This window comes from Nocardioides taihuensis (assembly GCF_042657275.1).
Lineage (GTDB): Bacteria > Actinomycetota > Actinomycetes > Propionibacteriales > Nocardioidaceae > Nocardioides > Nocardioides taihuensis.
The window spans coordinates 1-224,447 of the sequence record NZ_JBHSKD010000007.1; the positions used below are offsets into that span (position 1 = coordinate 1).

General features: G+C 73.3%; 216 protein-coding genes and 3 tRNA genes (1 of these 219 running past the window's edge). 109 read left to right on the forward strand and 110 right to left on the reverse strand.

The features are described from left to right. Positions 1-34: 34 nt before the first annotated feature. The 6 genes from ACFPGP_RS05980 to ACFPGP_RS06005 form a co-directional block, all read right to left on the reverse strand. Positions 35-340, reverse strand: coding sequence for an ATP-binding cassette domain-containing protein (locus ACFPGP_RS05980; RefSeq protein WP_378588237.1), 306 nt, complete (start codon positions 338-340; stop codon positions 35-37). A 2-nt stretch (positions 341-342) separates the two neighbouring features. Next, complete coding sequence (betA, locus tag ACFPGP_RS05985) at positions 343-2,055, reverse strand: choline dehydrogenase (RefSeq protein WP_378588239.1); 1,713 nt, start codon at positions 2,053-2,055, stop codon at positions 343-345. Beyond that, entirely contained in the window at positions 2,052-3,521 is a 1,470-nt protein-coding gene (locus ACFPGP_RS05990) for an aldehyde dehydrogenase family protein (protein ID WP_378588242.1), read from the reverse strand. The genes betA and ACFPGP_RS05990 overlap by 4 nt, the downstream gene beginning before the upstream one ends. A 147-nt stretch (positions 3,522-3,668) precedes the next feature. Continuing rightward, complete coding sequence (locus ACFPGP_RS05995; protein ID WP_378588245.1) at positions 3,669-4,463, reverse strand: IclR family transcriptional regulator; 795 nt, start codon at positions 4,461-4,463, stop codon at positions 3,669-3,671. Between the two features lie 182 nt (positions 4,464-4,645). Continuing rightward, positions 4,646-5,512: a formyltetrahydrofolate deformylase gene (gene purU / locus ACFPGP_RS06000; RefSeq protein ID WP_378588248.1), complete on the reverse strand. Its 867-nt coding sequence runs from the start codon at positions 5,510-5,512 to the stop codon at positions 4,646-4,648. 38 nt (positions 5,513-5,550) lie between these two features. Further along, positions 5,551-7,059: a trimethylamine methyltransferase family protein gene (locus tag ACFPGP_RS06005; protein WP_378588251.1), complete on the reverse strand. Its 1,509-nt coding sequence runs from the start codon at positions 7,057-7,059 to the stop codon at positions 5,551-5,553. A 52-nt stretch (positions 7,060-7,111) separates the two neighbouring features. On the opposite strand from ACFPGP_RS06005, the gene ACFPGP_RS06010 reads away from it, so the two are divergent. The 5 genes from ACFPGP_RS06010 (at position 7,112) to ACFPGP_RS06030 (ending at position 12,095) form a co-directional block, all read left to right on the forward strand. Next, complete coding sequence (locus ACFPGP_RS06010) at positions 7,112-7,903, forward strand: IclR family transcriptional regulator (protein ID WP_378588254.1); 792 nt, start codon at positions 7,112-7,114, stop codon at positions 7,901-7,903. Further along, on the forward strand, positions 7,900-8,565 hold the full coding sequence (locus ACFPGP_RS06015) for a corrinoid protein (RefSeq protein WP_378588257.1): 666 nt from the start codon (positions 7,900-7,902) through the stop codon (positions 8,563-8,565). Before ACFPGP_RS06010 ends, ACFPGP_RS06015 begins: the two co-directional genes overlap by 4 nt. Continuing rightward, entirely contained in the window at positions 8,562-9,470 is a 909-nt protein-coding gene (locus tag ACFPGP_RS06020) for a dihydropteroate synthase (protein ID WP_378588260.1), read from the forward strand. The genes ACFPGP_RS06015 and ACFPGP_RS06020 overlap by 4 nt, the downstream gene beginning before the upstream one ends. Continuing rightward, on the forward strand, positions 9,467-11,431 hold the full coding sequence (locus tag ACFPGP_RS06025; RefSeq protein ID WP_378588263.1) for an ASKHA domain-containing protein: 1,965 nt from the start codon (positions 9,467-9,469) through the stop codon (positions 11,429-11,431). Before ACFPGP_RS06020 ends, ACFPGP_RS06025 begins: the two co-directional genes overlap by 4 nt. 88 nt (positions 11,432-11,519) lie before the next feature. Continuing rightward, a complete protein-coding gene (locus tag ACFPGP_RS06030) occupies positions 11,520-12,095 on the forward strand; it encodes a DUF1638 domain-containing protein (protein WP_378588266.1) in 576 nt (191 codons plus the stop codon). Here ACFPGP_RS06030 and ACFPGP_RS06035 read toward each other — a convergent pair. The 5 genes from ACFPGP_RS06035 to ACFPGP_RS06055 all read right to left on the reverse strand — a co-directional run bounded on the left by ACFPGP_RS06035 (position 12,088) and on the right by ACFPGP_RS06055 (position 17,501). Further along, positions 12,088-13,161 carry a WD40/YVTN/BNR-like repeat-containing protein gene (locus tag ACFPGP_RS06035; protein WP_378588269.1) on the reverse strand — a complete coding sequence of 358 codons (1,074 nt, stop codon included), beginning with the start codon at positions 13,159-13,161 and terminating at the stop codon, positions 12,088-12,090. The two genes, ACFPGP_RS06030 and ACFPGP_RS06035, sit on opposite strands and share 8 nt — an antisense overlap. A 49-nt stretch (positions 13,162-13,210) precedes the next feature. Further along, positions 13,211-14,089, reverse strand: coding sequence for a methylenetetrahydrofolate reductase (locus ACFPGP_RS06040; protein WP_378588271.1), 879 nt, complete (start codon positions 14,087-14,089; stop codon positions 13,211-13,213). Between the two features lie 78 nt (positions 14,090-14,167). Further along, positions 14,168-14,992, reverse strand: coding sequence for an ABC transporter permease (locus tag ACFPGP_RS06045; protein WP_378588273.1), 825 nt, complete (start codon positions 14,990-14,992; stop codon positions 14,168-14,170). Further along, entirely contained in the window at positions 14,989-16,029 is a 1,041-nt protein-coding gene (locus tag ACFPGP_RS06050; protein WP_378588275.1) for an ATP-binding cassette domain-containing protein, read from the reverse strand. Before ACFPGP_RS06050 ends, ACFPGP_RS06045 begins: the two co-directional genes overlap by 4 nt. Positions 16,030-16,121: 92 nt before the next feature. Next, positions 16,122-17,501 carry an NAD-dependent malic enzyme gene (locus tag ACFPGP_RS06055; protein ID WP_378588277.1) on the reverse strand — a complete coding sequence of 460 codons (1,380 nt, stop codon included), beginning with the start codon at positions 17,499-17,501 and terminating at the stop codon, positions 16,122-16,124. Between the two features lie 144 nt (positions 17,502-17,645). On the opposite strand from ACFPGP_RS06055, the gene ACFPGP_RS06060 reads away from it, so the two are divergent. Next, entirely contained in the window at positions 17,646-17,954 is a 309-nt protein-coding gene (locus tag ACFPGP_RS06060) for a GNAT family N-acetyltransferase (RefSeq protein WP_378588280.1), read from the forward strand. Position 17,955: 1 nt separating this feature from the next. Here the strand turns inward: ACFPGP_RS06060 and ACFPGP_RS06065 are convergent, their stop codons facing one another. Next, entirely contained in the window at positions 17,956-18,435 is a 480-nt protein-coding gene (locus tag ACFPGP_RS06065) for a glutathione peroxidase (RefSeq protein WP_378588283.1), read from the reverse strand. Between the two features lie 112 nt (positions 18,436-18,547). On the opposite strand from ACFPGP_RS06065, the gene ACFPGP_RS06070 reads away from it, so the two are divergent. Further along, positions 18,548-18,706, forward strand: coding sequence for a hypothetical protein (locus tag ACFPGP_RS06070; protein ID WP_378588286.1), 159 nt, complete (start codon positions 18,548-18,550; stop codon positions 18,704-18,706). 22 nt (positions 18,707-18,728) lie between these two features. Here ACFPGP_RS06070 and ACFPGP_RS06075 read toward each other — a convergent pair whose 3' ends face one another. Beyond that, positions 18,729-19,394: a hypothetical protein gene (locus ACFPGP_RS06075; RefSeq protein ID WP_378588289.1), complete on the reverse strand. Its 666-nt coding sequence runs from the start codon at positions 19,392-19,394 to the stop codon at positions 18,729-18,731. 93 nt (positions 19,395-19,487) lie between these two features. Between ACFPGP_RS06075 and ACFPGP_RS06080 the strand changes: the two genes are divergently transcribed. From ACFPGP_RS06080 to ACFPGP_RS06095, 4 genes are all read left to right on the forward strand, one after another. Beyond that, positions 19,488-20,807 (forward strand): MFS transporter, encoded by a 1,320-nt coding sequence (locus ACFPGP_RS06080; RefSeq protein ID WP_378588292.1) that lies wholly within the window; start codon positions 19,488-19,490, stop codon positions 20,805-20,807. 51 nt (positions 20,808-20,858) lie between these two features. After that, positions 20,859-21,266 carry a VOC family protein gene (locus ACFPGP_RS06085; RefSeq protein WP_378588295.1) on the forward strand — a complete coding sequence of 136 codons (408 nt, stop codon included), beginning with the start codon at positions 20,859-20,861 and terminating at the stop codon, positions 21,264-21,266. Between the two features lie 164 nt (positions 21,267-21,430). Then, a complete protein-coding gene (locus tag ACFPGP_RS06090; protein ID WP_378588298.1) occupies positions 21,431-22,636 on the forward strand; it encodes a carcinine hydrolase/isopenicillin-N N-acyltransferase family protein in 1,206 nt (401 codons plus the stop codon). Further along, entirely contained in the window at positions 22,633-23,991 is a 1,359-nt protein-coding gene (locus ACFPGP_RS06095) for a flavin monoamine oxidase family protein (RefSeq protein ID WP_378588301.1), read from the forward strand. Before ACFPGP_RS06090 ends, ACFPGP_RS06095 begins: the two co-directional genes overlap by 4 nt. A 13-nt stretch (positions 23,992-24,004) precedes the next feature. Here ACFPGP_RS06095 and ACFPGP_RS06100 read toward each other — a convergent pair whose 3' ends face one another. Further along, on the reverse strand, positions 24,005-24,316 hold the full coding sequence (locus ACFPGP_RS06100; RefSeq protein WP_378588304.1) for a winged helix-turn-helix transcriptional regulator: 312 nt from the start codon (positions 24,314-24,316) through the stop codon (positions 24,005-24,007). A 64-nt stretch (positions 24,317-24,380) separates the two neighbouring features. Here ACFPGP_RS06100 and ACFPGP_RS06105 point away from each other — a divergent pair, with 64 nt between their 5' ends. After that, on the forward strand, positions 24,381-24,956 hold the full coding sequence (locus tag ACFPGP_RS06105; RefSeq protein ID WP_378588306.1) for a carboxymuconolactone decarboxylase family protein: 576 nt from the start codon (positions 24,381-24,383) through the stop codon (positions 24,954-24,956). Between the two features lie 18 nt (positions 24,957-24,974). Here the strand turns inward: ACFPGP_RS06105 and ACFPGP_RS06110 are convergent, their stop codons facing one another. After that, positions 24,975-25,865 (reverse strand): LysR family transcriptional regulator, encoded by an 891-nt coding sequence (locus ACFPGP_RS06110; protein WP_378588309.1) that lies wholly within the window; start codon positions 25,863-25,865, stop codon positions 24,975-24,977. 91 nt (positions 25,866-25,956) lie between these two features. Here ACFPGP_RS06110 and ACFPGP_RS06115 point away from each other — a divergent pair, with 91 nt between their 5' ends. The 4 genes from ACFPGP_RS06115 (at position 25,957) to ACFPGP_RS06130 (ending at position 29,226) form a co-directional block, all read left to right on the forward strand. Beyond that, complete coding sequence (locus ACFPGP_RS06115; protein ID WP_378588311.1) at positions 25,957-26,550, forward strand: NADPH-dependent FMN reductase; 594 nt, start codon at positions 25,957-25,959, stop codon at positions 26,548-26,550. A 43-nt stretch (positions 26,551-26,593) separates the two neighbouring features. Beyond that, positions 26,594-27,094 (forward strand): RNA polymerase sigma factor, encoded by a 501-nt coding sequence (locus ACFPGP_RS06120; RefSeq protein ID WP_378588314.1) that lies wholly within the window; start codon positions 26,594-26,596, stop codon positions 27,092-27,094. Then, positions 27,084-27,905, forward strand: a complete 822-nt coding sequence (locus ACFPGP_RS06125) for a hypothetical protein (RefSeq protein ID WP_378588316.1) — start codon at positions 27,084-27,086, stop codon at positions 27,903-27,905. Before ACFPGP_RS06120 ends, ACFPGP_RS06125 begins: the two co-directional genes overlap by 11 nt. A 76-nt stretch (positions 27,906-27,981) precedes the next feature. Next, the gene (locus tag ACFPGP_RS06130) at positions 27,982-29,226 is read left to right on the forward strand and encodes a vanadium-dependent haloperoxidase (protein WP_378588319.1); all 1,245 of its coding nucleotides are present in this window, start codon (positions 27,982-27,984) and stop codon (positions 29,224-29,226) included. 114 nt (positions 29,227-29,340) lie between these two features. Here the strand turns inward: ACFPGP_RS06130 and ACFPGP_RS06135 are convergent, their stop codons facing one another. The 5 genes from ACFPGP_RS06135 to ACFPGP_RS06155 all read right to left on the reverse strand — a co-directional run bounded on the left by ACFPGP_RS06135 (position 29,341) and on the right by ACFPGP_RS06155 (position 33,269). Continuing rightward, a complete protein-coding gene (locus ACFPGP_RS06135) occupies positions 29,341-30,369 on the reverse strand; it encodes a PE-PGRS family protein (RefSeq protein ID WP_378588321.1) in 1,029 nt (342 codons plus the stop codon). 160 nt (positions 30,370-30,529) lie between these two features. Continuing rightward, positions 30,530-30,988 (reverse strand): MarR family winged helix-turn-helix transcriptional regulator, encoded by a 459-nt coding sequence (locus ACFPGP_RS06140; RefSeq protein WP_378588324.1) that lies wholly within the window; start codon positions 30,986-30,988, stop codon positions 30,530-30,532. Positions 30,989-31,032: 44 nt separating this feature from the next. Beyond that, positions 31,033-32,499 carry an MFS transporter gene (locus ACFPGP_RS06145; RefSeq protein WP_378588327.1) on the reverse strand — a complete coding sequence of 489 codons (1,467 nt, stop codon included), beginning with the start codon at positions 32,497-32,499 and terminating at the stop codon, positions 31,033-31,035. Between the two features lie 17 nt (positions 32,500-32,516). Then, positions 32,517-32,894, reverse strand: coding sequence for a hypothetical protein (locus ACFPGP_RS06150; RefSeq protein ID WP_378588329.1), 378 nt, complete (start codon positions 32,892-32,894; stop codon positions 32,517-32,519). Positions 32,895-33,185: 291 nt separating this feature from the next. Then, a tRNA-Leu gene (locus tag ACFPGP_RS06155) sits at positions 33,186-33,269 on the reverse strand. A 232-nt stretch (positions 33,270-33,501) separates the two neighbouring features. On the opposite strand from ACFPGP_RS06155, the gene ACFPGP_RS06160 reads away from it, so the two are divergent. Genes ACFPGP_RS06160 through pknB form a run of 7 tightly spaced genes read left to right on the forward strand, consistent with a single transcriptional unit; the run spans position 33,502 to position 42,269 of the window. Continuing rightward, positions 33,502-34,218, forward strand: coding sequence for an FhaA domain-containing protein (locus ACFPGP_RS06160; RefSeq protein WP_378588332.1), 717 nt, complete (start codon positions 33,502-33,504; stop codon positions 34,216-34,218). Beyond that, the gene (locus tag ACFPGP_RS06165) at positions 34,211-34,696 is read left to right on the forward strand and encodes an FHA domain-containing protein FhaB/FipA (protein ID WP_378588335.1); all 486 of its coding nucleotides are present in this window, start codon (positions 34,211-34,213) and stop codon (positions 34,694-34,696) included. Before ACFPGP_RS06160 ends, ACFPGP_RS06165 begins: the two co-directional genes overlap by 8 nt. Further along, positions 34,697-36,034 carry a PP2C family protein-serine/threonine phosphatase gene (locus tag ACFPGP_RS06170; protein ID WP_378588338.1) on the forward strand — a complete coding sequence of 446 codons (1,338 nt, stop codon included), beginning with the start codon at positions 34,697-34,699 and terminating at the stop codon, positions 36,032-36,034. It abuts the gene before it with no gap. Between the two features lie 22 nt (positions 36,035-36,056). Then, the gene (locus ACFPGP_RS06175; protein ID WP_378588973.1) at positions 36,057-37,442 is read left to right on the forward strand and encodes an FtsW/RodA/SpoVE family cell cycle protein; all 1,386 of its coding nucleotides are present in this window, start codon (positions 36,057-36,059) and stop codon (positions 37,440-37,442) included. Continuing rightward, positions 37,439-38,911 carry a peptidoglycan D,D-transpeptidase FtsI family protein gene (locus ACFPGP_RS06180; RefSeq protein WP_378588341.1) on the forward strand — a complete coding sequence of 491 codons (1,473 nt, stop codon included), beginning with the start codon at positions 37,439-37,441 and terminating at the stop codon, positions 38,909-38,911. Before ACFPGP_RS06175 ends, ACFPGP_RS06180 begins: the two co-directional genes overlap by 4 nt. Then, the gene (locus ACFPGP_RS06185) at positions 38,908-40,470 is read left to right on the forward strand and encodes a serine/threonine protein kinase (RefSeq protein ID WP_378588344.1); all 1,563 of its coding nucleotides are present in this window, start codon (positions 38,908-38,910) and stop codon (positions 40,468-40,470) included. Before ACFPGP_RS06180 ends, ACFPGP_RS06185 begins: the two co-directional genes overlap by 4 nt. After that, complete coding sequence (gene pknB / locus ACFPGP_RS06190; protein ID WP_465263251.1) at positions 40,467-42,269, forward strand: Stk1 family PASTA domain-containing Ser/Thr kinase; 1,803 nt, start codon at positions 40,467-40,469, stop codon at positions 42,267-42,269. Before ACFPGP_RS06185 ends, pknB begins: the two co-directional genes overlap by 4 nt. Here pknB and ACFPGP_RS06195 read toward each other — a convergent pair. Next, a complete protein-coding gene (locus ACFPGP_RS06195; protein WP_378588347.1) occupies positions 42,211-42,984 on the reverse strand; it encodes a DUF881 domain-containing protein in 774 nt (257 codons plus the stop codon). The genes pknB and ACFPGP_RS06195 overlap by 59 nt on opposite strands. A 53-nt stretch (positions 42,985-43,037) precedes the next feature. Between ACFPGP_RS06195 and ACFPGP_RS06200 the strand changes: the two genes are divergently transcribed. Then, positions 43,038-43,502: a cell division protein CrgA gene (locus tag ACFPGP_RS06200; protein WP_378588350.1), complete on the forward strand. Its 465-nt coding sequence runs from the start codon at positions 43,038-43,040 to the stop codon at positions 43,500-43,502. Between the two features lie 308 nt (positions 43,503-43,810). Here ACFPGP_RS06200 and ACFPGP_RS06205 read toward each other — a convergent pair whose 3' ends face one another. After that, on the reverse strand, positions 43,811-44,746 hold the full coding sequence (locus ACFPGP_RS06205; protein WP_378588353.1) for a rhomboid family intramembrane serine protease: 936 nt from the start codon (positions 44,744-44,746) through the stop codon (positions 43,811-43,813). A 21-nt stretch (positions 44,747-44,767) separates the two neighbouring features. Continuing rightward, entirely contained in the window at positions 44,768-45,280 is a 513-nt protein-coding gene (locus ACFPGP_RS06210; RefSeq protein ID WP_378588356.1) for a peptidylprolyl isomerase, read from the reverse strand. A 174-nt stretch (positions 45,281-45,454) separates the two neighbouring features. Here ACFPGP_RS06210 and ACFPGP_RS06215 point away from each other — a divergent pair, with 174 nt between their 5' ends. After that, positions 45,455-46,135, forward strand: a complete 681-nt coding sequence (locus ACFPGP_RS06215) for a hypothetical protein (RefSeq protein WP_378588359.1) — start codon at positions 45,455-45,457, stop codon at positions 46,133-46,135. Between the two features lie 18 nt (positions 46,136-46,153). Here ACFPGP_RS06215 and ACFPGP_RS06220 read toward each other — a convergent pair whose 3' ends face one another. From ACFPGP_RS06220 to ACFPGP_RS06230, 3 genes are read right to left on the reverse strand one after another with little or no spacing between them, the layout of a single operon-like run. Next, positions 46,154-47,194, reverse strand: coding sequence for a lysophospholipid acyltransferase family protein (locus ACFPGP_RS06220; protein ID WP_378588362.1), 1,041 nt, complete (start codon positions 47,192-47,194; stop codon positions 46,154-46,156). Between the two features lie 52 nt (positions 47,195-47,246). After that, entirely contained in the window at positions 47,247-48,065 is an 819-nt protein-coding gene (locus tag ACFPGP_RS06225) for a patatin-like phospholipase family protein (protein ID WP_378588364.1), read from the reverse strand. A gap of 16 nt (positions 48,066-48,081) precedes the next feature. Then, positions 48,082-48,447 carry a DUF3817 domain-containing protein gene (locus tag ACFPGP_RS06230; protein ID WP_378588367.1) on the reverse strand — a complete coding sequence of 122 codons (366 nt, stop codon included), beginning with the start codon at positions 48,445-48,447 and terminating at the stop codon, positions 48,082-48,084. 159 nt (positions 48,448-48,606) lie between these two features. Here ACFPGP_RS06230 and ACFPGP_RS06235 point away from each other — a divergent pair, with 159 nt between their 5' ends. After that, on the forward strand, positions 48,607-48,789 hold the full coding sequence (locus ACFPGP_RS06235) for a DUF5999 family protein (protein ID WP_378588369.1): 183 nt from the start codon (positions 48,607-48,609) through the stop codon (positions 48,787-48,789). 36 nt (positions 48,790-48,825) lie between these two features. Here the strand turns inward: ACFPGP_RS06235 and ACFPGP_RS06240 are convergent, their stop codons facing one another. Further along, positions 48,826-49,566: an SURF1 family protein gene (locus ACFPGP_RS06240; RefSeq protein WP_378588372.1), complete on the reverse strand. Its 741-nt coding sequence runs from the start codon at positions 49,564-49,566 to the stop codon at positions 48,826-48,828. Between the two features lie 79 nt (positions 49,567-49,645). Continuing rightward, positions 49,646-51,181, reverse strand: coding sequence for an alkaline phosphatase PhoX (locus ACFPGP_RS06245; protein ID WP_378588374.1), 1,536 nt, complete (start codon positions 51,179-51,181; stop codon positions 49,646-49,648). 147 nt (positions 51,182-51,328) lie between these two features. On the opposite strand from ACFPGP_RS06245, the gene ACFPGP_RS06250 reads away from it, so the two are divergent. From ACFPGP_RS06250 to ACFPGP_RS06265, 4 genes are all read left to right on the forward strand, one after another. Further along, positions 51,329-52,069, forward strand: a complete 741-nt coding sequence (locus ACFPGP_RS06250) for a FadR/GntR family transcriptional regulator (protein WP_378588376.1) — start codon at positions 51,329-51,331, stop codon at positions 52,067-52,069. Next, a complete protein-coding gene (locus tag ACFPGP_RS06255; RefSeq protein ID WP_378588379.1) occupies positions 52,069-52,776 on the forward strand; it encodes a sterol desaturase family protein in 708 nt (235 codons plus the stop codon). The genes ACFPGP_RS06250 and ACFPGP_RS06255 overlap by 1 nt, the downstream gene beginning before the upstream one ends. Positions 52,777-52,801: 25 nt before the next feature. Continuing rightward, positions 52,802-53,341, forward strand: coding sequence for an NUDIX domain-containing protein (locus ACFPGP_RS06260; RefSeq protein ID WP_378588381.1), 540 nt, complete (start codon positions 52,802-52,804; stop codon positions 53,339-53,341). 82 nt (positions 53,342-53,423) lie between these two features. Then, entirely contained in the window at positions 53,424-54,539 is a 1,116-nt protein-coding gene (locus tag ACFPGP_RS06265; protein ID WP_378588384.1) for a carboxylate-amine ligase, read from the forward strand. 1 nt (position 54,540) lies between these two features. Here the strand turns inward: ACFPGP_RS06265 and ACFPGP_RS06270 are convergent, their stop codons facing one another. The 13 genes from ACFPGP_RS06270 to dnaA form a co-directional block, all read right to left on the reverse strand. Further along, a complete protein-coding gene (locus ACFPGP_RS06270) occupies positions 54,541-55,506 on the reverse strand; it encodes a TIGR03557 family F420-dependent LLM class oxidoreductase (protein WP_378588386.1) in 966 nt (321 codons plus the stop codon). Between the two features lie 107 nt (positions 55,507-55,613). Continuing rightward, positions 55,614-55,686, reverse strand: a tRNA-Ala gene (locus ACFPGP_RS06275). Positions 55,687-55,730: 44 nt separating this feature from the next. Then, complete coding sequence (locus ACFPGP_RS06280; protein WP_378588388.1) at positions 55,731-55,883, reverse strand: DLW-39 family protein; 153 nt, start codon at positions 55,881-55,883, stop codon at positions 55,731-55,733. A gap of 88 nt (positions 55,884-55,971) precedes the next feature. After that, the gene (locus tag ACFPGP_RS06285; RefSeq protein WP_378588391.1) at positions 55,972-57,510 is read right to left on the reverse strand and encodes a M1 family metallopeptidase; all 1,539 of its coding nucleotides are present in this window, start codon (positions 57,508-57,510) and stop codon (positions 55,972-55,974) included. A gap of 138 nt (positions 57,511-57,648) precedes the next feature. Further along, positions 57,649-57,722 (reverse strand) — tRNA-Ile (locus tag ACFPGP_RS06290). 110 nt (positions 57,723-57,832) lie between these two features. Continuing rightward, positions 57,833-58,384 (reverse strand): DUF3566 domain-containing protein, encoded by a 552-nt coding sequence (locus ACFPGP_RS06295; RefSeq protein WP_378588393.1) that lies wholly within the window; start codon positions 58,382-58,384, stop codon positions 57,833-57,835. Next, a complete protein-coding gene (gene gyrA, locus ACFPGP_RS06300; RefSeq protein ID WP_378588976.1) occupies positions 58,381-61,125 on the reverse strand; it encodes a DNA gyrase subunit A in 2,745 nt (914 codons plus the stop codon). The genes ACFPGP_RS06295 and gyrA overlap by 4 nt, the downstream gene beginning before the upstream one ends. A gap of 78 nt (positions 61,126-61,203) precedes the next feature. After that, positions 61,204-63,288 carry a DNA topoisomerase (ATP-hydrolyzing) subunit B gene (gene gyrB, locus ACFPGP_RS06305; RefSeq protein ID WP_378588396.1) on the reverse strand — a complete coding sequence of 695 codons (2,085 nt, stop codon included), beginning with the start codon at positions 63,286-63,288 and terminating at the stop codon, positions 61,204-61,206. Positions 63,289-63,580: 292 nt separating this feature from the next. Continuing rightward, the gene (locus ACFPGP_RS06310; RefSeq protein WP_378588399.1) at positions 63,581-64,129 is read right to left on the reverse strand and encodes a DciA family protein; all 549 of its coding nucleotides are present in this window, start codon (positions 64,127-64,129) and stop codon (positions 63,581-63,583) included. Next, the gene (gene recF / locus ACFPGP_RS06315) at positions 64,122-65,270 is read right to left on the reverse strand and encodes a DNA replication/repair protein RecF (protein ID WP_378588402.1); all 1,149 of its coding nucleotides are present in this window, start codon (positions 65,268-65,270) and stop codon (positions 64,122-64,124) included. The genes ACFPGP_RS06310 and recF overlap by 8 nt, the downstream gene beginning before the upstream one ends. A 17-nt stretch (positions 65,271-65,287) precedes the next feature. Then, entirely contained in the window at positions 65,288-66,199 is a 912-nt protein-coding gene (gene gnd / locus ACFPGP_RS06320) for a phosphogluconate dehydrogenase (NAD(+)-dependent, decarboxylating) (RefSeq protein ID WP_378588405.1), read from the reverse strand. 31 nt (positions 66,200-66,230) lie between these two features. Then, positions 66,231-67,367: a DNA polymerase III subunit beta gene (gene dnaN, locus ACFPGP_RS06325; RefSeq protein ID WP_378588409.1), complete on the reverse strand. Its 1,137-nt coding sequence runs from the start codon at positions 67,365-67,367 to the stop codon at positions 66,231-66,233. A gap of 400 nt (positions 67,368-67,767) precedes the next feature. Next, positions 67,768-69,276 carry a chromosomal replication initiator protein DnaA gene (dnaA, locus tag ACFPGP_RS06330; RefSeq protein ID WP_378588977.1) on the reverse strand — a complete coding sequence of 503 codons (1,509 nt, stop codon included), beginning with the start codon at positions 69,274-69,276 and terminating at the stop codon, positions 67,768-67,770. Positions 69,277-69,868: 592 nt separating this feature from the next. On the opposite strand from dnaA, the gene rpmH reads away from it, so the two are divergent. The 8 genes from rpmH to ACFPGP_RS06370 all read left to right on the forward strand — a co-directional run bounded on the left by rpmH (position 69,869) and on the right by ACFPGP_RS06370 (position 75,333). Beyond that, positions 69,869-70,006 carry a 50S ribosomal protein L34 gene (rpmH, locus tag ACFPGP_RS06335; RefSeq protein WP_378588412.1) on the forward strand — a complete coding sequence of 46 codons (138 nt, stop codon included), beginning with the start codon at positions 69,869-69,871 and terminating at the stop codon, positions 70,004-70,006. Positions 70,007-70,028: 22 nt separating this feature from the next. Continuing rightward, complete coding sequence (gene rnpA / locus ACFPGP_RS06340; RefSeq protein WP_378588414.1) at positions 70,029-70,373, forward strand: ribonuclease P protein component; 345 nt, start codon at positions 70,029-70,031, stop codon at positions 70,371-70,373. Continuing rightward, positions 70,370-70,657 carry a membrane protein insertion efficiency factor YidD gene (yidD, locus tag ACFPGP_RS06345; RefSeq protein WP_378588416.1) on the forward strand — a complete coding sequence of 96 codons (288 nt, stop codon included), beginning with the start codon at positions 70,370-70,372 and terminating at the stop codon, positions 70,655-70,657. Before rnpA ends, yidD begins: the two co-directional genes overlap by 4 nt. Positions 70,658-70,661: 4 nt before the next feature. After that, positions 70,662-71,705, forward strand: a complete 1,044-nt coding sequence (yidC, locus tag ACFPGP_RS06350; RefSeq protein ID WP_378588419.1) for a membrane protein insertase YidC — start codon at positions 70,662-70,664, stop codon at positions 71,703-71,705. Then, positions 71,702-72,343 carry a Jag family protein gene (locus tag ACFPGP_RS06355; RefSeq protein WP_378588421.1) on the forward strand — a complete coding sequence of 214 codons (642 nt, stop codon included), beginning with the start codon at positions 71,702-71,704 and terminating at the stop codon, positions 72,341-72,343. Before yidC ends, ACFPGP_RS06355 begins: the two co-directional genes overlap by 4 nt. A gap of 50 nt (positions 72,344-72,393) precedes the next feature. Continuing rightward, the gene (gene rsmG / locus ACFPGP_RS06360; RefSeq protein ID WP_378588424.1) at positions 72,394-73,089 is read left to right on the forward strand and encodes a 16S rRNA (guanine(527)-N(7))-methyltransferase RsmG; all 696 of its coding nucleotides are present in this window, start codon (positions 72,394-72,396) and stop codon (positions 73,087-73,089) included. 277 nt (positions 73,090-73,366) lie between these two features. Next, a complete protein-coding gene (locus ACFPGP_RS06365) occupies positions 73,367-74,347 on the forward strand; it encodes a ParA family protein (RefSeq protein WP_378588426.1) in 981 nt (326 codons plus the stop codon). Further along, positions 74,344-75,333: a ParB/RepB/Spo0J family partition protein gene (locus ACFPGP_RS06370; RefSeq protein ID WP_378588429.1), complete on the forward strand. Its 990-nt coding sequence runs from the start codon at positions 74,344-74,346 to the stop codon at positions 75,331-75,333. Before ACFPGP_RS06365 ends, ACFPGP_RS06370 begins: the two co-directional genes overlap by 4 nt. A 71-nt stretch (positions 75,334-75,404) precedes the next feature. On the opposite strand, the gene ACFPGP_RS06375 is transcribed toward ACFPGP_RS06370, so the two are convergent. Further along, on the reverse strand, positions 75,405-76,175 hold the full coding sequence (locus tag ACFPGP_RS06375) for a lysophospholipid acyltransferase family protein (RefSeq protein WP_378588431.1): 771 nt from the start codon (positions 76,173-76,175) through the stop codon (positions 75,405-75,407). 70 nt (positions 76,176-76,245) lie between these two features. Then, positions 76,246-77,460 carry a pyridoxal phosphate-dependent aminotransferase gene (locus ACFPGP_RS06380; RefSeq protein ID WP_378588433.1) on the reverse strand — a complete coding sequence of 405 codons (1,215 nt, stop codon included), beginning with the start codon at positions 77,458-77,460 and terminating at the stop codon, positions 76,246-76,248. A gap of 63 nt (positions 77,461-77,523) precedes the next feature. Here ACFPGP_RS06380 and ACFPGP_RS06385 point away from each other — a divergent pair, with 63 nt between their 5' ends. After that, positions 77,524-78,147 carry a GNAT family N-acetyltransferase gene (locus tag ACFPGP_RS06385; protein ID WP_378588436.1) on the forward strand — a complete coding sequence of 208 codons (624 nt, stop codon included), beginning with the start codon at positions 77,524-77,526 and terminating at the stop codon, positions 78,145-78,147. 24 nt (positions 78,148-78,171) lie between these two features. Here the strand turns inward: ACFPGP_RS06385 and trxA are convergent, their stop codons facing one another. The 7 genes from trxA to ACFPGP_RS06420 all read right to left on the reverse strand — a co-directional run bounded on the left by trxA (position 78,172) and on the right by ACFPGP_RS06420 (position 87,164). Further along, positions 78,172-78,498, reverse strand: a complete 327-nt coding sequence (gene trxA / locus ACFPGP_RS06390; protein WP_378588439.1) for a thioredoxin — start codon at positions 78,496-78,498, stop codon at positions 78,172-78,174. Between the two features lie 110 nt (positions 78,499-78,608). Then, positions 78,609-79,604 carry a thioredoxin-disulfide reductase gene (gene trxB / locus ACFPGP_RS06395; protein ID WP_378588442.1) on the reverse strand — a complete coding sequence of 332 codons (996 nt, stop codon included), beginning with the start codon at positions 79,602-79,604 and terminating at the stop codon, positions 78,609-78,611. Between the two features lie 85 nt (positions 79,605-79,689). After that, positions 79,690-80,406 carry a hypothetical protein gene (locus ACFPGP_RS06400; RefSeq protein ID WP_378588445.1) on the reverse strand — a complete coding sequence of 239 codons (717 nt, stop codon included), beginning with the start codon at positions 80,404-80,406 and terminating at the stop codon, positions 79,690-79,692. A 60-nt stretch (positions 80,407-80,466) separates the two neighbouring features. Then, complete coding sequence (gene sigM / locus ACFPGP_RS06405) at positions 80,467-81,135, reverse strand: RNA polymerase sigma factor SigM (RefSeq protein ID WP_378588446.1); 669 nt, start codon at positions 81,133-81,135, stop codon at positions 80,467-80,469. Continuing rightward, a complete protein-coding gene (locus ACFPGP_RS06410) occupies positions 81,122-83,125 on the reverse strand; it encodes a protein kinase family protein (protein ID WP_378588449.1) in 2,004 nt (667 codons plus the stop codon). The genes sigM and ACFPGP_RS06410 overlap by 14 nt, the downstream gene beginning before the upstream one ends. Positions 83,126-83,169: 44 nt before the next feature. Beyond that, positions 83,170-84,963 carry a murein biosynthesis integral membrane protein MurJ gene (gene murJ / locus ACFPGP_RS06415; protein WP_378588452.1) on the reverse strand — a complete coding sequence of 598 codons (1,794 nt, stop codon included), beginning with the start codon at positions 84,961-84,963 and terminating at the stop codon, positions 83,170-83,172. Continuing rightward, positions 84,960-87,164 carry a DUF6049 family protein gene (locus tag ACFPGP_RS06420; RefSeq protein ID WP_378588454.1) on the reverse strand — a complete coding sequence of 735 codons (2,205 nt, stop codon included), beginning with the start codon at positions 87,162-87,164 and terminating at the stop codon, positions 84,960-84,962. The genes murJ and ACFPGP_RS06420 overlap by 4 nt, the downstream gene beginning before the upstream one ends. Positions 87,165-87,356: 192 nt before the next feature. Between ACFPGP_RS06420 and ACFPGP_RS06425 the strand changes: the two genes are divergently transcribed. Then, positions 87,357-88,778: a CCA tRNA nucleotidyltransferase gene (locus ACFPGP_RS06425; RefSeq protein WP_378588979.1), complete on the forward strand. Its 1,422-nt coding sequence runs from the start codon at positions 87,357-87,359 to the stop codon at positions 88,776-88,778. Between the two features lie 58 nt (positions 88,779-88,836). Here the strand turns inward: ACFPGP_RS06425 and ACFPGP_RS06430 are convergent, their stop codons facing one another. After that, positions 88,837-89,928 carry an inositol-3-phosphate synthase gene (locus ACFPGP_RS06430; protein ID WP_378588457.1) on the reverse strand — a complete coding sequence of 364 codons (1,092 nt, stop codon included), beginning with the start codon at positions 89,926-89,928 and terminating at the stop codon, positions 88,837-88,839. A gap of 31 nt (positions 89,929-89,959) precedes the next feature. Continuing rightward, on the reverse strand, positions 89,960-90,628 hold the full coding sequence (locus ACFPGP_RS06435; RefSeq protein ID WP_378588459.1) for a PadR family transcriptional regulator: 669 nt from the start codon (positions 90,626-90,628) through the stop codon (positions 89,960-89,962). 246 nt (positions 90,629-90,874) lie between these two features. Here ACFPGP_RS06435 and ACFPGP_RS06440 point away from each other — a divergent pair, with 246 nt between their 5' ends. Together ACFPGP_RS06440 and ACFPGP_RS06445 are read left to right on the forward strand one after the other, a co-directional pair. Further along, complete coding sequence (locus ACFPGP_RS06440; protein WP_378588462.1) at positions 90,875-93,130, forward strand: transglycosylase domain-containing protein; 2,256 nt, start codon at positions 90,875-90,877, stop codon at positions 93,128-93,130. Then, positions 93,127-94,620: a glycosyltransferase family 87 protein gene (locus tag ACFPGP_RS06445; protein ID WP_378588465.1), complete on the forward strand. Its 1,494-nt coding sequence runs from the start codon at positions 93,127-93,129 to the stop codon at positions 94,618-94,620. Before ACFPGP_RS06440 ends, ACFPGP_RS06445 begins: the two co-directional genes overlap by 4 nt. Before the next feature lie 6 nt (positions 94,621-94,626). Here ACFPGP_RS06445 and ACFPGP_RS06450 read toward each other — a convergent pair whose 3' ends face one another. From ACFPGP_RS06450 to ACFPGP_RS06460, 3 genes are read right to left on the reverse strand one after another with little or no spacing between them, the layout of a single operon-like run. Continuing rightward, on the reverse strand, positions 94,627-95,694 hold the full coding sequence (locus ACFPGP_RS06450) for an alanine racemase (protein WP_378588467.1): 1,068 nt from the start codon (positions 95,692-95,694) through the stop codon (positions 94,627-94,629). 7 nt (positions 95,695-95,701) lie between these two features. Beyond that, positions 95,702-96,883, reverse strand: coding sequence for a lipid II:glycine glycyltransferase FemX (locus ACFPGP_RS06455; protein WP_378588470.1), 1,182 nt, complete (start codon positions 96,881-96,883; stop codon positions 95,702-95,704). Between the two features lie 32 nt (positions 96,884-96,915). Further along, positions 96,916-97,704: a deoxyribonuclease IV gene (locus ACFPGP_RS06460; RefSeq protein WP_378588473.1), complete on the reverse strand. Its 789-nt coding sequence runs from the start codon at positions 97,702-97,704 to the stop codon at positions 96,916-96,918. 331 nt (positions 97,705-98,035) lie between these two features. On the opposite strand from ACFPGP_RS06460, the gene rpsF reads away from it, so the two are divergent. From rpsF to rplI, 4 genes are all read left to right on the forward strand, one after another. Beyond that, positions 98,036-98,326, forward strand: coding sequence for a 30S ribosomal protein S6 (rpsF, locus tag ACFPGP_RS06465; RefSeq protein ID WP_378588475.1), 291 nt, complete (start codon positions 98,036-98,038; stop codon positions 98,324-98,326). A gap of 127 nt (positions 98,327-98,453) precedes the next feature. Continuing rightward, complete coding sequence (locus tag ACFPGP_RS06470; RefSeq protein WP_378588477.1) at positions 98,454-98,993, forward strand: single-stranded DNA-binding protein; 540 nt, start codon at positions 98,454-98,456, stop codon at positions 98,991-98,993. Between the two features lie 104 nt (positions 98,994-99,097). Continuing rightward, complete coding sequence (gene rpsR, locus ACFPGP_RS06475) at positions 99,098-99,334, forward strand: 30S ribosomal protein S18 (RefSeq protein WP_192144374.1); 237 nt, start codon at positions 99,098-99,100, stop codon at positions 99,332-99,334. Positions 99,335-99,348: 14 nt separating this feature from the next. Then, positions 99,349-99,795: a 50S ribosomal protein L9 gene (rplI, locus tag ACFPGP_RS06480; RefSeq protein WP_378588479.1), complete on the forward strand. Its 447-nt coding sequence runs from the start codon at positions 99,349-99,351 to the stop codon at positions 99,793-99,795. Positions 99,796-99,885: 90 nt separating this feature from the next. Here rplI and ACFPGP_RS06485 read toward each other — a convergent pair whose 3' ends face one another. Next, positions 99,886-101,265 (reverse strand): MATE family efflux transporter, encoded by a 1,380-nt coding sequence (locus ACFPGP_RS06485; RefSeq protein ID WP_378588482.1) that lies wholly within the window; start codon positions 101,263-101,265, stop codon positions 99,886-99,888. A 422-nt stretch (positions 101,266-101,687) separates the two neighbouring features. On the opposite strand from ACFPGP_RS06485, the gene ACFPGP_RS06490 reads away from it, so the two are divergent. Beyond that, positions 101,688-104,885: a replicative DNA helicase gene (locus tag ACFPGP_RS06490; RefSeq protein ID WP_378588485.1), complete on the forward strand. Its 3,198-nt coding sequence runs from the start codon at positions 101,688-101,690 to the stop codon at positions 104,883-104,885. A 24-nt stretch (positions 104,886-104,909) separates the two neighbouring features. Here ACFPGP_RS06490 and ACFPGP_RS06495 read toward each other — a convergent pair whose 3' ends face one another. Next, positions 104,910-105,122, reverse strand: a complete 213-nt coding sequence (locus ACFPGP_RS06495) for a hypothetical protein (protein ID WP_378588488.1) — start codon at positions 105,120-105,122, stop codon at positions 104,910-104,912. Positions 105,123-105,236: 114 nt separating this feature from the next. Here ACFPGP_RS06495 and ACFPGP_RS06500 point away from each other — a divergent pair, with 114 nt between their 5' ends. Together ACFPGP_RS06500 and ACFPGP_RS06505 are read left to right on the forward strand one after the other, a co-directional pair. Beyond that, positions 105,237-106,136: a phosphotransferase family protein gene (locus ACFPGP_RS06500; RefSeq protein WP_378588491.1), complete on the forward strand. Its 900-nt coding sequence runs from the start codon at positions 105,237-105,239 to the stop codon at positions 106,134-106,136. Positions 106,137-106,223: 87 nt separating this feature from the next. Further along, positions 106,224-106,871, forward strand: coding sequence for a dihydrofolate reductase family protein (locus ACFPGP_RS06505; RefSeq protein WP_378588494.1), 648 nt, complete (start codon positions 106,224-106,226; stop codon positions 106,869-106,871). A 9-nt stretch (positions 106,872-106,880) separates the two neighbouring features. Here the strand turns inward: ACFPGP_RS06505 and ACFPGP_RS06510 are convergent, their stop codons facing one another. From ACFPGP_RS06510 to ACFPGP_RS06540, 7 genes are all read right to left on the reverse strand, one after another. Continuing rightward, entirely contained in the window at positions 106,881-107,438 is a 558-nt protein-coding gene (locus ACFPGP_RS06510; protein WP_378588497.1) for a DinB family protein, read from the reverse strand. 54 nt (positions 107,439-107,492) lie between these two features. Beyond that, positions 107,493-108,014 carry a DinB family protein gene (locus tag ACFPGP_RS06515; protein ID WP_378588499.1) on the reverse strand — a complete coding sequence of 174 codons (522 nt, stop codon included), beginning with the start codon at positions 108,012-108,014 and terminating at the stop codon, positions 107,493-107,495. A 51-nt stretch (positions 108,015-108,065) separates the two neighbouring features. Continuing rightward, positions 108,066-108,419 (reverse strand): spore germination protein GerW family protein, encoded by a 354-nt coding sequence (locus ACFPGP_RS06520; RefSeq protein ID WP_378588501.1) that lies wholly within the window; start codon positions 108,417-108,419, stop codon positions 108,066-108,068. 125 nt (positions 108,420-108,544) lie between these two features. Then, a complete protein-coding gene (locus ACFPGP_RS06525; RefSeq protein WP_378588504.1) occupies positions 108,545-109,957 on the reverse strand; it encodes an ATP-binding protein in 1,413 nt (470 codons plus the stop codon). Further along, entirely contained in the window at positions 109,954-110,907 is a 954-nt protein-coding gene (locus ACFPGP_RS06530; RefSeq protein ID WP_378588507.1) for a hypothetical protein, read from the reverse strand. The genes ACFPGP_RS06525 and ACFPGP_RS06530 overlap by 4 nt, the downstream gene beginning before the upstream one ends. Before the next feature lie 87 nt (positions 110,908-110,994). Beyond that, on the reverse strand, positions 110,995-111,567 hold the full coding sequence (locus ACFPGP_RS06535; protein ID WP_378588510.1) for a GNAT family N-acetyltransferase: 573 nt from the start codon (positions 111,565-111,567) through the stop codon (positions 110,995-110,997). Between the two features lie 73 nt (positions 111,568-111,640). Then, positions 111,641-113,458 carry a GAF domain-containing sensor histidine kinase gene (locus tag ACFPGP_RS06540; RefSeq protein WP_378588512.1) on the reverse strand — a complete coding sequence of 606 codons (1,818 nt, stop codon included), beginning with the start codon at positions 113,456-113,458 and terminating at the stop codon, positions 111,641-111,643. A gap of 252 nt (positions 113,459-113,710) precedes the next feature. Between ACFPGP_RS06540 and ACFPGP_RS06545 the strand changes: the two genes are divergently transcribed. Further along, entirely contained in the window at positions 113,711-114,382 is a 672-nt protein-coding gene (locus ACFPGP_RS06545) for an AzlC family ABC transporter permease (RefSeq protein WP_378588514.1), read from the forward strand. Then, on the forward strand, positions 114,379-114,732 hold the full coding sequence (locus tag ACFPGP_RS06550; protein ID WP_378588516.1) for an AzlD domain-containing protein: 354 nt from the start codon (positions 114,379-114,381) through the stop codon (positions 114,730-114,732). Before ACFPGP_RS06545 ends, ACFPGP_RS06550 begins: the two co-directional genes overlap by 4 nt. 66 nt (positions 114,733-114,798) lie before the next feature. Here ACFPGP_RS06550 and ACFPGP_RS06555 read toward each other — a convergent pair whose 3' ends face one another. Genes ACFPGP_RS06555 through ACFPGP_RS06565 form a run of 3 tightly spaced genes read right to left on the reverse strand, consistent with a single transcriptional unit; the run spans position 114,799 to position 116,083 of the window. Beyond that, positions 114,799-115,239, reverse strand: coding sequence for a VOC family protein (locus ACFPGP_RS06555; RefSeq protein ID WP_378588518.1), 441 nt, complete (start codon positions 115,237-115,239; stop codon positions 114,799-114,801). Then, complete coding sequence (locus tag ACFPGP_RS06560; RefSeq protein WP_378588520.1) at positions 115,236-115,721, reverse strand: SRPBCC family protein; 486 nt, start codon at positions 115,719-115,721, stop codon at positions 115,236-115,238. Before ACFPGP_RS06560 ends, ACFPGP_RS06555 begins: the two co-directional genes overlap by 4 nt. Beyond that, a complete protein-coding gene (locus tag ACFPGP_RS06565; RefSeq protein ID WP_378588522.1) occupies positions 115,718-116,083 on the reverse strand; it encodes an ArsR/SmtB family transcription factor in 366 nt (121 codons plus the stop codon). Before ACFPGP_RS06565 ends, ACFPGP_RS06560 begins: the two co-directional genes overlap by 4 nt. An 89-nt stretch (positions 116,084-116,172) precedes the next feature. Between ACFPGP_RS06565 and ACFPGP_RS06570 the strand changes: the two genes are divergently transcribed. Both ACFPGP_RS06570 and ACFPGP_RS06575 read left to right on the forward strand, forming a co-directional pair. Beyond that, positions 116,173-117,477 (forward strand): MFS transporter, encoded by a 1,305-nt coding sequence (locus ACFPGP_RS06570; RefSeq protein ID WP_378588525.1) that lies wholly within the window; start codon positions 116,173-116,175, stop codon positions 117,475-117,477. Positions 117,478-117,479: 2 nt separating this feature from the next. Beyond that, positions 117,480-117,767 (forward strand): DUF1905 domain-containing protein, encoded by a 288-nt coding sequence (locus ACFPGP_RS06575; RefSeq protein WP_378588527.1) that lies wholly within the window; start codon positions 117,480-117,482, stop codon positions 117,765-117,767. Here ACFPGP_RS06575 and ACFPGP_RS06580 read toward each other — a convergent pair. The 5 genes from ACFPGP_RS06580 to ACFPGP_RS06600 are packed head-to-tail and all read right to left on the reverse strand — an operon-like array spanning position 117,764 to position 121,898. Next, entirely contained in the window at positions 117,764-118,672 is a 909-nt protein-coding gene (locus ACFPGP_RS06580) for a hypothetical protein (protein WP_378588530.1), read from the reverse strand. The genes ACFPGP_RS06575 and ACFPGP_RS06580 overlap by 4 nt on opposite strands. Positions 118,673-118,731: 59 nt before the next feature. Further along, on the reverse strand, positions 118,732-119,496 hold the full coding sequence (locus ACFPGP_RS06585) for an FAD:protein FMN transferase (protein ID WP_378588533.1): 765 nt from the start codon (positions 119,494-119,496) through the stop codon (positions 118,732-118,734). Continuing rightward, a complete protein-coding gene (locus ACFPGP_RS06590) occupies positions 119,496-120,023 on the reverse strand; it encodes an FMN-binding protein (RefSeq protein WP_378588535.1) in 528 nt (175 codons plus the stop codon). Before ACFPGP_RS06590 ends, ACFPGP_RS06585 begins: the two co-directional genes overlap by 1 nt. Before the next feature lie 4 nt (positions 120,024-120,027). After that, positions 120,028-121,470 (reverse strand): ferredoxin reductase family protein, encoded by a 1,443-nt coding sequence (locus ACFPGP_RS06595; RefSeq protein WP_378588538.1) that lies wholly within the window; start codon positions 121,468-121,470, stop codon positions 120,028-120,030. Continuing rightward, on the reverse strand, positions 121,467-121,898 hold the full coding sequence (locus tag ACFPGP_RS06600; RefSeq protein ID WP_378588541.1) for a hypothetical protein: 432 nt from the start codon (positions 121,896-121,898) through the stop codon (positions 121,467-121,469). Before ACFPGP_RS06600 ends, ACFPGP_RS06595 begins: the two co-directional genes overlap by 4 nt. A gap of 193 nt (positions 121,899-122,091) precedes the next feature. Here ACFPGP_RS06600 and ACFPGP_RS06605 point away from each other — a divergent pair, with 193 nt between their 5' ends. Genes ACFPGP_RS06605 through ACFPGP_RS06620 form a run of 4 tightly spaced genes read left to right on the forward strand, consistent with a single transcriptional unit; the run spans position 122,092 to position 129,392 of the window. Continuing rightward, positions 122,092-122,982 carry an ABC transporter ATP-binding protein gene (locus ACFPGP_RS06605; RefSeq protein ID WP_378588544.1) on the forward strand — a complete coding sequence of 297 codons (891 nt, stop codon included), beginning with the start codon at positions 122,092-122,094 and terminating at the stop codon, positions 122,980-122,982. Beyond that, entirely contained in the window at positions 122,979-123,941 is a 963-nt protein-coding gene (locus tag ACFPGP_RS06610; protein WP_378588547.1) for an ABC transporter ATP-binding protein, read from the forward strand. The genes ACFPGP_RS06605 and ACFPGP_RS06610 overlap by 4 nt, the downstream gene beginning before the upstream one ends. Positions 123,942-123,951: 10 nt before the next feature. Next, on the forward strand, positions 123,952-126,246 hold the full coding sequence (locus ACFPGP_RS06615; RefSeq protein ID WP_378588550.1) for an FtsX-like permease family protein: 2,295 nt from the start codon (positions 123,952-123,954) through the stop codon (positions 126,244-126,246). Then, positions 126,246-129,392 carry an FtsX-like permease family protein gene (locus tag ACFPGP_RS06620; RefSeq protein ID WP_378588552.1) on the forward strand — a complete coding sequence of 1,049 codons (3,147 nt, stop codon included), beginning with the start codon at positions 126,246-126,248 and terminating at the stop codon, positions 129,390-129,392. Before ACFPGP_RS06615 ends, ACFPGP_RS06620 begins: the two co-directional genes overlap by 1 nt. A gap of 124 nt (positions 129,393-129,516) precedes the next feature. Here ACFPGP_RS06620 and ACFPGP_RS06625 read toward each other — a convergent pair whose 3' ends face one another. From ACFPGP_RS06625 to ACFPGP_RS06635, 3 genes are read right to left on the reverse strand one after another with little or no spacing between them, the layout of a single operon-like run. Beyond that, positions 129,517-130,116 carry a GNAT family N-acetyltransferase gene (locus tag ACFPGP_RS06625; protein WP_378588555.1) on the reverse strand — a complete coding sequence of 200 codons (600 nt, stop codon included), beginning with the start codon at positions 130,114-130,116 and terminating at the stop codon, positions 129,517-129,519. A 5-nt stretch (positions 130,117-130,121) separates the two neighbouring features. Further along, complete coding sequence (locus tag ACFPGP_RS06630) at positions 130,122-130,781, reverse strand: hypothetical protein (RefSeq protein ID WP_378588556.1); 660 nt, start codon at positions 130,779-130,781, stop codon at positions 130,122-130,124. Positions 130,782-130,811: 30 nt separating this feature from the next. Next, positions 130,812-131,210: a VOC family protein gene (locus ACFPGP_RS06635; protein ID WP_378588559.1), complete on the reverse strand. Its 399-nt coding sequence runs from the start codon at positions 131,208-131,210 to the stop codon at positions 130,812-130,814. A 180-nt stretch (positions 131,211-131,390) separates the two neighbouring features. Here ACFPGP_RS06635 and ACFPGP_RS06640 point away from each other — a divergent pair, with 180 nt between their 5' ends. The 3 genes from ACFPGP_RS06640 (at position 131,391) to ACFPGP_RS06650 (ending at position 133,905) form a co-directional block, all read left to right on the forward strand. Then, positions 131,391-132,620 (forward strand): RNA polymerase sigma factor, encoded by a 1,230-nt coding sequence (locus ACFPGP_RS06640; RefSeq protein WP_378588562.1) that lies wholly within the window; start codon positions 131,391-131,393, stop codon positions 132,618-132,620. Positions 132,621-132,733: 113 nt separating this feature from the next. After that, positions 132,734-133,372, forward strand: a complete 639-nt coding sequence (locus tag ACFPGP_RS06645; protein WP_378588564.1) for a PadR family transcriptional regulator — start codon at positions 132,734-132,736, stop codon at positions 133,370-133,372. Continuing rightward, positions 133,369-133,905: a DUF1707 SHOCT-like domain-containing protein gene (locus ACFPGP_RS06650; RefSeq protein ID WP_378588567.1), complete on the forward strand. Its 537-nt coding sequence runs from the start codon at positions 133,369-133,371 to the stop codon at positions 133,903-133,905. The genes ACFPGP_RS06645 and ACFPGP_RS06650 overlap by 4 nt, the downstream gene beginning before the upstream one ends. A 117-nt stretch (positions 133,906-134,022) precedes the next feature. Here the strand turns inward: ACFPGP_RS06650 and ACFPGP_RS06655 are convergent, their stop codons facing one another. Beyond that, positions 134,023-134,814: a nucleotidyltransferase domain-containing protein gene (locus ACFPGP_RS06655; RefSeq protein ID WP_378588569.1), complete on the reverse strand. Its 792-nt coding sequence runs from the start codon at positions 134,812-134,814 to the stop codon at positions 134,023-134,025. A 98-nt stretch (positions 134,815-134,912) separates the two neighbouring features. Between ACFPGP_RS06655 and ACFPGP_RS06660 the strand changes: the two genes are divergently transcribed. The 5 genes from ACFPGP_RS06660 (at position 134,913) to ACFPGP_RS06680 (ending at position 139,877) form a co-directional block, all read left to right on the forward strand. Next, entirely contained in the window at positions 134,913-135,218 is a 306-nt protein-coding gene (locus tag ACFPGP_RS06660) for a DUF3311 domain-containing protein (protein ID WP_378588571.1), read from the forward strand. Beyond that, positions 135,218-136,864 carry a monocarboxylate uptake permease MctP gene (mctP, locus tag ACFPGP_RS06665; RefSeq protein WP_378588574.1) on the forward strand — a complete coding sequence of 549 codons (1,647 nt, stop codon included), beginning with the start codon at positions 135,218-135,220 and terminating at the stop codon, positions 136,862-136,864. Before ACFPGP_RS06660 ends, mctP begins: the two co-directional genes overlap by 1 nt. Before the next feature lie 24 nt (positions 136,865-136,888). Further along, positions 136,889-138,103, forward strand: coding sequence for an acyl-CoA dehydrogenase family protein (locus tag ACFPGP_RS06670; protein WP_378588577.1), 1,215 nt, complete (start codon positions 136,889-136,891; stop codon positions 138,101-138,103). A 71-nt stretch (positions 138,104-138,174) separates the two neighbouring features. Then, the gene (locus ACFPGP_RS06675) at positions 138,175-139,275 is read left to right on the forward strand and encodes an FUSC family protein (protein ID WP_378588579.1); all 1,101 of its coding nucleotides are present in this window, start codon (positions 138,175-138,177) and stop codon (positions 139,273-139,275) included. Beyond that, on the forward strand, positions 139,272-139,877 hold the full coding sequence (locus tag ACFPGP_RS06680; protein ID WP_378588582.1) for a hypothetical protein: 606 nt from the start codon (positions 139,272-139,274) through the stop codon (positions 139,875-139,877). Before ACFPGP_RS06675 ends, ACFPGP_RS06680 begins: the two co-directional genes overlap by 4 nt. Here the strand turns inward: ACFPGP_RS06680 and ACFPGP_RS06685 are convergent. Beyond that, complete coding sequence (locus ACFPGP_RS06685; RefSeq protein WP_378588584.1) at positions 139,870-140,316, reverse strand: hypothetical protein; 447 nt, start codon at positions 140,314-140,316, stop codon at positions 139,870-139,872. The genes ACFPGP_RS06680 and ACFPGP_RS06685 overlap by 8 nt on opposite strands. 100 nt (positions 140,317-140,416) lie before the next feature. Here ACFPGP_RS06685 and ACFPGP_RS06690 point away from each other — a divergent pair, with 100 nt between their 5' ends. Further along, positions 140,417-141,259: a calcium-binding protein gene (locus tag ACFPGP_RS06690; protein ID WP_378588586.1), complete on the forward strand. Its 843-nt coding sequence runs from the start codon at positions 140,417-140,419 to the stop codon at positions 141,257-141,259. A 15-nt stretch (positions 141,260-141,274) separates the two neighbouring features. Here the strand turns inward: ACFPGP_RS06690 and ACFPGP_RS06695 are convergent, their stop codons facing one another. Continuing rightward, the gene (locus tag ACFPGP_RS06695; protein WP_378588589.1) at positions 141,275-142,180 is read right to left on the reverse strand and encodes a GNAT family N-acetyltransferase; all 906 of its coding nucleotides are present in this window, start codon (positions 142,178-142,180) and stop codon (positions 141,275-141,277) included. Between the two features lie 97 nt (positions 142,181-142,277). Then, entirely contained in the window at positions 142,278-142,886 is a 609-nt protein-coding gene (locus ACFPGP_RS06700; RefSeq protein WP_378588591.1) for a YceI family protein, read from the reverse strand. A 125-nt stretch (positions 142,887-143,011) separates the two neighbouring features. Here ACFPGP_RS06700 and ACFPGP_RS06705 point away from each other — a divergent pair, with 125 nt between their 5' ends. Both ACFPGP_RS06705 and ACFPGP_RS06710 read left to right on the forward strand, forming a co-directional pair. Further along, positions 143,012-143,377: a hypothetical protein gene (locus ACFPGP_RS06705; protein ID WP_378588594.1), complete on the forward strand. Its 366-nt coding sequence runs from the start codon at positions 143,012-143,014 to the stop codon at positions 143,375-143,377. Further along, positions 143,370-143,789 carry a hypothetical protein gene (locus ACFPGP_RS06710; RefSeq protein WP_378588597.1) on the forward strand — a complete coding sequence of 140 codons (420 nt, stop codon included), beginning with the start codon at positions 143,370-143,372 and terminating at the stop codon, positions 143,787-143,789. The genes ACFPGP_RS06705 and ACFPGP_RS06710 overlap by 8 nt, the downstream gene beginning before the upstream one ends. 8 nt (positions 143,790-143,797) lie before the next feature. Here ACFPGP_RS06710 and ACFPGP_RS06715 read toward each other — a convergent pair whose 3' ends face one another. The 3 genes from ACFPGP_RS06715 to ACFPGP_RS06725 are packed head-to-tail and all read right to left on the reverse strand — an operon-like array spanning position 143,798 to position 146,009. Then, on the reverse strand, positions 143,798-144,604 hold the full coding sequence (locus ACFPGP_RS06715; RefSeq protein ID WP_378588599.1) for a methyltransferase domain-containing protein: 807 nt from the start codon (positions 144,602-144,604) through the stop codon (positions 143,798-143,800). A 22-nt stretch (positions 144,605-144,626) separates the two neighbouring features. Continuing rightward, complete coding sequence (locus ACFPGP_RS06720; RefSeq protein WP_378588601.1) at positions 144,627-145,811, reverse strand: acyl-CoA dehydrogenase family protein; 1,185 nt, start codon at positions 145,809-145,811, stop codon at positions 144,627-144,629. Between the two features lie 48 nt (positions 145,812-145,859). Beyond that, positions 145,860-146,009, reverse strand: a complete 150-nt coding sequence (locus tag ACFPGP_RS06725; protein ID WP_378588603.1) for a hypothetical protein — start codon at positions 146,007-146,009, stop codon at positions 145,860-145,862. A 243-nt stretch (positions 146,010-146,252) separates the two neighbouring features. On the opposite strand from ACFPGP_RS06725, the gene ACFPGP_RS06730 reads away from it, so the two are divergent. The 4 genes from ACFPGP_RS06730 (at position 146,253) to ACFPGP_RS06745 (ending at position 151,309) form a co-directional block, all read left to right on the forward strand. Then, positions 146,253-146,516 (forward strand): hypothetical protein, encoded by a 264-nt coding sequence (locus tag ACFPGP_RS06730; RefSeq protein WP_378588605.1) that lies wholly within the window; start codon positions 146,253-146,255, stop codon positions 146,514-146,516. Positions 146,517-146,529: 13 nt separating this feature from the next. Then, positions 146,530-148,353, forward strand: coding sequence for a glutamine--fructose-6-phosphate transaminase (isomerizing) (gene glmS / locus ACFPGP_RS06735; RefSeq protein ID WP_378588608.1), 1,824 nt, complete (start codon positions 146,530-146,532; stop codon positions 148,351-148,353). A gap of 133 nt (positions 148,354-148,486) precedes the next feature. Next, complete coding sequence (locus tag ACFPGP_RS06740; RefSeq protein WP_378588610.1) at positions 148,487-150,226, forward strand: DEAD/DEAH box helicase; 1,740 nt, start codon at positions 148,487-148,489, stop codon at positions 150,224-150,226. Between the two features lie 81 nt (positions 150,227-150,307). Then, positions 150,308-151,309 carry an SGNH/GDSL hydrolase family protein gene (locus tag ACFPGP_RS06745; RefSeq protein ID WP_378588612.1) on the forward strand — a complete coding sequence of 334 codons (1,002 nt, stop codon included), beginning with the start codon at positions 150,308-150,310 and terminating at the stop codon, positions 151,307-151,309. A 14-nt stretch (positions 151,310-151,323) separates the two neighbouring features. Here the strand turns inward: ACFPGP_RS06745 and ACFPGP_RS06750 are convergent, their stop codons facing one another. Next, the gene (locus tag ACFPGP_RS06750; protein ID WP_378588614.1) at positions 151,324-151,926 is read right to left on the reverse strand and encodes an ankyrin repeat domain-containing protein; all 603 of its coding nucleotides are present in this window, start codon (positions 151,924-151,926) and stop codon (positions 151,324-151,326) included. A gap of 113 nt (positions 151,927-152,039) precedes the next feature. Here ACFPGP_RS06750 and ACFPGP_RS06755 point away from each other — a divergent pair, with 113 nt between their 5' ends. Further along, positions 152,040-153,962 (forward strand): penicillin-binding transpeptidase domain-containing protein, encoded by a 1,923-nt coding sequence (locus ACFPGP_RS06755; protein ID WP_378588616.1) that lies wholly within the window; start codon positions 152,040-152,042, stop codon positions 153,960-153,962. Between the two features lie 60 nt (positions 153,963-154,022). Here the strand turns inward: ACFPGP_RS06755 and ACFPGP_RS06760 are convergent, their stop codons facing one another. Next, positions 154,023-156,143: an elongation factor G-like protein EF-G2 gene (locus tag ACFPGP_RS06760; protein WP_378588618.1), complete on the reverse strand. Its 2,121-nt coding sequence runs from the start codon at positions 156,141-156,143 to the stop codon at positions 154,023-154,025. A gap of 304 nt (positions 156,144-156,447) precedes the next feature. On the opposite strand from ACFPGP_RS06760, the gene ACFPGP_RS06765 reads away from it, so the two are divergent. Together ACFPGP_RS06765 and ACFPGP_RS06770 are read left to right on the forward strand one after the other, a co-directional pair. Further along, complete coding sequence (locus ACFPGP_RS06765; protein ID WP_378588619.1) at positions 156,448-157,917, forward strand: NAD-dependent succinate-semialdehyde dehydrogenase; 1,470 nt, start codon at positions 156,448-156,450, stop codon at positions 157,915-157,917. A 32-nt stretch (positions 157,918-157,949) separates the two neighbouring features. Further along, the gene (locus ACFPGP_RS06770) at positions 157,950-158,933 is read left to right on the forward strand and encodes a DUF2332 domain-containing protein (RefSeq protein WP_378588622.1); all 984 of its coding nucleotides are present in this window, start codon (positions 157,950-157,952) and stop codon (positions 158,931-158,933) included. 41 nt (positions 158,934-158,974) lie between these two features. Here ACFPGP_RS06770 and ACFPGP_RS06775 read toward each other — a convergent pair whose 3' ends face one another. From ACFPGP_RS06775 to ACFPGP_RS06795, 5 genes are all read right to left on the reverse strand, one after another. Further along, entirely contained in the window at positions 158,975-159,958 is a 984-nt protein-coding gene (locus ACFPGP_RS06775; RefSeq protein ID WP_378588624.1) for a helix-turn-helix transcriptional regulator, read from the reverse strand. Between the two features lie 85 nt (positions 159,959-160,043). Continuing rightward, a complete protein-coding gene (locus ACFPGP_RS06780) occupies positions 160,044-160,613 on the reverse strand; it encodes a TIGR03086 family metal-binding protein (RefSeq protein ID WP_378588626.1) in 570 nt (189 codons plus the stop codon). After that, positions 160,610-161,620, reverse strand: coding sequence for a sigma-70 family RNA polymerase sigma factor (locus ACFPGP_RS06785; RefSeq protein ID WP_378588629.1), 1,011 nt, complete (start codon positions 161,618-161,620; stop codon positions 160,610-160,612). The genes ACFPGP_RS06780 and ACFPGP_RS06785 overlap by 4 nt, the downstream gene beginning before the upstream one ends. A gap of 184 nt (positions 161,621-161,804) precedes the next feature. Then, positions 161,805-163,352: a glycerol-3-phosphate dehydrogenase/oxidase gene (locus tag ACFPGP_RS06790; protein WP_378588632.1), complete on the reverse strand. Its 1,548-nt coding sequence runs from the start codon at positions 163,350-163,352 to the stop codon at positions 161,805-161,807. After that, a complete protein-coding gene (locus ACFPGP_RS06795) occupies positions 163,349-163,939 on the reverse strand; it encodes a TetR/AcrR family transcriptional regulator (RefSeq protein WP_378588634.1) in 591 nt (196 codons plus the stop codon). Before ACFPGP_RS06795 ends, ACFPGP_RS06790 begins: the two co-directional genes overlap by 4 nt. A 17-nt stretch (positions 163,940-163,956) precedes the next feature. On the opposite strand from ACFPGP_RS06795, the gene ACFPGP_RS06800 reads away from it, so the two are divergent. Next, positions 163,957-165,570, forward strand: a complete 1,614-nt coding sequence (locus tag ACFPGP_RS06800; protein WP_378588637.1) for an FAD-binding oxidoreductase — start codon at positions 163,957-163,959, stop codon at positions 165,568-165,570. After that, positions 165,567-166,490: a diacylglycerol kinase family protein gene (locus tag ACFPGP_RS06805; protein ID WP_378588640.1), complete on the forward strand. Its 924-nt coding sequence runs from the start codon at positions 165,567-165,569 to the stop codon at positions 166,488-166,490. Before ACFPGP_RS06800 ends, ACFPGP_RS06805 begins: the two co-directional genes overlap by 4 nt. 12 nt (positions 166,491-166,502) lie before the next feature. On the opposite strand, the gene ACFPGP_RS06810 is transcribed toward ACFPGP_RS06805, so the two are convergent. Continuing rightward, entirely contained in the window at positions 166,503-167,216 is a 714-nt protein-coding gene (locus ACFPGP_RS06810; protein WP_378588643.1) for a pirin family protein, read from the reverse strand. Between the two features lie 15 nt (positions 167,217-167,231). On the opposite strand from ACFPGP_RS06810, the gene ACFPGP_RS06815 reads away from it, so the two are divergent. Beyond that, positions 167,232-168,575 (forward strand): GH1 family beta-glucosidase, encoded by a 1,344-nt coding sequence (locus ACFPGP_RS06815; RefSeq protein ID WP_378588645.1) that lies wholly within the window; start codon positions 167,232-167,234, stop codon positions 168,573-168,575. Positions 168,576-168,632: 57 nt separating this feature from the next. Here ACFPGP_RS06815 and ACFPGP_RS06820 read toward each other — a convergent pair whose 3' ends face one another. Genes ACFPGP_RS06820 through ACFPGP_RS06830 form a run of 3 tightly spaced genes read right to left on the reverse strand, consistent with a single transcriptional unit; the run spans position 168,633 to position 172,359 of the window. Continuing rightward, positions 168,633-169,781 carry a MalY/PatB family protein gene (locus ACFPGP_RS06820; protein WP_378588646.1) on the reverse strand — a complete coding sequence of 383 codons (1,149 nt, stop codon included), beginning with the start codon at positions 169,779-169,781 and terminating at the stop codon, positions 168,633-168,635. Between the two features lie 26 nt (positions 169,782-169,807). Next, the gene (locus ACFPGP_RS06825) at positions 169,808-171,829 is read right to left on the reverse strand and encodes an oxidoreductase (RefSeq protein ID WP_378588648.1); all 2,022 of its coding nucleotides are present in this window, start codon (positions 171,827-171,829) and stop codon (positions 169,808-169,810) included. Then, entirely contained in the window at positions 171,826-172,359 is a 534-nt protein-coding gene (locus tag ACFPGP_RS06830) for a PadR family transcriptional regulator (RefSeq protein ID WP_378588650.1), read from the reverse strand. The genes ACFPGP_RS06825 and ACFPGP_RS06830 overlap by 4 nt, the downstream gene beginning before the upstream one ends. 105 nt (positions 172,360-172,464) lie before the next feature. Between ACFPGP_RS06830 and ACFPGP_RS06835 the strand changes: the two genes are divergently transcribed. The 4 genes from ACFPGP_RS06835 to ACFPGP_RS06850 all read left to right on the forward strand — a co-directional run bounded on the left by ACFPGP_RS06835 (position 172,465) and on the right by ACFPGP_RS06850 (position 175,503). Next, positions 172,465-172,914 (forward strand): DUF4396 domain-containing protein, encoded by a 450-nt coding sequence (locus ACFPGP_RS06835; RefSeq protein WP_378588651.1) that lies wholly within the window; start codon positions 172,465-172,467, stop codon positions 172,912-172,914. A 65-nt stretch (positions 172,915-172,979) separates the two neighbouring features. Beyond that, a complete protein-coding gene (locus ACFPGP_RS06840) occupies positions 172,980-173,852 on the forward strand; it encodes an ABC transporter substrate-binding protein (RefSeq protein WP_378588653.1) in 873 nt (290 codons plus the stop codon). A gap of 5 nt (positions 173,853-173,857) precedes the next feature. After that, positions 173,858-174,736 carry an amino acid ABC transporter permease gene (locus ACFPGP_RS06845; RefSeq protein WP_378588655.1) on the forward strand — a complete coding sequence of 293 codons (879 nt, stop codon included), beginning with the start codon at positions 173,858-173,860 and terminating at the stop codon, positions 174,734-174,736. Beyond that, complete coding sequence (locus ACFPGP_RS06850; protein ID WP_378588656.1) at positions 174,733-175,503, forward strand: amino acid ABC transporter ATP-binding protein; 771 nt, start codon at positions 174,733-174,735, stop codon at positions 175,501-175,503. The genes ACFPGP_RS06845 and ACFPGP_RS06850 overlap by 4 nt, the downstream gene beginning before the upstream one ends. A 19-nt stretch (positions 175,504-175,522) precedes the next feature. Here the strand turns inward: ACFPGP_RS06850 and ACFPGP_RS06855 are convergent, their stop codons facing one another. After that, positions 175,523-176,074 carry a dihydrofolate reductase family protein gene (locus tag ACFPGP_RS06855; RefSeq protein WP_378588657.1) on the reverse strand — a complete coding sequence of 184 codons (552 nt, stop codon included), beginning with the start codon at positions 176,072-176,074 and terminating at the stop codon, positions 175,523-175,525. A gap of 149 nt (positions 176,075-176,223) precedes the next feature. Here ACFPGP_RS06855 and ACFPGP_RS06860 point away from each other — a divergent pair, with 149 nt between their 5' ends. The 5 genes from ACFPGP_RS06860 (at position 176,224) to ACFPGP_RS06880 (ending at position 181,912) form a co-directional block, all read left to right on the forward strand. After that, entirely contained in the window at positions 176,224-177,381 is a 1,158-nt protein-coding gene (locus ACFPGP_RS06860) for a CaiB/BaiF CoA transferase family protein (protein WP_378588659.1), read from the forward strand. A 7-nt stretch (positions 177,382-177,388) separates the two neighbouring features. Next, a complete protein-coding gene (locus tag ACFPGP_RS06865; protein ID WP_378588661.1) occupies positions 177,389-178,135 on the forward strand; it encodes a glutamine amidotransferase in 747 nt (248 codons plus the stop codon). Beyond that, a complete protein-coding gene (locus tag ACFPGP_RS06870; protein WP_378588664.1) occupies positions 178,128-179,606 on the forward strand; it encodes a flavin-containing monooxygenase in 1,479 nt (492 codons plus the stop codon). Before ACFPGP_RS06865 ends, ACFPGP_RS06870 begins: the two co-directional genes overlap by 8 nt. Before the next feature lie 172 nt (positions 179,607-179,778). Beyond that, a complete protein-coding gene (locus ACFPGP_RS06875) occupies positions 179,779-181,161 on the forward strand; it encodes a DEAD/DEAH box helicase (protein ID WP_378588666.1) in 1,383 nt (460 codons plus the stop codon). A gap of 64 nt (positions 181,162-181,225) precedes the next feature. Further along, a complete protein-coding gene (locus tag ACFPGP_RS06880; protein WP_378588668.1) occupies positions 181,226-181,912 on the forward strand; it encodes a CPBP family intramembrane glutamic endopeptidase in 687 nt (228 codons plus the stop codon). 21 nt (positions 181,913-181,933) lie between these two features. Here ACFPGP_RS06880 and ACFPGP_RS06885 read toward each other — a convergent pair whose 3' ends face one another. The 3 genes from ACFPGP_RS06885 to ACFPGP_RS06895 are packed head-to-tail and all read right to left on the reverse strand — an operon-like array spanning position 181,934 to position 184,864. Then, complete coding sequence (locus ACFPGP_RS06885; protein ID WP_378588670.1) at positions 181,934-182,836, reverse strand: NAD(P)H-binding protein; 903 nt, start codon at positions 182,834-182,836, stop codon at positions 181,934-181,936. Between the two features lie 53 nt (positions 182,837-182,889). After that, positions 182,890-184,098, reverse strand: coding sequence for a hypothetical protein (locus tag ACFPGP_RS06890; protein WP_378588672.1), 1,209 nt, complete (start codon positions 184,096-184,098; stop codon positions 182,890-182,892). 40 nt (positions 184,099-184,138) lie between these two features. After that, positions 184,139-184,864: a MerR family transcriptional regulator gene (locus ACFPGP_RS06895; RefSeq protein WP_378588675.1), complete on the reverse strand. Its 726-nt coding sequence runs from the start codon at positions 184,862-184,864 to the stop codon at positions 184,139-184,141. Positions 184,865-184,947: 83 nt separating this feature from the next. Between ACFPGP_RS06895 and ACFPGP_RS06900 the strand changes: the two genes are divergently transcribed. The 4 genes from ACFPGP_RS06900 to ACFPGP_RS06915 are packed head-to-tail and all read left to right on the forward strand — an operon-like array spanning position 184,948 to position 190,670. Continuing rightward, complete coding sequence (locus ACFPGP_RS06900; protein ID WP_378588677.1) at positions 184,948-186,159, forward strand: acetyl-CoA C-acetyltransferase; 1,212 nt, start codon at positions 184,948-184,950, stop codon at positions 186,157-186,159. Positions 186,160-186,183: 24 nt separating this feature from the next. Then, a complete protein-coding gene (locus tag ACFPGP_RS06905; protein WP_378588679.1) occupies positions 186,184-188,376 on the forward strand; it encodes a 3-hydroxyacyl-CoA dehydrogenase NAD-binding domain-containing protein in 2,193 nt (730 codons plus the stop codon). Between the two features lie 46 nt (positions 188,377-188,422). Then, a complete protein-coding gene (locus tag ACFPGP_RS06910) occupies positions 188,423-189,148 on the forward strand; it encodes an ABC transporter ATP-binding protein (protein WP_378588681.1) in 726 nt (241 codons plus the stop codon). Beyond that, positions 189,123-190,670, forward strand: a complete 1,548-nt coding sequence (locus ACFPGP_RS06915; RefSeq protein ID WP_378588684.1) for a hypothetical protein — start codon at positions 189,123-189,125, stop codon at positions 190,668-190,670. The genes ACFPGP_RS06910 and ACFPGP_RS06915 overlap by 26 nt, the downstream gene beginning before the upstream one ends. Positions 190,671-190,711: 41 nt before the next feature. On the opposite strand, the gene ACFPGP_RS06920 is transcribed toward ACFPGP_RS06915, so the two are convergent. Next, positions 190,712-191,320, reverse strand: a complete 609-nt coding sequence (locus ACFPGP_RS06920; RefSeq protein WP_378588687.1) for a hypothetical protein — start codon at positions 191,318-191,320, stop codon at positions 190,712-190,714. Positions 191,321-191,537: 217 nt separating this feature from the next. Here ACFPGP_RS06920 and ACFPGP_RS06925 point away from each other — a divergent pair, with 217 nt between their 5' ends. The 5 genes from ACFPGP_RS06925 to ACFPGP_RS06945 all read left to right on the forward strand — a co-directional run bounded on the left by ACFPGP_RS06925 (position 191,538) and on the right by ACFPGP_RS06945 (position 196,524). Then, positions 191,538-192,785: an acyl-CoA dehydrogenase family protein gene (locus ACFPGP_RS06925; protein WP_378588689.1), complete on the forward strand. Its 1,248-nt coding sequence runs from the start codon at positions 191,538-191,540 to the stop codon at positions 192,783-192,785. After that, entirely contained in the window at positions 192,782-193,567 is a 786-nt protein-coding gene (locus tag ACFPGP_RS06930) for an SDR family NAD(P)-dependent oxidoreductase (protein WP_378588691.1), read from the forward strand. Before ACFPGP_RS06925 ends, ACFPGP_RS06930 begins: the two co-directional genes overlap by 4 nt. After that, the gene (locus tag ACFPGP_RS06935) at positions 193,564-194,643 is read left to right on the forward strand and encodes a phosphotransferase family protein (RefSeq protein WP_378588694.1); all 1,080 of its coding nucleotides are present in this window, start codon (positions 193,564-193,566) and stop codon (positions 194,641-194,643) included. The genes ACFPGP_RS06930 and ACFPGP_RS06935 overlap by 4 nt, the downstream gene beginning before the upstream one ends. A 19-nt stretch (positions 194,644-194,662) precedes the next feature. After that, positions 194,663-195,412, forward strand: coding sequence for a histidine phosphatase family protein (locus ACFPGP_RS06940; protein ID WP_378588695.1), 750 nt, complete (start codon positions 194,663-194,665; stop codon positions 195,410-195,412). 152 nt (positions 195,413-195,564) lie between these two features. Beyond that, on the forward strand, positions 195,565-196,524 hold the full coding sequence (locus tag ACFPGP_RS06945) for a type IV toxin-antitoxin system AbiEi family antitoxin domain-containing protein (protein ID WP_378588697.1): 960 nt from the start codon (positions 195,565-195,567) through the stop codon (positions 196,522-196,524). Between the two features lie 54 nt (positions 196,525-196,578). Here ACFPGP_RS06945 and ACFPGP_RS06950 read toward each other — a convergent pair whose 3' ends face one another. Next, positions 196,579-197,343, reverse strand: a complete 765-nt coding sequence (locus ACFPGP_RS06950; RefSeq protein ID WP_378588700.1) for an SDR family oxidoreductase — start codon at positions 197,341-197,343, stop codon at positions 196,579-196,581. A 29-nt stretch (positions 197,344-197,372) separates the two neighbouring features. Between ACFPGP_RS06950 and ACFPGP_RS06955 the strand changes: the two genes are divergently transcribed. The 13 genes from ACFPGP_RS06955 to ACFPGP_RS07015 all read left to right on the forward strand — a co-directional run bounded on the left by ACFPGP_RS06955 (position 197,373) and on the right by ACFPGP_RS07015 (position 212,736). Further along, complete coding sequence (locus ACFPGP_RS06955) at positions 197,373-197,759, forward strand: VOC family protein (RefSeq protein ID WP_378588702.1); 387 nt, start codon at positions 197,373-197,375, stop codon at positions 197,757-197,759. Positions 197,760-197,804: 45 nt separating this feature from the next. Next, the gene (locus ACFPGP_RS06960; protein ID WP_378588704.1) at positions 197,805-199,142 is read left to right on the forward strand and encodes a flavin-containing monooxygenase; all 1,338 of its coding nucleotides are present in this window, start codon (positions 197,805-197,807) and stop codon (positions 199,140-199,142) included. 177 nt (positions 199,143-199,319) lie between these two features. Next, the gene (locus ACFPGP_RS06965) at positions 199,320-199,916 is read left to right on the forward strand and encodes a PadR family transcriptional regulator (protein ID WP_378588706.1); all 597 of its coding nucleotides are present in this window, start codon (positions 199,320-199,322) and stop codon (positions 199,914-199,916) included. Continuing rightward, entirely contained in the window at positions 199,913-200,635 is a 723-nt protein-coding gene (locus tag ACFPGP_RS06970; RefSeq protein WP_378588708.1) for an ABC transporter ATP-binding protein, read from the forward strand. Before ACFPGP_RS06965 ends, ACFPGP_RS06970 begins: the two co-directional genes overlap by 4 nt. Then, positions 200,632-203,271 carry an FtsX-like permease family protein gene (locus ACFPGP_RS06975; RefSeq protein WP_378588710.1) on the forward strand — a complete coding sequence of 880 codons (2,640 nt, stop codon included), beginning with the start codon at positions 200,632-200,634 and terminating at the stop codon, positions 203,269-203,271. The genes ACFPGP_RS06970 and ACFPGP_RS06975 overlap by 4 nt, the downstream gene beginning before the upstream one ends. 75 nt (positions 203,272-203,346) lie before the next feature. Beyond that, positions 203,347-203,967, forward strand: a complete 621-nt coding sequence (locus ACFPGP_RS06980) for a TetR/AcrR family transcriptional regulator (protein WP_378588712.1) — start codon at positions 203,347-203,349, stop codon at positions 203,965-203,967. Beyond that, complete coding sequence (locus tag ACFPGP_RS06985) at positions 203,964-204,758, forward strand: TIGR03084 family metal-binding protein (protein WP_378588714.1); 795 nt, start codon at positions 203,964-203,966, stop codon at positions 204,756-204,758. Before ACFPGP_RS06980 ends, ACFPGP_RS06985 begins: the two co-directional genes overlap by 4 nt. Continuing rightward, complete coding sequence (locus ACFPGP_RS06990) at positions 204,751-206,496, forward strand: acyclic terpene utilization AtuA family protein (protein WP_378588716.1); 1,746 nt, start codon at positions 204,751-204,753, stop codon at positions 206,494-206,496. The genes ACFPGP_RS06985 and ACFPGP_RS06990 overlap by 8 nt, the downstream gene beginning before the upstream one ends. Continuing rightward, a complete protein-coding gene (locus ACFPGP_RS06995; RefSeq protein ID WP_378588718.1) occupies positions 206,493-207,626 on the forward strand; it encodes an acyl-CoA dehydrogenase family protein in 1,134 nt (377 codons plus the stop codon). Before ACFPGP_RS06990 ends, ACFPGP_RS06995 begins: the two co-directional genes overlap by 4 nt. Continuing rightward, positions 207,623-209,224, forward strand: coding sequence for an acyl-CoA carboxylase subunit beta (locus ACFPGP_RS07000; protein WP_378588720.1), 1,602 nt, complete (start codon positions 207,623-207,625; stop codon positions 209,222-209,224). The genes ACFPGP_RS06995 and ACFPGP_RS07000 overlap by 4 nt, the downstream gene beginning before the upstream one ends. Beyond that, entirely contained in the window at positions 209,221-211,143 is a 1,923-nt protein-coding gene (locus ACFPGP_RS07005) for an ATP-binding protein (RefSeq protein WP_378588722.1), read from the forward strand. The genes ACFPGP_RS07000 and ACFPGP_RS07005 overlap by 4 nt, the downstream gene beginning before the upstream one ends. Continuing rightward, a complete protein-coding gene (locus ACFPGP_RS07010; protein WP_378588724.1) occupies positions 211,140-212,306 on the forward strand; it encodes an acyl-CoA dehydrogenase family protein in 1,167 nt (388 codons plus the stop codon). The genes ACFPGP_RS07005 and ACFPGP_RS07010 overlap by 4 nt, the downstream gene beginning before the upstream one ends. Positions 212,307-212,358: 52 nt before the next feature. Next, the gene (locus ACFPGP_RS07015) at positions 212,359-212,736 is read left to right on the forward strand and encodes an MmcQ/YjbR family DNA-binding protein (protein WP_378588726.1); all 378 of its coding nucleotides are present in this window, start codon (positions 212,359-212,361) and stop codon (positions 212,734-212,736) included. A gap of 8 nt (positions 212,737-212,744) precedes the next feature. Here the strand turns inward: ACFPGP_RS07015 and ACFPGP_RS07020 are convergent, their stop codons facing one another. The 11 genes from ACFPGP_RS07020 to ACFPGP_RS07070 all read right to left on the reverse strand — a co-directional run. After that, positions 212,745-214,664 (reverse strand): SpoIIE family protein phosphatase, encoded by a 1,920-nt coding sequence (locus ACFPGP_RS07020; protein WP_378588728.1) that lies wholly within the window; start codon positions 214,662-214,664, stop codon positions 212,745-212,747. A 69-nt stretch (positions 214,665-214,733) separates the two neighbouring features. Continuing rightward, entirely contained in the window at positions 214,734-215,300 is a 567-nt protein-coding gene (locus ACFPGP_RS07025; RefSeq protein ID WP_378588730.1) for a protein-L-isoaspartate O-methyltransferase family protein, read from the reverse strand. Continuing rightward, positions 215,293-215,541, reverse strand: a complete 249-nt coding sequence (locus tag ACFPGP_RS07030) for an STAS domain-containing protein (protein WP_378588732.1) — start codon at positions 215,539-215,541, stop codon at positions 215,293-215,295. Before ACFPGP_RS07030 ends, ACFPGP_RS07025 begins: the two co-directional genes overlap by 8 nt. A gap of 93 nt (positions 215,542-215,634) precedes the next feature. Further along, positions 215,635-217,833, reverse strand: coding sequence for an RNA polymerase recycling motor ATPase HelR (helR, locus tag ACFPGP_RS07035; protein ID WP_378588981.1), 2,199 nt, complete (start codon positions 217,831-217,833; stop codon positions 215,635-215,637). Between the two features lie 175 nt (positions 217,834-218,008). After that, on the reverse strand, positions 218,009-218,356 hold the full coding sequence (locus ACFPGP_RS07040; RefSeq protein WP_378588733.1) for a TraR/DksA family transcriptional regulator: 348 nt from the start codon (positions 218,354-218,356) through the stop codon (positions 218,009-218,011). Between the two features lie 15 nt (positions 218,357-218,371). Further along, complete coding sequence (locus ACFPGP_RS07045; protein ID WP_378588735.1) at positions 218,372-218,563, reverse strand: hypothetical protein; 192 nt, start codon at positions 218,561-218,563, stop codon at positions 218,372-218,374. 212 nt (positions 218,564-218,775) lie between these two features. Continuing rightward, positions 218,776-219,909 (reverse strand): DUF222 domain-containing protein, encoded by a 1,134-nt coding sequence (locus ACFPGP_RS07050; RefSeq protein WP_378588737.1) that lies wholly within the window; start codon positions 219,907-219,909, stop codon positions 218,776-218,778. A gap of 580 nt (positions 219,910-220,489) precedes the next feature. After that, a complete protein-coding gene (locus ACFPGP_RS07055; protein WP_378588739.1) occupies positions 220,490-221,329 on the reverse strand; it encodes a DUF1295 domain-containing protein in 840 nt (279 codons plus the stop codon). Between the two features lie 7 nt (positions 221,330-221,336). Further along, entirely contained in the window at positions 221,337-222,659 is a 1,323-nt protein-coding gene (locus ACFPGP_RS07060) for a class I SAM-dependent methyltransferase (protein WP_378588740.1), read from the reverse strand. Then, a complete protein-coding gene (locus ACFPGP_RS07065; protein WP_378588742.1) occupies positions 222,656-223,990 on the reverse strand; it encodes a class I SAM-dependent methyltransferase in 1,335 nt (444 codons plus the stop codon). Before ACFPGP_RS07065 ends, ACFPGP_RS07060 begins: the two co-directional genes overlap by 4 nt. Then, on the reverse strand, positions 223,990-224,447 hold the final stretch of the coding sequence (locus ACFPGP_RS07070) for an FAD-dependent oxidoreductase (RefSeq protein ID WP_378588744.1). It continues 1,537 nt past the right edge of the window; 458 of the gene's 1,995 nt are visible here — the last part of the coding sequence; its start codon lies beyond the right edge, outside the window; its stop codon occupies positions 223,990-223,992. The genes ACFPGP_RS07065 and ACFPGP_RS07070 overlap by 1 nt, the downstream gene beginning before the upstream one ends.

The following is a 224,447-nucleotide window of genomic DNA, read 5'->3' on the forward strand; positions in this document are numbered from 1 at the left end:
ATCGAGAGCGGCGAGTAGGGCACCGAGGATCCCCTCAAAGCCCACCACCCCGCGGGGCTCTGTCCTCGATCAGCCGGGTCAGGCAGCGCACCAGGGTGGACTTGCCGGAGCCGGAGAGGCCCATCACCACGAAGACCTCGCCGGGTGCCACCTCGAACGAGACGTCCTTGACGCCCACCACGCAGCCGGTCTTGGTCTTGAGGTCGGCACGCGAGAGGTCGGCGTCGGGCGTGCCGATGATCGTGTCCGCGCTCGGACCGAAGATCTTCCAGAGCCCGTCGACCCTCATGGCGGGGCCGTCGCCGGAGGCGCTCGTGGTGGTGGTGCTCGGCGTGGTCATGGTCATGAGGAGACCTCCGTGTTCCGGGCGTCGCCCGGGGGATACAGGGGGAGATCCGCGCCGGAGCGGTACCAGGGCACCTCGGTGGCGGGGAGCGGGGTGTTGCCCAGGATCAGGTCGGCGGCCTTCTCGGCGACCATCATCACGGGGGCGTAGATGTTGCCGTTGGTGACGTAGGGGAAGACGGAGGCGTCGACGGCCCGCAGGCCCTCGACCCCGTGCACCCGCAGCGAGAGCGGGTCGGTGACGGCGTCGTCGCCGACGCCCATCTTGGCCGTGCAGCTCGGGTGCAGGGCGGTCTCGGCGTCCTTGCGCACCCAGTCGAGGATCTCCTCGTCGGTCTCGACCGACGGGCCCGGCGACAGCTCGCCGCCGTTGTACCTCGCGAACGCCGGCTGGTTGAGGATGTTCCGCGCGACCCGGATCGCCTCCACCCACTCGCGACGGTCGGTGTCGGTGGTGAGGTAGTTGAAGAGCATCTTCGGGTGCTGCCTGGGGTCGGTGCTGGCGATCCGCACCCAGCCGCGGGTGTCGGCGTACATCGGACCGACGTGGACCTGGTAGCCGTGGCCCTCGGTGGGCGAGGTGCCGTCGTAGCGGATCGCGATCGGCAGGAAGTGGAACATCAGGTTGGGCCAGCGCACGTCGTCGTTGCTGCGGCAGAAGCCGCCCGACTCGAAGTGGTTGGTGCTCCCGAGCCCCTTGCGCCGGAACAGCCAGTCGAAGGCGATCTTGGGCCGGCGGTGCCAGGCCAGGCCGGGCGCGATCGACACCGGCTCCTTGGAGGAGTACTGGACGTAGACCTCGAGGTGGTCCTGGAGGTTCTCGCCGACGCCGGGCAGGTCGTGCACGACGTCGATGCCGAGCGGTTCGAGCAGGCTGGAGGCGCCGACGCCGGAGAGCTGCAGCAGCTGGGGGGTGTTGATCGCGCCGCCGCACAGGATCACCTCGCGGGCGCGGGCGAAGCGGGGCCGGCCGGCCCGTCGGTACTCGACACCGGTGGCGCGCGTCCCGTCGAAGCGCACCCGGGTGCCGAGCGCGTAGGTCTCGACCGCGAGGTTCTTGCGGTGCATCACCGGGTGGAGGTAGGCGCGCGCCGCCGAGAGCCGGCGGCCGCGCGAGATGTTGCGGTGGAACGGCGCGAAGCCCTCCTGCCGGTAGCCGTTCACGTCGTCGGTCAACGGGTAGCCGGCTTCCTGGCAGGCGGCGAAGAAGGCGTCGATGAGCGGGTTGTCGGCCGGACCCCGCTCCAGCACCAGCGGGCCGTCACCGCCGCGCCAGGGGTCGGCCGCGACCCGCCCGTGCTCGTCGAGCGTGGTCTCCATCCGCTTGAAGTAGGGCAGGCAGTGCAGGTAGTCCCACGTCTCCATGCCGGGGTCGGCCGCCCAGCGCTGGTAGTCCATCGGGTTGCCGCGCTGGAAGATCATGCCGTTGATCGACGACGAGCCGCCGAGCACCTTGCCCCGGGCGTGGTAGACCCGGCGCCCGCCGAGCTCGGGCTCGGGCTCGGTCTCGTACTTCCAGTCGTAGAGCCGGTTGCCGATCGGGAACGGCAGGGCCGCCGGCATGTGGATCAGCGGGTCGATCTTGTAGTCGGAGCGACCGGCCTCGAGCACCAGCACCGTCGTCGAGGGGTCAGCCGAGAGGCGGTTGGCCAGGGCGCAGCCCGCCGAGCCGCCGCCGACGATCACGAAGTCCCAGGTCTGGTCGCTCAATCGAACCACCCCTGCGGCTCGGCCTTGGTGTTGTGCCACAGGTGCTTGGTCTCGCGGTACTCCTCGAGGCCCGCGAGCCCCAGCTCGCGGCCGAAGCCGGACTGCTTGTAGCCGCCCCACTCGGCCTGCGGCAGGTAGGGGTGGTAGTCGTTGATCCACACCGTGCCCATCCGCATCCGGGCGGCGACCCGCTCTGCCTTCGCGGTGTCGGTGGTGACGATGCCGCCGGCGAGGCCGTAGATCGAGTCGTTGGCCAGGCGTACGGCGTCCTCCTCGTCGCGGAAGGTCTCGACGGTGAGCACCGGGCCGAACGACTCGTCCTGCACGCAGCGCATGTCGGTGCGGCAGCCGTCGAGCACGGTCGGGGGGTAGAACCAGCCGTCGGCGAGCTTGCCCTCGGTGGCCCGCGCGCCGCCCACGCGCAGCACGGCGCCCTCGGCGACGCCGTCCTCGACGTACTTCGCGACCTTGGCGAGGTGCTGCTCGGAGATCAGCGCGCCGGTCTCGGCGTCGTCGTCGAAGGGTCCGCCGAGGCGGATCCGGCCCGCGCGCGCCACCACCTCGTCGACGACGGCGTCGTGCACCGACTCCTCGACCAGCAGCCGGGCGCCGGCCGAGCAGACCTGGCCGGAGTGGAGGAAGACCGCCATCAGGACGAGGTCGACGGCGAGTGCAGGGTCGGCGTCCGCGAAGACGACGAGCGGGTTCTTGCCGCCGAGCTCGAGGGCCACCTTCTTCACGGTCTCCGCCGCGGCGACCATGATCCGCTTGCCGGTCACCAGACCGCCGGTGAAGGAGACCAGGTCGACGCGGGGATCGGTGGCCAGCGGCGCCCCGGCGTCGGCGCCGGCGCCGAGCACGAGGTTGCCCACGCCGGCCGGGAGTCCGGCCTCCTCGAGCAGCCGCATCAGGTGGATCGCCGTGTGCGGGGTGAGCTCGCTCGGCTTGAGGACGAAGGTGTTGCCGGCACCGAGGCAGGGAGCGACCTTCCACGACACCTGCAGGAGCGGGTAGTTCCACGGGGTGATCAGGCCGCAGACGCCGACGGGCTCGTGCACGATCCGGCTCTCCACGTCGTCCCGGCCGGTCTCGACGGTGCGCGGCTGCTCGCCCCCGGCGATCAGCTCGCCGTAGTAGCGGAAGACGGAGGTGACGTCGTCGATGTCGTACTCCGCCTCGGCCAGCCGCTTGCCGGTGTCGAGGCTCTCCATGCGGGCGAGGTCGGCGCGGTCGCGCTGGAGGAGGGTGGCCACGCGCAGCAGCAGGTCACCGCGCTCGGCGGCAGTGGTGTGGGGCCAGGGGCCGTGGTCGAAGGCCCGGCGCGCCGCGGCGATGGCGGCCTCGGTGTCCGCGGCCCCGGCCTCGTCGACCGCGGCGACGAGCGTCCCGTCGGCCGGGCACCGGATCTCCCGGCGCGCGCCCTTCTGCGCCGAGACCCATCCCCCATCGATGTAGAGCTCCGCCACGATGACCTCTCCTGTTGCGCATCACGCATCGGGGTGTGTGCCACGCAACATCTGGGACTGAGCATCGGGGAACGCCCACCGCTCGTCAAGGCTCTGTCCGGGCCGTTGTCGAGCCGTGACCCGTGGTCGGTCAGCCGTCGCGCGGGGTCACCGGTGCCCCCAGCCGAGCCGGTGGGAGACCTCGAGGGCGACATGGACGAGCGCGTCGGTCGCGGCGTCGAGCTTGTCGCCGGCGAGGCGGAAGGTCGGGCCGGAGACGCTCATCGAGGCGATCACGTCGCCGTGCGCGTTGCGGATCGGCGCCGCCACCGCGGTCAGGCCGATCTCGAGCTCGTCGGCCGCGACGGCGTACCCCTGCTCGCGGACCTGCGCGAGCTCGCGGCGCAGCCGCTCCTGGCCGGTGATGGTCGCGTCGGTGTAGGCCTCGAGCTGGTCGAGCAGCTCGTCGAGGGCGTGCTCCTCCAGACCGCTGAGCAGCACCTTGCCGTTGGCGGTGGCGTGCAGCGGGATCCGCTGGCCGACCCAGTTGTGCGACTGCAGGGCCGAGGAGCCGGCGACCTGGTCGAGGTAGAGGGCGGCGCGGTCGGCGAGCACGGTGATGTTGACGGTCTCGCCGGTGTCGGCCGCGAGCTTGCGCGCCAGCGGGCGGGCCTCCTGCACGACGTCGAGCCGGGCCGTGGTGGCGCCGGCCAGGCGCAGCAGCCCGACTCCGAGGCGGTACTTGCCGCGGTCGCCGGTCTGCTCGACCAGCCCGTGCGCCTCGAGGGTCGCCACCAGCCGGAACGCCGTCGACTTGTGGACGTCGAGGTCGGCGGCGAGCTCGGTGACCCCCGCCTCCCCCGAACGGGCGAGCTGGCCGAGGATGTGCAGCGCCCGGTCGACCGACTGCACGGTCCCGGTCGCCCCCCCCGGCGGCGCGGCCTCCGCCTCGGCGTTGCTCATGGCGCAACCGTAGCGAGCATCACGCAACAGGGCTAGGCGGAGGCGGGAGGGGGCATTTCGCTGGTCAACCCGCGAATTGGTCGCTGTCGGACCGAGATAACCATCAGAGAGCGGGCATTTTCGTCCGAGAGTCCACCCAGAGTGACAGGTGGTACGACGCCGTCCGCGGTGCGGGCCCGGGCTCAGCGGAAGACGACGGTGCGGTGGCCGTGCCGCAGCACCCGCGACTCCGCGTGCCAGCGCACGGCCCGCGACAGCACCTGGGCCTCGACGTCGCGCCCCGCCGCGACCATCGCCGCCTGGTCGTGGGCGTGGTCGACGCGCAGCACGTCCTGCTCGATGATCGGGCCCTCGTCGAGGTCGGCGGTGACGTAGTGCGCGGTCGCCCCGACCAGCTTCACCCCGCGGTCGAAGGCCTGGTGGTAGGGCTTGGCGCCCTTGAAGCTCGGCAGGAACGAGTGGTGGATGTTGATCGCGCGGCCCTCGAGCCGGCGGCACAGGTCGTCGGAGAGCACCTGCATGTAGCGGGCGAGGACGACGAGGTCGATGCGGTGCTCCTCGACGAGGTCGAGCAGCGCGGCCTCGGCCTGCGGCTTGGTCTCGGGCGTCACCGGGAGGTGCACGAAGGCGCGCCCGTGGTGCCGCGCGAGCGCCTCGGCGTCGGGGTGGTTGGAGACCACGAGCGGGATCTCCACGGGCAGGGTCCCGGTGCTGTGCCGGAAGAGCAGGTCGTTGAGGCAGTGCAGGTGCCGGGAGACCATCACGAGCACCCGCCGCGGCACGGCGGTGTCCCACACGTCGTAGGTCATCGAGAAGCGCTCGGCGACGGGCGCGAAGTCCGCGGCCAGCCCCGCGGCGCTCACCCCGGCGCCGTCGGCGATCGAGACGTCCATGCGCAGCAGGAACCGGCCGCTCTGCGCGTCGCCGTACTGCTGGCTCTCCAGGATGTTGGCACCGCGCTCGACCAGGAAGCCCGTCACCGCGTGCACGATCCCCGGCTGGTCGGGGCAGTCGAGCGTCAGCACGAACCGCGCGTCCGTGGTCGCCATGGGGGGTCCTCCTGCCGGTCCCGCGGACCGGCAGGGCGTCAGTCGCCCAGCTCGGCCCGCCGGCGTACGACGTACTCCTCGAGCTCGGCGCGGATCGCCTCGTCGAGCGGCGGCGGCTCGTACGCCTCGAGCCGCTCGCGGTAGATCTTCCCAGCCCGCTCGGCGGCGTCGGCGCCGCCCCCGCGCATCCAGCGCTCGTAGTTCTCCGACGACGACAGCATCGGGCGGTAGAAGCAGGTCCGGAAGCGCTCCATCGTGTGCATCGCGCCGAGGAAGTGCCCGCCGTGACCCACCTCGACGTGCGCGTCGTACGCCATCGAGGCCTCGTCGATCTCCAGCGGGGTGAACTCGTGCTGCAGCATCTGCAGGATCTCGACGTCGACCACGAACTTCTCGTAGCCCGCGACCAGGCCGCCCTCGAGCCAGCCGGCGGAGTGCATCACCCAGTTCGCGCCCGCCAGGAAGGTCGGCAGCATCGTCATCAGCGCCTCGTAGCCGGCCTGGGCGTCCGGCACCTGCGACGACGTCAGCCCGCCGCCGGTGCGGAACGGCAGCCCGAACGACCGCGCGATCTGGCCGGTGCAGAGCAGGCCGATGCCCGACTCGGGAGTGCCGAACGTCGGGCTGCCCGACTGCATGTCGATGTTGGAGAGGAACGACCCGAAGATCACCGGCGTCCCCGGGCGGATCAGCTGTGAGAGCGCGATGCCGGAGAGCGCCTCGGTGATCTGCTGCACCAGCGCGGCCGGGATGGTCACCGGCGACATCGCGCCCATCAGGATGAACGGCGTGAGCACGACGGGCTGCCCGGCGGCGGAGTACTCGAACTGCGCCTCGAGCATCCGGTCGTCCCAGCGCAGCGGCGAGTTGCAGTTGACGAGCGAGATCGAGCAGGGAGTCTCCTCGATCGCCTCGCGGCCGCCGAAGAGGATCTCGCCCATCCGGATCGTGTCCGCGGCGTTGACGCCGGAGACCACGTTGCCCATGTAGACCTTGTCGGTCAGGGTCTGCAGCGCGTAGGTCATGTCGAGGTGGCGGCTGTCGAGCGGGGTGTCGTTGGGCTCGCAGATCACGCCGCCGGCGGAGTCGAGCGCGTCGAACGACTGCGCGAGCTTGGTGAAGTTGGTGAAGTCCTCCATGGTCGCGTCGCGCCGCACCTCGCCCTGACGCACGAACGGCGGGCCGTAGACCGCGCCGAACGCCATGTGGTCACCGCCGATGTGCACGTTGTGCGCGGGGTTGCGCGCCTGGACGTCGAACTCGCGCGGCGCCTTGGCCACCTGCTCCAGCACGAAGTCGGGGTCGAGGAAGACGGCGTTCCCCTCCACCTTCTGCCCCGCCTCGCGGAACAGCGCGAGCGCCCGGTCGTCCATGAACTCGACGCCGACCTCGGTCATCAGGCGTCGCCAGCCGCGACCGAGGGTCTCCATCGCGTCCTCGGAGAGGATCTCGTAGCGGGGCATGCGGTTGACGAACATCGGCGGGCCCTTCCGGACGGTTCGAGATCGGCGGCAACCCTTGACCGGGTGAGCGCGTCGCCTCATCATGTGGAATCAGGTTCCACATCATGGAACTCCACCCGACGAGAGGTCAAGGACCGTGCCCGACCCCGCAGCCAGCGGCACCCAGGCGGTGGACCGCGCCGCGCTGCTGGTCTCGACGGTCGTGCTGGCGGCGGAGCCGCTGGCCTCCGCCGAGCTCGCCGAGGAGACGGGCCTCCCGCGCTCCACGACCTCGCGGCTGCTGACCGCCCTCGAGCGCACCGAGCTGCTCCAGCGCGACGACTCCGGTTCGTACGTCGCAGGCCCCCTCTTCTGGCTCTACGCCAGCCGCCACGACCCCTGGGCCGAGATCGCGCGGCTCGCGCGCCCGGTCATGGAGGAGATCGGCGAGGAGACCGGCGAGACCGTCAACCTCGGCATGGCCCGCGCCAACCGCGTCGTGCACGTGGCCCAGGTCGACTCCCGCTTCCTGCTCGGCACCCGCGACTGGACCGAGCTCGACGTCCCCCCGCACGCCTCCGCCCTCGGGAAGGTGCTGTACGCCGCGGGCGTGCTGCCGCTGCCCCGCCGCCGGCCCGAGCGGGTCACCGAGCGCACGCTCGCCGACCTCGACGCCCTGCGCCGCGAGCTGGTCGGGGTGCGCGAGCGCGGCTGGGCCGCGACCGTCGACGAGCTCGAGGTCGGCCTCACCGGCGTCGCCGTACCCGTGCACGGCGACCGCGGCGAGGTCGTCGCCGCCCTCGGGGTCTCCGGACCCACCCAACGCCTCGCCGGTCGGCTCGAGCCGACCGGCGCGCTGCTGGCCGACGCGGCCGGTCAGCTCTCGGACCTGCTGGGCGGGTCGCCCCGGACCCGCCCCGAGACCACCCGCAAGGAGGGTGTGGCATGACTCCTGAGGAGATCCTCCAGGGCCTCTACGACGAGACGCTCATCGGCAACGCGCCGCGCGTGCTCGAGCTGACCAACGAGGCCCTCGGCATGTCGATGGAGCCGCAGTCGCTGCTCTTCGACGCGCTGATCCCGTCGCTCGAGGAGGTCGGAGCGCGCTTCGAGCGCGGAGACTTCTTCGTGCCCGAGATGCTGATCGCCGGCCGCGCCATGGCCGGGGCGATGGAGGTGCTGCGGCCCCTGCTCGCCGACACCGGCGTCGAGACGGTCGGCAAGTTCCTCATGGGCACGGTCAAGGGCGACGTCCACGACATCGGCAAGAACCTCGTCAACATCATGCTCGAGGGCGCCGGCTTCGAGGTGATCGACCTCGGCGTGCAGGTGGCGCCGGAGAAGTTCATCGCCGCGATCGAGGAGCACCAGCCCGACATCGTGGGCATGTCGGCGTTCCTCACCACGACGATGCCGATGTTCAAGGCCAACATCAACGCGCTCGAGAAGGCCGGCCTGCGCAACGAGGTGATCGTCATGGTGGGCGGCGCCCCCGTGACCCAGGAGTACGCCGACGCGGTCGGCGCCGACGGCTACGCGGCGGACGCCTCGGCCACCGTCCGCAAGGCCAAGGACCTCCTCGAGCAGCGCCGTTCGCTGGTGTCGGCATGAGCGCCGAGAACGTGCACTTCGAGACCCGGATCCGCTCCGCGAGCCAGGAGGTCGTGATCGGCCGCGGCCACCGCTTCTGCCTGATCGGCGAGCGGATCAACCCGACCGGACGCCGCATCTTCCAGGAGCAGCTGCGCGCCGGCGACCTCTCGGCGATCGACCGCGACGTGGCCGCCCAGGTGACGGGCGGCGCCGACGTGCTCGACGTCAACATGGGCGTGCCGCTCACCGACGAGGCCGACCTGCTGGCCAAGGCGATCATCAAGATCCAGTCGCTGACCGACAAGCCGATCTGCATCGACTCCTCGGTCGTCGAGGCCCTCGAGGCCGGTCTCTCGGCGTACCAGGGCCGGGCGCTCGTCAACTCCATCACCGCCGAGGACGAGCGGATGGAGCAGATCCTCCCGCTGGTCAAGAAGTACGACGCCGCGGTGATCGCGCTGCCGAACGACGTGGACGAGATCCCGATGGAACCGGAGAAGCGGCTGGCGCTCGTGCAGAAGATCATCGACGTCGCCACGACGGAGTACGGCATCGCGATGCACGACATCGTGATCGACCCCCTCGCGATGCCGATCGGTGCCGACACCGCCAGCGGCGTCGCGACCTTCGAGACGATGCGCCGGATCCGCGACGAGCACGGGCTCAACATGACCTGCGGCGCCTCCAACGTCTCCTTCGGCATGCCGGGGCGGCACTCGCTCAACGCCACCTGGCTGCCGATGGCCATGATGTGCGGCCTGACCAGCGCGATCATGGACACCCGCACCCCGCAGATCGTGGAGGCCGTCAAGGCCGCCGACGTCTTCCTCGACCACGACGACTGGGGCATGGAGTGGATCGGCCGTTCCCGCGCCGCCAAGGCCGCCGCGGACGCTGCCGCCGCTCCGGCCGGGGGCGCGTGACGGACATCCCCGAGCCGCGCTTCTCGCTGGACGAGGTCCGGCGAGAGGGGCTGCTGCAGCCGCCGGCCACGGCCCGGACCCCGCACGACGGGACCGGCCGGGTCGACCTGGCGTTCACGGTCGCCGACGCACCCGGCAAGGAGCCCACCCAGCGCGGCGTCCGGGTGCCGCCCGGGGTGACGGTCTTCGACGCCGCGTCGTGGAACGGGATCGCGATCGACTCCACCTGCGGTGGCCACGGCACCTGCCGCAAGTGCAAGGTGCGCGTGGAGGGCGGCCGCGTCCCGCTCACCCAGCACGACGTGCGCACCTTCTCGGAGAAGGAGCTCGCCGACGGCTGGCGCCTGGCCTGCCTGGTGCGGGCGACCCACGACCTGCACGTCGACGTACCGCCGCTGACGACCCGGCCCAAGGCCGCGACCGTCGGCGTCGGGCGGCAGGTGATACTGCGGCCCGCCGTGCAGAAGCGGTACGTCGAGCTCGCCGAGCCCACGCTGTCCGACCAGCGCACCGACCTCGAGCGGCTGCTCGCGGCGATCGACGACCTCGAGCTGACCTGTGACCTCGCGGTGCTGCGGCGGCTGCCGAAGGTGATGCGCGAGGCGGACTTCAAGGTGACCGCGGTCGTCGTCGACGAGGAGCTCGTCGAGGTCGAGGCGGGCGACACCTCGGCGGTGCGGCACGCGATCGCCTTCGACCTCGGCACCACGACCGTGGTCGCGACGCTGCTCGACCTCGACACCGGGACGCCGCTCGCGGTGGCCTCGATGCTCAACCGGCAGCAGCCCTTCGGTGGCGACGTGATCACGCGGATCAGCGCCACGATGATGGACCCCGACGCGCTCGGGCGGCTCCAGGAGGCCGCGGCCGCGACGCTGCGCGAGCTCGCCGACCAGGTCTGCGCGGAGGCGGAGGTCGACCCCGCCCACGTCTACGAGGTGGCGCTGGCCGGCAACGCGACGATGACCGCGCTGGCGCTGGGGATCGACCCCGAGCCGCTGGGCGTGGCGCCGTTCGTGATGACGACGGCCTCGCCGCCGACCGCGCTGGCCTCCGACCTCGGCCTGGCCCTGCACCCCCGGGCCCGGGCCACCATCTTCCCCTCGCTCGGCGCCTACGTCGGCGGCGACATCGTGGCCGGGATGCTGGCCACCGGCATGGACCGCGACAAGCGGGTCCGGCTGTTCGTGGACGTCGGCACCAACTGCGAGATCGTGCTCAGCGACGGCGACACCCTGCTGGCCACCGCGGCGCCGGCGGGCCCGGCGTTCGAGGGTGGCGCGATCCGGTGCGGCATGCGCGCGGCCGACGGCGCGATCGAGACCGTGCGCCTCGAGCCCGACCTGCTGGCCGAGCACGCGCCGGTGACCCTCGGCGTCATCGGCGACGTCGAGCCGCGCGGCCTGTGCGGCTCGGGGCTGGTCGACGCCGTGGCCGAGCTGGTCAAGGTCGGCCTGGTCGACGCCAGCGGCCGCTACGTCCCCGACGCCGACGCGCCCGGCATCGCGCCGGCCCTCGCCGACCGGCTGACCAAGGTCGGCGACGAGCGGGTCTTCGTGCTCCACCGCCCGGACGCGGACGCCGACCCGGCCGAGTGCGTCTACCTCTCCCAGCGAGACATCCGCGAGCTCCAGTTCGCCAAGGCCGCGATCTCCACCGGCTGGACGCTGCTCATGGAGCAGCTCGACCTGCGCGCCGAGGACGTCCAGCAGGTGCTGCTCGCGGGCTCCTTCGGCTCCTACCTCTCCCCCGCCTCGGCGATCCGGATCGGCCTGGTGCCGACCCTGCCCGTGCTGCGAATCGTCTCCGCGGGCAACGTCGCCGGCGAGGGGGCGAAGATGGCCCTGCTCTCCATGCGCGAGCGCGAGGGCGCCCGGGCGCTGCTGGAGGAGGTGACCTATGTCGAGCTCTCCGACCGCCCCGACTTCAACGACCGCTTCGTCGAGCAGCTCGCCTTCTGAGGGCGGCGAATTTCCGGTAGTCCCCGACGAGATGGCCGGGTTACCGGCCAGTAAGGGGGCCAACTCGTCGGGGACTACCGCCAATTCGGTGGCCCTGATCGCGTGCGGGGCGATCGCGCAGCCGGCGGCACGGGCGGTGGCACGGCACGGGTGGCCGGTCGACGTGCACCCGCTGCCGCCGCTGCTGCACAACGCTCCCCGCAAGATCTCGGGAGAGGTCCGGGCGCTGGCCGAGCGGCTGCGCCCGTCCTACGACGCGGTCGTGGTGGGGTACGCCGACTGCGGGACCTACGGCGCCCTCGACGACGTGTGCGAGGAGCTCGGGCTGGCCCGGCTGCCGGGCCTGCACTGCTACGACCTGTACGCCGGGCCGGACCGGCTCGAGCAGATGCTCGCCGAGCAACCCGGCACCTACCTCTTCACCGACTTCCTGGTCCGCTCGTTCGCGCGCACCGTCGTGCAGGAGCTCGGGCTCGACCGCTACCCCGAGCTGCGCGACGACTACTTCGGCTCCTACACCCGCGTGGTGTGGCTGGCGCAGGAGCCCGACGACGAGCTGCGCGCGCTCGCCGAGGAGGCTGCGACCGCGATCGGCCTGCCGCTCGAGGTCGTCGCGACCGGTCAGTCGGGCCTCGAGCGCGCGCTCGCCGACCTGGTCACCTGACCAGGCGCGCCACGCGTCCGGCGCTGCCCGCGGCCCAGCACGACCCGTCGGGCGTGCAGTCGACGGTGTGGAAGCCCGCGCCGAAAGCCGTCCAGGTGCGCCCCCCGTCGGTGCTGAGGTGGCTGGCGCCGACGCCGCCGTACTCCCCGACCGCGACGAGCGTGTGCGGCCGCCCCGAGACGTACGCCGCGTCCTCGCCCAGGGTGGTGAGGTCGCCACCACCGACCCAGGTGCGCCCGTGCCGGGTGGTCGCCACGGCGTCCTCGCCGTTGCCGGGCTCGAGGAAGTCACCGCCCACCGCGACGCCGCGGAAGGGCGTCTTGAACGCGAGGCCGAAGACGCCGCCGCCGTCGCCGGCCGCGATGCCGGAGTCGGCGGCGGTCCAGGTGAGGCCGCGGTCGGCGGAGTGGAAGACGCGCGCCTGCGCGCCGCCGGAGCCGAAGTAGGCCTGCTGCCCGCGGATCACGAGGCAGTCACCGCTGGCGGAGAAGTTGAACTCGCCCGTGGAGTCGGGCATCCCGTCGGTCGGGAGCTCGTGCCACGACCGGCCGAAGTCGTCGGTGGCGATGATCCGGAAGGCGTCACCGACGGCGTCGCTGACCGCGAGCCCGCGCCGGCCGCCGGGGTAGAAGTCCATGCAGTTGTAGAACGCGTCGGGGTTGCCGTTGCGGAAGGTCTCTGCCCAGCTCTGCCCACCGTCGGTGGTGCGGTAGATCCGGGAGGTGTCGCCGGGCCCGATCGCCAGCACCGAGGCGGTCGAGGCCGACCGGGCCTCGACGTCGCGGAACAACAGCCCGGTGACGCCAGTCGGACCGACCTCGCCCCAGGTGGCGCCGCCGTCGGTGGTGCGCCACACGCTGGGGTCGCCGCCGTCCACGCTCTCGCCCGCCACCCACGCGGTGTCGCCGTCGACCGCGTCGAGCCCGCGGAAGCTCTGGCCGGGGTCGAGCACCCTCTCGTCCCACGACGGCGTCGGAGCCGCACCGGCGTCGGACGGCGGGGCGAGCAGGAAGGGCAGGCAGGCGGTGGCGGCCGCGACGGCCGCGGTACCGAGACGGAGTCGCATGACCGCACCTTCCCGCGCCGGGGCGCGGCTGTCCAGAGGCTGGGCGGCCTCAGCCCTCGAGGCGCTGCAGCCAGTCGCGCCGCCAGGCCTCGGTCTCCTCGACCTGGTTGAAGGTGTAGACGTGCAGGCCCTCGACCAGCGCGCCCGGTGCACCCAGCGTGGGCGCGCACTGCTCGAGGAACCGCTCGCCGGTGAAGCCGCCCGGCGCGACGAGGCGCGTCATCATCCCCTTCTGCTTGGACAGGAAGCGCGTCGAGTCGCCCACGCCGATCCGGGTCGCCATGGTCAGCAGCTTGGCACGGTCCACCGGGCCCGGGAGGCCCAGCAGCAGCGGCAGCGTGACGCCGCGGTGACGCAGCCGCTCGAGCCACCTGCGCATCACCTTGGGGTCGAAGGTCAGGTTGCTGACCACGTGGGTGGCGTGCCGGCGCTTGTCCCACATCGACTGCACGGTCAGGTCGTCGTGGATGGTGGGGTGCGACTCCGGGTAGCCGGCGATGCCGACGTGGGGGAACGGGCTGCCCATCGCGGCGAGGTCCTCCAGCAGCGCCAGCGCGTCGGGGTAGCCCTCGTCGGAGGGCTCCGCGTCACCGCCTGGCACGAAGATGCTGTCGATCCCCGCCGCCTGCAGCCGGGCCACCACCTCGACCAGCTCGCCCTTGCCGTGGACCATCCGCGCGGCGAGGTGGGGGACGACGGCGTAACCCTCCGCGGTGAGACGCTCGGCCATCGCCAGGGTCTGCTCGAGGCCCTTGCTCGGGGAGGCGGTCACCGTCACCGGGACGTCGCGCGGCACCGCCGCGAGCACCTTCTCCTCGATGGTGGGCGTGGGCAGCACCTCGTAGCGGGCGTGGGCCAGCAGCCGCCGGACCGTCTCGCGGTCGTGCGCCGCCTTCTCGCGCCCCCAGAGCCTTCCAGTGTTGCGCATCGTGCACCCTGTTCCCTCATGCGCATCAGACAGGCGTCAGCATAGGGCGAGCCGGGGCCGGCGGGAAGGGCCTCGTCGTCAGGCGTTCTCCTTGCGGAAGGTGGCCGTGCCCCACCACACCGCCAGCAGGAAGAGGAGGCCGGCCCAGAGGGTGCCCCACAGCACCGCCGAGGTGGCGAGCTCACCGGCGAAGCTGTCGCGCACGCCGTCGACGATCCAACGGAAGGGCATGAAGTCGCTGGTCGACTGCAGCCACGCCGGCCCCAGGGTCATCGGCAGCAGGATCCCGCTCAGCAGCAGCACCGGCATCATCACCATGTTGATCACCGGCGCCATCACGTCCTCGCTCTTGGTGGTCAGCGCCAGCGCGTTGGAGGCGGCCGCGCAGGCCCCGCCCACGAGCAGCGTGAGCAGGATGCCCAGGGCCACCCCGGCCGGCGACCCGCGCAGGCCCATCAGGTAGCCGAGGCCGACCAGGATCAGCGCCTGCACCAAGAGCTGCAGCAGGTCGCGCGCGAGCCGTCCGGCCAGCAGCGCGGTACGGCTGGCCGGGGTGACGCGCTCGGCCTCGACGACGCCCTCGCGCCACTCGGCGATCAGGCCGAAGCCCGCGAAGAACGCGCCGAACATGCCCAGCTGCACCAGGAGGCCGGGCACCAGGAACGTGTAGGGGTTGTCGCTGGCCCCGGGGAAGGAGGAGACGATCGGCTCGAGCAGCGGGCCGAAGAGCACGAGGTAGAGCACCGGCTGCAGCGCGCCGATCACGACCCAGGCCGGGTTGCGCAGGTTCATCCGGATCTGGCGGCGGAAGATGATCGAGCTCTCGCGCAGGAAGCTGCCGGGCCCCCGTCCGGTGGTCGCCGGCGCCGGCGTCGTGCGGGTGGTGGTGCTGGTCGCGGTCATCGGCGGGCCCCCTCGAGCTCGTGGTCGGTGGCGTCGGCCGGGCCGTCGGCGGACGCCTCGGGCTGGCCGCTCTCGGCGTCGCGCAGCGACCGGCCGGTCAGGGTCAGGAAGACGTCGTCGAGGGTCGGCCGCAGCACCTCGATCGAGTCGAGCGCGACGCCGGCGGCGCCGAGGTCACCGAGCAGCCCGGGTACGGCGCGCCCGGCGCGCTGCACGCGGCCCCGGACGTGACGCCGGTCGACCTCCACCTGGCCGGGTGCGCCGATCAGCGTGCTGAGCCGCTCGGCCGCCACCCGCACGTCGTCGTCGGTGGCGACCTCGAGGTCGACGAGGTCACCGGCGACCTGCGCCTTGAGGTTGTCGGCGGTGTCGGAGGCGACGATCCGGCCCTGGTCGATGATCACGATCCGGTCGCTCAGCGCATCGGCCTCGTCGAGGTAGTGGGTGGTGAGGAAGACCGTGGCGCCGCGTTCGCTGCGCAGACCGGCGATGTGTTCCCACAGGTTGGCCCGCGCCTGCGGGTCGAGGCCGGTGGTCGGCTCGTCGAGGAACATCAGCGTCGGGTCGTGCACCAGGCTCATCGCGATGTCGAGACGGCGCTTCTGGCCGCCCGACATCGCCCGCGGCATCCGGGTCCAGAGCCCGTGCAGCTGCAGCTGCTCGAAGAGCTCCTGTCCCCGCGTGGTCGCCTGCTGCCGGCTCAGGCCGTAGAGCATCCCGTGGTCGACGACCTCGTCACCGGCACGTGCACCGCTGAAGGCGCCGCCCGTCTGCGAGACGTAGCCGATGCGGCGCCGCACCTCGACGGAATCAGCGACCACGTCGTACCCCGCGACGCGGGCGGTGCCCTCCGTCGGGCGGAGCAGCGTGGTCAGCATCCGCAGCGTCGTGGTCTTGCCGGCGCCGTTGGGGCCGAGGAACCCGACCACCTCGCCCTCGGCCACGTCGAGGTCGACGCCGTCGACGGCGCGGACCTCACGCTTCTTCTTCCCCTGCCCGGTGTGGAAGGTCTGGACGAGCCCTCGAGCCTCGATCATGCGTGTCCCCTCGTCGACGTCGATCGGTCACCAGTCCTACCGACCGCCACCGACACCCGGACTCATCGCTGCCCGCCGGCAACGGTGCGAGGTCAGTGCTGGGGACCGGCGATCGCCGCGGCAACCGCCTTGGGCACGTCGGGGTGGAAGACCGTCGGGATGATGAAGTTGGGGTTGAGCTCGTCGTCGGTGACCACGAGCGCGATCGCCTCGGCGGCGCGCAGCAGCATGTCGGTGGTGACGTGGTGGGCGCGCGCGTCGAGCAGGCCACGGAAGACACCGGGGAAGGCGAGCACGTTGTTGATCTGGTTGGGGTAGTCGGACCGCCCGCTCGCCACCACCGCGGCGTACTTGTCGGCCTCGGCCGGGTCGACCTCGGGGTCGGGGTTCGCCAGCGCGAAGACCACCGGGTCGGCCGCCATGTCACGGATCCACTCCGCCTCGAGCACGCCCGGTGCACTCACCCCGACGAAGACGTCGGCGCCCTCGAGCACGTCGTGCAGCGAGCCGGTGACGCGGCGGGGGTTGGTGGCAGCGGCCAGGTCGCGGTGGGCGGGCGAGAGGTCGTCGTCGTCCGCGCAGAGCGCGCCCTCGCGGTCGACCACGACGACGTCGACGGCGCCGGCCGCGAGCAGCAGCCCGACGATCGCCGTCCCGGCGGCCCCGCCTCCCGAGACCACGATCCGCACGTCGGCCAGGCGCTTGTGCACGCAGCGCAGCGCGTTGGTGAGCGCGGCGAGCACGACGATCGCGGTGCCGTGCTGGTCGTCGTGGAAGACCGGGATGTCGAGCGACTCGCGCAGCCGGCGCTCGACCTCGAAGCAGCGCGGCGCCGCGATGTCCTCGAGGTTGATGCCGCCGAACCCCGGCGCGATCATCTCGACCGCGCGCACGATCTCGTCGGTGTCCTGGCTGGCCAGGCAGATCGGCCACGCGTCGATGTCGGCGAACCGCTTGAACAGCGCCGCCTTGCCCTCCATCACGGGGAGCGCGGCGCCGGGGCCGATGTTGCCGAGCCCGAGCACCGCCGAGCCGTCGGTGACCACGGCGACCGAGTTGCCCTTGACCGTCAGCCGCCGTACGTCGTCGGGGTTCTCAGCCAGCGCCATGCTGACCCGGCCCACGCCCGGCGTGTAGGCCATGGACAGGTCGTCGCGGGTCTTGAGCGGCACCCGTGACGCCACCTCGATCTTGCCGCCGATGTGCAGCAGGAAGGTGCGGTCGCTGAGCTTGTGCACCTCGACGTCGTCCACGGTCTCCACGGCCTGCGCCAGCACCTGCGCGTGGTCGGCGTCGCTGGCCGAGCAGGTCACGTCGACGACGAGGCGCTCGTGGCTCGACTCCGCCACGTCGATGCCCGTGACGATGCCCCCGGCCTCGGAGATCGCCGTGGCGACCGCACCGACGACGCCGTGGTCGGGCGCGGTGTGCAGCCGCATCGTGATCGAGTACGACGAGGTGGTGGCGGCCATGTCGTCCAGCCTCGCGCCCCCCGTCGGTTACCGGCAAGTCGGGCCGAACCGTCACTCGGATCCGTCGAACCGTCAGTTGGTGCGCACGAACTGACGGCTCGCGCGATCTGAGTGACGGTTCGACCGTGTGGGTAGGTTCTCGACATGGCCGTGACCATCGAGGACCGACCCGACGACGACCGCTACGAGGCCCGGGTCGACGGTGACCTCGCCGGGATCCTGACCTACCACCGCCACGGCAGGCGCATCGCGCTCGTACACACCGAGGTGCCCCAGGCCTGGGAGGGGCAGGGCATCGCGAAGGAGCTCGCGGTGCACGCGCTCGACGCGGCGCGCCGCGACGGGCTCGAGGTGATCCCGTCGTGCCCGTACGTCGCGGAGTACGTGCGCCGCCACCCCGACCGGTACGCCGACCTGGTGCCGGAGTCCCGCCGGGCCGAGTTCGGGCTGTGACCTAGGAGGCGAGTGCCTTCTCGATGTCGTCGGCGATGGCCGACGGCTCGGTGCTCGGGCCGTAGCGCGCCACGACCCGGCCGTCGCGGCCGACGAGGAACTTGGTGAAGTTCCAGTTCACCCGGCCGCCGAGCACCCCCTTCTTCTGCGCGCGCAGCCAGCGGTAGACGGGGTGGGCGTCACGGCCGTTGACGTTCACCTTGGCGAACATCGGGAAGGTGACGCCGTAGTTGCGCTGGCAGGTCGCCGCCATCTCCTCGTCGGCGAGCGGCTCCTGCTTGAACTGGTCGGAGGGGAAGCCGAGCACGGTGAAGCCGCGGTCGGCGTAGTCGTCCTGGAGCCGCTGCAGGCCCGGGAGCTGGCCGGTGAACCCGCACTGGGTCGCGGTGTTGACGACCAGCACGACCTGGCCGTCGTACTCGCCGAGGTCGCGGTCGGTGCCGTCGAGGGCGCGGGCGGAGAAGTCGCCGAGGGTGTTCACACCGGCTCCAACGCTCGGACCCGACCGACCGTTACCCCGGGCCGGTGTGATCTGGTCCTGACCACGACCCCCGGGGGGTTTGGTCCCGCCGGGCACGGGGAACCTGTGCACCGTGATCGTCTCGCTGACCATGGGCCTGCTGGCCGGCTTCATCGTCCTCGCCCCGATCGGCATGGCGCTGCTCCTCGTGCGCGGCGTCGCGCACCCCGAGGACGACGCCCGGGTCCCTGCGGCCACGCAGCCGGAGACCGTCCCGGCCAGGAGCAGCTAGGGCGAGGGGCCGCCTCCCCGGGCTACTCCACCAGACGGCCGCGCACCTGCGCCGGCTGCTGCCAGCCCACGGAGTTGGCGAAGCCGTCGAGGATCACCACGACCTCGCGCAGCCCGGTGTCGAGCACCACCTCGTCGGGCTCGAGCCCGACCACCTGCCCGCGGACGAGCACCACGCCGTCGCCCTCCTCCTCGTACGCCGCGTCCGGCGGCCCGGGCTCGACGTCGCCGAGTGCGGAGATCCGGACGACGCTGGTGCGCGGCTTGCCGTAGCGGCGGGACAGGAAGACCATCAGCACCAGGAACACGTCGATCACCAGCGTGCCGATCAGCAGCACGGGGCTGCCGACCTCGCCGTCGATCGCGTAGGCGCCCGGCCGGTCCTCGAGCACGCGCACGGTCACCTGGCCGTCGGCGATCGCCGCGTCGTACGTCTCCCGGTCGACGCGCGGGCAGAGGCCGTTCTGCTCCCCCCAACCGGCCGCCGGCGGCACGCGCAGCGGGAGCAGCAGCCGGTCGCCCTCGGCGACGCAGGAGGTCTCCTCCTGGACCACGGTCGCGGTGACATCGGTGCCCGACTGCTCGACCCGCCACCCGAGGTACCACGAGTGGAGCAGGGGCAGGTTGACCATGAGCGCGAGGACCGCCAGGAGCAGCCAGGTCTTGCGCTGCCGGTCGAGGACTGCCATGGCGGTCAGTATGGCGGGCGGCCCTGAGCGCCCCGAATCCGCTCGACCGCGAGGGCTCCCGACCGGGAGGATGCCTCCCCAGGAGGGAACCCGATGTCCGACCCGACCGCGCACGAGGTCGCCGAGCACCTGCAGCACCCGGAGCGCGCACGCGCGCGCCTCGGCAGCCGTGCGCTCGCGCCCTTCCGCTCGCCGGGCTACCGGCGGCTGGCCGTCGCGCTGGTCTTCAGCACCTTCGCGAACGGCGTGTGGCTGGTCGGGCTGGTGTGGGAGGTCATCCGCACCGGCGGGGGTCCGACCCAGCTCTCCGTGGTCACCACGGCCAGCGCCGTCGGCGTGCTGCTGCCCGCGCTGCTGGCCGGCGTCGTCGCCGACCGGGTGCCGCAGCGCACGATCCTGATCGGGGTCTCCACGCTCGAGGCCGTCGGGATGGGGGCGGCCGCGGCCCTCTCCCTCATCGGCGCGACCGAGGTCTGGCAGCTGGCCGTGATCGCCTTCCTGCTCGGGATGGGGATGGCGTTCTACTGGCCTGCCTACACCGCGCTGGTGCCGGCACTCGTCCCCGAGTCGGACCTCCAGGCGATCAACGGCTTCGAGGGCATGGTCCGGCCGACGATCGGGCAGGCGCTCGGCCCGGGGGTCGCCGGCCTCGTGGTCGGGGCGGCCTCGCCCGGATCGGCGCTGCTGGTCGCCTCGGTCAGCTCGGTCGCGGGACTCGCGGCGCTGCTCGTCGTCCCGCGCACGCCACTGCGCCGCGAGATCACCGACCAGCCCGGCGCGCACCCCGTCCGCACCGCGCTCGCCGACGTGCGCGAGGGCCTGGTCTACATGCGGCACACGCCGTGGCTGCTGGCGACGCTGCTGTTCGCCTCGCTGATGCTGCTGGTCGTGATGGGCCCGCTGGAGGTGCTGGTCCCGTTCCTGGTCAAGGACCGCCTCGGCGGGGGTCCGGCCGACCACGCACTGGTGCTGATGGCGTTCGGCGTCGGAGGCGCGGTGGGGTCGATCGTGATGGGCGCGGTGCCCATGCCCCGGCGCTACCTCACCGTGATGAACGTGATGTTCGGCGCCGCCAGCCTGCCGATGATCACGATGGGCCTGGCCACCGCCGTCTGGCAGGTCGTCGTCTCGGCCCTGGTGTCGGGCGCGCTCTTCTCCGCCTCGTTGGTCATCTGGGGCACGCTGCTCCAGCGCCGGGTGCCGGCGCACCTGCTGGGCCGGGTGTCGTCCCTGGACTTCTTCGTGTCCCTGTCGCTGATGCCGGTGTCGATGGCGCTGGCCGCGCCGGTCAGCAACCTGGTGGGCCTCACCGAGACGTTCGTCATCGCGGGCGTGCTGCCGATCGGCGTGGCCGTGGTCGCGACGTTCTGGGCACGGCTCCCGGAGGACGAGATCGCCCACCCGCTGGACTGACCGACGCGGAAACGCCTTGAGGCAGGCGCGTCGTACGGCGATGCTGCCGCCATGGCCGTCCACATCAACAACGTCACCTTCGACTGCGCCGACGCCCGCGCCCTCGCGGAGTTCTGGCAGGTGGTCACCGGGTGGGAGCTCTTCTACGACGACGACCCCGAGGTGCTGCTGGGTCCGAGCTACCCCTACGACGGCACCGGCTTCCTCTTCATCCCGGTCCCCGAGGGGAAGACCGCGAAGAACCGGGTGCACCTCGACCTCGCGCCCGACGACACCACCCGCGACGACCTCGTCGACCGTGCTCTCGCGGCGGGGGCGAGCGTGCTCGGCGACTTCCGCGCCGACGACGGGTCGGGCTTCGTGGCGATGCAGGACCCCGAGGGCAACGAGTTCTGCATCGAGCGGGGTCGGCACGAGGTCGGACCGCGCCGACCGCGCGCGATCCGGCTCACGATGTAGCTGCTGAGGGTGTATGCGGGCGAAGGACACCGTCGACGCCATCAACAACCAGGAGGCGTTCGGAGCCTGACCCGCTGAAGCCGAGGCCCCGGGGGCAGACCCCCCGGGGGTCTCGTCCTGTCCGGAGGGGGTGGGGTGGCCGGCGGCGACGCTAGGTTGCCCGCATGTGCGACACGCTGGTCAGCCTCACCGGGGACGGCGTGCTGCTGGCCAAGAACAGCGACCGCGACCCCAACGAGGCGCAGGTGCTGCGGTGGTACCCGGCCGCCACCCACGACGAGGCGCGGGTGCGGTGCACGTGGAGCGAGGTCGACCAGGTGCCGCGCACCCACGCCGTCCTGCTCAGCCAGCCGTGGTGGATGTGGGGCGCCGAGATGGGCGCCAACGAGCACGGCGTGGCAATCGGCAACGAGGCGGTGTTCACCCGGGGAGCCGGCAAGGAGCGCGGCGCGAGCCCGTTGCTCGGCATGGACCTGCTGCGCCTCGCGCTCGAGCGCGCGCGCACCGCGGACGAGGCGGTCGGCGTGATCGTCGAGCTGCTCGAGCGGCACGGCCAGGGCGGCTCGTGCAGCCACGAGCACCCCGGCTTCACCTACGACAACTCCTTCCTCGTCGCCGACCCTGACGGCGCAGTCGTGCTCGAGACCGCGGGCCGCCGGTGGGCCACCGAGCGGGTGACCGGCCGCGGGCGCTCGATCAGCAACGGGCTGACCATCCCCGCCTTCGCGAAGGCGCACGCCGACCCGGTGCGCGGACGCGTGGCGCAGTGCGCCGCGCGGCGTACCCGCACCGAGGCCGCGGCCGAGCGGGCCGACGACGTCGCGGCACTGCTGGCCGCGCTGCGCGACCACGGCGGTCCGGCGCCCCGGTGGTCGCCGGTGAACGGCGCGCTGTCGGCACCCTGCGCCCACGCCGCCGGCTTCGTGACGACGACGCAGTCCACCGCCGCGTGGGTCGCCGACCTGCGGGGCGCGCCGCGGCACTGGGTCACCGGCACCTCAGCGCCGTGCACGTCGCTCGCCAAGCCGGTGCGGGTCGAGGAACCCGTGGACGTCGACCCGGCGTCGATGCCGACCAACACCTACGACCCCGCGTACCGCTGGTGGCGCCACGAGCGCCTGCACCGGCTCGCGCTGCGCGACCACGCGGCGGCGCTGGGCCGGTTCGGCCCCGAACGCGACCGGGTCGAGCAGGAGTGGCTGGCCGAGCCGCCGGACCCGGCCGCGGCGTTCGCCGAGGCCGACCGGCTCGAGGAGGGCTGGCTCGAGGACCTGGCGGCCGCACGGCTGCGCGACACCCGACCGGGGTGGCTGCGACGGAAGTGGCGCGCGACCGACCGCGCGGCCGGGATGCCGGAGGAGGACCGATGACCGTGGTCGTGGTGGGTGCGGGGCTCTCGGGCCTCGCGGCGGCACGCCGGCTGGTGGCCGGCGGGCACGAGGTCGTGGTGCTCGAGGCACGCGACCGCGTCGGCGGGCGCACCGAGGGCGGGCGCCTCACGGACGGCACACCCGTGGAGCTCGGTGGCCAGTGGATCGGGCCGACCCAGGACCGCATGTACGAGCTCGTCGCCGAGCTGGGCCTGGAGTGGTTCCGCACCCACAACGACGACGGCTTGCTGCTCGTCGACCTGCGCGGCCGCCAGTCACGGATGGCCCCGCACAAGGGCGCCGTCCCGCGGCTGGGGCCGTTCGCGCTCGCCGACCTCGGGCAGGGGCTGCTGCGCTTCAGCCGGCTCGCCGCCCGCACCGACCTCGAGCGGCCCTGGGAGTCGCCGGACGCCGAGGTGCTCGACGGGCAGACGTTCGCGTCATGGATCCACCGCAACCTGCGCACGCCGTCGGGGCGGGCGTACTTCAGGATCGCCTGCGAGGCGGTCTTCGCCGCCGACGCCAGTGACGTCTCGCTGCTGCACGCGCTGTTCTACAGCCACTCCGGCACCGACCTCGAGACGCTGCTCTCGGTCGACCGCGGCGCACAGCAGGACCGCATCGTCGGCGGGTCGGTCCGGATCGCCGAGACCATGGCCGCCGCGCTCGGTGACCGGGTGCGGCTCGGGCAGCCGGTGCGCCGGATCAGCAACGACGACTCCGGCGTGCGCCTGGAGACCCGCGGCGGGGAGGTCGTCACCGGCAGCCACGTGGTGGTCACGCTGCCCCCCACGCTCGCCGGGCGGCTGGAGTACGCCCCCGCCCTGCCGTCGTGGCGCGACCAGCTCACCCAGCGGCTGCCCGCCGGCTCGGTGGTCAAGTGCTACGCGGCGTACGACGAGCCGTTCTGGCGCGCCACCGGCCTCAACGGCCAGGCCGCCTCCGACCGCGGCCCGGTCAAGGTCACCTTCGACAACTCACCGCCCTCGGGTCGCCCCGGCGTGCTGATGGGCTTCGTCGAGGCCGGCGACGCGCGCCACTTCGCCCGCCTCTCCCCGGACGACCGGCGACGGGCCGTGCTGGAGTGCTTCGCCCGCTACTTCGGCCCCCGCGCGCTCGCACCGGTGGAGTACCTCGAGCGTGACTGGATGGCCGAGGAGTTCACCCGCGGCTGCTACGGCGCCCACTTCACGCCGGGCGTGTGGACGTCGTACGGCCACGCCCTGCGCGAGCCCGTGGGCAGGATCCACTGGGCCGGCGCGGAGACGGCGGCAGTGTGGAACGGCTACATGGAGGGCGCCGTGCGCAGCGGCGAGGCCGTCGCGGACCGGATCGGCGCCGAGGTGGCCGGCTGATCCCGCCGCCGGGTCACGACGCGTCGGGTGGCGGCCCCTCCGCCCAGCGGTCGGCCCAGGCGCCCAGCGGCCGCAGCGCGGCCTCGAGCTCGGCACCGAGCTCGCTCAGCCGGTAGCGCCGGTCGTCGCGCTCCACGAGCCCCGCCTCCACCAGCTCGCGCAGCCGGTCGTACAGCACGCTCGGCGAGACGTCGTCGCAGCGACTGCGCAGCTCGCGGGCCCCGACCGGGCCGTCGCGCAGCTCCCACACCACCCGCAGCGCCCAGCGCCGGCCGAGGAGGTCGAAGGCCGCCAGCAGGGGTCGCCCGCTCGCGGAGCCACGCACCGCCCGCCCCGGACGCGGGGTCGACGGTTGCTGTTTCGGATTTCGTAACGTACGCTCCTCAGCCATGATTACGGAAAGCATAACAAGGATCGCGCCGCTCGAGCCGCCGTACGACGAGGACGTCGCCGACCTGCTCGCCCGGATGATGCCGACCGGGGTCCCGCCGATCGGTCTCTTCCGCGTCCTCGCCCGCAACCTGCCGATGACCCGGGCCCTGCACGACTGGGGCAGCTACGAGCTCGGCCGCGAGCTGAGCATCCCCCTGCGCGACCGCGAGATCGTGATCGACCGGGTCGCCGCGCTCTGCGACTGCGAGTACGAGTGGGGGGTGCACGTGGCCTGGTTCGCCGAGCGCGCCGGGCTCGACGACGAGCAGGTCCGCTCGCTCACCGTCGGCTCGGCCGGCGACCCGTGCTGGACACACGAGCGGGAGCGGGTGCTGATCCGGGTCGTCGACGCCCTGCACGACGTCGGGGACGTCACCGACGAGCTCGGCGAGGCGCTGGCCGCCCACTACGCCCCGGAGCAGGTGCTCGACCTGGTCCTGCTCGCGGGCTGGTACCACGCGATCTGCTACGCCGCGAACGTCGCGCGACTGCCTCGGGAGCCGGGGTTCCCCCGGTTCGCCGACCGCCGCTGACCGTCCTGACGGACGGCCTCACGGCTCCGCACGGTCACCGGCCCAGGTCGCGCAGGCCAGCACGAGGGCCGCGAGCACCGGGTCGGTGCTCCCGGCCCGCCAGGCGACCACGAGGGTGCTCGGCGCGAGACCGTCGACAGGGACGGCGCGGATCCCGGGACGGGCGAACCGGGCGACCACGCTGGCAGGCAGGAAGGTCACCGCGCGGCCGAGCTCGACCAGCCGCAGCGCCTCCGCCAGTCCGTCGACGTCGATGCCGTGGTCCGGCGCCGGCTCCTCCGGGGCCGCCCCGCGGTAGAAGTGGTCGAGGTCCGCGGGGAGGTGCGGCCAGCGGGCGACGACCTCGCCGACCAGGTCGGCCGACGTCAAGGCGGCCCGCTCGGCCAGCGGATGTCCGGCAGCCAGCACGGCGTACCGCGGCTCGGCGAGGAGCAGGTCGTGCTCGAGACCCTCCAGCGCGACGGGCCCGGCGACGAGGCAGGCGTCCGCCTCGCCGGTGCGGACGGCCTCCGGCAGCAGGTGGGTCTCCCGCAGGAGCAGGTCGACCGCGTGGCCGGAGGACTCCATCGCCGGCAGCACCTCGGCCAGTGCTCCGGCGTCTCCGTCCGGCTTCACGGCGACGACCAGGCGGCCCGGCGCCCGGTGCGCCCGGCGGGTGAGCTCGACGGCGGCGCGCGCCTGGTCGAGCACCCGGGTGGCCTCCCGCTGCAGCACCTCCCCGGCGGGGGTCAGCACGAGTCCCCGGGTGCTGCGGACCAGCAGCGGCACCCCGAGCCGTTGCTCGAGACGGGCGACGGTCCGGGACACCGTGGGCTGCGTCGTCCCCAGCTCCCGCGCCGCTGCGCTGAAGCTGCCGGCGCCGGCCGCGAGGACGAAGGCCCGCAGGTCCACCAGCGTGGGCTCGTCCATGCGCGCAACGTATACCCCCATGCCCGTCGGTCATCTTCCGGCGTGCTCGCAGCCGGACCACCATCGGACGCGATCACCGAAGGAGAAGAAGATGACCAGCATCGGCTACGTCGTGGGCAGCCTGTCCCGCGCCTCGATCAACCGCCGGCTCGCGGCCTGCCTCGCCGACCGCGCACCCGCCGGGCTCGACGTCCGTGAGATCCCGATCGTGGAGCTCCCCCTGTACAACTACGACCTCGACGACTGCTTCCCGGCCGCCGCCGTCGCCTTCAAGCGGCAGGTCGAGGGCGTCGACGCCCTCCTGTTCGTCACCCCGGAGTACAACCGCTCGATCCCCGGCGTGCTCAAGAACGCGCTCGACTGGGGATCGCGCCCCTGGGGCGACAACTCCTTCGCCGGCCTGCCGGTCGGCATCGCCGGCACGGGGCTCAACAGCGCCGGCACGGCGGTCGCCCAGTCCCACCTGCGCAGCATCCTGGGCTACCTCGGCGCGAGCCTGCTGGGCGTCCCCGAGCTGTGCCTGCCGTGGCACGAGGGGGTCCTCGACGCGGAGGTGACCCACCACCAGGTGACGCGCTACTGGGAGGCGCTCACGACCCGGCTGCGGAGTGGCCGTGGACCAGACCACCAGGGCACGTCTGAACCTGCTGCCCTCGCCAGGCCTCTCCTCCTCCAAGGAAACTAGAGGACGACGGCGCTCGGGGTCGGGGTCACCGTGAGGGGTCGGGATGCGCAGGGGCGACCGGAGCAGGTACGAGGAGGTCTTCCGCTCGTACTACGCCTCCGTCCTGCGCACGGCGTACGTCGTCCTCCACGACCACGGCCGCGCGGAGGAGGTCACGCAAGATGCCTTCCTGCGGCTCTACGAGCGCTGGTCGCAGGCGAGCTCCTACGACCACCCGGCCGCCTGGGTGCGCACGGTGGCGGTCCGCGACGCCATCCGGCGGGCGGAGCGGGAGCGCCGCCAGGTGGTGAGCCTGCAGCTGGTCGACCACGGGGCGACCGACCGCCTGCCGGACCTCGACCTGTTCGAGGCGGTCGCCGCACTGCCACCACGCCAGCGGGCGGCCGTCGCCCTCTACTACCTCGAGGACCGGCCCGTGGACGAGATCGCCCGGCTCATGGACGTCTCGCCCTCGACGGTCAAGCAGCACCTGTTCCAGGCGCGCGAGCGCCTGGGCACGAGCCTGGCGGAAGGAGCGGAGGGAGGTGACCCCGATGCCGAGTGAGGACGACCTGAGGACGGCGCTCGCGCACGGCGTCGCGTCCCTCTACCCCGACGTCGACGCCGAGCTCGACCGCGTGCTGTCGACGGCGACGAGGCGCGAGCGCCTCCGCCGCACGTCGTACGCCGTGGCCGTGGCCGCGGCCGTGGCCCTGGTGCTGATGCTCGCCGGCCACGACTGGCGCCCGGCGGCCGCGCCGGAGCCGGCAAGGGAGACCCCGGTGTGGGACCTGCCGTCCGGGGTCGGGCGGTACGCGTCGCCCGTCGACCTGCTGCCCGGCCGCTGGAACGTGGACTTCCTGCCCGACCGCTGGCCGCACCGGGCGGAGGCGGACATCGACGTCCCCGTCGGGTGGGGCCAGGACGACCGCTTCTCCCTCGCCACGGGGCCTGGCGGCGAACGGGCGACCCGCCGCATCGACTTCATCGCCGGCAAGGAGCTCGCCCTGGCCTGGTGCCCGGGCCAGGAGCTCGGTGCGGAGCGGACGCCGCTCGACATCGCCCGCGCGATCAGCTCGGTGGCCGCCATGTCCGCGGACGCTCCGGAACCGGTCACCGTGGACGGCCACGACGGCTGGTTCGTCGAGCTCGGCGACACGCCTGCGAGGGAGACACCTGACTGCCGCCGGCCCGACACCTACCTCTACGCCGTGCCCGGGCTGGTGTGCCAGGCCCCCGGCTTCACGACCCTGATGTGGGTCTTCGACATCGACGGCCGTGAGCTGGCCGTCTTCGCCAGCTACGGCCCCCGGGCCACCGACCAGCAGGTCGAGGAGATGGTCCGCATGGTCGAGACCGCGAGCTACACCACCTGACGAGGGCGATCGAGAACCCCGTCTTCACCACCCCACCACTCGGGCCCGCCGCCGGACCCGATGAAAGGAGCGCGCCATGACGCGTCCACACCTGAGAAGCAAGACCGTCGCCCTGAGCGCCCTGGCCCTGGTCGCGGCACCCCTGGCGGTGGCCTCCACGCCGACGTCCGCGGCCGCCGACGGGCCGCGGGCATCCACCATCGCGGTCGCCTGGCAGCGGATCGCGATCCGCACCATCTTCACCGAGACGGTCCCGACCCCGGGACCCCCGGTGGGGGCGCTCTACCTGTCGTTCACCTCGCTCGCGGTGCACCACGCCGCCAAGCAGGGGCAGCGGCAGGGACGTGTCACCGCCTCCGCGGCCGTCGCGACCGCGGCCCACGACGTGCTGTGGGAGTACTTCCCCGCTTCTCGGGCCCACCTCGACGCCGACCTGGCCACGACGCTGGAAGGGATTCCCGACGGGGCCAAGGAGGACGCCGGCATCGCCATCGGTGCCGCCGCCGCTGACGACATGATCGCCTCGCGCGTCGGTGACGGCAGGGGCAACGCCTCGATCGTCTACTCCCAGGAGCCCGGCCCTGGCGTCTGGCAGCCCCCGGTCGGTGGCGGGATGGCCCTCGCCTGGTTCGGCTTCCTCAAGCCGGTGATCGACGTCCCGACCGTGACGCTGGACGGGCCCGACCCGCTGGGCAGCGCGGCGTACGCCCGGGACTACAACGAGGTGAAGCGGGTCGGCCGCGACGTCGCCGACCTGGCGGACCGCTCCGCTGAGCAGACCGCCATTGCGCGGTTCTTCGCCGGTACTCCGGTCGACAATGCGGTCGGGTTCTACCGCGACGCCCTGTGCCGGTACCTCGACGCCCATCCGCTCGGCCTGCTGCCCACCACGAGGCTGTTCGCCCGGATCGACGCCGCCGTCACGACGGCGTTCATCCAGACCTGGCGGCTGAAGTACGACGTCGGCTTCTGGCGCCCGTTCCAGGCGATCTCGGGGCAGTACGACGACAACAACCCGGCGACCGAGCCACAGCCGGGCTGGGCCCCGCTGATCCCCAACCCGGCGTACTCCGACTACACCAGCGGGCACGCGGCGGCCACCGCGCCGTTCGCCGAGGTGCTGCGCCAGAAGCTGGGCGACGACACACCGCTCGTGCTGCACATGAACGGTCAGGAGCGGTCTTACGCCACCCTCAGCGCGCTGGAGCACGACGCGCTGAACGCCCGCATCTGGGGTGGTCTGCACTTCCGTGACGCCATGGACGACGGCTACTACCTCGGGCACACCGTGGCCGACGAGGTGATCGCCGCGCTGCGCTGAGCTGCCGCTCGGCACCCGACGAGGGGAAGGCGACGGCCCCGGGTGGCGGCCCGGGGCCTTCGTCATGCCCCGGCCGTCCGGCCGTGCCCTCCGGGGGGTGCGAGCACGTGGGGCCTACGCGTCGGTCGGGAGCCGTCGTTGGTACTCACCGAGCCGTGCGACGGGACGGAAGCCCAGGGCGTCGTTGACCGCCACCATGTGGTCGTTGCCCTCGGCGTTGTAGGTGATGACGTGCCTCACGTCCGGGAGCCGCCTCTGGATGTGGCGGAGGTTGGCCACCTTGAGCGCGAGGCCGAGCCGATGTCCCCGGTCGGACGGGCGCACCAGGGTCCCCCACTGGTAGCAGCGGTCGGGCTCGTGGCGCGTGGCGACAGCCTCGGTGAAGGCAACGACGTCGCCTGCGGGGTCCAGCGCGACGACGTTGAACTTGAGGCGGCCCTGTCGAGCCAGGACCTCCTCGGCTTCCCGGACGTCTGCGACGGAGATGCGCTCCTCCTCGACGCTGAGCTCTCCCGCAGGCGCTTCGGCGATGAGCGTGGCGGTCAGCCGGGCCCAGCTCTCGACGAGGTCCTCGGGCACGGGCCCGGCGAAGGACCGGATCTCGTAGTCGCCCTGGCGCTGTGCCGCTCGGGCGGCAAGGTCGTCGAGGGCCTCGGCGTCGAGCGGGAGGTCCACGATCCGCTTGATGTCGGCCAGCGCCAGGCGGTAGCCGTTCTTGCGGGCGAACGCCGGTCCGGCCTGACCGATGCCCGTCGCGTTGTCGGCGGCATGGATCCACGAGGTCTGTGCGACGCACACGGCACGCCCGGCGTCGCGTGCCGCGCGCTCGAGGAACCTGAGCACGGCCGTTCCGAAGCCGTTGCGTGCGTGCTCCGGGTGCGTGTGGACGGCGATGTCTGCGCGACCGAGGTTGTCCGTCAGCGACACGTCGAGCATGCCGGCGCTGACGGGTCGCGCTCCCACGACGGCGAGGTACGCCGACGTGCGCCGCCTGGTCGTCTCCTCGGCGAGGAGGACCCTCAGCTCGTCGGCCTGGAGCGGTGAGCCGACGAGGGGTGGCGCAGCCATCTCGGCCGCCCGGTAGACGCCGAACCAGCGGTCGAAGTCATCGCGGGAGGTCGGGTCGACACGTTGGATGTCCATGCGCGTGGGTCCTTGCAGTTCGGTCGCCGCAGGGCAGCGGCGACGCACGTGTTCCGTTGCGGATGATCGGCAGCCCCGGTCTCTGCCGGTGACCGGTCGACCGCCCCGCCACGGTGGTCGGCGCCGTGGGGCGGGTGAGGCACGGCGTGGACCGGGGGTCCTACCAGCCCGGCCGGACCGGCGGATAGCCACCGTCCGCGGCATTCGTGACCGCCCGCTCGAGCGCGGTGCGGGTGGTCGACATGCGGCGAGGGCCGACGAGCTCGGCCCACTCGCGCTCGATCCTGTCCTGGATCTCGACCGAGGCCTGGACGGCCTGCCGGCCCTTCTCCGTGAGCAGGAGCGGCTTGCGTCGGGCGTCCTCGCCGCTGGCGTCGTCGATGGCCAGGTACCCCTCGTCGATCAACATCTGGACGAGCTTGGCAGCGCCCTGCTTCGTCATCCCGAGGAGCGGGGCCATCTCGGACACCGTGTTGCGGCCGTTGAGGACGGCGTTGAGCGCGTAGCCGTGGGCTGGTCGCAACACGCCGTGGCCCCGGTCGCTCAGCTCGGTGTGCAGCTCCTCCAGAGCCACCGTGACGGCCATCGAGAGGAGGCGGACGAGCGGCACGTCGGACACTCCTTCACGATATCCAGCGAGAGGTGGAAAGACAACCGAGATGACTATATGCGCAGAGGACCGTCGCTCCCCTGGGGCACCGGGGTCGCGTGGGGTGCCCTCGACCTGACGGCGATGAGCGTCGTCGCAGCCATGGCCACCAGCACCAGTAGCCCGGCCACGACCAGGAAGCCGGTCCCGGTGTCCGGGTGGTGCACCCCGACGGCGCCGTCGGTGCTGAGGCTCACCAGGACGGCCACGCCCACCGCCCCACCGAGCTGCTGCATGGTGGACGTGAGCCCGGAGACCACCCCCGCTTCATGCGGGGCAGCGCCCCTGAGGCACGTCATGGCGACCGGGACGAACACGAGGCCGAAGCCGACGCCTTCCAGTGCGATGGCCGGCAACATGAGCTCGGCGTAGCCCTGGCCGGCGTCGACGGTCGACAGGGTGCCCGCCGCGGCGGCGGCCACCGTGGCGCCGATCCCGATGAGCTTCCAGGGACCGGTGCGCGCCAGGAGTCGCGCCGCGAGCTGGGAGGCGATGACCATCCCGGCGCTGAAGGGGACGAAGCCGAGTCCTGCCCGGAGGGGCTCGAAGCCGAGGTCGTGCTGCATGAACTGGGTGGCGAAGAACAGGGTGGACAGCATGCCGGCACCCAGGAGGAACATCGCTCCCCACGCGACCTGCTTGTCGCGGATCCGCAGCTGCGCCTTCGGCAGGAGCGGTGTCACGCGCCGCGCCTCGAGGAGGACGAAGGCGGTGGTGAGGCCGGTGGCCGCTGCGATCCATCCGAGACTGCTGGCGTCCACCCATCCGACCGCCGGAGTGCGGGACACCCCGTACACGAGGGTCGCCACCGCGGCGGTGACGAGGACCGCGGAGGTGACCGAGAGGCTTCCGCGCCGTCTCGACGGCTCCGGCAGTGCGGCGGGAGCTGCGGCGAGGAGCGCCAGGGCGAAGGGAACAGCCAGGAGGAAGACCCAGCGCCAGGAGGCCCACTCGGTGAGCATGCCGCCGACGACGAGGCCGGCTGCCGCGCCGACGCCCGACATGGCGGCATAGACCCCCATCGCCCTGGCGCGCTTCGCCGGGTCGGGGAAGGCGGCGGGGATGAGGGCGAGCGCGGCAGGCGACGCGACCGCCGCGCCGACGCCCTGGACGATGCGGGCGAGGAGCAGCACCTCCTCGGAGGTTGCCAGGCCGGCAGCCAGGCTGGCGGCCGCGAAGACCGCGATGCCGCTCCTCAGCATCCGACGGCGCCCGTACACGTCGCCGAGACGACCGCCGAGGAGCAGCAGCCCTCCGAACGTCAGTGCGTACCCCGTGATCGTCCACTCGACCTGCTCGAGGGTCAGGCCGAGGTCCGACTGGATGGTGGGGAGGGCGATGTTGACGATGGTGACGTCGAGGACCATCAGGAGCTGGACGGTGGTGATGACGAGGAGCGCGAGGCCCGGCCTGCTGGTGCCGGCCACGGCCGGTGGCGGCTGCGCTGCCGGGTGGACCTCGGTTCGAGCCGTGGACGACATGTCGCACCTCGTCCCGGTCAGTTGGCCCAGGGGACGGGCACGGGGTCGGCATCACCGGCACGAGCGGTGCTCCCGGGTCGGGCAGCGGTCAGCGTGGTGACCCCCGAGGGACCCGCCGTCAGCTGTCGCGCCGCTCCGTGCGGGAGGAGGACGCAGTCACCCGCGCCGGCCTCGACGGCCGTGCCGTCGACCACCGCCTTCAGGAGGCCGTCGACGACCACGACGACGTGGTCGGTGTCGATGACGTGGACGGGCCCGGACGTGTCCGGCTGCATCTCGGTGCGCCACACGCTGACGTCGACGGTGCTGCCGGCAGACGGGCTGGCGTACGTGCGCATCGAGGCGGCCGGCGTCTCGATCGTGCGGGCTCCGCGGAGCGTGACGAGGTGGTTCATGACAGACCCTTCCGATTTAGACAACTGAGTTGTCTTACTGTGACAGATCGACCACTGAGTTGTCTAACTCTGGACTAGCCTGTCTCCAGGCAGGCCGAGGTCCACACGACCCGGAAGACGTCGCGATCGCCTGCGTGCCCGTGACCAGAAGGTGCCGAGCGTGGAGACGGCGCCCCGTGGCTCCCGGGGGTCGCTGGGATCACGGGACCGGTGCCGCTGGCCGGCCGCGTCCGCGCGCCCCTGCCGGACGCACGAAGGCCCCGGTGGAACCACCGGGGCCTTCGTCACACGTGCGCGAGGGGGGAGTTGAACCCCCACGTCCTTTCGGACACACGGACCTGAACCGTGCGCGTCTGCCTATTCCGCCACTCGCGCGTGAAGCGGGCCAAGGCTAACGCAGGCGCGAGACCATCCCCAAACCGGGCCGCACGGGCGGGAACGGGGTGCGGTCCGGTGCTGGTGGGGTACGCCGGGGTCACCGATACCATCGGTGCGACGACGCAGCCGGCGCCGTGCTGTGCCCTGCCCGGGGCCGGTCGGCTCGGCACGACGGGGTACGACGGGGCACGACCGGCAGAGCACGAGGCAGACGAGAGGAGGCCCGGACATGGGCGGGCTCCAGCGGTTCGAGCAGCGGCTCGAGCAGATGGTCTCCGGTGCCTTCGCCCGCGCCTTCCGCAGCGCCGTGCAGCCCGTCGAGATCGCGGCCGGCCTCCAGCGCGAGTGCGACAACAACGCACAGATCATGTCGCGCGACCGGCGGATCGTCCCCAACACCTTCCACGTCGAGCTCGCCCAGAGCGACCTCGACCGCCTCGCGCCGTACGACACCGCGCTGGCCGAGGAGATGGTGCGGCAGGTACAGGAGCACGCCGACCAGCAGGGCTACGTCTTCCCGGGCCCGCTCAGCGTCGGCTTCGAGTCGGCCGAGGACCTCACCACGGGCCGGTTCCGCATCCGCAGCGCCGCCCACGCCCGGGTCACCAGCCAGGCCACGCACACCCAGGTCACCCGTGCCCGCGCGCTGATCGAGGTCAACGGCACCCGCCACCCCATCAACGGACCCGGCCTGGTCGTGGGGCGGGGCACCGACGCCGACGTGCGCATCAACGACCCCGGCGTGAGCCGGCGTCACGTCGAGTTCACCGTGCAGGGTGGCGCCGACGGCGGGGTCGAGGTGAGCGCCCGCGACCTCGGCTCGACCAACGGGATGCTCGTCGACGGCCACCGGATCACCCACACCCGGCTGCGCAACGGCTCCGAGGTGAAGATCGGCAACACCACCCTCACCGTCCGCGTGGTCGAGGAGGCTGCCGGTGTCTGAGCTCACGCTGTTCCTGATCCGGCTGGCCTACCTCGCGATCCTCTGGATCTTCGTGCTGTCGGCGATCTCGGTGATCCGCTCCGACATGTTCGGCGCCCGCGTGCCCGAGGGCGCCCGCGGCCAACGCGCCGCCACGCCGTCGCGCTCGAGCCGCAGCAAGAGCAAGCCGCCGGCCAAGCGCCGCGGCAGCCCCACCCACGTGCTGGTCACCGAGGGTGCGAACGCCGGCGAGCGCGCCGAGCTCGACCGCGCGCCGATCCTGATCGGCCGCGGCTCGGACGCCGCGATCCGGCTCGATGACGACTACGTGTCCACGCGCCACGCCCGCATCGCCGCCAGCGGCGACGACTGGTTCGTGGAGGACCTCGGCTCCACCAACGGCACCTACATCGGCAGCGCCCGCATCACCCAGCCGACCACCATCACGCTCGGGACCCAGGTCCGCATCGGCAAGACCATCCTCGAGCTGAGGAAGTAAGTGGCCGCCGACCCGATGCACCTCGACTACGCCGCGATCTCCGACGTCGGCCGGTTCCGCAAGGACAACCAGGACTCCGGGTACGTCGGCCCGTGGCTGCTCGCCGTCTGCGACGGGGTCGGCGGCGCCGCCCGCGGCGACATCGCCTCGAGCACCGCGATCCACCAGCTGCGCAAGCTCGACGAGCGCCCCACCGACGACCTGCTCGGCCAGGTCGCCGGCGCGCTGCACCGCGCGCACGACCGGATCGGTGAGCTCGTCGACGAGGACCCCTCGATCGACGGCACCAGCACCACCGCCACCGTCGCGCTCTTCGACGGACGCCGCGTCGGCATCGGCCACGTCGGCGACAGCCGGGGCTACCTCTACCGCGACGGCGAGATCACCCGGCTCACCACCGACCACACCTTCGTGCAGTCGCTCATCGACGAGGGCCGGATCAGCGAGGCCGACTCGCGGGTGCACCCCCACCGCAACCTGATCCTCAAGGCCCTCGACGGCAAGCACGACGCCGACCCCGACCTCTTCTACATCGACCTCGTGCCCGGCGACCGGCTGCTGCTGTGCAGCGACGGCGTCAACGCCGGGCTCGACGACGGCCGGATCGCCGACATCATCTCCTCGGGCAGCCCCGACTACGCCGCCGTCGAGCTGGTCCGCTCCGCGCTCGAGGCCGGCAGCACCGACAACGTCACCTGCGTGGTGGCCGACGTGCTCGAGGGCGAGACCGCGCCCGAGCCGGCAGCGCCGGTGCTGGTGGGCGCCGCGGCCGACCTCAAGCGCCGCCGCGGTGGCGCGATGGGCGGGCTCTTCCGCGGGCACCGCTCCGGCGACACCGGCGAGCTCGAGCCGATCACCGCCGAGATCCCCGACGACGTGCCGTTCGCGATCTCCAGCGACCCGATCGACCCCGAGGAGGCGCGCTACGCGCCGCGGCCGCCGCGGCGGTTCACCTGGCTGAGCCGGCTCTTCGGCCTGCTGCTGATCATCGGCGTGCTCTGGGCCGGCCTCGCCGTGGTGTGGTCGTGGAGCCAGCAGCAGTACTACGTCGGCGAGGAGGACGGCGCCGTCGTGATCTTCCGCGGCGTCAACGCCTCGCTCCCGGGCCTGGAGCTGTCCTCGCCCTACGAGACCAGCGACGTCTCGATCGACCGGCTGCCCGACTTCGACGCCGAGCGCGTCCAGGAGGGCATCGCCGCCGGCTCGCTCGACGAGGCGCGCGAGACCGTCGCGAACCTCGCCCAGCGCCAGGACCCCGCCACCGCCGAGCCGTCCACCGGGTCCACGAGCCAGCCCTCGCCCGCCGGGTCCACCGCCACCGCCGGGACGGGGACCTGACGTGGCCCAGCAGTCGACCCTGATGGGCTTCGTGCACCGGCGCCGCCGGGGCGCGGAGCTGTTCCTGCTCGTCCTGGCGCTCGCCGTCGGGATCGGCGCCTACGCCGCCGTCGGCCTCGGTGTCCAGGGTGAGGTGCCGCCCGACATCGTCGGGTACGGCGGGTGGCTGGCCGCCCTGGTCATCACCGCCCACATCGTCGTCCGCATCACCGCGCCCTACGCCGACCCGGTGCTGCTGCCCGTCGTGGCCGCGCTCAACGGTCTCGGCCTCGCGGTGATCCACCGGCTCGACCTCGCCTACGAGGCGGCCGACCGGACCCACGGCTTCGCACAGCGGCAGCTGGTGTGGATGACCATCGGGGTCGTGCTCTTCCTGGCCACGCTGATCTTCCTGCGCGACCACCGGGTGCTCCAGCGCTTCACCTACACCACCGGCCTCGCGGCGATCCTGCTCCTGCTGCTGCCGATGGTCCCCGGCCTCGGCGCCACCATCAACGGCGCCCGGATCTGGATCCGGTTCGCCGGCTTCAGCTTCCAGCCCGGCGAGATCGCCAAGGTGCTGCTGGTGATCGCGTTCGCCGGCTACCTCGTGCTCCACCGCGACGCGCTGGCGCTGGCCGGCCGGCGCGTGCTCTTCATCGACTTCCCGCGCGGCCGCGACCTCGGGCCGATCCTCGCGATGTGGCTGATCAGCCTCGGCATCCTGGTCTTCCAGGGCGACCTCGGCTCCAGCCTGCTGTTCTTCGGGCTCTTCCTGGTCATGCTCTACGTCGCGACCGAGAGACCGGGCTGGCTCGTGGTCGGGGGGCTGCTCTTCGTCGCCGGCGCGACCGCGGCGTACTTCCTCGTGGACAACGTCACCAACCGCTTCAACTTCTGGCTGCACCCGATGGACTACTACGACAGGTCCCCGGGCAGCTTCCAGATCGTCGAGGGCATGTTCGGCATGGCCTGGGGCGGCCTGATCGGCCGCGGCTTCGGGGCCGGCAGCCCCGAGCGGGTGCCCTTCGCGGAGTCCGACTTCATCATCTCCTCGATCGGCGAGGAGCTCGGCCTGACCGCCGTGATCGCGGTGGTGCTGATGTACGGCATCCTCGTCGAGCGCGCCCTGCGCACCGCCCTGGTCTGCCGCGACGGCTTCGGCAAGCTGGTCGCCACCGGTCTGGCCACCGTGCTCGCGCTGCAGGTCTTCGTGGTCGTCGGTGGCGTCACCCGGCTGATCCCGCTGACCGGCCTCACCACACCGTTCCTCTCCTACGGCGGGTCCTCGCTCGTCGCCAACTGGGTGATCATCGCGTTGCTGCTCCGCATCTCCGACCAGGCCCGCCGCCCGGCGCCCGTCCTCACCGAGGACGACCCCGCCGAGGCCGACGTGGAGACGACGCAGGTGGTGAAGGTCCAGCGATGAACAAGCCGATCCGCACCATCTCGATCTTCGTCCTGCTGCTGTTCCTGGCGCTGATGATCAACGCGACCTGGCTGCAGTACTGGAAGGCCGGCGCCCTCGACGACGACCCGCGCAACCGGCGCGTGCTCGAGGCGGCGTTCTCCGGCGAGCGCGGCGCGATCCTGGTCGGCCGCGACCCCGTCGCCGAGAGCCGCGAGTCCGACGACCGCTACGAGTACCAGCGCGTCTACCCCGAGCCCTTCCGCTACGCCGCACTCACCGGATGGTTCTCCTACTACAGCCAGACCGGCATCGAGCTCTCGCAGAACCCCGTGCTCTCCGGTGAGGACTCCACGCTCTTCGTGACCCGACTCGCCGACCTGTTCAGCAACGGGCAGCCGCGCGGCGGCAGCGTGCAGCTCACGGTCGACCCGGCCGCGCAGCAGGCGGCGTACGACGGGCTGCGCGGGTTGGGCCCGGGTGCCGAGGCCGCCGTGGTGGCGCTCGAGCCGACCACCGGCAAGGTGCTGGCGATGGCGACCACGCCGACCTACGACCCCAACGAGCTGGCCTCCCACGACTTCGCGCAGGTCGAGAAGCGGGCCAAGGAGCTCGAGAACGACGAGTCGCAGCCGTTGCTCAACCGCAGCATCCAGATGCGCCTCGCGCCCGGCTCGACGTTCAAGGTGGTCACCGCCGCGGCCGGCATCGAGACCGGCCTCTACCCCGACGCCGACTCGCTCGTGCCCGGCGGCCCGACCTACCAGCTGCCGCTCACCTCCGGCCCGACCGGCCAGATCGACAACGAGGGCCGTGACTGCGGCTCGGGCAAGATCCCGTTCAAGCAGGCGATGGCCAACTCCTGCAACACCACGTTCGCCGCGATGGCGGTCGAGGTCGGGGCGCAGAAGATGCTCGAGCAGGCCGAAGCGTTCGGCTTCAACGCCCACTACCTCGACGACCTCGGTCCGCAGGCGGAGTCCTACTTCCCGCCCGACATGAACGAGCCGCAGACCGGCCAGGCCGGCATCGGGCAGTTCGAGGTGCAGAGCACCCCGCTCCAGATGGCGATGGTCGTGGCCGGCATCGCCAACGGCGGCGTGGTGATGCGCCCCTACACCGTCGACGAGATCCGCTCGCCCGACCTCGACGTGCTCGAGCGCACCGACCCCGAGGAGTTCTCGCGGGCGGTGTCCGCGGAGACCGCCGACACCCTGACCGAGCTGCTGGTCTACACGGTCACCAACGGCACCGCGTCGCCCGCCGCGATCCCGGGCGTGCCCGTGGCCGGCAAGACCGGCACCGCGCAGAGCGGCATCGCCGACGTGCCGCCGTACGCCTGGTTCGTCTCGTTCGCGCCCGCCGACGACCCGCAGGTCGCCGTGGCGGTCATGATCCAGAAGGCACCCGGCGTCGAGCGCGGCGAGATCGCGGGCGGCCTGCTCGGCGGACCGATCGCGAAGAGCGTGATGGAGGCGGTGATCAAGTGAGCGAGACCCTGGGCGGAGGCCCGGTCGAGCCGCGCTTCGTCGACGACGCGCGGCGCTACCGCATGGAGTCGCGGATCGCGACCGGCGGCATGGGCGAGGTCTGGCGCGGCACCGACACCACGCTCGGGCGACCGGTGGCGATCAAGGTGCTCAAGGCCGAGTACGCCGACGACGCGACCTTCCGCGCGCGCTTCGAGACCGAGGCCCGCCACGCCGCGGCCCTGCACCACCCGGGCGTGGCCGGGGTCTTCGACTTCGGCGAGGGCCGGGCGAGCGACGGCTCGGGGGCCCTGAGGCCCTACCTGGTCATGGAGCTCGTCGACGGCCAGCCGCTGTCGGCACTGCTGCGCCCGGGCGAGCCGCTCGACCCCGCCGCCACCGCGGCGCTGATGGCCCAGGCCGCCGACGCGATCGGGGCGGCGCACGCGGCGGGCATCGTGCACCGCGACGTGAAGCCGGCCAACCTCCTGGTGACCCCCGACCGCACCATCAAGATCACCGACTTCGGCATCGCGCGTGCCGCCGAGGGGATGGCGCTGACCCAGACCGGCCAGGTGATGGGGACGCCGCAGTACCTCTCCCCCGAGCAGGCCCAGGGCGGCACCGCGACCCCGGCCTCCGACGTCTACTCGCTCGGCGTGGTCGCCTTCGAGTGCCTCGCCGGCCACCGCCCGTTCGTGGCCGAGACCGCGGTGGCCACCGCGCTCGCCCACCTGCGCGAGCCGGTGCCCGAGCTGCCGCCCCACGTGCCCGCCGACCTCGCGGCCGTCGTCCGGCGGGCGATGTCGAAGTCGCCCGAGGACCGGTTCCCGGACGGCACCGCCTTCGCGGCCGCCCTGCGCGACCCGTCCTCGGTGGCCACCCTCGCCGCGGCCGGCGGCACCGTCGTCGGGGCGGTGGTCGCCGACGCGGCGACCACGCAGGTGCTCGACGGCGTCGCGGCCACGCCCCCCACCGGACCGGTCGGAGGCGGTCCCGACGACGAGCCGCGACGGCGCTGGTGGCTGTGGGCGCTGCTCGGGGTGGTCGTCGTCGTGCTCCTCGTCGCCGGCATCGCCTGGGCGCTCTCCAGCGGTGGCGACCAGCCCGGTGACCAGACGCCGAGCAGCAGCACGACCACCAGCAAGAGCAAGGACCGGTCCTCGGAGCCGACGTCGTCGGCGACGCAGGAGCAGATCGTGATCAACGCGGGCGACTACGTCGGCCGCGACATCAAGGACGTCTCCGCCGAGCTCAAGTCGCTCGGGCTCAAGGTCAAGCCGGTCCGGCTGGACAACCCCGGCGACCAGCCCGAGGGCATCGTCGACAGCCTGACCCCGACCGGCGCGCTCGACCCGGGCACCCAGGTCTCGGTGAGCTACTGGGGCAAGCCGCCGCCGCCGACCACGTCGTCGCCCCCGACCACCCCCACCACGTCGTCCACGCCGACCGACACCACGCCCACCGGGGCGACGACGGCGCCGGCGGACCAGACGACGTCCAGCACGACCAGCCCCCGCGGGGTGCCGACCACGTCGTCGTCGCCGGGTGCCACCGCGGTCGAGGGGAGAGAGCAGTGACCGGCCAGCTGATCGGTGGACGCTACGAGCTCGGCGAGCTGCTCGGCCGCGGTGGCATGGCCGAGGTCCGCAAGGGCACCGACACCCGCCTCGGGCGGGTGGTCGCGGTCAAACGGCTGCGCACCGACCTCGCCAGCGACGCGACGTTCCAGGCCCGGTTCCGTCGCGAGGCGCAGTCGTCGGCCTCGCTCAACCACCCCGCGATCGTCGCCGTCTACGACACCGGCGAGGAGACCGCGACCGACGGCACCGGTGTGGCCCAGCCCTACATCGTCATGGAGTACGTCGCCGGCCGCACGCTGCGCGACATCATCCGCGAGGGCCGCAAGATCCTGCCCGAGCGCGCCCTCGAGATCACCTCGGGCGTGCTGTCGGCGCTCGACTACAGCCACCGTGCCGGGATCATCCACCGCGACATCAAGCCCGGCAACGTGATGCTCACCCCGAGCGGCGACGTCAAGGTGATGGACTTCGGCATCGCCCGCGCGATGAGCGACGCGTCGTCCACGATGACCCAGACCGCGGCCGTGGTCGGCACCGCCCAGTACCTCTCGCCCGAGCAGGCCCGCGGGGAGAACGTCGACTCGCGCTCCGACGTCTACTCCGCCGGGTGCCTGCTCTACGAGCTGCTCACCGGCCGGCCGCCGTTCGTCGGCGACTCGCCGGTCGCCGTCGCCTACCAGCACGTGCGCGAGCCCGCGGCCCCGCCGTCGGACCACGACACCGACCTCTCGCCCGAGATCGACGCGATCGTGATGAAGGCGCTGGCCAAGCGGGTCGAGGACCGCTACCAGTCCGCCGCCGCGATGCGCAACGACATCGAGCGCTACCTCGCCGGCCGGCCGGTGCACGCGGTCGTGCCCCCGGCCCCGCCGGTGCTGCCGACCACCCAGCCGACCCAGGTCGTGACGCCGGTGGCGGACGACTACGGGCCCGACGACGACGACCACCGCAGCCACCGGGCGCTGTGGATCCTGCTCATCCTGCTGGTGCTCGGCCTGATCGCCGGCGCGGCGTACCTGCTGCCCCGGATGTTCGAGTCGCCCCCGGACGACGTGCGGGTGCCGAACCTGATCGGGCTGACCGAGAAGCAGGCGCGCACGGAGATCGGCAACGCCGGGCTCGCGGTCGGCGACGTCGAGTACCGCGACAACGAGGAGGTGCCGCGCAACGAGGTCTTCGAGCAGGACCCCAACCGCGACACCTACGCCGCCCCCGGCTCGACCGTGGACCTCGTGGTCTCCAGCGGCAAGCCGCTGACCGAGGTGCCGTTCGTGGTCAACCTGCAGAAGAAGGCCGCCGGCCAGCAGCTGCAGGCGGCGAAGCTGCAACCACGCTTCGAGGAACGCGAGTCCGACGAGAAGGCGGGCCAGGTGCTCGAGACCGACCCCGCGGGTGGCCAGCAGGTGCCGGAGGGCTCGGTCGTCACGGTCTTCTACTCCGACGGGCCCGAGCAGGTGCCCGACGTGGTCGGCCTGCAGCAGAAGGACGCCGAGCGGCTGATCAAGGAGGCCGGCTTCACCCCGGCGGTCGTGGAGAACACCAACACCACCGAGCCCAAGGGCACGGTGCTGAGCCAGACCCCGGCGGCCGGGCAGGACGCCGACCAGGGCGACACCGTGACGATCGTGGTCTCCGCCTACGAGGAGCCGAGCTCACCCACCGACGGCAGCTCGCCGACCGACCAGACGTCCGGGCCGCCGACCCCGACCACGAGCCGCGGACCAGCGGCGGGGAGGCTCAGCGGAGGGGCTGGGCGTAGGAGAGGTCGAGCAGGCCGGCGTACGCCGGTGCGGTGACCTCGGCCTCCTCCTGCTCGGCCCACCCGATGCCGATCGCGGGGTCGGCCGCCTGCTGGCGGTAGATGTCGAGGTACTCGCTGGCGTCGATCGCCGCCTGCAGCCGCGCGGGGTCGCCCACGGCCTGGATCACGTAGGGCTGGCCGTAGGGCACGCCCTGCAGCTGCACGGCGTTCCCCTCGCACTTGATGCCGGTGGTGGTGATGATCCGCTGGCCCTGGACGGTGACCGCGCTCGCCCCGCCGTTCCACAGTGCGTTCACCACGGCCTGGATGTCCTGCTGGTGCACCACGAGCAGGTTGAGGTTCTCCGTCGAGGCGTTGATCTTGTCCTCGGGGGCGTCGGAGAGGGTGATGGTGAGGCCCGGGCCGGTGCGCGGGGTGAGGCCGGCGGGGTCCTCGAGGCGCTCGGCCTGGCGGCGGTAGTGCCGGATCTCGCGGTTCTCGACCCGGCTGCTGAGCTGGCTGACGTCGTCCTCGAGCTGGTGCACGCGGGTCTCGAGCACGGCGTACTGGTCCGCCTCGGTCTCCACGAGGGAGGCCAGGTCGGTGTAGCGGCCCGGACGCAGGTCGGTGCCCTCGCTGTTGGCGGCGCTGACCGCCATCAGACCGCCCGCGAGGACGACCACGATCGGCGTCGCCACGCGCCACGCGGTGAGTCGCCGACGCGGACGCGCGTCGTCCTCCGCGTGCCCGACGTGGGCGCCGTGCTCCATGACGACTACGCTAGCCCCCGCGATCCAGCCGCCGAGAATCCCCAGGAGCAGTGGTGTCGAAGCCGAAGGCCAAGCAGCAGTTCGTCGATCCCACGGCGGGCCCGGTCTTCTCGCCGCGGTTCATCGTGTCCCTGGTGATGATGGTCGCCGGTATCGCGTGGATGGCGTACTACTACATCGTGGTCCGGGTCGACCCCACCGCCACCACCCCGGGCGACCCCGGGAGCCCGGCGTTCATGGCCGACCTCGGCAACTGGAACTACGTGATCGGCTTCGGCCTGCTCTTCCTCGGCCTCGCCCTCTCCGCGCACCCCTCGACCCCCCTCGGCCGCGGCCGCGGCGTCGTGGTCGGGATGCTCGGCTGCTTCCTCATCGGGCTGCTGTGGATCTGCACGTACTACGTCTTCAGCAACGACACCAGCTCCATCCCGGTCTTCAACGACCTCGGCAACTACAACCTGGTCGTCGGCATCGGCTTCATGGCCGTCGGCTTCACCTTCGCCACCCGCTGGGAGTAGTCCCCCCGCGCACCCCACGCTGACCCGCCGTTAGTTGACGGCGGGTCAGCGTGCATTTCGTCCACAGCTGGGGACACGGCTGTGGAGAACTACACGGATGTAGTTCTCCACAGGTTCCTCCCCAGCTGTGCACGAATCCGGCGCGGGGCGCCACGAGCCGTGTTCCCGACCGGCGCGTGTGGCCGAGCGTGGCGTCAGGTGAGATTCACCGCCCAGGCGGAGAAACTCACGGTTCACGAGCGAACCTTCGTGCCACACCCGTGAGATTCACCGCTCAGGCGGTGAATCTCACCGCCCTTGCCCCCTCCTCAGGACAGGACGGCGGTCCGGGCGGCGATCAGCGCCAGCAGGACCACGGCGACCACGACGAGGCCGACGACCTGGTACGTCGTGCGGCGGGGGCCGCGGGGAGCGTAGACGAGGATCGCGCCGGCGGCGGCGCCGCCGAGGAAGCCGCCGAGGTGGCCCTCCCACGAGATGTTGGGGACGGCGACGCTGAGCACGACCATGAGCACGAGCCACATCAGCACGTTGCGGACGTCGGCCTTCACCTTGTTCGCGATCACGAGCAGCGCGCCGACGAGGCCGAAGACGGCACCGGAGGCGCCGAGGGTGAGCTGGTACTCCGGGGCCAGCCAGTAGACCACCGCCGAGCCGGCCACCGCGGAGAGCAGGTAGAGGGCCAGGAAGCGCCAGCGGCCGAAGACCTGCTCGAGCTGCGGCCCGAGGAACCACAGCGCCAGCATGTTGCCGAAGATGTGCCAGATCGTCACGTGGGTGAAGGCGCTGGTGACCAGCTGCCACCAGGCGCCGTCGGAGACGCCCGGGAGCCACTGGGCGCCGGCGGCGACGCAGCGCGACTGCTCCACGACGAAGGCGCCCTGGTCGGTCAGGCACACTCCGCGCGGGCGCAGCCCGAGGTAGTCGACCAGCCGGCTCGACGAGCCGCCCGTGGCCAGGATCGCGATCCAGACCCCGGCGTTGAGGGCGATCAGCACCGTCGTGAGGAAGCCCGGGTTGCCGGGCCGCACCCCGCCGTACGCCGTGCGCCCGCTGCGGGTCTGCTTCGCGCCCTGCGCCACGCAGTCGGGGCACTGGAACCCCACGGCGGCGTCGCGCATGCACTCCGGGCAGATCGGGCGCTCGCAGCGCTGGCACCGGATGTGCGACTCCCGGCCGGGGTGCCGGTAGCAGGTGGGCACCCCGGTCTCGGCGCCGGCCTCCGGGGTCGGTCCGCTGGTCATCGGGAGGTGGGGGAGGTCGGGTCAGGCGTTGCGGATCTCGACCGACTCGATCACGACCGGGTCGGTCGGGCGGTCGCCCGGGCCGGTCGTGGTGGTCGCGATGGCGTCGACGACGTCGCGGCTGTCCTGGTCGGCGACCTCGCCGAAGATGGTGTGCTTGAAGTTCAGCCACGTGGTCGGGCCGACCGTGATGAAGAACTGCGAGCCGTTGGTGCCGGGGCCGGCGTTGGCCATGGCGAGCTGGTAGGGCTTCTCGAAGGTCAGCTCGGGGTGCGGCTCGTCCTTGAAGGTGTAGCCGGGGCCGCCGGTGCCGGTGCCGAGCGGGCAGCCGCCCTGGATCATGAAACCGGGGATCACGCGGTGGAAGCCCAGGCCGTCGTAGAACGGGCCGGAGCGGCCGTTGCCGGCGTCGTACTCCTTGGTGCCCTCGGCCAGGCCCACGAAGTTCGCGACCGTCTCGGGTGCGTGGTTCGGGAACAGGTTGAGGACGATGTCGCCCCGGTTGGTCTTCAGGACGGCCTGCTGGTCAGCCATGGACTACCTCTCGCACGAGTGGGTACGACGGGCCCAGTGGCCCGCCGACCGGTCGCTCACGATCCTCCCACGTCCGGCAAGCGTGCCGGGACGGGGGAGCAGGCAGGGCCGCGCTGGATGCGTCCCCACCGCCGTGGTCGAATGGGACCGAACCGACGAGAGGAAGTGCACGCCATGGGCCTTCGCAGGAACAAGTCCCTCATCGACCAGGCAACGGACTACGTCGAGGAGATGATCCCGCAGCTCGAGGCCGCGGTCCTCTCCGCGCGCGAGAAGGCCGCCCCGGTCATCGCCGACGCCCGCGACAAGGCCGCCCCGGTCATCGCCGACGCCCGCGACAAGGCCGCGCCCGTGATCGCCGATGCCCGGGCCAAGGCTGCCCCGGTGCTGGCCGAGGGCGCGGCGTACGCCGCCGACAAGGCGGCGATCGGCGCCGCCATCGCCGCGGAGAAGGCCCAGCAGGCCAGCGAGCTCGCCTCGGCCAAGGCCGCGGAGCTCCAGGAGAGCGCCGAGGGCAAGAAGCGCAGCAAGGTCAAGACGCTGCTGCTGCTCGGCGGCATCGCCGCGCTCGGCGCCTTCATCTACAAGAAGCTGACCAGCGACGCCGGCAACGACAACTGGCAGTCCTCCTACACCCCCTCGCCCGCGCCGAAGGCCACCACCCCGGCACCGGCCGCGGCCCCCTCGACGACCGAGGACGCCGGCGGCTCCTCGCCCGACGAGGCGCTCAGCGACGCGACCGACGAGCCGCACCCGCCGAGCACGCCGTCCGACCCGGCCGAGGTCGTCGAGATCGACCCCGGTGCGGCCGAGAGCAACGGCAGCGGAGCCACGGGCGGCGCCCGCAAGGCCTGAGCGGGCCCCGCACCCACCTCAGCGGTCCGGCCGGTCGACCCGCGGCGCCTCGCGCCCGGGCTCGGCCGGCCGGTTCGCGTCCACCCACGCGTCGATCCGCTCCCACCAGTCGAAGAGCCAGTCGATCCGCTCGTCGCGGCCGGCGGGGATCTCGTCGCGCGGCACCTGCCACCAGCGCATCACGATCTGCTTGTCCATCGGCAGCTCGCGCCACAGGTCCCTGACCGTGACCAGGTGATCGAGCCCGGTGTGCGCGACCAGCACGACGTCGGCCCCGGGCGCGGCGTCCAGCGCCGCGAGCAGGCCGCCGGGGCGGGGCGCGATCACGTGCTCCATCCGCTCGGCACGCTGCGCCATCTTCTCCAGGCCGAGCTTGCGCAGCCGCTCGATCCCGCGCTGACGGCGCTGCGGCGTGAAGTTGCCCCCCTCGGGGAAGATCACGAACGCGTCGTTCTCGTCGAGGCCCGTGGCCAGCGCCGCGATCTGCGACTCGAGGTCCTCGCCCTGCCCGGGGTTCGGGGTGATGAAGCGGGCCGGGATCCGGGCCAGCAGCACCCCGATCATCGGGTCCCAGGCGAGGGTGTCCTTGAGCACAACGCGGGGCTCGCGGCCGTACCAGTGCATCAGCGCGTGGATGAGCGTGAACGAGTCGCCCGGCCCGGCGTGCCGGCAGCAGACGAGGATCGGGTTGCCCGGGTGGGCGTTCGGCGACGGTCCGTCGGTGGTGATCTCGAGGGCCAGCACGCGCTTGGCCTCGCGGAAGAAGACCCAGGTGAGGCCCTGCACGAGGTCGTAGTGCACCCCCTCCCAGTACGGCGTGCGGACCCGCCACCCGAAGCCCGAGGCCAGCCACCACCCGAGCAGGACCACCAGGCTCACCGACTCGAGCGTCATCCAGAGGATCACGATCCACAGCAGCCGCAGCGGCCGCCAGCGGCCGGGCAGCCGCGGCGAGAGCGCGGCCGCGACCAGCAGCCACGCCGGCGAGGTGAGCCAGACCAGCACGGTGAGCACCACGACGGCCGGCGGCAGCACGCACCGGCGCAGCAGCCAGGTCACGCCCGCCTGCTCACAGGTGCTCCCTCACAGGTGCTCCTCCCCCCACGGTCCCTCACCGGGACTCCAGGTACTCGCGGCACGCGTCGTACGTCGCGTCGATGCGGCGCTCGACGCTGCCGAAGTCACGGTAGGCCAGCAGCGAGTCGTCGCGCGGCGACGTGCCGCGGGCCGGGAGCACGTGGCACTCGACGTCGTCGGGCAGCTCCGCGAGCTCGCGGGCGAAGCGGTGCCGGCGGGCGATCTCGAACGACACCCGCGCCACCTCCCACGGCTTGCGCGGCGGCTCGAGCGGCCGGTCGACGCGCCCGACCTGGAGCACGAAGACCCGCGTGGCGCCGAGCTGCACCGCGCGGCCGAGCGGGATCGAGTTGACGATGCCGCCGTCGAGGAAGTGCTCGCCGTCGACCTCCGCCGGCGGTAGCAGCCCGGGGACCGCGGCGCTGGCGACCACCGCCGGGACCACTGGCCCGGAGTCGAACCAGTGCTCGGCCGCGCGCTCGATGCTGGCGGCGCAGACCTGCAGCCGCACGGGGAGGTCCTCGATGCGCAGGTCGCCGAACTCCTCGCCGAGCCGGTCGATGAGCGGCTTGGGCGAGTAGATGTGGGTGCGGGTCGACACCGCGCGCCGCAGCGTGCGCAGCGCCCGGTCGCCGTACACCTCGCCGCCGCCGGCCACCTCGAGCCACAGGTCGGTGAGCCGCTCGACGACCGAGAGCCGTGGCTCGCGGGCAACCATCGCGCCGTTGAGGGCGCCGACGCTCGTGCCGAGGACGAGGTCGGGCGTGACCTCCCGCTCGAACAGCGCGCGCAGCATCCCGACCTCGACGGCGCCGAGGATGCCGCCACCGCCCAGCACGAACGCCGTGGTCACCGCCGCGTCCTCCTCGCTACGCCGCGGGTGCGCCGGCGCCGGGGCTGGCGTCGGCGAGGAGCTCGGGGTGCTCGGCCCGCAGCTTGAGGGTGACCCGGTGCTCGACCCAGAAGATCAGCAGCGGCACCAGGCCGGCGGCCAGCACCAGGAGGGTGAAGGCGATGCTCCAGCCCGCCTTGCGGGCCAGCAGGAACGACGCCACCACGTAGGCCATGAACAGCCAGCCGTGGGCCACCCACATGATGCTGGCGGTCTCGCCGAAGGACTGCAGGCTGCTGCCATCGGTGGTGAGGTACTTCAGGGGCATGGCGACCAGTGCGCAGAAGGCCAGCAGCACGCCGACGACGAGGGCCAGGGCGCGCTGGACGGAGTACAGCTTCACGCACCGACGGTACCGGGGTGGTACCGAAGCACCCCGGTCGGACCACCCGTTCGGGTGACTCTGGGGGAAATGCGTGCAAAGCCGCCCGGCGAGGCGTTACATGGACGTGTTACCCGGATCACATCCCCTGCCGCACCAGACCCGAGGAGGGGTACGACGATGTGCCGCCACTCGCCCACCTGCCCCGACGTCGACAACGCCGACTGCTGCACCGCCCACACCGTCTCGGACCACTCCGAGCAGGGCTGGTGCCGGTTGTGCAACGGGATCATCCTGTTCGACGACGGTCGCTACCTGCACCCCGACGGCCACGTCGAGGCCGTGCCGCGCCGCTCGGCCTGAGCCCGACGCCGGTCGAGCCTGTCGAGACCACGTCGGTCAGCCGACCGGCTCCTGCGCCGGCCGGCCGGCGGCGTCCTCCGCGGCGAGCGTGTCGCGCAGGTGCCGCCACCACACGAACACCGCGAAGCCGCCGAAGACCCACCACTCGAGGGCGTAGAGCAGGTTGCGCACGGCCGTGAACTGCCCGACGGGAGGCAGCTGGTCGAGGTCCGCGGCCTCCAGCCCGTCCTGCCCCTCCTGGGCGACGGCGTACGCGCCGTAGAGGTCGACGTCGACGCGCTGCACGAGGTCCGCGACCCGCAGGCTGGTGAGCACGTCGTCGGTCGGGTCGTCGTCGGGGGGTGCGCTCCCGTCGGGGGGCTGGAGCCAGCCGACCAGGGTCGCGCTGCCCTGCGGGTCGGGCGGCGCCGTGCGCTCCGGCGTCCACCCGCGCACGACGGGGATGGCCGCGCTGCCGTCACCGACGGCCAGCGGCGTCACCACCCAGTAGCCCGCGCGGCCGTCGTGCTCGCGGCCGCTGACCAGCACCGTGGCGCCGGGCACCCACGTGCCCTCGAGGTCGACCGGCTGGCCCACGAGGTCGCCGGGGAAGGGCTCGTCGGGCCCGAGCGCCTCGTCGAGCGGCACGGGCGCCGCCGTCGTCAGGTCCCGCGCCTCGGCCGCGCGGCGGTCGTGCCAGGCGTCGAGCTGCCAGAAGCCGAGGAGCCCGGCCACCGCCACGCACACCAGCATCAGCAGGTGCACCCCCCAGAACCGCGGGGCGAGGACGCGACGCACCGCTCGATCCTACGGAAGACGGCGCGACCGCCCGGTGCCGGGAGCCCGGCACCGGGCGGTCATCGGGTCGGGGTCCGCGTCAGAACACGGAGCCCCAGTCGACCGTCATGGTGAGCAGCTGGCCGTGCTCGACCTGGCGGACCGGGTCGGAGAGGCCGGCGGAGGTGTGCACCTGGGCGTCGAACAGGAACGTGCCCTCACCCATGAGGTCGGCGACGTCGATGATCGCGCTCGACTCCTCGTCGATCGTCGAGGGTGCTGCCGTCGCGCCCGGGGCGAAGTGGGCCGGGTCGAACTGCGCCAGCGTGGCGATGCTGCCCGAGGCCAGGTCGTAGGCCAGCACCCGCGCCAGGTGCGCGTTGCCCCCCGGGTCCTCCTGGATCAGCAGGTGGCCGGCGTGGTCGATGTCCATGTTGTCCGGCTTGTTGAGGTACGGCGCCTCGGTGCCGTCGAGGGGCAGCTCCAGGGTCGCGCCCTCGGCGGGGTCCTTGACGTTGTCGAAGCGCAGCCGCCACAGGCCGCCGCCGTCGCGCGACACCGGCGCCCCGGTGACCGGGTCGTTCTCGACCGAGGTGGTGCCGCCGCCCTCGGTGGTGAGGAAGTAGTAGTCGTTCGGGTGGCGGGGGTCGAAGGCGCCGTCCTCGATCCGGTTGAGGCTGAGGCCGGAGGCCGCCGCGTCGGCGTTCTGCGCAGCGCCGCCCTTCGTCCAGTCGATGCCGTGCAGGACGACCGGCACCGCCTGCTCCTTGCCGTACGCCGCGCGGTACTGCGCGTCGGTGGAGACCGCCTGGTCGGCGACGTCGATCACCGCGAGCGAGCCGTTGGTCAGTCCGGCGCGGTCGACGGCCGAGCCCGACTTCTCCTTCTTGCCGGTGTAGACCCGCAGCTGGCCGCTGCCGCCGTCCTCGTTGCCGAGCACCACGGTCGCCCGGGTGCCGGTGTCGGCGGCGAGGGTGTTCTCCCACGAGAAGAGGCCGAGCCGCGGCAGCTGGGTGGCCCGGCCGTCGTCGGTGACGCCGAAGGAGCGGCCGTTGTCGCCGTTCTCCTCGTTGGCGAAGTAGACCTGGCCGCCGTAGCCGTAGCGGCTGCCGCCCGGGCCGTCGAGCTGGCCGGGGTCGGTCAGCGAGCCGGAGCAGAACCGGCTGAAGGCCGACGAGAACGGCGCGGTCGCGGCCGCGGCGTAGGTGCCCGAGGCGTAGTCCCAGTAGGCGACCTCATCGATGAGGTCGCGGGTCTGGAGCACCTGGCCCGTGCCCGGGTCGATGACGTTGCGCGAGACGAACGAGCCCTTCTGGCCGTGGGCCCGCACCACGCCGGCGGCGGCGGAGAGCTCGTGGTTCATGTAGACGACCACGTCGTCGTCCTGCGCGAACGCGCCGAGGCCGTCGGGGACGCCGACCATGTCCACACCCGGGTCGGGACGGGCGGCGTCGTCGACGGTGAGCAGCGAGGTGACCGACACGCCGGCGTGGGCCGGGAGGACGTACGGCGCGATCGTGGTCGAGGGGCCGTCGCCGGTGGGCAGGGCGGAGGCGGGCGCGGCGAGGCCGGTGACGGCCGCGGCCAGGGAGAGGAGGCCGAGGCCCACGGTGGCCCGGCGGAGGTGGGTTGTCATGGCCCGGACGCTAGGAAGAGCGGGGGACGCCACCCCGGCGCCGTCGTGAACCGGCTGTGAACACCGCGCGGACACTCCGGGGCCGACGTCCGGATGGTGGTCTGACCACTTGACCACCTGTCGGAAGCCTCCGTACGGTCCGGCACCATGCCGCTGCAACCCGTCACCCGCCGCTCCGTCCCCGACGAGGTCTTCGAGCAGGTCCTCGGGGAGGTGGTGGACGGCGGGCTCGCCGCCGGCGAGACGCTGCCCAGCGAACGACGCCTGGCCGAGGTGCTCGGCGTCTCGCGGCCGGCGGTGCGCGAGGCGCTCCAGCGGATGGCGCAGACCCGGCTGGTCGAGGTCCGCCAGGGCGGGTCGACCACGGTGCGCGACTTCCGGCGCTCGGCCGGGCTCGACCTGCTGCCCCGGCTGCTGGTGCGGGGCGGTCGCCTCGACGGGGCCGTCGCCCGGAGCATCCTCGAGGCGCGGCTGGCGGTCGGACCGGCGGTCGCCGCGCTCGCGGCCGAGCGCGGGGGGCCGGTGCTCGAGGCCACCCTGGTCGACACGGTCGACGCCCTGGCCGCCGCCGACGGGCCGGACTCCGGGGTCGAGCAGCAGGTGCTGGCGCTCGCCTTCTGGGACCAGGTCGTCGACGCCGCCGACTCGCTCGTCTTCCGCCTGATGTTCAACAGTCTGCGCGCCGCCTACGAGCCGGCCCTCGAGGCGCTCGCCCCGCTGATGGCCGCCGAGGTCGGGCAGGTCGACGCCTACCGGGTGCTCGCCGCCGCGATCGGCGGGGGCGACCCCGACACCGCCCGGGCCGCGGCCGACCGCGTGCTCCGCCCGGCCACCGCCCAGCTGATGGCGGCGCTGGCTGCCGTCGAGACCACGACCCCGGAGGCGTGATGACCCGACCGACCCCCGAGGTGGAGCGCCTGGCCGCCGACCGCCTGGCCGCCGACGAAGCCCGCACCGGTCGTCGTACGTCGATCACGGTGGGCGAGGCGTGGCGCGAGTTCTGGCGCCACCCGAGCCCGCCGATGATCGCGGCGTTCCTCGTCGGCTCGGTCGTGGCCCGCGTGCTGGCCGGCCCGGGCGCGTGGTGGGAGCTCCTCATCCCGGTCACACTGGTGGCGCTCTTCCCGGTCATCGAGTGGGTGGTCCACGTGGTCGTCCTGCACTGGCGCCCGCGCGACCTCGGGCCGGTGCGCATCGACTCGCGGCTGGCCCGCGACCACCGGGCGCACCACGCCGATCCCCGCGACCTGCCGCTGGTCTTCATCCCGTGGAAGGTGCTGGTGTGGCTGCTCCCGGCGTACGTCGTGGTGGCGCTGCTGGTGGTGCCCGACCGCACCGCGGCGCTGACGCTGCTGGTGTCGGTCTACGCGACCAAGGCCGGCTACGAGTGGACCCACTACCTCGTGCACAGCGACTACCGCCCGCGATCGCGGTGGTACCGCGCGGTGTGGCGCAACCACCGCCTGCACCACTACAAGAACGAGCACTACTGGTTCACCGTGACCAGCGCCGGCACGGCGGACCGGCTGTTCGGCACCTGCCCCGACCCCGCGTCGGTGGAGCGGTCGCCCACGGCGCGGGCCCTGCACTCGTGAGCGCCTCCTGACGCAGACTGGCGCCGTGAGCATCACGACGCTGAACTCCACGCTGGTCTACGAGAACCCCTGGCTCGCGGTGCGCGAGGACCAGGTGGAGTACGCCGACGGCAGCCGCGGCACGCAGTCGGTCGTCGACCGGCCCGACTTCGCGCTGGTGCTGCCAGCCGAGCGCGACGGGTTCCACCTCGTCGAGCAGTACCGCTACGCCACGGGCCTGCGGTCGTGGGAGTTCCCGTCGGGCTCCTGGCCCCCGGGCAGCGCGGGCTCGGTGGAGGAGATGGCGGCCGCCGAGCTCGCCGAGGAGACCGGCCACACCGCCCGGCACTGGCACCGGCTCGGCGGCCTCCACGTCGCGAACGGCACCACGGGCCAGGTCGTGCACGTCTTCCTCGCCACCGACCTGACGGCCGGTCAGCCGCGGCGCGAGGTCGCCGAGCAGGACATGCGCGCGCAGTGGTTCCCGCGCGCCGAGGTCGAGCGGATGCTGCGCGACGGCACCATCACCGACGCGCCGTCGCTCGCGGCGTACCTCCTGCTGACGCTGAAGGTGCCGACCGTCTGACGTGCTCAGCCGGTGGGCTCAGCACGCCCGCCGGCAGGGCAGCGCCGACAGACTTCCCCCTCAGCACGGGCAGAGTCTGCCAGTGACCGCGTGCCGCGGCGCCTGCGGGGCACGGGTGGCCGTGCGGAAGATCGGGGTGGAGGAGGAGCTGCTGCTGGTGGACCCGGAGACGGGTCGCACCACGGCGGTGGCGCAGCACGCGGTGCGGGCCGAGCCGGAGGTGGAGGCGGAGCTCTACCTGCAGCAGATGGAGTCACAGACCCCGCCGGTCAGCACGCTCACCGAGGTCGCCGAGGAGCTGCGCCTCGAGCGGCAGGGCCTGGTCGACGCCGCGGAGGCCGCGGGCGCGGCGGCGGTCGCGGTCGGGACGCCGGTGCTCGTCATGGACGACGTCGCGTTCACCCCGACCGACCGCTACCGCCGGATCCGCGACGAGTACGGCGAGCTGGCCAGCTCCGCGCTGGCCTGCGCCACCCACGTCCACGTCGACGTCACCCCCGACGAGGCGGTGCACGTGGTGGACGGCATCGGGCCGTGGCTGCCGGTGCTGCTCGCGCTCAGCGCCAACTCGCCGTACTGGCAGGGGCGCGACACCGGCCACGCCAGCTGGCGCTCGCAGCTGTGGTCGCGGTGGCCGACGTTCGGCACGGGTCAGCCGTTCGGAGACCGCGCGACGTACGACGAGGTGGCCGGGCGGCTCGTCGACTGGGGCGCCGGGCTCGACCCCGGGATGGTCTACCTGCCGGCGCGGCTCTCGCCGCGGTACCCGACGGTCGAGCTGCGGGTCGCCGACGTGTGCACCGAGCTCGGCGACACGCTCCTGCTCGCGGCGCTTGCGCGCGCCCTGGTCGCGACCACCGCCGCGGCGCCGGCGACCCCGCCCGTGTCGGCCTGGCGCAGCGAGCTGGTGCGCGCCGCGATGTGGCGGGCCGCGCGCTACGGCATCTCCGAGCAGCTCGTGCACCCGGCCACCCGCGACCTGGCGCACGCCGACGAGGTGGTCGACGCGCTCGTCGCGCACGTGCGCCCTGCGCTCGAGGAGCACGATGACGTCGACGCCGTGCGCGACCTGCTCGGCGCGCTGCGCGCCCGCGGCACCGGGGCGACCGCGCAGCGCCGTACCTTCGAGCGGCACGGCGACCTCGCCGAGGTCGTCCACGACCTGCGCCGGCGGACGGCGCAGGCCGCGGTCGACTGAGCTAGCAGGCCTCGCGCAGCGCGGGCAGGAGCTCCTTCTCCGCCCAGCGCAGGAAGTCCTCCTGGCCGGCGTCGCCGACCTGCACCAGCGCGAGGTCGGTGAACCCGGCTTCCGCAAAGGCGCGCGCCGCCTCGAGGACCGGCTCCACCGCCGGGCCGCACGGGATCGACTCCGCGACGTCCTCGGGCCGCACGAACTGGGTGGCGCCGTCGAAGCCGGCGGTGCCGGGCAGCTCGGCGTTCACCTTCCACCCGCCGCCGAACCAGCGGAACTGATCGTGCGCGACCCGCACGGCGTCCTCGCGCAGCGGTCCCCAGCAGATCGGCATCTGCCCGATCGCCCGGTCACCGTGGGGCCCGGCCTGGCGCCAGCCCTCCACCAGGTCGGCCCTCGGCTCGACCGCGATCAGGTGGTCGACCATCGGTGCGAAGGTCTGCACCGACTGCTCGCCCGACACCGCGACGCCGATCTCGACGCGCTCGTCGGGGAGGTCCCAGAGCTTGGCGGAGTCGACCCGGAAGTGCTCGCCCACGTGGTTGACGTAGCCGCCGCCGAGCAGCGCGTCGATGATCTCGACCGCCTCGACCAGCATCTCGTGGCGCACGTTGACCGGCGGCCAGCCGCGGCCGACGACGTGCTCGTTGAGGTTCTCCCCGGCGCCGAGCCCGAGCGTGAACCGCCCGCCACTCAGCACGCCGATCGTCGCCGCCTTCTGGGCGACCACCGCTGGGTGGTAGCGAAAGGTCGGGCAGGTCACGTAGGTCATCAGGTCGACCCGATCGGTGACCTGGCTGATCGCGCCGAGCATGCTCCACGCGTACCCGGCGTGCCCCTGCTCGTCGAGCCAGGGGAAGTAGTGGTCGCTCATCACCTCGAAGTCGAACCCGACCTCCTCGGCCTGCGCGGCGTACCGCACCAGGCTGCGCGGCGGGGACTGCTCGGTCATCAGGGTGTAGCCGATGCGCACGGGGTGGACCTCCTCGAGTACGGCGGACGCGTCGTCCCGCCGTACCCCGAAATCACGCTGACCCGCCGTTAACTAACGGCGGGTCAGCGTGGAGGTGGTCGTTCGCGTGGAGCCTAGGGGACTCGAACCCCTAACCCCCTGCTTGCAAAGCAGGTGCGCTACCAATTGCGCCAAGGCCCCTGGGTCCTCCGGGGGCGGGAGCCCCGCGGGCCCGGAGGGGTGGGTCAGGCCTTGTGCTGGCCGGCGGAGCCGGACGCCGGGTCGACGGTGTCGGTGGCCGCGGCCCAGAGCGCCTGCTCGTGCTTGCCCTCGTCGAGCTTGCGCTTGGCGAACACCGCGCCGGCGACGGCCAGGCCGAGGAGGAGGATCTTCTTCACGGGAGGCTTGCCTTCCGGTTGCGCTGATGGGACAGGTCTGCGTCGCAGACCGGGAGTTGGAGCGTATCCAACCCCCGGCCGCGCGACATCATCGCCTCTGCTCGAGCGAGACCAGTCGCTGGTGGGTCTGCCGGATCTGTGCCCAGGACGCCGGCACCGTACGACGCGCCGCGGCGAGGCTGCCCGGTTGGAAGTCGGCCGGGAACCCGTTCTCGGCGGTCGGCTCGGGCCGCGTGCCGGTGTAGAGCCACGCGTCGAAGAACGAGCCGAGGTCCTCGCCCGACACCTGCTCGGCGAGCGCGATGAAGTCGGCGACCGAGCCGTTGCCGTAACGGCGCTCGGCGGCCCACCGGCGCATCGTGGTGAAGAAGGCGTCGTCGCCGACCCGGGTGCGCAGCGCCTGCAACGTCATCGCGCCCCGGTCGTAGACCGCGCCGTTGAACTCGTTGTGGGCACCGGGGTCCCCGATGATCACGCTCCAGAAGTCTGAGTTGCCGGCGTAGTAGTCCCAGTAGGCCGAGAACAGCTCAGCGCCGGTGCCCTCGTCGTGCTTCTCCGACCACACCCACTCCGCGAAGGACGCGAAGCCCTCGTTGAGCCAGATGTCGCGCCAGTTCTCGACCGAGACCGAGTCGCCGTACCACTGGTGCGCGAGCTCGTGCACGACGACGTAGATGTTGGGGCCGTTGCGCCAGAAGCCGCGCGTGTAGACCGGGCGGGTCTGGTTCTCCAGCGCGAAGCCGAAGTCGGCGGCGGGGGCGACCCCGCCCATCGCGTCGAACGGGTAGGGGCCGAACTGGCGGGACTCGAACCGGATCACCTCCGGCGTGCGGGCGAGGTCCGCAGCGGCGTACTCGCCCTCGCTGCCGCCGTCGGAGGCGACGGCCGTGACGACCGGCAGGCCGTCGGCGCGCCAGCGGGTGATGTCGAACTGGCCGACGACGAAGAAGGCGAGGTAGGTCGCCATCGGCTTCTTCTCTCGCCAGTGCCAGGTGCGCTCGCCGCGGTGGGTGTGCTGCGAGACCAGGACGCCGTTGCCGAGCGCCTCGAGGTCGCGGGCGACCGTCACCCTCACGTCGAACGTCGCCTTGTCGCGCGGGTGGTCGTTGGACGGGTACCACCACGGCGCGATCTCGGGCTCACCCACCGCCGCCACGCCGTCGTCGGTGCGGATCCACGGCGAGATGCCGTCGGAGGTGATCGTCGACGGCACGCCGGCATAGGTCACGTCGACGACCATGCGCTCACCGTCGTGCAGCGCCTTGCGCGGCGTGACGACCAGCTCGTGCTCGCCCTGGGTGTACGCCGCCGGGCGGCCGTTGACCCGCACCGACGAGACCGGCAGCACGAAGTCGAGGTCGAAACGCGAGAGTGCCTGCGTCGCGCGCGCCTTGATCCGCGTGGTGCCGGCAAGCTCGTCGGTGGCCGGCTGGTAGGACACGGCGATGTCGTAGTGACCGACGTCGTAGCCGCCGTTGCCGTAGTCGGGGTAGTAGGGATCGCCGATGCCGGCGGCACCGGGACTGCCGCCCGGTGGCACGGCCTGGGCGAGCCCGCCCGGTAGCAGCAGTGCCGCCCCGACGGCGAGGGCGGTGCGGCGCAGGCGCGCGTGTGGAGCTGTGGTCATGCTTCCTCCCGAGATGAGGTCCCCTGTGACGTGGACCACACAACCACAGCCGGCCGACACGGCGCGAGGGTCGACCGCGAAGGTCCGGAGAGCACGAACCGCCTCGCGCGGCGGGCGGAGGCGGTGCGGGAGTGAGGGTGGGCCTAACAGGACTTGAACCTGTGACCTCTTCCTTATCAGGGAAGCGCTCTAACCGTCTGAGCTATAGGCCCGGGGTGCCGGACTGCCGGCGGGGTCCCCGGCGTACGCCGGGCGACCGGGAGGTGACACTACCCCACCCCGCGAGGGGCCGACAAAACGGCCCGGACGCGGGGGAGGAGCCTCAGTGCTGGTCCTCCGCGAGGGTCAGCTCGATGCCGCCGAGGAGGGCCGCCGACATGTTGTACATGAAGGCGCCGAGGGTGGCGATCGCGGTCAGCAGCAGCACGTCGATCACCGCGACGAGCATGGTGAAGCCCATGACGCGCGAGAGCCCGATGTAGGTCTGCACGTCGAAGTCGTCGGCGCTGTCGCCGCCCACGACGTTGGTGACGGTCTGGTTGATCGAGTCCCAGACACCGGCGGCGCCGAGGACGGAGTAGACCATGAACACCGAGACCACGACCACGACGCCGGCAGCGATCGAGAGCAGGAACGACGTCTTCATCACCGACCACGGGTCGATCCGGGTCAGCCGGAGCCGGGCGCGGCGCGGGGCACGGCCGCGCGTCCTGCGCGCGGGCGGCGCGGGCTGGGCATCGGCGTTGGCGCGGTGCTCGTCGGCGGCACTGGCCAGCTTGGCCTGGATCCGCTCGGTCAGGGGCGGACGCCCTGCGGTGTCGTCACGGTCGACGGCGGGCCTGGCTGCGGTGCGTTCGGCTGAGCGCTCCGTCATCCGTCGTCACCCTCCCCTTCGCTCTCGGCGTCCGACGCGGCGCTCGCGGGCGGGTCGGCCACGTCGTCGGATTCGTCGATTGTTGCATCCGCAGCCTGAGAGGGCGATTCCGCGGGCTGGTCGACGCCCGTCCCGGTGCTCTCGTCGGCGCCCTCGTCGGCGTCCTCGGCGAGCACCTCCTCCTCGCGCGACTCCACCGATCGCGCGACCACGGCGACCGAGTCGCCGGCCTTGGGCGTCACGAACTTCACGCCCATCGTGGAGCGACCGGTCGCCCGGAAGCCCTCGTTGATGGGGCTGCGCACGACCTGGCCGCCGGCGGTGATCGAGAGGATCTCGTCACCCTCCTCGACGATGAAACCGCCGACGAGGCTGCCCCGCTCCTGGTTGGTCAGCGCCATCGCCTTGATGCCGAGGCCGCCGCGCGACTGGAGGCGGTACTCCGAGATCCGCGTGCGCTTGGCGAAGCCGCCGTCGGTCATGGTGAAGACGTACTGCTCCTTGACGTCGGGCAGCGCGCCCGGCTCGGTCGAGGCGCCGTCGGCCGCTGCCTGCGCCTCGGCGGCCTCCTCGGCCGCGACCTGCTCGGCCCGGATCACCGACATCGACAACAGCGAGTCACCGGCGCGGAACTTCATGCCCGAGACGCCCGACGTCGCGCGGCCCATCGGCCGCAGCTGGGTGTCGTCGGCGCGGAACCGGATCGCCTGGCCCTTGCGGGAGACCAGGAGGATGTCGTCGTCGGGGCCGACCAGCTCGGCGCCGATCAGCTCGTCGTCGTCCTCACGGAAGTTGATCGCGATCACGCCGGCCTGGCGCGGGCTGTTGTAGTCGCCCAGGCGGGTCTTCTTCACCAGGCCGCTGCGGGTGGCCAGCACCAGGTAGGGGGCCTGCTCGTAGTCGCGGATCGCCAGCACCTGCGCGATGTCCTCGTCGGGCTGGAAGCTGAGCAGCCCGGCCACGTGCCCGCCCTTCGCGTCGCGTGACGCCTCGGGGAGGTTGTAGGCCTTGGTGCGGTAGACCCGGCCGGCGGTCGTGAAGAACAGCAGCCAGTGGTGGTTGGAGGTCGCGATGAAGTGCTCGACGACGTCGTCCCCGCGCAGGCTGGCGCCGCGCACGCCCTTGCCGCCCCGCTTCTGGGTGCGGTACTGGTGGCGCAGGGTCCGCTTGGCGTAGCCGCCGCGGGTGATGGAGACGACGAGCTCCTCGTCGGGGATGAGGTCCTCCATCGACAGGTCACCGTCGGCCGGGATGATCTGCGTACGCCGGTCGTCGCCGTAGCGCTCGACGATCTCCGCGAGCTCGTCGCCGATGATCTGCCGCTGGCGGGCGGGGTTGGCGAGGATGTCCTCGTAGTCGGCGATCTCTTCCTCGATCTCGGCCAGGCGGTCGATGATCTTCTGCCGCTCCAGGGCCGCGAGGCGGCGCAGCTGCATGTCGAGGATGGCGTTGGCCTGCACCTCGTCGATCTCGAGCAGCGCGATCAGGCCCTGGCGCGCGTCGTCGATCTCGGGCGAGCGCCGGATCAGTGCGATCACCTCGTCGAGCATGTCGAGCGCCTTGACCAGGCCGCGGTAGACGTGGGCCTGCCGCTCGGCCTCGCCGAGGAGGTAGCGGGTGCGGCGCTGGATGACGTCGACCTGGTGGGTGACCCAGTTGGAGATGAACTGGTCGATCGACAGCGTGCGCGGCACGCCGTCGACCAGCGCCAGCATGTTGGCGCTGAAGTTGGTCTGCAGCTCGGTGTGCTTGAGCAGGTTGTTGAGGACCACGCGCGCGACCGCGTCGCGCTTGAGCACGACGACCAGCCGCTGGCCGGTGCGGTCGGAGGTGTCGTCGCGGACGTCGGCGATGCCCTGCACCCGGCCCGAGTCGGCGAGCTCGGCGATCTTCAGCGCCAGGTTGTCGGGGTTGACCATGTAGGGCAGCTCGGTGATCACCAGGCAGGTGCGGCCCTTGGCGTCCTCGTCGACCTCGATCACCGCGCGCTGGGTGATCGAGCCGCGGCCCGTGCGGTAGGCCTGCTCGATGCCCTGGTGGCCCACGATCAGGGCGCCGTTGGGGAAGTCGGGGCCCTTGACCCGCTCGAGCAGGGCGTCCTGGAGCTCCTCGCGGGTGGCGTCGGGGTGCTCGAGCGCCCACTGCGCACCCGAGGCGACCTCGCGCAGGTTGTGCGGCGGGATGCTGGTGGCCATGCCGACCGCGATGCCGGCCGAGCCGTTGACGAGCAGGTTGGGGAACCGCGCCGGCAGGACGACGGGCTCCTCGGAGCGACCGTCGTAGTTGGGCTGGAAGTCGACGGTCTCCTTCTCGATGTCACGGACCATCTCCAGCGCCAGCGGCGCCATCCGGCACTCGGTGTACCGCATGGCGGCGGCGGAGTCGTTGCCCGGCGAGCCGAAGTTGCCCTGCCCCTGCACCAGCGGGGCCCGCATCACCCAGGGCTGGGCGAGACGGACCAGGGTGTCGTAGATCGCGGTGTCGCCGTGGGGGTGGTACTGACCCATGACGTCACCGACGACGCGGCTGCACTTGGAGAACCCGCGGTCGGGGCGGTACCCGCCGTCGTACATCGCGTAGAGCACGCGGCGGTGCACCGGCTTGAGGCCGTCGCGGACGTCGGGCAGCGCGCGGCCGACGATGACCGCCATCGCGTAGTCGATGTAGGAGCGCTGCATCGACACCTGCAGGTCGATCGGCTCGATCCGGCCGCCACCCCCGCCGCCGCCGTCGCCGCCCATCAGGTTGTCGGTCTGCTCGGTCACGTCTCTTCGTCTCTCTGGTCGGCTCTACTCGAATCTAGGGATCTGACTAGAGACCTAGATATCGAGGAATCGGACGTCCTTGGCATTTCTCTGGATGAAGGAGCGGCGCTGCTCGACGTCCTCGCCCATCAGCACCGAGAAGATCTCGTCGGCACGGGCGGCGTCCTCGAGCGTCACCTGCAGCAGGATCCGGCCGTCGGGGTCCATCGTGGTCTCCCACAGCTCCTTGGCGTTCATCTCGCCGAGACCCTTGTAGCGCTGGACGGGGTTCTCCTTGGGCAGCTTCTTGCCCGCGGCCTGGCCGTCGCGGAGCAGGGCCTCGCGCTCGGCGTCGGAGTAGACGAACTCGTGCTCGTACGGCTTGTTCCACCGCAGGCGGTAGAGCGGCGGCTGCGCCATGTAGACGTAGCCGTGCTCGATCAGCGGCTTCATGAACCGGAACAGCAGCGTCAGCAGCAGGGTGTTGATGTGGTGGCCGTCGACGTCGGCGTCGGCCATCAGCACGACCTTGTGGTAGCGCAGCTTGTCGAGGTCGAACTCGTCCTGGATGCCGGTGCCGAGCGCGGAGATGATCGACTGCACCTCGGTGTTGGCGAGCACCTTGTCGATGCGGGCCTTCTCGACGTTGAGGATCTTGCCGCGGATCGGGAGGATCGCCTGGATCCTTGGGTCGCGGCCCTGGCGCGCCGAGCCGCCGGCGGAGTCGCCCTCGACGATGAAGACCTCGCACTCCTCGGGGTTGGTCGACTGGCAGTCGGACAGCTTGCCGGGCAGGCCGCCGCCGCCGAGCAGCCCCTTGCGCGAGCGGGCGAGGTCGCGGGCCTTGCGTGCCGCGAGCCGGGCCGAGGCCGCGGCCTGGGCCTTGCGCACGATGTCGCGGCCCTCCTGCGGGTTCTGCTCGAGCCACGCGCCGAGCTGGTCGTTGACCACGCGCTGGACGAAGCCCTTGGCCTCGGTGTTGCCGAGCTTGGTCTTGGTCTGGCCCTCGAACTGCGGCTCGCCGAGCTTGATGGAGATGATCGCGGTCAGGCCCTCGCGGATGTCGTCGCCGGAGACGCGGTCCTCCTGCTTCTTCATCAGGCCCCAGTCGAAGCCGGCGTTGTTGATCAGCGTGGTGAGCGCCGCGCGGAAGCCCTCCTCGTGGGTGCCGCCCTCGTGGGTGTTGATGGTGTTGGCGAAGGTGTGGACCGACTCGGTGAAGGTCGTGTTCCACTGCATCGCGACCTCGAGGCTCATGTGGTTGCCCACGCCGGAGGTCGCGTCGGCCTCGAACGAGATGATCGTCGGGTTGGCCGGCTGCTTGGAGCGGTTGAGGTGCTCGACGTAGTCGACGAGGCCGCGCTCGTAGCGGAAGATCCGCTCGATCCCGCCGCCCTCGCCCTTGCGGATCGCGTCGGCGCCAGTGCCGTCGACCTCGGGGCCCACGGTGTCGTCCTCGACCGCCTCGAGGATCTCGGCCGCCACGGGGCGCTCGTCGCGCACCACGATCTCGAGGCCCTTGTTGAGGAAGGCGTACTCGCGGATGCGCGAGGTGATGGTCTCGAGCGAGTAGGTGGTGGTCTCGAAGATGTCGGGGGAGGCCCAGTAGGTGATCGTGGTGCCGGTGCGCTCGCCGGGCTCCATCGCCCGGACCTCCTCGAGCTCGCCGTCGGGGACGCCGACGGAGAAGGTCTGGCGCCAGAGGTGCCCGCGGTTGCGCACCTCGGCCACGACGCGGCTCGACAGCGCGTTGACGACCGAGACGCCGACGCCGTGCAGGCCGCCGGAGACCTTGTAGCCACCGCCGCCGAACTTGCCGCCGGCGTGGAGCACGGTCAGCGCCAGCGTCAGCGCCGGCAGCTCCTGCCCGGGGGCGGTGTCGGTGGGGATGCCGCGGCCGTTGTCCTCGACCCGGACGCCGCCGTCGGCGAGGAGTGTGAGCACGATCCGGTCGCAGTGGCCGGCGAGGGCCTCGTCGACGGCGTTGTCGACGATCTCCCAGATCAGGTGGTGGAGCCCGCGCTCGCCGGTCGAGCCGATGTACATGCCGGGCCGCTTGCGGACCGCCTCGAGGCCCTCGAGGACCTGGATCGACGAGGCGTCGTAGGCGACCTCGGTGCTGCTGGTGGAACTGACCTCGACGGCGGTCTCGTCGGACACACGCACCCTCTTCGCACCCCGGCCGGCGACCCGGATGGTCGCGACTCGTCCCGTCGTGGCGGACGGTGGCCCGGCACGACGAGGGCCGCGGCTGCAGTGAGCCTCGACCCGGTCGCCATGGTACCCCGCAGAAGGCCGCTGAGCACGGACCCACCCCCGGAACGGGGGTCCGTCCGTGTCGAGGATGGCCCTCCACAGGCCCGTGAGGGCCGCGCAGACGCGCTCGGAGGGGGTCGCCCGGGTCCCCCTACCGTCGCGAGGCCCGCAGATCGGCCTCCGCGGGTTGTCGCGGTCAGCCGTAGGTGTCGCGCGGCCCGCGGCCGTCGCGAACCGATCGGGGACCCTTCTTCCAGGTCGGGCCGTGGGGTCCGAGCACCTCGATCAGGGTCACCGTGCCGTGCCCGAGCTCCTCGTTGAGGCGGCGTACGACGGTGGGGGCGAGCAGCCGCAGCTGGGTCGCCCAGGCGGTCGAGTCGGTGCGGACGACGAGACGCCCGTCGGCGAACGTCTCGGGCGTCGAGTGGGCGGCCACCTCGTCGCCGACGAGCTCGGCCCAGCGCCCGAAGACGCCGTGCACCTTGAGGTCGACCTCCCACCCGTGGTCGGCGACCACGCGCGGGACCGTGAGCCCCAGCGGCTGCGGGTCGCGCTCGTCGGGGTACGCGCCCGACGCCTTGCCGGGGACGCGACGCGGCCTACTGCCCGGGCGCGGCGTACGGCGGGCCGGGCCGACGCCGCGCGAGGCACGGGCCAGGGCGCGGGCGAGCTCGAGCCCGTCGGAGCGGTGCGGCTCCTCCGCCGGCTCCGGGGTCGTGCCCACCGGGGATCCGTCGTCAGCCACGGAGCACCGTCCCGTCGGCCACGACGTAGCGGGTCCCCGCGAGCGCCGCCGGCACGTCGGCGTCGACCGCGGCCGTCACCAGCACCTGCTCGGCGCCGGCGACGAGCTCGGCGAGCTGGTCGCGGCGCCCCGAGTCGAGCTCGGCGAAGACGTCGTCGAGCACCAGGATCGGGTCGTCGCCCTCCGCACGCAGCAGGTCGTACGACGCCAGCCGCAGCGCGAGCGCGAACGACCACGACTCGCCGTGCGAGGCGTAGCCCTTCACCGGCAGGCGGGTCTCGCCGTTGCCGAGGGTCAGCACGAGCTCGTCGCGGTGCGGGCCGACGAGGCACACGCCGCGGTCGAGCTCGTCGTTGCGACGGCGCGTGAGCTCGTCGAGCAGCGCGGGCTCGAGGTCACCGGCGGTCTGCGCGGCCGGGGGGAGCTCGAAGGAGGCGCGGTACTCGACCTCGGCGTCGTCGCGACCGGCCCCGCGGGCGACCGCCTGGTAGGCCTTGCCGACGTAGGGCCGCAGGGCGTCGACGAGCCGCAGCCGCTCGGCCAGCAGCTCGGCGCCGGCGCGGGCGAGCTGCCCGTCCCACACGTCGAGCGTGGCCAGTGCGGACTCGGCCGACGAGGAGCCGCGGCGCGCGGCGCCCGCGGTCTTGAGCAGCGTGCTGCGCTGGCGCAGCACCCGGTCGTAGTCGGCGCGGACGCCCGCGAGGCGGGGGGTCCGGAGCACCAGCAGGTCGTCGAGGAAGCGGCGCCGCTCGCCCGGGTCGCCCTTGACGAGCGCGAGGTCCTCGGGCGAGAAGACGACCGTGCGCACCAGGCCGACGAGGTCGCGGCTGCGGGGGAGCGGCGAGCGGTTGACCTTGGCGCGGTTGGCCTTGCCCGGCAGCAGCTCCACCTCGAGCACGGCCTCACGACCGTCCTTGACCACGGTGGCCCGGACGACGGCGCGCTCGGTGCCGGCCCGCACGAGCGGGGCGTCGGTCGCCACCCGGTGCGAGGAGAGCCGGGAGAGGTAGTCGATCGCCTCGACCAGGTTGGTCTTGCCCTGCCCGTTGCGACCGACGAATGCGCTCGCGCCCGGGTCGAGCGCCACGTCGACCTCGGCGTAGGAGCGGAAGTCGACGAGCTGGAGGCGGGTGACGTGCACGGTCGCGCGGTGGTGGGCTAGCTGCCCTGGCTGGGCGCGTCGCCGCCGGGGGGTGCGCTGGTCCGCATCGCGTGCCCGCCGAACTGGTTGCGCATGGCCGCGACCGCCTTCATCGCGGGGGAGTCGTCCTGGCGGGAGACGAACCGCGCGTAGAGCGCGGCGGTGATGGCCGGGGTCGCCACGGCGTGGTCGATGCCGGCCTCGACGGTCCAGCGACCCTCGCCGGAGTCCTCCGCCCAGCCGGCCACGCCCTCGAGCCCGGGGTCCTCGTCGAGCGCGGAGACGAGCAGGTCGAGCAGCCAGGAGCGGATCACCGTGCCCTCGCGCCAGGAGCGGAAGACCTCGGTGACGTTCTCGACCTCCTGCGAGGCCTGGAGCAGCTCCCAGCCCTCGGCGTAGGCCTGCATCACGGCGTACTCGATGCCGTTGTGCACCATCTTGGAGAAGTGCCCCGCACCGACGGGCCCGGCGTGCACCGAGCCGAACTCACCCTCGGGCTTGAGCGCGTCGAGGGCCGGCTGCACCTTGGCGACGTCCTCCTCTGAGCCGCCGTACATCAGCGCGTAGCCGTTCTCACGGCCCCAGACCCCGCCGCTCACGCCGCAGTCGACGTAGCCGACGCCCTTCTCGGCCAGCAGCTCGGCGTTCTTGTGGTCGTCGGTCCACCGCGAGTTGCCGCCGTCGACGACGAGGTCGCCCTCGTCGAGCAGGTCGCGCAGCGCCAACACGGTCTGGCGGGTGGGGTCGCCCGAGGGGACCATCACCCACACCACCTTCGGCGACGGCAGCGCCGCGACGAGGCCCGCGAGGTCGTCGACGTCGGAGAGTGAGGCGTCGCGGTCGTAGCCGACGACGGTGTGTCCGGCGGCGCGCAGCCTCTCGCGCATGTTGCCGCCCATCTTGCCCAGCCCGATCAGCCCGATGTGCATGGACCCACCGTAGGGCGTGGGCGGGCAGAACTCACAGGAGTCGTCGCGGCATCAGCAGGTAGCGGAAGCCGGAGTCCTCGCCGCCCTCGGTCACCGCGCCGGAGATCACGACCGGCTTCGAGGCCTGGGTGAAGGCGAGCTCGACGACGTCCTCGTCGATCGCGGTGAGCCCGTCGAGGAGGAACTGCGGGTTGAACCCGGTGGTGATGTCCTCGCCGTCGATGGTGGCCTCGATCGACTCCGAGGCCTGGGCCTCGTCGCCGGAGCCGGCGTCCAGGGTGAGCACCCCGTCGCTGAAGGCCAGCTGGACGGCGGTGTTGCGCTCGGCGACCAGGGCCACGCGCTTCACCGACTCGACCAGGGCGTGCTTGTCGAGGCGCGCCGTGGTCTGGTGCTCGCTGGGGAACAGGCTGCGGACCTTGGGGAACTCGCCGTCGAGCAGGCGGGTGGTGGTGCGTCGTACGCCGCCGGCGCCGGTGCCCTCGAAGCCGATGATGCCCTCGCCGGTGCCCGAGGAGCTGAGCGAGATCGTCACCTCGCCGCCCGCGGTCAGCGAGCGGGCGGTGTCGCCGAGCACCTTGGCCGGGACCAGGGCGGCCATCGACTCGTCCGGGGTGCGCGGCGACCAGTCGAGCTCGCGCTGGGAGAGGCGGAAACGGTCGGTGGCGAGCAGCGAGATCCGCGAGCCGTCGATCTCGAGGCGGACGCCGGTCAGCACCGGGAGCATGTCGTCGCGGCCGGCGGCCGTCACCGCTTGGGAGACCGCGTGCGCGAACACGTCGCTGCGCACGGTGCCCGTGGCCTGCGGCATCGCGGGCAACGTGGGGTAGTCCTCGACCGGGAGCGTCTGGAGCGTGAAGCGGGCCGAGCCGCAGGTCAGCGAGACGCGCGGACCCTCGAGCACCATGTCGACCGGCTTGGCGGGGAGGCTGCGGCAGATGTCGGCGAGGAGCCGGCCACTGACCAGCGCACGGCCCTCGTCGGCCACCTCGGCGGCGAGCGTCGCGCGCGCCGAGGTCTCGTAGTCGAAGGTGGACAGCTCGAGGCCCTCGTGGCCGGCCTCGATGAGGAGACCGGCGAGGACCGGGACGCTGGGGCGGACCGGGAGGCTGCGGGCAGCCCAGGCGACGGCATCGGCGAGCACGTCGCGGTCGACGCGGAACTTCACGTGGTGGGTCCTTCTCGGGCGGAGGGCTCGGAGCAGAGGGCTCTGGACTGAGCATCCTGCCATGCGGTCGGGGGTGACGGGTGTTTCGGTGTGATTCGAGCAGACCGGTCCGCCGGGCCGTCCGAGCCGCGAGTGCACAGGTCGGGGCCCAGGTGGTTGTTCACCGATGATCGAGCCAATTGGAGGTGAGTGGGAGTCACAGCAGGGGTGGAATCTGTGGAGGAGCAGCGTTCGTGCAGGTCACAACGGCAATGACCGGTGGACGCAGCCTGTGGAGGAGGGTGTGGTTCGTCGCGGTCGCGTGTGAACCGCGGTCGACAGCCGTGTGAATACTCCCGGCCTCTCCACAGTCTGTGCACGAATTGCGGGCGGTGCTCCGCAGCCCGTCCACAGCCGGGGCTCAGCCCTGACGCGCCTGCATCTTGATCCGGTTGGTGAGCTCGCTGACCTGGTTGAAGACCGCCCGGCGCTCGGCGAGCAGCTGGTTGATCTTGCGGTCGGCGTACATCACCGTCGTGTGGTCGCGGTTGCCGAACTGCGCGCCGATCTTGGGCAGCGACAGGTCGGTGAGCTCGCGGCACAGGTACATGGCGATCTGGCGGGCCATCACCAGGTGACGGCCGCGGCTGGGACCGGTGAGCTCCTCGATCGAGAGCCCGAAGTACGCCGCGGTCTGGGCGATGATCAACCCGGCGGTGATCTCGGGCTCGCCGCCCTCGGGGATCAGGTCCTTGAGGACGATCTCTGCCAGGGTCATGTCGACCTCCTGGCGGTTGAGGTTCGCGAAGGCCGTGACCCGGATCAGCGCGCCCTCGAGCTCGCGGATGTTGGTCTGGATCTTCGAGGCGATGAACTCCAGCACGTCCGGGGGCGCGGTGAGCCGGTCCATCGCGGCCTTCTTGCGCAGGATCGCGATGCGGGTCTCGAGGTCGGGGGGCTGGACGTCGGTGATCAGGCCCCACTCGAACCGGTTGCGCAGCCGGTCCTCGAGCGCCTCGAGCCGCTTGGGCGCGCGGTCGGAGGTGAGCACGATCTGCTTGTTGGCGTTGTGCAGCGTGTTGAAGGTGTGGAAGAACTCCTCCTGGGTCTGGGTCTTGCCCTCCAGGAACTGGATGTCGTCGATCAGCAGCACGTCGACGTCGCGGTAGCGCCGCTTGAAGCGGTCCTGCCGGTCGTCGCGGATCGCGTTGATGAACTCGTTGGTGAACTCCTCGCTCGACACGTAGCGGACCTTCGCCCCGCTGTAGAGGCTGCGCACGTAGTGGCCGATCGCGTGGAGCAGGTGGGTCTTGCCCAGCCCGGAGTCGCCGTAGACGAGCAGCGGGTTGTACGCCTTCCCGGGCGCCTCAGCGACGGCGACCGCGGCCGCGTGGGGGAACCGGTTCGACGACCCGATGACGAAGGTCTCGAAGGTGTACTTCGGGTTCAGCCGCGTCTCGAGCACCGGAGCCGGCCGCGTCGGCTCGGTCACGGGGTCGGCCGGCGGCGGGGCGTAGTCGAGGTTCGGCGCGAGCGGGGTGTCGATCTGTCGACTTGTCGACAAGACGTTTTCTCGATGAATCGGTTCCTCCACCACCGGGGGCGGCGTCACGCCACCCCCGAGGGTCGGGTTCACGGTGACCGCGATCCGGATCTCCCGCCCGAAGGAGACGGTCAGCGCCGTCTCGAGCTGGCCCCGCAGGCGCCCCTCGAGCTGGTTGCGGGTGAACTCGTCGGGCACGGCGACGATGGCGGTGCTCTCGTGGAGGGTCACCGGCTCGCTCGCCCGCAGCCAGGCGCGCTGGTGCGGCTCGAGGTCCTCGACGACGCCGCGCCAGGCCGCGCTGAGGTCGGGGTGCTGGTCGGCCGGGGCCGCGGCCGCGGCCGCGACGCCGGCGGTGTCCCCGCCGCCCTCGCGGTGCTCGTCCACGGGGGCGTCCGGGAGTTCGGGCCGGGTCTGGTCCACGGGTGCCGCCTTCGTCGCGAGGCCGCGTCCGCGGCCGGTGGTCGGTGCTGGGTCCACAAGTTTGTCCACAGGTTGTGAACCGGCTCGACCCGGGGTGGGTGAAGCCTGCCCGAGACACATCGCGACGTGCGCCGGAAGTAGCGTTCTCGCAGGTCAGAGGCCTGTCCCGGTGAGGGGTGAGCCACGTCACACGAGGTGGGGAAGCCGGTGTGGATCGCGGTGGGGGGAACCCCGGAAGGGGCGAAGGTAACAAGGCGGACGCGCTCCCGGCAAGGCTTCATCCACAGGCTGTTGCCCCGGGCGTCCGCGGCGGTTTGACCCTCTCTCCGGCCAGCGCGTACCGTTGGCCGGTCACGTGTGCGCGGGCGGGCTCCTCCGTCCCTCGACCACGACACCGACCGGTCCGTGTCGACCGGTGCCGCATGTCCACGACGGGGGTCCTGTCGCGGGTGGGCGGTGCCAGCCGAAAGGCGGTCGAGCCGGGTGCCGCAGATGGCTCCCGGCCGACGCACTGCCCGGTCGCCCAGGACGCCCCCTCACCACGAAAGAGAAGCTCGTGAGCAAGCGTACGTACCAGCCGAACAACCGCCGTCGCCACAAGGTGCACGGCTTCCGCCTGCGGATGCGGACCCGCGCGGGCCGCTCGATCCTCTCCAACCGCCGGCGCAAGGGCCGCAGCAAGCTGGCCGTCTGAGGCCGGTCGGCGCCGCCGTCCCGTGCTGCCCGCTGCGCACCGGCTCACCGAGGGCGCGGCGTTCCGCGAGGCGGTCCGGTCCGGACGCCGGGCGGGTTCGCGGACCCTCGTGGTGCACCTCCGGGTGCCCGCGGACCCCGATCCCGCCGCGCCGGCCCGGGTCGGCCTGGTCGTCAGCCGGGCCGTCGGCGGTGCCGTCCACCGCACTCGCGTGAAACGCCGTCTGCGCCACCTCGCCCGGGAGCACCTCGCGTCGCTCCCGGGCTCTGCTGTGCTCGTGGTCCGGGCGCTCCCGGCCGCCGCGGACGCCTCGTCCGCGGAACTGGGCGCGGACCTCGGGCGTTGTCTGCAGCGGGTGATCGCATGAAGTACGTCCTGATCGGCCTGCTGCGTGCCTACCGGTTGCTGATCAGCCCGCTCTACGGCCAGGTCTGCCGCTACCACCCCTCCTGCTCGGCGTACGCGCTCGAGGCGGTCACGGTGCACGGGAGCCTGCGCGGCAGCTGGCTGGCCCTGCGCCGCCTGGCGCGGTGCCACCCGTGGGCGGCCGGCGGCTACGACCCGGTGCCCGGCACGCACCACCCGCACGACGACGAGACCGGCGACACCCCGCCGCCCTCGGTCCCGACCCCCACCTCACAAGGAGCCTGACCCCGTGGGATTCCTCGGCACGCTCGGCAGCCTGATCATGACGCCGCTGTACTACGCCATCTCGTTCGTGCTGATCCTGTGGCACCGGCTCTTCACCCTGCTGGGGCTCCCGCCGGACAGCGGCGCTGCGTGGGCGCTGTCGATCATCGGCCTCACCCTCGTGATCCGCGCCGCCCTGATCCCGCTCTTCGTGCGGCAGATCAAGGCGAGCCGCAACATGCAGCTGATCCAGCCCAAGGTCAAGGAGCTGCAGAAGAAGTACGGCCACGACCGGGAGCGTCTCGCGCAGGAGACGATGAAGCTCTACAAGGAGAGCGGCACCAACCCGTTCGCCTCGTGCCTGCCGATCCTGCTGCAGATGCCGATCTTCTTCGCGCTGTTCCGCCTGCTCGACCAGGCGGCGAAGAACGGCACCGCGCACGGCGTCCTGACCGAGGAGCTGGCGGACAGCTTCGGCAACGCCGAGCTGTTCGGCAAGGTCCCGCTGTCGGGCACCTTCCTGAACGCCGACGGCAACGTCGCCCTCCAGGTCACGGCCGCCTTCCTGGTGCTCGCGATGACGGCGACCACCTTCCTCACCCAGCGCCAGCTGATGAGCAAGAACATGCCGGCCGACGCGCTCAGCGGCCCGTACGCCCAGCAGCAGAAGCTGCTCCTCTACGTGCTCCCCATCGTCTTCGCCGTCGGTGGCATCGCGTTCCCGATCGGCGTGCTGCTCTACTGGACCACCTCGAACCTGTGGACCATGGGCCAGCAGTTCTACGTGATCCGCAACAACCCGGCCCCCGGCACGCCGGCCTTCGCCGCCAAGGAGGCGCGTGACCGCGCCAAGGCCGCGAAGCACGGTCACCCCGAGACACCTGCTGTCGAGGCGCCGGGCACCGACCCGGTCGACCCGGCCGGCCCCGCGGTCGACCGGCGGCCGCCGCAGCGCCAGCAGCCCAAGAAGCAGACGCGCTCGCAGCGCAAGAAGGGCGCCGGCGGGCAGCCACGCCCGACGAACCGCCCCACGAACCCGACCGACCCCATCGAGGGAGAGAACGCATGAGCAACGACACCGAGCAGGCCGACCCGCGGGTCGAGCAGGCGGACGCCGACGCCCAGGTCGAGGAGGTGGAGGAGGTCGACGAGGACCTCGGTGCCACCGCCACCGACGAGGACGAGGCCGACCTCGAGGACGACGACGAGGACGAGCAGGACGACGAGGACGACGAGGACGACGAGGGTCCGGCCGACCTGCTGGAGCAGGAGGGCGACATCGCCGCGGACTACCTCGAGGAGCTCCTCGACATCGCGGACCTCGACGGCGACCTCGACATGGACGTCGAGGGTGACCGGGCGATGGTCTCGATCGTGGGCGCCGACCTGCAGCAGCTGGTCGGGCGCAACGGCGAGGTGCTGGACGCACTGCAGGAGCTGACCCGGCTGGCCGTCTACCGCGAGACCGGCGAGCGGTCGCGGCTGATGCTCGACGTGTCCGGCTACCGGGCCCGCCGGCGCGAGGAGCTCGTGGCCCTCGCGGAGGAGACCGTCCGCCGGGTCCGCGAGAGCGGTGACCAGGTGTCGTTGACGCCGATGTCGCCGTTCGAGCGCAAGGTGGTGCACGACGCGGTGGCGGCGGCCGGCCTCACCTCGGAGTCCGAGGGCGTCGAGCCCCGTCGCTTCGTGGTGGTCCTCCCGGCCTGATCGCGATGGTTTCACGTGAAACAACACCCTCCCCGTCCAGCGCGGGGAGGGTGTTCCCGTCCGGGCGCCTGGCGCTCGCGGAGCGGTACGCCGACTGGCTCGCCGACGAGGGTGTGGTGCGCGGCCTGATCGGGCCGCGCGAGGCGCCGCGCCTGTGGGAGCGTCACCTGCTCAACTGCGCGGTGCTCGGCGAGGCGGTACCCGAGGGTGCCCGGGTCGTGGATCTCGGGTCCGGCGCCGGCCTCCCGGGCCTGGTCCTGGCGGTGGCGCGACCCGACGTCGACGTCACGCTCGTCGAGCCGCTGCTGCGCCGGACCACCTTCCTCGAGGAGGTGTGCGCCGACCTGGCACCCCTCGGCCTCGACAACGTCACCGTGGTGCGGGGGCGGGCCGAGGCCCTCCACGGCGAGCGCACCTTCGACGTCGTCACTGCCCGGGCGCTGGCACCGCTCGAGCGTCTGCTCGGGTGGGGGATGCCGCTGGTGGACCCCCACGGTGCCCTGGTGGCGATGAAGGGCAGCTCGGCGCTCGCAGAGATCGAGGCCGCCGCGCCGGTGCTGCACCGGCTGCGGTGCGCGCCGCCGGAGGTGCTCGACCTGGGCGCCGGCCTGGTCGAGCAGCCCACCCGGGTGGTCCGGGTGGTGTGGGCCGAGCCCTCAGAGGTAGGTTGGCGCTCCGGCCGTGGTGCCGACCGTCCGGCCGGTCGCCGGTCCGGTCGACCGTCCGGGACCGGGCGTCGGCGCTGAACCGCCGGAAGGTCCGACCGTGGGAGCCGGGCCGTCCTCGAACCAGGGAGTCTGCAACGCCGTGACCGACCGCACCGTGCACCGGGAGGAGGGGCAGCCCGGACACCTCGGGTGGCCCCACGAGACCGAGCGGACCCCGGTCGGGGAGGCCGGAGGTCCTGCGTGGCGGACAGACTTTTCCACCGGCCTCGGATGGCCCGGGGAGCGGGGTCGTCCACAGGAAGAGCCAGTTCATCCACAGGGGGAGGGAACCTCGGTCCCTGCCCAGGAGCCGTCCATGACCGCGGATGTTTCACGTGAAACGTCGGACGCCTTCGCGGTGCGCACCGCTGCCGATCTCGCCGCCGACGAGCTCACCCACGCCGACCAGAGCACGCCGCTGGCGCGGGCGGCCGAGCACGTGATCCTGGCCCGCCAGGCTGCCTCGCTGCGACCGCCCCTGCCCCGCCCGGCCGCGACGCGCGTGGTCGTGGTGGCCAACCAGAAGGGCGGCGTGGGCAAGACGACCTCCACCGTCAACATCGCCGCGGCGCTCGCTCAGCTCGGGCAGCGGGTCCTCGTGGTCGACCTCGATCCCCAGGGCAACGCCTCCACCGCCCTGGGTGTCGACCACCGGCGCGGCGTCCCCTCGACGTACGACGCCGTCGTGGAGGGCGCACCGCTGGCCGGGGTCATGGCCGAGTGCCCCGACGTGCCGGGCCTGATGGTGGTGCCGGCGACGATCGACCTCGCCGGCGCCGAGATCGAGCTGGTCAGCGTGGTGGCGCGCGAGGGCCGCCTGAGCCGGGCGATCGCCGGCCACCCGCAGGTGGGCACCGCGGAGGAGGCCGGCGAGGAGCGCTTCGACTACGTGTTCATCGACTGTCCGCCCTCCTTGGGCCTGCTCACCCTCAACGCGCTGGTCGCCGGTGCGGAGATGATGATCCCGATCCAGGCGGAGTACTACGCGCTCGAGGGCCTCGGTCAGCTGCTCGAGACCGTCGAGATGGTGCGCCAGCACCTCAATCCGCGCCTGCGCGTCGGCACCATCCTGGTCACCATGTACGACGGGCGCACCCGCCTGTCGTCGGGTGTGGCCGAGGAGGTGCGCGAGCACTTCTCCGAGCAGGTGCTGCGCACCACGATCCCGCGCTCGGTGCGGGTCTCGGAGGCGCCGTCGTACGGCCAGACGGTGATGACCTACGACCCGGGCTCGCCGGGTGCACTCTCCTACCTCGAAGCCGCTCGTGAGATGGCCAGCCAAGGAGCCCCGGCGTGAACGCCCAGCAGCCGAAGACCCAGCGACGCGGACTCGGGCGCGGGCTCGGGTCGTTGATCCCCACCGCACCCCCGAGCGGGACGGAGGGCGACGCTCCCGCCGAGGGTGCGCTCCCGGTGGCCGACGCCGGTTCCGGCGCGCCGGCGGGGGTCGCCAACCCGGTGCCGGTCGACGGCGCCTGGTTCGCCGAGCTGCCGCCGGCCCAGATCCGCCCCAACCGCGTGCAGCCCCGCCAGGTCTTCGACGAGGAGGCGATGGCCGAGCTGGTGCACTCGATCCGCGAGATCGGGCTGCTGCAGCCGGTCGTGGTCCGCCGCACCGGCGAGGACGAGTACGAGCTGGTCATGGGCGAGCGCCGGTGGCGCGCCGCCCAGGCGGCCGGCCTCGAGGCGATCCCGGCCATCGTGCGCGAGACCGACGACGAGGCCATGCTGCGCGACGCGCTGCTGGAGAACCTCCACCGCTCCCAGCTCAACCCGCTGGAGGAGGCCGCGGCCTACGCGCAGCTGCTCGAGGACTTCGGCTGCACCCACGACGAGCTCGCCCAGCGGATCGGCCGCTCGCGCCCGCAGATCTCCAACACGCTGCGCCTGCTGCGCCTCTCCCCGGCGGTGCAGCGCCGGGTGGCCGCGGGCGTGCTCTCCGCCGGCCACGCCCGCGCCCTGCTCGCCGTGGACGACCCGGAGCTCCAGGACCGCCTGGCCCAGCGGGTCGTCTCCGAGGGGATCAGCGTCCGGGGCCTCGAGGAGATCGTCGCCGTGGGCGACACGGGCTCCCCGGCGGGTCAGCGCACCACGCGGCGCAAGCCGGTCGCCCCCGGGCTGACCGACCTGGCCGAGCGCCTCTCGGACCGGCTCGAGACCCGGGTCAAGGTCGACCTGGGCAAGAACAAGGGCCGGATCACCGTGGAGTTCGCCTCGATGGACGACCTGCGCCGCATCGTCGACGTGATGGACCCGCGCAACCGGGCGGACCGTCCGATCTGATCACTCGGTATTTTGTCGACAAAGACATAAACCGACAAGTTGACATAGCGATGAGTCGGTAGGTCACCAGGTCACGGGTCGCCGGCGTCACGGGCGGCGCGCCGGGCGGCGCGCTCGCGCTGCTCCTCGGCGTCCATCCGGGCCGCCTCCTCCAGCGTGGGGGCCGAGCCGCCGTAACGGGCCGGCAGCCACCACGACCCCGGGGGCTGCTCCTCGGGCGGGTAGGCGCGGATCGCGTCGTCGAGCACCGCCGCCATCGCGGTCTTCAGCTCGGCGGTCTCCGCGACCGGGTCCGCGCCGGTGGGGTGCAGCGGCTCGCCGACGCGGATCACGATCGGCGTGCCGCGGGAGAAGTCGCGCGGGTGGTCCTTGGTCATCATCCGCTGGGTGCCCCACAGCGCCACCGGCACCAGCGGGACGCCCGCCTCGGCCGCGATCCGCACCGCGCCCGTCTTGAGCTCCTTGAGCTCCATCGCGCGCGAGATCGTGGCCTCGGGGAAGATGCCGACCGCCTCGCCGGCGCGCAGGTACTCCACCGCCGTCCGGTACGACGCCTCCCCGGCGCCGCGGTCGACCTCGATGTGGTGCAGCGAGCGCATCAGCGGGCCGAGGTAGCGGTGGTCGAAGAGCTCACGCTTGGACATGAAGCGGACCAGCCGCCCCGACGGGTTGGCGGCCAGGCCGCCGTAGATGAAGTCGACGTACCCGACGTGGTTGACCGCCAGCAGCACACCGCCGGAGCGCGGCACGTGCTCGGTGCCGCCGAGGTCGATGCGCTGGCCGAGCAGCCGGAAGCCGAGCTTGGCCGCGACGATGATCGGCGGGTAGGTGATGTCGCGCATCGCGGCCTCGCTGACGCTGGTCGGGGGGGAAGACGGGAGACGGGTGCCTGCGCAGCCTAGAGGGGAGCGCTCAGCGACGGGAGGCCAGGAACTCCGCGATCCGCCCGATCGCCTCCTCGAGCACGTCGACGTCGGGCAGCGTGACCAGGCGGAAGTGGTCGGGCTCGAACCAGTTGAAGCCCGTGCCGTGGGTGACCAGGATCTTCTTGGCCCGCAGCAGGTCGAGCACGAACGCCTCGTCGTCCTCGATGCCGTAGACCTCCGGGTCGAGGCGCGGGAAGCAGTAGAGCGCCCCCCGGGGCTTCACCGACGTCACGCCGGGGATCTCGTTGAGCAGCCGGTGGGCCAACATGCTCTGCTCGTAGAAGCGCCCGCCCGGCACGATCAGCTCGTTGACCGACTGGTAGCCGCCCAGCGCGGTCTGGATCGCGTGCTGGGCCGGCACGTTCGCGCACATCCGCATGTTCGCGATCAGCGTGAGGCCCTCGAGGAAGTCGGTCGCGAGCTCCTTGGGGCCCGAGACCATCACCCAGCCGGCGCGGTAGCCGCAGACCCGGTAGGCCTTGGACAGGCCGCTGAAGGTCAGGCACAGCACGTCGTGCCCCGCGGCCGCGGCGGCGTGGTGGTGGACAGCGTCGTCGAAGAGGATCTTCTCGTAGATCTCGTCGGCGAAGACCACGAGCTCGTGGCGCCGGGCGATGTCGACGAGCCCCTCGACGGTCTCCTTCGTGTAGACCGCGCCGGTGGGGTTGTTGGGGTTGATGATCACCAGGGCGTGGGTGTTCTCGGTGATCTTCGACTCGATGTCGGCGAGGTCGGGGTTCCAGTCGTCGGCCTCGTCGCACCGGTAGTGCACCGGCGTGCCGCCGGAGAGCGTCACCGCGCCGGTCCAGAGCGGGTAGTCGGGCGCCGGCACCAGGACCTCGTTGCCGTCGTCGACGAAGGCCTGCAGCACCATCGAGATCAGCTCGGAGACCCCGTTGCCGATGAAGACGTCGTCGACGCCCACGTCGCGCAGCCCGTGCTCCTGGTAGTAGTGCGCCACCGCCGTGCGGGCGGGGTAGATGCCCTGCGAGTCGCTGTAGCCCTGCGCCTCCGGGAGGTGGTGCACCACGTCGGCGACGATCGCCTCGGGCGCCTCGAAGCCGAACGGCGCCGGGTTGCCGATGTTGAGCTTGAGGATCCGGTGCCCCTCGGCCTCCAGCCGGTGGGCCTCGACCAGGATCGGGCCGCGGACGTCGTAGCGGACGTGCTGGAGCTTCCTGCTCTGTCGGATCTGGCGCACGGTCCCAGTCTCCCAGCCTCGCCCGAGCTCGCCGGGCGGTGTCCGGCGTAGGCTGGCCGCACGATGTCGCGCACCGTCGCCCGGCTCACCCTCGACCACCTCGCAGCACTGGACGTGCCGTGCCGCTCCTGCCTGTTCTGGGAGCGCGACCCGGTGCGCCGCAGCCGGGTCGAGGACGCCGCGGGCGAGAAGGACGCCTGGCTCTCGCACGTGCTGCGCGAGTGGGGGTCGTGCGGGCGCGTGGTGCTCGTCGACGACGAGCCGGTGGGGTACGTCGTCTACGCCCCCGAGGCCTACCTGCCGGGCTCGGCCGCCTTCCCCACGGCCCCGGTCTCGCCCGACGCGGTGCTGATGACCACGGCGTACGTCGTGGAGGAGCACCGGGGCGGGGGACTGGGCCGGATGCTGGTGCAGGGCATGGCTCGAGACCTCGTCGAGCGCGACATCCGTGCGGTCGAGGCCTTCGGCGACACCCGGGGCGCGCGCCACTGCGTGCTGCCGACCGACTTCCTCGGCAGCGTGGGCTTCAAGACGCTGCGGGCGCACGGCACCAGCCCGCGGATGCGGATGGACCTGCGCACCACCGTGAGCTGGCGCAGCGACCTTGAGGCCGCGTGGGCGCGGCTGCGCGGCTCCGTGGCCCCCGCACATGCGACGGAGGCGGCCCCGAGGGGCCGCCTCCGCTAGAGACTGCTGTGGTGTCCGAGGAGCTCAGGCGATGTAGTCGGCGAGCTCGTTGAGCAGGGCCGCCTTCGGCCGGGCGCCGACGATGGACTTCACGACCTCGCCGCCCTGGTAGACGTTGAGGGTCGGGATACCGGTCACCCGGTAGGACGACGGCGTCACGGGGTTCTCGTCGACGTTCATCTTCAGGAAGGTGATCTTGTCGCCGTGGGCGGTCGCGAGCTCGTCGAGGATCGGCTGGACCTGGCGGCACGGACCGCACCACTCCGCCCAGAAGTCGACGAGCACGGGCTTGTCGGACTTGAGCACCTGGGTCTCGAATTCCGCGTCGGTCACGGCTGCGATGTTCGCCACGGTGGAACCTCTCCTCTTGGTCTGGCGGGTCGTCGGGGGCCTTCGGTCCAGTCAACACCACGGTGCCGACGGATGTTCCCGGCACGCGGGCCGGGGGAGTCGACGGCGGGTCAGGCGCCCGCGGTCTGCACCACCTCGACCACCGACTCGGCGGCCTCCTGCGTGGTGGCGGCCTCGTGGTCGAGGGCGGTGAGGTAGCGCTCGGCGTCGAGGGCGGCCGCGCAGCCGGTGCCGGCGGCAGTGATCGCCTGGCGGTAGTGGTGGTCGACGAGGTCGCCGGCCGCGAAGACGCCGGGCAGGTTGGTGGCCGTCGAGGGGTGGGCCACGAGCACGTAGCCGTCGTCGTCGAGGTCGACCTGGCCGGCGAGCAGCTCCGAGCGCGGGTCATGACCGATGGCGATGAACAGCCCGGTCACGTCGAGCGGGCGGGTCTCGCCGGTCACGGTGTCGCGCAGGGTGACCGACTCGAGACGGTCGGTGCCGTTGATCTCGGCGACCTCGGCGTTCCAGACGATGTCGAGCTTGGGGTCGGCGAAGGCCCGCTCCTGCATGATCTTCGAGGCGCGGAGCTCGTCACGGCGGTGGATCAGGGAGACCTTGGAGCCGAAGCGGGTGAGGAAGGTGGCCTCCTCGATGGCGGAGTCGCCGCCGCCGACGACCGCGATGTGCTGCTCGCGGAAGAAGAACCCGTCGCACGTCGCGCACCACGAGACGCCGCGGCCGGAGAGCTCCTCCTCGCCGGGCAGGCCGAGCTTGCGGTAGCCCGAGCCCATCGCCAGGATCACCGCGCGCGCGGTGAAGGTGTCGGTGGCGGTCCTCACGACCTTGACGTCGCCGGTGAGGTCGACCTCGACCACGTCGTCGGGCACCAGCTCGGCGCCGAAGCGCTCGGCCTGGGCGCGCATCTCGTCCATGAGCGCCGGGCCCATGATGCCGTCGCGGAAGCCGGGGAAGTTCTCGACCTCGGTGGTGTTCATCAGGGCGCCGCCGGCGGTCACCGAGCCCTCGAAGACCAGCGGGTGGAGCGAGGCGCGCGCGGCGTACACGGCCGCGGTGTACCCGGTCGGGCCGGAGCCGATGATGATGACGTTGCGCGGGTCGGACATGGGTGTCGGCGCTCCTTGGTCGATGGCCTCAGCACAACCGATCCTAGGTGAGCGGCATTCCCGCCGCGCACCGGTGGAGCGGGGCTCAGGGCGCGGGGAGGGTGACCGACCGCACGGGGGTGGTCGCCCCGCACAGGTAGAGGTCCGCCACCTGCGTGTCGCCCTGCGGCCTGCGCAGCACCAGGACGGCCGGCGACCCGCCGTACGAGACGGGCACGAAGGTGCCGCTGCCCCAGGTGCTGCTCCGGCAGGCCGCCCCGGCGGCGAGGTCGCCCGGCTGGACCCCGTCGGCCGTCAGGGCGTCGCCGCCGTTGTACGGCGCCACCAGTCGCTGCAGCCGCAGCACGTCGCTGTCGAAGCTCTCGGGCCGGACCTCCGCCACCTGCTTGCGGGCGCGGAAGGTGCCGTCCTTCTCGGGCCGCGCCGGTTGCGCGCCCGACCCGGCGCTGCCGGCGTCCTCCTGCGAGGCGGCCGGTGCGTCGGCGGCCGAGCTCTCGTCGCTGGTGGCGCTGTCGCCGGCCCGGTCGATGACCTGGTTGAGCCCGACGCCCACCACGACCACCGCGGCCGCGGCGACGAGGAGGCTGGTGACCCGGCGCCGGCGCCGGTGGACGTCGAGGTCGGTGACGGGTGCGGCCCCGGGATCGTGGGTGGGCAGGTCCCCGGCGGCCAGCCCCGCGAGGACGCCGTCGAGCCGCGCCGCGACCTCGGGCGGGACCGGGTCGGTGTGGCGTGCGGAGGCGAGCAGGCGCTGCACCGCCCGCTCGGCCCCGGTCAGGGGGGTCTCGTCGGGCTCGGTCACGTCGCTCACCTCCTCGGTGGTCTCGGGGTCTCGTGGGTCGTGTGGGGGTCGTGCGGGAGCTCAGTCGGCCGGGGGCCCACGGGGCCGTGTGGATCGGACGGGCGCCGAGGTGGGTGGGTTCCGCTGCTGCGGGTGGTCCGGGTCACCCGGGGTGTCGCCCACGCCGAGCAGCTCCGCGAGCCGCGCACGCCCGCGCGAGCACCGCGACTTCACCGTGCCCACGGCCACGCCGAGCATGTCCGCGACCTCGGCGACGGGGTAGCCCTCCATGTCCACGAGCACGAGCGCCGCGCGCTGCTCGGCGGGCAGCGTGGCGAGCGCGTCCAGCACCTCGCGGCGGCGCTCGGCGTCCAGCGCGTGGTCGGCCGGGTCGTCGGGCGTGCTGGTGATGGTGGAGCCCCGCGCCGTGCCCTCGTCGAGGTCGTCGGGCAGCGCCTCGGCGCGCCGTACCTTGGCGGCGCGGAGGCGGTCGAGGCAGGCGTTGACCACGACCCGGTGCAGCCAGGTCGTCACGGCGGCCTCGCCGCGGAACGACCCGGCCCGCCGGTACGCCGCGATCAGACCGTCCTGGAGACCGTCGGCGGCGTCCTCGGGGTTGCCCATCGTGCGCAGCGCGACGGCCCAGAGCCGGTCCCGGTGGCGGCCGAAGAGCTCGCCGAACGCGTCGTGGTCACCGGCGACGTGCGCGGCGATGAGGTCGGCGTCGGAGCGCTCCTCAGGCGGGCCCACGGACCACGACCTCCGCGACGCCTCCCTGGAACCCGTCGGGGACCGAGGGCAGCGAGGTCAGCCACACGACGAGGTACCGGGCGTTGGTCGGCTCCTCCAGCGTGATCGACTCGCGCTTCCCGGCTCCCTCGACCTGCTCGACCGGCGTGAGGTCCTTGACGTCGCGGGGCCGGTCGTCGGTGAGGTAGAGCGACAGGTCGGTGGGCGCGCCCTCGAGCACGAGGTCGACCTCGGAGACGTCCACCTGTCCGCCGAGGTCGACGAGCAGGCCGACGCCGGTCTTGAGGCCGGTGGGCCCGAGCTGCTGGGTGTACGTCGAGGTGACCCACGCGGTGCCCGGGGCACCGTCCACGGCGTCGGCGGCGAGGTCGGGGTTCTCCTCGGGCGGGTCGCCCTGCGGGTCGAGGTCGCTCGCCGTGAGCCCGGTGATCGGCTCGGCGCTCGGGGTGGAGGTGGTCGGCGAGGAACCGGCGTCGGTGGGCGACGGGTCGTCGTCGGCCAGCCCGAGGGGGGAGCCACCGCGACCGAGGTCGAAGGCGAACACCACGGCGAGGAGCAGCAGCAGGCTGGCGGCGACCGCGGCGGCCAGGCGCAGCCAGCTGCGTCCGGGCACGCCGTCGTCGGGGTCGGGCTCGTCGGCGAAGGCCGGCAGCACGCCGCTGCCGGTGCCCGCCCCCGTGCCGCTGGTCTCCCACGGCCAGTACTCGCCGGCCTGGGCCGCCCCGGGCCGGGCCCGCCGGGCCGGCCCGCCGTCGGCCGGCGGCGGGGCGAACAGCGGGCGCTCGGGCGGAGGCTCGAACGGCGGGGGCGGCGGCGGGGTCTCGGCCCGCGCGGTGAGCCAGGAGACCTCGTCGTTCTCGTCGTCGAAGATCGGCACGCCGGCCTGCGTCGGCTGGTCGACGATCGGGCGCGGACCGGCCGGGGGCGCCGGCGCGGGGTCCGCGGCCGGCCCGGGCTCGGGCTGGGGCTCCCGCGCCTCGGGCGCGACGGCCGGCACGACCACGGTCGGGGTGGGCTCCACGGCCACCGGCGGGGACAGCGGCTCGACCTCGGGCTCGGGCTCCGGTTCGGGCTCCGGGTCGGGCTCCGGGTCGGGCTCCGGGTCGGGCTCCGGGTCGGGCTCCGGGTCGGGCTCCGGGTCGGGCTCCGCGACCGGCTCGCGGATCGGCATGGGTGGCAGCGGGGGCAGGTTCCGGTGCTGCGCCACCATCGCGGCCGCGGGCACGGCGAGCCCCGTGGGGTCGCCCACGAACTCCCGCAGCTCCTCGGCCAGCTCGGCGCCCGAGGTGGGCGTCAGCCCACCGTCGATGTTGAGCACCCGGTCGCAGAGCAGGTCGAGCTGGCGCGGCACGCCGGCCTTGACCTGCCGGGGCCGGAGCACCCGGCCGCCCTGGTGCGGGGCCGCGGGCACCGCCGACCGCGAGACGCCGGGCCAGGTCGCGGTGAGCAGGAAGTAGAGGAGCCCGGCGAGGTCGGTGACGTCGGTGGTGCGCCGCCCCGCGGGCAGCCCGAGCAGCGCGGCCTCGACCGACAGACCGATCACCCGCACGGAGCCCGCGGTGTCGATGAGCACGTTCTCCGGCACCAGCCGGCCGTGCGCGACCCCGACGGCGTGCGCGGCGGCGATCGCGTCGGCGACCTCCGCGGTGATCCAGGCGGCCCGGCGTGCGCCCACCGGCCCCTCGTTGCCGACGAGCACGTCGAGCGAGGTGCCCTCGCCCCACTCGTTCACGACGTAGCAGACCTCCTCGCGCAGGTCGACGTCGAGAACGCGCAGCACGTGCCGGTCCGCGACGGTGGCCGAGCGCCGCGCCGCCTCCATGAGGTCCTCGGCTCGCTTGTCGTGGCCCGGGATGACGTGGACGGCCACGTGCCGGTCGAGGATCCGGTCGTGCGCCCGCCAGAACCGCCCGCCGCCGCTCTCGCTCAGCAGGTCGACGAGCAGGTAGCGGTCGGCCAGGACGTCACCCGGTCGGTTCGCGATCGGCACCTCGGCGCAGCTCCCTTCTGACGTCGTGGCAATCGTAGGGCGGTTCAGGCGGAGGTCGTGCCCCCGCGCCGTGGGGCCAGGCGGCCGGTCACGGTGCGCAGCACGGTGGTGACCTCCTCGATCCGCAGCAGGTGGGCCAGCAGCAGGAACAGCCCGACGTCGACCGCCGCCACCGCGAACAGCTGCAGCGCCGCCTGCCAGATCGGGTCGTCGTGCTGGGAGCCCCAGAGGCGCGCCAGCCCCAGCGCCACGGCACTGGCCGGCAGCGCGGCCAGGGCCAGTCGACCCAGGAACGACACGAGCCGGCCCGTCTCGAGGCCGCCGAGCACCCGGCCGAGCACGGCGTAGGACACGGCCGACCCCACGACGTACGACGCGGTGTAGGCGAGCACGAGCGCCGGGGCGGTCTCGGGGGCCGAGGCCAGCCCGACGAGGACGATCGCCGCCACGATGTTGGTCGCTGCCACGGCGCACTGGATGAAGAACACCGTGCGGTTGCGCTCGAGGGCGTAGAAGCCGCGTAGGGTGATGTAGTGGATGGTGAAGAAGACCAGCCCCGTGCCGAACAGCGCCAGGGCCGGCGCGAACAGCCCGAAGTCGTCGCGACCCGCACCCCAGCCGAAGGTCACGTGGGCCAGGTCGTCGGCGACGATCGGCAGCAGCAGCGCGAAGGGGATGGCCACGGCCAGCGCGGTGCGCAGGCCTAGGCCCAGGGTGCGGGCGAGCGTCGGCAGGTCGCCGTCGCTGGCCAGCCGGCTCATCCGCGGCAGCAGCGCGGTCGCCAGTGACACCGTGACGACCGCGTGCGGCACCATCACGATGAGGAACGTGCTGCTGTAGACGGTGTAGCCGGTGCTGTCGCCGCCGTCGGTGACCGCCTGGGCGCTCCCGCTCGAGGCGAGGCGCACGACCACCGAGTAGGCGACCTGGTTGACGATGACGAAGAGGACCGTCCAGGTCGCCAGGCGGAAGGTGTGGCCGAGGCCGACGCCGCGGACGTCGAGCCGCGGGCGGAACCGGAAGCCGGCCATCCGCAGGTAGGGGACCAGGATCAGGAACTGCACGACGATGCCCAGCGTCGAGCCGAGCCCCAGCAGCAGCTCCTGGCCGGTGGTGAAGGGGCCGACCTGCTCGGCGGCAGTGGCCGGTCCGAAGGCGACCAGGTAGACCACCAGGACGCCGACGGCGATCACGTTGTTGGCGATCGGCGCCCACATCATCGGCCCGAAGCGCCCGCGGGCGTTGAGGATCTGCCCCGCGAGCACGAACATGCCGTAGAAGAAGACCTGCGGCAGGCAGTAGCGCGCGAAGGCGATCGCCGACTCCCGCTCGGCGGCCAGCTCGGGCCTGTCGTAGGCGGCGCTGAGGAAGATGTCCATCACCCAGGGCGCGGCGACCACGAGCAGCACCGTCACCGCGCCGAGGAACAGCACGGCGAGCGTGACGATCCGGTTGGCGTAGGCCTCGCCGCCGTCCGGGTCGTTCTGCATGGTGCGCACCAGCTGCGGCACCAGCACGGCGTTCATCACGCCACCGGCCACGAGGATGTAGACCATGTTCGGGATGGTGTTGGCCATCGTGAACAGGTCGGCGTGCAGGCTGCCGCCCAGCGCTGCGACCAGCAGGGCGGAGCGGACGAACCCGCTCATCCGCGAGACCACCGTGCCGGCGGCCATGATCGCGCTGGCGTTCAGGATGCGCGCGTCGGCGCGGTTCTCGGTGCCGCCGGTCGGGTCGGCCACCGGGTCGGCCACCGGGTCCGCCACCGGGTCCGCCACCGGGTCCGCCACCGGGTCGGGGGCGGACGCGTCGGGCGAGGAGGCGTCGGGGCTGCTCACGAGCGCGCCGCCCGGATCCGGCGCACCAGCCGTACGGCGATCGCGCCGAACAGCAGGGCCACGCCGGTGCCGAGGATCAGCCAGATCACGTTGCTGACCTGGTTGGAGCGGATCGGCAGCGTGTCGCTGGAGCCGAGCGGCGCGCCGTTCTCGGTCGTCACGAGCAGCTGGACGTTGTGCACGCCGAGCTGCTCGGTGGTGGCCTCGAGCAGCACCGAGACCCGGCCCTTGGCCGGGATGTCGAGCGGCTCGGTCTCGCTGATCTCCAGCGGGGCGTCGGCGATGGACTTGATCCGCACCCGGACGGGGTGGTCGAGCCCGTTGACCACCGTCGCCGAGAACTTGCCGGAGGTGCTCGACAGCGTGACCGCCCGGGGTGCCTGCACCCGGATCGAGCCGAGCTGCTCGCTGATCCACAGGCTGGAGCGGTCGGTGGTCGCCCGGGCGGCGTTGGGGAAGTTGCGGTCGGAGTAGGACAGCCCGGTCAGCGACTCGTCGCGCACCGAGGAGCCGACCTCGTCGTTGCGCACCAGCACCTGCTGCAGCAGCTGGCCGAGCCGGCGCAGTCGGGCCGCGGAGGTGAAGTTGGCGGCGTCGAGGGCACGCACGGCCTGCCGGGTGGGGTAGTTGAGGTCGTGCGGGTCGACGTCGGGGCCCGGGCCCGCCGCGCTCGTCGCGCCGGCCACGGTCGTCAGCCGGACCCACGGCACCTCGAGGCCGGAGAAGAAGCCGGTGCCGCCGTCGGGGTGCCACGACGACGGCAGCAGCACGACCAGCGGCTCGGGGTCGGGCGAGAGGGCCCGCAGGGCGGCCTCGGCGAGCACCTGCTGGCGCAGCGGGATCGTCGCGAGCGGGTCGTTGGGGCCGGGACCGCCGAGCGCGGCCGCCGACGAGGTCACCGTGACCTGGCGGCCCGCCACCCGGGCGGACGCCGGCGCCGGCCCGCGGAAGGACCGGTCGCTGACCAGGATGGTGCCGTCGCGTCGCAGCATCCGGTACGCCGGGGTGGAGAGGTAGCCCGCCGGGGGGCCGACCGCCCGGCTCATCGGGAAGCCCCACGGCTCCAGGGTGTCGCCGGTGCGGACCCGCGCGCGCTGGTAGGCCGTCGGCTGGTGGGCGGCCGCCCCCGAGACGTCGAGGTCGCCGTAGGGCACCCCGAGCACCTCGTTGCCCTCGACCGCGGCGCCGAACCGCTCCAGCCAGTCGAGACCGGGCTGGGTCGCCTCGTTGACGGGGATCTCGGGCTCCCCGGTGGCGTCGCCGTCGCCGGGTGCGCTGGACCCGTCCCCCGACGCCGGTGCGGAGGCTCCGGCACCGGGGCCGGACGACCCGCCGTCCTGGCCCTCGGTCGCGGGTGGGGTGTCGTCGAGCGAGCGCGGCAGGTTGCCCTCGGTGAGGGCGGTGACCGTGTCGATCACGGCCGGGTCGACGAGCCAGCTCACCGGCTGCGAGCCCGCCGAGGCGCCGAAGTCGACCTGGGCGCGCAGCAGGCCGCCCTCGCCGAGGGTCTGGGCCCAGCCCTCGACGTCCTCGACGCTGCCGTCGGCGGCGTGCCGGATCAGGTGCCGCACGGGGATCACCAGCGCGGTCGGCACCGCGTCCACGTCCTTGCCCGGCACCAGCGGGAGGAAGGTCCTGGCGCGACCGTCCGCCACCTGGTCGCGCGGGACGTCGGAGTCCCCGAGGGCGTGGACCCCGAACCAGTAGACGCCCGGCTCGCTCACCCCGAGCTGGCTGCGCGTCACCTCGAGCTGGAAGCGCGTCGACTCCCCGGGCGCGAGCGCGTCGACGGTGTCGAAGCTGCCGGGCACGGTGATCCGTTCACCGACGAAGTCGGCCGGGTCGCGCTTGCGCTCGGCGGCGAGCTCGGCGACCGAGGTGATGGGGGCGTCGCCGATGAAGGCGTGCAGGTTGATGCCGGTGAAGGTCTCGTCGGAGCGGTTGGTGACCGTCCCCCCGACCGACACCGTCCCCTTCTCCGGGACGTACGACGGGGTGAGGCTGTCGATCTCCACCTCGAGCGGTGTGTCGTCCTCTGTCTGGGTCGCGCTCGCAGCCACCGCGTGGGCGCCCGTCGAGGCCAGCCGCTCGGCGGTGGCAGCGCTCGGGGGAGCCTGCTCGGTGCGGGTGGTCCGGTCGGGCTCGGCCCGCGCCGCACCCACGGGCGCCAGCAGCGCCCCGCACGCCAGGGCGGCGACCACGGCGCCGACCCTGTGCCGTGCCCCTCCGGCGGTCGTCCGGCCCGTGCGGGCAGGAGAGGACGACACGCGACGGGGCACGACCTCGATGCTATCGGCCGGGACGCCGCCGGCCGGGGGCCCCCGATAGAGTGGCCTGTCGTGTCCGAACCCCCCTCCCACGCCGGTGCCGTGCCCGCCGTGCCGCCCGTGACGATGGTCGAGGCGCAGCGCTCGGTCGCCGAGGAGCTGGACCGGATCGCGCCGGTGATCGAACCTCTCGGGCAGCGCTTCGCCGAGGCCGGCGAGGAGCTCGCGCTGGTGGGCGGCCCGGTGCGCGACGCGATGCTCGGGCGCCACCACACCGACCTCGACCTGACGACCTCCGCACGGCCCGAGGTGACCGAGCGGCTGCTGCGGGGCTGGGCCGACGCGGTGTGGGACATCGGGCGCGCGTTCGGCACGATCGGCTGCCGCAAGGGCGACTACCAGATCGAGATCACGACGTACCGCTCGGAGGCCTACGACCGCGACTCGCGCAAGCCGGCCGTCGACTTCGGCGACACGCTGGCCGGCGACCTCGGTCGCCGCGACTTCACCGTCAACGCGATGGCGGTGCGGGTGCCCGGGCGCACCTTCGAGGACCCCTACCGCGGCGTGGTCGACCTGGCAGAGCGCGTGCTGCGCACGCCGGGCACGCCCGAGGACTCCTTCTCCGACGACCCCCTGCGGATGATGCGGGCCGCACGGTTCGCCGCCCAGCTCGGCTTCGCGGTGGACGACGGCGTGGTCGCGGCGATGACCGCGATGGCCGAGCGGATCACCATCGTCTCCGCCGAGCGGGTGCGCGACGAGCTGGTCAAGCTGGTCTGCGCGCCGTACCCCCGGCGCGGGCTGGCGCTGCTGGTGGAGACCGGCCTCGCCGCGCACGTGCTGCCCGAGCTCCCGGCGCTGGCGCTCGAGCGCGACGAGCACCACCGGCACAAGGACGTCTACGAGCACACCCTGACCGTGCTCGAGCAGACCATCGACCTCGAGCCGCGGCTGCCCGGGGGCGGCCCCGACTTCGTGGCGCGGTTCGCGGCGCTGATGCACGACGTCGGCAAGCCGCGCACGCGTCGCTTCGTCGGCGACGGCACGGTCACCTTCCACCACCACGACGTGGTCGGCGCCAAGATGACCCGCAAGCGGATGAAGGCGCTGCGCTTCGGCAACGAGGTCACCGACCAGGTCGCCTCGCTGGTCGAGCTGCACCTGCGCTTCCACGGCTACGGCGACGGGGAGTGGACCGACTCCGCCGTACGACGCTACGTGCGCGACGCCGGCGACCAGCTCGAGCGGCTGCACGTGCTGACCCGCGCCGACTGCACCACGCGCAACCGGCGCAAGGCCGAGCGGCTGCGCCGGACCTACGACGAGCTCGAGGCCCGGATCGCGCACCTCTCGGAGCAGGAGGAGCTCGACGCCATGCGGCCCGACCTCGACGGGCACCAGATCATGGAGCTGCTCGGCATCCCCGCCGGCCGCGACGTCGGCGAGGCCTACCGCTTCCTCCTCGAGCTGCGCCTCGAGCACGGGCCCCTCGGCGAGGAACGTGCCACCGAGGAGCTCCGGCGCTGGTGGGCCTCCCGCACCTGACCGAAATGACGCTGACCCGCCGTTAACTAACGGCGGGTCAGCGTGGTGGGGCTGTGGATCAGTGGTCCTCGCCCTCGATGAAGGCCTCGACGCGACGGCGACCCTCGTCGTCGGGCAGCTGCACCGGCGGCGACTTCATCAGGTACGACGACGCGGCGAGCACGGGGCCGCCGATGCCGCGGTCCTTGGCGATCTTCGCGGCCCGGATCGCGTCGATGATGATGCCGGCGGAGTTGGGGGAGTCCCACACCTCGAGCTTGTACTCGAGGTTGAGCGGGGCGTCACCGAACGCGCGGCCCTCGAGGCGGACGTAGGCCCACTTGCGGTCGTCGAGCCACGCGACGTAGTCGGACGGGCCGATGTGCACGTTGCGGTCGTCGGCGGTCTTGCCACCGAGCGGGCCGGTGAGGTTGGACGTCACCGCCTGGGTCTTGGAGATCTTCTTCGACTCCAGGCGCTCGCGCTCGAGCATGTTCTTGAAGTCCATGTTGCCGCCGACGTTGAGCTGGTAGGTGCGGTCGAGCACCACGCCGCGGTCCTCGAACAGCTTGGCCATCACGCGGTGGGTGATGGTCGCGCCGACCTGGCTCTTGATGTCGTCGCCGATGATCGGGACGCCGGCGTCCTCGAACTTCTTGGCCCACTCGGGGTCGGAGGCGATGAAGACCGGCAGCGCGTTGACGAACGCGACGTTCGCGTCGATCGCGCACTGGGCGTAGAACTTGTCGGCCTTCTCGGAGCCCACCGGCAGGTAGGAGACGAGGACGTCGACCTCGCGCTCGCGGAGAACCGAGACGATGTCGACCGGCTCGGCCGCGGACTCCTCGATGGTCATCCGGTAGTACTTGCCGAGGCCGTCGAGCGTGTGGCCGCGCTGCACCTCGACGCCCAGCGTCGGGACGTCGCAGATCTTGATGGTGTTGTTCTCGGAGGCGTTGATGGCCTCGGAGAGGTCCTTGCCGACCTTCTTGTCGTCGACGTCGAACGCCGCCACGAACTCGACGTCGTTGACGTGGTAGTCGCCGAAGGCGACGTGCATGAGCCCCGGGACGGTGCCGGCGGGGTCGGCGTCCTTGTAGTACTCGACACCCTGGATCAGGGATGTGGCGCAGTTGCCCACTCCCACGATGGCTACTCGAACCGAACCCATGAGGGCTTCCTTCCTAGTCCTGACTGGCTGCTCACGACGGGGTCGCGGCGGAGCTCGTGTCGCTGTCGGTGCTGGTTGTGTCGCTGTCGGTGGTGCTGCTGGTCGTGCTGGTGGTGGTGCTGGTGGTGGTGCTGGTGGTGGTCGTGGTGGTGCCGGGGTCCCCGGTGGCGCGCTCGGCGTTGATGAGCTCCGAGAGCCACCGGACCTCGCGCTCGACCGACTCGACCCCGTGGCGCTGGAGCTCGACGGCGTAGCGGTCGACCTCCTTCTGGGTCATGGCCAGCTGGCCCTGGACCCGCTCGAGCCGCTCCTGGAGCCGGCTGCGGCGACCCTCGAGGACGCGCAGGCGGATCTCCATGTCGGTGCGGCTGAAGAACGCGAAGCGGATGTCGAAGTTGTCGTCCTCCCACGCCGTGGGACCGACCTCCGACATCAGCCGCTCGAACTCGCGCAGGCCGGCGTCGGTGAGCTGGTAGACGATGCGCGGGCGGCGCGTGACCGTCGTGGCGGTCGAGGCGACCTCCTCGATCAGCTGGGCCCGGAGCATCTTCTTCAGCGCGGGGTAGAGCGAGCCGTAGGACAGCACCCGGCCCCACCCCAGCATCAGGTTGAGCCGCTTGCGCAGCTCGTAGCCGTGCATGGGTCCCTCATGCAGCAGTCCGAGGACTGCGAGCTCGATGGTTTCGCCACGACGTGCCACGCGACCTATCGTAGCGATATATCCGAAGAGAACGGAATGCGGGTCTGGTCCGGGAGTGCCGGAGGCCACGTCGCCGTCGTCTTCGGACCCGTGGCGCCAGCCCGTACCCTGTAGCGGGCACCGCGGGCGGAGCCGCCACCTGCCGGCGGCGGTGCCCGGCGCGGCGACGCGCCACGGACCACGCCCTGCCCCCGACCACGGAGCACCTCAACCTTGAGTGGAAAGCGCAGAGCCCCCGGCCCCGCGGTGAAGCGGACCCCCGCCGCACCCTCGAAGTCCAGCGGGAAGGGGGGCGTCCCCCGGTCGCGCGGCCAGAAGATCTGGCGCGTCGGTCGCTGGTTCCTCGCCGCCGGTCTCGTCCTCGCGCTCGTCGGCGTGGGCGCGTTCGTCTACCTCTACCAGACGACCGACCTGCCCGACCCCAACGCCGACTTCGAGACCCAGACGTCGTTCATCTACTACTCCGACGGCAAGACCGAGGTCGGCAAGTTCGCGACGCAGAACCGCGAGATCATCACCCTCGACGAGATGCCGCAGACACTGCAGGACGCGGTGGTCGCCGCCGAGAACCAGACGTTCTGGACCGACAAGGGCATCGACCCCAAGGGCATCCTGCGGGCCGCGTTCAGCAACGCGCAGGGCAACTCCACTCAGGGCGCGTCGACGATCACCCAGCAGTACGTGAAGATCCTCTACCTCACCCAGGAGCAGACCCTCACGCGCAAGCTCAAGGAGGCGATCCTCTCCCTGAAGCTGCAGAACCAGGTGAGCAAGAAGGAGATCCTCGAGGGCTACCTCAACACCATCTACTTCGGTCACGGCGCGTACGGCGTGCAGGCCGCGGCGCAGGCGTACTTCGACAAGGACGCGAAGGACCTCGACCTGCGCGAGAGCGCCTTCCTGGCCACGGTGCTGAACAACCCCACCGGCTACGACCCCGACGTCAGGGCGAACCGCGAGGCCATCCTCGAGCGCTACCACTACGTGCTCGACTCGATGGTGAAGACCGGCGCGATCACCGCCGACGAGGCGGAGACGGCCAAGAAGCGCCTGCCGAAGTTCCCGCAGATCGAGCAGGAGAGCACCTACGGTGGCCAGCGTGGCCACATGCTGCGCCTCGTCAAGGACGAGCTCCACCAGCTCGGGTTCACCGACGAGCAGATCGACGGCGGTGGCCTGCGGGTGACGACGACGTTCACGCAGAAGGCGATGAAGGCCGCGGAGGAGGGCGTCATGGAGGCCCGGCCCGACGGCTTCTCCGACAAGCAGCTGCACATCGCGGCTGCGTCGGTCGAGCCCGGCACCGGTGCGCTGCGCGGCTTCTACGGCGGTCAGGACTTCCTCGACTCGCAGATCAACTGGGCAGAGGCCGGCGGCATGGTCGGCTCGACGGTCAAGCCGTTCACGGTCGCGACCGCGCTCGAGCAGGGCTACTCGCTCAAGGACACCTTCCAGGGCGACTCGCCCTACGAGTTCCCCGACGGCTCGACGGTCAACAACGAGGGCTTCGGCCCCGACGGCCTCGGCAACGACTACGGCGCAGCGGTCAGCATGACGACCGCGCTCGAGGAGTCGATCAACACCGCGTTCGTCGACATGTCCAGCAGCATGACCAACGGGCCCGAGAAGATCCTGCACACCATGAACGAGATGGGCGTGCCGCCGACCGAGCGCGACCGCGACTACCCCGGCATCCCGATGACCAGCCGCGACCTCGAGGCCGACTCGCGGATCACCCTGGGCAAGGCGCGGATCAGCCCGATCAACATGGCCAACGCCTACGCCACGGTCGCCGCCGGCGGCCAGCGCTCCGACGTGCACGTGATCGAGCGGGTCGTGGACCCGTCGGGCGAGACGCTCTACGACTTCAAGCAGCCCGCGCGCGAGGGCATCGACGAGGACGTCGCGGCCGACACGTCGTACGCCATGCAGCAGGTGGTGCAGAACGGCACCGGCCAGGCCGCCCTGGCGCTCGGTCGGCCGGCTGCCGGCAAGACCGGCACCGCGACCAACGACAAGGACGCCGTCTCCTCGGCGTGGTTCGTCGGCTACACCCCGCAGCTCTCCACGGCCGTGATGTACGTGCGCGGTGACGGCGACGACAAGCTCGACGGCTGGCTGCCGTCCTACTTCGGCGCCGACTACCCGGCCGACACGTGGACCGCGATCATGCAGCGCGACATGGCCGGGCTGCCGGTCGAGGACTTCCCCCCGCCGGCGAACCTCGACGGGAACGCGCCCGAGGACGGCCACGCCCCCTCCACGCCGCCGCCGCCGCCGACGACCAGCACGACCGAGCCGTCGTCCACGCCGACCTCGGAGACCACCTCGAAGGCACCCGGCCCGCCGAGCTCGACGTTCACGCCACCGGGCCAGTCGTCGCCGACCGCGACCGACTCGTGCACGCTGCTCAGTTGCCCGACGTCGTCCGACACCTCGACCCAGGGCCCGCCGAGCACGCCGCCCGGCCAGCAGGCCTACCGCGAAGAGCGGTACTGGTGACGACGCCGCCGGACGAGCACCCCCCCGCGGGGCACGTCCACCCCACGCTCGACGACCCCGGCATCGCCCGGGTGAGCGAGGTCGTGGGCGGCCCGGTCGGTGACCACGCGGGCCGCCACCCGTGGTGGACCCCCGCCCGGGTGGTGCTCGTCCTGGCGGCGCTCTGCTTCTCGCTCGGCATGGTCCAGAAGTCCTCGTGCTACGAGGCGAACTGGACCAACGGCGACTCCCGCTACACCCACATGTGCTACTCCGACCTGCCCTACCTCTACACCGGGCGGGGCTTCGCGGAGCTGAACTGGCCCTACACCTCCGACCCGCAGGTGCGTGACCGCTACCCGGCGATGGAGTACCCGGTGGTGATCTCCTACTGGGCCTACGGCACCGCGTGGGTGACCCACTGGATCAGCGGATCGCCGGACCTGCGTGAGCGCTACCTGATGCAGCCGGACGAGCTCTTCGGCGACGCGCAGGTCTCGCAGGAGGTGCGGCGGTACGTCGTGGTGAACGCGCTCGGCCTGGCCGCGCTGGCGCTGCTGAGCGCGTGGCTGCTGACGCGCGTGAACCCACGACGACCGTGGGACGCCGTGTTCTTCGCGGCCTCGCCGATGCTGGCGCTGACCGCGCTGGTCAACTGGGACATGCTCGCGGTCGCCCTCACCGCCGGGGCGCTGGTCGCCTGGAGACGGGGCAGCCCGGTAGCCACGGGCATCCTGATCGGCCTGGGCACCGCCACCAAGCTCTACCCGCTGTTCCTCCTCGGCGGCATCCTCGTGATCGCGCTGCACCGACGCCGGCTCTCCGACCTGGCGCTCTTCGGCAAGGCCGCCGCGGGGGCGATGTCGGCCTGGGTCTTCGCCAACATGCTGGCGTACTTCACCGACCTCCAGTCGTGGCAGGTCTTCTGGCAGTTCAACAAGGACCGCGCTGCCGACCTCGGCTCGGTCTGGCTGATGGTGCAGCAGGCGACCGGCCACCAGTGGACGGCCGACACGATCAACAACGTGTCGTGGCTCTTCATGGCCGTGTGGTGCCTCGGTGTGCTGGTCATCGGCCTGCGGGCCCCCGAGACACCACGGCTCGCGCAGCTCGGCTTCCTCATCGTCACCGGCTTCCTGCTGGTCAACAAGGTCTACTCGCCGCAGTACGTGCTGTGGCTGCTGCCGCTCGCCGTGCTGGCCCGCCCCCGCCTGCGCGACCAGGTCATCTGGCAGGCCACCGAGCTGTTCTACTTCGCCTCGGTGTGGTGGTACCTCGGGCACGAGCTCGACCCCGCCGGCGGCGGCGAGCCCGGCTCCTACTGGGTCGCGGTGACGCTCCGGATGCTCGGCGAGCTCTACCTCGCAGGGATGATCGTGCGCGACATCCTCCGGCCCCAGCACGACCTCGTGGACCGCACGGTCGAGTGGCCCGAGAGCGACGACGACCTCGACACCGGGGACGAGGCGCCACCCGCCGACGACGAGCGGGAGCTGGCCGCCGCCCGGTGACCTGCGTCAGGTGACGACGACGCGGTCGAACTGCGTCGCGGTGAACCGCACCCGGACGTCGACCTCGTCGCCGACGGCGGGCACGGCGGCGCCCTCGGGCAGGAGCAGCATCGAGGCCTGCATGTGCGGCGGCTCGGCGAAGAGCCGTGGCTTGCCGTCGACCGTGAACGGCGACCGGACGACGCCGACCGCATCGAGGCCGCCGCGGGCCACGGTCCCGGCGCGGGAGCGCAGCGAGCCCTCGCCGGTGGGGGACTCCAGCCCGATGCCGTGGGCGGTGCCGCCGCTGACGACGAGGAGGTGGCCGCCGCGCGCCGCGTGCCGCGCGCGGTAGCCGTAGACGTCGCCGCGCGCCAGCCGGTGGACGTCGAGGACGGTCGCGGTGACCCGCAGGGCGCCGCGGTCGCCGAGCCACAGCGCCGTACCGATGCGGGGGCGGAAGCCGAAGTCGGCGTGGCTGGTGGCGAGGGAGACCAGCTCGGCGTCGGTGAGGTGGCTGACCCAGACGGTGGGGGTGCCGAGGCCGGCGGCGACGACGTTGTCGAGCAGCCGGTGCACCTCGGGCAGGTGCTCGCCGCGGGTGAGCGGGAGGTGCAGGGCGACCCCGCGCAGCCGCCGGTCGCCCTCGGAGAACCCGCGGGCCCGCAGCAGGTCGGCCGCCTCGCGCAGGCCGGGTGCACTGAAGCCGTGCCGGCGCATGCTGGTCAGCCGCTCGAGGACGAAGCGGGCGTCGGGGTCGCGGTCGAGGAGGCCGGCGAGGTCCTCGGTGCGCCCCACGGTGTGCACGACCCGCCGGGCGAGCGCCGGCTCGAGCTCGAGCGCGGCGCCGAAGGGCCGCCACGGCGTGAGCACCAGCAGGTCGCCGTCGAACCGGGTGGCGACCTCGGGGAGCTCCTCGTAGGTACCGACCGCGATCGTGTCGACGCCGAGCCAGGCGGCGCGGCGGGCGAGCCGGTGCAAGCCGAAGCCGTAGCCGTTGCCCTTGACCACGGGGACGAGACCGGGGTGGGCCGCGGCGACCGCGCGCAGGTGGGTGCGCCAGCGGTCACCGTCGACGGTGAGGGTGAGGCTCATGCCGGGCTCACCTGCGCCTGAGGTACTCGTCGAAGGCGCGGTAGAGCAGGCGGTTGAGCGGGAGGTCCCACTCGCCGGCGTACTCGACGGCCTCGCCGCCGGTGCCGACCTTGAACTGCACCAGCCCGACGTGGGGGTCGTCGGCATCGAGGGTGTCGGTGATGCCGCGCAGGTCGTAGACCTCGGCGCCCGCGGCGAGGGCGTCGCGGATCATCGCCCACTGCACGGCGTTGGACCCGCGGACCTCGCGCTTCTCCGTGGACGAGGCGCCGTAGGAGTACCAGGCGTGGGTGCCGACCCGGATCGCGATCGTGGCGGCCACCAGGTCGCCGTCGTGGCGCGCGAACCAGAGGCGGATGCGGTCGGGGTCCTCGCCCGCGAGCGCGTCGAGCATGGTGCGGAAGTACGCCGCGCCGCGCGGCGTGAAGTGGTCGCGGTCGGCGGTGTGGACGTAGAGGTCGTGGAACAGCTTCAGGTCGCGCTCGGCGTGGGCCGGGTCGCCGGCGGTGACCTCGACCCCCTCCTTGGCGGCCTTCTTGATGTTGCGGCGCCAGAGCTGGTTCATGCCCTTGAGCACGTCGTCCTCCGACCGGGCGACGACGGTGCCGTCGTCGGCGGTGGTGGTCAGCGGGACCTGGAACACGTACTGCGGCTGCCCGGCGGAGAAGCCGCCCTCCGCGGCCTGGTGGCGCCACCCGAGCTCGCGCAGGCGCGCGACGGTGCGGGCGCCGACGGGGTCGCGGTGGGTCGGGGCGACGTCGCCGAGCCGGCTCACGGCCGGGTCGGCGATGCCCTCCTTGACCTGGGCGGCGGTCCAGCGGCGGGTGACGACGGGAGGACCCATGCGCACCCCGAAGGCACGCTGCGCGCGGAGGTGGGTGACCATCGGGTCGAGCCAGTCGGCGAGGTCCTCGCCGTGGCTCAGGGCCCAGTCGATGACGGGACCCTCGGGGAGGTAGGCGAGGTAGCGCTTGACCCGGGGGAGCTGGCGGTAGAGCACCAGACCGGCCCCCACGTGCTCGTCGCCCCGGAACCAGCCGAGGGACTCGCGGCGCCACTCGGACTTCACCCGGCCCCAGGCCGGTGTCTGCAGGAAGCTGGCCGAGGGCAGCGTGCGCAGGAAGGCGAGGTGCTCCTCCTCGCTGGTCGCGCGCACCGTGAGGGGCGCGTTCGAGGTCGGGGAGGTCACCCCTCCGAGGCTAGCGGTCGGGCTCGGGGCGCTCACACCCGCTCGCGCAGCCACGCGACATCGGCGCGGTGCTCGTCGGCGCCGCCCGGGGTCTCGAGCACCACCGGGGCGCCGGCGTCGCGGACCACGGCCGCGAGGAGGTCGGGGTCGACCTTGCCGTGCCCCAGGCTGGTGTGGCGGTCGGCGCCGGAGTCGAACTCGTCGCGGCTGTCGTTGCAGTGGACGAGGTCGACCCGGCCGGTGATGCGCCGTACGTCCTCGACGACGGTCTCGAGCGCGTTGCCGCCCGCGTGCGCGTGGCAGGTGTCGAGGCAGAAGCCGACCCGGTCGGCGCCCTCGGCCGCCGCGATGGCGTCCCAGACGCGGCCGATCCGGTCGAGGTGGCGGGTCATCGCGTTGTCGCCGCCGGCGGTGTTCTCGATGAGCAGCGGGAGCTTGAGGTCGGTGGCCTCGACCGCCTTGCGCCAGTTGTCGAAGCCCTTCTCGGGGTCGTCGTCCTTGTTGACGTGGCCGCCGTGGACGATGAGACCCTTGGCCCCGATCGCGGCCGCGGCGTCGACGTGCTGCTGGAGCAGCTTGCGGCTCGGGATCCGGATCCGGTTGTTGGTGGTCGCGACGTTCACGATGTACGGCGCGTGGACGTAGAGGTCGATGCCGGCGGCCTCCGCGTCGGCCCTCAGGCCCTCCGCGCCCCCGGCGTAGCGCACCTCGGGGCCCTGGTACCCCTGCGGGTCGCCGAGGAAGAACTGCACGAGCGTGACGCCGCGCGCCTGCGCCTCGGCGATCGGGTCGGTCTGGTCGACGTGCGCTCCGATCTGCATGCGACTCAGCCTAGGTGGGGGCGGGGACGGTGCAATTCACGGGTTGACCAGCGAATTGGTCGATGTCGCACGGAGACAACCATCCGGAGGTCGCCATTTCCGTACGACGGTGTGGCTGGTGGGGCTGCCGGTACGACGCCCCGGGGTCGCCGACAGCGATTGGGTCGCCGCGAGCGGCCGCTGCTAGCCTTGGGCGTTCTCGTGTCCCGGTTCCACCGACGGAAACCACCACGAGAGCCCCGCCGGCCTAGCGCCGCGCCGGGTCAACGCAAAGCCCTCCTGCCACGGATCGTCCGTGGCCGCCCTGAGTCCAGAGGAGGTGGAGACCGCTGTGCGTGCCTACGAAGTGATGGTCATCCTCGACCCCAGCCTCGAAGAGCGAACCGTCGAGCCGTCGCTCGACAAGTACCTCAACGTCATCCGCAAGGACGGCGGCAACGTCGAGTCCGTCGACGTCTGGGGACGTCGTCGCCTCGCCTACGAGATCCGCAAGAACGCCGAGGGGATCTACGCCGTCATCTCGATCAACGCCGAGCCGGCCACGGTCAAGGAGTTCGACCGCCAGCTCACGCTGAACGAGTCCGTCCTGCGCACCAAGGTGATCCGCCCCGACGCTCACTGAGGCCGCGAGCCCCACGAGTCGTCACCTGTGGAGAAGCCCTTCCGCCTGTCGGCGCCGCCCGCTTGGATGAGCGTGCACCGGGCCGACCGGCACGGACCAGAGCAGAACAGCAAGAGGGAGACCTGACATGGCAGGCGAGACCGTCATCACCGTGGTCGGCAACCTGGTCGACGACCCGGAGCTGCGCTTCACCCCCTCGGGTGCGGCCGTGGCCAACTTCCGGATCGCGTCCACGCCGCGCACCTTCGACAAGCAGACCAACGAGTGGAAGGACGGCGACGCGCTGTTCCTCTCCTGCTCGGTCTGGCGCCAGGCCGCGGAGAACGTCGCGGAGTCCCTCCAGAAGGGGATGCGGGTCGTGGTCCAGGGCCGCCTCAAGTCGCGTCAGTACGAGACGCGCGAGGGGGAGAAGCGCACCGTCTTCGAGATCGAGGTCGAGGAGGTCGGTCCGTCCCTGAAGTACGCCACCGCCAAGGTCACCCGCACCCAGCGCTCCGGCGGTGGGGGCGGCTACAACCAGGGCGGCGGCGGCGCGCCGGCCAACGACCCGTGGGCCCAGCCCGCCCCGACCGCCGGTGGCGGCCAGGGTGGCGGCCAGGGTGGCGGCCAGCCCGGGCAGGACCCCTGGGGCGCCCCCGGCGTCGGCGGCGACGAGCCCCCGTTCTGACCTGATCCGCACCTGCACCACCCAGCACGACCCAGATCAAGCAACCAGCCCACCATTCCGGCGCAGTAACCACTCTGCGCCGGGCTCTCGAGAGGAGCACCACAATGGCCAAGGCAGTGATGCGCAAGCCGAAGAAGAAGGTTTGCCAGTTCTGCAAGGAGAAGGCGACCGGTGTCGACTACAAGGACACCACCCTGCTCCGCAAGTTCATCTCCGACCGCGGGAAGATCCGCGCCCGGCGGGTGACCGGCAACTGCGTCCAGCATCAGCGTGACGTGGCGATCGCGGTCAAGAACGCCCGCGAGGTCGCCCTGCTGCCCTACACCTCCACCGGTCGCTGAAGGGAGTCTGGACGATGAAGCTCATCCTGACCCAGGAGGTCTCCGGTCTCGGCGGCCCCGGCGACGTGGTCGAGGTCAAGGACGGCTACGGCCGCAACTACCTCGTCCCGCGCGGTGTCGCCATCCGGTGGACCCGCGGCGCGGAGAAGACCGTCGAGTCGATCAAGCAGGCCCGCGGCTCGCGTGCCCTGCGCGACCAGTCCCACGCCGAGGAGGTGCGCACCAAGCTCGAGGCCCAGGCGGTCAACGTGCAGGTCCGCGCCGGCGCGGGCGGCCGCCTGTTCGGCGCGGTCACCGTCGGCGAGATCGCCGCGGCGCTCAGCGAGGCGACCGGCGAGTCCGTCGACAAGCGCACGATCGCGGTCGCGAACCCGATCAAGACGCTCGGCTCCCACGAGGTCTCCATCCGGCTGCACGACGACGTGTCCGCCACGGTGGCGCTCAACGTCGTGCCCGCCTGAGGCACTCGCGCGCGGCACTCACCGCAGCACCGGCCGAGGGCCGCTCCCGTACCGCGGGGGCGGCCCTCGTCGCGTGCCGGGCCGGCCGCCTCAAGCGGGGCGGGTCGCCCCGGTCACCAGCCAGGCGTCGCCGCGCACCCGGTGGACCAGCACGACGAGCCGGGCGCCCATGAAGACGAAGGCGAACACCGCCCACACCGCCACCACGCCGCCGCCGAGCGTCACCGCGAGCAGCAGGGCCGGGGCGTAGGCGACGACGGTGAGCACGCCGCCCCACGCCAGGTAGCGCAGGTCGCCGGCGCCGATCAGCACGCCGTCGAGCACGAAGACCACCCCCGCGGCCGGCTGCCCGAGCGCCGCCACGACGAGCACCGGCACCAGCAGGTCGTGCACGGCGGCGTCGGGGGTGAACAGCGGGCCGAGGAGCGGGCTCGCGGCAGCGAGCAGCACGCCGGTGAGCACCCCGCACCCGAGCCCCCAGCGCACCATCAGGTCGGTCGCGGCGCGGGTGCGCGCGGTGTCGCCCGCGCCGAGGTGGCGGCCGGTGATCGCCTGGGCCGCGATCGCGATCGCGTCGAGCGCGAAGGCCAGGAACGTCCACGTCGTCAGCGCGAGCTGGTGGGTGGCCAGCCGTACCGCCTCGTCGGTGTCGCTGCCCGCCAGCACCACGGCGTACGTCGTGAGCAGCAGCGCGGCGCGCAGGGTGAGGGTGCGCACGACCAGCGGCACGGCGGCGCGGGCGGCGAGGCGGACCCCGGGCAGGTCGGGGGTCCAGGGCGCCCCGGCCCGCCGGGCGGCGACGGCCACGACGCCGACGAGCGCCGCGGCCGCGGCGGTCTGGGCGGCGACCGAGCCCCAGGCCGAGCCGGCCAGGCCGAGGCCGGGCACCGGTCCCGCGCCGTAGACGAGCAGGAGGTTGAGCACGATGTTGAGCCCGTTGCCCAGCACGGCGACGACGAGGGGCGTCCGGGTGTCCTGGAGCCCGCGGAGCACGCCGGTGGACGCGAGCACGAGCAGCAGCGGGGTGGTGCCGAGGAAGGCGATCCGCAGGTAGGTCGTGGCGGGGTCGGCCACCTCGGGGCCCGCGCCGAACAGGTCGACCAGCGGCCCGGCGAGCAGCACGCCGGCCACGGTGACGCCGGCGCCGATCAGGGTCGCCAGCCAGAGCCCGTCGATGCCCTGCGCGAGCGCCGCGCGCTCGTCGCCGGCGCCGACCCGCCGGGCCACGGCCGCGGTCGTGCCGTAGGCGAGGAAGACGCAGAGCCCGACGACGGTCTGCAGCACCGCGGCGGCCACGCCCAGGCCGGCCAGCGGCGCCGTGCCGAGGTGGCCGACGATCGCGGCGTCGGCGAGCAGGAACAGCGGCTCGGTGACCAGCGTGAGGAAGGCCGGGACCGCGAGCCGCAGGATCTCGCGGTGCACGCCCGGCTCGGTGGCCCGACTACGCGGGTAAGGGTCAGACTGGCGCATTGGCCCTAGACACGACTAGTTCCCACAGGTCTGTGGGAAACGTGTGAATAGCCACGATCTCCCTCGTGGTGTCGACAAAGCGACGGCCGGGTCCCACCGGCTGGACCAAGCACTGGATCGATCCACGAGAACTTTTCGTGCACAGGGGTGGATGAGCATCCTCGCAGGTCAGAGCGGCAATCTGCGCCTCGGACCGACGGAGTTCCACAGCTCGGTCCCCAGTCTGTGCACAGTTGCCGGGCCCTCGTCCACGTCGGGGGGTGAGTTATCCCCAGCCCCTGTGGACAAGGTCCTTCCCGCGAGGCGGGCGGCCCCGTAGGTTCCCACGCGGGTTGTCGGTGGCCCCGCCTAGCGTCGGACCCGACCGACCGGCCCGGGGACGTCCCGGGCGACATCTCGGGACGTGTGGGGAGGAGCCGGGAGTGAGCGTCACCGATCACGACCCGCGCGGCCCCGTCGGGCCTCCGCCCGACGACTGGGGGGACGGCCCGGCGGCCTACGAGCCGGGAGCGGCCCCGAGCCGGCCCGGCGACCGCACGCCGCCGCAGGACAACGCCGCGGAGCAGAGCGTCCTGGGCTCGATGCTGCTCTCCAAGGACGCCATCGCCGACGTGGCCGAGACGGTGCGCGGGGTCGACTTCTACCGGCCGGCGCACGAGATCATCCACGACGCCATCATCGACCTCTACGGTCGCGGGGAGCCGGCCGACCCGGTCACCGTCGCCGCCGAGCTGCAGCGGCGCGGTGAGCTGCAGCGGGTCGGCGGCGCGCCGTACCTCCACACCCTCTCGGCCAACGTGCCGATCGCGGCCAACGCCGGCTACTACGCCGAGATCGTGCGCGAGAAGGCGATCCTGCGCCGCCTCGTCGACGCCGGCACCAAGATCGTGCAGATCGGCTATGCCGGCGAGGGCCAGGTCGACGACGTGGTCGACCAGGCGCAGGCCGAGGTCTACAAGATCACCGACCGCCGCACCTCGGAGGACTACTCCCCGCTCTCCGACATCATGGACGGCGTCCTCGACGAGATCGAGGCGATCGGCAACCGCGAGGCCGGGCTGTACGGCGTGCCCACGGGCTTCGCCGACCTCGACGACCTCACCAACGGTCTCCACTCCGGCCAGATGATCATCGTCGCCGCGCGCCCGGCCATGGGCAAGGCGCTCGCGCTCGACACGCCCCTGCCCACCCCCGCCGGGTGGACGACCATGGGGGCCGTCGCCGTGGGCGACCAGCTCCTCGACGCCCAGGGCCGGCCGACGACCGTGGTCGCCGCGACCGAGGTGATGACGGGCCGTCCCTGCTACGAGCTGACCTTCTCCGACGGCACCACGATCGTGGCCGACGCCGAGCACCAGTGGGTGACGGCGCCCCTGCGCGGTGCGGTGCCGCAGTCCCCGGAGCCGCGGCACCGGGCCGCGCGCACCGCCGGCGGCCGCCACTCGGCCCCGACCGGCGGCCCCGCCGCCGGCACCGCCCTGCTCGAGCTCGGCGTGCGCACCACGCGCGAGGTCGCAGCCAGCGTCGGCCGGGTGCACACAGTGCCGATGCCCGACGGCGGGCTGGTCGAGATCGAGGCGGTGCGCCACGTCGCCAGCGTGCCGGTGCGTTGCGTGCAGGTCGACGACGCCGCGCACCTCTACCTCGCCGGCCCCACGGGCATCCCGACCCACAACTCCACGCTCGCGCTCGACCTCTGCCGCGCGGCGTCGATCCACCACAACCTGACCAGCTGCTTCTTCAGCCTGGAGATGACGCGCTCGGAGATCACGATGCGCCTGCTCTCGGCCGAGGCGAAGGTGCCGCTCAACCACATCCGCAACGGCCAGATGAACGACGACGACTGGGCCAAGCTGGCGCGCAAGATGGCAGAGGTGAGCTCGGCGCCGATGTTCATCGACGACTCGCCGAACATGACGATGATGGAGATCCGGGCCAAGGCGCGGCGGCTCAAGCAGCGCCACGACCTGCGGCTGATCGTCATCGACTACATGCAGCTGATGACGTCGGGCAAGAAGGTCGAGTCGCGCCAGCTCGAGGTCTCGGAGTTCTCGCGCCAGATCAAGCTGCTCGCCAAGGAGCTCGAGGTCCCGATCATCGCGCTCTCCCAGCTCAACCGTGGTCCCGAGCAGCGCGGCGACAAGCGGCCGATGATGAGCGACCTGCGCGAGTCGGGCTGCCTCACCGCGGAGACCCGCCTGCTGCGCGCCGACACCAACACCGAGGTGACCCTCGGGGAGCTGCTGGCCTCGGGCGCCACCGACGTGCCGGTGTGGTCGCTCGACGACCGGCTCAAGCTGGTCCCCCGCACCCTCACCCACGCCTTCCCGTCCGGCACCAGGCCGGTCTTCGAGCTGACCCTGGCCTCGGGCCGGCGGGTGCGGGCCACCGCGAACCACAAGTTCCTCACCCACGACGGGTGGATGCCGCTCTCCGAGCTCGCCCCGCTCACCCGGATGGCCTCGCTGCGCCACGTCCCGCCGCCGCTCGAACCGCAGCGGCGCGACGACGACGAGATCGTGCTGCTCGCCCACCTCCTCGGTGCCGGACGCCTGTCCCGGCGGGGGGCGCCGCGCTACGTCTCGACCGAGGAGTGCAACCTCGCGGCCGTGTCGGCCGCGGTCGGCCGTCGGTTCGGGGTGACGGCGGCCCGCGAGGAGCACGCCGCGCCGCCGGCGACGGTGCTGCACCTCGACCCGCCCTTCCGGTTCCTGCGCCGTGGCCCGGCGCCGCTCACCGCGTGGCTGGAGGCGCAGGGCCTCGACGGTCGGGCGGGTGCGGAGAAGCACGTGCCCGGCTGGGTGTCCACGCTGCCCAAGGAGCAGGTGGGCCTGTTCCTGCGGCACCTCTGGGCGGCGCACGGGTCGGTCGCGTGGGACCAGGCGCACGGCGAGGCGCGACTCTGCTTCGCGTCGTCCAGCCGCCGTCTCGTCGACGACGTCGCCCGGCTGCTGCTCCGCTTCAACGTCTTCACCCGGATCACGCGGGCGCGCGCCCGCAGCGCCGGCGAGGACGGCTGGCAGGTGGTGGTCCACGGCGCCGAGAACCAGCTCCGCTTCCTCGACGACATCGGGGTGCACGGCGCCCGCGCCGACCTGGCGGCCGGTGTCGCGCGCCTGCTGCGTGCCAGCGTGGGCAGCGTCGACCTCGAGCCCGTCGCCGACGACGTGTGGGACCGCGTCCGCGACGTGCTGGCCGACCGCTCCGACCCGGCGCCCCGGCGCCCGGTCCGCGCGCCGGTGAGCTGGCCGACGCCCGCGCGCGAGCGGATGGCCCGGGTCGCCGAGGTGCTCGACGACTCCGACCTCGACGTGCTCGCCACCAACGACGTCTACTGGGACACCATCACCAGCATCGAGCCGGTCGGCGAGGAGCCGGTGTACGACGCGACGGTGCTCGGCACCCACAACTTCGTCGCCGACGGGATCGCCGCTCACAACTCGCTCGAGCAGGACGCCGACATGGTGATCCTGCTGCACCGCGACGACGTCTACGAGAAGGAGTCGACCCGCCCCGGCGAGGCCGACCTGATCGTGGCCAAGCACCGCAACGGCCCCACCCGCGACATCGTGGTCGCCTTCCAGGGCCACTACTCGCGGTTCGTCGACATGGCGCACTGAGCCGGCGCCGCGCCGCCCGAACGCTCAGCCGCTGGCGACGACGGCGGGCGGCAGCGTCGCGCCGGGCAGCGGCCGGCCGGCCGGGAGGAACCGGCGCCACCACGGCTGCGGCGCGGCGTCCGCGTGGGCGGGGCGGCGCAGGTGGTGGGCGCGGCGGCCGGCAGCGGCGGCGCGCACCTGCTCGTCGATGTGCTGGCGGGCGATGATGACGGCGATCTGGGGAGGCAGTGAGTTCATGGCTACGACACTCGCCCTAAGCCGACCTCCCCGGATCGGGCAAAGTGCTGATCTTCCGCCCCTCGCCCACCTCAGACGACCTGCCGCGAGGACGACGTGCGGCACGATGGCGGCATGGGGAGCGGGCCGGACGGGGAGCAGCTCGGCTCGCTCGAGTCCGCGCTGGGCGCCCCGCTCTCACCCTTTGCCCGCGGCGGGGAGAGCCGCACCTACCGGGTCGGCGACACCGACGAGCTGGTGACCGTGCCACGCGGCTGGCCGGCGGCCGCCGCTGCGCCGGGCGAGGTCGAGCGCCGGGCCGCGTTGCTGCGACGCGTCGGGGCCCGGGTGGGCCTGCCCGTCCCCGAGGTCGTCCGGACCCTGCCCGACGTGGGGCTGGTCGTGGTCCGGCGGCTGCCCGGCCGCCCGCTGCTCGACGTCGCGCCCGAGGTCCGCACCGCCGGCGCGCCCGCCGTGGGGGCGGCGCTCGGCAGGCTGCTCTCCGAGCTGCACACCTGGCCGCCTGAGGAGCATGCCGACCTCGTCGACGTCGACGACACCCCGCCCGGGGAGTGGCACCGCGAGGCGGCCGGGCTCGCGGCCCGGGTCGCCCCGGTGCTCGATGCGCCGGGGCGCGACGACGTCCACCGCTTCCTCGACCGGGAGCCGCCGGCTCCCGCGCGCGGGCTCGTGTTCAGCCACCTCGACCTCGGGGCGGAGCACGTCCTGGTCGACGACGCTGCCGACGCCGGGAGCCTGCGGATCACCGGCGTCATCGACTGGGACGACGCCGCGGTGGGCGACCCGGCTCACGACCTCGCGCTCGTGCTGCGCGACCTCGGACCAGCGGGGCTGGAGGCCGCGCTCGCGGCGTACGCCGACCGGGGCGGCGCCGCCGACGAGGTCGCTGCGCGGGTGCCGTTCCTGGCCTGCTGCAAGGTCCTCGAGGACCTCGCCTTCGGCCACGCCGCGGGCCGCCCGTCGTACGTCGAGAACGCGCGGCGGGCCTGGGCGTGGACCCTCGGCACGACCTGAGGCATGGCCGGGGCCCGTCACCGATGAGAACGTGGTGAGGTTGCGGTCGGCCCTCCCGACCGCCGACGACCATCGGAGGACGACCCCATGTCACGCACCCGCGTCCACAACCTCTCGATCTCGCTCGACGGCTTCGCCACCGGGGAGCCGCAGTCCCGGGAGGCGCCGTTCGGCCACGCCGGCCAGCGTCTTCACACGTGGATGTTCGCCACGCGCTTCTGGGACGAGGGGGGCTCGGTCGGGGTCGACGACGCGTTCGCCGTGCGGCACGGCGAGGGCTTCGGCGCCGAGATCATGGGCGCGCACAAGTTCGGGCCACCCGGGTGGCACGACGATCCCGACTGGCGGGGCTGGTGGGGCGAGGACCCGCCGTTCCACACCCCGACGTTCGTGCTCACCCACCACCCGCGACCGCCGCTGGAGATGGAGGGCGGCACGACCTTCCACTTCCTCGACGCGACCCCCGCCGACGCGCTGGCCGTGGCCCGGGAGGCCGCCGACGGGCTCGACGTGCGGATCGGCGGCGGCCCCACCGTCGTCCGCGACTTCGTGGCGGCGGGGCTCGTGGACCACCTGCACCTCGTGCAGGTCCCGATCGTGCTCGGCCGGGGCGTGCGGCTCTGGGACGGGCTGGAGGCGCTCGAGGACACCTACGACATCGAGGCGGTCTCCTCGCCCAGCGGCGTCACCCACCTGACCTTCACCCGCCGGGCGGGGCGGCCGGACCCGGCCTGACGCCGGTGCTCAGCCCATCGACTTCTGCCCGTCGATGGTCTCGCGGATGATGTCGGCGTGGCCGGCGTGCTGCGCGGTCTCGGCCACGATGTGCGCGAAGACCCGGCGCGCGCTCCACGAGGCGCCCGGCTCGAACCACGGCGCCGCGGGCAGCGGCTGGCGGGCGTCGAGGTCGACGGTCAGCACGAGGGCGTCGGTCGCCGCGGCCACCTCGTCGTACGCCGCGAGGAGGCCGGCGAGCGTCTCGCCCTCGAGCATCCGGAAGCCGTCGGCGTAGGCCTGCACCTCGGGCGGCGGGTTGCTCCAGTCGACGTCCGCCCAGTTGATGTCGGACTCGCGCGGGCCGTCGGTGACGAACGAGGCCCAGGTCTGCTCGACCGCCGACACGTGCTTGACCAGCCCGCCGAGGCTGAGCGTGCTGACGGTGGGCGTGAGGCGGGCCTGCTCGTCGGTGAGGCCGTCGACGGTGTGCCGGAAGAGGGCGCGGTGCTTGCGCAGCACGTCGAGGACGTCGGCGCGCTCGCCGGTCGTGGGGGCGGTGGTCGGGTCGGTCGAGGTCATCGTCATGCCTTCCACGGTAGGGAGTCCTGAGGTCAGGAACTGTCCTCGATCACGGGGATCTCACTGACCCGTCGCGCCGTCGACGGCCTCGCGCACGAGGTCCGCGTGCCCGTTGTGGCGGGCGTACTCCTCGACGAGGTGCACGAGGATCCAGCGCAGGTTGAAGTGGCGCCCGGTGCGCTCGCTGGCCACCGCCGACAGCTCGTCGAGCGACCCGGCCGCCGCGACCGTCGCGCGCGAGCGCGCCACCTCGGCCTCGTACGACGCGCGCAGCTGTGCCGGCGTGAGCGCGGTGGCGAGGTGCCAGTCCTGGTCGGGGTCGGCGTCCCAGTCCAGCGACGCCCACGGCTCGGCGACCTCGCGACCGGCGAGGACGTGGTGGAGCCACCAGTGCTCGACGAAGCTCAGGTGCGACAGCAGGCCACCCAGCGTGACCGGTGACGGCCCGAGCGTGGCGGCGAGCTGGTCGGCGTCGAGGCCCCCGGTCTTGAGCAGCAGCGTGGCGCGGTGGAACTCCAGGAAGCCGAGCAGCGTCCCGGACTCGTCGAGCGGGTAGCCGGGGTCCGGGCGGTCGTCGCTCATGCGGGGAGCGTACGGCGGCGGCGCGATCCGCGGCACCCGTGGGCGAGGCGATCAGTCGGAGGCGCGCAGGGCTGCCTTCGCCCGTGCCAGCCGCGGCCGGCAGACCAGCCACGCGATCGTGACCATGCCGACCACGAGCACGACCCGGTTGGGGTCGACCGCGGGCCGCCACGTCGCATCGCCGTTGCGGATCACCCAGGCGCCGGCCGGGCGTCCGCTGACGCCGAAGCCGCCGCCCTGGCCGTCCTGGTTCTTCTCGGCGTCGTGGCCCTCCCCGCCGCCGGCGCCGCCGCTCACGATGGCCGCGGGGATGACCGTCGCGCCGTCCTTCTCGTAGGGCTCGCCGTACACGCGGCTCACCGTCACCGCGTCCCGTGCTGCACTGATCGCGTCCGTCACCAACATGTCCCCTCCTCGGCTCGTGCGTGGGCGCCCCGGGTCCCACGTTCGTCGCCCGGTCGCGGCCGCGGCAGGGCCGGAGGTCACCGGTTCCCGGGTGTCGCGGGGCAACGCGCGGGACCGCGTCGCGGTCAGCGGCGCGCGATCGGCACCGGCACGTCGCTGCCGCCCTCGCGGGTGAGCCGCTCGCCCATCCGGATGAGCGACGGGACGGCGACGAAGCCACCCGCCAGCAGCGCCTCGCCCTGCACGAACTCGGGCGAGGCGGCCACCATGTCCGCCGGAGCGAACCCGAACACCGTGCCGAGCTCGCCGAGGTCCGCCGGGGAGTTCATCCGCATCAGCACCAGGTTGTCGCACTGGGTGAGCACCTGGGGGTGGATCTTCGAGGGCCGCTGGGTCGAGAGCAGCAGCCAGAGCCCGTACTTGCGGCCCTCGGCGGCGATCTGCACGAGCCGGCGTACGACCGCGGCCGCGAGCGGGTCCTCGGGATCGGGCGGGCACAGGTTGTGCGCCTCGTCGATCACCAGCAGCGTGGGCGTGCGGTCCTCCTTGTGCGTCCACAGGTGCTCGACCACGTCGAGGGTGACGGCGAGCGGCTCGCGCGGGTCGCGGAAGCCGCTGAGGTCGAGCACGGTCGTGCCGCCCTCCTCGGCGATGGTCTCGGCCGCGCTGCGCCGGTCACGGGCCCACACCTCCCAGTCGACGAGGCCGAGGTTCTCCAGCCGCTGGGCCAGGGCCGCTGCGCCGCCGCCCTGCGCCGCCATCTCCACGACCATCTCGGCGACCTCGCTCGAGCGGATCGTCGAGGTCAGCTGGTGGAAGGAGTGGTACTCCTCGCGGTTGAGGATCGGGTCGAGCTGGAGCACCGCGGCCTGGGCACGCCGGGGCATCGTCATCAGCCGCAGCAGCATGGGCTCCCGCCCGGCCTCGTTGCCGGGGGCACCGAGGGCCCGGAAGCCGTGCCGCACCATGTGCGCGACCCGCTCGACCTGCGCGGCGTCCGCGCCCTCCCGGGGCTGGTCGAGCCGCACGAAGTCGGCGTTGGGGTCGAGCACCACCATGCGCAGGTCGGTGTGGAGGAGCAGCTGCTCGAGCACCACGCCGAGTGCGTAGGTCTTGCCGCTGCCGCTCTGGCCGCAGAGGAACGAGTGCCGGTTGAAGCCGGCCGCCCGCACCCGCGCCGCCACGCCTCCGTCCCCGGCCGACCAGGTGCCGATCGGGAGGTCGGCCCCGCGCGCGTCGAGCAGCGCGCCGAGGTGGTCGGGGCCGGCGGGCGAGACGGCCGCGTCGGCGAACGGCGCCCGGTCGGAGCGGTGGGGCACGAGGTCGGCGCCGATGCGGCCGATCACGCTGCCGGTGCCCGGCCGGGCCGGCTCCAGCGTCGAGGCCGGCAACGGCGGCTGCACGACCTGGGCGAGGTAGGACTCCTCGCCGTCGTCGGCGACGACCAGGTCGCCGGGCAGCAGGCTGGGCCCCGGGCCGGTGAGGAAGAGCGTCATCGTGCGACCGTCGGTCGAGCGGGCACGGCAGGTCTCGGTCATGGCTTTCTCCGGGTGGGGTGGATCTCGACGGGGGTGAGGTCGTGCGGGGCGGGGGCCGAGGGCGGCGCGTCGTACCGGAACCACCGGAAGGGCAGGACGTCGATCGTGGTCAGCAGCCGGCCGATGCCGGCGGCCAGCACGAGCGCCCCGGCGAAGCCGATCAGCCAGGTCGCGATCGCGAGCACCAGGCCCAGGACGCCGAAGCTCTCCAGGTAGCGGTTGGTGTACGGCGGCATGAAGAGGTCGGAGGCGCCCGCGAGGGCCACGGTGCCGATCATCGACAGGATCGCGCCGGGCAGCAGGACCCGGTAGGGACGCAGGCCGAGCAGCAGCACGTGCGCCGTCCACCACCAGAACAGGGTCTGCACGGTGAGGCTCACCAGCAGCCACCACCACGAGCCGCCGATCCCCGTGTCGTCGCGCAGCCAGGCCACGGCCGCCATCGCCGCGAGGAAGGCCAGGAAGCCGGCCAGCCAGAAGAGGCTGGCCACGATCCAGCCGGAGGCGTCCGCCGTGGACAGGCCGTGGACCCGTGCGTGCATCCGCTGCAGGGCACGGGAGAAGCTCGACGCCGTGAGCAGCGTGATCAGCGCGCCGATGAAGCCGATGGTGGAGCCGACGTCCTGGGTCACGGTGGTCTGCACGGTGTCGGCCGAGGCGCCGGTCAGCCCCATGCTGTCCGAGAAGCGCTCGCCGACGAGCTTGCCGAGCTCGTCGGGCACCAGTGAGGTCACGACGACCAGCATCGGCAGCAGGGCCAGCAGCCCCTGCGCGCCGATGGCCAGCGAACGGTCGACCACCTCGACGCGCCGCCACTCGTGGATCAGGTGCCCCACCCACGGCAGCGAGTCGGCCTCGGCGCGGCCCCACTCCGTGACCTGGCGGACCCGGCCCCACACCCCGGCGCGCGGCGGCTCGGCGTCCGCTCCTGGCGGCGTGGACTCGGACATCGTGCTCCCTCGTGCGGCTCCCGACGGGGTCAACCTAGGGGCTGCCGGGGATCCGCGGGTCCTGCGCCGCGGATGACTCGGACCGGGTCAGCCGCGCGGCCACTCGTCGGCCAGCAGGGCGTAGCGGAAGCCGTCCAGCCACTCTCCGCTGCGGTGCAGCGACTCGCGTACGGCGTGGTCCTCGCGCCGCATGCCGACCTTCTCCATCACCCGCCAGGAAGCAGTGTTGTCGGCGAAGCACTGCGCGATCACCCGACGCAGCCCGAGCGGGCCGAAGCTGATCTCCACCAGGGCCCGGGCCGCCTCGGTGGCGTAGCCCTGCCCGCTGTGCGCCGGGTCGATCACCCAGCCGAGCTCGGCCTGCGTGCCGGCGGCCTGCGCGCGCACCTCCCGCTGCGACCAGGCGTCCTGCAGCATCAGCATCAAGTCGCCGATCAGCACGCCGTCCTTCTCGACCACGAGGGTCACCGCGAGCCGGTCCGGGTCGGCCCACCGCTCGGCGAAGTCAGCCCGGTCGGAGTCGTCGGCGGTCATCCAGTGCCGGACCGAGGGCTGTCGACGGATCTGCCACACCGCGTCGCCGTCCTCGATGATGGCGGTCCGGATCGACAACCGGGGCGTGGTCACCGGCCACGGCACGGCGGAGAGGTCCTGGGGCATGCGCCCCATGATCGGCCCCGGGGTGCCTCCGGCGCGCGCGAATTCCGGGGACCACCGCACGGCAGGCAGGAGCTCAGGAGCGCTCGGGGCCCGCCACCGGTACGGCGATCCGGAAGGTGCTGCCCTCGCCGAGGGTCGACTCGAGGCTGATCGTGCCGCGGTGCCGGTCGACGATCCGCTTCACGATGGCCAGGCCCAGGCCGGAGCCGGGGCGGGTCTGGGCGTCGGGGTTGGAGGAGCGGTTGAACTCGTCGAAGAGCGTCGCGTGGTCGTCCTCGGCGATGCCGAGGCCGGTGTCGCGGCAGGTGACGACGACGTCGGGTCCCTCGGTGTGCACGGCGAGGGTGACCGAGCCGCCCCCGGGCGTGTACTTGATCGCGTTGCCGACCACGTTGATCAGCGCGCGCTCGAGCTCGTCGCGGTCGCCCCGCGCGTGGATGCCGCCGCCGTGGCCGTCGTCGGCGACCTCCAGCCGCACGCCGCGCCGCTGCGCGAGCAGGTCGAAGAGCTCGTGGGTCTCGCGCACCAGCGCCGAGACGTCGACCGGCACCGGGATCATGGGGCGGTGGGGGTCCTTGACCTTGGCCAGCAGCAGCAGGTCCTCGGCGAGGGTCTGCAGCCGCTCCGCGTTGCGGGCGATCGCCCGGACGCTCTCCTGCGGGGCGGGCGTGTCCTCCAGCAGCTCGGCGTGGCCGAGGATCGTGGTGAGCGGCGTCTTCAGCTCGTGGGTGATCGTCGAGATCAGCTCGCCCTTGTAGCGGTCGAGCTCCTGCAGCTCCCCGTTGAGCTCGCGCTCGCGCTCGAAGAGCCGGGCGTGCAGCACCGCCCGCCCGATCTCGTGCCCGATCACCAGCGCCGCCTCGCTCTCCTCCCCGCCCCACGACCGGGCGGTGTCGGCGCGGATCAGCACGAGGTAGCCCAGGCACTCCGGACCCGCTCCCAGGGGTACGCCGAGCAGGCTGCCGCCGCCGAGCCCGTCGAGGAGGCCGACCAGCAGGCCGCGCTCCTCGTCGGCGAGCAGGCCCCCGGAGGTGTCGCCGAGCCCGCCGACCACGACGGTGCGGTTGTCGGCCCAGCAGCGGCGGGCCAGCGACTCGGCCACCGCCAGCAGCTCGGGCGTCGCGAGCCCGGCCATGTCCGCGGGGTGGCCGGTCCCGCGGCCGCGGGTCTCGCCGGTGCGGGTCGTCTCGATCGCGCGCACCCACAGCCGCTCGCACTCGAAGCCCTCGACCAGGGGGGCGACGCTCTGCCCGAGGATCAGGGCGAGGTCGAGCTCGCGGGCCGCGGTCGCCACGATCGTCCGGGCGGCGTTGCCGAGCCGGAGCTTCTCCGACAGGCGCTCGCGCTCCTGCGCGTGGTGGAGGGCGAGGCCGGCCTGCACGGCGTACATCTCGAGGACCTGGCGGCGCAGGGCACCGGGGCGCAGCCCGTCCTCGGGCAGGTCGACGCCGAGCACGCCGAGCAGCCGCCCGCTCGGGTCGTGCAGCGGCGCGTAGAGCGTGTCGAGGGGGTGCCAGGCGTCGGGCACGTCGAGCGGCTCGATGTCGGGGATCCAGCCGCTGGTGACGTCGGGAGGCAGCCGGTCGTGCGGCAGGAAGCGGAGCCGGCCCCACTCGTCGGCGATCTCCATCTCGGAGAGGATCTCGTCGGCCGGCGTGCGGCGGCCCATCATCGCCTCGACCGCGCTCGGTTCACCGGCCACGGCGAGACACTCGAGGTAGCCGTGCGCGTCGAGGCAGTTGATCACCGCGAGCCGGAACCCGAGCACGTCGACCACGCCCTGGCAGGCGGTGCGCAGCAGCTCCTCGAGGTCGGGCACGGCGTTCACCCGGGTCATCAGGTCGTGGAGGCCGCGGAGCGCCAGCACCTCACGTGAACCCTGCGCGCCCATTCACCATCCCCCATTGCGTCCGGGTCACGACGAGGGTAGGTGCCGCTGCCCGGAAATGGGGAGGAACGTCCGGCCTACTCTCGGTATGCGACCGCCGGCGCACGGTCGGCCAAGGGAGAAATGGTCCACGTGGGCCACGCCCGCCCTCGGGTGGAGCGCGCGCGTGCCGGACAGTGCGGAGCAGAACTCCCCTGTCGTGCGCGACGATCGGGGCTGAACGCCCCGAACTGTCCGGAAGGAGGCGGGCGGGTGATGGACCTCTGGCCCGAGGGCGGGCGCCGGGCGCTGCCCCTGGTCGTCCCGATGCTCACGATCGGCGCGGCGTTCGGCCTGCTCGCCGAGCCGGTGATGGGGCCGCTGCCGCCGGTCGTGATGTCGGTGGTGGTCTTTGCGGGTGGCGCGCAGTTCGCCGCACTCGGCGTGCTCACCGCCGGAGGGGCGGCCGGTGCCGCCGCCCTCGCGGGCGCTCTGACCAACCTGCGCTACCTGCCGACGGGGTTCGCGGTCGCGCCGTCGCTCCGGGGCGGCCGGCTGCGCCGCAGCATCGAGGGACAGGCCGTGGTCGACGCGTCGTTCGCACTGGCGGCGCGCGGCGACGGCACGTTCGACCGCGCCGTGCTGCTCTGGTCGACCGCGGTGCAGGCGGTCTGCTGGATCGGTGGCACCGTCCTGGGCGTGCTCGCGGCCGGCGCGATCCCCGACCCCGAGGCGTGGGGGATCGACGTCCTGCTGCCGGTCTTCTTCGCCAGCCTGCTGGCCGGCGAGCTGCGCCGCTTCGGGCGTACGGCGGTGACGGTGTCGGTGACCGCGGCGGCCCTGGCGGTGCTCACCACGCCGGTGCTGCCCGCCGGCCTCCCGATCGCGGTGGCCGCGCTCGCGTGCGTGCTGGCGCTCTTCCGCGACCGCCGGGGAGAGGTCCGGTGAGCGACCTGGTCGGCGGGACGGCGAGTGCCGCCACCGTCTGGACGACCATCGGCCTGCTGGCCCTGGCCACGATCGCGATCAGGGCCACCGGACCCTTCCTGCTCGGGAGGCGCGACCTGCCCGAGCGCACGCGCCCCGCCGTCGCGCTGCTGCCCACGGCGCTGATGACGGCCCTCGTCGTCGTCGAGGTCGTGGTCCCCGGCCCCGACGGTGGCGTCGACGTCGACCCCGGCAAGCTCGCCGGCCTCGCGGTCGCCTGCGTCGCCCTCGCCCTCCGCCTCCCCCTCGTGGTGGTGATGGTGCTGGCGGTGGTGACCACGGCCCTCGTCCGCCAGCTCACCGCGGGGTAGTACGTCACGAAAGCCCCCGGTCCTCGGGAAGACATGGGGCTGTTCGTGACGTACTACCGGTCGGGCTCAGTCGCCGAAGCGGCCGCGGTGGTCGAGCGGGATCAGTGGAGTCTCGGCCCGGGCGCGGATCTGCTGGACCGCCCAGGTGTTGCCGTCGGGGTCGGCGAAGCCGAAGAACGTGCCGCCGTCGCGGGGGTCGATGACCTGGATCTCGTCGCACGCGACACCGCGGCCCACCAGCTCGGCGCGGGCGGCCTCGGCGTCGGCCACCACGAGCTGGAGGCCCCGGAGCGATCCCGGCGCCATCGCCTGCTGGGCCGGGAGGGTGCCGACCACGATCGAGCAGCCTGAGCCGCGCGGCGTGAGCTGGGCGACGTCCATGTGCTCGTTGGTGGTGCGGTGGTCGAGCACGAAGCCCACCTGGTCGGCGTAGAAGGCGATGGCCCGGTCGAGGTCGGAGACCGGGAGGACGACGACCTCGAGCGTCCAGTCGAGGGGGGTGCTCACCGGGCCACTGCCCCGGCGAGGAGGTCGTCGAGCTTGCGGTAGCCCTCGGTCATGCCGGTCTCCATGCCGCTGGCGACCATCGCGTCGCGCGCCTCGAGCGAGGGGTAGACGGCGTGGGCGCTCAGCCGGGTGCGGCCGTCACCGAGGTCGGTGAAGGTGAGGAACTCGAGGGAGACCTGGTCGGGGGCACCGTCGAACTCGAAGGTCTGCACGGCGAGGTCGTTCTCGCGCACGGTGTGGAAGGTGCCGTGGAAGGCGTACTCGTTGCCGTCGGCGTCGCGGTGCACCATGCGCCAGCCGCCGTGGGTGGTGAAGTCGAGCTCCGGGATCTCGACCGACAGGTCGTCGGGTCCCATCCACCGCTTGAGCTTCTCCGGGTCACGGTGGGCGTCGAACACGGCCGGGACCGGGGCGTCGAAGTCGCGCTCGGTGTCGATGTAGGGCAGGCCCGCGGGGGCGTTGACGTGCAGGGAGTGGGTCATGACGGTGTCTCCTCCGAGGTGGTGGTGGTGTCGGTCAGGACGGCGTCGAGGCGGCGGAACCGCCGCTCGTGCTCGAGCCGGTAGCCGTCGAGCCAGGCGGTCAGCGACTCCAGTGCGGCCGGCTCGAGGTGCACCGGGCGCCGCTGGGCGTCGCGGGTGCGGGTGACCAGGCCGGCCTGCTCGAGCACGGCGATGTGCCGCGAGACCGCCTGCAGGCTGATGTCGTACGGCGCGGCGAGCTCGTTGACCGTCGCCGGCCCGGTCGAGAGGCGGGCCACGATGCCGCGGCGCACGGGGTCGGCCAGCGCGGCGAAGGCGCGGTCGAGCCGCTCCTCGGCCTGCTCGTCGGTCCGTGTGGTCATCGTGCTCAACCCTCTCATTGATCAACCGATAGATTGAATAAAACCACGACGACAGGAGCACGTCAACCCCCCGGGTAGCGTCGCCTCCCGTGCCTGCGCTCCGGGGCCTCCTGGCCGACACCCGCCCCCTCGCGGAGCCGCACTACCGCCGTCTCTGGCTGGCCAACATCGTCACGGTCATCGGGGCGCAGCTCACCGTGGTGGCGGTGCCCGCCCAGATCTACGGCATCACCGGCTCCTCGGCTTACGTCGGGCTGACCGGCGTCTTCGGGCTCGTCCCGCTCGTGGTCTTCGGCCTGTGGGGCGGGGCGCTCGCCGACGCGGTGGACCGGCGCACCCTGCTGATCTGCACGACGTTCGGCCTGATCGGCACCAGCGCGCTCTTCTGGTTGCAGGCCGCCGCGGGCAACACGAACGTGTGGTTGCTGCTGGGGCTGTTCTCGGTGCAGCAGGCGTTCTTCGCGGTCAACCAGCCGACCCGCAGCGCGGTGCTGCCCAAGCTGTTGCCGGCCCACCTGCTGCCGGCCGCCAACTCCCTCAACATGACGGTCTTCCAGGCCGGCGCGATCGCGGGGCCGCTGGTGGCCGGCGCCCTGATCCCGGTGCTCGGCTTCTCGTGGCTCTACCTCGCCGACACCGTCACGCTCTTCGCCACGCTGTTCGCGGTGGTCGGCCTGCCGCGGCTGCCGGTCGAGGGAGCGATCACGTCGCCTGGCCTGCGCTCGGTGGTCGACGGGCTGGCCTACCTGCGCCACCACCCCGTGCTGCTGATGTCGTTCGTCGTCGACATCATCGCGATGGTCTTCGGCATGCCCCGCGCCCTCTTCCCGGAGATCGCGCACACCAGCTTCGGCGGGCCCGACGAGGGCGGGCTGGCGTTTGCGCTGCTGTTCGCGGCGATCCCGGCCGGTGCGGTGCTCGGCGGCGTGTTCTCCGGTTGGGTCTCGCGGATCGAGCGGCAGGGCCTCGCCGTGATCTGGGCAATCGTGGTGTGGGGCGTGGCGATGACCGGCTTCGGCATCGCCGCCGGCCTGGCCGACGGAGCGGCGGGCACCATGCTCGCGGTGGCCGTCGGCATGCTCGTCGTCGGCGGAGCCGCCGACATGGTCTCGGCCGCCTTCCGCACCAGCATGCTGCAGTCGGCCGCCTCCGACGACGTGCGCGGGCGCCTGCAGGGCATCTTCATCGTCGTGGTCGCCGGCGGGCCGCGGATCGCGGACGTCGTGCACGGCAGCGCCGCCGCCATGGTGGGCGCCGCGGCCGCTGCTGCGGGTGGCGGCGTGCTGGTCGTGGTCGGTACGGCGGTCGCCGCCCTCGCCGTACCCGCGTTCGTGCGCTACCGCCTGCCGCGCCCGACGGGCGATGAGTCCGCGCCCGCCCCCGGGTCTGCCTGACCATGAACCCGACGGCCGGCCCCCTCGACATCACCTTCTCCGCGACCCTGGTGAGGAGCCCGAACCCCGGCGGCTGGACCTACGTCGTGTGGCCCGGGTCCGTCGAGCGCTTCGGCACCCACGGCCTGGTCAAGGTCCGCGGGACCGTGGACGGCGAGCCGTTCGCCTCCTCGTTCATGGCGCTGGGCGACGGTACGCACAAGCTGCCGGTGAACGCCGCTCTCCGCAACGCGATCGGCAAGGGAGCCGGGGACGACGTCACCGTCGTGCTGACCGAGCGCCTGGGCTAGATGCCGCAGGCGTCCTCGGCGAACCCGATCGCGGCCCGCGCGCCCTCCGGCGACATCCGCACCAGCAGCTCGCCGGGCTGCCCGTCGAGCCGGAGCGCGACCCGGAACGCCGTGGCGCCGCCCGACTCCCCGAAGGCGTGACCGTCGCAGCGCGCCGGCACGGTCGGCAGCTCGATGCGCTGCACGGGGTCGCCGCCGGCGACGGTGACGCGGGGGTGCCACGAGCCACGCGGGTACGCCGTGAGCACCGGCGTGCCGGTCACCGAGACCACCGACAGCCGGCCGGCCGAGCCGCCTGTCGGGTCGACGAGCAGGGTCAGCGTCCCGACCTCGACGTCGCCCTCCTGGCGGGTCGTCACCTCGTCGGAGAAGGACAGCGTGGCCACCCGCTGCGAGGCGAGCTCGAAGCAGCGGCTCGCGACGTAGCGGGCGACGACGTCGGCCTCGTCCTGCACCGGGTAGGTCGTCGTCTCCCCGCCCGCCGTCACCTGCACCCGGCCGCGACCGCCGTCGACGCCGCAGGCGGGCCGCGCCGGCTGGGTCAGCGGGTAGCCCCGCTCGGAGCCGGCCGGGTCGAGGCGCAGCCGCTCGCCGGGGATCGGCGCGCGGAAGCGCGGGTCGAGGTAGAGGATCCGGGTCGGGCGGAGGTCGCGGTCCAGCCCGTTGCCGATCCACACCTCGAAGCGGTTGAGCGCCGCGTCGCGCGACGACTGCCGCAGGTCAGCGACGACCTTGCCGTCGGGTGGGCCCATGTCGGGCATCGGGAGCGGCGACAGCGTCCGGATCGAGGGCGTCGGGCTGGTGCTCGCGGCGTCCGCGCCGGTGCCGTCGCCGGAGCACGCGGACAGTGCGAGCAGGGCGAGCAGGGCGAGCAGCACCCCCGTCGTCGTACCCCTGACGCGCATGCGGCCACGGTAGTCGCCGGTGCCCCCGGCCGGGGTCCGCCGGCCGGGAAGGCGTGGTGTCAGCCGATCACCTCGGTGCTGCCGTCGCGCCACACCACCAGCCCGACGCGGCCGGGCCGGGTGCGCAGCCAGGCGGCGGCGTCCGGCCCGAGGGCGTACGCCGCGGTGGCCTCGACGTCGGCCTCGGTCAGCGTGGGTGCCACGACCGTCACCGACGCCACGGCTGAGGGGGCCTCGCCGCTGCGGGCGTCGACGAGGTGGGCGCCGCGGTGGGCGGTGCCCGAGGTGGCGACGCCGCCCCGGTGGACCGGCACCCGCGCCACGAGTCGCACCGGGTCGAGCGGGTGCTCGACACCGACCATCCACGGCTCGGCTCCGGGGCGGGTGGAGCAGGTCAGGTCGCCGCCCGCGTTGAGGCAGACGTCGGTGTCCCCGAGCACCTGCAGGTGCGCGGCAGCGCGGTCGACCGCCCAGCCCTTGACCACGCCGGTCGGGTCGAAGTGACCGCCGCGCATGATCGAGAAGGCACCGTGCGACTCCCGCTCGGCGGCCAGGCCGATCGCGACCACCTCGGCCAGCTCGCGCGGGCAGTCGGTCAGCGCGACCTCGTGGCGGGCGTACCGCGAGACGTAGGAGTCCTCGCGCCAGGTGCTGAACACCTCGTCGACCCAGCGCAGCTCGGCCACCGCGGCTGCCCAGGCGGCGTCCCCCTCGGGCGTGCCGGCGTGCCGCCCGCGCAGGGCCAGCGAGATCGGCATCCCCATCAGCTGCACCACCCGGCGTACGGGAGCTGCGGTCGTCGTGGTCCTGGTGGTCGCGGTCATCACACACCCGCCCGGTCGAGGGCGGACTGCAGCGACTGCAGGTAGCCGTTGCTGGTGTAGGTCGCGCCGCTGACCATGTCGATCTGCGCGCTCTGCGCCTTGAGCGTCTCGTCGATGAGGCGCGGCAGCGCGTAGGAGTTGATCTGCTGGTCGGTGCCGTTGCTGTTCGGGTACTGCAGCACCGACACGTCGGTGACCTGGCTGCCCGAGGTCGTGATCGCCACCTGCAGCGGGCCGTACGGCGTCTGGGCGACGTCGCCGCTCGTCTTCTGCGTGGCCGGTGCGCTGGAGGAGCCGCCCGCGGAGCCGGTGCCGTTGGCCGCGCCGCCGGACGAGCCGCCCGACGAGCCGCCCGACGAGCCGCCCGACGAGCCGCTGGTGGTGCTGCCGGCGCCGGAGCTCAGCGACCCGTGGAAGGCGGAGTCGGCGGAGCCGGCCTGCAGCGCCCCCGCGGTCGAGGTGTGGTAGCCGAAGAGCAGCGCCACCACCGTCGCGGTGGCACCGGCCCAGCCGAGGATGCGCCTCATCTCGTCACCACCCGAACGACTCGACGTGGATCGCCGACGCGGGGACGCCGGCGGCGGACAGGGTGTCGGTCACCATCGCGGCCCACCGCTCGGGCCCGCAGAGGAACACGTCGCGCTCGGCGATGTCGGGGACCCACCAGCGCAGGGCGCCGAGGTCGCTGGTGCCGGCGGGTACGCCGCGCCCCAGCCAGGAGCCGTCGGCCCGGCGCCGGCCGGGCAGGGGCAGCACCCGCAGGCCACGCTCGCGGGCCAGCACCTCGAACTCCGGGGCGAACAGCGGCTCGTCGTTGTACCGGTGCAGGAGCACTGCCTCGCCCGGGTGGTAGTGCAGGCCCTCGGCCAGCGCCCGCAGCGGGGTGATGCCGACGCCGGCGCCGATCAGCGCCACCTTGCGACGGGTCCGGGCCCGCGGGGCCAGGCGGCCGTACGGCCCCTCGACCAGCACGCGGGTGCCGGGACGGATGCCGTGCACGGCCGCGCTGCCGTCGCCGAGCGCCTTGACGGTGACCCGCAGCGAGCGGCCGTCGGGGGCGGCGGACAGGGAGTAGGGGTGGGCGCGGGTCCAGCCGCGGCCCAGGAAGCGCCAGAGGAAGAACTGCCCGGGCTCGACCCGCAGCGCGTCGAGGTGGTGGCCGGTCAGGTAGACCGAGACGCTGCCATCGCCCTCGGGCACGACCGAGGTCACCCGCAGCCGGTGCCGCAGGCTGCGCGCCAGGGGCAGGCCGACGCGCCAGACGAGGATCGACCCGGCGGCCAGCGCCCACGCGGACCACCAGAAGATCGTGCTGGCGGTGCTGGTGAGGAACTGCTGCCCGGTCCAGAGCTGGTGGGGCAGCGCGAGGCCGACGCCGAGGTAGGCGTAGAGGTGCAGCAGGTGCCACGACTCGTAGCGCAACCGCTTGCGCGCGGCGCGCAGGCTGGTCACGACGACCATCACCAGCGCGGCGGTGCCGGCGAAGGCCAGCAGCATGCCGGGGTAGTCGAACGTGAGCGTCCACAGCTGGCGGGGGATCGCGACGAGCGAGGCGCCGGCGTACCCCCAGGTGATCAGGACGATGTGGGCCAGCATCAGGGTGAACGAGGAGAAGCCGACCACCCGGTGGTGCTGGGTGAGGCGGTCCTGGCCGAAGGCGCGCTCGAGGATCGGCACCCGGGCCATCAGCACCACCTGCGCCAGCAGCAGCACCGAGGCCCACAGGCCGGTGACCCGGCCGAGGGAGGTCAGGGCGGCCGCGGGGCCGCCGAGGTTGCCGATGCCGGTGAGGTCGGTGATGCCGCCCCCGGCCGCCCACCACCACGTCACCAGCAGCAGGCTGCCGCCGAGCAGGGCGCGGGCGATCCCGCGCACCGTCGCGTCGCTGCCGGCACGGCTCGGGTGCACCGGCAGCGGGGTGGGCCGCCGCGCGGACGCGGCGGCCGGGTGGGAGCGGTCGAGGGCGGTGCTCATGAGTCGGCGTCCGTGTCGCCGTCGTCGTCGTCACCCAGGGGGGGCTGGCCGGGGGCGGGGACCCCGTTGACGTCGGGCGGGAGACCGTGGTCGCCCTGCTGGAACGAGACGTCGCTGAAGCCGTCGCGGCCGTGGTCGTCGCCGGCTGTCACGTGCCCGACCGCGAGGCCGAGGCCGCCGCCGACGACCAGTGCCGCGGCGGCGATGCCGCCGGTGAGCGCCTGGGTGCGGCTGGGGCGGCGGCGCGCCGCAGGAGCGGGCGGAGCCGCCGGGGCGCCGGGGGAGGCCGGGTCGTACGCCGGGTCGACGGGCGGCACGGGGGCCGCGGCCACGCCCTCCACCGGGGCGGCGGGGTCGGGCTCCCAGCGGGAACCGCTGTTCCCGGGCGCGTTCTCGGGAGTGTTCGGGGGGAACTTGTCGTCGGTCATGGGCACAGCCTGCGGCGCCCGTCTGAGGGAGTCCCCGGTGCCACCTGTGAGCCACCTGTGAGCCCCCGGGCGGGCCCGGCAGGGGCGGGCGGTGACAGGATCCCGGTCACGGGTCGGTGACGAACCGGCCACGATCGTTGCCCGCGGACCCCGCGTCTGGTCTGGTAACGGTCGGAACAGGAGGGGGGAGAGGGTGAGCGAGGCGTACGACGTCGGGGAGCTGGGGCGCCCCGGCGGGGTGGCCGTCCGGTGCCAGGGTGTCGTGCACCTCTACCGCACCTTCGAGGGGCACGACGTGGTCGCGCTCCAGGGCGTCGACCTCAGCATCGAGCCCGGCGAGCGGGTCGCGTTCCTCGGCCCCAGCGGCTCGGGCAAGTCGACGCTGCTCACGCTGCTCGGCGGGATCCAGAAGCCCAGCGCCGGCCGGATCTTCCTCGGCGACGAGGAGATCTCGCGGATGGGCGAGCGCTTCCTCTCGCGCGTGCGCGCGCGCCGCGTGAGCACCATGCTCCAGGGCTCCACCCGCAACCTGCTGCCGTACGCCACCGCCCGCCAGAACATCGCCTTCGCCCGCCTCGCGCTGTCGTCGTCGGAGCGCAAGGAGGTGCTCGACGAGCGCGATCTGCTCGCCAAGGTCGGCCTCGAGGAGACCGCCGACCAGGTGGTCTCCACCATGTCCGGCGGCCAGCGGCAGCGCCTGGCCCTGGCCTGCGCGGTCTCCACCGGACCCCAGCTGCTGCTCGCCGACGAGCCCACCAGCCAGCTCAGCCACGAGGACCGCGACCACGTGATCGGCCTGATCCACGACCTCGGCGACGACCTCGGCACCACGATCGTGGTGGTCACCCACCAGCCCGAGGTCGCGGCCACCTTCCCGCGCACGGTCACCATGAAGGGCGGCCGCGTCGGCTCGGAGGGCCGCGACGGCGCGGAGTACGTCGTGATCGGCGCCGAGGGCGTCGTGCACCTCCCCACCCACCTGGCCGCCGAGTGGCCACCGGGCACGCTGGTGCGGATCGAGCCCGAGCAGGTCGACCGGCTGGTCGTCTCGCGCCCCCGCGGCGAGGAGGAGGGACTGGCATGACCACCGAGACCGCCCGCACCGGCGCCCACGCCCGCGTGGCCACCTCGCTGCAGCTCAGCGGCATCTCCTACGTCCTCTCCCGCGCGCTGCTCGACGGCATCGACCTCGAGCTGCGCGCCGGCGAGCTCACCGCGGTGTCGGGCCCGAGCGGCTCCGGCAAGACCACGCTGCTCTCGATCGCCGGCGGGCTCGTCGAGCCCACGACCGGCACCGCGACGTTCGGCGACCGCCCGATGTGGCAGGGGACCGGTGACCCGCGCCCCGAGGTGGCCTTCGTCCTCCAGGTCTACGGCCTGGTGCCGATCCTGTCGGCCCGCGAGAACGTCTCGGTCGCGCTCCGCGCCCGCGGCGTCGGGCCGCGCGAGGCCGACGAGCGCGCCGAGGCGGCCCTCGCCCGCTTCCACATCTCCGACCTCGGTGACCGGCAGGTCGAGGAGCTGTCCGGCGGCCAGATGCAGCGCGTCGCCTGCGCCCGCGGCCTCGTCGTCGGCGCCGGGGTGCTGCTGGCCGACGAGCCCACCAGCGAGCTCGACGAGGGCAACAGGATGCTGGTGCTCACCGAGCTGCGCGCCGAGGCCGAGCGCGGCGCGGTGGTCGTGGTGGCGACCCACGACCCCGCGGTGGTCGACCTGTGCGACACCCACTACGTGCTCGACGAGGGCCGCCTGGTCGACCACGTCGAGGAGGTGCACCTGACCGGCCGGAGCCGCCCCGTGCAGCTGCCGCGGCACGCCGCCCCGGCCGAGCCGGCGGTCCCGGCGGAGCCCGAGCCCGAGGTGCTGCCCGAGCCGCCGCACCCCGAGCACCCCGGGCTGCACGACGAGCCGCACCACGAGCCGCTGCACGAGCCGCTGCACGAGCCGCTGCACGAGTCGCAGCACCGGGCCGCGGACGAGGGACCCGACGACACCGACGACACCGACGACGTGAACGCGGCGTTCCGGCGTCCCGGCCCGTGAGGACCTCCCTGTGAGGCGGACCCTCCGGGGGGCCTGGTCGCGCCGCGGGACCCTGGTGCCCCTCCTCCTGCTCACCACCGTCGTGGTCGGCGGCATCGTCGCGGTGACCGCGCTGGCCGAGGCGTCCGGCACCTCGGTCGCGGTGGCCGTCCCGCTGCTGGTGCTCGGCACGGTCGCCGTGCCCACGACCGGTCGCCAGCTCGCGGCCGCCCGGCGCCGCGAGATCGCCATGGCACGGCTGCGCGGCATCACCGGCGGGCAGCTCTACGTCGTGCTGTCGCTCGAGCCGCTCCTGGTGCTGGTCGCCGGCGCCGTGCTCGGTCTCGGGCTCGGCGCGGCGGTGGTCGCCGTGGCCGCCGACCGGTGGGCGGGCGTCGGGCAGACCGACCTCGGGATCACCGTGCTGCCGCCCGTCGCCGTCGTCGTCGCGGTGGCGCTGCTCGCGCTGCTGGTGGGCATGGCCGGCGCGCTGCGCGAGCCGCTGGCCGACCAGGTGTCGGTGCAGGAGCGCCCGCGCCCGGCCGGCGTGGCGGGCCTGTTCTGGGGCGCGCTGATCGTGGTCGCCGCGGTGGTCGCGACCTACCGCGCCTCGGTCGCGGGCTCCGACGACCCCGGCTGGGTCGTGCTCGCGGGCCCGGCGCTGGTCGGCCTCGCCGCCGGTCAGGTCGCGGTCTGGCTGCTGCGCGGGCTGGCGCGGCTGGCCGTGCCGTGGACGGCGGACCGCGGGTTGCGCGGCTTCCTGGCCTCGCGCCGCCTGGCCCGGGTCGCCGAGGCGGCGACTCCGGTGCGGCTGGTGGTGGCCGCCTCCGCCGTCGCCGCGGTCGCGCTCACGGGGGCCACCCAGGTCGACGCGTGGACCGACGACACCGCCCGCCTGCGCGCGGGCGCGCCGTACCGGGTCGACCTGGCGGGCGGCGCCACTGCCGGTGTCGACGAGGCGCTGGCGCTGTCGCGGGACCTCGACCCCGACGGGCAGTACCTGATGGCCGCTGCCCTGGTGCCCGGCGAGGGCACCGTCGTGGCACGCCGGGCCTTCCTCGACACGGAGCGCTACGACGCCGTGCTCGGTGGCTTCCTCGACGGCACTCCGGCCGACGGCGTCGACGACCTGGTCGCCGGGCTGCGCAGCGGCGAGGGCGTGCGCGTCGTCACCGGGGACGAGGCGTTCGTGACGGTGCGGGGCGTGAGCAGTCGCGAGAGCGGCGACCTGCGCCCCCGGGTGACCGTGCGCTACGCCATCGGCTCCGAGGACACCGGTGCGGCGTCGGCCGACCTGACCATCCCTCTCGACGGCAGCGAGGACACGGCCCGCCTGCCGCTGCGGGGCTGTGACGCCGGGTGCGTGGTCACCGGCCTGACCCTCGACCGGGCCCGCGGTGACGTCGCCCGCCCGTACGTCGTGACCAGGCTCGACGTCGGCGGGGAGGACGCGCTGGCCCTGCCCTGGCGCTCGACCTCGCGCAGCACGATCGCGGGCGCCCCGCCGGGGCCGCAGGTGGTGGACGACGGGCTGCTCGCGCTCGCCCAGCCGCGCCGCCAGACCGCCGCCCCCGAGGCCGCCCGCGGCGCCACTCCGGTGCTCGCCACGACGTCGGCGACCTGGGACGGCGCGTCCCCCACGGTGCAGTCGCCGGGCGGCGACGACCGACCGGCCGAGGTCGTCGGCCGGCTGCAGGCGCTGCCGCTGGTGGAGGCCGACGGGCTGCTCGCCGACCTGCCGCTGGCGGCGGCGGGCGCGCCCCCCACCGTGCCCGCCGCCGAAGTCATGGTGCTCGCCGCCGCCGACACCCCGCCGGGGGTGCTGGCCGACCTCGCCGACGCCGCCGGTTCCGACCCTGTCCCGCTCGCGGACGTCGAGGACGCCACCGCACTCGCGTCGGGTGCCGTGCAGGCCCGCATCTACGCCCTGATGGCGGGCTTCTGCCTCGCCGTCGCCCTGCTCGTGCTCGCCGCCTCGGTCAGCCGCGAGCGCGCCGCGCACAGCCGTGAGGCGGCGGCGCTGCGCGTGGTCGGCGTCCCGCTCGCACAGGTGCGCGGCTCGGCCCGGCGCGAGGTCGGCGCGCTCACGCTCACCGCGGTCGTGGCCACCATCGCCGGTGGGCTGGTCGGGGTCGCGCTCCTGCTCAGCAACCTGACGCTGGTCACGGTCCCGCTGCACGCCGTACCGCTCGAGGTCGGCATCGCCCTGGTGCCGGTCGCGGTCGCCGCCGCCGTGGCCGCGCTGCTGGTGCTCGTCGTCGGCGGCCGCTCGCGCGCGGTCGGCAACGAGGTCTCGCGACCGGCGATCCTGAGGGAGGAGGTCTGATGGCGACCACCGCCCGTCGCGGCGGCATGCTGCCCACCATCCTGCGCGGCATGCGCGCCCGCCTGCTGCTCTCCGTGGGGTCGGTGCTGCTGACCGCGCTGGCGATCGGGTCGGCCACGCTCGGCCCGGTCTTCCAGCAGGCGGTCACCAACTCCTACCTCGTGGCCCGCCTCGACCAGGCCCCCAACCCACTCACCGGCCTGACCTGGACGTGGGCGCCGGTCGCCGGCCAGTCGGCCACCGAGGTGATCGGGCTGGCCGAGGCCGACGCGGACGAGGCGGCCGGCCCCTTCGCACCCGCCCGCGCGCGACTGGAGACCGACCGGGCCGAAGCGCTCGGCGGCGAGGTGCAGCTGATCGCGGCGGCCGACGCGTGCGCCCACCTCGAGATCACCGGGACGTGCCCCGACGAGCCGTTCGAGGTGCTCCTGCTCCAGGGCGACCTCGAGGAACGCGGGCTGAAGATCGGCGACGAGGTCGAGGTCGCCGACCCCATCGGCACGGTCACCGTCACCGGCTCCTACACCGTCGCGCCCGAGGAGGGAGAGTTCTGGTTCGACCTGACCCGGTTCGCGAGCTCCCCGCGCCAGGTCAACCAGCGCACGGGCATCGTCACGCCCTACCGCCCGGCGCCGTTCGTCACCGTGCCCGGCACGTTCGACGAGCTCCCGACCGGCGCGTGGAACGCCCGGGTCGACCGCCAGTTCGACGCGCCGCCCGACCTCACGCTCGACGACCTCGACACCGCGATCCGGACGGCCGCGACGCTCAAGACCGAGGACCAGATCGCCGAGACCGACAACGACGGCAACGCCGGCCCCGGCGCCCCGCGGGCCGCGCCCTCGTGGTCAGTGCTGCACGGAGCCGCCGACGGTGAGGGCGGGCCGCTGGTCGGCGACTCCGTCAACGACCTGCCCCTGATCGCCGCCGAGGTCCGCGACCAGCAGGCGACCGCCCGCGCCTCGATCACGCCGGCGGTGATCTCGCTGGTGCTGGTCGCCCTGGCCCTGCTGCTGCGGCTGCTGATGGCGGCGGCCGACCTGCGCCTCCCCGAGATCGCGCTCGCCTCCTTGCGCGGGCTGACCCGGCGCCAGCTCTGGCGGCTCGGCCTCGCCGAGCCGCTGACCGTGCTGGCGATCTCGGTCCCGATCGGCGGGGTCATCGGGATCGGGCTGTCGGTGCTGCTGGTGCGCTGGTGGCTGGTGCCCGGGCTGCCCCTCCCGCTGCCGTGGACCGCCTGGCTGGCCGGGCTGCTCGTGGTGGTGGCCGCGTTCGGCGTCGCCGTGCTGGCGGTCGGGCTGGTGCTGCGGGTCTCGCTGTCGGAGCAGCTGACCGGCGTCCGGCGGCCGCACGCCTCGAGCCGGGCCTCGGTGCTCGCGCAGCTGCTCCTCGTCGCGGCCGCGGGGTCGGTGCTGGCCAGCAAGCTCGCGGCCGGCGCCCCGAGCAAGCCCGACGTCACCGACCTGGTGCTGCCGGTGCTGCTCGCGCTGGTCGCCGGTGTCGCGGCCACCCGGCTGACCGCGCTGTTCGCCACCTGGCTGACCCGCCGGCGCCGCACCCGCTCGCTCCCGGCGTACGTCGCGTCGCGGGCGATCAGCCGGCGCCAGGAGGGCACGCTGGTCATCCTGCCGGTGACGGCGGCGATCGCGATCTGCGTCTTCGGCGCCGGCGTCTACAGCTCGGCCGCCGACTGGCGGGCCAGCGTCGCGGCGACGAGCGCACCGGCCGACGAGGTGTGGCTCTCGCCGCTGCCGCTGCGGCAGACGGTCGGGCTCACCCACCGGCTGGACCCCGAGGGCGACTACCTGATGGCGGCGAGCACGATCAGCACCCTCGGCCCGACGTACGCCGTCATCGACACCACGCGCCTCGACCGCGTCGCGGCGTGGCAGGACCAGTGGACGCCGGGGCTCGGGGCGGCGGAGGTCGCCGACCAGCTCGGCGTCCAGGAGCAGGTGCCCCTCCTGAGCGGCAGGCGGATCTCGGCGACCATCGACAACGGCGCGGACGTCGACGGCGACCTGACCCTGCGGCTGCGGCTCGACCCGGAGACCGGCGACCGGCCGCACTACGTCTTCCTCGGGCCGTTCCCGCGTGGGGAGCACACGCGGTCGGCGCGGGTCCCGTACTGCGCGGACTTCTGCCGCTTCGACGGCATCACCCTCGGTGGCCCCGCCGCGACCACCGTCGCGATGAACGGGCCGGTGACGATCTCCGACATCTCGGTGGACGGTGCGCCCGTCGAGGGCGCCGTCCAGGGTGCCGGCTGGGGCGTGGCGCCCCAGGCCTCCGGGGCCGATGCGGTGCAGTCGGTGAACAGCGACGGCGAGACCCTCCGCGTCGACGTGCTCTCCGGCAGCTCGCCCGAGATCGTGCAGCTCTCCGCCGGCGGGGTCCCGCTCGCGCTGCCCGTGCTGCGCGGCGTCGACGCCCAGCTGCGCCAGTCCAACGCCGGGTTCGGCGACACCAGCGTCACCGAGTTCGACAGCCGGTCGATCGCGGCCGCCCACAGCGTGCCGCTGCTCGGCCCGGTCGGCACGATGATCGACTACACGATGCTCACGACCGACCGTGACATCTACCCGCAGGACGTGCCCGTCTACGTGCTGGCGCGCGGCGACACCCCGCAGGAGATGACCGACGAGCTGCGCGCCCGCGGCGCCTCGGTGTCGACGACCCTCGACGAGGTGCAGCGCACGCTCGACCAGGGCGCCTACGCGCTCGCGCTGCGGCTCTACGCCGTGGTGGCCGTGCTGGTGCTGGTGATGGCGATGGCCGGGCTCTTCGTGAGCACCGCCGTGCAGCTGCCCTCGCGCCGGCGCGACGCGGCGTCGCTGCGCGTGGTCGGCGTACCCCGCCGCTCGGTGATGTCGGCGGTGGCGCGCGAGCTCGGGGTGGTGCTCGGCGCCACCGCGGTCGCCGGGCTGGCCGCCGGCACCCTCGCGCAGTACGTCGTGCTGCGCACCGTCACCCTCGGCGTCGTCGACACCGTGACCACGCCGGCCCTGGTGGCCGCGGTCGACCCCGGCCGGCTCGTGCTGCTGACCCTCCTCGCCGGCCTGCTCTTCGGCTCCGTCGCGCTGATCAGCGCCGCGCTCTCCGTGCGCGGCGCCCGCGGCGCGACGCTGCGGGAGTCGGCGCGGTGAGTCACAGGAGCCCCACTGGCCCCCCAATTCGCGGGTTGACCCGTGAAATGGTCACTGTCTGACGATCATTTCGGTGCGACAAGGCACAAACCACGGGTTGACCCGTGAATTGCACCCACCCCGCTCACGCCGGCTCCACGCGCCGCCGCATCACGCAGTTGCCGGGGCCCTTGGGCCGGACGTGCTCGAAGCCCGCCCGCTCGAAGAGCGCCCGGGTGCCGGAGTAGGGCACCGACTTCTTCTGGCCCGCGTTGTCGTGCGGGTAGCCCTCGACGACCCCGCCCCCGTCGGCCGCGACGAGGTCGAGCACGCCCTGCAGCACGAGCGCGGACAGTCCCGCCCGCCGGTGGCCCTTGCTGACGAAGAGGCAGGTGATCCGGTAGTCGGGGACCAGGTCGGCCTCGGCGTCGTACTGCTTGCGGTGGTAGATGTTCGGCAGTTCCTCCGGCGTGCCGTACTGGCACCACGCCACCGCCTCGTCGCCGGCGAAGACCAGTGCCGCGTGCGCCCGCCCCTCGCGCACCAGCCGCTCCTTGAGGGCCCGGTTGGCGTCGTAGGTGCGCTCCTTCTCGGCGGGCATCGTGTGGAACCACGTGCACCAGCACCCGCCGAAGACGCCGCCGTGCCGCTCCACCAGCGCCGCGTACGCCTCCCAGGTGTCCGGGCCCAGCGCCCGCACGGCGTACGCCGCGCCCGGCCCGTCCGCCGCGCCCCCCGCGCTCATGCTCCTCAGCCCTCCGGTACCGGCTGGTCGTCGTCGCGCGGCCCGAAGATGCAGAGCTCGTCGAGCTGGCCCGACGTCATCGCGGGCGAGCCCCAGGCCGCCATCTGCGACCGCGACCGCCGCGAGAACAGCGAGCGGAACAACTCGTAGGGCGACACCGACGCCTCGTCGCCGCCCGCGCCGTAGGTCGCGTCGCCGACCCGCAGCGTCACCGGCGCGGCGGCCAGCATCCCGGGCGCGACGGCGTCGAGCACCGGTCGCCACAGGGCGTCGTCCATCCGCCCGAGCCCGAGCCCCTCGTGCAGGTCGGCGTGGTGCACCGCGACGTCCCACACGATCGCCGGTCGCGGGTTGCCGTCGACGAGGGCCGCTACCGGTGCGACGTTGCCGCGCATCTCGGCGACCAGCTCGGCCACGGTGAGGCCTTCGCGCTCGGAGACGTGCCGCGCGGTCCACGAGCGACCGGGGGCGCCGTCCATGCGCCCGGCGACGCCGTCGGACGGCCCGCCGGCCAGGTGCGCGAGCACCTGCCGCACGGTCCACTCCGGTGTTGCCGCGACCCGGACCGCGGGCCGGTCGCTGCCCGGGTCGCGGTCGAGGTCTTCAGCCAGTGCGGTCACTGCCGCGACGTTGTCGGCGTACAGCGCTCCCCAGTCGGTGCCCACGGGGCCCACCCTAGGCCGCCGAAGGCCCCGCTAGAACTGCTCGAAGAGGCAGAACGGGTGTCCCGCCGGGTCGATCAGCACCCGGCAGTCCGCCTCCGGCTGGTACGACGCCTCGCGCGCGCCGATCTCCAGGGCGCGGGCCGTGGCGGAGCCGAGGTCGTCGACCACGATGTCGAGGTGCAGCTGCATCTGCTGGTCGCTCGGCCCGCCGGGCCAGGTCGGCTCGCGGTGGAACTGCTCGCGCTGGAAGGCCAGGCCCGGCCCGCCCCCGCTCGGCTCGAGACGCACCCAGTCGTCCTGGTCGTCGACGACGGCGTAGCCGAGCAGCTGCTGGTAGAACGCCGCCAGCCCCCGCGGGTCGGTGGTGCCCAGCACGGTGCAGCCGAGCCGGAACGTGGACGGGCCGGAGCCGGGGGTCGAGGTCGCCATGCTGGTCAGGGTAGAAAGGGCGCAGAAATGGCCACACGGACGGTCGGATCCGTGCGGTGGCGTTCGTGGACAGGGTGAGCCGGACCCGTCGGGGGTCCGCGAGGCGAGGAGTCGAGATGACCCAGGACCTGCTGTCCCTGCCCCACGTCGAGGGCGAGCCCACCCCGGAGACCGCCTGACGTGCTCGACGACCGCGACGAGATCGAGCGGATCTTCCGGGAGGAGCACGGCCGGGTGGTCGCCTCGCTGGCCCGCCGCTTCGGCGACCTCGACATCGCCGAGGAGGCCGCCGCGGAGGCGCTGCTGGTGGCCGTGGAGCGGTGGCCGGTCGACGGCGTGCCGCCCAACCCCGGCGGGTGGTTGACCACGACGGCCGGCAACCGCGCGATCGACCGGATCCGTCGCGCGTCGAAGAGCGACGCCAAGCACCGGCAGGCCGCGATGCTCCACGACGACACCCCCCACGCGCCGACCGGACCCGTCACCGACGACCGGCTGCGGCTGATGTTCACCTGCTGCCACCCCGCCCTCGCACCCGAGGCGCGGGTGGCGCTGACGCTGCGCATGCTCGGCGGGCTGACCGTGCCCGAGATCGCCGCGGCCTTCCTCGTCTCCGAGAGCACGATGGGGCAGCGGATCACCCGGGCCAAGCGCAAGATCAAGGACGCCGGGATCCCCTTCCGCGTGCCCGACGCCGAGGACCTCCCGGCGCGGGTCCACGGGGTGCTCGCGGTGCTCTACCTGGTCTTCAACGAGGGGTACCTCGCGACCGCCGGCGACGAGCCCGCCCGCGCCGACCTCACCGCCGAGGCGATCCGGCTCGGGCGGCAGCTGCACGAGCTGATGCCCGAGGAGCCCGAGATCACCGGCCTGCTGGCCCTGATGCTGCTGACCGAGGCCCGGCGGGCCAGCCGGTTCGCCGGCGGCGAGCTGGTGCCGCTCGGCGAGCAGGACCGCGGCGGCTGGGACCGCGCGCTGATCGCCGAGGGCCACGACCTCGTGCGCCAGTGCCTGGCGCTCGGCCGGCCGGGGCAGTACCAGCTGATGGCCGCCGTGAACGCCGTGCACACCGACGCCCCCACGGTCGCCGACACCGACTGGGCGCAGGTGGCCGCGCTGTACGGCCAGCTCGAGGCCGTGGCGCCCTCGCCGCTGGTCACGCTCAACCGGGCGGTCGCCGTCGCCGAGCTCGACGGCCCCGGGGTCGCCCTGGCCACGGTCGACCGGCTGGTCGTCGAGACGCCGGTGCTGGCGTCGTACCACGCCTTCCACGCGACCCGCGCCGACCTGCTGCGCCGGCTCGGCCGCAGCGCGGAGGCGCGGGAGGCCTACGACGCCGCGATCGCGGCCACCGCCAACGAGGCCGAGCGGGCCTACCTCGCGCGCCGACGCCGCACCCTCGCCGGCTGACGCCCGACCTGGGCGGGAAAGCCTCTTGCCCTCGCGCGACAGTCGACGTACGCTCGCGATATATCGCCGACTGTCGCCCGACAGTCGCCGGGATCGGGTCGAGGGAGGACGTCATGGGTGGACGCGGAGGCTGGGGCTCCGGATGGCCGGAGCAGCAGTGGGGCGGCCACGGCGGCCCCGAGGGTCACGGCGGCCACGGCAGCCGGTCGGGCCCGCCGCCCTGGCTGGCCGGGCTGTTCGGGCAGATCGCGGCGAACGCCGCACCGCCGTCGCGCGCGCCGAAGGTGCGCCGCGGCGACGTGCGCGCGGCGATCCTCGACGTCCTGCGGGCCGAGCCGATGAACGGCTACCAGGTGATCACCCAGATCGCCGAGCGCACCGACGGCGCGTGGCGGCCGAGCCCCGGCTCGGTCTACCCGACCATCTCCCAGCTCGAGGACGAGGGCCTCGTCGAGGCCGTCGACGACGAGGGCGGGCGCCGCCGGCTCAAGCCGACCCCGGCCGGCTGGACCTACATCGAGACCCACGCCGACGAGCTCGCCGGGGTGTGGAAGCCGTTCGCGCGGCCCGAGCCCCGGGAGGCGGGCAGCGGTGACTTCGCCTCGCTCAAGCCCGAGATCGGCCAGGTCATGAACGCCGCGTGGCAGATCATCACCACCGGCACCGAGCAGCAGAAGCGCGATGCCATCGACGTCCTGGTCGACACCCGGCGCAGGCTCTACGGCCTGCTCGCGGAGGGAGACGTCCAGTGACCGCGACGTACGGCGGGAGCGGAGGCAGCGCGAAGGGGCGTGGCCGCCAGGACCACTGGGTCCGGATGGGCCAGGCGGGTTGGGCCGGCTGGCAGGCCTGGCAGGAGCAGGCCCGCACCGGCGCCCCGCCCGCCCGGGCCGACCAGCTGCGGATGAGCGACGCCGACCGCGACCAGGCGGCGGCGGCGCTCGGGGAGCACTACGCGCAGGGCCGGATCACCACCGAGGAGCACGCCGAGCGGCTCGACCGGATCTGGTCGGCCCGCACGGGCGCCGAGCTCGCCCCGCTCTTCGCCGACCTCCCGGCGCCCGGGCCGCTCACGCCCCCGCCCGCCCCGACGCCCCCGCCCCGACGAGGCTGGAGCCCGCCGGTCGTGCGGACGTGGCGCGGGCCGCGGCTCTTCCCGCTGCTGCTGATCGCCCTCGTGATCGGGGTGTTCACCGAGGCCCACGTCTTCCCGCTGGTGCTGGTCGCCGGCCTGGTCTGGCTGGTCTTCCGGCGCGGTCGGTGCTCGAGTCACTTCCGTCACTGAGGCCACCCATTTCGCGGGTCAACCCGTGAATTGGTCCCTGTCGCACCGAGACAACCCTGCGACAGTCACCATTTCCGTCCGGGAGTCCGGGCGCCGTCCGACCCGGTCCCGCGGCGCTCAGAGCTCGGCGAGCAGTTCGTCGTACCACGCGAAGCAGAGCGGCGAGAGCTCCGCCAGCGGCGCCGCGCCGACCGCGCCCGGCACCAGCGCGACCACCCGCGCCGCGACGTCGGGGGGCAGGTCGGTGTCGAGGTAGCGCAGGCCGTAGTCGTGGCGCCACGGGCAGTGCCGCACCCGGAGCATCCGCACCACCGGCCCCAGCCCGAAGCGCAGGTAGAGGTCGAGCGCCTCGGCGAGGTGGCCCCGGGCGAGTGCGCGCGCGACCAGCCACTCGCCCGTGGCCCGCCGCTGGCGGACCTGCTCGAGGGCGGAGGCGATCGCGGCCGCCATCGCCTCCGGGTCGTCGTCCCGGAGCTGCACCAGGCCCTCGGGGTCGTGCAGCACGATCGGGGTCCCGTGTCGCCGGACGTCGACGAACCGGTGCTCGTCGGAGAGCGACGAGAGGTGCAGGTCGACCAGCCGCGTGGGCTCCTCGAGCAGCCCCGCCCGGGCCTGGTGGTTGACGAAGCACTGCCGCCCGTCGGGCCAGACCTCGCGCGGCAGCTCCCAGACGTGGTCGACCTCGAAGTCGGCGCGGATGCCGGCCAGCCAGCGCTCGTAGACCTCGTCGTGGGTCCCCGGCGTCACGAGCACCTCGACGTCGATGTCCGACCAGTCGTCGTAGCCACCCGTCGCGGCCGACCCACCCACCCACACCACGCGGACGTCGTCGTCCGCGGCCGCTCGGCGCCGCAGCCAGTCGAGCCAGTCGTCGTAGCGGGACAGGTCGGCGGGGGCGAGGTCGGCCATGCGCAGGAGCCTGCCAGCCCGCCGCCCGCCCGGGCAGGTTTGAGGACGTCTCGATGTGGCAACGGTCACCGACGGACCCCTCTCGGAAAGGCCCCGTCATGGCCGACGTACGACGCCCCGACCGCCCCGCGACCCCGCCCCGTCCAGCCCGGACGGCAGGCACCTGGCCCCTCATCGTCGCCCTGCTCGTGCCGGCGGTGGTGATCCCCCTGCTGGTCCCGCTCTACGACTCCGAGGAGCCGACGCTCGCAGGGTGGCCCTTCTACTTCTGGTTCCAGATGGCGATGATCCCGCTGGCGGTCGTGCTCACGGTCGCCGCCTACTACCTCGCCAAGCGCGCCGACCGCCACGCCCGCGAGGCGCGCGCCCACGCCGGTGACGGAGAGCGGGGGGCCGGCCGGTGATGAGCGACGTCAGCACCGTGGCGTTCAGCGTCTTCCTGTTCCTCTTCCTGCTCGTCACCGTGCTCGGCTTCGCGGCCGCTCGCTGGCGCCGCGCGCAGGCGCTCGACAACCTCGACGAGTGGGGCCTCGGCGGCCGCGGCTTCGGCACCTTCATCGCGTGGTTCCTGCTCGGCGGCGACCTCTACACCGCGTACACCTTCATCGCCGTCCCCGCCCTGCTGTACGCCGGCAGCGCGATCGGCTTCTTCGCGGTGCCCTACACCGTCGTGGTCTACCCGCTGATCTTCCTGTTCCTGCCGCGCCTCTGGTCGGTCTCGCACCGCCACGGCTACGTGACCCCGGCCGACTTCGTGCAGGGCCGGTACGACAGCCGCCCGCTCGCGACCGCCGTGGCCCTGACCGGGATCCTCGCCACGATGCCCTACATCGCGCTGCAGCTCGTCGGCATCGAGGTCGTGCTGCAGGTGATGGGCATCGGGTCCGAGGAGAGCAGCTGGCTGGTCAACCACCTCCCCCTGTTCATCGCCTTCGCGGTGCTGGCGGCCTACACCTACTCCTCCGGGCTGCGCGCCCCCGCGCTGATCGCCTTCGTCAAGGACGCCCTGATCTACGTCGTGATCCTGGTCGCCGTGATCTACCTGCCGACCCAGCTCGGCGGGTGGGAGGCGATCTTCGCCAAGGCCACCGACTCCTTCGCGAGCTTCAACGCCGACAACGCCGACGCCATCGCGGCCGGCACGGCGGCGCCCCAGGCCGCGATCCCGGGCCCGCTCGCGCACTGGGCCTACGCCTCGCTCGCGCTCGGGTCGGCGCTGGCGCTGTTCATGTACCCGCACTCGGTGACCGCGGTGCTCTCGACCCGCGAGCGCTCGGTGATCCGGCGCAACGCCGCGCTGCTCCCGGCGTACTCCTTCCTGCTCGGGCTGCTCGCCCTGCTCGGCTTCGTGGCGATCGCCGCGGGCGTGCAGGTGACCAACGCCCAGCAGGCGGTGCCGCAGCTGTTCGAGAACGAGTTCCCCGACTGGTTCGCCGGCGTGGCGTTCGCGGCCATCGTGATCGGGGCGCTGGTGCCGGCGGCGATCATGTCGATCGCGGCCGCCAACCTCTGGACCCGCAACATCTACAAGGCCTTCCTCAACCGCGACGCGACCCACGCCCAGGAGGCGCGGCAGAGCAAGGTCGCCTCGCTGCTGGTGAAGTTCGGGGCGCTGGCCTTCGTGCTGTTCGTGACCACGCAGTACGCCCTCGACCTGCAGCTCCTCGGCGGCGTCTGGATCCTGCAGACCTTCCCGGCCATCGTGATCGGGCTCTACACGCGGTGGTGCCACCGGTGGGCGCTCTTCGCCGGCTGGGCGGTCGGCATGGCCTACGGCACCCTCGTCGCCTACCAGAACCCCAAGGTCGGCCAGCCCGGCACCCACTTCGGCAGCCCGCTCAACGAGTTCCCGTTCACCGACACGCTGGTCTACATCGGGCTCACCGCCGTGCTGCTCAACCTCGTGGTGATGGCGGTGCTCACGGCGGTGCTCCGGGCGATGAAGGTCGACGAGGGCGTCGACCACACCCGCCCCGACGACTACGCCGCCGACCTGGGCGACGAGCGCGTGGAGGCCGAGCTCGACCCGTTCGAGACGCCCGCGCACTAGCAGCCGGGCCGCTAGGTTCGGGGCGTGACCACGCCCTCGTTCGAGCTCGGCCAGGACCACCTCGACCTCCGCGCGTGGGTGCACGACTTCGCCGCCGAGGTCGTGCGCCCGGCGGCGGCGGAGTGGGACGAGCGCGAGGAGTTCCCCTGGCCGGTGGTCGAGGAGGCCGCGAGGGTGGGGCTCTACTCCCTCGACTTCGTCGCCGCGCAGGCCGTCGACGAGACCGGGCTCGGCTTCCCGATCGCGATGGAGGAGCTCTTCTGGGGTGACGCCGGCATCGGTCTCTCGATCGTGGGCACCGCCCTGGCCGCGGCCGGGGTGCGCGCCACCGGCACCGACGAGCAGGTGATGGAGTGGGTGCCGGCGATGTACGGCACGCCGGGTGACCTCAAGCTCGGCGCCTTCTGCTCCTCCGAGCCCGACGCAGGCTCCGACGTCGGTGCGATGCGCACCCGTGCGACGTACGACGAGGCGCACGACGAGTGGGTCCTCGACGGCACCAAGACCTGGGCGACCAACGGCGGCATCGCCGACGTCCACGTCGTCACCGCCGTCGTCGACCCCGACCTGCGCGCGCGGGGGCAGGCCTCGTTCGTGGTGCCGCCCGGCACGAAGGGCCTCAGCCAGGGCCAGAAGTTCCACAAGCACGGCATCCGCGCGTCGCACACCGCCGAGGTCGTGCTCGACGGCGTGCGGGTGCCGGGCCGCTGCCTGCTCGGCGGCAAGGACAGGCTCGACGAGCGGCTGGCCCGCGCCCGTGCCGGCGGTGGCGCGCGCGGCAACGCCTCGATGGCGACCTTCGAGCGCACCCGACCGGCCGTCGGCGCCCAGGCGATCGGCATCGCCCGCGCGGCGTATGAGGTGGCGCTCGACTACGCGAAGGCCCGCGAGCAGTTCGGCAAGCCGATCATCGAGAACCAGGCGATCGCCTTCGCGCTGGCCGACATGGTGACCTCGATCGAGGCCTCGCGCCTGCTGGTGTGGCGCGCGGCGTGGATGGCCCGGCAGGGCAAGGCGTTCGGCCAGGCGGAGGGGTCGATGTCGAAGCTCTTCGCCGGTGAGACCGCCGTGCGCGTCACCGGCCAGGCGATGCAGATCCTGGGCGGCAACGGCTTCACCCGCGACTACCCCGTGGAGCGGATGGCCCGCGACGCGAAGATCTACACGATCTTCGAGGGCACCTCGGAGATCCAGCGGCTGGTCATCGCGCGGACGGTCTCCGGCGCCCCGATCCGGTGACGCCCGCCCCTGCGGGGTACCCGGTCACCGGGCCCCGTCGGAGGGGGAGGAGCGAGGCGAAGGAGGGCGGCATGGCGACGGCGCCGACGCCGCGGCGCGAGCGGTGGCGTGACCCGGTGCTGTGGACCGGGGTCATCCAGCTGGTGAAGACGGCGGCAGCCGGGGTGATCGCCTGGGTGGTCGCGACCACGGTCCTCGACCTGCCACAGTCGTTCCTGGCCCCGTGGGCCGCGCTCCTGGTCGTGCACTCGACCGTCTACCGCACCTTCGCGCAGGGGTCCCGACAGGTCGCAGCCGCCGTGGTCGGCGTCGTGCTCGCCTGGGCCGTCGGCCACGTGCTCAGCCTCGACGCGACCGCCGTGGCCGTGGTCCTGCTGGTGGGCCTGCTGCTGGGCTCGATGCGCTGGTTCGGTGCCGAGGGCACCACGCTGGCCGCGACCGCGCTCGTCGTGCTGACCACCGGCTTCACCGACGAGGACACCATGCTGTTCTCGCGGCTGGCCGACACCGGCATCGGCATCGGGGTCGGCCTCGCGGTCAACCTGCTCGTGTGGCCGCCGCTGCGGCGGCGCACCGCCATCGCCGCGATGGACCAGCTCGACGACCGGCTCGGGGAGCTGGTGGTGGACCTCGCCGGCGGGGTCGAGCGCGGCTTCGACGACGTCGACGCCGAGCGGTGGCTCGACCGGGTCGCCGAGCTCGACGACGACGTCGACCGGGCCTGGTCGCTGGTGCGTCAGGCCCGGGAGAGCGCCCGGATGAACCCCCGCCGCTCGGCGCAGGTGCTGCGCGAGCCGCGCGAGTGGGTGGGCCTGCTCCGGCGGGTCGAGCAGGCGCTCGCCGAGATCCGGAGCACCGTGCGCACGCTCACCCGGGCGCTCGACGACGAGGTGAGCTGGCGGCCGGACTTCCGCGACGGGTACGTCGACGTGCTGCGTGCGGTCGGCCGCGCCATCGCGAGCACCGACCCGGAGCCGGTCCGGCAGTGCCACGTGCTGCTCGCGGACCTCGTCACGCGGGTGGAGGCGAGCGGCTCGACGACGCGCCTGTGGCCGGTGTACGGCGGGCTGCTGGTCAACCTGCGCAACATCCTCGACGCCATGGACGAGGTGGCCGCCGCGAACCCGATGGTGCAGCCGCCGCTGCCCTTCGCCCGCCGGGCGCGGCCGTGACCCGGCACCGCTTCCGTGGCGCTATCGCCGGCGCCGGCTCCACCTCGGGCGTCCGCCTCGTCGTCGGTCGCTGGACCGACACCCCGCTCGGCGCCTTCGCCGACGTGATGCTCGAGGACGCCACCGGCCACCGGGTCCTGCTGGCGCCGAGCGAGGAGGTCGCGCACTTCGTCACCGCCACCTACACCTTCGACGAGACCCGGATCGAGGCGGTCACCGTCGAGGTGACGCCCGCCGGCTGGCGGGTCACCGCGCCGTCGCTCGAGGCCGCGCTCGGCGTCGGCGGGCGCTCCCCGCTCGGCCGCGCGCTGCGCGTCGTACCGCCGCGGCTGGCGGAGTCCCCGGCCTGGTGTGCCCTCACCGACCCCGTCGCCCGGGTGGTGCTGCGCGGCGTCCGGACCCGTGGCGCGGCCCGCGCCGGGCGCCGCGAGTCGTACGGCGCCACCGACGTGCACGCCGTCACCTCACTCGCCGGGACCTGGGACGGCGCCGACCTCGGCACCCTCGCCCCCGTCGACCCGCCGTGCCGCTTCGGCTTCTCCTCGACCCCGCGGCGCCCGTCGGTCACGACGGTGGTGACGACCGTGGACGTGCTCAGCTGACCTCGAGGTCGCTGTCGGCGTTGAACACCACCAGGCTCGCGCCCTCCGCGCGGCAGCCGGCGGTCGCCTTCGCGGCCGGGGAGTCGAGCTGGCTGTCGTCCACCGGCTCCTCGAGGGCCATGCCGCCGCCCCCGTGGATGCCGTCGCCGGGAGCCACCTCGGTGTCGTCGGGCAGCACCAGCACCTGGCGCCCGTCGTCCCAGCTGGTGCCGCCCGGCCAGAGCACGGCGGAACCGTCGAGCAGCAGGCACCCGTCCTCGTAGGAGAGGGTGCCGCCGACGATCGCGTCCATGGAGTCGCCGCCGCCGAACCAGCCGTTCGAGTGCGACACCACCGGCCCGTCGACCTCGATGCCGCCCCGCCCGGTGGTCCACCACGCGACGATGACCGCGGCGACCACCACGGCCGCCACCGCTCCCGCCAGACGCCCCCCTCGCACCCGGTCAGCATGGCAGTCCCCGGTGGCCGGTGCGGCGGTTTGCCGGCGGCGCGGCCCACGTCGGCCTAGGCTCGGCTCCCCGTCGATCCCGGGAGGCGCCGTGCTCCGACCTGTCCTGACCGCCGTCGTGGCCTGCGCGGTGCTCGTGCCGACCACGCCGAGCGCGCTGGTGGCCGCGGCGGCCACCGTTGCGCGGTGCTCCGGCACCACCGCGACCGTGGTCGGGACGTCGGGAGACGACGACCTCGTGGGCACCCCAGGCGCTGACGTGTTCGCGGCGTACGGCGGCGACGACACGATCATCGGCGGGGGCGGCTCGGACGTCGTGTGCGCGGGGCGGGGCCACGACACGGTGCTCGGCGGCGGGGGGCGCGACTACCTGGTGGGCGCCCGCGGCGCAGACGTGCTGCGTGGTGGTCCGGGCGACGACCGGCTCAACCCCGAGGCTGGCGGTGGAGGGGTGTACGCCGGCCCGGGCAACGACATCGTCGAAGGCCGCTCCGGCGCGCTGCGCGAGGCTCGCGGTGGCGCCGGGGACGACATCGTGCTCGTCGCGTTCGCGGACGGGCAGCGGTTCCGCGTCGCCGCAGGAGGGGGCGTCGACCTCGTGACGCTGGTGAGGTCGGCGCCCACCCCGGGCACGCCCGCCGAGCTCAGGCTGCAGGGCGGACGGGTGCTCGCCGACGCGCGCCGGACCGGCACCGTGCGGGGCGCCGAGCGGTTCCACGTCGACGGCGGCCGGCTCTGGCGGGTGCTCGGCACCGACAGCAGGGACGACGTGTTCGGAGGGGTCACCCCGTTGCGGGTGCGGACCTTCGCCGGTCGCGATCGCGTCGCGGGGTCGGTCGGGTCCGACGTCATCGACACCGGCGCCGGCCACGACCACGTCGACGGCATGGGCGGCGCGGACACCTGCCGGCACTGGGAGACCGGCCGCTGCTGACGCCCCCGCGTCGGCTCAGACGTCGATGCCGCGGTTCACCCAGGTCGAGGTGACCCGCATGCCGACCTTCTCGTAGAGACCGAGCGCGCCCGTGCGCGAGTCGGTGCTCAGCTCGGAGCGGGTGGCTCCGTGCGCGCGCGCGACGCCGAAGGTGTCGGCGAGGAGCGCCTGGGCCAGGCCCCTCCCGCGCTGGTCCTTGCGGGTGGCGAGGCGGGAGATGAAGCCGCACCCCTCGTTCATCTGCAGCAGGGCCACGGCGACCACGTCGCCGGCGGGGTCGACCACGACCCGCAGCTGCCAGGGCTCGAAGCCCGGGCGCAGCGTGGTCGTCGCCTGCCACTCCTCGAAGGTGTCGCGCTCGCGCTCGGACCACTCGAGGAAGGCGTCCTCCTGGACCTGCCAGCAGGCCCGGTGCTCGCCCGGCTCGGCGGCGCGGACGACGTACCCCTCGGGCAGCGGGCGGTCGGGCACGACCGCGCCCTCGGGCAGCTGGAGCACCCAGCTGGTCCAGCGGACGCGGTAGCCGAGGTCGGCGAGCAGCCGGTCGCCCGCGGAGCCCTCGGGCACGGGCATCCCGATCACGGTGCTGCCCTTCTCGCGTGCCTTCTCCTGCATCCAGCGGGCCAGGGCGGTGCCGATGCCGCGCCCGCGGTAGTCGGGGTGGACGGCGGCGTCGCCGCGGTCGGCGTGCGCCACCTCGGCGTAGGCGACGAGGGTGTCGCCGTCGAGGACGCCGACGGTGCTGGCGGGGACGTCGTACCCGGGGCGCTGCCAGTCGCCGACGATGTCGGCCTCCTCGATCACGACCTCGCCGACGTCGACGAGCTCCTGGGCGGCCATCACGGCGGTGACGGCGGCGGCATCAGCGGGGTTCAGCGGGCGCTCGACGAGGCCGTCGGGCAGCGAGAGCGGTGCGGGCATGGGCGGTAGTGGAGCACGAAATGACCGACGGGGCCGCACCATTTTCCGTCGTATGACGGATGCGGTGCGGCCCCGGCCGGGCTGGGAAGGGGAGCGGTCAGGCGTTGCGGATCGCGGAGATGTCGAAGCCGAGCTTGATCTTCTCCGAGACCAGGACGCCGCCGGTCTCGAGCGCGGCGTTCCAGGTGAGGTCCCAGTCCTTGCGGTTGATGGTGGCCTCGCCCTCGAAGCCGACGCGCAGGTTGCCGAACGGGTCGCGGGCCGAGCCGGTCTCCTCGAACAGCACGGTGACGGGCTTGGTGACGTCCTTGATGGTCAGGTCGCCGGTGATCGCCCACTCGTTGCCTCGGCGCTCGACCTCGGTCGAGACGAAGGTCATGGTCGGGAAGTTCTCGACGTCGAAGAAGTCGGCCGAGCGCAGGTGGCCGTCGCGGTCGGGGGTGCCGGTGTCGACGCTCGCGACGTCGATCGTCAGCCGGACGGAGGACGCGGCCGGGTTCGCGGTGTCGATGGTCGCGGTGCCCTCGAACGCCGGGAAGGCGCCGCGGACGGTGGTGACCATCGCGTGCCGGGCGGAGAAGCCGAGGCGGCTGTGGGTCACGTCGAGCGTGTAGTTGCCGGAGATGTCCTCGACGGCGGAGGTGGCTGCGTCGAAGCCCTCGTGCTCGAGGACGTCGGTGCCGTTCTTGCGGTTGAAGAAGTTCATGGTGTGCTCCTGTTCCCTGCCTGTGGTGGTTGAAACTTCAACTCTTCAAACGGACTGCAGTCCGATTCCATTCCCGAGACACTGTGGTCTGGGTCACACCCGGCGGCGGCCTAGGATCGGCGACCGTGAACGACACGCTGACCATCGCGCTCACCGGGCTCTCGCTGCTGGTCGCCGTCGTCGCGCTCGTCTACGTCGTGCTGGACCGGCCCACCGACGGCGTCCTGCTCGGGCTGCTCGGCCTGCTCGAGGGCGGCCTGCTCGTCCAGGCGGTGGGCGGGGTCGTCGCGCTGGTGGGCGAGGGGCACGACGACGTCAACGCGGCGGTCTTCGTCGGCTACCTGCTCGGCGCGCTGCTCTTCGTGCCCGCCGCCGCCGTCTGGGCGCTGGGCGAGCGCTCCCGCGCCGGCACCGCCGTCGTCGTGGTGCTCGGCCTCGTGGTGCCGGTGCTGCTGCTGCGCATGAGCCAGGTCTGGGACGCCGGTGCCTGAGCCGACCGCGCCCCCGGCGGTCGCCGCCACCAACCGCGGGTGGGGCCGCGTCCTGGTGCTGGTGTACGGCATCTTCGCCCTCGCCGCGACGGGGCGCTCGACCGTGCAGCTGCTGCAGAAGGCCGACGAGGCGCCGCTCGCGTACGGCCTCTCGGCGTTCGCCGCCGTCGTCTACATCGTCGCGACCTGGTGCCTGGCCCGCCCCGGCCCGCGCACCACGCCGCTGGCCTGGGCCGCCGTCGGCGTCGAGCTCGTGGGCGTCCTCGTCGTCGGAACCCTCACCGTCGCCGATCGCTCGCTGTTCCCCGACGACACCGTCTGGAGCGGGTACGGCGCGGGGTACGGCTGGGTGCCGGCCGTGCTGCCGTTCTGCGGCCTCGCCTGGCTCTGGCACACCCGCCCCCGCAGGTAGCCCGCGGGTTACCCGGCGGCCCGTTGGGCGACCAGCTGCCAGACCATGCCGGTGCGCAGGAACGGCTCGCGGTCGCACAGCGCCAGCTCGAGCCGCTCGAGCTCGGCGAAGTACGCCGGGTCGTGCTTGGGTCCGTCGTCGGCGAGCAGGTCGTTGGCACAGCGCGCTCCGTAGCGGGCAACGACGTCGAGGCCGACCGACGCGAGGTCGGCGGCCATGACGTCGGGGTCGATCTTGCGCACCTCGTGCTCGAAGGTGACGGCCTGGGAGGTCTCGCGGGTGAGCTCCTCGAGCGCGGTGGCGGGCCCGCGACGCACCAGCGACCCGAGCACGGCTCCGGCCGGGTTGGGCGCGACGACCGAGAGCCGGCCGCCCTCGCCCAGGGCTCCCGCGAGGAGCCCGAGGTCCCCGGTGCCGGCGGGGCGGTACTGCAGCACGAAGTGGCAGAGCACCAGGTCGAAGCCGGTGCCGACCAGTGCGGTCAGCTCGTCGAGCGAGCCCTCGACCAGCCGCACGCGGTCGCCGGTGCACGCGGCCTCGGCCTCGCCGCGGGCGACCCCGAGCATGCCGGCCGAGGTGTCGAGGATCGTCACCTCGTGCCCGGCCGCGGCCAGCGGCCGCGAGTCGCGCCCGTCGCCTCCGCCGACGTCGAGCACCCTCAGCGGCCGCCCGCCGGCGGCCTCCTGCAGCACCACCACCTGCCGGCGCAGGGTCTCGGCCACCACGGCGAACCGGATCCGGCCCCACGGGGAGGCGCACCACGCCTGCCACTGCGCGAGGTGCTGGTCGAAGATGTCGGCGTCCGAGAGCGTCATGCCCGGAACCCTAGGAGCCGGGTCAGCGGAAGGCCGACTGGCCCGTCAGCGCCTGGCCGATCACGAGCTGGTGCACCTCGGCGGTGCCCTCGTAGGTGAGCACCGACTCGAGGTTGTTGGCGTGCCGCAGCAGGGGGTACTCCAGCGTGATGCCCGCGGCGCCGAGCAGGGTGCGGCACTCGCGGGCGATCGCGAGCGCCTCGCGGGTGTTGTTGAGCTTGCCGACCGAGATCGCCGGAGCCTGCAGGCGCCCCTCGCCCTTGAGCCGCCCGAGCTGGAGGGCGAGCAGCATCCCCTTGCCGAGCTCGACCGACATGTCGGCGAGCTTGGCCTGCGTGAGCTGGTAGGTGGCGAGGCTGCGCCCGAAGACCTGCCGCTCCTGCACGTAGCGGATCGTGGTCTCCAGGCAGTCGCGGGCGGCACCGAGCGCCCCGAACACGATCCCGAAGCGCGCCTCGGTCAGGCACGAGAGGGGCCCCGAGAGGCCCTCGACCTCCGGCAGCACCGCGTCGCCCGGCAGCCGGACGCCGTCGAGCACCAGCTCGCTGGTCACCGACGCGCGCAGCGACATCTTGTGCGCGATCTCGGGGGCGCTGAACCCGGGGGTGTCGGTCGGCACCACGAACCCGCGGATCCGCCCGCCCGAGGCCTCGTCGGTGCGGGCCCACACGATCGCGACGTCGGCGACCGTGCCGTTGGTGATCCACATCTTGTTCCCCGTGAGCACCCAGTCGGAGCCCTCACGCACTGCGCGGGTGCGCATGCCGCCGGGGTCGGAGCCGAAGTCCGGCTCGGTCAGCCCGAAGCACCCGATCGCCTCGCCCGCGGCCATCCGGGGGAGCCAGGTGTCCTTCTGCTCGTCGGACCCGTGCTTCCAGATCGCGTACATCGCCAGCGAGCCCTGCACCGAGACCACCGAGCGGAGCCCGGAGTCGCCGGCCTCGAGCTCCAGGCAGGCCAGGCCGTACGCCGTGGGGCTGGTGCCGGCGCAGCCGTACCCGGTGAGGTGCATGCCGAGCAGGCCGAGCTTCCCGAACTCGAGGGCCAGGTCGCGCACCGGCACCTCGCCCGTCTCGTACCAGGAAGCGATCTCCGGCCGCAGCCGGTCGTCGACGAACGAGCGCACGGTGTCGCGGATCGCGCGATCCTCGTCGTCGATCAGCGAGTCGGTGTCGAGCAGTGCCAGCGGCGTGAGCGGGGTGGTCATGGGGACATCATCACCCCGCAGGCCCCCGGCGGCGTGGTCCGGTCAGGCTCAGGCCGCGTGCGGGTGCAGGGGCGCCGCCGTGCGGGGGGCGTGCGGAGCCTCGACGGCCCAGCGGGCCTCGAGGTGGGTCCGGCCGGACGTGTCCGTGACCGTGACCCAGTGCTGGACGAGCCGTTCGGTCGCCTGTCGGTCTGGCATGGGACACCTCCTGTTCACCTTCTGTTCACCAACACTAGCGCATCCCCACCGGAGGGGGTGCAATCCGGCCGATTTCGGTGTGGCGGCTCCACTGGAGGCCCGAATATGCCTCCGGACGGATGCGCGCCCTCCCCGGCGGGTCTGTGGTCCCGGGTGCGCGGGTGAGCGCGCATCCGAGTGTTCCTGCCCGATTCCGGGCAGGAAGTTGCGCGAACGGCTGGATGACGTGCACCGTCGTGCCTCGTGACCGCCGATCCGGAGCTCGTCGCCCGCCTCGTCGCCAGCACCGGCCTGACGCCGGGCGAGGCGGCCCGGGTGGTCGAGGACGTCGTGGCCTTCCACGCCGAGACGCTCGAGGAGTACGTCCGCCGGCGGCACGCGCGGCTGAAGACCTACGGCGCGAAGAACGCCGAGATCTTCGCCCGGATCGCCGAGGAGCTGGCGACGCGCGTGGTCGCGCCGCCGCCGCTCTCCGAGCGCCAGCTGCGTCGCATCGTCTACGGGTGAGAGGGAGAAGAACATGTGCGGGATCGTCGGGTACGTCGGCGGCCACCAGGCTGCCCCGCTGCTGCTCGAGGGGCTCGGCCGGCTCGAGCACCGCGGCTACGACTCGGCCGGGCTGGCCGTGCTCGGCGGCAGTGCCGGGGTGCGCGTGGCCAAGCGCGCCGGGCGGGTGCGCGAGCTGGCCGACGGGCTGCCCAGGCGCTTCGGCGGGAAGGTCGGCATCGGCCACACCCGCTGGGCCACCCACGGCCCGGCCACCGACGTCAACGCCCACCCCCACACCGACACCAGCGGCCGCGTCGCCGTGGTGCACAACGGGATCATCGACAACGCCGCCGCCCTGCGCGACCGCCTGACCGCCCAGGGAGTGGACCTGGTCTCCGACACCGACACCGAGGTGATCGCTCACCTGGTGGCGGCCTCGACGGCCGACACCCTCGAGGGCAAGGTGCGCGACGCGCTGGCCGTCGTCACCGGCACCTGGGGACTGGCCGTGGTGCACGCCGACTTCCCCGACCGGATCGTCGCGGCCCGCAACGGCAGCCCGCTCCTGGTCGGTGTCGGCGACAAGGAGATGTACGTCGCCTCCGACCTCGCCGCGATCGTGCGGCACACCACGACCGTGGCCCACCTCGAGGACGGTGAGCTCGCCACGGTCACCGCCGCGGGCTTCTCCACCTTCCGCGACGACCTCACCCGCACCACGCGGGAGGCGACGACGCTCGACCTCGACCCGGAGGCCTACGAGGCGGGCGAGCACGCGTCGTACATGCGCAAGGAGATGCTCGAGCAGCCCGAGGCCGCGCGCCGCGTGGTCAGCGGCCGGCTCGACAAGCGCTTCGCGACCGCGCACCTCGGCGGCCTCAACCTCGACGCCCGCGAGACCCGCGAGATCCAGCGGGTCAAGGTGCTCGGCTGCGGGTCGGCGTACTACGTCGGCCAGATGGGCGCCCTGCTCATCGAGGAGCTGGCCCGGATCCCCGCCGACGCCGAGGCCGCCAGCGAGTTCCGCTACCGCGACCCGGTGATCGAGCCCGACACGCTCTACGTCGCGGTCAGCCAGTCGGGCGAGACCATCGACACCCTGCTCGCCGTGCAGGAGGTGCGCCGCAAGGGCGGGCGTTGCATCGGCCTGGTCAACGTCGTCGGCAGCGCGATCGCGCGCGAGTGCGACGGCGGCCTCTACCTGCACGCCGGCCCGGAGGTCGCGGTGGCCTCGACCAAGGCGCTGACCACGATGTTCCTCGGCTTCGCGCTGCTCGCGCTGCAGCTCGGCCGGGTGCGCGACCTCTCGATCGCCGACGGACGCCGCCTGATCGCCGGGCTGGAGGCGCTGCCCGAGCAGGTCGAGGCCGTGCTCGCGCAGGAGGACGCGCTGGCCGAGACCGCGCGGGAGCTGGCCAAGGCCGAGAGCCTGTTCTTCGTCGGCCGGGTGCGTGGCTTCCCGGTGGCCCGCGAGGGCGCGCAGAAGTTCAAGGAGATCTCCTACCGCCACGCCGAGGCCTACCAGACCTCCGAGCTCAAGCACGGCCCGCTCGCGCTGATCTCCCCGGCCGTGCCGACGGTCGCGATCGTGCCCGACGACGAGCTCACCGACCGCAACGTCGGCGCTCTGCACGAGATCGCCGCCCGCGGCGGCCCGCTCGTCGTGGTCACCCACGAGGGCCTCGATCTCGGCGGTCTCCCCGCGACCCGGATCGACGTCCCCCGCAACGAGAAGGAGCTCGACCCGATCCTCCTCACCATCCCGCTGCAGGTCCTGGCCTACCACGCCGCCCTCCACCTCGGCCACGACATCGACAAGCCCCGCAACCTCGCCAAGTCGGTCACCGTCGAGTAGCCGAGGTGGGAGAAGTGGCGACGCGAGGTGGGAGAAATGGCGACGCGAGGTGGCGGAGATGGTCGCCCGCGTGACGGACGTCGCCGCGACGACGAATCCCCGCTGACCCGCGCGAAGCCCTACCGTGGCACCCATGCCCGACGACGCTGACGAGCCCGTGGCCCCGGAGATCACCTTTGCCGACCTCGGGCTCGACGACCGCGTGCTCAAGGTGCTGCGCGACGTCGGGTACGAGACGCCGACCCCGATCCAGGCCGCGACCATCCCGACCCTCCTCGAGGGCCGCGACGTCGTGGGCCTCGCGCAGACCGGCACCGGCAAGACCGCGGCGTTCGCGCTGCCGATCCTCTCCAGGCTCGACCGCAGCCAGAAGGCGCCCCAGGCGCTGGTGCTGGCGCCGACCCGCGAGCTCGCGGTGCAGGTGTGCGAGGCCTTCGAGCGGTACGCCGCGCACATCCCGGGCGTGCACGTGCTCCCGGTCTACGGCGGTCAGGGGTACGGCGTGCAGCTCTCGGCCCTGCGCCGCGGCGTCCACGTCGTCGTCGGCACGCCGGGCCGGATCATGGACCACCTCGACAAGGGCACGCTCGACCTGTCGCAGCTGCGGTTCCTGGTGCTCGACGAGGCCGACGAGATGCTCAACATGGGCTTCGCCGAGGACGTCGAGACGATCCTGGCCTCCACTCCGGACGAGAAGAACGTCGCGCTCTTCTCGGCGACGATGCCGCCGGCGATCCGCCGGATCTCGAAGAAGTACCTCCGCGACGCCGAAGAGATCACGGTCAAGAACAAGACCGCCACCGCGGCGAACATCACCCAGCGGGTGCTGACGGTCTCCTACCCGCAGAAGACCGACGCGCTGACGCGGATCCTCGAGGTCGAGAATTTCGAGGGCGTGATCGTCTTCGTGCGCACCAAGCACGAGACCGAGACGCTGGCCGAGAAGCTGCGCGCCCGCGGCTTCAGCGCCGCCGCGATCAACGGCGACATCGCCCAGCCGCAGCGCGAGCGCACGGTCAACCAGCTGCGCGCCGGCAAGCTCGACATCCTGGTCGCCACCGACGTCGCGGCCCGCGGCCTCGACGTCGAGCGGATCAGCCACGTCGTCAACTTCGACATCCCGACCGACCCCGAGTCCTACGTGCACCGGATCGGCCGCACCGGCCGCGCCGGTCGCAGCGGCGAGGCGATCTCGTTCGTCACGCCGCGCGAGCGCTACCTGCTCAAGTCGATCGAGAAGACCACGCGCCAGCCGCTGACGGTGATGCAGCTGCCGACCGTGGACGACGTCAACGTCACCCGGCTCGCCCGCTTCGACGACGCCATCACGGCCGCGCTCGGCGACTCCGAGCGGATCGCCTTCTTCCGCGACGTGGTCGGCCACTACGTCGGTGAGCACGACGTGCCGGAGGCCGACGTCGCTGCGGCGCTGGCGATCGTGGCGCAGGGCGACACTCCGCTGCTGCTCGAGCCCGAGCCGGTCCGCCGCGAGCGTGGCGAGCGGCCCGAGCGCGCGGACCGCGGCGAGCGCCCGACCCGCGAGCCGCGACGCCGGGGCGACGGCCCGCCGCTGGCGACGTACCGGATCAACGTCGGGCGCCGGCACAAGGTCGAGCCCCGCCAGATCGTCGGTGCGCTGGCGAACGAGGGCGGGCTGTCGCGGCGCGACTTCGGCGCGATCACCATCCGCCCCGACTTCTCGCTCGTCGAGCTCCCGGCCGAGCTGCCCCCCGGCACCGAGGAGGCGCTGGCGAGCACCCGCATCTCCGGCAAGCTGATCGAGCTGCGCCGCGACAACGGGCCGCGCCGCGGACCCCGCCCCGAGCGGGCCGACGACCGCCCGCCCCGCAAGGAGCGGCACCGCAAGGGCTGAGCGACCCTTGTGGGGTGTCGGCGCCGGCTGCTTGAGTGACCGCGGTCACACTCGGGTGACCCGTCACCGGAGGTGCTCGGCATGCCCCGTCGCTCCCTGCTCACCGTCCTCGCCGCCGCGGCCGCCCTCGCCGCCCCGCTGCTCGCCGTCACCGCGCCACCCGCGCACGCAGCTGCTCCGCCGTACGTCGCGCTCGGCGACTCCTACTCCTCGGGCACCGGCACCCGCTCCTACCTCAGCGACGGCACCTCCTGCCAGCGCTCGACCTACGCCTACCCGAGCCTGGTCGCGGCCGCGCGCGGCTACGCGCTGAACTTCCGCGCCTGCTCGGGCGCGACGATCCCGACCGTCACCAGCACCCAGCTGAGCGCCCTGTCGACGTCGACCCGCTACGTGACGATCTCCGTCGGTGGCAACGACGCCGGCTTCGCCGACGTGCTCACCGAGTGCGCGCAGCCGTGGTGGGCCAGCAACTGCAACGGCGCCATCGACAAGGCGCAGTCCTACATCACCACCACACTGCCCGGCGCCCTGTCGACGCTGTACGCCTCGATCCGCACCCGGGCGCCGTACGCCAAGGTCGTGGTGGTCGGCTACCCGCGGATCTTCAACGGCGAGGACTGCAACGCCGGCACCTGGTTCTCCCCGGCCGAGGAGTCGCGGCTCAACGCCACCGCCGACCTGCTCAACAGCACGACGTCGGGGCAGGCGGCGGCGAGGGGCTTCTCGTTCGCCAACCCGACCGGCCGCTTCGTCGGGCACGCGGTCTGCAACGACGTCGAGTGGCTCAACGGGTTGTCCTACCCCATCAGCGAGAGCTACCACCCCAACCGCTCCGGCCACGCGTCCGGCTACGCGCCCACCGTCAGCCCGCTGCTCACGGGCGCGACGCTCACGGTGACCCGCGCCGTCGTCCGCGCCGCGGCGGCAGCCGGCGACGAGCAGGCCGCCTGGCAGCGGACCTACGCCGACGCCGACGCCGCGATCACCCCCGAGACGTTCCGCGCACCCACGCCCGCGGTGCTCCGCGAGCGCGCGCGGGCGACCGGCTTCGACCTCGACCGGTGGCTTGCCCGCCAGTAGCGCCCGGGCCTCGGTCAGCGGGTCAGGCGGCGCGCGATCGCGTCGTAGCCCCGGGCGCGGGCGTGCTCGAGCGGCGTGACACCGTCCGCATCGGCGAGGTCGCGATCGGCGCCGTGGTCGAGGAGGATGTCGACGATCTCGACGTACGGGCGTGAGCCGTCGCCGAGGATGACCGCCTCGAGGAGGGCCGTCCACCCGAGGTCGTTGACGTGGTTGACGTCGATCGACGTGCGGGCCACCCGACGGACGTAGGCGACGTGGCCCCGCTCGGAGGCGGGGATGATCGAGACGCCGCCGTACCGGTTGCGGAGGGTCAGGTCGGGGTCGTGGCCCAGGAGCAGCTCTGCCATCGGCACCGAACCGGTGACACCGGTGACGAGCCACGGGGTGTCGTGGCGGTCGTCGAGGGCGTCGGGGTCGGCTCCGTGGTGGAGCAGCAGCCGGGCGACGTCGAGTCGGTCACGGGTGACGGCGACGAGCAGCGGGGCTGCACCTCCGCGGCCGGACCGGCTGCGGTCGGCTCGACCTTGGCGGTCGGCCGGGTGGGACCGGGCGCCCCGGTGGTGGGGCTCGGGTCGCCTGCGGGGGCACTGCCGACGGAGTCCTCGGCGCTGCACGCGGTGAGTGCGAGCAGGGCCACGACGAGGAGGCGCCCGGCGAGCATGCGGCCAGTGAAGCACGTCCGGTGGCGGCGTCCGCCGGCTGCGGCACGGATGGTAGAACCGACGGCATGCCGGTCGTGGGGATGAGATTCTCGGGAGTCCTGCGGGTCGCGGTGGGAGGGGTGCTGGCCGGCGGGCTGCTCGCCGGGTGCGACGCCGCCGCGGAGACCCCCGCCCCCGACGACGCCGCCGCGGCGCTGGCCGCGGGCCTGGCGTCGGGCGAGCTCGAGGGCATCGCCTTCACCGACACCCAGCCCGACGAGGCGGCCCGGCAGTACGAGCCGCTCGTCGAGGGCATGGGCGGGGTCGAGCCCTCGGTCGAGGTGGCCGAGGTCTCCGACGTCGACGAGGACGGCAGCGCGCCGACCGCGCAGGCCACGCTGGCTTGGTCGTGGCCGCTGGGCGAGCAGGAGTGGGCCTACCAGGCCGACGCCGCGCTGCGCTACGTCGATGACGAGTGGCAGGTCGCCTGGACCCCGACGCTGGTGGAGCCGTCGCTGACCGGTGGCGAGGTGCTCGACGCCTCGACGCTGGCTGCCGAGCGGGCCGACATCGTGGGGGCGCACGGCACCGCGCTGGTCACCGAGCGACCCGTGGTGCGGGTCGGCATCGACCGCTCGCAGGTCCCGAAGGCCCGGGCGGGCGACTCGGCGCGGCAGCTCGCGGGCCTGCTCGGCATCGACGCCGCGTCGTACGTCAAGCGGGTCGAGGCGGCCGGCGACGCACAGTTCGTCGAGGCCATCACCTATCGGCGCGAGGAATTCCCCGACCGCGTCGCCTCGCAGTACGAGGACATCGACGGCGCGCTCGCCCTCAACGACGAGCGGGCGCTGGCCGCGACCAAGGAGTTCGCCGCGCCGATCCTCGGCACCATCGGCGAGGTGACCGCGGAGATGGTCGAGGAGGACCCCGAGCGCTACCGGCCGGGTGACGTGGCCGGTCTCTCGGGCCTGCAGGCGCGCTACGACGAGCAGCTCGGCGGCACGCCGGGGGTCGTGGTCGAGGCGGTGAAGCCCAGCGGCAAGGCCCGCGAGCTCTTCCGTGAGGCCGCCGTCGACGGCGAGCCGCTGCGGCTGACCCTCGACCAGGACCTCCAGCTCGCCGCCGAGGACCTGCTGTCCGACGTGCCCCCCGCGAGTGCGCTGGTGGCGCTGCAGCCCTCGACCGGCGACCTGCTCGTCGCCGCCAACGGGCCGGGCACCGACGGCTACAACATGGCGACCTACGGGCAGTTCGCGCCGGGCTCGACGTTCAAGAGCGTCAGCAGCCTGGCGCTGCTGCGGGCCGGGCTGACCCCTGAGGCGACGGTGCCGTGCACCACGTCGATCACCGTCGACGGCAAGCGCTTCGAGAACTACGACGACTACCCGTCCTCCGCTCTCGGCCAGATCCCGCTGCGCACCGCCGTCGCCAACTCGTGCAACACCGCCTTCATCAGCCAGGCCGGCAAGGTGAAGGAGGGCGACCTGGCCGACGCGGCTGCCTCGCTCGGGCTCGGGGTCGACCACGACCTCGGCTTCCCGTCCTACTTCGGGCAGGTGCCGCGGGCGAAGTCGGAGACCGAGGCCGCTGCCGACCTGATCGGTCAGGGCCGGATCCTCGCCTCACCGATGGTGATGGCGGCCGTGATCGCCTCGGTGCAGCAGGGCGAGCGGGTGCTGCCGCGCCTGGTCACGTCGTACGACGTGGAGCCGGCCGACGTCGCGCCCCTCACCGGTCGCGAGGCCTCCGCGCTGCGCTCGATGCTGCGGGGCGTGGTCACCTCGGGCTCGGGGAGCCTGCTCGCGGACGTGCCCGGCCCGCCGGTGATCGCGAAGACCGGCACGGCGGAGTTCACCGCCGACGACGGGTCGTTGCGCACCCACGCCTGGATGATCGCGGCCCAGGGCGACCTCGCGGTCGCGGTCTTCGTCGAGGAGGGTGACTCGGGCTCGGGCACCGCCGGGCCGATCCTCGAGCAGTTCCTGCGCGACGCGCGCACCCTGCGCTGAGCCGCTGCGTCATACGGTCCGCCGGTCCTGACCGGCAATTCGTATGACGCAGGCGACGCGTCAGCGGGACTCGCGCGGGGTGACCTTGGCGGCGACGTCCTCCGGCATCGCCTCGTAGTGGGCGAAGGTGCGGGTGAAGGTGCCGGCGCCGTGGGTCGAGGCACGCAGGTCGGTGGCGTAGCGGACCAGCTCGGTCTGCGGCACCTCCGCCTTGACCACCGTGCGATCGTCGCCGACCTTGTCGGTGCCCAGCACGCGGGCCCGGCGGGAGGCCAGGTCGCTCATCACCGAGCCGACGTGGTCGTCGGGGATCAGGATCTCGACGGTGTCGTAGGGCTCGAGCATGGTGATCCGGGTCGTGGCGGCCGCCTCGCGCAGCGCCAGCGCCCCGGCCATCTGGAAGGCCATGTCGGAGGAGTCGACGGTGTGCGCCTTGCCGTCGGTCAGCGTGACCCGCAGGTCGACGACCGGGTAGCCGTGCCGCACGCCGCGTTCCATCTGCGCCCGCACGCCCTTCTCGACGCTGGGGATGAACTGCCGCGGCACCGCGCCGCCGACCACCTTGTCGACGAACTCGAAGCCACCCCCCTCCGGGAGCGGCTCGACCTCGATCGAGCACACGGCGTACTGTCCGTGCCCGCCCGACTGCTTGACGTGGCGGCCCTGCGCCGCCGCCGGCCCGGCGAAGGTCTCGCGCAGCGACACCAGGAACGTCGTGGTGTCGACCTGCACGGCGTAGCGCTCGGCGAGCCGCTCGAGGACGACGTCCGCGTGCGCCTCGCCCATGCACCACAGCACGAGCTGGTGGGTCTCGGCGTCGTTGTCGACGCGGATCGACGGGTCCTCGGCGGCGAGCCGCGACAGCGCCTGCGAGAGCTTGTCCTCGTCGGCCTTGCTGCGCGCCACGATCGCGATCGGCAGCAGCGGCTCGGGCAGCGACCACGGCATCAGCACGCGCGGGTCGTCGGGCGAGGAGAGCGTGTCGCCGGTCTCCGCGCGCGAGAGCCGCGCGATCGCCGCGAGGTCGCCCGCGACCACCTGCGTCGCCGGCACCTGCTGGCGGCCGAACGGGTGGGTGAGGGCGCCGATCTTCTCGTCCTCGTCGTGGTCCTCGTGGCCCGACTCGGGCCCGAAGAACGACGAGAAGTGGCCGGAGACGTGCACCGCGTCGTCGGGGCGCAGCGTGCCGGAGAAGACGCGGACCAGGCTGAGCCGACCGACGTAGGGGTCGGAGGTGGTCCGCACGATCTCCGCGACCAGCGGACCCTCGGGGTCGCAGGTGATGGCCGGCGCTGCCGCGCCCGAGGGCGTGAACACCGCGGGGGAGGGGTGCTCGGAGGGCGAGGGGAACGCCGAGGTCGCCAGCTCCAGCAGCTCGTGGCAGCCGACGCCCGTGACCGAGCAGACCGGCACCACCGGGAAGAACGTCGCCCGCGCGACCGCGCGCTCGAGGTCGTCGACCAGCACCTTCTCGTCGATGGCCTCGCCGCTGAGGTAGCGGTCCATCAGGGTCTCGTCCTCGGACTCCTCGATGATCCCCTCGATCAGCGAGCCGCGGAGCTCCTCGAGGGAGGCGTCGGCGCCGGAGAGCAGGCTGGTGAGGCCGGTGATCTCGCCCGGCTGCCCGCCGGACGCCGGTGCGCGCTCGGGCACGTACAACGGCATCACCTTGTCGCCGAACGCCGCCTGCGCCTGGGCGAGCACGCCCTCGTAGTCGGCGCGCGACTGGTCGAGCTTGGTGATGATCACCGCGCGCGGCATGCCGACGTCGGCACACTCGCGCCACAGGGCGCGGGTGCCGTCGTCGACGCCCTCGTTGGCGGCGATGACGAAGAGCGCGCAGTCGGCCGCGCGCAGGCCGGCCCGCAGCTCGCCGACGAAGTCGGCGTACCCGGGGGTGTCGACGAGGTTGACCTTGATCCCGTCGTGGACGACGGGCGCGAGCGCGAGGGAGATCGAGCGGCCGTGGGCCTTCTCGGACTCCTCGAAGTCGCAGACGGTGGTCCCGTCACGCACCGACCCCGCGCGCGGGACCGCTCCGGCATCGGCGAGCAGCGTCTCGACCAGGGTGGTCTTGCCGGAGCCTCCGGGACCGACCAGCACGACGTTCCTGATCCGGTCCGGGCTGCTCGCCTCGAGATCCTGGCCGGCTGGTCTACGGGCACTGCCCTTCTCCGCCATGGGGCACCTCCTGCGTGAGGACTCCTAGGCAACTCCTGTTGGCCCCGGGACACAAGGGGTCCGAGGTCCCGGGACCGCCCGGTCCCGGAGTCGACCCCCGCGGCCGCCCCGGACCGCACGGAGCCCCCCGCCGCATGGGGTCGGCGAGGGGCTCCTGTCGACATCAAAGTGCTCCCTCCGAGGTCGACGCCGACCATGGTGACACCGGTGCCCGACCCGCGGCAAGGAGTGCTCTCCCTCAAGGCAGCGGCAAAGTTGCCGACCCTGCTTCCACCTGCTGGTGCCCGGGTGCGAGGCTGACCCCATGAGTGGGAGCAACAACGGTCTCGACCTGGTTCCCGCGGAGCGCCGCGGGCTCTACATCGACGGCACCTGGCGTGAGGCGAACGACGGCCGCCGCTTCGCCGTCCACGACCCGGCCGACGGCTCGGTCCTCGTCGAGGTGGCCGACGGCAGCGCCGACGAGGCGCTCGAGGCGCTCGACGCCGCGGCCAAGGTGCAGGACGACTGGGCGCGCACCGCGCCCCGCGAGCGCGGCGAGATCCTGCGCCGCGCCTTCGAGATGCTCACGGCGCGCGCCGACGACTTCGCGCACCTGATGAGCCTCGAGATGGGCAAGACGGTCGCCGAGGCGCGCGGCGAGGTCACCTACGGCGCCGAGTTCTTCCGCTGGTACGCCGAGGAGGCCGTGCGCGTGCACGGTCGCTGGATGCAGGCCCCGGCCGGCGGCAGCCGCCTGCTCACGATCAAGAAGCCGGTCGGCCCGTGCCTGTTCATCACGCCGTGGAACTTCCCGCTCGCGATGGGCACCCGCAAGATCGGCCCGGCGATCGCGGCCGGCTGCACGATGGTGGTCAAGCCCGCGGAGCTCACCCCGCTGACGATGCTCGCGCTGACCGCGGTGCTCGAGGAGGCCGGTCTCCCGGCAGGCGTGCTCAACGTCGTCCCGACCTCGACCTCGGCGGCGGTCGGTCAGGCCCTGATGGCCGACGAGCGCCTGCGCAAGGTGAGCTTCACCGGCTCCACCCCCGTCGGCAAGATCCTCGTCAAGCAGTCGGCCGACCAGCTCCAGCGGGTCTCGATGGAGCTCGGCGGCAACGCGCCGTTCCTCGTCTTCGAGGACGCCGACGTCGACGCGGCCGTCGACGGCGCGATGATCGCCAAGATGCGCAACATGGGCGAGGCCTGCACCTCGGCCAACCGCTTCCTCGTGCACGAGTCGGTCGCGCAGGAGTTCGCCACCAAGCTCGGCGACCGGATGGGCGCGCTCACGGTCGGCCGCGGCCAGGACGACGGTGTCGACGTCGGGCCGCTGATCAACCCCGAGGCCGTGGAGGCGGTCGGCGGCCTGGTCACCGACGCGGTCCACGACGGCGCCCGGGTGGTGTGCGGCGGCAAGCCGGGTGAGGGGCCGGGCTACTTCTTCCAGCCCACGGTGCTGGTCGACGTGCCGGCCGACTCGCAGATCAACCGCGAGGAGATCTTCGGACCCGTCGCGCCGATCACGACGTTCAGCAGCGAGTCGGAGGCGGTGCGCCGGGCCAACGAGACCGAGTACGGCTTGGTCGCCTACGCCTTCACCCGCGACCTCGCGCGCACGCTCCGGCTGGCGGAGGCGCTCGACTTCGGCATGATCGGGATGAACACCGGCCTGGTGTCCAACCCCGCCGCGCCGTTCGGCGGCGTCAAGGCCAGCGGCTTCGGTCGCGAGGGCGGGTTCGAGGGGATCGAGGAGTACCTCGACACGACGTACGTCGCGCTGCCGGTCAGCTGACCTGCGGCCGGGCCATGGGGGGCTGAGCGCACGTGAAGGTCTCGGACGGCAGCATCGCGGAGCGCTACCTCGACTTCGCGTCGTACGCCGAGGGCGACTCGACGTGCTTCGCGGCGTGGGCGCGGGGCGTGGCCGGTGACCCCGAGGTGCACGCCTGGCTCGGGGGTCTCCCCCGGCCCAAGCAGCAGCCCAACCTGGTCTTCGCGGCCGCCCGCTGGCACGGCGCGCCCGCCCCGGCGCCGTACGACGTGCTGCGCGGCGCGCTGCTCGCCGACGACGGACGCATCCGGACGACGATCCTCGAGCGGGCCACGCAGACCAACGAGGTCGGGCGGCTGGCGACGCTGACCCCGGCCTTCGCGATGCTGCGTGGCGACGAGCCGCTGGCGCTGGTCGAGGTCGGCGCCAGTGCCGGGCTGTGCCTCTTCCCCGACCGCTTCTCCTACGCCTGGGTGACCGGGGCGGGGACGGTGCGGGAGGGCAGCGGCCACGAGCTCGCCTGCCGGGTCGAGGGCGAGCTCCCCGGGGCGCGGGTGCCCGAGGTGGGGTGGCGTGCCGGCGTCGACCTCCATCCGCTCGACGTCCACGACGACGACGCGATGGCGTGGCTCGAGGTGCTGGTCTGGCCCGAGCACGACGACCGGCGACGATCGCTGGCGGCGGCGGTCGCGGTCGCCCGGGCCGAGCCGCCGCGGCTCGACACCGGTGACCTGCTCGAGCGGCTGCCGGCCCTGGTCGAGGAGGCCTCCGGGCACGGCCGGGTGGTCGTCTTCCACAGCGCGGTCGTCGCCTACCTCGACGACGCCGACCGGGCGCGCTTCGACGCGACGGTGCGCGAGCTCGTCGCCGAGGGGGCCTGCCACTGGGTCAGCAACGAGGGCCCGGCGGTGCTGCCGTCGGTCACCGCCACGGCGCCGCACGCAGCGGGCGGGCAGTCGTCGTTCGTGCTCGGCGTCGACGGGCGGGCGGTGGCCTGGACGCACGGCCACGGCCGCACGATGACCTGGTTCGGCTGAGGGCACGTGTCCGGCCCCGGGTCGTCCGGGGCGGCAGGCGGTCAGCCGGAGGTGCCGAGCGAGGCGGCGAGGCCGCGGCGACCGCGGATGCCGAGCTTGCGGTAGACGTGGGACAGGTGCCACTCGACGGCCTTGACCGTCACCTTCATCGTCTCCGCGATCTCGCGGTTGGTGAGCCCGGCCGCCGCCATCCGTGCCGCCTTCTGCTCGGTCGCGGTGAGCGTCGCGAGGGTCTCGCTGCGGATCCGGCGGGGCTCCTGGCCGAGGCGCTGGAGGTTCTCGCGGATGCGGTGCTGGAGCGGGAAGAGGTCCTCGCGGCCGGCGTACTCCTCGGCGCCGCGCAACAGCGCCACCGCCTCCGCCTGTGCCGTGGGGGACGGGTCGAGGCTGAGCAGCACGCCGAGGTCGGTGTCGATCTGGGCGGCGAGCCGCTCGGCCGGCACCTGGTCGAGCAGCGATCGCGCCTCGCGCAGGCAGGCCACCCGCGAACCCCCGGACCCGGTGGCCGCCACGATGCGCATCGCCTGCGCCACGACGTACGCCGAACCGGTGCGGCGGGAGCGCTCGAGGTGCTCCCGGGCCAGGCCGTCGGCCTCGCGTGCGCGGCGGGTGCGGACCAGGGCGAGTGCGGCGCCAGCCCGCCACGGCACGGTCTCGGGGTCGTCCTCGCCCCCGCCCAACCGGTCGCCGGCGGCGAGGAAGTTCGTGAGAGCGCCGTCGGGGTCGCCGAGGGCGCTGACGTGCTCGCCCAGCCCGTGCAGGGCGATCGCGCCGACCAGGTCGTCCTCGTCGGTGAGGCCGGCGAGGGCGTCGGCGACGGCGTCGGCCGCCGCGAGGTCGCCGCGGGCGAGCCGGCAGTCGAGGCGGGTCGCCAGCCACGAGGCGCGCACGAGGTCGTGGCCGGGCTCGGGCATGGCCTCCAGGTCACCCAGGGCGCGGGTGATCTTGCCCGTCTGCGCCAGGAAGCGGGCATGCGCGAGGGCGAGGGCTTCGGGCGCTGTCGGGAGGGAGGACTCGACGAGCATGGGCGCAAGGGTAGGGACGGGCGAGGGGCTGGAGGACACGAACGGTGGAAACTTTCCGTTCTGACCAGACGCGTGGGCGGCGTCGCTACGGCCGCCCGAGGAACGCCCGGAGCCGCTCGTCGTACGACGCGTCGGGGGGTGGATCCGCGGGCGGGGCGAAGCGGCGGCCGCGGTCCGCGGGTCCCACGATGGCGTGCGCGACCGGCAGCAGCCGGGCGGCGAGGTCCTCGGGCAGCGGTGGCCCGCCGGCCACGACCTGCCCGACATCCCAGCCATGGACGGCGATCTCGAGGGCGGCCGCGGTGACGAGCAGGTCGGTCGGCAGCCGCTGGTCGCCGATGCCGACGCCGGGCGTCGCGGGGGCGCTGCTCCACGTGCCGAGCAGCGCGCAGGCCTTGTCCTGCAGCCGGCCCACGCGCGCCTCGACCGGCAGCGTCGCGGGGGCCGGTGCCCGGGCCACCCGCCCCGTGGCGGCCTCGGTGAAGGCGTCGAGGGCGTCGTCCATGTGCCGCAGCAGGCGACCGAGGTCCCAGCCGCGGCAGGGGGTGGGGTCGGGCAGGTGCGCGGGCGTGACCGCGGCCAGCACCACGCGGGTGTAGCCCAGCGATCGCTCCAGCAGCTCGACGGCGCCCTCGACCCGGGGCGCCGTGGTCACGAGACGGCGTCCGCGGTGGTCGGCCAGTCGGCGGGCAGCCGGTCGGGCAGGCCGAAGCGCCGGAAGAGGTCGGTGTCGAAGAACGCGGCGACGTGACGCACGCGGTCACCGTCGAGGTCGAGCACCTGCAGGTGGAAGGGCTCGAACTCGCCGTCGGGGCCACGCATGTAGAGGCCGAACGCCGGCTGGCCGTTGGCGGTGGTGCGCACCATCGGCATGTCGCGGGTGCCACCCGGGCACTGGGTGTCGATGAGGCGGCCGATGTTGTCGGCGCCGCGGTACCAGCCGAGGAACGGCGGCATCTCCCAGACCGCCTCGGCGGTCAGCATCTTCACGATCTGGTCGACGTCCTTGCGCCAGAACGCCTCGACGTACTGGTCGAGCATGTGCTCCTGGGCCGGGGTCAGCTCCTCCTGCACGGTGTCCTCGGTGAGCGCGCGGTCGGCGAGCTGGGCGTGGGCGCGCTGGAGCGCCGAGTTGACCGCGGCGGAGGTGGTGTCGAGCGCCTCGGCGACCTCGGCGGCCGTCCAGCGCAGCACGTCGCGCAGGATCAGCACGGCCCGCTGGCGGGCCGGGAGGTGCTGGAGCGCGGCCACGAAGGCGAGCCGGATCGAGTCGCGCTCGGCGACCACGACCGCGGCGTCGGGCACCGGCTCGAGCCACGGGATCTCGGCGTCCGCCTCGAGCGCGTCGCCGGCCAGGGAGTCGGCGGTGCCGAGCCCTGTCGGCAGCGGCCGGCGCGGCCGGCCCTCGAGGTTGGTCAGGCAGACGTTGGTGGCGATGCGGTAGAGCCAGGTGCGCACCGACGAGCGCCCCTGGAAGTCGGCCGACGCCTTCCACGCCCGCAGGAAGGTCTCCTGCACGAGGTCCTGGGCCTCGTGGTAGCTGCCGCTCATCCGGTAGCAGTGCGCCAGCAGCTCGCGCTGGTAGCGGTGGGTGAGGGTGTCGAAGTCCTCGAGCTCGCTCGTCCCGGTCACTCGTCGTGCCTCCCCAGTCGTGACGGCCATCGTGCCCGCTCCTCGTCGTCGTCCAGTCTGCCGGTGGTACGGACTGGGGTCGAGGGCGGGATTCATCGGCTGGGGGGCAAATCGCTGGTCAACCCGCGAATTGGTCACTGTTGCACCGAGAGAACCATCCGACAGTCACCCATTCCGTGCGACGGTCGCACCAGTGTGACGCGTGGGACGACGCTCAGACCCGCGCCAGCGCCAGCGCGCGCTCCGCAGCGGGTACGGCGAGCGCGCGGTCGGCCGCGACCAGCCCCACCCGCGTACGACGGTCGAGGAGGTCGTCGACGTCCGCGGCGCCCTCGTCGGTGACGCCGAAGACCAGCTCGGCGAGCGTCACCGGCACCCCGGGGGCGATCGGCGCCAGCAGCTCGGCGTCGGGCAGCCCGGTCGCCTCGCGGGCCCGGGCGAGCACCAGGGCGGCGTCGGTGCCGTAGAGGCGCACCAGCCGCTCCGGCTGCTCGAGCAGCGCCAGCTCGCTGCGCGGCGCGGCGCCCAGCAGCGGCAGGGTCGCGGTGCGGCACGGCCCGGTGACCGGGCCCAGTCCGGCCCACGAGACGGCCGCGTCGACGGCGTCCTGCGCCATCCGGCGGTAGGTGGTCAGCTTGCCGCCGACGACGGTCACCACGCCGGTCGGCGAGGTGAGCACCGCGTGCCGCCGCGACAGGTCCGCCGTGGCGCCGGCTCCCTCGGTCGCCGAGGTGTCGAGCAGCGGCCGCAGCCCGGCGAAGGCCCCCACCACGTCGGAGCGCCGCAGGTCGTGGGCGAAGGCCGCCGACACGACGTCGAGCAGGAACCCGATCTCGGCCTCCGACGGCTCCGGCACGTCGGGCACCGGCCCGTCGACGGGCTCGTCGGTCAGCCCGACGTAGACCCGGCCGTCGGGCTGCGGCAGCACCATCACGAAGCGCGACGTCGAGCCCGGCACCGGCGCGGTGACCGTCACCCGCAGCCCGGGCAGGGCGTCGGCGCGCAGCACCAGGTGGGTCCCCCGCGAGGGCCGCAGGTGCACGTCGGGCACCAGCGAGCCGGCCCACACCCCGGTCGCGTTCACCACGACGCGCGCCGCCACCGTCTCGGTCGCCCCCGTCAGCCCGTCGCGCAGCTCCACCTCGCGGCCGGTCGCCGACAGCACGCGGGCGTGCGTGCGCACCTCCGCGCCGTACGACGCCGCCGTGCGCGCGACCGTGGTGACCAGGCGCGCGTCGTCCTCGAGCTGCCCGTCCCACGACAGCAGCCCGCCGCGCAGGCCGGGTCGGCGCAGCCCGGGCGCCAGCTGGAGCGCCTCGGTGGTGGAGACCCGGCGTGGCCTGGGCAGCGTCTCGCGCGAGGTGCGCGCGCCGCGCCGCAGCAGGTCGCCGGCGAAGAGCCCGGCCCGCGTCATCGCGGCCTGGGCCGGGGACACGCTCGAGATCAGCGGCACCAGCATCGGCATCGCGTGGGTCAGGTGGGGCGCGGTGACCTCCATCAGGATGCCGCGCTCGACGGCGCTCTCGTGCGCGACGCCGACCTGGCCGTGGGCGAGGTAGCGCAGCCCGCCGTGCACGAGCTTCGACGACCACCGCGAGGTGCCGAACGCCAGGTCGTGCGCGTCGACGGCCAGCACGCTCAGCCCGCGGGTGACCGCGTCGAGGGCGACTCCCGCCCCGGTGATGCCCAGGCCGACGACCACCACGTCCACGGAGGCCGGGACGTCGGCGAGGCCGGGGGTGATCCGGAGCGGCGCGGTCATGGCGCCAGCGCCCGGGTCAGCAGGTCGGTGAGGCCGGCGTCGAGCTCGTCCTCGGTGACCGCGTCGTCGACCATCGTGTGCGCGGAGAGCACGAAGCCGTGGGCCGCCAGCACCATCGTCCGCGCCAGCGCGACGGGGTTGCCCGGCCGGACGTCGCCGTCGGCCTGGCCCTCGCGGACCGCCTCCTCGAGCAGCGCCAGGATGCCGTCCTGCGAACGGCCCCGCCGGGAGAGCAGGTAGGGGAGGAGCAGCTCGGGGTCGAGCTCGACGATGCGCAGGAACAGCTCGTTGTCGCGCAGGGTGCGCACCGTGCCGACGACCGCGTGCACCAGCCGGTCGGCGGGGGAGGCGTCGCGCGGCTCGGCCGCGACCACGCGCTCGACCACGCCGGCCCACTCGCGGGTCATCAGGTCGCCGAGCAGTGTCGGCATGTCGGGCCAGGTGCGGTAGATCGTCATCCGCGAGACGCCGGCCCGCCGCGCCACCTCGGTGAGCGTCGTGCGCCGCCACCCGACGTCGAGGATGCAGGCGCGGGCCGCGTCGAGATAGCCGTCACGGGGATCGCGGTTGTGACGAAGTGACGTCATGTGTCACACTGTAACACATGACCCACCTGCCGAGCTCACCCGTCACCGAGATCGGGGAGATGCACCCCACCCGCTGGGGCGACCCGGCAGCCGCGACCGCGCTGCCCGACTCCGCGCGCGGGCTGGTCGAGCTGGCCTTCGGCGAGCTCGCCAGCACCCCCGCCCACGAGCCGGTCGCCGTCCCTGCCCCGCAGATCGAGACCGCGCTCCTCGACGAACTGCGGGCACGAGTCGGGGCCGAGCACGTGCTGAGCGACGACGCGACCCGGCGGCTGCGCACGCGCGGCAAGTCCACCTTCGACCTGCTCCGGGCCCGCGCCGGTGACCTCGCCGACGCCCCCGACGCGGTGGTGCGGCCGGGCGGTCACGACGACGTGGAGGCGGTCCTCGCCTGGGCCACCGAGCACCGGGTCGCGGTCGTCCCCTTCGGCGGCGGCACCTCGGTCACCGGCGGCCTCGCCGCCCGGCGCGACGGCTATGCCGGGGTGGTCAGCCTCGACCTCGTCCGCATGAAGCGGCTGCTCGCCGTCGACCCCGTCTCGATGACCGCGACCCTCGAGCCCGGCCTCCGCGGCCCCGAGGCCGAGGCCCTCCTGGCCGAGCACGGCCTCACCGTGGGCCACTTCCCGCAGAGCTTCGTGCACGCCACGATCGGCGGCTTCGCGGCCACCCGCTCGAGCGGGCAGTCGAGCGCCGGCTACGGCCGCTTCGACGCGCTCGTCGTCGGGCTGACGGCCGCCACGCCGCGCGGGCGGCTCGACCTCGGCACCGCGCCCGCCAACGCGGCCGGCCCCGACCTGCGCCAGCTGCTCCTCGGCTCCGAGGGCGCCTTCGGCGTGATCACCTCGGTCACCGTGCGGGTGCGCCACGTCCCCGAGACCCGGGTGTACGACGGGTGGCGCTGGCCGTCGTTCGCCGAGGGCGCCGCGGCGATGCGCGCTCTCGCGCAGGGCGGCCTGCTGCCGACCGTGGTCCGGCTCTCCGACGAGACCGAGACCGCTATCAACCTCGCCCGGCCCGACGAGATCGGTGGGGCCTCGGCCGGCGGCTGCCTGATGATCACCGGCTACGAGGGCACCCCGGCTGCCGTCGCCTCACGCCGCGCCGCCGTCACCGAGCTGTTCGAGGGGCTCGGTGGCGCCAGCCTGGGCGAGGAGCCGGGCCGCGCCTGGGTCGAGGGGCGCTTCGCCGCGCCCTACCTGCGCGACTCGCTGCTCGATGTCGGCGTCCTCGTCGAGACCCTGGAGACCGCGACCTTCTGGTCCAACCTCGACCACCTCTACACCGGCGTGCGCACGGCCCTCGAGTCCAGCCTCGCCGCCGGGTCGCCGGCCGCGCCGATCGTGCTGTGCCACATCTCGCACGTCTACGAGACGGGGTGCTCGCTCTACTTCACCGTGGCCGCCAAGGAGGGCGAGGACCCGCTGGCCCAGTGGGCCGCGGCGAAGTCCGCGGCCAGCGACGCGATGCTCGCGGCCGGCGCGACGATCACCCACCACCACGCGGTCGGCACCGACCACAAGCCCTGGTACGCCCGCGAGATCGGTGACGTCGGGGTCGGCATCCTCCGCGCGGTCAAGGCCGAGCTCGACCCGGCCGGCGTGCTCAACCCCGGGGTGCTGGTCCCGTGAACCCGACGACCCGGGCGTTCACGTTCCTGGTCAACCCGGCCTCCGGCGGCGGCGCGGCGCCCGGCGCCGTCGTGCCCGTCGCCCGGCGGCTGCGCGACGCCGGCGCCCCGGTCGAGGTCACCTACAGCCCGGGACCGAGCGCGATCCGTGACCTCGTGAGCGGCGCGCTGGCCCGCGGCGACGTCGTCGTCAGCGTGGGCGGGGACGGCATGCTCTCCTCGCTGGTCGGCGCCGTCTCCCGCGGCGGCGGCACCCTCGCCGTGCTGCCCGCGGGCCGCGGCAACGACTTCGCCCGGATGCTCGGCCTGCCCGACGACCCCGACGCGCAGGCCCTGCTGCTGCTCGAGGGCGAGCCGCACACGGTCGACCTGCTCGCCACGACGATCGGCAGCACCCCCGATGCCGAGCGTCTCGTCGCCGGCTCGGTGTACGCCGGGGTCGACGCCCAGGCCTCCGCGATCGTCGACCGCGCGCACCACCTGCCGCGCCGCCTCCAGTACCCCTATGCCGCCCTCCGCTCGCTGGCCACCTACCAGCCCGGCCGCTACCGGGTCACGGTCGACGGCACCACGCGCGAGCACGACGCGGCCACGGTCGTCGTCGCCAACTCGGCGTACTACGGCCAGGGCATGAAGATCGCGCCCCTCGCCCTGGTCGAGGACGGCGTGCTCGACGTGGTCGTGATCGAGGCCGCGTCGCGGCTGGCCCTGATGCGGGCCCTGCCGACCGTCTACGACGGCTCGCACGTCGAGCTGCCGGAGGTCACCGTGCTCACCGGCCGCCGGGTCGAGCTGCAGGCCGACGCCCGCACGCCGGTGCCGGTCGGCGGCGACGGTGAGCAGCTCGGCGTCCTCCCCGGACTGGCCGACGAGCCGGCCGTGGTCGAGGTGCGCCCCGGCGCGCTCACCGTCCTCGCCTGAGCGAGGGCGGGGTCAGGCGAACGACCAGACCAGCAGCTCGGTCTCGGCCGCGGCGGTCACCTCGGGCCCCGGCTGGTCGCTGATCCGGAAGGCGTCACCGGCCGAGAGCGGCTCGGCCAGGCTCGACCGCGTCAGCGCGCCGCGGGCAACGAAGACGTGCAGCCGCGCGGCGTCCGGCAGCCGCACGGTGTCGCCCCGGTCGAGGCGGGCGACCCAGAGAGAGGCGCCCGGCGTGCGCAGCAGCACCGCCGCATCGGTGTCCGTCGCCGACGCGACCGGCACCAGCCGGTGGCGCCCCGGGTCGGTGTCCGCCACCGACCGCTCGGGAGCGGCGTCCGGCGCCGGCTCGGGCCGCAGCCACGCCTGCACGAAGCGCGTCGGCCCGGCCCCGGGCTCCGCGATCTCGGCGTGGGTGACGCCGTCGCCGCTCCACAGCACCTGGACCTGGCCGGGCCGGACCACGCCCCGGTCACCGTCGGCCCCGGCCGGCCCGCCGGCGTGCTCGATCGCCCCGCTCAGGACCCAGGTCACGATCTCGACGTCGCGGTGCGGGTGATCCGGGAAGCCCTGGCCGCCGCGGAGCAGGTGCTCGTCGTGGCAGACCAGTGGCCCGAACGCCACGTTCTCCGGGTCGTAGTGGGACCCGAACGAGAAGGAGTGCCACGTGCTGCGGCCCTGCTCACGGGTCTGGAATCGGTGGGTTCCCCGACGCACCTCGGCAGTCATGGCAACAATGGTCCCGTGTTCTCGCAACTTCCCCCCGGTTTCCGGTTCGGCACCAGCACCGCGGCGTACCAGATCGAGGGGGCGGCGCACGAGGACGGCAAGGGCCCCAGCATCTGGGACACCTTCACCGCCGAGCCCGGCCGGATCAAGGACGGATCGACCGGCGACGTGGCCTGCGACCACTACCACCGGTGGGAGGAGGACGTCGCGCTGCTCGGCCGCCTCGGCGCGCGCGGCTACCGCTTCTCGGTCTCCTGGCCGCGGATCCAGCCCGACGGCCGCGGCCCCGCCAACCCCCGCGGTCTCGCCTTCTACGACCGCCTCGTGGACGGCCTGCTCGAGGTCGGCGTGCAGCCGATGGTCACGCTCTACCACTGGGACCTGCCGCAGGCGCTCGAGGACGACGGCGGCTGGCTCAACCGCGACACGATCGACCGGTTCGCGGAGTACGCCCACATCGTCGGCGAGGCGCTCGGCGACCGGGTCGAGCACTGGGTCCCGATCAACGAGCCCAACGTGGTGACGCTGCTCGGCTACGGCATGGGCATGCACGCGCCGGGCAAGGCGCTGCTCTTCGACTCGCTGCCGGTCGCGCACCACCTGCTCGTCGCCCACGGCCGGGCGACCGTCGCGCTGCGCGAGCACGGCGCCACCAGCGTCGGCTGCGCCAACAACCACGCGCCGATCTGGCCGGCCAGCGACTCCGACGCCGACGTCGGCGCCGCCAAGCTCTTCGACGCCCTGTGGAACGGGATGTTCGCCGAACCGATGCTGCTCGGGCGCTACCCCGCCGACCTCGCGCCGCTGATGGAGGACCTGGTGCAGGAGGGCGACGTCGCCGACCTCCGCCAGCCGCTCGACTTCTACGGCGTCAACTACTACAACCCGATGAAGGTCGCGGCCACGGCCGACGACGCCCCGATGCCCTTCGAGCTGCTCGAGCTGCTCGGCTACCCGACCACCGACTTCGGCTGGCCGATCGTGCCCGACGCGCTGCGCGAGTGGCTGATCCTGTTCCGCGCCCGCTACCGCGCCGCGCTGCCGCCGATCTACATCACCGAGTCGGGGTGCTCCTACGCCGACGGCCCCGACGCCGACGGCGTGGTCGACGACCAGCGCCGGATCGACTACCTCGAGGCGCACGTCGAGGCGGTGGCCACCGCGATCCAGCGCGGCGTCGACATCCGCGGCTACTACACGTGGTCGCTGATGGACAACTTCGAGTGGGCCGAGGGCTACACCCAGCGCTTCGGCCTCGTGCACGTCGACTACGACACCCAGGTGCGCACGCCCAAGAAGTCGTTCCAGTGGTACGCCGACCTCGTCGCAGCGCAGCCGCAGACCGAGCAGGACATGTGACGCCGCTGGAGCGATGAGGGCACATGCACCTATCGCTCCAGCGCGGCGGGCCAGGCGTCAGGCCAGCGCCGCGCCCAGGCGCTCGACGATGCGGGTGAGCCGCTCGGGCGAGGTGGCGATGTTGAGCCGCGCGTGCCCCTCGAGCCCCGGCTGGTAGTCGTGGCCGGGGGCCAGCCGGACGCGCCCGCGCTCGAGCGCGACGGCGGCCGGGTCGGCGTGGCCGTGGCCGCGCAGGTCGAGCCAGGCGAGGAAGGTGCCCTCGAGCGGGCGCATCCGTGCCTGCGGCAGCTGCTCGGCCAGCAGCCGGCCGAGGAGCGCCCGGTTGCCGTCGAGCCGCTCGACCAGCGCGGCGAGCCACGCGTCGCCGTCGGTGTACGCCGCGACCGCCGCGACCACGCCGAGGGGCGACCACGAGTCGTTGCGGACGGGCGGCGCGTCGAGCAGCGCCTTGCGCGCCGCCGGGTCGGGCACCACGAGCTGGGCGCACCTCAACCCCGGGGTGTTGAAGGCCTTGCTGGCCGCCACCACCGCCACCGCGTGGTCGGCGGTGCCCTCGAGCGAGAGGTAGGGCACGTGCTCGGCGCCGGGCAGCACGAGCGGCGCGTGGATCTCGTCGCTGACCACGCGCGCGCCGTGGCGCAGCACGACGTCGCGCACGCCCTCGAGCTCCGCGCGCGTGAACACCCGCCCCCACGGGTTGTGCGGCTGGGTCAGCAGCAGGGTCCGGGCGCCGGCCGCGAGCAGCGCGTCGAGACGGTCGAGGTCGAGCTCGGCCCGCTCGGCGTCGGGCGACACCACGAGGTCGACCCGCTCGCGACCGGTCACCGCCGCCACCTCGAGCTGCGGGGCGTAGGCCGGCACCGGCATCACCATCGGCGCGGGGTCGCAGAGCACGTCGAGCACGAAGCGGACGCCCGCGGTCACGTCGACCGTGGGGATCACCCAGGCCGGGTCGATCTCGTGGCCCCAGTGCCGGGCCGCGAACCCGGCGTACGCCGCCCCCAGCTCCCCGCCGTCGTCGACGCCGTCGAAGGCCGGGTAGCCGGTGACCCCCGCCCGCACCGCGTCGAGCAGTGCCTCCTCGACCGCCGGGGCGAGGGCGAAGTCCATCTCGGCGACCCACGCCGGCAGCACGTCGACGTCGACCGACCCCCACTTGCAGGGCAGCGCGCGGCGGGCTTCCTCGTCGGTGTAGTCGCGGATCATGCGGCGAACGTACCCAGCCCCGGCTGCTACAACGAGGCCGCCACCCGCGTGCCCTGCTCGATCGCCCGCTTGGCGTCGAGCTCGGCGGCCACGTCGGCCCCGCCGACCAGGTGCACCGACGGGTGCCCGGCCGCGACCAGCACGTCGTGGAGCCCGCGCACCGACTCCTGACCCGCACACACCACGACGTGGTCGACGGTGAGCACGCGCGCCTCGCCGTCCACGGTGTGGTGGAGCGCGACCTCGGAGCCGAGGTCCTCGACCCGGTCGTAGCTGACCCCGTTGACCTGCACCACGCCCGACTGCTTGAGCACCGCGCGGTGGGCCCAGCCCGAGGTCTTCCCGAGTCCGGCGCCGATGGGCGTGGTCTTGCGCTGCAGCAGGGTCACCTCCCGCACGGGAGTGCGCGGCTTGCGCTCGGTCAGGCCGCCCGGGTGCACCGACGGGTCGCCGACGCCCCAGTGGGCCATCCAGTCCTCCACCGTGTCGGCGGGGTCGTGGGTGAGCCAGTGGCTGACGTCGACGCCGATGCCGCCCGCGCCGATCACGGCCACCCGGCGCCCGGGCACGGCGCGGCCGGAGAGCACGTCGGCGTACGTCAGCACGCGGGGTCCGTCGAGGCCCGGCAGCGAGGGCACCCGCGGCTCGACGCCGGTGGCGACGACCACCTCGTCGTACGCCGCGAGGTCGGCCGCGGTCGGGCTGGTGCGGAGCCGGACGTCGACGCCGAGCACCTCGAGCCGGCGGCGGTAGTAGCGCAGGGTCTCGGCGAAGTCCTCCTTGCCCGGCACGGCCATCGCCAGCCGGAACTGGCCGCCGAGCTCGTCGGACGCCTCGAACAGCGTGGTCGCGAACCCGCGCTCGGCCGCCGACACGGCCGTCGCCAGGCCGGCCGGACCGGCGCCGACCACGGCGACGCGCGCCGTACGACGGGTGGGGCCGAGCACCAGCGTGGTCTCGCGGCAGGCACGTGGGTTCACCAGGCACGAGGCCTTGTGGTTGCTGAACACATGGTCGAGGCAGGCCTGGTTGCAGGCGATGCAGGTGTTGATCTCGTCGGCCCGCCCGGCCGCGGCCTTGGCCAGCAGGTCGGGGTCGGCCAGCAACGGCCGGGCCATCGAGACCAGGTCGGCCTCGCCCGCGGCGAGGATCTCCTCGGCCAGCTCGGGGGTGTTGATCCGGTTGGAGGCGCACACGGGCACCGACACCTCGGCCTTGAGCCGGGCGGTGGCACCGCGCCACGCCCCGCGCGGGACCTGCGTGATGATCGTCGGCACCCGCGCCTCGTGCCAGCCGATGCCGGTGTTGAGCGCGGTCACGCCGGCCTCCTCCAGCAGGTGCGCGAGCTCGACGACCTCCTCCCAGGTCTGGCCGCCCTCGACGAGGTCGAGCAGCGAGATCCGGTAGACGATCGGGAAGTCGTCGCCGACCAGCTCGCGCGAGCGGCGCACGACCTCGAGCGGGAAGCGCATCCGCTTCTGCGCACTGCCGCCCCACGCGTCGGTGCGGTCGTTGGTGCGCTCGGCGAGGAACTGGTTGATCAGGTAGCCCTCGGACCCCATGATCTCGACCGCGTCGTAGCCGGCCTTGCGGGCCAGGACGACCGCGTGCGCGAAGTCGCTGGCCGTGCGGTCGACGCCCCGCGTCGAGAGGGCGGAGGGCCTGAACGGCGTGATCGGCGACTTCCTCGACGACGCCGAGACGCTGAACGGGTGGTAGCCGTAGCGACCCGCGTGCAGCACCTGCAGCGCGATCGCGCCGCCCTCGTCGTGCACGGCGCCGGTGACCTCGCGGTGGCGCATCGCCTGCAGCCGGGTGGTCATCTCGGCCGCGAACGGCTTGAGCCAGCCGCGCTTGTCCGGCGCGTAGCCGCCGGTGACGATCAGCCCGACACCACCGCGGGCGCGCTCGGCGACGTACGCCGCGAGGGCGGGCAGGTCGCGCACGCGGTCCTCGAGGCCGGTGTGCATCGACCCCATCACCAGGCGGTTGCGCAGCTCGAGGCTGCCCAGGGTGATCGGCGAGAGCAGGTGCGGGTAGTCACTCATCGGGCGTGGGCCTCCAGGTACTCGGTCAGCCAGTCGACCCAGAACTCCTCGAGGCGGATGCCGCCGCGGAGCACGAGGTACTGGTCGAGGTCGGCGCCCTCGAGGGCGCCGGGGTCGGGGTAGTCGCGCTTCATCAGGTGCCGGTAGTGGTCGAGGCGCGTCGCGTGGTCGGCGAGGTTGGCCCGCACCACCTCCAGCACGGCGTCGCGGTCGCCGTACGACGCGCCGCGGAGCTTGACGGCCAGCTCGCTGCGCAGCGCCCCGGTGTCGGTGGGGGCGGCCAGCCAGGCGGCGAGCACGCGGGCCCCGGTCGGGGACACGGCGTACACCTTCTTGTCGGGTCGCCCGCTCTGGGCGACCTCGGTGACCTCGACCCAGCCGTCGGCGTCCATCCGCGCGAGCACGCGGTAGATCTGCTGGTGGCTGGCGGTCCAGAAGAAGCCGATCGAGCGGCCGAACCGCCGGGCGAGGTCGAGCCCGCTGGCGGGCTGCTCGCTCAGCGCGACCAGCAGCGCGTGCTCCAGTGCCATGGCCGCATCCTGACCGACCTATGCAACGAGTTGCAATGGGCTGTGGTCCAGGTCATGCCGACCCCTCCCTTGCCATATACCCCTAGGGGGTATATGGTCCTGCGCATGAACGAGTCCTGGCGCACCGCGATCTCCGCGACCCTCCACTGCCTCACCGGCTGCGCGATCGGCGAGGTGCTCGGCATGGTCCTGGCCACCTGGTGGGGCTGGGGTGACGTGGCGAGCATCCTGCTGGCGGTCGCGCTGGCCTTCTTCTTCGGCTACCTGCTGACCTTCACCAGCGTCCGGCGCTCGGGCCTGGACACCCGGAGCGCGGTGCGGACGGCGCTGGCCGCCGACACCGTCTCGATCCTCGTGATGGAGGTCGTCGACAACGCCTTCCTGCTGCTGGTGCCGGGCGCGATGGCGGCCGGGCTGGCCACCGGGCTCTTCTGGTGGTCGCTGGCGCTGTCACTGGCCGTCGCCTTCGTGCTGACGGTGCCGGTCAACCGCTGGATGATCGAGCGCGGCCTGGGTCACGCGAAGGTGCACGAGATGCACCACGCGCACCACTGATCCCACCGGGTCGAACCATCCGGACCGGACGAGGCTGCGCGGTCCCGGACGCTTACGATCAGCCCATGAACAAGCGCGCGATCCTGGTCGCCCTCCCCCTGCTGCTGGCCGCAATCGGGTGCGCGCCTGAAGACTCCGACAACACCGCCACCGACGTGGGCTCCTCGCCGACCGACTCCACCCAGTGCGAGAAGGACAACCTGCCGCTGCTCACGCCCGGCACGCTGACCATCGGCACCGACTCGCCGGCGTACGACCCGTGGTTCAGCAACAACGACCCGACCAACGGCAAGGGCTACGAGTCGGCGGTGGCGTACGCCGTCGCCGAGCAGCTCGGCTTCACGCCCGACGAGGTGACGTGGGTCAAGGTGCCCTTCAACACCTCCTACAAGCCGGGTGAGAAGAACTTCGACTTCGACATCAACCAGATCTCGATCACGCCCCAGCGGGCCGAGGTCGTCGACTTCAGCGACGGCTACTACCAGGCCGCGCAGGCCGTGATCGCGCTCAAGGACTCGCCGCTGGCCGACGCCACCAGTGTCTCGGAGCTCGCCGACTACAAGCTCGGCGCACAGACCGGCACCACGTCCCTGACCGCGATCCGCGACGTGATCCAGCCGACGCAGGAGCCCGCGGTCTTCGAGGACACCAACGCCGCCAAGCAGGCGCTGCTCAACGGCCAGGTCGACGGCATCGTGGCCGACCTGCCGACGGCCTTCTACATCACCGCGGTCGAGATCCCGCAGGGCACGATCATCGGGCAGTTCCAGCCCGAGACCGGCCAGCAGGAGGAGTTCGGCATGCTCTTCGAGAAGGGCAGCGGCCTCGTCCCCTGCGTCAACGAGGCGCTCGCGGCACTGCGTGAGGACGGCACGCTCGACCAGATCCAGCAGCAGTGGCTCTCGGACGTCGTGAACGTGCCCGAGCTGCAGGAGTGAGCGTGATGGGTCCCGTGCGGGACCCGGGGGCCGACCCGTTGGCGTGGCAGCCGAGCGAGCGCGAGCTCGAGCGGCGGGCGCTGCGCCGCAGGCTCCGGCTGCGGTCGCTGCTGATCGCGACCACGGCCGTGGTGGTGGTCTTCACCGTCCTCGGGCTGGTCGTGGTGTCCTCGCCCGGCTGGCCGCGGGTCAAGGAGCTCTTCTTCAACTGGGACGACGCCCGGGCCTCGTTCCCCGAGATCTGGCACGGCTTCTGGCTCAACGTGCAGCTGTTCCTGATCTGCGAGGTCTGCATCCTGGTGCTGTCGCTCGCGGTCGCGCTGGCCCGCACCGCCCGGTCGCCGTGGCTGGCTCCGGTGCGGGTGACCGCCGTCGTCTACACCGACCTGTTCCGCGGCATCCCGACCATCCTGCTGATCCTGATGTGCGGCTTCGGCATGCCGGCGCTCCAGCTCCAGGGGCTGCCCAACAGCCCGTTCTTCTGGTCCGGTGTCGCCCTGACCCTCTCCTACGGCGCGTACGTCGCCGAGGTCTTCCGCGCCGGCATCGAGTCGATCCACCCCTCGCAGGTGGCCAGCGCGTCGGCGCTGGGTCTGAGCCGGGGCCAGGCGATGCGGTTCGTCGTCGTCCCGCAGGCGGTCCGGCGCGTCGTCCCGCCGCTGCTCAACGACTTCGTGTCCCTGCAGAAGGACACCGCGCTGGTGTCGGTGGTCGGCGTCTTCGACGCAGTCTTCGCCGCCCGTGACTACGCCAGCTACAACTTCAACTACACCTCGCTCGTGGTCGTGGCCATGTTCTTCGTCGTGCTGACGGTGCCGCTGGCGCGCTTCACCGACTGGCTGCAGCGGCGCTACGCCGAGCGGGAACGGGCGGGTGCGCTGTGAGCGAGGTGTCGGCCGAGGTGCCGGGCGCGCTGCTCGAGGTGCGCGACCTGCGCAAGTGCTACGGGGAGAACGTCGTGCTCGCCGACGTCGACCTCGTGGTCGAGCCGCACGACGTCGTGTGCCTGATCGGGTCGTCGGGGTCGGGCAAGTCGACGCTGCTGCGCTGCATCAACCTGCTCGAGGACATCGAGGACGGCGTGATCGTCTTCGAGGGCCGCGACATCTCCGACCCGCGGATCGACCGGCGCGAGGCCCGGAGCCGGATGGGCATGGTCTTCCAGGCCTACAACCTGTTCCCGCACCTGAGCGTGCTCGACAACTGCACGCTCGCGCCACGGCACGTGCACGGGCTGGGCAGGAGCGAGGCCGAGGAGCGCGCGCGGGAGCTGCTGGCGCAGTTCGGGCTGGCGGAGTTCGCGACGTCCTACCCCGACCGGCTCTCCGGCGGCCAGCAGCAGCGGGCCGCACTCGTGCGTGCGCTCTGCACCCAGCCCCGGCTGCTGCTGCTCGACGAGATCACCGCGGCCCTCGACCCCGAGCTCGTCGGCGACGTGCTCGGCATCGTCCGCGACCTCGCCGCCGCCGGCACCACGATGGTGCTGGCCACCCACGAGATGGCCTTCGCCCGCGACGTCGCCTCGAAGGTCTGCTTCCTCGACCAGGGGCGCATCCTCGAGTCGGGTACGCCCGAGGCGATCTTCTCCGCCCCGACCCAGGAACGCACCCGCCAGTTCCTGCGCCGGGTGCTGCCGGCGGGCCCGGCCTGACCCGCCGGACGGGCCCGCGTCAGCGCACCACGTCGAGCACGTTGAGCTGGACGCCGTTGCCGTAGGCGGCGTGCTCGACCAGCCGCAGCGTGGTCTTGTCGCCCTCGGCGAAGAGCTTCTTGCCGCCGCCGAGCAGCAGCGGGAAGACCAGCAGGTGGTAGCGGTCGACCAGACCGGCCGCAGCCAGTCCCTGGGCGAGGGTGGGGCTGCCGTGGACGAGGATCGGGCCGCCGTCGCCCTCCTTGAGGGCGGCCACCTCCTCCAGCGATCCGAGCACGTGGGTGTTGTTCCACTGCGGGTCGGTGAGGGTGGAGGAGACGACGTACTTGGGCATCGCGTTGTAGGTCGCGAACTCGTCCATCGACGGCCACACGGGCGCGAACTCGTCGTAGCTGACGCGGCCGATCAGCATGGCGCCGGCCTCCTCCTGCTCGCGGCCCTTGATCTCGTACGCCGCCTCGTCGAACGCGACGTCCTTGAAGGTCCAGCCCGCGTGCGGGTGCTCGCCGCCGCCGGGGGAGTCGACGACGCCGTCGAGGGTGATGAACTCGGTGACGATCAGGGTGCGCATCTGCGTGCTCCTCCGTGAGTTGTCCTGCGGGAAGGTTTCCACCCCCTCCACGAACAGCCCCGGCCGGATCCGACAACCGGTGCCGGACGAGCTCGAGCCGGGTGAGACCAGGGTCGGTCGATGACAGTGGATCTGTCAGGATCGCCCGCATGAGCGTCGAACTCGGCCAGGGCACCGGGCCGCTGCGCGGGATCAGAGTCGTCGAGATCGCGGGCATCGGGCCCGGGCCGCACGCGTGCCAGATCCTGGCCGACCTGGGAGCCGACGTGGTCCGGGTCGAGCGGCCGGGCGGGCAGCTGCTCGCGGGCGGGCCGCACAACCTCCTCAACCGCGGCCGACCGAGCGTCGCGCTCGACCTCAAGCACCCCGACGCCGTGCGCACCGTGCTCGACCTGGTCGCCGGGGCCGACCTGCTCGTCGAGGGCATGCGGCCCGGGGTCGCGGAGCGGCTGGGGCTCGGCCCCGACGAGTGCCGCGCGGTCAACCCGCGCCTGGTCTACGGCCGGATGACCGGCTGGGGCCAGGACGGCCCCTGGGCGCACGCCGCCGGCCACGACATGAACTACATCGCGATCACCGGCGCCCTCCACGGCCTGGGCCAGGACAAGCAGCGCCCGCACTTCCCGACCAACCTGGTCGGCGACTTCGGCGGCGGCTCCACCTACCTGGTCATCGGCCTCCTCGCCGCGTTGCTCGAGGCCCGCGTCAGCGGCGAGGGCCAGGTGGTCGACGCCGCGATCGTCGACGGCACCGCCCACCTCAACACGATGACGGCCGCCTTCCTCGCCGCCGGCACGTACAAGGAGGAACGGGCCGCCAACCTGCTCGACGGCGGCGCGCCGTTCTACGACCTCTACGAGACCGCGGACGGCCGGCACATGACCGTGGGCGCGCTCGAGCCGCAGTTCTTCGCGACGTTCACCGAGCTGCTCGGCATCGCCGACCGCGCGCCGGGACAGTTCGACCTCGAGCGCTACGACGAGCTCCGCGCGCTGATCGCGGACACGTTCCGCACCCGCACCCAGGCCGAGTGGTGCGCGGTCTTCGACGGCACCGACGCCTGCGTCGCGCCCGTGCTGCCGCTGTCCGAGGCCCGCCACCACCCGCACCTCAGCGCCCGCGGGACCCTCGTCGAGCACGACGGGCTGCTCCAGCCGGCTCCCGCGCCGCGCTTCTCGCGCACCCGGCCCGAGCTCGGCCTGCCGCCCGCCCCCGAGCCCGGCGCCCACACCCGCGAGGCCCTCCTCGCCTGGGGTGTCACCGACGTCGACGCCCTGCTCGCCAGCGGCGCCGCGGTGCAGGCGTGAGGCGGTCGTGAAGCCCTTCCTCTTCCTCGGCACCCGCGCCGAGGACGAGGCCGCGGACGACGAGTACGCGGCGGTGCTGCGCTGCGCCGGCCTCGACGAGCGCGACCTGCGCCGGGTCCGTCTCGAGCGCGACCCGCTCGCGGACGCCGTCGGTGCGGTCGACCTCGACGACTGGTCCGGGGTCATGCTCGGTGGCGGCCCCTTCAACAGCAGCGACCCCGAGGACACCAAGTCCCGGACGCAGCTGCGCGTCGAGGCCGACCTCCGCGGCCTCGCGGCGCAGGTCATCGACGCCGACGCGCCGTTCCTCGGTGCCTGCTACGGCGTCGGCGTCCTCGGCGGCCTGCGGGGCGGCGTCGTCGACCGGACGTACGGCGAGCCGATCGGCTGCGTGGAGATCACGCTGACCGCCGAGGGCGAGCGCGACCCCCTGCTCGGCCGGCTGCCCCGGCAGTTCGCGGCGTTCCTCGGCCACAAGGAGGCGGTCCGCGAGCTCCCGGCCGGTGCCGTGCTCCTGGCGAGCTCGACGACCTGCCCGGTGCAGGCGTTCCGCCTGGGCCAGAACGTCTACGCGACCCAGTTCCACCCCGAGCTCGACGTCGAGGGCCTGTGCACCCGCGTCGAGGTCTACCGCCACCACGGCTACTTCCCGCCCGGCGAGGTCCGCGACCTGCAGGACATGGCGCGCCGCAGCGTCGTCACCGAACCCGCCCGCATCCTCGCCGGCTTCGTCGAGCGGTACGCCCGTGCCTGATCCAGGTCCTGACCCCGGCCCCGTCCCCGGTGACGCTCCGGAGCACGTCGACGTGCTCGTGGTCGGCGCGGGGCTCTCCGGCATCGGCGCCGCCTGCCGCCTCCTCGAGGCCCACCCGCACCGCAGCGTGGCCCTGCTCGAGGCCCGCGACGCCAGCGGCGGCACCTGGGACCTCTTCCGCTATCCCGGGATCCGCTCCGACTCCGACATGTTCACCTTCGGCTACGCCTGGCGACCCTGGGTCGGCGACCGGGCGCTCGCCGACGGCGACAAGATCCTCGACTACCTCCGCACCGTCGCCCGCGAGCGCGGCGTCGACCGGCTGATCCGCTACCACCACCGCGTCGTCGCGGCCTCGTGGGACTCGACCGACGCCCGCTGGACGGTGCGGGTCGACGTCGCGGGCGAGACCCGCACGTTCACCACCGGCTTCCTCTACATGTGCGCCGGCTACTACGACATGGAGCACCCCTACACCCCGGACTTCCCGGGCCTCGAGGACTTCGCCGGCGAGGTGGTGCACCCGCAGCTGTGGCCCGCCGACCTCGAATGGACCGACCGCGACGTCGTCGTCATCGGTAGCGGGGCGACCGCGATCACGGTCGTCCCGGCGATGGCGGAGCGCGCCCGCCACGTGACGATGCTGCAGCGCTCCCCGACGTACGTGCTCAGCCTGCCCGGCCGCGACCCGGTCGCCCGGCGCCTGTCGTGGCTGCCGCCGCGCGTGCGCTACCGGATCGTGCGCGCCAAGGCGATCCTGGTCTCGCTCGCCTTCTACCAGTTCAGCCGGCGCCGGCCCGCGAAGGTGCGCGCCTTCATCCGCAAGCAGACCGCCGCCCAGCTGCCCGAGGGGTACGACGTCGACCGCCACTTCCGGCCGGCGTACGACCCGTGGGACCAGCGCGTCTGCTTCGTGCCCGACGGCGACCTCTTCCGCGCCATCCGCCACGGTCGCGCCTCGGTGGTCACCGACACCATCGAGACCTTCACGCCCACGGGCATCCGGCTGGCCTCGGGCGAGGAGCTGATCACCGACCTCGTCGTCACCGCGACCGGGTTCGACCTCAAGGTCCTCGGCGACGTCGAGCTCACCGTCGACGGGCGCAGGGTCGACCCGTCCGCCACCGTCGCCTACCGCGCGCTGATGCTGGCGGGGGTGCCCAACTTCGCGTTCACGATCGGCTACACCAACGCCACCTGGACCCTCAAGGCCGACCTCGTCGCCGACTTCGTGGTGCGGTTGCTGAGCCACCTGGACGAGCACGGCTACCGCAGCGTGGTCCCTCGTGAGCAGGGCGACGTGCGGCCGGTGCCGCTGATGCTGCTGGAGTCGGGCTACATCCGGCGCTCCGCCCACCTGCTGCCGCGCCAGGGCGAGCAGGACCCGTGGCGGCTGAAGCAGAACTACCTCGTCGACCTGCGCACCATCCGCCACCGCCCGCTCGAGGACGGCGTGCTGCGCTTCTCCTGACCGGCCGGAAAGCGCACGGATGCCACGGTTGGGGGCGGTTTACCCTAGGGTGGAGCCACAGCTCGTCCAGTCTTGCCGCGTGCTGTCCGTGCGTCGAAGCCCCAGCTCCGCACGAGCCAGACCTCCGGTCCGGCCGTGGTGAGGCAGTCCCACAGAATTGCGAACCACTTCCTTGTCCTCCCAGAACTTCGCCGTGCTCGGCGTCCCCTCCTCCCTCGCCCGGGTCCTCGCGGACGCCGGCATCACCACCCCCACCCCGATCCAGGCCGCCACGCTGCCCGACGCGCTGGCCGGCCGTGACGTCCTCGGCCGCGGCCGCACCGGCTCCGGCAAGACCTACGCCTTCCTGCTCCCGCTGGTCGCACGCCTCTCCGCCTCCGGGCTCCCCGCGGGCCCGCGGAGGCCGCGGGCGCTCGTGCTGGCCCCGACCCGCGAGCTCGTCGGCCAGATCCACGAGGCGCTCAAGCCGCTGGCCAAGTCCGCCGGGCTGACCAGCCAGACCGTCTTCGGCGGCGTCGGCCAGAACCCGCAGGTCCAGGGCCTGCGCCGCGGTGTCGACATCGTGATCGCCTGCCCCGGCCGGCTCGAGGACCTGATGGGCCAGGGCCACTGCCACCTCGACGCGATCGAGGTGACGGTCCTCGACGAGGCCGACCACATGGCCGACCTCGGCTTCCTGCCCGGCGTACGGCGCATCCTCGACCGCACCCCCGGCGACAGCCAGCGTCTGCTGTTCTCGGCGACCCTCGACCGCGCCATCGACGTGCTGGTCAAGCGCTACCTCCACCAGCCGGTCACCCACGAGGCCGACTCGGCGCAGTCGCCGGTCGCCGCGATGGAGCACCACGTGCTGCACCTCGGCCGCGAGTTCCGGGTGCCGGTGCTGATCGACCTGACCAGCGCCCCCGGACGCACCGTGGTCTTCACGCGCACCAAGCACGGCGCCAAGGCCCTCGCCCGGCAGCTCAACCGCGCCGGCGTGCCGAGCGTCGAGCTGCACGGCAACCTGAGCCAGGGCGCCCGCACCCGCAACATGGAGGCCTTCCACAGCGGCCGCGCCGAGACGCTGGTCGCCACCGACATCGCCGCCCGCGGCATCCACGTCGACGACGTCGCCCTGGTCATCCACGCCGATCCGCCGGTCGAGCACAAGGCCTACCTGCACCGCTCGGGCCGCACCGCCCGCGCCGGCAAGGCCGGCACCGTGATCACCCTCGCCACCGACGACCAGGCCGGCGACGTCCGGCGGCTCACCCGGGCGGCCGGCATCAAGCCGCAGACCACGCGGATCGACTCCATGCGCCACCCGCTGCTCGCCGAGCTGGCACCCGGCGAGCGGGTGAGCGTCGCCGTGTCCGACCGCCCGGTGGTGGAGCCGCCCACCTCGGGCCCGAGCCGGGCGCGTCGCTCGGGCGGCAACGGCGGCCCCTCGCGCCGTCGTCGCGGTGCGCCGCGCAAGGGCGGCTCGGGCCGGACCTCCTCTTCCGGTCAGGGCTCGACGCGTACGGCGTCCTCGTCGCACAGCGCGGCCGGGTTCAGCGGGCGTCGCGGCTGACCCACCCACGGCGCCGGCCACCCTGAATCGCCCCCGTAGAGTCGCGGCGAAGGGTGGTGATCAGGTGCGGACCTTCCTCCAGCGCTCGCTGTGGGACGTCGTCCCGCGCGACCACCGGGAGAGCCGCGAGGCACTGCGTCGGCGCCAGCTGGTCACGGCCGTCACGGTGGTCGTGGGGGGCACGCTGCTCGGGCTCTCGCTGCGGCTCGACCCCGGCAGCGACTGGTTCTACGCCGCGACCTTCGGCCTCGCGGCCGTCTGGACCCTCGGCGCCTTCCTGTCCGGCCCCCTGCACCTCGGCCGGATCGCGCGCCGCGACATCCACGTGCGTCCGGTGGTCTCCCCGATCCTGCTCGGCCTGGCGCTGGCCGGCGTGTTCGTCGTCGGCGGGCTCGTGGTGCGCCAGCTCCCGACCCTCGAGCGGCAGGTCAGCTCGGTGCTCGACTTCGCCGACCAGGGCTCGGTCCCGATCCTGGTCGTGGTCACCGCCGTCAACGGGATCGCCGAGGAGCTGTTCTTCCGCGGGGCGGCGTACGCCGCGATCACCCGCGACCCCGTGCTCTGGACGACCGTCGCCTACGTCGTGGCGACGCTCGCGACCGGCAACGTGATGCTCGCCTTCGCCGCGATCCTGCTCGGCGCCGTCGTGGGGCTCGAGCGGCGCGCGTCCGGCGGGATCCTGGCGCCGATCCTCACCCATGTCACCTGGTCGGTGACGATGCTGCTCGCGCTGCCGCTCGTCTTCGGCTGAGCGCCCCGCGGCAGCGGCCGGCTACGGCCGCCCGGCCTCCTCGAGCGCGATCCGCACCGCCTCGGCGTACGGCATCGGCTCGAAGGGCACGACCTCGCGGATGCTGTCGTCGGTCACCACGACCTCGGTGCTCATCGAGTCGATCAGGTTGCGCCCCGTGGTGACGTCGACGTCGGTGACGAACGCCAGCCAGTGCGAGGAGAGGCTCGGCGAGAGCAGCGGCACCTTGATGATCGGCTTGCGGTGCCCGCCGCGCACCTCGGCCGCGACCTGGAGCATCTCGAGGTAGGTGAGCACCTCGGGGCCGCCGATCTCGAAGACCCGGCCCATCGCCTCGGGCAGGTCGACCACGCCGGCGAGGTAGTGCACGACGTCCTCGAGCGCGATCGGCTGGGTGCGGGTGGTGACCCACTTGGGCACGATCATGGCCGGCAGGTTCTTGACCAGCTGCCGGGTCAGCTCCCAGGAGATGCCGCCGGCGCCGACCACGATCGCCGCGCGCAGCACGGTGACCGGCACGCCGCCCTCGCCCAGCACCGACTCGACCTCGCGGCGCGAGCGCAGGTGGGGGGAGAGGTCGTCGCCGTCGGCCCCGAGCCCGCCCATGTAGATGATCTGGCGGACGCCGTTCGCGGCCGCCGCCTTGCCGAACGCGCGCGCTGCCTCGGCGTCCTTGCGCTCGAAGTCGCGGTCGTCGAGCGAGTGGACGAGGTAGATCGCGACGTCCACGCCCTCGAGGGGCTTGCTCAGCGAGGCACGGTCGTGCACGTCGCCGCCCACGGCCTCGCCGGGACCGTCGTACGCCTCGGGGCGCCGGGTCATCGCGCGCACGGTGTGCCCGTCCTCGATCAGCCGCGGCACCAGCCGGCGTCCGATGAAGCCGGTGGCACCGGTGACCAGGACGGTGCAGGGCGATGCGGTCATGCAGTCACCCTAGGGAACGGGTGGGTGCCACGGGGGGTCGCGCCTGCGCGAGGTCAGCCCGTGCGCGTGCGCCACGCCAGGTAGCGCCGCGCGGCCCAGCCGAGGAACCGGTTGCGGTCGGCCCGCTCGAGCAGACCGACCCTGGTCCGGTACGCCAGGGCCCGGGTGCCGCTCGCCGCCCGCTCGGCGCCGCCCGCCGACGGGGCCTCCTTGCGCCGCCGGGTGCGCCACCAGTAGTTGCCGTAGTGCTCGACCGTGCCCGTGAGTGCGGTCAGTGCCGCGGAGGCGAGCTCGGCGTCCCCGACGTCGCCGGGATCGGTGCCGGGGCCCGCAGAGCCGGGCTCGGGCACGAGGTGCTGCGGGTCGCCCACCACGTGGTAGCTGCCGGCGGCGAGGAGCGCGACGGTCTCGCGCCCCTTCTCCGCGACCCAGGCCAGCTCGGAGGCGGGCAGCCGGAACGACGTGCCCGACGCCCGCTCGTGCAGGGCCGGCTTGAGCACGCGGTTGACGAGGTAGAGGTACTGCCGCTCGTTGAGCCGGTCCCCGAGGCCCTCGTTGAGCCGGCGCAGCAGCTCGGTCTCGACCACGCCGACCGAGGAGTTGTCGCGGGTGGTCGTGGGGGTCAGCGTGGCCGGGTCGAGGTCGGTCGCCTCGGCGAAGAGCTCGAGGAGGCGGGTCGGCGGCGCCCCGGCCGGCGGCACGACGACGACGTGGATCCGCTCCTGCGGCACCGCCGACTCCCAGGTGGCGAGCACGCGCGCGAGGTCCTGGCGCAGCCAGAACGCGACCCCGGCGGTGGCCGGCCCCTCCTCGGGGTCGCGCACGGCGGCCACGAACTCCGCCCACGTCCAGGTGCGCCCCTTGGAGAGCTCCTGCTGCCACATCGAGCCGAGCACGCGGCCGAGGTCGCGCACCGTGACCACGACGTGCACCTCGGCGGGGGCGAACGCCTGCACGACCTTCTTCACGTGCGGCTTGCGCGCGTTGACGAGGAACTCCTCCGACAGCACCACCGAGCGGCCGCGCCACGGGGTGGTCACGTCGAGCAGCCGGCGCCACCCGCCGGCCACGCCCTGCTGGTCGACGTCGCGCAGCCGCCGGCCGAGGAGGTCCCAGAAGGCCTCGGTCTGGAAGTGGTGGTTCTTGCCCGGCACCAGCACCCCGTCGGCCGCGAGGGCCTCGCGGCTCTCCAGCAGGCACTGCTGGAGGTACGTCGTGCCGGTCTTGGGGAGCCCGACGTGGATGTAGACCCGCTCGGTCATGCGCACCGCCTCTCGGCCGGGAGCGTACCCAGCCGCCGGATCAGCGGGCCCGCTGGGCGATGCCCTCGCGCTTGGTCTCGTCCATGGCGGCCTCGTACGCCGACACCAGGCTCGCCACCGACAGCGGCTTGAGCCGCTCCACGACCTCCTGGAGCTTCTCGGGCGACGCGCCCGACTCCTTGTACGCCGGCCAGACCATCGTGCGGAACAGCTCGTAGAGCTCCTCGGCGATCGCCCGCCCGTGCGCGGCGTACACGTCCGCGGCCGCGATCGCGGCCTCGGTGGGGAAGCCGAGGTCGAGCAGGCCGAGGCCGACGGAGAGCTGCGAGACCGCCACCTCCCACCGCCCGCGCTTGGTGCGCAGCACGATGCCCAGTGCCGCGAGCGTGGCCAGGTCGTCGTCGGTCAGCGAGCGCCCCGCCCGCTGCTCGAGCTCCGCGCGCGAGAGCTCCACGGCGGTGTCGGCCTGCCACGGCGCGAGCATCGCGCGGTGCAGCGCGACGTCCTCGGGGCTGGCGTTGGTCGGGATCTGCGCGACGTAGCGCTCGATCGCGGCGAGCGTGAAGCCGTGGCTCTGCAGCTCGCGCACCAGCTCGAGGCGTGCCACGTGGTCGGCGTTGTAGTAGCCCGACCGGCCGCGACGGATCGGGGGCGGCACCAGTCCCTTGGACGTGTAGAAGCGCACGTTGCGCACGCTCATCCCGACCCGTGCGGTCAGCTCGTCGAGGGTCAGCAGCTCCCGCTGCGACGCCACCGCCTGGTCCACCGTCCACACCTCCGGGCCATCCGTCGTGTGGCCTCCGTCACCACAGGAGAGTTCGTGACAGCAACAGTGTCACAATCGCCAGCATGCCAGAAGCATTCGTCTTCGATCACCTCCGGACCCCCCGCGGCAAGGGCAAGGCCGTCGGCGCGCTGCACGAGGTCAAGCCCGTCGACCTGATGGTCGGGCTGCTCGACGAGATCCAGGTGCGCAACCCGTCCTTCGACCCGCACCGCGTCGACGACCTCGTGCTCGGCGTCGTCTCGCCGATCGGCGAGCAGGGCGGCGACATCGCCAAGACCGCGGCCCTGGCCGCCGGCTACCCCGAGACCGTCGCCGGCGTGCAGCTCAACCGGTTCTGCGCCTCCGGCCTCGAGGCCGTGAACCAGGCCGCCGCGCGCGTGCGCAGCGGCTTCGAGGACCTCGTCCTCGCTGGTGGCGTCGAGTCGATGAGCCGGGTGCCGATGGGCTCCGACGGCGGCGCCTGGGCCTCCGACCCCGCGACCGCGCTCCGCACCGGCTTCGTCCCCCAGGGGATCGGCGCCGACCTGATCGCCACGCTCGAGGGCTGGGGCCGGCCCGACGTCGACGCGTACGCCGCGGAGTCGCACCACCGGGCCGCCAAGGCCTGGGCCAACGGCTACTTCTCCGACGCCGTCGTGCCCGTCAAGGACCGCAACGGCCTGACGATCCTCGACCACGACGAGCTGATCCGCCCCGACACCTCGCCCGAGGGTCTGGCCGGGCTCAAGCCGTCGTTCGCCGACATCGGCGCCCAGGCGGGCTTCGACGACGTCGCCCTGGAGAAGTACCACTGGGTCGAGCGGATCGACCACGTCCACCACGCCGGCAACTCCTCGGGCATCGTCGACGGCGCCGCGCTCGTCGCGATCGGCAGCGAGCAGGTCGGGCACGACCTCGGCCTCACCCCGCGGGCCCGGATCGTGGCCACGGCGGTCTCCGGCTCCGACCCGACGATCATGCTCACCGGCCCGGCGCCGGCGGCGCGCAAGGCGCTGGCGAAGGCCGGGCTCGGGGTGGAGGACATCGACCTCTTCGAGATCAACGAGGCATTTGCGGCCGTCGCGATGCGGTTCATGCGCGACCTCGGCATCTCCCACGACATCACCAACGTCAACGGCGGCGCGATCGCGATGGGCCACCCCCTCGGCGCGACCGGCGCGATGATCCTCGGCACGCTCGTCGACGAGCTCCAGCGACGCGACCTGCGCCGCGGGCTGGCCACGCTCTGCGTGGGCGGCGGCATGGGCATCGCCACCATCGTCGAGATCGTCTGACCCGCGGACCCGGAAAGGCACACCGTGACCACCACTGAGACCCAGTCCGCCGTCCACTACGAGCGCGACGCCGACGGCATCGTCACCCTGACCCTCGACGACCCGACGTCGAGCGCCAACACCATGAACGAGCTCTACCTCGACTCGATGAAGGCGGCCGTCGACCGGCTGTACGACGAGGTGGCCGACGTGACCGGCGTCGTCGTCGCCAGCGCCAAGAAGACCTTCTTCGCCGGCGGCAACCTCAAGAAGATGGTGCAGGCCCGGCCCGAGGACGCCGCTGATGTCTTCGCCATGGGCGAGGCGGTCAAGGCCGGGCTGCGCCGGCTCGAGCAGTACCCCCGCCCGGTGGTCGCCGCGATCAACGGCGCCGCGCTCGGCGGCGGCTACGAGATCTGCCTGGCCTGCAACCACCGCGTGATCGTCGACGACCCGAAGGTCGAGATCGGCCTGCCCGAGGCCTCGCTCGGACTGCTCCCCGGCGGGGGCGGCGTGACGCGCGTCGTGCGGATGCTCGGCATCCAGTCCGCGTTGATGGACGTGCTGCTCCAGGGCACCCGCTTCAAGCCCGGGCCCGCCCGGGAGAAGGGCCTCGTCGACGAGCTCGTCGCCACCCGCGAAGAGCTGGTGCCGGCCGCCAAGGCGTGGATCCGGGCCAACCCCGACGCGGCGCAGAACCCGTGGGACGCGCCGGGCTACCGGATGCCCGGCGGCACGCCGAGCAGCCCCAAGCTCGCGGCGTTCCTCCCGGCGTTCCCGGCGCTGCTGCGCCAGCAGACCAAGGGCGCGGTCTACCCGGCCCAGCGCGCGATCCTCTCGGCCGCGGTCGAGGGCGCGCAGGTCGACTTCGACACCGCCTCGCGGATCGAGTCGCGCTACCTGACCAGCCTGATCGTCAACCAGAACTCCAAGAACATGATCCAGGCGTTCTTCTTCGACTTGCAGGCGATCAACGCCGGCAAGCTGCGCCCCCAGGGCGTCCCGCCGTGGAAGGCGACCAAGGTCGGGGTGCTCGGCGCCGGGATGATGGGCGCCGGCATCGCCTACGCCTGCGCCCGCGCCGGCATGGAGGTCGTGCTCAAGGACGTCGCCGTCGAGAACGCCGAGAAGGGCCGGGCCTACAGCGAGAAGCTGCTCGACAAGGCCATCTCGCGCGGCCGCTCGACCCCGGAGAAGAAGGCCGACCTGCTGTCGCGGATCACCCCGACCGCCGACCCGGCCGACCTCGCCGGCTGCGACCTGGTGATCGAGGCCGTCTTCGAGGACCCCTCGCTCAAGCACCGGGTCTTCGCCGAGATCGCGCCCCACGTCAATGCCGACGCGCTGCTCTGCTCCAACACCTCGACCCTCCCGATCACCGAGCTGGCCACTGGCGTGGACCGGCCCGCGGACTTCATCGGGCTGCACTTCTTCAGCCCGGTCGACAAGATGCCGCTGGTCGAGATCATCCGCGGCGAGCAGACCTCCGACGAGGCGCTGGCCAGGGCCTACGACGTCGTCCAGCAGATCCGCAAGACGCCGATCGTGGTCAACGACAGCCGCGGCTTCTACACCTCGCGGGTGATCGGCACGATGGTCAACGAGGGCCTCGCGATGCTGGCCGAGGGCGTGCACCCGATGTCGATCGAGCGCGCCGCCACCCAGGACGGCTACCCGGTCGGGCCGCTGCAGCTCTCCGACGAGCTCAACATGGAGCTGATGGCCAAGATCGCCCAGGCCACCCGCGACGCCGCCGACCGTGACGGCCTCGAACTCCCCGAGCACCCCGGCACCGCGGTGGTGACCCGCATGCTCGAGCTCGGGCGGCCCTCGCGGCTCCGGGGCGCGGGCTTCTTCGAGTACGAGGACGGCCGCCGCACCCGGATCTGGCCCGGCCTGGCCGAGGCGTTCCCGCCCGCGGCAGAGCAGCCGGACTTCGACGACGTCAAGGACCGCCTGCTCTTCGTCGAGGCCCTCGAGACCGCGAAGTGCTTCGAGGAGGGCGTGATCGAGTCGGCCGCCGCGGCCAACATCGGCTCGATCATGGGCATCGGCTTCCCCCCGAACACCGGCGGCGCCGCCCAGTTCATGACCGGCTACGAGTCGCGCGCGGGCCGGATCGGCCTGGCGGCGTTCGTCGCCCGCGCCGACGAGCTGGCCGAGCGGTACGGCGAGCGCTTCCGCCCCACGGCGTACCTGCGTGGTCTGGCCGAGCGCGGGGAGTCGTTCCCCGCCTGAGCACTTTCGGGGACACGGGGCCTTTACCTCGGGAAGAATCGGTCGGGTGACCGAGCAGACCCACGTGGCCGCGCCCCTCGTCGAGGTGCGCGGTCTGCACGTGCGTTTCGGCGAGGTCGAGGCGGTCAACGGCATCGACCTCGAGGCGTACGCCGGACAGGCCACCGCGCTGCTCGGCCGCAACGGGGCGGGCAAGTCGACCACCATGCGCGTGCTCGCCGGCGTGGTGCCGCCGACCGCCGGCGCGGTCACCGTGGCGGGTCACGACGTCCGCACCGAGGCGCTGGCGGTCAAGCGCGTGGTCGGCTACTGCCCCGACGTGGGCGGCCTGGTGCCGCGCGCGACGCCGTGGGAGCACCTCCAGCTGTCCGCACGGCTGCGCCGGCTCCCGGAGTGGGAGACCCGGGCCCGCGACCTGCTGGAGAAGTTCGAGCTCGGTGACGTGGCCCACCGGGTCACGGCCGGCTTCTCGCACGGCATGGGCCGCCGGCTCTCGGTGGCGCTGGCGGCGCTCCACGAGCCCGACGTGCTGCTGCTCGACGAGCCCTTCGACGGCGTCGACCCGATCGGCGTCGAGGCCACCATGGACGTCATCGCCGACGCCCGCGCGCGCGGCGCGTGCGTCCTCGTCTCGACCCACCTGCGCGAGCTCGCCGTGCAGGCCTGCGGCCACGTGCTGGTGCTGCGCGGCGGCGCCCGCGTGGCCACCGTCGACGCGCTGGAGATGACCGGCGAGGAGGGCGCTCGTGCCTACCGCGGCCTCCTCGACTGAGCGACGCACCCAGCCCCACGAGCCGACCTGGTGGGACCCGGTCCGCGACGTCGGCCACCTGCTGCGCTTCCGGGCCGGCACGACCGGGCGCCGCCGCGGCGTACGGATCGCGCTCGTCGCCGGGCTGCTGATCACGCTCGGCGCCGCCGTCGTGCCGGCGTTCACCCCGGGTGCCGGCGGGTCGGGTCGCGCGTTCGACATGCTGATCCTGCTCCCGACCCTCTTCGCCGGCTTCCTGGCCCTGGCCGTCGTCTCTGCCGTGGTGTCCGGCGGTGGCCGCGAGCTGATCGGGCGCGAGCAGGCCGTGGCCTACCCGATCAGCCCGACCACCGACCACCTCGGCGCCCTGCTCCTCGCGCCGGTCAACATCGCCTGGCTGCTCCAGGCCTGGGTGCTGCTCGGTGTCACGTCGTACGCCGTGCCCCGTGACCAGCTCGTCCCGGCCCAGGTCGTCGTCGTGCTCTGGCTGGTGGTCGCCACGGCCCTGGCCCAGGTGATCGCGTGGAGCGGCGAGGCGGTCAGGCGGCGCCCGAGCGGGCAGCTGGCGATGCGCGCACTCGCGGTCCTCGTGGGCGCGACGGCGGCAGCGCTCCAGCTCACGCACCGGCTCACCTCGACCCTCGACCTCGTGCCCACCAAGTACGTCGTGACGGGAGCGCTGGGCGGCTTCAGCTGGGGCTGGGCGCTGACGACCCTCCTGCTGCTGGTGATCCTCGTGTCGGCGATCGTGGCCGGCTCGGTGCCGGCCAACCGCGCCGCGCGTCGGCTGCCCCACGACGAGGCTCGCGTCGAGAGCGGTGCCCGCACCGTGCGGCCGCTGCCGCGCTCGGACCTCGCGGCGTTCCTGCGCATCGACCGTGCGTCGGTGTGGCGGGCGGTGCCGATGCGGCGCGGCATGTTCGTGCTCGCGGTCGGGCCGGGGCTGGTGGCCATCGCCGGCGACCTGCCGTGGACGACGATGACCGTCCTCCCGGGCCTGGTCGCCTCCGGTGGCGCCCTGCTCTTCGGCGTCAACGCCTGGTGCCTCGACGGCCGTGGCGGCCTGTGGCGCGAGAGCCTGCCGGTCGGCCCCCGGACGGTGTTCGTCGCGCGCTCGCTGGTGCTGGCCGAGTTCCTCGCCCTGGCCTCGCTGATCACCATCGTGCTGGCCTCGCTGCGCGCGGGCCTGCCGACCACCGCGGAGCTGACGGCGCTGCTGGCGACCTGGCTGGTCGTCACGGTGCAGGTCGTGTCGGCGGCGATGCGGTGGTCCGCCCAGCGGCCCTACTCCGTCGACCTGCGCTCGGCCCGCGCCACCCCGGCGCCGCCCCTGATGATGGTCGCCTACTCCAGCCGCCTCGCCGTCAGCACCACGCTCACCGGCCTGGTCTTCTCCGGCCTGGCCCACGTCCCTGCCTGGCAGGTCTCGGTGCTGGTGGCCCTGCCCTTCCTCCTGTGGTCGTCGGTGCGGCTGATGCGATCGGAGACCCGCTGGGCCGACCCGGTGCAGCGCGCCCGCGTCGTGATGACCGTCACCGGCTGAGGCCCCGCACCGGCCGCGGGCCCCCAGCCGGCCGTCCGGCGTCAGTGCGAGTGGAACCAGGGGTGGTGCAGGTCGTAGAACCGCGCCCCGGCCATCGCCTCCTCGAGGGTCGCCCGGATGTCGTCGGGCATCTCGGGCATGGCCCGCTGCTCGCCCTCGCGGGCCGCGGCCTCCGAGGTGAAGGCGATGGTCTCGGTGAAGGTGCCGTCCTCCTCGACGGCAAGCGTGGCGCCCAGGATCTCGGGCCGCGCCTGGTGCAGCATCCGGGTGCTGCTCTCGTCGGTGAGCATCGCCTTGAGCCGCGAGGGGTCGGCGACCCGGCCGCGGATCACCTGCACGAAGCCGGCGGCGTCCGAGCCGCCGTCCATCATCAACGTCACGTCGTCACAGTCGTGGAACTCGATCGGGCCGTCCATGAGGGCGGTCATCCGGCTCGCCCAGGACGCCTGCTCGGGGCGCTCGGAGTTGTGCATCGCCGCCGCACGGTCGGTGAACCGCACGACGCCGACGAACATGTCGTCGTCGGTGAAGCCGAAGGTGCTGCCGAGCCAACCCTCCGACCGTGGACCGAGCTCCTCGGCCCAGCCCTCCGCCAGCGCGCGCAGCTCGTCCTGTCGCGTGCAGCGGCCCTGCATGATCTGGATGAACACCACGGACCTCCTGTCCTGCGCTCAGGCCGCCTCCGGTCGAGGTGGTCTGGGGTGCAACCTTCGACGCTAGGCCGCACTGTGACCCGCGTCACCTGCCGCCCGCCGGTGGTCCGGACCACGCGGCCTCCACCGCTGCCGGATGCCTCGCCGTCGGGCGGCGTGCCGGGTGAGGAGAGACACAGGAAGCACCTCACGATCCGTTCACTAGGTTGGAGGCATGGACTTCTCCCCGTCACCGCGAGCCGCCGACCTCACCGAGCGCGTCCGGGAGTTCCTGACGACGGAGATCGAGCCGGTCGAGACGCAGTACCACCGCGACCTCGAGGAGCAGCGCCGTACCGGTGACCCGTGGCAGCCGCTGCCGGTGATCGAGGAGCTCAAGGCGAAGGCGCGCGAGCGCGGGCTGTGGAACCTCTTCCTGCCGAAGGAGCACGCGGGGGAGTACGCCGCGCGGTTCGGGACCGACGGCGGCGAGGGGCTGACCAACGTCGACTACGCGCCGATCGCCGAGCTGACCGGCCGTTCCGCGATCGCGCCGCTGGTGCTCAACTGCAACGCGCCCGACACCGGCAACATGGAGGTGCTGCTGCGCTACGGCAGCGAGGAGCAGCGCCGCGAGTGGCTCGAGCCCCTGCTCGACGGGAAGATCCGCTCGGCGTTCACGATGACCGAGCCGGGGGTGGCGTCCTCCGACGCGACCAACATGGAGGCGACCGCCGTCCTCGACGGCGACGAGGTCGTGGTGAACGGCCGCAAGTGGTGGTCGACCGGCATCGGCCACCCCGACTGCAAGATCCTGGTCTTCATGGGGCTCACCGACCCCGACGCCGACCGCCACCACCGGCACTCGATGGTGCTGGTGCCGCGCGACGCCCCGGGCGTCGAGGTGGTGCGGATGCTGGACGTGATGGGGCTCAAGGACGAGCCGCTCGGCCACGGCGAGGTGACCTTCACCGACGTGCGGGTGCCGGCGTCCAACATCCTGAAGGCCCCCGGGGCGGCGTTCGAGATCGCGCAGGGCCGGCTGGGGCCGGGACGGGTGCACCACTGCATGCGGCTGATCGGGCTGGCCGAGCTCGCGCTCGAGCAGGCCATCCGCCGCGGCACCGAGCGCACCGCCTTCGGCAAGCCGCTGGTCAACCTCGGCGGCAACCGCGAGCGGGTCGCCGACGCGCGGATCGCCATCGACCAGGCCCGGCTGCTGGTGCTCAACGCCGCCTGGAAGCTCGACACCGGCGGCTCGTTCAACGCGATCTCGGAGGTCTCGCAGATCAAGGTCGCGGTGCCGAACATGGCCCAGCAGGTGATCGACTTCGCGATCCAGCTGCACGGCGGAGGCGGGCTCGCGGACGACTTCCCCCTCGCCGCGGCGTGGACCTCGGCCCGCTCCCTGCGGCTCGCCGACGGCCCCGACGAGGTGCACCGCGGCGTGGTCGCGCGCTTCGAGCTGGCCAAGTACCGGTGAACCCGGGCAGCCGACGCGTCCTCGTCACCGGCGCCGCCTCCGGGCTCGGCGCCGCGCTGACCGCGGCGTTCCGGGCGCGGGGTGACGAGGTGCTGGCCACCGACATCGAGGGTGAGGCCGACGCCGCAGGCCCGACCGACGTGCGCCGCCTCGACGTCACCTCCGACGACGACTGGGCTGCCGCGCTGGCACACGTCGAGGAGACCTGGGGCGGGCTGGACGTGCTGGTCAACAACGCCGGCGTGGCGGGCGGCGGCCGGCTCGACGTGGCCACGCTCGAGGAGTGGGAGTGGATCACCGAGATCAACCTCTTCGGCGTGGTCCGGGGCACCCGCACCTTCGTGCCGGTGTTCAAGCGCCAGCGCTCGGGGCGGATCGTCAACGTCGCCTCGCTCGCGGGGCTCGTGCACCCGGCCGGGATGGCGTCGTACAACGCGGTCAAGGCGGCGGTCGTCGCGCTCACCGAGACCACCGGCCACGAGCTCGCGGCGTACGGCGTGCGCGCGCACGTGGTGTGCCCGTCGTACTTCCGCACCCACCTGATGGACTCCGTGCGCGGCGCCGACACCGCGCTGACCGGGGTGGTGCGCCAGCTCGTGGAGTGCTCGCCCCTGACCGCCGACGACATCGCGGCCGCGGTGCTCGCCGGGATCGACCGCGACGAGGAGCTGATCGTGCCCGACCCCTTCGCCCGCCAGGCCTGGGAGCTCAAGCAGACCGACCGGGCGGCGTACGACGCGGTGATGCGTGCGCAGGCCGCCAAGCTGGAGGAGCGTTCGTGACCGACGACCTGCGCGACCCGAGCCGCCCGGTGCGCGACGAGGACGCCTTCGACGTGGGGTCGGTCGCGGCGTGGTTGCGCGAGCACGCGACGGCGTTTCGCGACGACCTCGTCGGCACCCCGCAGGTGCGGCAGTTCCCCGGCGGCGCCTCCAACCTCACCTACCTGCTGACCTACCCCGGCCGCGAGCTCGTGCTGCGCCGCCCGCCGGCCGGTGTGAAGGCCGCGAGCGCCCACGACATGGGGCGCGAGTACCGCATCCAGGCCGCCCTCGCGCCGGTCTTCCCCTACGTCGCCACGATGGTCGGGCTCTGCACCGACGAGTCGGTGATCGGCTCGGACTTCTACGTGATGGAGCGGCTCGACGGCATCATCCTGCGCCGCGACCTGCCGCCCGGCATGTCGGCCGACGACGCCTCGAGGCTGTGCGAGAACGCCCTCGACGTGCTCGTCGACCTGCACTCCGTCGACCCGTTCGCCTCGCCCGACCTCGCGGCGTTCGCCCGGGGGGAGGGGTACGTCGCCCGCCAGGTCGCCGGCTGGACCGACCGCTTCGCGCGGGCCCGCACCGACGACACCGGGGACTGGTCCGACGTGACCGCCTGGCTCGGCGCCCACCAGCCGGCCGACGTCGCGCAGCGGCTGATCCACAACGACTTCCGCTTCGACAACATGGTGCTCGACGCCGACGACCCCTTGCGCGTGGTCGGTGTCCTCGACTGGGAGATGGCGACCGTCGGCGACCCGCTGATGGACCTCGGCGGCATGCTCGCCTACTGGGTCGAGGAGGGCGACGACGAGTTCTTCCAGATGTTCCGGCGGCAGCCGACGACCGCCCCGGGCATGTGGACCCGCGAGCGCATCGTCGAGCACTACTGCGGCCGGATGGGCTTCGAGATGACTCCGGAGCAGTGGCGCTTCTACGAGGTCTTCGGGTTGTTCCGGCTCGCCGTCATCGCCCAGCAGATCTGGTACCGCTACTTCCACCGGCAGACCACCAACGAGGCGTACGCCGTGTTCGGACCCGCCGTGGGGTACCTCGAGACCCGCTGTCGTCGGCTGGTCGGTGGCGCGTGACGCGCGGGGGAGGCTGCTGATGGGGGTAGTGCTGCTGGTCCGGCACGGGCAGGCGTCGTTCGGCGCCGAGGACTACGACGTGCTCTCGGAGGTCGGCTGGGCCCAGTCGCGGCGACTGGGCGAGCACCTCGCCGCGCGCGGCGTCGTGCCCGACGTGGTGGTGCGCGGCGGGATGCGCCGGCACCGCGAGACCGTCGAGGGGATGCTCGAGGGCGCCGGCTGGTCGGTGCCGGTCGAGCAGGACCGCGGCTGGGACGAGTTCGACCACCTCGGGGTCGTGGCCGCGCACCCGGAGGTCCCGGACTCCCGCGGCGGCCACGACCCGACCGAGTCGCGTCGCGACTTCCAGCGTCTCTTCGAGGCCGCCACCCGGCGCTGGACCTCGGGCGACCACGAGCAGGACTACTCCGAGCCCTTCGCGTCCTTCCGCTGGCGGGTGCTGAGCGCGCTGACCCGCGCCAGCGTGCGCGCCGGGCCGGGCGGCACGGTCGCCGTGGTGAGCTCCGGCGGCCCGATCGGCGTCGTCGCGGGCCACCTCGTCGCCCCCGCCTCCACCGGCGCCCCGGGCGAGTCCCAGCAGGCCGAGCCCCACGACGGCCCCCGCGCCGGCCCCAACGCCGACCGCATCGCCGCCGAGCTCTGGGCCCGCTTCAACGCCGTCGTCGTGAACACCAGCTTCACCCGCCTCGTCATCGGCTCCACCGGCCCCCGCCTGCTCACCTTCAACGAGCACCCCCACCTCGAGGGCGACCACCTCACCTACCGCTGACGGGGTCGAACCGCCATCTGTTGTCGGTCGAACCGCCAGTTCTTGAGCGTTGAACCGCCACTTGTGGCGCACCAGCCTGTGGATGGCGGCGTTGTCCACAGGCAGCGCCCCGCGCTCGCTCGTGCACCGCCGACTTGGACGACGCTCGGGTCATGGTGCAGATCCCCACTGAGCCCTTCACCTTCGCCGACCTCGCGCGCTGGGGCCTGTCGCCGCACCAGGTACGGCGCCTGGTCGACGCCGGGCTGCTCCGTCGACCTCTCCGCGGGGCCTACTGTCCGGCCGACCTGCCGGACACGACGGAGGTCCGAGCGTGCTGCGCGGCGCTGGTCCTCCCGGAGCACAGCGTGGTGTGCGACCGCTCGGCAGCGTGGCTCCACGGCATCGACGTCCTCGAGCCCTCTGAGGCCGACCGCACGCCGGCACTCGAGGTCGTCGCTGTGCGGGGCAACAACCGTGTCCGCCGCGAGGGCGTGTACGGCGGCGAACGCGCGCTGCTGCCCGAGGACGTCTGCGAGCTCTTCGGGGTCCGGGTCACGACTCCGCTGCGGACCGCGTGCGACCTCGCGTGCCTGCGCGGTCGCTACTCGGCCCTCGCCGTGCTCGACGCCTTCGCGCGCGTCCACGGCGTGACCCTGAAGGAGATCGAGCGGATCCTGCCGCGCTACCGCCGCCGGCGAGGCGTCGTACAGCTCAGGCAGCTGGCGCCCGCCATGTCGCCGCAGCGGGAGTCGACCGGTGAGTCCTTCTGCGCCGCGGCCATCCAGCATGCCGGCCTCCCGCTGCCGACTCCCCAGGTCTGGGTCGACCTCGACGGCTTCGGAAGGGTGCGCCTCGACCACGCCTACGAGGAGCTCAAGATCGCGGTCGAGTACGACGGCGAGGAGTTCCACACCACGGAGGCAGACCGCGAGCGCGATCGCCAGCGGCGTGCGGCGCTCGAGGCCGCAGGATGGCTGGTGATCGTGGTCCGCAAGCACGACTTCACTGGTGCTGCCCTTGACGCCTGGCTCGGCCGTCTGCGGCGTGCGCTGGAGGAGCGTGACCGCCCCTACCGGCGGACCTACCCCGAAGGACAGACGCGGGAGCGACCCCACCGCCGCCGCAACTGACGGTTCGATCGACAACGACTGGCGGTTCGACCAGCAACAACTGGCGGTTCGGCGCTACATGAGCTTCTTGAAGACCGGCAGCGGCGCGTGCTTCATGGCCACCGACAACGGGGCCCAGGGCCACGCGGGCACGCAGGCCGAGCCCTTCTCCTTCTCGATCGCCTCGACCATCGCCCGCACGCCCTTCTCGGTGGAGACCAGGTACGGCGTGCGGTCGCGCACGTGCTCATTCATCTCCGAGGCGATGTAGCCGGGGTAGAGCACGGTGACCGTGATCGGCTTGCCGTGCTGCTCGTTGCGGATGCCCTCGGCGAGGTGGGCGACGAACGCCTTCGACGCGGCGTACGTCGTCAACGTCTTCGGCAGCCCGCGCATCGCCGACATCGACGACACCATCACCAGGTGGCCGCGGCCCTGCGCCCGGAACACCTCCATCGCGGCCTCGGTCTGCGCGAGCGCGCCGAGCACGTTGGTCTCGGCGGTCTCCCGGTTGGCCGCGAAGCCGCCCGTGCCGAGCGGGGCGCCCTTGCCGAGCCCGGCGTTCACCACGAACCGGTCGAGGTGCCCCAGCGCCGCGGCCAGGTCACGGACGACCGTGAAGACCTGCTCGTGGTCGGTCACGTCCATCGCCCGCACCTCGACGAGGCGGTCCGGGTGGGTGGCCGTGATCTCGGCGGCGAGCGCCTCCAGCCGGTCGGTACGACGGGCACAGAGGCCGAGGTCGTAGCCGAGGTCGGCGAACTGCCGCGCCATCTCGGCGCCGAGCCCCGAGGAGGCCCCGGTGATGAGGATCGTCCGGCTGTCGTCGTCGGCTGCCATGCCGCCGAGTCTGGCGTAGGGTCCGCTGCATGAGCGGCCGCGTCGTGCATTTCGAGATCCCGTTCGACGACGGCGAGCGGGCTCGGGCCTTCTACCGCGAGGTCTTCGGCTGGGAGCTGCAGGAGATGCCCGAGATGGCCTACACCCTGGTCAGCACCGGCCCGGTCGGGCCCGAGGGGTCGACGGAGCCGGGGTACATCAACGGCGGCATGCTGCGCCGCGAGAGCCCCAACGAGGGCCCGATCCTGGTGATCGACGTGGACGACATCGAGGCGGCGCTGGCCAAGGTCGAGGCGCACGGCGGCCAGACCCTGCTCGGCCGACAGCAGGTCGGCGACATGGGCTGGTCGGCGTACTTCAAGGACGCCGAGGGCAACGCGATGGGCCTGTGGCAGTCACGGGACCAGTCCGCTTGACGATCCCCCTGACGGGCACCCCGGACGCGGCCTAGGCTCGCGCCCATGTCTCCCGCGTCCTCCCGCCCGGGCCGCGCCTGCATCATCGGCGCCGGGTCGTCGGGCATCATCGCCGCCCAGGTCCTCGACGCCGCCGGTGTCCCGTTCGACTGCTTCGAGATGGGTTCCGAGGTCGGCGGCAACTGGCGCTACGACAACGACAACGGCGTCAGCTCGGCGTACCGATCGCTGCACATCAACACCTCGCGGCAGGCGATGGAGTACGCCGCGTACCCGATGCCGGAGTCGCTGCCCGACTACCCCAGCCACTGGCAGATCGCGGCGTACTTCGACGACTTCGTCGACCACTTCGGCCTGCGCGAGAAGATCACCTTCCGCACCGAGGTGGTGAAGGTGGCGCCGGCCGACGGCGGTGGGTACGACGTGACCGTGCGGCGGATCGGCAAGCGGAGCGAGCCCGAGACGCGGCACTACGAGCACGTGCTGGTCGCGAACGGTCACCACTGGGACCCGCGCTGGCCCGAGCCGAGCTTCCCCGGCGCGGAGACCTTCCCGGGGGTGCAGCAGCACGCGCACTACTACCGCACGCCCGACGAGCTCGCGGGCAAGCGGGTGGTGGTGCTCGGCATCGGCAACTCCGCCACCGACATCGCGGTCGAGTCGTCGCGGGTGGCGAAGGAGACCTACCTCGCCATGCGGCGCGGGGCGCACATCGTGCCGAAGTTCATGTTCGGGATGCCGACCGACCACCTCACCGACTCACCCCTCGCGCGCGGCCCGCTGTTCCTGCAGAAGCTCGGCATGGCCGCGATGCTGCGGATCGCGCAGGGCCGCGTCACCGACTACGGCCTGCCCGAGCCCGACCACAAGGTGCTCGAGGCGCACCCCACGGTCAGCGACGACCTGCTCACCCGGCTCGGGCACGGCGACATCACGGTGAAGCCCAACATCGACCGCTTCGAGGGCTCGAAGGTGTTCTTCACCGACGGCTCCGCGGTCGAGGCCGACGTGGTCGTCTACTGCACCGGCTACAAGGTGTCGTTCCCCTTCCTCGGCGACGACGTCGTGCACGCCGAGGACAACCACGTCGACCTCTACCGCCGCGTGGTCTCCCCCGACCACCCGGGCCTGTACTTCATCGGGCTGATCCAGCCGATCGGCGCGGTGATGCCGCTGGCCGAGGAGCAGGCGCACTGGGTGGCCGAGGTACTCACCGGCCGGGTGGAGCTGCCGCCGCCGGCCGAGATGCGTGCGCAGATCGCGTCGTACGACGAGGCGCTGCGCAAGCGGTACGTCGCGTCGAAGCGGCACACCATCCAGGTCGACGCGCACAAGTACAGGGCGGAGCTGCGCAGGGAGCGCAAGGAGCACGCCCGCCGCTGACGGCTCGACGGATCTGGGTGACGGTTCGACCGATCCACGCGACGGTTCGACGGATCTGAGTGACGGTTCGACCCGCAACAACGGGCGGTTCGGCGTTGCCCAGGCGTGCATACGTGGTATACATACCCGGTATCCATCGCCACGGGGGTCGGTGGATCGGGGTCGAGGAGGCGCGGGATGTCGGTCAGGCAGGCACTGCTGGCGCTGCTGGAGCAGGGGCCGATGTACGGCTACCAGCTCCGTGCGGAGTTCGAGCAGCGGACGGGGTCGACCTGGCCGCTCAACGTCGGGCAGGTCTACACGACCCTGACCCGTCTGGAGCGTGACGGACTCGTCGAGGGCGGGGGTGCCGACGACGAGGGTCATGTGATCTACCGCGTCACCGAGGCCGGACGGGACGAGGTGTCGGCGTGGTTCACCACGCCGGTACCTCGCTCCCAGCCGCCGCGCGACGAGCTCGCCATCAAGCTCGCGCTCGCGGTCACCGTGCCCGGCGTCGACGTCGGGGCGTTGATCCAGCGACAGCGGACGGCGACCATGAACGCCCTGCAGGACTACACCCGCCTCAAGCGGCAGGCGGCGCCCGGCGGCGCGGCCAACCCCGGCGGCGACCTCGCCTGGGGGCTGGTGCTCGACTCGCTGGTGTTCGCGGCCGAGGCGGAGATCCGGTGGCTCGACCACTGCGAGGCGCGCCTTCGGCGGGCGGCGCTGCAGCGCCCTGAGCCGCGGGCGGCCGCCGCGTCGACCGAGTCGACCGAGGGGGCTGCCCGATGACCACCGTCCTGCACCTCGACCAGGTCAGCCGGGTGCACGGCGAGGGTGCGACCGAGGTCCACGCCCTGCGCAGCGTCTCCTTCCGCGCCCACGCCGGCGAGCTCGTCGCCGTGATGGGCCCCTCCGGCTCCGGCAAGTCCACACTCCTCACCCTCGCCGGCGGGCTCGACCAGCCGACGACCGGCAGTGTCGTGATCGAGGGCACCGACCTCGCCTCGCTCGGCAACAAGGGCCGCGCGCGGATGCGGCGTACGTCGGTCGGCTACGTCTTCCAGGACTTCAACCTGATCCCCGCCCTGACCGCGGCCGAGAACGTCGCGCTGCCCCGCGAGCTCGACGGCGAGCGCTCCCGGGCCGCCCGCCGTCTCGCGCTGGACGCCCTGGAGGAGGTCGGGATCCCCGAGCTCGCCGACCGGTTCCCCGACGAGATGTCGGGCGGGCAGCAGCAGCGGGTCGCGATCGCGCGCGCCATCGTCGGCGAGCGCCGCCTGGTGCTGGCCGACGAGCCGACCGGCGCCCTCGACACCGACACCGGCGAGGAGATCCTGCGCCTGCTCCGGGCGCGCTGCGACGCCGGGGCGGCCGGGGTGCTGGTCACCCACGAGGCCCGTCACGCCGCGTGGGCCGACCGGGTGGTCTTCCTGCGTGACGGCGTGATCGTCGACGAGTCCGGCGCCGACCACGCCGACGACCTGCTCGAGTCGGGCGCCCCGGCATGATCAACCCGGGGGGCTGGCGACCGCTGCTGCGGCTCGCCTGGCGCGACGCGCTGCGCGCACGGGGGCGCAGCGCGCTGGTGCTGGTGATGATCACGCTGCCGGTGCTCGCGGTCACCGCGGCGACGGTGGTGATGGCGACGTCCGACGTCAGCGGCGCCGAGTCGCTCGAGCGACGGATCGGCGCGGCCGACGCCAAGATCGAGTTCCAGGACGTCGGCCGCGTGCTCCAGGAGCCCGACACCAACGGCTCGTTCGCCTCCTCGGGTCGCCCGCACCCCGAGGCGCAGGACATGGCCCACGTCGAGGAGGTGCTCGACCGCGCGGTGACGGCGATCCCGTGGAACACCGGGACCACCCGCGTGGTCACCGACAAGGGCGTCGCCGACGCCGAGGCCGACGCCGTCGACCTGACCGACCCCCTGGCCGCCGGGCTCTTCACCGTCGACGAGGGTCGTCTCCCGCAGTCCGCGGACGAGGTGGTGGTCAACACCGACCTCGCCTCACGGGGCTTCGAGGTCGGCGACGCGCTCGAGGTGCAGGGCGGCGCGACCTACACCGTCGTCGGCATCGGCGAGTCGAGCGCCTACCGCGGCTACCCGCGGCTCGCCGGGCCCGACCCGCGCCTCGCACCGACGGGCGCCGAGACCAGCAGCAGCGCCGGCGCCTGGCTCGTCGACGCCGGCGACGTGACCTGGCCCGAGGTGCTGGCGCTCAACGAGCTCGGCGCGGCGGTCACGTCCCGAGCCGTGCTGGAGGACCCGCCGCCGAGGTCGGAGTGGCCCCCGCGGGTGCGGCAGTGGCAGTCGCCCGTCGACGGCAACACCGTGGCGATCGCGGTCCTGGTCGTCACCATGGCGCTGCTCGAGGTGGTGCTGCTGGCCGGCCCCGCGTTCGCCGTCGGCGCCCGCAAGCGCTCGCGCGACCTCGCGCTGATGGCCGCGAGCGGGGCGACCCCGGCGCAGGGGCGCCGGACCATCCTGGCCTCGGGCGTCGTGCTCGGCACGGTCGGTGCTGCGCTCGGCGTGGTGCTCGGACTGGCCGCCGGCTGGGCGGTGCTGCCGCTGGCCCAGCGCTACTCGGGCTCGTGGTTCGGGCCCTACGACGTGGTCTGGTGGCAGGTCGGCGCGGTCGCGGTCTTCGGGCTGGCGTCCGCGGTGCTCGCCGCGATCGTGCCCGCCTGGCTGGCCTCGCGGCAGGACGTCGTCGCCGTGCTCGCCGGACGCCGCGGCGACCGCAAGCCGGGCCTCCGCTCTCCCGTGCTCGGCGTCGTCCTGCTCGGCGCCGGCATCGCGCTCGCGGCGTACGGCGCGGTGGGCAGCGGCACCGAGACCGTGATCGCCGGAGCCGCGCTGCTCGCGGTCTTCGGCATGATCCTGCTGGTCCCCGTCGTGCTCGTCGGCCTGGCGAGGGTGTCGCGACGGCTGCCGCTGGTGCTGCGCTTCGCCGTCCGTGACGCGAGCCGGCACCGCACCCGCACGGTGCCGGCGGTGGCAGCCGTGGCCGCGACCGTCGCCGGGGTCGTCGCGCTCGGCATCGCCAACGCCAGCGACGCGGCCGAGAACGAGGCGACGTACACACCGCAGCTGGCGATGGGCCAGGGAGCGGTGAACGGGTGGGGTCTCGACGAGGCGACGTGGGGCCGGATCGAGGAAGCCGTGGCCCGCGAGGTGCCCGAGGCGACCCGGACCCCGCTCACCGGGATCCCCGACCAGCTGCCCGACGGCACCTCGCAGATGGTCAGCTTCCGCAGCGGCGACGAGGAGGTCACGCCCGAGAGCTGGGGGAGCTCCCTCGGGTCGTCCGTCCTCGTCGCCGACCGGGTCCCCGCGGTGCTCCCCGCGCTGGACGCCGCGGACCGGGAGCGTGCGGACGCGGTGCTGGCCGACGGCGGCGTGGTGGTCTTCGTCAGCACTCCGCACGAGGGCGATGACGTGAAGGTCGCCCTCTCGCAGTACGGGCCCCGGGGCGGCCGGTCGCACGTCGTGGGGAGGGCAACGGTTCCGGCGACCTTCATCGACCTCGACGTGCCGACGGCGCCCGGTCAGGGCGTGGTGTCGGCCGAGGCGGCGCAGGCGCTGGGGGCGGAGCCGGCGACCGTCGGCCTGGTGGTCGACGGCGGGGTGACCACGGCCGATCAGCGCGACGTCGACGAGGCGATCGCGGCGATCACCGAGGACGCCGGCCTCTACGTCGAGCGCGGCTACCAGAACGAGGACGAGACCGTGATCCTGCTGCTCGTGCTCGGCACGCTGGGGGGCGTGCTGATGCTCGGCGGCACCCTGACCGCGACCTTCCTCGCGCTCTCGGACGCGCGGCCCGACCTGGCCACCCTGGCCGCGGTCGGCGCCTCGCCCCGGTCGCGTCGCGGCGTCGCGGCGTCGTACGCCGTGGTGGTCGGGTTCGTGGGCGCGGTGCTGGGGGCGGCCGTGGGCTTCGTGCCCGGGGTCGCGGTCACCTACCCGCTCACGGGCGCCTCGGCCGGCTACTACCCCGGGGTCGAGGGCCTGCCCACCCACTACCTCGACGTGCCCTGGGCGCTGATCGGCACCCTGGTCGTGGTCCTGCCGCTGCTGACCGCCCTGGTGGTGGGGCTCTGCACCCGGTCGCGGCTCCCGATGGTGGCCCGGCTCGACTGACCAGGTCCGCACCATCCGTCCAGACAGAAAAAGTCAGGCTTGACTGTTTGTTCCTGCTGACCGCACGATGGCCGGGTGACCACCACCACCCGGGTGCCGCAGGAGGAGCGGACGCGCGCCATGCGGGCGCGCCTGCTCGAGGCGACGGTGGAGTGCCTGGTGGAGCGCGGGTTCAGCGGCACCTCGACCACGCTCGTCTCCGAGCGGGCCGGGGTGAGCCGGGGCGCGCAGCTGCACCACTTCCCGACCAAGAACGACCTGGTGGTGGCCGCGGTCGAGCACCTGACCGAGGTGCGCGGGGCCGAGCTGGCGGCCGCTGCCCGGGCCCTGCCGCAGGGCCCGCGGCGCACGCGCGCCGTGCTGGAGATGCTCGGCGACCACTTCACCAGCCCCGTCTTCACCGCCGCGCTCGAGCTCTGGGTCGCCGCGCGCACCGACGCGACCCTGCTGGCGGCCGTCGCCCCGCTCGAGCAGCGGGTCGGCCGCGAGGTGCACCGCCTGACCGTCGAGCTCCTCGGCGCCGACGAGCAGCAGCCCGGCGTGCGCGAGCTGGTGCAGGCCACGCTCGACCTGGTCCGCGGCCTCGGCCTGGCCGCCACCATCACCGACGACACCCGGCGACGGCGCCGGATCCTCGACCGCTGGGCCGCCGTGCTCGACGAGACCCTCCACCCCGAGCCGAAGGGCGCGCGATGACCCTCCTCGACGACCTGCTCGACGACCTCCGGGCCGAGGGGGACCGCCTCTGGGCCCTGGTCTCCGGGCTCGACGACTCCGCCGACGGTGGCTGGGCGACCCCGACGCCTGCCCCGGGCTGGACCGTCGCCACCCAGGTCGCGCACCTGCTCTGGACCGACGAGGTCGCGGTCGTCGCCGCGACCGACAAGGAGCGCTGGGACGCGCTGGTCCTCGCCGCGCTGGAGGACCCGACCGGGTACGTCGACACCTGCGCCCTCGAGGTCGCCCGGCTCGCCCCGCCCGCGCTGCTGGCCCGTTGGGGCGCGGCGCGCGAGGCGCTGGGCCGCACGCTGCGCGACTACCCCGCGGGCCAGAAGATGCCGTGGTTCGGCCCGCCGATGTCGGCCGCGTCGATGGCGACGGCGCGGTTCATGGAGACCTGGGCGCACTCGCTCGACGTGCACGAGGCGCTCGGCGCGACCGCCGAGCCGACCGACCGGGTGCGCCACGTCGCCCACCTCGGCGTGCGCACCCGCAACTACGCCTTCTCGGTGCACGACCTCGAGCCGCCGGCCGAGGAGTTCCGGGTCCAGCTCGTCGCGCCGTCGGGCGCGACCTGGGCGTGGGGTCCCGAGGACGCCGCGCAGTCGGTGACCGGCTCGGCGTACGACTTCTGCCTGCTCGCCACCCAGCGCGTGCACCGCGACGACACCGACCTCGTCGCGGTCGGCGCGGAGGCCGACCGGTGGCTCGACATCGCGCAGTGCTTCGCGGGCCCTCCGGGCGAGGGCAGGCAGCCCCGTGGCTGAGGTCCTCCGCGTCGGCAACTGCTCCGGCTTCTACGGCGACCGGCTCTCCGCGATGCGCGAGATGCTCGAGGGCGGGCCGCTCGACGTCCTGACCGGCGACTACCTCGCCGAGCTGACCATGCTGATCCTCGGCAAGGACACGATGAAGGACGCCTCGCTCGGCTACGCGCGCACCTTCGTGCGCCAGGTCGAGGACTGCCTCGGTACGGCGCTCGAGCGGGGAGTCCGGATCGTCAGCAACGCCGGCGGCCTCAACCCCGCCGGTCTCGCCGACCGGCTGCGCGAGGTCGCCCGCGGCCTGGGCCTCGACCCCGCCGTCGCCCATGTCGAGGGCGACGACCTGCGGGGTCGCACCACCGACCTCGGGCTGCCGGCCGGCGCCCTGACCGCGAACGCCTACCTCGGCGGTTTCGGCATCGCCGCCGCGCTGCGCGCCGGGGCCGACGTCGTCGTCACCGGCCGCGTCACCGACGCGTCGCTGGTCGTGGGCGCAGGCGTGGCCCACTTCGGCTGGTCCCACGACGACCACGACGCGCTCGCCGGCGCGGTGGTCGCCGGGCACGTGCTCGAGTGCGGCACCCAGGCGACGGGCGGCAACTTCTCCGGCTTCCGCGACCTGCCCCACACCGGCGCCCCGCTCGGCTTCCCGCTCGCCGAGCTCGCCGCCGACGGCAGCTGCGTGATCACCAAGCACTCCGGCACCGGCGGCGCCGTCACGACCGACACCGTCACCGCGCAGCTGGTGTACGAGATCCAGTCCACGCGCTACCTCGGCCCCGACGTCACCACGCTGCTCGACACCGTCGAGCTCGCCCAGCAGGGCCCCGACCGGGTCGCGGTGTCCGGGGTGCGCGGCGAGGCTCCGCCCGCGCAGCTCAAGGTCTGCGTCAACGAGCTCGGCGGCTTCCGCAACACCGTCGAATTCGTGCTCACCGGCCTCGACGTCGACGCCAAGGCCGACTGGGTCCGCGAGCAGGTCACGGCGGCGCTCGCCGCCAACCCCCCGGAGTCGGTGAGCTGGTCGCGCACGTCGGTGCCGCACGCCGACGCCGACACCGAGGAGTCGGCCTCGTGCCTGCTCAGGTGCACCGTCAAGGACGCGAAGGCCGACCCCGTCGGCAAGCCGTTCACCGCCGCGACCGTCGAGCTCGCGCTCGCCTCCTACCCCGGCTTCACGCTCACCGCCCCGCCCGCGCCGCCGACGCCCTACGGCGTCTACCGCCCGGCGTACGTCGACCGCGCCGCCGTCACCGAGGTCGTCGTCCACGCCGACGGCACGCGCGAGGAGATCGCACCACCGGCCGTCGCCGGCGAGGTCGAGGCCGCGGACGAGGGCGGCCGCCGTCCGTCGCCCTACCCCGCTCCCCAGGACGTCCGCACCCGCCGGATGCCGCTCGGGTCCTTCGTGCACGCGCGCTCCGGCGACAAGGGCGGCGACGCGAACATCGGCCTCTGGGTCGCCCGCGGCGGGTCGATGGCCGACGACGAGAAGTACGCCGCGCGGGTCACCTGGCTCTCCAAGCTGATCACCCCCCGCCGGGTGCGCGAGCTGGTGCCGGAGGCCGAGGACCTCGACGTCGAGGTCTACCTCCTGCCCAACCTCGGCGGGGTGAACGTGATCGTGCGCGGGCTGCTCGGCGACGGCGTCGCCGCGTCGACGCGGTTCGACCCCCAGGCCAAGGGCCTCGGCGAGTGGGTGCGCTCGCGGATGGTCGCGATCGAGGAGTCGCTCCTGTGACCAGTGACCGCGAGGCCCTGAAGGACGCTGCGCGCGAGTTCGTGCGCCGCGAGGTCGTGCCCCACCTCCAGGAGTGGGAGGACGCCGGCGAGGTGCCGCGCGACCTCCACCGGGCCGCCGCGAAGCAGGGGCTGCTCGGCGTCTCCTTCCCCGAGGCGGTCGGTGGCGAGGGCGGCGACCTGCTCGACTCGGTGGCGGTGCAGGAGGCCTTCTTCGAGGCCGGCGCGTCGAGCGGGCTCGTGGCGGCGCTCTTCACCGGCGGCATCGCGCTGCCCCACCTCGCGGCCGCCGGCACTCCCGAGCAGGTCGACCGCTGGGTCCGCCCGACGCTGGCCGGTGAGACGATCGGCTCGCTCGCCGTGACCGAGCCCGGCGGGGGCTCCGACGTGGCCGGCATCCGCACGACGGCCCGTCGCGACGGCGACCACTACGTCGTCAACGGCACCAAGACGTTCATCACCAGCGGCGTCCGCGCCGACTTCGTCACCACCGCGGTGCGCACCGGCGGCCCCGGCCACGCGGGCCTCAGCCTGCTCGTCGTCGAGAAGGGCACGCCCGGCTTCACCGTCGACCGGTCGCTGACCAAGATGGGCTGGCACTGCTCCGACACCGCCGAGCTCGGCTTCGCCGACGCCCGGGTGCCGGTCGCGAACCTCATCGGCGCGGAGGACAGCGGTTTCTACCAGATCGCCGAGCAGTTCGTGGTCGAGCGGATCGCGCTCGCGGTGCACGCCTACGGCATCGCCGCCCGCTCGCTGGAGCTGACGGCGGCGTACTGCCGCGAGCGCGAGACCTTCGGCCGGCCGCTGATCGCCAACCAGGTGGTGCGCCACCAGCTGGTCGAGATGCGGCGCCAGGTCGAGGTCGCCCGCGCCTACACGCACGCCGTGGCCGCGCGCCACGTCGCCGGCGAGGACGTGATCGCCGAGGCCTGCCTGGCCAAGCAGACCGCCGTCGACTGCTCGACGTACGTCTGCGACCGGGCCGTGCAGCTGCACGGGGGCACCGGCTACCTGCGCGGGACCGAGGTGGAGCGGCACTACCGCGACGCCCGGATCCTGCCGATCGGAGGAGGAGCGACCGAGGTGCTGACCGACCTGGCCGCACGACTGTTGGGGTACACCGCATGAGCGACAACCGCGGCGCCATGCTCGAGAAGCTCGGCGCGCTCGACGAGGAGCACGCCAAGGCCGTCGCCGGCGGCGGGGAGAAGTACGTCGAGCGCCACCACGCGCGCGGCAAGCTGCTGCCCCGCGAGCGGATCGAGCTGCTCGTCGACGAGGGCTCGGCCTTCCTCGAGCTGAGCCCGCTGGCGGGCTGGGGCTCCGACTTCACCGTCGGCGCCAGCGTCGTCACGGGCATCGGCGTGATCGAGGGCGTGGAGTGCATGATCACCGCCAACGACCCCACGGTGAAGGGCGGCGCCTCCAACCCGTGGACGGTGAAGAAGATCTTCCGGGCCTCGCAGATCGCCGAGGAGAACGGGCTGCCGACGGTCGCGCTGGTCGAGTCCGGCGGCGCGGACCTGCCGACGCAGAAGGAGATCTTCATCCCCGGCGGCAAGCTGTTCCGCGACATCACCCGCTCCTCGGCGATGAAGCTGCCCACGATCGCGCTGGTCTTCGGAAACTCGACCGCCGGCGGCGCCTACGTGCCGGGCATGAGCGACTACACGGTGATGGTCAAGGAGCAGGCCAAGGTCTTCCTGGGCGGCCCGCCGCTGGTCAAGATGGCCACCGGTGAGGAGTCCGACGACGAGTCGCTCGGCGGTGCGGAGATGCACGCGCGGATCTCCGGCCTCGCCGACTACCTCGCCGAGGACGAGCGCGACGCGATCAGGATCGGTCGCCGGATCGTGGCGCGGCTCAACTGGCGCAAGGCGGACGCCGTGGTCTCGACGAGCTCGGCCGACGGCGCGACCGCGACTGCCTACGCGGAGCCGGACGCCGACGTCGACGGCCTGCTCGACCTGATCCCGACCGACCTCAAGGAGCCCTTCGACCCGCGCGAGGTGATCCTGCGGGTCGTCGACGGCACCTCGGCCACCAACAGCCGGCCCTTCGACGAGTTCAAGCCGCTCTACGGCTCCTCGCTCGTCACCGGCTGGGCGCGCATCCACGGCCACCCCGTCGGCATCCTCGCCAACGCGCAGGGCGTGCTCTTCTCCGAGGAGGCGCAGAAGGCGACGCAGTTCATCCAGCTCGCCAACCAGGTCGACACGCCGCTGCTCTTCCTGCACAACACGACCGGCTACATGGTCGGTGCGGAGTACGAGCAGGGCGGCATCATCAAGCACGGCGCGATGATGATCAACGCCGTCTCCAACTCCACCGTCCCGCACCTCAGCGTGATCATGGGTGCGTCGTACGGCGCCGGGAACTACGGCATGAACGGCCGCGCCTACGACCCCCGCTTCCTCTTCACCTGGCCCTCGGCGAAGTCCGCCGTGATGGGCCCCGCGCAGCTCGCCGGTGTGCTCTCGATCGTGGCCCGGGCTGCGGCGGAGGCCAAGGGCAAGGAGTACGACGAGGAGGCCGACGCCGGCATGCGGGCCTTCGTCGAGGCCTCGGTCGAGGAGCAGAGCCTGCCGTTCTTCCTCTCCGGGATGCTGTACGACGACGGCGTGATCGACCCCCGCGACACCCGGACGGTGCTCGGCATCTGCCTGTCGGTGATCGGCAACAGACCGATCGTCGGCACCGACCGCTTCGGGGTGTTCCGCCCATGACGACCATCCAGCGGCTGCTCGTCGCCAACCGGGCCGAGATCGCCTCGCGCGTCTTCCGCACCTGCCGGGCGCAGGGCATCGAGGCCGTGGCCGTCCACTCCGACGCCGACGCCGACCTGCCCTACGTGCGCGAGGCCGACGTCGCCGTCCACCTGCCCGGCAACGCCCCGGGCGAGACCTACCTCGACATCGAGGCCGTGCTCGCGGCCGCCCGGACGTCGGGGGCCGACGCGGTCCACCCGGGCTACGGCTTCCTGTCCGAGAACGCCGCGTTCGCCCGCGCCGTGGAGGAGGCCGGCCTGACCTGGGTCGGACCCACGCCCGAGTCGATCGAGCAGATGGGCTCGAAGATCGGCGCCAAGGAGCTGATGCACGCCGCCGGTGTGCCGGTCCTCGAGGCGCCCGCCGAGCCCACCGAGGCCGACCTCCCGCTGATCGTCAAGGCCTCGGCCGGCGGCGGTGGCCGCGGCATGCGGATCGTTCGCGCGCTGGCCGACCTGCCCGGCGAGATCGAGAAGGCCTCCGCCGAGGCCGGCTCGGCGTTCGGCGACGGCACCGTCTTCGTCGAGCCGTACGTCGAGCGCGGTCGCCACGTCGAGGTGCAGGTCGTCGGCAACGGGCACGGCCACGTCGAGGTCCTCGGCGAGCGCGACTGCTCGCTGCAGCGCCGGCACCAGAAGGTGGTCGAGGAGTCCCCGGCCCCGCTGCTGCCCGAGGCGACGCGCGTGGCTCTTCACGACGCCGCCCGCGCCGCGGCCGCCGCGATCTCCTACCGGGGTGCCGGCACCGTCGAGTTCCTCTACGACCCTGCGGCCGACCGGTTCTTCTTCCTGGAGATGAACACCCGGCTCCAGGTCGAGCACCCCGTCACCGAGCTCGTGCACGGCGTCGACCTGGTGGCGATGCAGCTCCTCGTGGCCGAGGCCGGATCCGGCCGCGCCGTGCACTTCTCGACGGACGGCCCCCGCGGCCACGCGATCGAGGTCCGCCTCTACGCCGAGGACCCCGAGGACGGCTACGCCCCGCAGAGCGGCCGGCTGACCCGCTTCGAGATCCCGACGGGACCCGGCATTCGCGTCGACGCCGGGTTCGAGACCGGCAGCGAGGTCTCCACCCACTACGACGCGATGCTGGCCAAGGTCGTCGCCCACGCCGGCACCCGCGAGCACGCGGCTCGCAAGCTCGCCGACGTGCTGCGCCGCGCACGCATCCACGGCGTCCGCACCAACCGCGACCAGCTGCTCGCCGTCCTGCGCGACCCGGCGTTCCTGGCCGGCGAGGTGAGCACCGCGTTCCTGGACGAGCGGGACCTGACCACGTCGGGCGAGCCCGTCGAGGCCACGGCGGCGGTCGCCGCCGCCCTCGCCGTCGCCGAGCACGACCGCGCCGCCCGCCGCGTGCAGCGGGGCATCCCGGTCGCCTGGCGCAACGTGGTCTCCCGGCCCCAGCGCACGGTCTTCGACGACGTGGTCGTCGAGTGGCTCGGCACCCGCGACGGCTACCTGGTGCCGGGAGTCGACGGCCTCACCGTCGTCGAGGCCACTCCCGACCGGGTGGTCCTCGAGCGCGCCGGCCTCCGCACGACGTACGACGTCGCGGTGGCCGGGGACGCCGTCGACGTCGACTCCGCGCACGGCCACGTCCGGCTGACCCGCACGCCGCGGTTCACCGACCCGGCCGACGCGGTGGCCAGCGGCTCGCTGCTGGCTCCGATGCCCGGCACCGTCGTCAGCGTGACGGTCGAGGCGGGCGCCCGGGTCGAGGCCGGCCAGCCGGTGCTCGTGCTCGAGGCCATGAAGATGCAGCACACCGTGGCGGCGCCGACCGCCGGCACGGTCACCGAGCTCCCGGTGTCCACCGGGCAGCAGGTTGCGGCGGGTGAGGTGCTCGCCGTCGTCGAGGAGGACCAGCCAGCATGACCCAGATCGCGTTCACCGAGTCCGACGAGCGCCAGGAGCTGCGCAAGGCCGTGGCCCGGCTGGCCTCCAAGTTCGGCCGGGAGTGGTTCACCGAGAAGGCCCGCGCCGGGGAGAAGACCACCGAGCTGTGGCTCGAGATCGGCAAGAACGGCTACCTCGGCATCAACATCCCCGAGGAGTACGGCGGCGGGGGCGGCGGCATCGGCGACATCGCGGCCGTCTGCGAGGAGCTCGCCGCGCAGGGCTGCCCGCTGCTGCTGATGGTCGTCAGCCCCGCGATCTGCGGCACGATCATCTCCCGCTACGGCACCGAGGACCAGAAGCAGCGCTGGCTGCCCGGCATCTGCGACGGCACCGGCACCATGGCCTTCGCGATCACCGAGCCCGACGCCGGCACCAACACCCACAACATCACCACCACTGCCCGCAAGGACGGCGACGAGTGGGTGCTCAACGGGCGCAAGATCTACATCTCCGGGGTCGACGAGGCCGAGAACGTGCTGGTCGTCGCCCGCGCCGAGGACGCGCGGACCGGCAAGGTCAAGCCGGTGCTCTTCGTCGTCCCGACCGACGCGGCCGGCTTCGAGTACAACGCGATCCCGATGGAGATCGTGAGCCCGGAGCTGCAGTTCACCGTGTTCATGGACGACGTGCGGCTGCCGGCCGACGCCATCGTCGGCGACGAGGACGGCGGCCTGGTGCAGCTCTTCGCCGGGCTCAACCCCGAGCGGATCATGGCCGCGTCGTTCTCCACCGGCCTGGCCCGGTTCGCGCTCGACAAGGCCGCGCAGTACGCCAAGGAGCGCACGGTCTTCAAGGAGCCGATCGGCGCCCACCAGGCCATCGCGCACCCGCTGGCCCAGTCGCACATCGAGATCGAGATGGCCCGGCTGATGACCCAGAAGGCTGCTGCCCTCTACGACGCCGGCGACGACATGGGCGCCGGCGAGGCCGCGAACATGGCCAAGTACGCCGCGGCCGAGGCGGCGTGCGCGGCCGCCGACCGGGCCGTGCACACCCACGGCGGCAACGGGATCACCCAGGAGTACGGCATGGCCGGGCTGCTGGTGGCCACCCGCGCGGGCCGGATCGCGCCGGTGAGCCGGGAGATGATCCTCAACTTCGTGGCCATGCACTCGCTGGGGCTGCCGAAGTCCTACTGAGCCCCGTCGACTCAGGTGGGCGGACGTCGGTGGGTCGTGGCAGGCTCCCGCCATGGCCCCCGCCGACCGCCCTCAGGTGCCCGAGGCCTGGCTGGGCCGGCTCCGCGAGATCCTCACCGCGCTCCCGCGCTGCGAGGAGGAGGACGCCTGGGTCGGCACCCGCTGGCGCGTGGGCAGCGCCACCGTCGCCCACGTGTTCGGCGGCGAGGACCAGCTCTTCCGCATCACCTTCCGCGCCGAGCCCGACGAGGTGATGGCCTTCGAGCACCTCGGTGCGCCGTACTTCCGCGCGGGCTGGGGCCGCAACGTGGTCGGCCTGCTGCTCGACGACGACACCGACTGGACCGAGATCGCCGAGCTGCTCACCGAGTCCTACTGCCTCCAGGCGCCCGAGCACCTCGCCGACCAGGTGGACCGGCCCACCGGCTGAGGAGCCGGTCAGGGAGCGGGGTCGGCCGGTGACGTCGAGTGCGGCAGCCGGACCAGCTCCATCACCTGCTGGGCCACCGAGCCCCGGGGCGCCTGCAGCCGCGGGGGAGCCGGGCCTTCGGCGACCACCTCGTGCAGCGCCTGCACGGCGGCGCTCCCGAGGTGGGTGACGCCGGCGAGGTCGAGCACGAGCGGTCGCGTGCCGCCCGCGGTGGCGCGGCGGGCCGAGGCGCGGAGCTCGTCGGCGTTCGAGGCGTCGAGCGAGCCGCCCACGTCGATCCGGCGGTCGTCGCCCGGGTGGGCGCCGAAGCGGAACCGCGAGGCGGCGACCGGGTGCGCCTGGGGCACCCGTCCCTGCAGCAGCTGGGCGGGCCGGGAGAGGCGGGCGCGGGCGGTGACGGTCGTCCCCGTCTCCGATCCCTCGATCAGCAGCGAGTCGACCAGCCCGCGCGCGAGCGCGAGCCCGTGGGTGCGTCCCGGGTCGCCGGGCGGGCGGTCGTGCCAGCACCCGTCGTCCGCGACCTCGGCGACGAGCTCGCCGCGCGGGTCCTGGCGCATCGTGACCCGGACGTCACCGGGGAGCCGGCCGGCGTAGGCGTGCTCGACGACGTTGGTCACCAGCTCGCCCACCGCGTGCTGCACCGACATCTCGTCGAGCGGGCGGGAGTCGACGCGGGCGAGCCAGCCGTGCAGCTCCTCGCGCACCGTGGCGACCGAGGAGCGTACGGCGGGAAGCCGCAGCGTCAGCGGCGCGAGCGGCGAGACCCGCTGGGCCGCGACCACCGTGATGTCCTCGTCGTGACCCTCCTCGAGGCGGGCCAGCACCTCCAGGCCCTCCTGGCAGACCCGCTCGACCGTACGACGCGGCGCGCCGGGGGTGGCGCCGGTCAGCCCGAGGTAGGCGTGGGAGAAGACGTCCGCGACCTGGGTGAGCCAGTGGGCGTGCGAGCCGCCGCGGCGCTCCAGGAGCCCGTCGGAGTGGAGCAGCACCAGGTCGTCGGGGCGCAGGCGCGCGCTGGCCACCGCGGCGGCCGGCTGCACCGTTCCGAGCGGGGCCCCTCCGCTGGGCGGGAGGAAGGTGGCCCGGCCCTCGGCGTCGACGACGAGCGGCGGCGGGTGGCCGGCTGTGCAGTAGCAGATGTCGCCGCCGGCGGGGTCGACCTCGACGACCACCAGCGTCGTGGCCCGGGACTCCGGCCGGGTGCGCGCGAACCGGTCGAGGTCGGCGACCGCCTCGTCGACGGAGGCGCCGCTGGCCAGCCGCTCGTGCAGCACGGCCCGCAGCTGCCCCATCACGGCCGAGGCGGTGACGCCGTGCCCGACCACGTCACCGACGACGAGCACGACCCGGCCGTCGTCGCGCACGACGACGTCGAACCAGTCGCCCCCCGCGGCGCCGTCTTCCGAGGCCAGCAGGTAGCGGGCGGCCACGTCGAGGCCGGGCACGACCGGGAGATCGTCGGGCAGGAGCGCGTCGGACAGGCTGACCATCGCGTCGTGCCGGGCGCGCCCGCCGGGCTCGCGGCGGCGGCCCGCCGGCAGTGTCGTGGTCACGTCGGACACCACGGCGACGACGCCGCGCACCGACCCGTCCGCACCCACCCAGGGCACGAGGCTGCGGTGCAGCAGCACGTCCTGGGCCCGGCCGCCGGCCCCGACCCGCACGTGCCAGTGCGAGGAGAAGTCGGGGTCCCCGGTGCGGCGCACCGTCTCGAGGTCGTGGGGGTCCCCGAGCCCGAGCGCCTCGGTGGTGGCGTCGGAGACCACGTCACCGATCCCGCCCCCACCCAGGCGGGCGCGGGCGGCGGCGTTGGCCGCCACCACGCGCCGCTCGACGCCCTCGACCACGACGCAGATCTGCGGCTCGTCCTCGAACGCCGCCAGTGCTGCCTCGACGGATCCGAAGTCTCCGCCCCCATGCGGTACCACGGCCACCCCTTCCGTCCCCCCGATGTGGATCGGAAGACCTTCGGGTACCCGCTCAGGATGCGCCCATGCTCAGCGCAGCGGCACGAACCGGTATCCGCCGTGACCGGTCTCGACCACCTGCTCGCCCTCGCGCACGACCAGCAGCAGCTCCCCGGCCACCGGGACGACCATCCGGCCGCCGTCCGCGAGCTGGTCCACGAGGGCCCGGGGCGTCGTGCGCGCCTCGGCGCTGACCAGGATCCGGTCGTACGGCGCGCGGTCGGGGTCGCCGAGCCGGCCGGGCGTCGCCTGCTCGAGGCTCGCCCACGGCTGGTCGGTGCGCGCCAGGTTGCCGCTGCCGAAGACCACCAGGTCGGGCTCGAGCTCCAGCCCGACCACCCGGCCACCCGGGCCGGTCAGGTGGGCCAGCAGGGCGGTGGTCCAGCCCGAGCCGGCGCCCACGTCGAGCACCCGGTCACCGGGCCGCACGTCGAGCAGGCGCAGCATCGCCTCGACCGTGCGGGGCTGGCTGTTGGTCTGCCCGTGCCCGATGTCGAGCGGGCCGTCGTAGGCCGCGCGGGACCTGACCTTCTCGGGCAGGAACCCTTCGCGGGGGTGGGCGGCGAAGGCCGCGGCCACGGGGTCGACGTCAGCCACTGCGCGACGTCCCCGGGTCCGGCATCGCGGCGTCGGTCAGGCTCCGCAGGTCCAGCGGGCGCACGGCGTGGGCGTCGACGAAGGTGACCTCGTCGAGGTCGGGCTCCACCCAGGTCGGACCGGTGGCGCTGATCGCCTCGAGCTCGGCCGTCAGGCCCTCGCTGGTCGTCAGGTCCAGGTCGCCGGCGGTGCGCAGGCGCGCCCTGAGTGCGTCGTACGTCGTGTCGAACCGGGTCCGCATGGTGACGCTCCGTGCCGAGGACGCTGGGCACCCGTGGCGGGGGCGCCCTCGAGCCCACTCTAGGCCCGCTGCGCCGAACCGGCCACGCCGCTCTCACCCCGCGGTGAGCACCACGAGCTGCCGGGTGGCGCGGGTCATCGCGACGTAGCGGTCCACGGCTCCGGCGCGGCCCTCGCCCCAGGTCGGCGGGTCGACCAGCACGACGAGGTCGAACTCCAGACCCTTGGTGAGCTCCGGCGCCAGCGACCGCACGCGCGCGCCCCCGTCGTACCCCGGGTCGCCGACGACGCAGGCCACGCCCTCGTCGTGCTCGGCCAACCAGGCGGTGACGATGCGGTCGAGGTCCGCGGTGCGGCCGTGGACGACCGGCCGGCCGCTGCGGCGCACCGAGGTCGGCACGTTGGCGTCGGGGACGACCGCGCGGATCACCGGCTCGGCCTCGACCATCACCTCCTCGGGCGTGCGGTAGTTGACGGTGAGTACGGCCTGCTCGACCCGGTCGAGCCCGGCGCGGGCCAGGCGCTCGGCCCAGGTGCCCTCGAAGCCGTGGCGGGCCTGCGCGCGGTCGCCGACGACGGTGAAGCTGCGCGACGGGCAGCGCAGCAGCAGCATCTGCCACTCCGCGTCGGTGAGCTCCTGGGCCTCGTCGACGACGACGTGGGCGAAGGGGCCGGCGAGGAGGTCGGGGTCCGCCGCCGGCACGACGTCCTCGTCGACGAGCGCGGTGCGGAGGTCGTGGACGGTGAGCATCGACATCAGCTGCAGCTCGGAGTCGTCGGTGGCCACGAGGTGGTCGACGACGCGCGACATCTCCTCGGCCTGCTCTGCCAGGGCGGCCGCGCGACGGCGGCGTCGCCGCGAGGCGTCGGGGTCGCCGAGGCGCTGGCGGGCGGCGTCGAGCAGCGGCAGGTCGGACGTCGTCCAGGCCTGCGGGTCGGCGCGCTGCAGGCGGCGTACCTCAGCCTCGGTGAGGTGGGGAGCGCACATCCGGAGGTAGGCCGGCACCGACCACAGGTCGCCGACCAGGTCGGCCGGGTCGACCAGCGGCCACGCCCGGCCGAGTGCGTCGACCAGCTCCTCGCACTGCGCGAAGGCGCGGCGCAGGGCCGCCTCCGGCACCTCGTCGTCCTCGCCCGCCTGCGCCCGGTGCTTGTCGAGCAGGATCGTGAGCAGCTCCTCCCAGACCAGGTCGCGGCCGTCGTTGTGGGGCGTGCCGGGGTCGGGGGCGGCGAACGCGTCGGCCCAGTCGTCCGCACCGAGCCAGACCTCCGACCAGGGCGTCTCGACCACCATGCCCTCGGTCGGCGGCTCCTCGTAGAGCCGCACCGCCGGCTCCATCGCGAGCACCAGGTCGGCGCTCGCCTTGAGCCGGGCGACCTCCGCGTCGGTCTCGTCGGGCACGTCGTTTCCGCCGGGCACGAGGTCGCGCAGCGTGCAGGTCTGCACGCCCTCCTCGCCGAGGCCGGGCAGCACGTCGGCGACGTAGGCGAGGTAGGGCTGGTGCGGCCCGACGAAGAGCACGCCTCCGCGTCCCTCGCCCAGGCGCGGGTCGGCGTACAGGAGGTACGCCGCGCGGTGCAGCGCCACCACGGTCTTGCCGGTGCCCGGGCCGCCGTCGACGACGAGGGTGCCCCGGGAACCGGCCCGGACCACGGCGTCCTGGTCGGCCGCGATGGTGGCGAGCACGTCGCGCATCCGCTCGGTGCGGCTCTCGCCCAGGCTGGCGATGAACGCGGACTGGTCGTCGAGCGCGGCGCGGCTGGTCAGCCCGTCGGGGTCGAACACCTCGTCCCAGTAGTCGGTGACCCGGCCCGTCGTCCAGCGGTAGCGGCGCCGGCTCGCGAGCCCCATCGGGTTGCCGTGGGTCGCGCCGAAGAAGGGCTCGGCCGCCGGCGAGCGCCAGTCGACCAGCAGCCGGCGGCCGTCGCGGGCCGCGAGCCCGAACCTGCCGACGTACGTCGTCTCGCCGTCCTCGCCGACCATCCGGCCCAGGCACAGGTCGATCGTGAACCGCCGCAGCGCCCGCAGCCGCGCGGACAGCCGGTGGATCTCGAGGTCGCGGTCCATCGCCTCCTGCCCGCTGCCACCGGCAGCCCGGCGCTCGGCATCGAGGCGCGCGGTGAGGTCGGCGATGGTGTGCTCGAGGCTCTCCGCGATCGCGGCGAAGTGCTCCTCGTCGGCAGCGACGAGGGCCGGGTCGGCCTTGGCCGGGTGGTTGCGCAGGTCGAACGCGCTGGTGGTCGGGCGGCTGGACGGGCGGCTGGTCGGACGGTCGGTCAGGCGATCGGTCAGGCGGTCCACGAAGGAGGCTCCCGGGGGTCGTGCTGGTGTCAGGAGCGGTGATTCTGAGCCACGACGGGGGTCTTGCGGCAAGCCCCCACCTCCGCTATACGTTGGTAGTGAGGCGAGGGCGTGTCCCTCGCCTCTCGTCGTGCCCGGGCCCGGTGTGGCGCAGGCCCGAGGTCACTCAGCGGCGGGCGGACGACGCGCACCGGATGCAGGCGCGGGCGGTCGGCCGGGCCTCGAGCCGCTCCTCGCCGATCGGTCGGCCGCAGGTCTCGCAGGTGCCGTAGGTGCCGTCGTCCATGCGCTCCTCGGCGGCGTCGATCTCCGCGAGGTGGTGCCGGGCCTGCTCCACGAGCGCCGCGACCTGCGAGCGCTCGAAGGCGATCGTCGCCCCCTCGGGGTCGTGCTCGTCGTCCGCGTTGGTGTCGCGCGAGGCGGCCACTACCGCGTCGAAGTCGTCGGTCAGTCCCGCCAGACGCCGCGACGTCTGCTCACGCTCGGCGGCGAGGCGACGGCGTGCGGGGTCCATGCCCCCATGTTCGCGCTAGCCCTGGCCGAGCAGCAGGAGGGCACCCCGTGAGAGCACCCACCCGGCCGTCAGCCCGAGCAGCACCGCGGCCACCAGGGTCATCACCACCCCGACGACGACGTCGAGGACCGGGTGACCCCGGCCGACGTCTCCGGTTGTGGTGCGGGGCGCCCAGCCCCACCGACGATGGTGCGTGATCCGAGACATGACACTCATCCGCGCGCTCTTTCCCTCGCATGCGCGGCCCCCGTGGCCGTACACCAGGGAAGACGCGGTGACCCGGCCAGAGGTTGCCGGCCGACGGCACCGGTCTCGCCGGACCAGACCGCGAGGTCCGCAGCCGTCGACAGGGTGATGCCGTGGACCGCCTGGGGACATGCCTCTGGCCCCGCCGTGGGGCGGGGTGTGGGGCGGGGTGGTCAGGTGTGGCCGGGTCGGCCGGGTGGGTCGGACAGGAGTCGGGGTGCCGGTGTGGTCGCGGAGCAGGTGGAGGCCGTGGGGTGAGCGCCACAGGCAGGTGCCGGGGGAGGGCATGGTGAGGTGCCAGCCGGCGTGGGTCTTGGCGCGGTGGTGTCGTCGGCACAGGGGCGCGGTGTTGTCGGTCGACGTCGGTCCGCCGGCGTCCGAACGGCTGGACGTGGTCGGTGTCGCAGCGTTCGGCGGGTCGGGTGCACCAGGGGAAGATGCAGGTGTGGTCGCGCAGGGCGGCGTGTTCGCGGATGCGGTCGGGGACCTCCCAGGCGTCGACGTGGATCCGCTGGTTGAGGTCGATGACGGGCTTGATGACCAGGTGGTCGGCGGTGCCGCACCAGGTGCGGATGGTCTCGGCGGTGACGGGGGTGTGGGTGGTGCCGACCCGGCCCAGCGGCTCGGCGCGGGGTCCCGAGGTCCGTCGTGTGGCTCCCCGGCCGTGGACCCCTCGCCGACCCGTCGCCGGGAGGGGACGCTCCGCGCCCCCTCGCCACCGACGTGCCGCGGCGGGCGTCGAGGGACTCGGTGGACCCGAGGGTGGCGAGGCCGGCGGCGCCGTGGGCGAGGGCTTCGTCGAGGGTGAGGGCGTCGGGGAGGTCGAGCTCGCCGTGCAGTGGCACGGTCCCGGCCAACGAGGTGCGGCTGGTGTCGAGGTGGACCCCGCGGCGGTCGGTGGCCGCCTCGGTGCGGCGGGCGAGCTGGTCGGGGTCGTGGCGGGTGGCGGCTTCCTCGACGAGCCGGTCGAGGGCGGTGGGGCGGATCTGGTGGGCGACGGGGGCGAGGTGCCGGTCCACGTGGGCGGCAGCGGCGGGGGAGAGCCACAGGGTGGCCTCGGCGATGCGGCGGGCGTGCCAGGCCTGCAGGTCCCCGGCCATGACCCGGGCCCAGACCCTGGGGAGGCGGTGGCGCAGCTCGATGGCGGCACCGAGGTAGGCGGCACCCCAGTCCGAAAACATGCCGAGGGCGGCGGCGAACTCGAGGACGGAGAACTCCAGGATCCCGGGGGCGCCGGGGCCGGCGAGGGCCTTCACGGTGTCGCCCCAGGTGGACTCGGCGGGGTCCAGGGCCGCTTCGGAGTGCATGGCCGCCCACTGGGCCGCGGCCTTGAGGATGTTCGCCTCGGCCGCGTCGGAGAGTGCCCGCTGCTCGCGCAGGAAACCCAGGACCTCGACCGGGGAGTCGGTCGCAGCGTGCGCTCACGCCCGCGTTCCGTGGTGTCCCGAGACAGGTCCTGCATGGGTCCACTCAAGCAGCCACCACCGACAGGAACCCCAGCAAATCAGGGGGTTTCCACAGCCTTCACCCTCAAGATTCGATCAGACTTCCGGGCCGTGTGTCGGGCGGTGACCACGAGGGTCGAGTGGCACCCAGCGAGAGCCGACGACGGCGAAGATGTGGTGCCTGGACCACAGCGGCGAGTGACCACGTGGGATCGACGTCGCGGTGATCACCGGAGAGCCGGCGGCCGGCGGTGGCGCCGTGGTCGCGACAAGCTCGACCGAGGAGCCTTCAGGTCCGTCGTCGGCTCACCCGCCGTGGACCCCTCGCCGACACGTCGCCAGCCGCCCTCCTCCGCTTCGCTCCCCCGGTACGTTGCCGACGGGTCGGCTCCTGCCGCTTCGCCGGGAGGGGCCGCAGCGCCTCCTTGCGCCGTGAGGGGCGCTACGCGCGAGGGTCGACGCCGGGAGCCGCCGCGGCCCCTCGCCGGCGCGGCGGGAGAGGCACGAACATGGAGGTGCGGGCGGCGTACTCGGGGTAGCCGGGGCGCTGCATCATCGAGCGCTCGAGCAGCTTCGCGCCGGTGGCGAAGGCGAGGAACCAGGTCATGGCGACCGGCGCGACCACGGTGAGCAGGGCGGGCAGCCAGCCGGTGGAGGCGGCGACGAGCCAGATGCCCCACCACACGCAGGCGTCGCCGAAGTAGTTGGGGTGGCGGGTCCAGGCCCAGAGGCCGCGGTCCATGACGGGGCCGCGGTCGGGGTCGCGCTTGTACGCCGCGAGCTGGGCGTCGCCCACGGACTCGAAGACGAAGCCGAGCAGCCACACCGCGGTGCCGACGGCCGCGAGCCACGGCCACTCGGCCGGCCCGAGCGCCGCGGCCTGCACGGGGAGCGAGACCACCCAGACGGCGACGGCCTGCACGACGAAGACCTTGCGCACGGCCGCCGCGAACCATGCTCGCCGGTCGGCCTCGGGCGTGTGGGGCGACAGCAGCTCGGCGTAGCGCGGGTCCTCGCCGTGCCCGCGCGCCCGACGGCCGATGTGCCGGGCCAGGCGCCCGCCCCACACGAGCACCAGCCCGGCCACCAGCCACGCGACCCACCCGCCGCCGACCAGCGGCGCGAGCAGTGCGCAGACCACGGCGACCAGCACGAAGCCGAGCCCCCAGAACACGTCGACCACGGCCACCCGGCCGGCTCTCCACGCGATGAGCGCGGTCACGCTCATCGCCACGACGACGACGGCGAGCGAGACGCCGAGGACGATCAGTGCGTCGGTCACGGGGTCCTCACCAGCCGCGCACGGCAGGGACGTCGTGCGCCGCGCCGGGGCGAACGGCGAGCAGCTGGTCGACACCCATCCTGCCGTCGCGGAAGGTGAGCATGCCGCCGACGAGGTAGAGCCGCCAGACCCGCACGACCTCCTCGCCGACCAGTGCAGCCAGCCGCGGCACGTGCGCCTCGAAGCGCTCGATCCACGCGGCCACGGTGCGCACGTAGTGCTCGCGCAGCGCGTGCACGTCGCGCACCTCGAGCCCGCCGGCCTCGAGGAGGGCGACGGTCTCGCCGACCGGCCGCATGTGCATGTCGGGGGCGATGAACGACTCGATGAACGGCCCGCCGCCGGGGTGCCGGCCGCCGCCCTTGCCGGGTCGCGACATCTGCTGCACGAGCACGCGGCCGCCTGGCTTCACCGCGCGCCGCAGCACGTCGACGTACGTCGGGTAGTTGCGCTCCCCGACGTGCTCACCCATCTCGATCGAGGCGACGGCGTCCCACGCGCCGAGCTCGTGCTCGGGCGCGACCTCGCGGTAGTCCTGCAGCCGGATCTCGACGCGGTCGGCCAGGTCCCGCTCGGCGACCCGCGCGTCGATGAACGCCTTCTGCTCGGCCGAGATCGTGATGCCGGTGACCTGCGCGCCGAAGTGCTCGGCCGCGTGCAGCGACAGCGAGCCCCAGCCGCAGCCGACGTCGAGGAACGTCATGCCGGGCTCGAGCCCGACCTTGCGGCAGACCAGCGAGAGCTTGTCGCGCTGCGCGTCGGCGAGGCTGTACGACGGGTCGTCGCTGGTCCAGTAGGCGCTGGAGTAGGCCATCGTCTCGTCGAGGATCAGCGAGTAGAACTCGTTGGAGAGGTCGTAGTGGAAGCTGATCGCCCGGGAGTCGCGCAGCGGCGAGTGCAGCCGCCCGGTGACCTTCGCCTGCGACGCCGGGGGCGGCGGCGGGGTGCCGAGCAGCCCGAGCCCGGCGGCCGTACGGACCGCCCCGGCCAGGGCGAGGGGCGAGAGCCGCTGGCCCTCCAGGCCCCGCTCGCGCAGCACCCCGAACGCGTGGGTCAGCGCCTCGGCGAGGTCCTCGTGCACCTCGATCTCGCCGGTCACGTAGGCCTGGGCGGCGCCGAGCTCGCCCGGCCGCCACAGCATCCGGCGTACGGCGTCGGGCGTGGTCAGCTCGACGAGCGGGGCGTCGGCGGGACCCGACTCGGAGCCGTCCCAGGCGCGCAGCCGCACCGGGATCTCGCCCGCGAGGAACGGTTCGACGGCCGCGGCCAGCCGGTGCGCGACCCCGAGCTCGGCGTCGCTCGCGGGCGGGCGGGTCGTGGTCGCGGTCATCGGGCGTCCTCCGGACGGGTGAAGGTCAGCTGCCAGACGTCGAGGTACCCCGAGGCGAACCCGGCGCGCGAGTACTCGAGGTAGAAGTGCCACATCCGGCGGAAGGTCTCGTCGAAGCCGAGCGCCGCGACCTCCTCGCCCGCGTTGAGGAACCGCTCGTCCCACGCGCGCAGCGTGGCGGCGTAGTGGGCGCCCATCGCCAGCCGCCCGGTGAGCCGCAGCCGGGTGTGGGCGCGGGTCACGTCGTCGAGGACCTGCACCGACGGCAGGAAGCCGCCGGGAAAGATGTACTTGTTGATCCAGGTGTAGGTGCGCCGGGTCGCGAGCATCCGGTCGTGCGGCATGGTGATCGCCTGGATCGCCACCCGCCCGCCGGGGGCGAGCACGCGGTCGATGGTCCGGAAGTACGTCGACCAGTACTCGTGGCCGACCGCCTCGATCATCTCCACCGAGAGCACCGCGTCGTACTCGCCGGCGACGTCGCGGTAGTCGCACAGGTCGACGTCGACGCGGTCGGCGACGCCGGCGGCGGCGATCCGCTGGCGGGCCAGCGCCTGCTGCTCGGTCGACAGCGTGATCGTGCGGACCGTCGCGCCCCGGCGGGCCGCGCGGATCGCGAGCTCGCCCCAGCCGGAGCCGATCTCGAGCACGCGGGTGCCCACGCCCACGCCGGCCTCGTCGAGCAGCCGCTCGATCTTGCGGCCCTGCCCGGCCTCGAGGGCGTCGGACTCGTGGGCGTCGCGCGGCGTGCCTGCTCGCAGGTGGTCGCCGTGGTCGACCAGCGAGGCGTCGTAGAGCGCCGCGGAGTAGCTCAGCGACGGGTCGAGGAACAGCTGGAACAGGTCGTTGGACAGGTCGTAGTGGTGGGCGATGTTGGCCCGGGTGTTGTGGACCTCGTTGCGGTGGCGCATCGGCGGCCGGTGCACCACGGCACCCCGGAGCTTCTGCAGCGGGCCGGGCACCAGCGAGGGCAGCTCGGCCGCGAGCACGGTGAGGAAGGCGCCGAGGTCGGGCGCGTCCCACGCGCCGGTGAGGTAGGCCTCGCCCCAGCCGATCAGCTGGTCGCGGCCCAACCGGGCGAAGAGCTCGTCGGGGCGGTGCACGACCGCCAGCGGGCCGCCGCGGCCGATGGTGCGGGCGGTGTCACCGTCGCCGAGCCGCACGGTCACGTCGAGGCGCTCGACGGCGCTCACGAAGAGCCGGCGGGCGACCGCGGCGGACACCCGGGTCCGGGCGCCGGGCGTGGGGTAGCCCAGCTCGGGCCAGTCCTCGGTCGAGGGCTGCGCGACGGCAGGCGGGACGAGCGCGTGGACGGGGTCGGGTCGCAGCATCAGACTCCCTCCTGGTGGTGAGCGGGTCGGGGGCGGACGGGGAGGCGGCGGACCCACAGCCAGATGCCGTGCGCCCGGATGAGCAGGGAGCCGCGGAGGGCGGCCGGGGCAGCGCGCCACGCGCCCGCCGTCATACGACGGCCGGAGAGCGAGGCGCTGAACGTGCCGGTCGAGGCGTGCAGCGTGACCGCGACGTCGAGGCGGTCGCCGGGCACCGGGACCGCCAGCTCGTAGCGGCCGTCGGTGCCGTGGAACGGCGAGACGTACATGGCCTTGTCGACCTCGGCCCGGCCCTGCGCGTCGGGGTGCACCAGGTAGGCGTGCCGGTCGCCGTAGGTGTTGTGCACCTCGACCACGGCGGCGGCCAGGTCGCCGGAGCGGTCATGGCACCAGAACACCGAGATCGGGTTGAAGCAGTAGCCGAAGGCTCGGGCGTTCGCGGCCAGCAGCACGCGGC

Excerpts from the sequence above, each read along its gene's own strand:
- ACFPGP_RS06130 (WP_378588319.1), top strand. The coding sequence starts at position 27,982 with ATGACGCGTCCACACCTGAGAAGCAAGACCGTCGCCCTGAGCGCCCTG.
- ACFPGP_RS05995 (WP_378588245.1), bottom strand. The coding sequence starts at position 4,463 with ATGAGCAACGCCGAGGCGGAGGCCGCGCCGCCGGGGGGGGCGACCGGG.
- ACFPGP_RS06105 (WP_378588306.1), top strand. The coding sequence starts at position 24,381 with ATGATTACGGAAAGCATAACAAGGATCGCGCCGCTCGAGCCGCCGTAC.
- ACFPGP_RS06235 (WP_378588369.1), top strand. The coding sequence starts at position 48,607 with ATGTGCCGCCACTCGCCCACCTGCCCCGACGTCGACAACGCCGACTGC.
- ACFPGP_RS07015 (WP_378588726.1), top strand. The coding sequence starts at position 212,359 with ATGGCCCCCGCCGACCGCCCTCAGGTGCCCGAGGCCTGGCTGGGCCGG.
- ACFPGP_RS06595 (WP_378588538.1), bottom strand. The coding sequence starts at position 121,470 with ATGAGCACCGCCCTCGACCGCTCCCACCCGGCCGCCGCGTCCGCGCGG.
- ACFPGP_RS06460 (WP_378588473.1), bottom strand. The coding sequence starts at position 97,704 with ATGCAGATCGGAGCGCACGTCGACCAGACCGACCCGATCGCCGAGGCG.
- ACFPGP_RS06295 (WP_378588393.1), bottom strand. The coding sequence starts at position 58,384 with ATGACGGAGCGCTCAGCCGAACGCACCGCAGCCAGGCCCGCCGTCGAC.
- ACFPGP_RS06965 (WP_378588706.1), top strand. The coding sequence starts at position 199,320 with ATGTCGGTCAGGCAGGCACTGCTGGCGCTGCTGGAGCAGGGGCCGATG.
- ACFPGP_RS06845 (WP_378588655.1), top strand. The coding sequence starts at position 173,858 with ATGGGTCCCGTGCGGGACCCGGGGGCCGACCCGTTGGCGTGGCAGCCG.
- ACFPGP_RS06660 (WP_378588571.1), top strand. The coding sequence starts at position 134,913 with ATGGCCGACGTACGACGCCCCGACCGCCCCGCGACCCCGCCCCGTCCA.
- ACFPGP_RS06525 (WP_378588504.1), bottom strand. The coding sequence starts at position 109,957 with ATGACCGAGACCTGCCGTGCCCGCTCGACCGACGGTCGCACGATGACG.
- ACFPGP_RS06540 (WP_378588512.1), bottom strand. The coding sequence starts at position 113,458 with ATGGGCGCGCAGGGTTCACGTGAGGTGCTGGCGCTCCGCGGCCTCCAC.
- ACFPGP_RS06885 (WP_378588670.1), bottom strand. The coding sequence starts at position 182,836 with ATGACCGCATCGCCCTGCACCGTCCTGGTCACCGGTGCCACCGGCTTC.
- ACFPGP_RS06575 (WP_378588527.1), top strand. The coding sequence starts at position 117,480 with ATGAACCCGACGGCCGGCCCCCTCGACATCACCTTCTCCGCGACCCTG.
- ACFPGP_RS06590 (WP_378588535.1), bottom strand. The coding sequence starts at position 120,023 with ATGAGGCGCATCCTCGGCTGGGCCGGTGCCACCGCGACGGTGGTGGCG.
- ACFPGP_RS06900 (WP_378588677.1), top strand. The coding sequence starts at position 184,948 with ATGCCAGAAGCATTCGTCTTCGATCACCTCCGGACCCCCCGCGGCAAG.
- ACFPGP_RS06740 (WP_378588610.1), top strand. The coding sequence starts at position 148,487 with ATGCCCGACGACGCTGACGAGCCCGTGGCCCCGGAGATCACCTTTGCC.
- ACFPGP_RS06960 (WP_378588704.1), top strand. The coding sequence starts at position 197,805 with ATGTCTCCCGCGTCCTCCCGCCCGGGCCGCGCCTGCATCATCGGCGCC.
- ACFPGP_RS06635 (WP_378588559.1), bottom strand. The coding sequence starts at position 131,210 with ATGGCGACCTCGACCCCCGGCTCCGGCCCGTCCACGTTCCGGCTCGGC.
- ACFPGP_RS06695 (WP_378588589.1), bottom strand. The coding sequence starts at position 142,180 with ATGCCCGCACCGCTCTCGCTGCCCGACGGCCTCGTCGAGCGCCCGCTG.
- ACFPGP_RS06195 (WP_378588347.1), bottom strand. The coding sequence starts at position 42,984 with ATGGAGCACGGCGCCCACGTCGGGCACGCGGAGGACGACGCGCGTCCG.
- ACFPGP_RS06120 (WP_378588314.1), top strand. The coding sequence starts at position 26,594 with ATGCGCAGGGGCGACCGGAGCAGGTACGAGGAGGTCTTCCGCTCGTAC.
- ACFPGP_RS06600 (WP_378588541.1), bottom strand. The coding sequence starts at position 121,898 with ATGACCGACGACAAGTTCCCCCCGAACACTCCCGAGAACGCGCCCGGG.
- ACFPGP_RS07030 (WP_378588732.1), bottom strand. The coding sequence starts at position 215,541 with ATGCGGACCCGGTTCGACACGACGTACGACGCACTCAGGGCGCGCCTG.
- ACFPGP_RS07050 (WP_378588737.1), bottom strand. The coding sequence starts at position 219,909 with ATGCACTCCGAAGCGGCCCTGGACCCCGCCGAGTCCACCTGGGGCGAC.
- ACFPGP_RS07040 (WP_378588733.1), bottom strand. The coding sequence starts at position 218,356 with ATGGACCCCGCACGCCGTCGCCTCGCCGCCGAGCGTGAGCAGACGTCG.
- ACFPGP_RS06485 (WP_378588482.1), bottom strand. The coding sequence starts at position 101,265 with ATGCGCCAGTCTGACCCTTACCCGCGTAGTCGGGCCACCGAGCCGGGC.
- ACFPGP_RS06375 (WP_378588431.1), bottom strand. The coding sequence starts at position 76,175 with ATGCGCGACATCACCTACCCGCCGATCATCGTCGCGGCCAAGCTCGGC.
- ACFPGP_RS06515 (WP_378588499.1), bottom strand. The coding sequence starts at position 108,014 with ATGAGCGACGACCGCCCGGACCCCGGCTACCCGCTCGACGAGTCCGGG.
- ACFPGP_RS06160 (WP_378588332.1), top strand. The coding sequence starts at position 33,502 with ATGGGCGGGCTCCAGCGGTTCGAGCAGCGGCTCGAGCAGATGGTCTCC.
- ACFPGP_RS06355 (WP_378588421.1), top strand. The coding sequence starts at position 71,702 with ATGAGCAACGACACCGAGCAGGCCGACCCGCGGGTCGAGCAGGCGGAC.
- ACFPGP_RS06785 (WP_378588629.1), bottom strand. The coding sequence starts at position 161,620 with ATGGCCGTCACGACTGGGGAGGCACGACGAGTGACCGGGACGAGCGAG.
- ACFPGP_RS06955 (WP_378588702.1), top strand. The coding sequence starts at position 197,373 with ATGAGCGGCCGCGTCGTGCATTTCGAGATCCCGTTCGACGACGGCGAG.
- ACFPGP_RS06945 (WP_378588697.1), top strand. The coding sequence starts at position 195,565 with ATGGTGCAGATCCCCACTGAGCCCTTCACCTTCGCCGACCTCGCGCGC.
- ACFPGP_RS07010 (WP_378588724.1), top strand. The coding sequence starts at position 211,140 with ATGACCCAGATCGCGTTCACCGAGTCCGACGAGCGCCAGGAGCTGCGC.
- ACFPGP_RS06855 (WP_378588657.1), bottom strand. The coding sequence starts at position 176,074 with ATGCGCACCCTGATCGTCACCGAGTTCATCACCCTCGACGGCGTCGTC.
- ACFPGP_RS06890 (WP_378588672.1), bottom strand. The coding sequence starts at position 184,098 with ATGACCGAGCGGGTCTACATCCACGTCGGGCTCCCCAAGACCGGCACG.
- rplI (WP_378588479.1), top strand. The coding sequence starts at position 99,349 with ATGAAGCTCATCCTGACCCAGGAGGTCTCCGGTCTCGGCGGCCCCGGC.
- ACFPGP_RS06535 (WP_378588510.1), bottom strand. The coding sequence starts at position 111,567 with ATGCCCCAGGACCTCTCCGCCGTGCCGTGGCCGGTGACCACGCCCCGG.
- ACFPGP_RS06720 (WP_378588601.1), bottom strand. The coding sequence starts at position 145,811 with ATGACCACCCCGCTCACGCCGCTGGCACTGCTCGACACCGACTCGCTG.
- ACFPGP_RS06985 (WP_378588714.1), top strand. The coding sequence starts at position 203,964 with ATGACCCTCCTCGACGACCTGCTCGACGACCTCCGGGCCGAGGGGGAC.
- ACFPGP_RS06020 (WP_378588260.1), top strand. The coding sequence starts at position 8,562 with ATGAGCGCCGAGAACGTGCACTTCGAGACCCGGATCCGCTCCGCGAGC.
- ACFPGP_RS06820 (WP_378588646.1), bottom strand. The coding sequence starts at position 169,781 with ATGATCCGCGACTACACCGACGAGGAAGCCCGCCGCGCGCTGCCCTGC.
- gnd (WP_378588405.1), bottom strand. The coding sequence starts at position 66,199 with ATGCACATCGGGCTGATCGGGCTGGGCAAGATGGGCGGCAACATGCGC.
- ACFPGP_RS06825 (WP_378588648.1), bottom strand. The coding sequence starts at position 171,829 with ATGAGTGACTACCCGCACCTGCTCTCGCCGATCACCCTGGGCAGCCTC.
- ACFPGP_RS06425 (WP_378588979.1), top strand. The coding sequence starts at position 87,357 with ATGGTCGAGGCGCAGCGCTCGGTCGCCGAGGAGCTGGACCGGATCGCG.
- ACFPGP_RS06145 (WP_378588327.1), bottom strand. The coding sequence starts at position 32,499 with ATGTCGTCCACGGCTCGAACCGAGGTCCACCCGGCAGCGCAGCCGCCA.
- ACFPGP_RS06385 (WP_378588436.1), top strand. The coding sequence starts at position 77,524 with ATGTCGCGCACCGTCGCCCGGCTCACCCTCGACCACCTCGCAGCACTG.
- ACFPGP_RS06625 (WP_378588555.1), bottom strand. The coding sequence starts at position 130,116 with ATGAGCGCGGGGGGCGCGGCGGACGGGCCGGGCGCGGCGTACGCCGTG.
- trxB (WP_378588442.1), bottom strand. The coding sequence starts at position 79,604 with ATGTCCGACCCGCGCAACGTCATCATCATCGGCTCCGGCCCGACCGGG.
- ACFPGP_RS07000 (WP_378588720.1), top strand. The coding sequence starts at position 207,623 with ATGAGCGACAACCGCGGCGCCATGCTCGAGAAGCTCGGCGCGCTCGAC.
- ACFPGP_RS06830 (WP_378588650.1), bottom strand. The coding sequence starts at position 172,359 with ATGGCACTGGAGCACGCGCTGCTGGTCGCGCTGAGCGAGCAGCCCGCC.
- yidD (WP_378588416.1), top strand. The coding sequence starts at position 70,370 with ATGAAGTACGTCCTGATCGGCCTGCTGCGTGCCTACCGGTTGCTGATC.
- ACFPGP_RS06365 (WP_378588426.1), top strand. The coding sequence starts at position 73,367 with ATGACCGCGGATGTTTCACGTGAAACGTCGGACGCCTTCGCGGTGCGC.
- ACFPGP_RS06775 (WP_378588624.1), bottom strand. The coding sequence starts at position 159,958 with ATGCTCGTCGAGTCCTCCCTCCCGACAGCGCCCGAAGCCCTCGCCCTC.
- mctP (WP_378588574.1), top strand. The coding sequence starts at position 135,218 with ATGAGCGACGTCAGCACCGTGGCGTTCAGCGTCTTCCTGTTCCTCTTC.
- ACFPGP_RS06520 (WP_378588501.1), bottom strand. The coding sequence starts at position 108,419 with ATGTTGGTGACGGACGCGATCAGTGCAGCACGGGACGCGGTGACGGTG.
- ACFPGP_RS06940 (WP_378588695.1), top strand. The coding sequence starts at position 194,663 with ATGGGGGTAGTGCTGCTGGTCCGGCACGGGCAGGCGTCGTTCGGCGCC.
- ACFPGP_RS07045 (WP_378588735.1), bottom strand. The coding sequence starts at position 218,563 with ATGTCTCGGATCACGCACCATCGTCGGTGGGGCTGGGCGCCCCGCACC.
- ACFPGP_RS06075 (WP_378588289.1), bottom strand. The coding sequence starts at position 19,394 with ATGGCAGTCCTCGACCGGCAGCGCAAGACCTGGCTGCTCCTGGCGGTC.
- purU (WP_378588248.1), bottom strand. The coding sequence starts at position 5,512 with ATGGCGACCACGGACGCGCGGTTCGTGCTGACGCTCGACTGCCCCGAC.
- ACFPGP_RS06760 (WP_378588618.1), bottom strand. The coding sequence starts at position 156,143 with ATGGCGGAGAAGGGCAGTGCCCGTAGACCAGCCGGCCAGGATCTCGAG.
- ACFPGP_RS06545 (WP_378588514.1), top strand. The coding sequence starts at position 113,711 with ATGGACCTCTGGCCCGAGGGCGGGCGCCGGGCGCTGCCCCTGGTCGTC.
- ACFPGP_RS05980 (WP_378588237.1), bottom strand. The coding sequence starts at position 340 with ATGACCACGCCGAGCACCACCACCACGAGCGCCTCCGGCGACGGCCCC.
- ACFPGP_RS07060 (WP_378588740.1), bottom strand. The coding sequence starts at position 222,659 with ATGACCGCGACCACGACCCGCCCGCCCGCGAGCGACGCCGAGCTCGGG.
- ACFPGP_RS06005 (WP_378588251.1), bottom strand. The coding sequence starts at position 7,059 with ATGATGAGGCGACGCGCTCACCCGGTCAAGGGTTGCCGCCGATCTCGA.
- ACFPGP_RS06790 (WP_378588632.1), bottom strand. The coding sequence starts at position 163,352 with ATGACCGCGCCGCTCCGGATCACCCCCGGCCTCGCCGACGTCCCGGCC.
- ACFPGP_RS06975 (WP_378588710.1), top strand. The coding sequence starts at position 200,632 with ATGATCAACCCGGGGGGCTGGCGACCGCTGCTGCGGCTCGCCTGGCGC.
- ACFPGP_RS06045 (WP_378588273.1), bottom strand. The coding sequence starts at position 14,992 with ATGACCGCGACCAGCACCACCACCCGCACGACGCCGGCGCCGGCGACC.
- ACFPGP_RS06125 (WP_378588316.1), top strand. The coding sequence starts at position 27,084 with ATGCCGAGTGAGGACGACCTGAGGACGGCGCTCGCGCACGGCGTCGCG.
- ACFPGP_RS07065 (WP_378588742.1), bottom strand. The coding sequence starts at position 223,990 with ATGCTGCGACCCGACCCCGTCCACGCGCTCGTCCCGCCTGCCGTCGCG.
- ACFPGP_RS06285 (WP_378588391.1), bottom strand. The coding sequence starts at position 57,510 with ATGACCACAGCTCCACACGCGCGCCTGCGCCGCACCGCCCTCGCCGTC.
- glmS (WP_378588608.1), top strand. The coding sequence starts at position 146,530 with ATGTGCGGGATCGTCGGGTACGTCGGCGGCCACCAGGCTGCCCCGCTG.
- ACFPGP_RS06040 (WP_378588271.1), bottom strand. The coding sequence starts at position 14,089 with ATGCGCAACACTGGAAGGCTCTGGGGGCGCGAGAAGGCGGCGCACGAC.
- ACFPGP_RS06135 (WP_378588321.1), bottom strand. The coding sequence starts at position 30,369 with ATGGACATCCAACGTGTCGACCCGACCTCCCGCGATGACTTCGACCGC.
- ACFPGP_RS06205 (WP_378588353.1), bottom strand. The coding sequence starts at position 44,746 with ATGACCAGCGGACCGACCCCGGAGGCCGGCGCCGAGACCGGGGTGCCC.
- ACFPGP_RS06510 (WP_378588497.1), bottom strand. The coding sequence starts at position 107,438 with ATGACGATGACCTCGACCGACCCGACCACCGCCCCCACGACCGGCGAG.
- ACFPGP_RS07005 (WP_378588722.1), top strand. The coding sequence starts at position 209,221 with ATGACGACCATCCAGCGGCTGCTCGTCGCCAACCGGGCCGAGATCGCC.
- ACFPGP_RS06255 (WP_378588379.1), top strand. The coding sequence starts at position 52,069 with ATGACCCGACCGACCCCCGAGGTGGAGCGCCTGGCCGCCGACCGCCTG.
- ACFPGP_RS06755 (WP_378588616.1), top strand. The coding sequence starts at position 152,040 with ATGCCGGTCGTGGGGATGAGATTCTCGGGAGTCCTGCGGGTCGCGGTG.
- ACFPGP_RS06210 (WP_378588356.1), bottom strand. The coding sequence starts at position 45,280 with ATGGCTGACCAGCAGGCCGTCCTGAAGACCAACCGGGGCGACATCGTC.
- ACFPGP_RS06745 (WP_378588612.1), top strand. The coding sequence starts at position 150,308 with ATGCCCCGTCGCTCCCTGCTCACCGTCCTCGCCGCCGCGGCCGCCCTC.
- ACFPGP_RS06430 (WP_378588457.1), bottom strand. The coding sequence starts at position 89,928 with ATGGGTTCGGTTCGAGTAGCCATCGTGGGAGTGGGCAACTGCGCCACA.
- ACFPGP_RS06725 (WP_378588603.1), bottom strand. The coding sequence starts at position 146,009 with ATGCCAGACCGACAGGCGACCGAACGGCTCGTCCAGCACTGGGTCACG.
- ACFPGP_RS06500 (WP_378588491.1), top strand. The coding sequence starts at position 105,237 with ATGGGGAGCGGGCCGGACGGGGAGCAGCTCGGCTCGCTCGAGTCCGCG.
- ACFPGP_RS06050 (WP_378588275.1), bottom strand. The coding sequence starts at position 16,029 with ATGATCGAGGCTCGAGGGCTCGTCCAGACCTTCCACACCGGGCAGGGG.
- ACFPGP_RS06655 (WP_378588569.1), bottom strand. The coding sequence starts at position 134,814 with ATGGCCGACCTCGCCCCCGCCGACCTGTCCCGCTACGACGACTGGCTC.
- ACFPGP_RS06215 (WP_378588359.1), top strand. The coding sequence starts at position 45,455 with ATGGGCCTTCGCAGGAACAAGTCCCTCATCGACCAGGCAACGGACTAC.
- ACFPGP_RS06115 (WP_378588311.1), top strand. The coding sequence starts at position 25,957 with ATGACCAGCATCGGCTACGTCGTGGGCAGCCTGTCCCGCGCCTCGATC.
- ACFPGP_RS06470 (WP_378588477.1), top strand. The coding sequence starts at position 98,454 with ATGGCAGGCGAGACCGTCATCACCGTGGTCGGCAACCTGGTCGACGAC.
- ACFPGP_RS06110 (WP_378588309.1), bottom strand. The coding sequence starts at position 25,865 with ATGGACGAGCCCACGCTGGTGGACCTGCGGGCCTTCGTCCTCGCGGCC.
- ACFPGP_RS06580 (WP_378588530.1), bottom strand. The coding sequence starts at position 118,672 with ATGCGCGTCAGGGGTACGACGACGGGGGTGCTGCTCGCCCTGCTCGCC.
- ACFPGP_RS06450 (WP_378588467.1), bottom strand. The coding sequence starts at position 95,694 with ATGAGCCTCACCCTCACCGTCGACGGTGACCGCTGGCGCACCCACCTG.
- ACFPGP_RS06810 (WP_378588643.1), bottom strand. The coding sequence starts at position 167,216 with ATGACTGCCGAGGTGCGTCGGGGAACCCACCGATTCCAGACCCGTGAG.
- ACFPGP_RS06715 (WP_378588599.1), bottom strand. The coding sequence starts at position 144,604 with ATGACGCTCTCGGACGCCGACATCTTCGACCAGCACCTCGCGCAGTGG.
- ACFPGP_RS06795 (WP_378588634.1), bottom strand. The coding sequence starts at position 163,939 with ATGACGTCACTTCGTCACAACCGCGATCCCCGTGACGGCTATCTCGAC.
- ACFPGP_RS06800 (WP_378588637.1), top strand. The coding sequence starts at position 163,957 with ATGACCCACCTGCCGAGCTCACCCGTCACCGAGATCGGGGAGATGCAC.
- ACFPGP_RS06150 (WP_378588329.1), bottom strand. The coding sequence starts at position 32,894 with ATGAACCACCTCGTCACGCTCCGCGGAGCCCGCACGATCGAGACGCCG.
- ACFPGP_RS06645 (WP_378588564.1), top strand. The coding sequence starts at position 132,734 with ATGGGTGGACGCGGAGGCTGGGGCTCCGGATGGCCGGAGCAGCAGTGG.
- ACFPGP_RS06565 (WP_378588522.1), bottom strand. The coding sequence starts at position 116,083 with ATGACCACACGGACCGACGAGCAGGCCGAGGAGCGGCTCGACCGCGCC.
- ACFPGP_RS06035 (WP_378588269.1), bottom strand. The coding sequence starts at position 13,161 with ATGCGACTCCGTCTCGGTACCGCGGCCGTCGCGGCCGCCACCGCCTGC.
- ACFPGP_RS06080 (WP_378588292.1), top strand. The coding sequence starts at position 19,488 with ATGTCCGACCCGACCGCGCACGAGGTCGCCGAGCACCTGCAGCACCCG.
- ACFPGP_RS06175 (WP_378588973.1), top strand. The coding sequence starts at position 36,057 with ATGGGCTTCGTGCACCGGCGCCGCCGGGGCGCGGAGCTGTTCCTGCTC.
- ACFPGP_RS06015 (WP_378588257.1), top strand. The coding sequence starts at position 7,900 with ATGACTCCTGAGGAGATCCTCCAGGGCCTCTACGACGAGACGCTCATC.
- ACFPGP_RS06950 (WP_378588700.1), bottom strand. The coding sequence starts at position 197,343 with ATGGCAGCCGACGACGACAGCCGGACGATCCTCATCACCGGGGCCTCC.
- ACFPGP_RS06560 (WP_378588520.1), bottom strand. The coding sequence starts at position 115,721 with ATGACCCACTCCCTGCACGTCAACGCCCCCGCGGGCCTGCCCTACATC.
- ACFPGP_RS06055 (WP_378588277.1), bottom strand. The coding sequence starts at position 17,501 with ATGGCCGCCACCACCTCGTCGTACTCGATCACGATGCGGCTGCACACC.
- ACFPGP_RS06840 (WP_378588653.1), top strand. The coding sequence starts at position 172,980 with ATGAACAAGCGCGCGATCCTGGTCGCCCTCCCCCTGCTGCTGGCCGCA.
- ACFPGP_RS06610 (WP_378588547.1), top strand. The coding sequence starts at position 122,979 with ATGACCACCGAGACCGCCCGCACCGGCGCCCACGCCCGCGTGGCCACC.
- ACFPGP_RS06860 (WP_378588659.1), top strand. The coding sequence starts at position 176,224 with ATGAGCGTCGAACTCGGCCAGGGCACCGGGCCGCTGCGCGGGATCAGA.
- ACFPGP_RS06090 (WP_378588298.1), top strand. The coding sequence starts at position 21,431 with ATGTGCGACACGCTGGTCAGCCTCACCGGGGACGGCGTGCTGCTGGCC.
- ACFPGP_RS06585 (WP_378588533.1), bottom strand. The coding sequence starts at position 119,496 with ATGACCGCGACCACCAGGACCACGACGACCGCAGCTCCCGTACGCCGG.
- ACFPGP_RS06675 (WP_378588579.1), top strand. The coding sequence starts at position 138,175 with ATGGCGACGGCGCCGACGCCGCGGCGCGAGCGGTGGCGTGACCCGGTG.
- gyrA (WP_378588976.1), bottom strand. The coding sequence starts at position 61,125 with ATGGGCGGCGACGGCGGCGGCGGGGGTGGCGGCCGGATCGAGCCGATC.
- ACFPGP_RS06970 (WP_378588708.1), top strand. The coding sequence starts at position 199,913 with ATGACCACCGTCCTGCACCTCGACCAGGTCAGCCGGGTGCACGGCGAG.
- ACFPGP_RS06530 (WP_378588507.1), bottom strand. The coding sequence starts at position 110,907 with ATGTCCGAGTCCACGCCGCCAGGAGCGGACGCCGAGCCGCCGCGCGCC.
- ACFPGP_RS06765 (WP_378588619.1), top strand. The coding sequence starts at position 156,448 with ATGAGTGGGAGCAACAACGGTCTCGACCTGGTTCCCGCGGAGCGCCGC.
- ACFPGP_RS06095 (WP_378588301.1), top strand. The coding sequence starts at position 22,633 with ATGACCGTGGTCGTGGTGGGTGCGGGGCTCTCGGGCCTCGCGGCGGCA.
- ACFPGP_RS06620 (WP_378588552.1), top strand. The coding sequence starts at position 126,246 with ATGGCGACCACCGCCCGTCGCGGCGGCATGCTGCCCACCATCCTGCGC.
- ACFPGP_RS06245 (WP_378588374.1), bottom strand. The coding sequence starts at position 51,181 with ATGACAACCCACCTCCGCCGGGCCACCGTGGGCCTCGGCCTCCTCTCC.
- ACFPGP_RS06250 (WP_378588376.1), top strand. The coding sequence starts at position 51,329 with ATGCCGCTGCAACCCGTCACCCGCCGCTCCGTCCCCGACGAGGTCTTC.
- ACFPGP_RS06060 (WP_378588280.1), top strand. The coding sequence starts at position 17,646 with ATGGCCGTGACCATCGAGGACCGACCCGACGACGACCGCTACGAGGCC.
- ACFPGP_RS06180 (WP_378588341.1), top strand. The coding sequence starts at position 37,439 with ATGAACAAGCCGATCCGCACCATCTCGATCTTCGTCCTGCTGCTGTTC.
- rpsR (WP_192144374.1), top strand. The coding sequence starts at position 99,098 with ATGGCCAAGGCAGTGATGCGCAAGCCGAAGAAGAAGGTTTGCCAGTTC.
- ACFPGP_RS06925 (WP_378588689.1), top strand. The coding sequence starts at position 191,538 with ATGGACTTCTCCCCGTCACCGCGAGCCGCCGACCTCACCGAGCGCGTC.
- ACFPGP_RS06085 (WP_378588295.1), top strand. The coding sequence starts at position 20,859 with ATGGCCGTCCACATCAACAACGTCACCTTCGACTGCGCCGACGCCCGC.
- ACFPGP_RS06505 (WP_378588494.1), top strand. The coding sequence starts at position 106,224 with ATGTCACGCACCCGCGTCCACAACCTCTCGATCTCGCTCGACGGCTTC.
- ACFPGP_RS06495 (WP_378588488.1), bottom strand. The coding sequence starts at position 105,122 with ATGAACTCACTGCCTCCCCAGATCGCCGTCATCATCGCCCGCCAGCAC.
- ACFPGP_RS06835 (WP_378588651.1), top strand. The coding sequence starts at position 172,465 with ATGAACGAGTCCTGGCGCACCGCGATCTCCGCGACCCTCCACTGCCTC.
- ACFPGP_RS06700 (WP_378588591.1), bottom strand. The coding sequence starts at position 142,886 with ATGAACTTCTTCAACCGCAAGAACGGCACCGACGTCCTCGAGCACGAG.